Source organism: Burkholderia sp. KBS0801 (assembly GCF_005937855.2).
Lineage (GTDB): Bacteria > Pseudomonadota > Gammaproteobacteria > Burkholderiales > Burkholderiaceae > Burkholderia > Burkholderia ambifaria.
In genome coordinates this window covers 2121770-2352455 of sequence record NZ_CP042178.1, presented here as the reverse complement: position 1 = coordinate 2352455, position 230686 = coordinate 2121770, and the positions used below count along the sequence as shown (strand labels likewise).

Here is a 230686-nt window from a genome sequence, read left to right as displayed (position 1 = left end):
TCGCCGACAGGCTCGCAATCGCCGAAATTGCCGGTCTCAACGCGGCGCAGGCGTTCGCGAATCCGTGCCTGGATGACCTTGTCGCGGACGGTGTTCAGCCATTCGGTGAAAGGCTCGCGACCGTCGTCGCGCTGATAGCGAAGCAGTTCGAACTTGGAGAGCATTGTAACTTATAAGCTACATGATGGATAGGGGTATCGACGGGATGGCGTGAAGCGACGCATACGCGGGCCGACTGCCGAATCGAGACGAAGCACGATGCAAGGGCGCTGCGCAGGAGTGCCCGCAGAGCCTTCGCGACGTGGGGTTTCGGGCGATGAGGCTGGCTTCCCGAACGAGGGTCATTCTTTCATTCGGGGCATGCGATGACGATTCGGCCGAACGGCCGATCTCATCGGCGCGTGAGGACACGCACCGTGCGGAGGAGGGACAGCTCGTCGAGCTGCGCGGTCACCGATTCGTGGAAGGAGGTCGGCTTGCTCCGCGCGTCGTGCACGTCCTTGTGTTCGCCGGTCGCGTATCCGGCGAACGTGAACACGCGGCCGACGGCCGACGGGTAGCGCGCGACCAGAGCGCGAGCACCTTGTCCGTGTGCTTCGCTCATCGTCACGATCACATCGGCGTGCTTGATATCGTTCGCGTTCCGTTGCATCGAACGACGCGCGGACGCGGCATTGCGCCGAACCCGCGCCCCGCTGCCTCGAGCGCCGGCATCACTACGCCGTCGCCGTCACCCGCTGCGCGGCAAACCCCGCCAGCGTCCGCAACGCGTCCCGCGCCGAGCGCAGATAGAACGCCTGCAGATGAAACACATGCCAGCGCGCGGCGTGAATCTCCAGCCGGCACGGCACGCCGCACGCGAGCGCATGCGCCGCCAGCCGCTGCGCATCCGACAGCAGCACTTCCTGGTCGCCGGCCTGCACCAGGATCGGCGGCAGGCCGCGCAAGTCGGTGTCGAGCGGGCCGCGCGGCGCCACCGAGCCGCTATCGTGATACCAGCGCAACCCCTGTTCGAGCCAGCCGCGCCGAATCATCGGATCGTCGTGGCGGCGCGACGCGAGCGTGTCGCCGCCCAGCGCCGGGTCGGTCACGGGCGAGATCAGCAGCAGCGCGGCGGCAGCGGGTTCGCCACGCTCGCGCAGCGCGATGGCGAGCGCCAGCGCGAGCGCGCCGCCGGCCGAATCGCCGGCAATCGCGATCCGGTGCGGCGCGTGGCCCAGCGCGCGCAACGCATCGTATGCGGCCAGCGCGTCGTCGAGTGCCGCCGGGCTCGGATGCTCGGGCGCGAGCCGGTAGTCGGGCACCCACACCGGCAGCCCGGCTTCGGTCGCGAGCCGCGTCGTCACGCCGCGATGCGTGTGCGGGCCGCCGAGACAGAACGCGCCGCCGTGCAGGTAGAGGATCGCGCCGCCCGCGTCGCCGCGCTTCGGCGCGATCACTTCGACCGGCACGCCGGCGGCCGACGTCCGGTAACGCAGCGTGCCGCCCGCGCCCGGCATAAGCGGCGCCAGCCACGCGACGACACGGCGCTGCATGCGCGCGCCGAACGGCGGCCCGATCAGCGGCCGGAACGCGACGCGCAGAAAGCCGCGCAGCGAGGCGGCGGCGAGCGCTTCCACGCGACCGGCGGGCGGCGCGACGACGGCGCCGTGCGTCGGCGTGGCCGTTCCGGGCAGCGGCTGCGTGAAGCGATACGCGGACAGCCCCGTGAAGCGCGTGAGCCATCGATAGGTCAGCGTGAAGCCGGGCCAGTTCGTGCTGTTGTGGCCCGATGCATCGACGTACCAGCTCTTGCAGCCGCTCCACACCGAACCCTCGAGCCGCTGCTGCACGTGCACGTTGAAGCGCCGGTAGCGGCGCGAGTCGACGTCGATCGCCGTCGCGCCGTTGCGCCGCATCGCGCGCACGCAGCGCATCACGTGCGCGATCTGGCTCTCGAGCATGTAGACGATCGAGTTGTGGCCGAGGTTGGTGTTCGGGCCGTACAGCATGAAGAAGTTCGGGAAGCCCGGCACGGTGAGCCCGAGATACGCCTGCGCGCCGTGCCGCCATGCATCGTTCAGGTCGAGCCCGTCGCGGCCGGTGATGCGCATCGGCGACAGGAACGCGGTCGCCGCGAAACCGGTGCCGTAGACGATCGCGTCGACCTGATGGAGCACGCCGTCGTCGGTTTCGATGCCGGTCTCGGTCACGCGCCGGATGCGCTGCGTGACGAGCTCGACGTTGTCGCGGTCGAGCGCGGCGAGGTAGTCGCTCGACAGCAGGATCCGCTTGCAGCCGATCGGATAGTCGGGCGTGAGCCGCGCGCGCAGCGCCGGGTCGCGCACGTCGCGCGCGAGCAGCTTGCGGAACGGCCGGCCGACCGCGACATTCATCAGCCCGTGCAGCCGCGTGAAGGCGATCGCACGCGACTCGTAGCGCACGTAGATCGACGCGCGATGCAGCTTCATCGCCCACGGCAGCCGGCGAAACAGCGCCTGCTCCCACGGGCGATACGCGCGATCCGGACGCGGCATCACGTAGGCCGGCGAGCGCTGGAACACGACGAGGCGCTCGACGTCGGCGGCGATCGCGGGCACGAACTGGATCGCCGATGCGCCGGTGCCGACCACCGCCACGCGCTTGCCGGCGAGCGGATAGTCGCGATCCCAGTGCGCGGAGTGGAACGCGCGACCGCGGAACGTGTCGATGCCGGGCAGGTCGGGCATCGCGGGGCGGCTCAACTGGCCGGTGCCGCTGACGAGCACGGCGGCGCTGAGCGTCGTGCCGTCGGCGAGCGTGACGTGCCACAGCGCACGGGCCTCGTCATACTGCGCGCGCTCGACGTCGGCGCCGAAACGCAGATGGCGTGCGAGACCGTACTTGCGCGCGCAATGCTGCAGGTACGCATGGATTTCCGGTTGCGGCGCGAATACGCGCGACCAGTTCGGATTGGGGTCGAACGAGAACGAGTACAGATGCGAGGGCACGTCGCACGCGGCGCCCGGGTAGCGGTTGTCGCGCCACACGCCGCCGACGTCGTGCGAGCGTTCGACGATCACGAAGTCGTGAATGCCGGCGCGTTGCAGCGCGATGGCCATACCGATGCCGGCGAAGCCGGCGCCGATGATGATCGCCGACAGCGGCGCGGCCGGCTCGGCGGGACGTGACGTTTCAGGCGACGACATGGCGAATCTCCTCGGGCTGGATCGCATCGTGCGACGCGCACGCTGCATAAACGGGGTCGCGGTGCGCCGGCGCGGCGGCCGGTTCGCGCTCCATGTCGGCCGACGAGCATGCCGGCACGCGCCGCACGCCGCGGATCAGGTCGACGGCCTTCTCGGCGATCATGATCGTCGGCGCGTTGGTGTTGCCGCCGATCAGCGTCGGCATGATCGACGCATCGACGATGCGCAGCCCCTGCAGGCCGTGCACACGCAATTGCGGATCGACGACCGCGAGCGCGTCGCGCCCCATGCGGCAGGTGCCGACCGGGTGATACACGGTGTCGGTGCGCCGGCGCAGCACGTCGCGGATCTCGTCGTCGGTCGCGACGTTCGCGGTGAACAGGTCGTGCGTGATCCATTCGGCAAGCGCCGGTGCCGCCATCAGCCGGCGCGTGAGCCGGAAGCCGGCGACCATGTCGTCGAGGTCGCGCGGGTCGTCGAAGAACGCGGGGTCGATGCGCGGCGCGGCGAGCGGATCGGTGCCATGCAGCGTGACTGAGCCGCGGCTGCGCGGTCGCAGCAGGCACACGTGGCACGACAGCCCGTGGCCGACGTGCAGCCGGCGTGCGTGATCGTCGACGAGCGCGACGACGAAGTGCAGCTGGATGTCGGGCGCATCGAGGCCGGCCCGCGTTTTCAGGAAGCCGCCGCCTTCCGCGAAATTCGACGTCAGCATCCCGCGCCGTTCGCGGCGAAAGCGCGCGAACTCGCGCAGCATGCGCAGGCCGCCGCGCACGGACACGCCCATCGTGTCGACGCTGCGGGTGCGGTAGCCGAGGATGAAGTCAGGATGATCCTGCAGGTTGCGGCCGACGCCGGGCAGGTCGGCGCGCACCGGAATGCCGAGTCGCTGCAGTTCGACGGCCGGACCGACACCCGACAGCATCAGCAGCTGGGGCGTCTGCAGCGCGCCGGCCGCGAGCACGACTTCGCGCCGCGCGCGCAGCGTGCGCACTTCGCCGTGTTGCCGCACCTCGACACCCGTCGCCCGCGTGCCGTCGAACAGGATGCGCAACACCTGCGCGTGCGTTTCGACCGTCAGGTTGTCGCGCCGGCCGACGTGCGGCAGCAAATACGCGCGCGCCGCGCTCCACCGCTCGCCGTGCTTCTGCGTGACCTGATAGATGCCGACCCCTTCCTGCTGCGCACCGTTGAAGTCGTCGGTGAGCGGCAGGCCGGCCTGCCGCGCGGCTTCCAGATAGCGCGCATGAAACGGGTTGCCTGTGCGCAGGTCGCTGACCCACAGCGGGCCGTCGCGGCCGTGAAAGGCGTCGTCGAAGCGCTCGTTGTGCTCGCTCAAGCAGAAGTACGGCAGCACGTCGTCGTAGGACCAGCCTTCGTTGCCGAGCGCGGCCCAGCCGTCGTAATCGACGCGATGGCCGCGAATGTAGACCATCGCGTTGATCGCGGACGAACCGCCGAGCGCCTTGCCGCGCGGCTGATAGCCGATGCGCCCGCCGAGTCCGGGCTGCGGCACCGTGTCGAACGCCCAGTTGTTCACGCGGGTCGGCAGCATCGCGACCGAGCCGGTCGGCACGTTGACGACCGCGTTGTCGCCGCGGCCGCCGGCCTCGAGCACGCAGACGGTCACGGCCGGGTCCTCGGTCAGTCGCCCTGCGACGACGCATCCGCCCGAACCGCCGCCGACGACGATGTAGTCGAAAGTCTTGCTCATGGAATCGTCTCCCGATGGTCGATGGATCATGCGATGCGCGTCAGCACGCGCAGGCGATCGAACCGCGACAGGCGGATCGCGAGCGGCGGGGCGGGGTCGCGGGCGAATGCTTCGCGCTGGCGTTCGAAGCGGGTCGCGAGATCGGGCGGGCGACTCGGTCGCATGGTGTCTCCTCCGGGGCGTGAGTGTCGTTCAGGCGACGACTGATGACACCGATGCTGCGGGCCGCATGGGAAAACACCAATGCTGCTTCGGGACAATTGTTTTAGTATTTGGGCCAAATCGGCGCTTCGAGGGTTTCTCCGCATGAGCTTCTGGGACTTCACCCGGAGTCCGGCCAGTGCCCGTCTGCTGGTCGATTTCGGCGACGAGCGCGGCGTGTCGCGCACGAAGCTGCTGGCCGGCACGGGCCTCGCGGACGCGCAGCTCGACGATCCGAACGTCGAGGTGACGGCCGCGCAGGAACTGCGGCTGACCGGCAATCTGCTGCGCGCGCTCGGGCGTGCTCCGGGCCTCGGGTTCGAGGTCGGGCAGCGCTATCACTTCTCCGCCTACGGCGTGTGGGGCTACGGGCTGATCGCGAGCGCGACCGCGCGCGACGCGCTGGCGCTCGCGATGCGCTTCCTGCCGCTCACGTATGCGTTCACGGTGATCACGTACCGCGAGGAATCGCACGCATGCGTGCTCAATTTCGGCGCGCCGGAGCTCGATGCCGACCTGAGCAGGTTCCTCGTCGAACGCGACATGACGGCCGCCGTCGTGCTGCTGCAGGAAATCGGCGGCGACGATTTCGCGTTGTCGCGCTTCACGATGCAGGCCGAGAGCGCGGGGAGCGTAGCCACGTCCACACGCGCACCCGCACCGCGCATTGCCGGTGTCGAACCCGTGTTCGGCGCGCGTGCGAACAGTCTCGCGTTCGACCGAGGCTTTCTCGACCGGCCGCTGCCGCATGCGAACCCGCTGACGGTTTCGATGTGCGAGCAGATGTGCGTCCAGCTGGTCGAGGCGCGGCGCGCGCGGGTCGGCACGTCGGAGATGGTGCGGCAATACCTGACGGCGACGCCCGGCAACGTGCCGTTCTTGCTCGACGACATCGCGCGGCTGATGAACACGAGCCCGCGCACGCTGAAGCGCCGGCTGCAGGAGGAAGGCACGACGTTTCGCACGCTGCTCGCGCAGGCGCGCGGCGCGATGGCCGAGACGCTGCTCGGCGATGCGCACCTGTCGCTGACGGAAGTCGCCGAGCGGCTCGGCTTCAGCGACCTGTCGAGTTTCTCGCAGGCGTTCAAGCGCTGGTATGGTGTGCCGCCGGGCACCTACCGCAGCGGCCTGCTGCGCGACGGCGCCTGCAACGGCGCCGCGTAACGCCACGCGCATCCCCCAACCCTTTCGCGAGAGAACCCGCATGATCACGCTTCGCCCGATGACCGAAGACGACTTTCCCCGCTTCTGGCCCACCTACCACGCGATCGTCGCCGCGCAGGAAACCTACGCATTCGATCCGGCGCCGACGCGCGAAGCCGCCCGCGCGCTGTGGCTCGATGCGCCGCTGTGCACGTGGGTCGCCGAGGAGGACGGCGTGCTGCTCGGCTCGTACTACCTGAAGGCGAATGCGGCCGGGCCCGGCAATCACGTGTGCAACTGCGGCTATATGGTCGCCGACGCAGCGCGCGGCAAGGGCGTCGCGCGCCTGATGTGCGAGCACTCGCAGCAGGTGGCGCGCGAACGCGGCTTCCTTGCGATGCAGTTCAACTCGGTGGTCGCGACGAACGAAGTGGCGGTCGCGTTGTGGCAGAAGCTCGGCTTCGAGGTCGTCGGCCGCTTGCCGCGCGCGTATCGTCATGCGCGGCTCGGCTTCGTCGATTGCCTCGTGATGTTCAAGTGGCTCGGCGACGCGGCGGCCGCCGAAGCCTGATTCCACGCTCAGACGGCGAACGCGCCGTCGAACACGACCTGCCCGTCGAACGCGAGCGTGCCCCGCGCGAAGATCAGGTCGAGGTGATGACTGCCGTTCGCGCCGCCGCCGAGGCCGAGATGCAGGCCCGGATGGCGTTCCTCGAACCCGGCGTTGCGGCCGTACAGCCCGCGGATGCCCAGGTTCGTGCCGATGCCGAATTCCTCGATGCGCCGGTGATTGTCGTGCCGGTCGAGATACGACGCGAAGTCGCGCCGGAAGCCTGCGTCGTCGCTGTCGAAATCGACGATCAGGCTGTCTTCGACATGCAGCGTCGCGAGCCGCTCCGCCACACGGTACTTGATCGCGAACGGCACGGTGCCGAGAAACGTGCCGCTGAACACGATCGAGCCGCGCAGGTCGGTGACGTGCGTCGCGATTTCGCCGGGCACGACGTCGAGATTGCCCATCCCGTCCACGCTCGTCCATTTCTGGTCCGGCGCGAGCGAGCCGGTCAGCGTGTTGCCGGCTTCGTCGATGAAGCGGATCTGCGACGCGTGCGACGCCGCGTCGATCAGCCGGCCGTTGCGCGCGGCGATGTCGTCGAGCGATTCGGCGAACGCCTCGTCGAGATGCGGGCCGTAATCCTTGAACAGCACCGACTTGCTCCAGTGCTCGACGATCGCGGGACGGATCGCGGCGAGGAACGGCGGGCCGCTCGGCGACGGCGTTGGCAGGCACGACGAGTCGTACAGCAGCACGAACAGGTCGGCGTGCGAGAGTGCGGCGGTGATTTCCGTGGGCGGGGTGCTTTCGAGGCAGAGGGTGGTCGCGTCGAGCGAGTCGGGCAGGGCGGAAAACGCGCGCAATGCGGTGTCGCGGTTGCGGGTGTCGTAGCCGACCAGCAGTTGTCCCGTCTCGCCGCGTGCGAGTTTGTCGCGCAGCGCGGGGTGAAAACCCAGCGCGCGATGCAGGTTCAGCATGCGTGTCTCCGGAAGCGGCGGAAGGGCCGCAGCCCTTCCGCGAGAACGGGCTGGCCGCTCAGACCGGCCAGAGCGCGGTGCCGAACGGCACCACGGCATCCTCCACCATCATGTCGACGGCTTCGGGGTGCGTGTCTTCCTGCATCCAGTCAAGCAATTCGATTTGCCGGGTTTCCTGCATGTCAATTCTCCTGTGGTGAACATGAGTGATTCAACATGAAAGCGCGGTAAAAGGGATTACCGCCCTCATCCGGAATTTTTTGAATACCGGGCGAGTGGCGTCGATATTAGTCTGACGATTTACCGAATGCAATGCGTTGCAAGGTTTTTAGCCAAAGCGTGCTAAACACGCGCGTTCGCTGAACCTCCTGCGATCGACGCGCATGAATCGAATTTCGAAGGCCTCGATTTTTTATTGAATATCGGGGCATGATCGATAAATCGATTCGCGTGATTTTTTAAATCTGGAGTCTAATTGCGAAGATCGTTTCGTTTTTTATCATTCGCGAACGACGCGTGCCTCGCCGGACCGTTACCGGTTTCAACCCAGCAGAGCCTTGCCGAGCGGCTTGACGGGCTCGGACCGGAGCACCAGAGAAGTCGTGACCGCGCCGAAGCGGGCAATTGCGTCGACGATGGTCTCGAGCTGGCCGGGCGTCGGCACGAGCACTTTCAGCAGGAAGCAATCCTCGCCGGTCATCCGGTGAATCTCGATCACGTGCGGCATCTCGGCAAACGCACTCAACGCGGGCTTGATGTGTTCGTGCGTCGTTCTCAGCCGGATGATGGCCATCATTCCCAACCCGAGCGCAGCCGGATCGATCCGTGCGGCGTAGCCGGCGATGATGCCGCGCTCCTCGAGGCGCTTGACGCGTTCCGATGTCGCCGGTTGCGACAGGCCGATGCGCCGGCCGATTTCGGACAATGGCATCCGCGCATTCTCCTGCAGCGCTTCGATGATCGAAATGTCGAGGCGATCCAGTTCTCCATCGGGCATGTCGGCATTCCTGTTCCGTTAATTCATCGGGATTCTGTCTCAATATCCGATGACTTGCCATTCCACGCGGAAGTCGTCCGGACCAGACTGGGCCCCTCATGTTCATGGAGGCGGGAATGGATCGAAGCATCGTCATCGTGCCGGGAATCGGCAACTCGGGCGCGGATCACTGGCAGACATACTGGGAGACGGCGCTTCCTGGCGCGACGCGCATTGCGCCGGCGTCGTGGGACACGCCCGACTTGAGCGACTGGATCGCGGTGCTCGATGCGGCCGTCGCGGCTGCCCGGACTCCGCCGATCGTGGTGTGCCATTCGCTCGGCTGCCTGTTGTTCGCGCATTGGCGTGCAGCCGCGGCGCGGCCGGTGCACGGGGCCTTTCTCGTGGCGGTACCCGATGCGGACGGCCCGCGTTTTCCGCCCGCCGCGCAGGCGTTCGCGCATGTGCCGGACGGGGATTTCGGCGACCGGCCGGTGGTGGCGATCGCCAGTTCGGACGATCCGTACGATCCGTATGGGCGAGCGATCGGATGGGCGGCGGCACGCGGTGCGAAATCGCTCGTGGTCGGCGCACGCGGCCATTTGAACGCGGCTTCCGGATTGGCGCAGTGGGACGAGGGGCGCGCGCTCTTCACTGCTTTTACCGCTGGATTGGGTGCGTAGCGCACGCCCGGTGTCGGCGCACCGCAGTTCGCGGGCGTCGTACGGCATCGCTGCTGACGGCGCAGGCAGCGCTCATCGGCCGGTCAAGTATCATCGGTCGGGCGGCGCACCGGGTCCGGCAGTCGGGACCGGCGCCCGCCACAACACGGAATCCGCAGCGACGACATCACGGCCGGCGGCCCACGGCGGTCAAGCCGCGTCGGCGTTGCGGAACCCAGGCCCCGGGCATCGGCCCGGATCGGCCTCGAAAAATCACGATGGAGACACCGCGATGCGCGCAGCACCGCAACCGGAGCACGCCGGCCGAGCACGGCCGGATGCGAGCGCCACCGAGCCCGACCGCATGGCCGCATGGCGGCTCGCGATCTGCCTGTCGCTCGGCAGCGCGATCGCGCTCGGCCTCGCACGCTTCTCGTATGCACTGCTGTTGCCGCCGATGAAGGCCGATCTCGGCTGGACCTTCGCGCAGGCCGGCGCGCTGAACACGGCGAATGCGGCCGGCTACCTGATCGGCGCGCTCGTTTTCCCGTTCCTGTCGCGGCGCTGGCGCACGGGCACGCTGCTCACGGCCGGCTGCGCGCTGACCGCGCTGCTGATGGCCGCATGCGGGCTCACGTCCGGCATGAACGCGCTGCTCGTCGAGCGGCTCGCGACGGGCGTCGGCAGCGCGCTGATCTTCATCAGCGGCGGCGTGCTGGCCGCGCGGCTCGCGTCCGCGGCGCCGCGCGATGCGGGGCTCCTGCTCGGGCTCTATTACGGCGGCACGGGGTGGGGCATCGTCGCGTCGTCGCTGCTCGTGCCGGCGACGCTCGTGCCTCGCGCGCATGGCTGGCAACCCGCATGGTTCGCGCTCGCATTCGCGTGCGTGCTGTTCTCCGCCGCAGCCGTGTCGGCGGCACACCGCATCGAGCGCGCGCACGCGGCGCCGGCCGTGCCGCGCGACGGCACCGCGCCGGCCGCCACCGCGCATCCCGCGCGCTTCGCCCTCGCGCTCGCGGGCTACGCACTGTTCGGCGTCGGCTATATCGGCTACATGACGTTCATCGTCGCGCTGCTGCGTGGCGCGGGGATGAGCGGGACGGTCGTGTCCGCGTTCTACGTGACGCTCGGCGTCGCGACCGTCGTGTCGGCGCGGCTGTGGTCGGGGCTGCTCGACCGGATGCGCGGCGGCCAGGCGCTGGCCGTGCTCAACGCGCTGCTCGGCGTCGCGACGCTGATGCCGGCGCTGTTCGTGCATCCGGCGGCCGCGTTCGCGTCGGGCGTGCTGTTCGGCGCGACGTTCCTGTCGGCGGTCGCGGCGACCACCGCGTTCGTGCGTCACAACCTGCCGCCCGAAGGCTGGGCGAAAGGCATCAGCGCGTTCACGACGGTCTTCGCGTTCGGGCAGATCGCCGGCCCCGTCGCGATCGGCTGGGTGTCGGACAGCGCGGGGCTCGCGCGCGGGCTCGTGTATTCGGCGCTGACGCTGTTCGCAGGTGCGGCGCTCGCGGCCGGACAGCGCGCGCTGCGGGCTTCCTAGGGTCTGCTAACGCTGATAACGGGCTTGCGAATGTGCATTGCCGGTCGTCACGCGCCGATCACCGCACGCAGGCCGTGCGCGCTACGCGATGAAACGCGCGGCTGAAGTAGATGAGGCTGTCGCCGTCGTGGCGCACGCGGATCGACGTTGCCTCGATGAACATCACCGAATGCGAGCCGACTTCCTTCATCTCGGCGATCGTCCCCTGCAGGCTCGCGAGCGCGTCGCGCAGCACGGGCACGTCCCGCTCGCCGCGATCCCACACCGGCAGCTCGAAGCGGCGCTCCATCGGCAACTCGGTGAGCCCCGCGAAATGCCGCGCGAGCAGTTCGTGCTCGGCCGGCAGCACGTTGATGCACACGTGCCGATTGCGCTCGAAGATCGCGTGCATCGCGCTCGACCGGTTCAGGCACACGAGCAGCGTCGGCGGCGCATCGGTGACGGAACAGACGGCGCTCGCTGTGATTCCGCAAAGGCCGTGCGGCCCTGCGGTGGTGATCACGTTGACGGCCGCGCCGAGGTGGGCCATCGCTTGCCGGAAGGCCTTTTGCGCGTCGGTCGGTTCGGCGCGCGCCGGTTGCGGGGTGTCGGTCGTGGCGGACATGGGCGCTCCTGATTGAATGAGTGCGGCGATCATGCATGGTATCGATGCGGCATCGGATCGTCGACGATGATCCAAGCGTACGTCACGAAAAAGCCGGCGAACATTCGCACGATTGATGCTGAAGCTGGCGTTCCCGCCAACGCGTCTAAAGGTTCTACCTAGGGCGTGAACACGCCCTAGATGCGCGGCGCGGCGCGGCGCGCGAAAAAAACTGCGATCGGGCGTTCGCGCGGCACGTGAAGGGGTATTCAGCGCATTTTCGGCTCGTTATGATGTGCCGCATACCCCCGACGAACGACGCTTGCGTGATATGCGGCGCGTGCGATACCGATACCGATATTTTGCGAGACACCCCGATGACGTCACCCGCTCCGATCGTATACATCGTCGACGACGACAGCGGCATGCGGACGTCGCTCGCGTGGTTGCTCGAATCGGTCGGCATCGCGTCCGAAGGATTCGCGAATGCCGCCGACTTTCTCGCGCGCTTCGACGTGAACCTGCCCGCGTGCCTGGTGCTCGACGTGAGGATGCCGGAGAAAAGCGGTTTCGACGTGCAGGCGGAGCTGAATGCGCGCGGCGCGACGCTGCCGGTGATCTTCGTCAGCGGGCACGGCGACATTCCGATGTCGGTGCGCGCGCTGCAGAACGGCGCGATCGACTTCGTCGAGAAGCCGTACAACTCGCAGCAGATGCTCGAGCGCGTGCAACGCGCGCTGCGGCTCGCGCAGCAGCGGCACGCGGTCGACCGGCATCATCGCGAGCTGCGCCAGCGGCTCGATGCGCTGACCGCGCGGGAGAAGGAAGTATTGCGCGGCGTCATCGACGGCAAGGGCAGCAAGCAGATCGCGTCGGACCTGTCGATCAGCGTGAAGACCGTCGACGTGCATCGGGCGAGCATCAAGGAGAAGCTCGGCGCGACGTCGATCGCCGCGCTCGTGCGCGACGTGATGGTCGTGTGGGGCGGCGACAACGAAACGCCGCGCTAGCAGCTAGCTGCGCGAATGCGCGCCGAAGCGCGCCACGCTCAGCGCTTAACGCATGTACAACCCGCCGTTGATGTCCCAGCATGCGCCGTTCGCGAAATGCGCGTCGCCCGACGCGAGCAGCACCGCCGCATCCGCGACGAAACCGGCCGAGCCGAGCTTGCCGCCCGGCAGGCTCGCGAGCACCTGCCGCAGCTTTTCCGGCGCGACGCTCTCGTAGACGATCGGCAAGTCGAGCGGACCCGGCGAGATCGCGTTGACGGTCACACCCTGCGCGGCGAGATCGCGCGCGAATACCTTGGTCAGCGTCAGCGTGCCGCCCTTCGCGGCCGCGTAGTGTGCGCCCGTCGCAGAGCCGCCGTTCTGCCCGGCGAGCGACGCGATGTTGACGATGCGGCCCGCGCCGCGCGTCGCGAAGTACTGGCCGAACACCTGGCAACCGAACAGCACGCTGCGCAGGTTCACGTCGATTACCTGATCGAACTGCTCGGCCGTGATCTCCATCGCGGGCACGACCTTCGACGCGCCGGCATTGTTGACGAGCACGTCGATCGTGCCCCAGCGCGCGACGAGCGCATCGCGCGCGGCTTCGAAGTCGCGCTTCGACGTTACGTCGAGCGGCAGCGCGATCGCGCGTTCGCCGCTCGGGTCGAGTGCGCGCGCGTGCGCTTGAATGGCGTCGGCGGCGATGTCGGCCAGCGCGACGCGATAGCCGGCCGCATGGAAGCGTTCGGCGATGACGGCGCCGAGCCCGCGCGCGGCGCCGGTGACGAGGACGACTCGATCTGACATGGTGCGTGATTCCCTGGTTCGCGGGCGCGTGGCCGAAGCGGCGCCCGCATCGTGGTTCATGCGGCGAGCGCCGCGTCGAAGTGCGCGGCGACGGCGCATACGTGTTCGTCCGCGCCCTTGCGTCCGACGATCTGCAAGCCGGCCTTCAGCCGCGTTCCCGCGAGCGGCAGCGGCAGGCTGAGCGCCGGGTGACCGCTCAGGTTGAACGGCCGGATCAGCGACGACATCGCAATCACCGACACGCCGTCGCGTGCCTGCTGAAGCGTGATCGGCAACGCGGGCAGCGTCGGCAGCACCAGCACGTCCGCATGTTCGAGCGCGGCATCGACCTGCGCGGTGAAGCGTGCGCGCACGGCTTCGGCTTCCTCGAGCGCGGCCGGTGTCGTCGTCGCGGCCGTGCGCAGCCGCGCATCGAGATCGGCGCCGAGCTTGCCGGTCGCGACGAGATGACCGAATGCGCGCGACGTTTCCGCGTTGATGACGGCGAGCCCTGCCGCGAACGCGGCAGGCAGCTCGTCGAGCACGGCTTCGCGTACGCGCAGGCCGGACGCGCGCAGCGCCGTGTCGAGCGCGGCAGCGATGGCCGCGTCGGCATCGACGATCACGTGCGCGATCGTGCAGCCGGCAACGGGCGCTGCCGCGCGCGCGCGGTCGAAGCCCGGTGCGATGGCGGCCATCACGGCCGCGAGCGTATCGACGTCGCGCGCGAACGGCCCGACGCAATCGAGCGTGGTGTCGGCGGGCGCGACGCCGCGCCGCGACACGCGGCCGAACGTCGGCTTGAGCCCGGCCACGCCGCAGCAGGCGGCCGGCCCGCGAATCGAGCCGCCGGTGTCGGTGCCGAGCGCGGCGTCGACGACGCCGAGCCCGACGAGCGACGCCGAGCCGCTCGACGAGCCGCCCGGAATGCGCAGCGGGTCCTGCGGATTGACCGGTGTGCCGGTGGTGTCGTTGATGCCGGTCATGCCGAACGCGAGCTCGTGCATGTTCGCCTTGCCGGCGATCTGCCAGCCGGCGTCGAGCAGCAGGCGGACCACGTCCGCGTGCCGCGCGGCGGGCGGCGCGTCGGCGAGCGCGCGGCTGGCCGCGCGGGTCGGATGGCCGGCGATGTCGATCGTGTCCTTGATCGCGATCGTCGGGCCCGGGCCGCCCAGCGTGAAGGTGTCGATGAAGCCTGTCATGGTGCGATGGCGTGCGAGCGGAGTGAAAGGGTTCAAGGCCGCGGCGCGGCGGCGAGCGGCCACGGGCCGTCGAGCACGCGCTCGGTGCGGAAATGGCGGATCAGCCACGCGGTGCCGCCATCGGCCGGCGCGAAATCGACGGTCAGCCGCGCGGCGATCAGCTCGGCGGTGCCGTCCACGTGGCGCGACGCCTGCAGCATGATCCAGCGGCCGCGCGCGGTCGCGAGATCGGCGCCGACGTCGATCGACTCCGACGTCAGGAAGTGCAGGTTCGCCGCGAAATGCGGCTCGGGCGGCAGATAGCGGCGCAGCATCGCGACGATCGCGTCCGTGCCTTCGCGGCGGCCGAACTTGCGCGCGTACTGCGGGCCGATGCCTTCCCACACAGCATCGGCCGTGAACAGCGCGGCGAGCGCCGGGCCGTCGCCGGCATCCTCGGGCACGTCGCACAGCGCCATGTAGCGCGTGATCGTCGCGCGCACCGCACGTTCGGCGTCGAGCATCGCCACGCGCCGCTCAAGCGCTCCGAGCGCTTCAAGCACTTCGATCGAGCGGGCCGGATCGGAGCCGGTCATCGCGCGCCTCACGACGCGGGGCGCGCGGCCGGCGGCACGGTCAGCGCGCGGCCGACCCGCGCCTCGATCTTGCCGTAGCGCCACAGGTTGTATTCGCCGACGGGCGTCGTGCGATACAGGTTGCAGACCGCGACCGTCGTGTCGAAGTCGGCGACGTCGGCCATGATGTAGAAGGTCCACGGCGCGCCGTCGGCCTGGCCGACGACGAGGCGGTCGTCATCCATCACGCCGAGCACGCGCACGCCGGGCATTGCCTCGACGGCGGCGAGCATCGCGCCATACGCTTGCCACACTTCGCCGATCTTCTCGCGCGGCAGGTCGAAGAAGTTTTGCGACACGCCGCAGCAGAACAGCACGCGCAGCGGCAGCGGATTCGAATCGGACATGACAGGTTCTCCTGAAGAATGCGTTGAGCGGCGTCGCGGCGAAGCGACGCGGATTACAGATAGCCGGGAAACGGCGCGACGCCGGTGAACACCGCGCCCGCGCCGTCGAAGTTGCCTTCGCCGAGAAACGCGTGCTGCGTGACGACCATCGCGTCGCGCAGCAGGCGCTGCAGCGGATGCGTGCGATAGATCGCGGCCGTGCCGCCGAGGCGATACGCGCGCTCGACGACGCTCGCGCCTTCGCGGGCGATGTGCGTGGCGGCGAGCCTCAGCAGGCTGACCTGCTCGGGCGTCACGGGGTTCCCCGCGAGGATCGATTGCCAGACCGAGTCGGTCGCGTCGTAGAAGAACGCGCGCGCCGAGCGCAACTGCGCCTCGGCCTTCGCGAGCTCGATGCGGAAATACGCGCGATCGGCGAGGCGCGGCGCGCCGGTGGTCGTCTGGCGGCCGCCCGACATCCGGTTCGCGACGTCGAGCGCCGCACGGGCCAGCCCGAGGTTGACCACGGCGAGCACCTGCGCCGCATACGCGACGGTCGGATAGCGGTACAGCGGCTCGTCGACGGTCGCCTCGCCGCCGCGCACGAAGGTCCATGCTTCCGGCACGAAGCGATCGTCGACGCGCAGGTCGTGGCTGCCGGTGCCCTGCATGCCGACCACGCTCCAGTTCTCGACGATCTCGACGTCGGCGGCACGGAACACGGCCGTGCGCGGCTTGTTCGGCGCGGCGTCCTGCGCGCCGGGCACCGCGATGCCGACGCCGAGCCAGTCGGCGCCCTTGCAGCCGCTCGCGAACTTCCACGTGCCGTTCACGCGCCAGCCGCCGGGGGCCGCTTGCGCCGGCTGCACCGGGAACAGCCCGCCCGCGAACACCTGGTCGGGGCCGCCCGCGTACAGCTCGGCCTGCGTGGCGAGCGGCAGCGCGGCGAGATAGACGTTGGCCGAGCCGAAGCTCGCGACCCACGCGGCCGAGCCGTCGGCGGTCGCGATCCGCTCGATCATGTCGAGGAACGCGCCGGGCGCGAGCGCGTCGCCGCCGAAGCGGCGCGGCGTGCCCGCGCGATAGATGCCGGCTTCCTTGAACAGCGCGATCACGTCGCGCGGGACGTGCGACAGGCGGTCGAATTCGTCGCGGCGCGCGGCGACGGTCTCGATCACGGCGTCGAGCGGCGACACCCGCGCGGCCGCTTCACGGACCGCGTGCGGCGAGGGGGACGCGGCATCGATGGCGAGGGCGGCGTTGGGCATGGCGGTCTCCTGGGGATGGGGTTCGGTTGCGGGGGCAAGACGATGCATGGGCTAGGGTCTGTTTACATATGGAACGCGCATGCGTTGCCACGAGAACGGCCGCTCGCGAGGCGCGCGACGCTGCGAATACTGGACGTATTCGCAAGGAGCGCAACGCGGCGAGCGGCCGTTCTCGTGGCAACCCCAAACTAAAAAATTCATGTCAGGGGAATGCCCGAAATCGCCCGTATGGCGGCGTCGCTCGTCGCTTGTTTGACTCGGCCAAACGGCGCTCCTCACTTCTTGCCCTACGGGCGATTTCGGGCATTCGCATGTGCGTTCCATATGTAAACAGACCCTAGTCTAGAAACGTCGAAAACCCGCAGCAATTGGTGCGTAGGGCCGCGTGACTGGTGTCGCTCCGTGCCGGACTAAAGAAATCTTCAGATGCGGGCCGCGCACGCCGATGCTATGTTGGACATCCGGCCGCGCGACGCCGCGCGCCTTCATCCGAATCCGATCATGAGTTTTCCCGACGAAGACGATTTCCACCGGCTGCTCGACGCATTGACCACCTGCGTGCTGCTGCACGACGCGAAGACTCGCGCGATCGTGTGGGCGAACCGCGCCGCGTGCATCGCGCTCGGTTTTTCCGTCGAGGAGCTGCTGCCGCTGAAGGCGCAGGACATGACGCGTCCCGAACCGAAATACCGCCGCGAGATCGCCGTGAGCGCGTGGGATCGCGCGCTCGTCGACGGCCCGCAGGTGTACGAGTGGTGCTACCGGTCGCGCACCGGCGTCGACATGCTGTCGGAGGCGACCGCCACCTACGTGCCGCTGCGCGGGCGCGACGTCGTGATGGTGCAGTTCCGCGACATCAGCGCGGAAGAGGCGGTCCGCCAGCAACTGCGCCGCTACGAGGCGCGGCTGCGCGAGTTCATGCAGGATCTCGACGAAGGGATCGCGGTCGTGACGCCGCACGGCCGCGTGCAGTTCATCAGCGAGTCGGGCCGGCGCGTGCTCGGGCTCGCGCAGGACGAAGCGCTCGGCGAGGTGCTCGACTACTGCAGCGCGGCCGACCGCGACCGGCTCGTCGCGCAGCTGCGCGATGCGCCGTCGGCGTGCCCGTCCGAACCGCAGCGCTACCGGATCGTGCGGCGCGACGGTTCGACGTGCTGGCTGCGCATCCTGTGCCGGCAGGTCGAGATCGAAGGCGATCTCGACGGGCTGCTCGTGCAGTTTCGCGACGTGAGCGACGAAGTCGCGATCGAGGACGCACGGCGTGCGGAAGCGCGCATGCTCGAATACGCGGGCCGCTACAACGCGATGGGCGAGATGGCGAGCGTGATCGCGCACGAGCTGAGCCAGCCGCTCGCGGCCGTGCGCAACTTCATCGAGGGCGCGGTGCGGCGGCTGAATGCGCGCGGCGCCGTCGACGATGCGATCTGGGGGCTGCGCAGCGCGGACCGGCAGGCCGAACATGCGGCGCTGATCATCAAGAGCGTGCGCGAGTTCATCGTGAAGCGCGAGCCGGCTGTCGCGCTCGCCGACCTGCGCGAAATTCTCGCCGACGTCGCGTATTTCATCGAGCTGCGGGCGAAGGAAGCGGGCGTGACCGTCTCGATCGTGCAGGCCGATGCGCCGCTGCCGATCCGCTGCGAGCGCGTGCTGATCGGGCAGGTGGTGCTCAACCTCGCGTTCAATGCGATCGAGGCGTTCGCCGGCTGCGAGCGTATGCCGCGCACGCTGATGCTCGGCACCGCGAACGTCGGCGGGCACGCGGAACTGCGCGCGATCGACAACGGCCCCGGTGTCGCCGAAGGCGCGCACGACCGGCTGTTCGACGGCTTCTCGTCGTCGAAGGCCGGCGGCAACGGGATCGGGCTGTCGCTGTGCAAGAGCATCGTCACGCGCCACGGCGGCCGCATCGTCGCGAGCCCGGCCGAAGGCGGCGGGCTCGACTGCCGCGTGACGCTGCCGCTCGCCGACGCGCAGGCGTAGCCGCCGCGTTGCTTCACGTGCTTTACATGCGCCACGGCCGGACTGCGACGCGCGGCACACGATCAGCGCCCCAGCGCTCGCGCGGTCTGGCCGCCGATCCCGAAGTCGGTGTTCGGGATGTCCTTGATGATGACGCGGGTCGCCTGCAACGGCGCATCGAGCACGTTCGCGCCGGCGTCCGACAGCGCGGCGATCAGCGCGCGTTTCTGTTCGTCGGTGCGCCCGGCGATCAGGATCGCGACGATCACCGGCAGCGACGGCGGTGCGCCGTCGGCGGCCGTGCGCCCGCCGAGGCCGACATGCGCCGAGGGCAATTCGGTGAGCAGCACGCGCACCGATTCGATCGGCGCGCCGATCGCGTCGACGGTCGCGCCGGACAGCCGCGCGATCAGCTCGGCCTTTCGTGCGTCGTCGTGGCCGGCCGGCAGGAAAACTTCGAGTGTGGGCATGGTCGTCGGCAAAGGTGAAGGTGACCGGTTCACCGTTGCACTTGCAGCGGCGAACCGGCCACGGCTTACAGCAGGAAGCCGATCGCGCTGAGCGCTTCGGTCGAGTCGATCAGGCGCACGATCTTCTCGGCGATGCGCATCTCGCCTTCGGCATCGACGTGCAGCTTGTGCGTGACGTCGGCCGCGAACAGCGTCGCGACGCCGCGCTTGTACGCGACGACGACCTGCGCGGATTTCAGCTCGACGATGCCCGCGCTGCTGCTTTCCAGCGTGAAGCGCGACACGGTGCGCACCGTGCGCGCCGCGTCGCTTGCCGACGCCGAGTGACCGGACAGCATCCGCTGCACGCGCTTCTCGCGCATGTCCTGGTCGTCGAACACGTAGTTCAGCGTCGCCGCGAAATCGGTCGCGTCGGGATCGATCGGCACCACGTAGTGGCCGGCCGGATCCCACAGGTCCAGCCACGCGCGATAGTCGCGGCGGTCGAGCATCTCGGCTTCGCGCCACACGAATTCGACCGCGCGGGCGAAGGTCTGCTGCGAGAAAAGGGCGTTGCGGTCGTCCATCATGCTTGCTCCATCAACTTGCGCCATTGCTGGTAGGCCTCGCGCATGCCGGTCTCGTCGGTCGCATGCGCGGTCTTTTCGCCGTTCGCGGCGGTCGTCTCGCGGTTCAGCCCGCGGTTCACGAGGATCGGCACGTCGGGGCCCGCATGCGCGCCGCGCTGCACGCGCTCCCACGCTTCCGCGTCGTCGGGGCTGCCGAAGCCGAACGGGCCCTGAAAGTGTTCGTGGATGCGCAGCCGCTCGCGGTTCGCTTCGTCGGGGCCGCCGTCCATTGCGAGCGCGACGTGGCGGATCTCGGTTTCGTTCGCGGAAATCGGCCGCAGCACGCGGAAGAACGCCATCGACAGCGCGAGGTTCGGAAACAGGTTCAGGTTGAAGCCGACGCCCAGCAGCGAGCGCACGATGCGGCGCACTTCGTTCGGCGCGTGGCGCTCGGCGAGCGTTGCCGCGAGCGGCGCGAAGCGCTCGGGCAGCGGCGCGCCGTCGTCTTCGTCGAGATCGATCAGCTCGGGCATCAGCACCGCGAGGCTGTGGCCGTTGCCGAGCGCGCGACAGAACGCGTGCTCGCTCGTCATGAAGCTCGTGATCGCGGCGGCTGTTTCATCGTCGATCGACTTCATCCACGACTTGTGCACGACCGGGAAGTGATAGAGGTCCGTCGTGTTCTCGAGCTGGATCTTCCAGTTGCCCTTGAACTTGAACTTGTGCTCGCCGTTCGCCTTGATCGGGTAGCCGGCGCCCTGCTTCATGAACAGGTCGATCCACGGCTTCGCGCCACCGAGGAAATCCTCGAGCGGCTCGATGTCGTCGTTGAAGCTCGCGAAGATCAGCCCTTGATACACGCCGACGCGCAGCTTCACGAGCGGCAGGTCGCCTTTCTCGCACACGCCTTCGTAGCCGTCGCCGTACGGCAGCGCGCGCAGCGTGCCGTCGAGCGCGTACGACCAGCTGTGATACGGGCACGTGAAGCCCTTCGCGTTGCCCTTGTGCGATTCGCACACGGTCGCGCCTCGATGGCGGCAGCGGTTCTGCAGCACGTTGATCTCGCCGGTCTTGTCGCGCACGACGATCACCGGCTGGCGGCCGATCGTCGTCGTGATGAAGTCGCCCGGGTTCGGCAATTCGCTGTCGTGCGCGACCCAGATCCAGGTGCGGTAGAAGATGCGGTCGAGCTCGGCCTCGAACAGCGCGGGGTCGTGATACATCGCGGGCGCGATGCGGTCGGGCTGCGCGAGGCCGTGCAACGCGCGGGTGTCGATCGTCTGGTAGGGAATGTCGCTCATCGTCGTCGTGGGGAAAGAGTCGCGAAGTCGGGCCGCGCTGTGCGCAGCGTCGGGAGACCAGTCTCGGCTTCCGCTACATATCCGTCAAATTGATCTAAAATTGCTGATCAAATAAATACGGCAAATGATGGAGGCCACGATGACATCGGTCGATCATCTCGATCTGAACCTGTTGCGGGTGTTTCAGGCGATCGTCGAGGAGCGCAGCCTGACCAAGGCCGGCGAGCGGCTCGCGCTGTCGCAGCCGGCCGTCAGCTATTCGCTCGGGCGGCTGCGCACGCTGTTCGACGATCCGCTGTTCGTGCGCACGCGCGCGGGGATGCAGCCCACGCCGGTCGCGCTCGAACTCGCGGGGATCGTCGGCAAGGCGCTCGACATGGTGCGGGCCGCGCTGCGCTATGCGGAGCGTTTCGATCCGGCGTCGAGCACGCGTACGTTCCGGCTGTCGCTGTCGGACGCGGGCGAGATGGCGTACCTGCCGGCGATCTGCCAGGCGCTGCGCGCGCGCGCGCCGCGCGTGACGCTGAGCGTGCAGCCGCTGCCCGTGGAGGAGATCGAGGAGGCGCTGCGCGCGAGCCGGCTGGACTTCGCGATCGGCAACCTGCCGGAGCTGATGCCGCGCACGCGCCACCAGGTGCTGTTCGAGGAAACCTACGTGTGCATGACCGGCCGCCGGCGCGGGTTGCCGGCCGGCGCGGCGCTGAGCCTCGAGCAGTTCGTGCGCGCCGCACATGTCAACGTGAAATCGGTCGAGCACAGCCACCACGCGCTCGACGACGCATTGCGCGCGCAGGGCGTGGGCCGCAACATCGCGCTCGAAGTGCCGCACTTCGTCGCGCTGCCGAGCGTGCTGTCGGTCACCGATCTCTATGCGACGCTGCCGAGGCGGCTCGCGCAGATCCTGAACCGCGGCAACGCGTTCCGGCTGTACGACCTGCCGGTGACGCTGCCGCCCGCGCCGGTCACGATGCACTGGCACGAGCACTTTCACGAGGACGAGGGCATCGCGTGGATGCGCGCGCTGCTCGCCGAGATCGTCGAGCATTTCGACGAGGCGTGAGCGCGCGGCGCGGGCCGTCGCGATGCAGCCGCGCATCGTCGCGTCAACGCATCGGTGCATCCGAGATCGACGCGCGGGCCGTCGCGATGCACCCACGCATCGTCGCGTTATCGCATCAGAGATCGAGGACGAGCACCGCCGAGCGCGCACGCGACACGCAGCAGCAGATCACCGTGTTGCTCGCACGCTCGGCCTTGCTCAGGCAGTGGTCGCGATGATCGGGCTCGCCGTCGAGCACCGGCACCATGCAGGTGCCGCACACGCCTTCGCCGCATGACGTATCGACCTCGATGCCGATGCGCGCGAGCGCGTCGACGATCGACGTATCGGGCGCGACGCGCACCGATTGCCCGCTGCGCTGCAGCCGCACTTCGAAGCCTTCTGCCGGCGCTGCATCCGTGGCGGCATCGGCCGCGGCCGGTTCCGCCGCGAAGCGTTCGAGATGAATCGCATCCTCGGGAATCCGCGTGGCCGCCGCCGCGACGACCGCATCCATGAACGGGCCGGGGCCGCACGTGTACACATGTGCGTGCGCATCGATCGATTCGACGCAGCGGCCGAGCTCGGCCGCCAGCGCGTCGGGCTCGATGCCGTAATGGAATGTCACGTGCGCGGCGAACGGGGCGGCCGACAGTTCGTCGACGAAGGCCGCGTGTTCCCGGCTGCGCGCGAAGTAGTGCAACCGGTAGCGCGCGCCGCGCTGCTCGAGTGCATACGCCATCGACAGCAGCGGCGTGATGCCGATCCCGGCCGCGATCAGCACATGTTCGCTCGCGTTGTCCGCCAGACGAAACAGGTTGCGCGGCGCGCCGATCGACAGCTCGGCGCCGACGCACACGTCGTCGTGCAGCGAGCGCGAACCGCCGCGCGAGCGCGCTTCCTTCTTCACCGCGAACAGATAGCTGCCGCGCTCGTCGGGGCGGCCGCACAGCGAATACTGCCGCGTGACGCCGGATGGCGCGGTGACGTCGATATGGGCGCCCGGCTCGTACGCGTCGAACGGCTGGCCGTCGACGCGCGAGACCCGGAAACAGCGGATGTCCTGCGCCGCGTCGATCAGCGCATCGATCCGGACCTGGTGGCGGTTCGCTTGCATGGGTGTTCCGTGGGGTAGGGAAGAAACCGGCGCGGCAGATACCGCGCCGTCATGCAGCCGAGAATAGGGACGCGCACCGCATAAATCAAATCGATAAAAAAGCGATGCCGGAATCAGTGGGATGGATAATTGCGCCGCGACCCGATCGTCGCGCGCTCAGCGTGCGGCGACCGCGTTGCCACCGTCGACGGGCGCATTGGCGGCGCTGGCCGACGCAGCCGCATGACCGCGCTCGCGCTCGAGACTGCGGCGGTACTGCCGGCATCCGGCCGCCAGCAGCAGCGCGGCGAGCGTGGCGGCGACGACGTTGACGATCGACATCGAGTGGCCGACCGCCGCCGGCGCGCCGAACACGCGATCGGTGAACAGCGCGACGACGGTCGTGCCGATGCCGAGCGCGATCAGGTTCGACACGAGCAGGAACAGCGCGGATATCTGCGCGCGCATCTGGTTCGGCGCGAGCGTCTGCATCGCGGCGGTCGACGTCGGCATCGGGAACGACGCGAAGAACATCGCGACGACGAGCATCGCGAGCGACGCCGGCAGGCTGTCGAGCTGCGTGAACAGCGTCGCGGGAATCACCATGCACGCGGCGCCGATCGCCCCCGCACGCATCGGCGCATCGCTGCGTCCGCGGCGCAGCAGCCAGTCGTTGAGCCAGCCACCGCAGAACACGCCGGCCGTGTTCGCGACCAGCAGCACGATGCCGAGCGTGTAGCCGGCTTCGACGGCCGTCATCCCGAAGTGGCGGATATAGAACGCGGGCGTCCAGCTCAACAGGCAGTACAGCGTCATCGCATAGAACGAGAAGCCGAGGTAGTGGCACGAGAAGGTCGCACGATGCGTGCCGACGAAGCGCAGCGAATCGCGCATCGACACGCGCCGCACGGCGCCCGAGCGATCCTGCGCGAGCCCCTTGCGCTGCGGGTCGCGCACGGTCGCGGCGAACAGCAGCGCGACGAGAATCCCCGGCAGCCCGACGATCAGGAACGTGACCTGCCACGCATGCACCTGCCCGACGAGCGGCAGCGTGAACGCGCTCGCGTGCTTGAGCAGCGCGATCACGTAGCCGCCGATCAGGAACGCGACGCCGCCGCCGATGAACGAGCCGAGCGAATACACGGCGATCGCGCGGCCGAGCTTCTCCTTCGGGAAGTAGTCGGCGAGCATCGAATACGCGCCGGGCGACAGCGCGGCCTCGCCGACGCCGACCCCCATGCGCGCGACGAACATCTGCACGAACTGCTGGCTGAGCCCGCACGCGGCGGTCGCGACGCTCCACAGCGCGATGCCGAGCGCGATGATGCGCGGGCGCGCGTAGCGGTCGGCGAGATACGCGACGGGCAGCCCCATCACCGCATAGAACAGCGAGAACGCGAAGCCGTTGAGCAGGCTGAACTGCGTGTCGGTCAGGTGCAGGTCGCGCTTGATCGGTTCGATCATCAGGACGAGCACCTGGCGGTCGACGAACGAAAAGACGTACGCGAGCATGCAGATGACGACGACATACCATTCGTACGTATAGCGCTTGCCGTCGGCAGCGCGGGCCGTGGGTGCGGACATGCGGATTCTCCAGGAGCGGGCGGTGGAAAGGCGCGGCGCCGGCCTCGCGGGCCGGGCGCCGTCGCGGCGCGAAAGCGTGCGGGTGACACGTGTCGGAGACGCAGCGTAGTCGGCCAAATTCGGCCGCCATAGCCGGAGTGACAGCCGCGCCACACGGACCTTTACCGACCCGGATAAAGAAAACACCGAGGCCGTGCGCGCGGGCCGGCGCGCAGCGCGTGTGCGGCGGGGCGCGCGCGCATCATGCGGCGCATCTATAAGCGTTATAGAGCGGATTGCGTCGACGTCCGAAATTGTCGTTCCTAGACTCGGCCCGGTTTTGATCGGCAGCGTTCGCACGAGATCGCGAACGCGTTTCATATCGAGCGGCGCGACGCCGACGGGCGCCGGAATGACTACGGGACGACGAAGATGAACCATCCGAACGGGCGGGCCGACCGGCTTGCCGTACCGCGTGCCACGCTGGTTGCCGCGCTCCTCACGTGCGCGTCGCTGCCGGCGCTCGCGCAATCGAGCGTGACGCTCTACGGCCGCGTCGATACCGCGATCGAATACGCGAACGCCGGGCCGAATCATGTGACGCGCATGGGCAGCGGCAACCTGTGGGCGTCGCAGTGGGGGTTGAAGGGCGTCGAGGATCTCGGTGGCGGTTACGCGGCGATATTCAAGCTCGAGGACGGCTTCAACGCGGCGAGCGGCGCGCTGTCGAACAGCAGCGCGCTGTTCGGCCGCGAGGCGTGGGTCGGCATCACCGGGCCGTTCGGCGGCGTGCAGTTCGGCGAGCTCTACACGATCCTGCACACCACGCTCGTCACGTACAGCCTGCCCGGTCTCGGCGCGGGCCTCGCATGGGGCAACGCGACGAACAACTTCGTCGGGCCCGCGTTCCTGCGCGTGCGCAACTCGATGCGCTACACGTCGCCGCGCTACGCCGGCTTCATGCTCCGCGCGATGGCCGCGCGCGGCGCCAATGGCGCGGCCGGCCAGCCGGCGACGCTCGGCGACACGTACGGCGCGGGCCTCAACTACGCGCGCGGCGGGTTGTCGATCGACGTCGACTACATGCAGCAGAAGTTCAGCCCGGTCGCCGCATCCGCGCTCGGTGCCACGAGCCCGGCCGCGAACGGCAACTACACGCTCGGCGCGATCTCGTACGACTTCAGCGTCGTGAAGATCGCCGCGTTGTACATGCGCCATCGCGGCGGCCCCGACGTCGCGGCCGCGATCGACAGCCAGAGTGCGTATCCGCACAGCGACACGATGGAGCTCAGCGCGACGGTGCCGATCGGCCGCGCGTCGTTGCTGCTGAGCATCGGCCACTACCGGAAGGTCGCGGACAGCGACGGCAACGCCGATTCGTACGGCATCCGCTTCGACTATCCGTTGTCGAAGCGCACGGTGCTTTACACGGGCGCGGCGATGGTGCGCAACGGCGCGCATGCGCGCTTCGTCGTGAACGGCGCGGCGGGCGGCGGCGTCGCGGTCGCGAAACCCGGCGCGACCGCCAGCTCGATCGTCGCAGGCATCCTCACGTCGTTCTGAGCGCCGAGGGTTGCCGCTGGCCGCCTGCGCCGCTACGCGCAGGCGGGCGGGTGTGGTGCGAGCCATGCGTCGAACGGCGGCTGCCGGCCGATATCGAACAACTCCAGCAGCAGCGCACGCAGCCAGCGATGGCCCGGGTCCGCATCGAAGCGCCGGTGCCAGTACGCGTTGACGGCCCATTCGCCGGCCCCGGCGATCTCGTACAGCGTGCACGGCTGACGCGCGGCGAACGTGATCGCGACGGTCTCCGGCAGGATCAGCGCGTAATCGCCGTGTTCGAGCAGCGCCGGCACCACCATGAAGTCGGGCAGCGCGGCCCGTACGCGCGGCATCAGTCCGTGCCGCTCGAGCAATTGCATCGACTGCGGATGCGATGTCACCGCGACGAAGCGCAGCGTGTCCGGCGCGTCGCCGTCGAGCACGAAATCGTCGGGCAGTGCGACGCGTTGCGCGGTGCGGCGCGGCATCAGCAACACGCAGCGCTCGTGCAGCAGCGCCGCGCGCTGGAAATGGCTCGATGCATCCGCGAAATGTCCGAGCGCGAAATCGATGCGGCCCGATTCGAGCGCGACGTTGAGCTGGCATTCGTCGACGTGCAGCGTCTCGATCACCGCGCCCGGTGCGCGCCGGTCGAATGCCGCGAGCAGCGTCGGCAGGAAGGCGCTCGCCGCGAAATCGCTCATGTGCAGCCGGAACACGCGCTGCGTGCTGTCCGGCGTGAACCGTGAGCCTTCGTCGAGCACGTCCTGCAGGATCGCGAGCGCCTTGTCGACCGAGATCGCGAGCCGCTGCGCGCGCGGCGTCGGCTCGACGCCGGTGCCGGTGCGCACGAACAGCGCGTCGCGGAACATCAGCCGCAGGCGGCCGAGCGCGTAGCTGACCGACGGCTGCGTGACGCCGAGCCGCAGCGCCGCGCGGCCGACGTGCCGCTCCTCGTACACCGCGCGAAACGTCTTCAGCAAGTTGAGATCGAGATCCTGCACGCGCAGGCCGTCGGGCGAATCGCCGTCGTGCGGTGAAGCTTCGGCGCGGGCCGGGGCCGGCGGCCGGCTGGTGGCGGAGTGCGTCATGGTGCTTGCCTCGCGGTGACGGAAGGCGCGTGGCCGTAACGCCGCGCATAGGCCTTCGCGAAATGGCCGAAGCCATGAATGCCGTGCGCGATCAGCACGTCGGTCACGCTGCGCGCGTCGCCGCGTTGCAGCGCGGCGTGCACCGCGGCCAGCCGGCGCTCGCGCACGTAGGCGGCCGGCGTGGTGTTCAGGAACGCGCGGAACGCATGCTGCAGCGTGCGTGGCGCGACGCCCGCGACGGCCGCCAGCGCGGCGAGCGCGAGCGGTTCGCCCAGATGCGCGTCGACGTGGTCGCATGCGCGGCGCACGTGCGCCGGCAGCGGCGGCGTGCCGCGCGCGAGCGCAGCGCTGTACGAATGCGGCAGATGCGTGAGGAGCAGCGACATCAGCCACGCGGTGAGATCGGCGCCAAACGTCGTCGCCGATGTGCCGACGCCCGGCTGCGCGCCGAGCCGGCACAGGTACTCGAACGTCGGCGGCACGAGCGCGGCGCCCGCGCCGCTGCCGCCCGCGGCGAGATCGAAGTGCAGCGGCCGCGTGAGCGTCGCATGCAGCATGTCCTGCAGCTTGCGTTCGAGTGCGCCGCGCTCGAGCCGCAGCACCAGATTGCGGCAATCGGGGCTCGTGCTCAGACGGCTCGCGAGCGCCGGCGACGACACGGTCAGCTCGCCCGGGCCCGCTCGCGCGACCCGCTGGCCGGCCCGCAGTTCGCACGCGCCCGACAGCGTCAGCCGGAACAGGAAGTGATCGGCATCGTCACCGAAATCGATGCGCGTTTCGCGGCCGTAGCAGAGCTCGAGCAGCGCGCCGTGATGCAGCGGCACCTCGTACAGCTCCGCATGAAAGGGATCGCGGCCGCGCGCGGCCATCCGGTGCGGCCCGAGCCGGTGCGCGACCGCGCGTTCGACTTCGTCGGGCGCATGCAGCGTGCCGAGCCGGTTCGGCGCATGTCGGGAGAGGGCGATGTCCATGCGGGGGCCTCGTGTCGGATGGGTGGGCGCGGCGTAATGCGCGTCGCCGCGATTGCGTTGCGCGAACGGGCGTGCCGTTGCGCGTTTTGAAGCGACGCGCTGCGCGCCGCCGCGTAGTCTCGGCAACACTCACTCACCGGGAGAAAACGATGAAGGTATGTGTACTGGGCGGCGGCCACGGCTGCCATGCGGCCGCGATCGACCTGTTCGAGAAGGGCCACGACGTGACGTGGTGGCGGCGCGACCGTGAACCGCACGCGCGGCTGCGCGAACTCGGCGCGCTGCACGTGACCGACTATCGCGGCGAGCGCGCGGTGCCGCTCGGCGATACACCCGGCGCGATCCGGCTGACCGACGATCTCGCGGCCGCGCTGCACGGCGCGCGGCTCGTCGTGGTGCCGCTGCCGGCCGTGTCGCACGACGCGCTGGCCGCGCAGGTCGCGCCGCTGCTCGAGGACGGCCAGGTCGTGTTCCTGCCGCCCGGCACGTTCGGCAGCTTCGTGTTCGCGCGCGCGGCGGCCGATGCCGGCAACCGTGCGCGCGTCGCGTTCGCGGAGACGGGCACGCTGCCGTACCTGGTGCGCAAGCACGGCGACAACAAGGTCGTGATCAGCGCATACGCGACCCGCCTGCCGACCGGCGTGTTTCCCGCGAACGCGGCCGGCTGGGCGTTCGACGTGCTGCGCGCGGGCTATCCGTCGGTCGAGCCGGTCGAGGACGCGCTGTCCGGCGCGCTGATGAACGCGGGCCCGGTGATCCATCCGCCGCTGATCCTGATGAACGCCGGGCCGCTCGAACACTTCGACGCGTGGGACATCCACAACGAAGGCACGCAACCGTCGATCCGCTGCGTGACGAACGCGCTCGACGCCGAACGCATCGCCGTGCGCGAGGCGCTCGGCTACCGCGCGCCGCATTTCCCGCTCGCGGACCACTACGCGACCGACGGCGACGAATGGATGTACGGGCGCGGCGCGCACGGCAAGCTGACCGACAGCGGCGACTGGCGCGAGAAGATCGATTTGCGCACGCATCGCTACATGCTCGAGGACACCCGGCTCGGGCTGTCCTTCATCGTGTCGTGCGGGCGCTGGGCCAACGTGCCGACGCCCGTTGCGCAGGGGCTGCTGAGCGTCGCGTCGGCCGTCACCGGCCGCGACCTGTATGCGCAGGGGCGCACGCTGGACGGGTTGGGTCTCGCTGCCCTGTCGCGCGACGCGCTGCGCGCGCTGCTCGATGCGGGGTACGCCGCATGACGGCCGCCCTCGACGTGACGCGCGTGCACGTGCTCGGGGCGGGGCGCATGGGGCAGGGGATCGCGCTCGTGTTCGCGTTCGCGGGCCTCGACGTGACGTTGATCGACTTCAAGCCGCGCGACGCGCACGGATGGCGCGCATTCGAGGAGCGCACGCGTGGCGAGATCCTGCGGCCGCTGCATGCGCAGGTCGCGCTCGGTCGCATCGATCGCGCGCAGGCAGAGGCCGTCGTCGCGCGCATCGCGCTGGTCGCGCGCGACGGCGCGGCGCACGCGGTGCGCGACGCCGGCATCGTGTTCGAAGCGCTGCCGGAAGTGCTCGACGCGAAGGCCGACGCGTTGCGCTGGCTCGGCGAACATGTCGATGCACGTGCAACCATCGCGTCGACGACGTCGACGTTCGTCGTCACCACGTTGCAGCGCCATGTCGCACACCCTGAACGGATGCTGAACGCTCACTGGCTGAATCCCGCGCTGCTGATGCCGCTCGTCGAGATCAGCCGCAGCGACGCGACGGATCAGTCGGTTGTCGATGCGCTCGCCGCGCTGCTCGAACGCGTCGGCAAGAAGCCGGTGATCTGCGGGCCGGCGCCCGGCTACATCGTGCCGCGCATCCAGGCGCTCGCGATGAACGAGGCCGCGCGGATGGTGGAGGAGGGCGTCGCGAGCGCCGCGGACATCGACACGGCGATCCGCACCGGTTTCGGCCCGCGCTTCGCGGTGCTCGGGCTGCTCGAGTTCATCGACTGGGGCGGCTGCGACATCCTGTACTACGCGTCGACGTACCTCGCCGGCGAGATCGGTCCGCGCTTCGCGCCGGCCGCGAGCGTCGTGCGCAACATGGAGGCCGGTCGTGACGGCGTGCGTACGGGCGCCGGGTTCCACGACTATGCGCAGGTCGACGTGCCGGCTTACATGCAGCAACGGCTCGGCGAGTTCGCGCGGCTGCTCGACCACCTCGGGCTCGCGCCCGCGTTCGATGCCGCACGGCGCGATTCCGGCGCTTGAGCGTCGCGCGGCGCGCGGCCGCGCGGTCATGCCGCGTCGCCGCGCGTGCTGGCGGCGGGCATACCGGCGGCGGGCGTACCGGCATCGGGCATACCGCGCGTCTCGCGCATCACGCACAGCGTCGCGACGGTCACGAGCCCGAGCGCAATGAGGAACAACGACACGGGCCACGACGCGTGATAGCGCGCGAGCAACGCGGTCGCGATCAGCGGCGACATCCCGCCGGCGAAGATCGACGCGACTTCATGGCCGAGCGCGACGCCCGAGTAGCGCACCTCGGTGCTGAACAGCTCGCCGACCAGCGCGGGCAGCGTGCCGATCATCGCGCCGTGGCTCACCGCCGTGCCGATCGTCAGCGCGAGCCACACGAGCGGCGTCGCGCGCGTGTCGAGCAGCCAGAAGAACGGAAATGCGCAGGCGACGAGGCTCAGCGCGCCGATCAGGTACACGGGCTTGCGGCCGATCCGGTCGGACAGGCGGCCCCACGCGAGCATCGCGCCCATTTCGACGATCATCGCGATCATCACGCCGGTCAGCATCACGCCGTTCGGGATGCCGACATATTTTCCGTAGACGAGCGAAAACGCGAGGAAGATGTACGCGCCGCCGTTTTCGGCGACGCGCAGCCCCATCGCGAGCAGGATTTCCTTCGGATGACGACGGATGCACTCGACGATCGGAAGATGCGTATGCGCGCCGCGCTTGCCGGCCTGCTCGTAGTCGCGGCTTTCCGGCAGGTGGCGGCGGATATAGATGCCGATCGCGAAGATCGCGATGCTCGCGAGGAACGGCAGCCGCCAGCCCCAGGTGCGAAACGCATCGTCCGGCAGCGCCTGCGCGGCGAGGAATGCGGCCGACGACAGCACGAAGCCGCCACCCACGCCGAGCTGGCTCCACGCCGCGTAGTAGCCGCGCTGCTCGGGCGGCGCGTTCTCGCTGATCATCAGCACGCCGCCGCCCCATTCGCCGCCGGACGCGACGCCCTGCAGCAGCCGCAGCACGACGAGCGCCGCGGGCGCCCACAACCCGACCTGCGCGTAGGTCGGCAGCAGGCCGATCGCGAACGTCGACGCGCCCATGATCAGCAGCGTCCACACGAGCGACGCCTTGCGCCCGTAGCGGTCGCCGACATGGCCGAACACGATCCCGCCGAGCGGCCGCGCGACGAAGCCGAGCGCGAACGCCGCGAACGCGGCAAGGCTGCCCGCGAGCGGCGACGCGCCGGGCGGAAAGAACACGTGGCCGAACACGAGCGCGGCTGCCGTGCCGTAGACGAAAAAGTCATACCATTCCATCGCGTTGCCGGCGACGGAGGCGATGACGATCCGGCGCAGTTGCCGGTCGGCGAGCGGCCGGGCGGCGCTCGGGGATTGCACGGTGTCGGTCGGGTACATGGCGGACTCTGAAGGGGGACGAACGCGTGCCGTCTCTGGAGAACGCATGCGGCACTGCTAGGGTCTGTTTACATATGGAACGCCCATGCGAATGCCCGAAATCGCCCGTAGGGCAAGAAGTGAGGAGCGCCGTTTGGCCGAGCCAAACAAGCGACGAGCGACGCCGCCATACGGGCGATTTCGGGCATTCCCGTGACGTGAATTCTTTAATTTGGGGTTGCCACGAGAACGGCCGCTCGCCGCGTTGCGCTCCTTGCGAATACGTCCAGTATTCGCAGCGTCGCGCGCCTCGCGAGCGGCCGTTCTCGTGGCAACGCATGCGCGTTCCATATGTAAACAGACCCTAGTGTTGTCGGCACCGCCGCCCCGGTCAAATCCACAAAAAAAGGGGAGTGTCATCACTCCCGCTGATGATGGTCGCGCCGCGCGCGGCCGTGCCCGCGCGCACCGTCGCCCGTTACCGCTCGATCTGCCGGTTCCAGCGCGTGTCCCACTGCGCGCGGCGCGCGTTGATCGCCGCCCAGTCGACCACCGTCACCTTGCGCACGAGATCGTCGACGTTGCCGAGGCTTTGCTGCATCGCGGCCGGCATCTTCGCGAGGCGGTTGGTCGGGATCTGCTTGCCGGCTTCGGCGGCCTTCGTCTGCGCGGGCGCGGACAGCAGGAACTGCGCGAGCTTCTGCGCCAGCTGCGGATCCGGATTGTTCGCGACGACGCACAGATCGACGAGCAGCAGCACCGGGCCTTCCTTCGGGTTCGCATACGCGACCGGAATGCCCTTGTCCTGCAGGTCGCCGACGCCGGTCGGCGTCAGCGGGAACAGGCCGGCCTCGCCGGTCTGCACCATCTCGGAGATCTTCGCCGAGTTCGGGATGTACTCGACGACGTTCGGCCCGACCGTGCTCGCCCACTTGCTGAAGCCGGGCTCGACGTTCTGTTCGCTGCCGCCGAGCAACCGGTTGATCGCGAGGAAGCCGTGCAGCCCGAACGTGCTGCTCGACGCGGACTGGAACACGACCTTGCCCTTGTATTTCGGATCGGCGAAATCCATCCACGATGTCGGCGGCGCCCAGCCTTTCTCCGTGAACAGTTTCTTGTTGTACGCGATGCCGGTCATGCCGAGCTGCACCCCCGCGCCGACGTCGTCCTTCATTCGCGCGAACGGATACAGCTCCTTGAGCACCGGCGAATCGTCGAGCTTCTGGCACACGCCGAGGCTGACTGCGCGCGCCATCACGCCGTCGTCGAGGAACGCGACGTGGATCTGCGGCTTGTTGCGGTTCGCGAGCAGCTTCGCGAGCACGTCCGACGACGTGCCGGGCACGACGACGACCTTCACGTTGTTCGCCTTCTCGAACTCGGGCAGCACCTGGCTCGTATAGGCCTTTTCCATCGGCCCGCCGTTCATGCCGACGTAGATCGTCTTCGTTTGCGCGAATGCGGGCGCGGCGGCGCCGGCGATGCAGAGGGCGGCGGCGGCCGCGATCGTTCCGAACAGTTTCACTTGTGGGTCTCCTCTTGACGGAAAGGGGCGATCGGCGCGTGCGGCGCGAAGCGGCCGATCGAGAATGCTTCGAGTGGCGTGGCGGTTTCGCCGGTCGTGACGAGCTCGGCGAGTACTTCGCCGACGCCCGGCGCGAGCAGGAAGCCGCCGCCGGAAAAGCCGAACGCATGCAACAGGTTCGGCGTCGTGCGGCTCGCGCCGATGATCGGGTTGTGGTCGGGCGTGCAGCCTTCGACGCCGCTCCACGTGCGGATCAGCAGCGCATCGCGCAGCGCGGGCAACAGCGCGCACGCGTCGCGCATCACCGCGCGCGTCGTGTCGACCGAAGGCTGGCCGAATTCGCCGTCGCCGCGGCCGCGTCCGCCGCCGATCACGCAGTTGCCGCGCGCGACCTGCCGCGCGTACACGCCGCCGCCGTACACGCCGAGGTTGTGCGTGATGAACGGCGGCAGCGGCTCGGTCACCCACATGTTCGGATAGATCGGCTCCATCGGCACGGCTTCGCCGAAGCGTGCGGCGATGGTGTTCGCCCATGCGCCGGCCGAATTGATCAGCCACGTCGCCGTGTACGCGCGGCCGGTCGCCTGAACGTGAAAGCGCATGCCGTCGTGCCGGGCGTCGTCGACGGCTGCGTGCTCGAACACGTCGGCGCCCGCCGCGCGGGCCGCACGCGCGAAGGCGGGCGACACGACACGCGGGTTCGCGTGGCCATCGGTTGCGCACAGCGAGCCGCCGAGCGCCGCGCGGCCGAGCCACGGGTAGCGGCGGCGGAACGTGTCGCCGCGCATTACCTGCAGCGGCAGGCCGTGCTCGCCGGCGACCGTTGCATACGCATCGAGCGCATCGAGGTCGGCGTCGCTGCGCGCGAGCCGCAAGTGGCCCGACACGACGAATTCGCCGTCGATGCCGATCAGCTCGGGCAGGCGGTCCCAGATGCGCCGTGCGCGCAGCGCGAGCGGCAGCTGCTCGGCCGGGCGGCCCTGGCAGCGCACGCCGCCGTAGTTCACGCCGCTCGCCTGCGCGCCGCAGTCGCGGCGCTCGAACAGCGCGACGCGCAGCCCGCGCCGCGCGAGCGCCAGCGCGGCCGACGCGCCGACGAGGCCGCCGCCGACGATCGCGACGTCGTAGTGACGGCGTTCACTCATCGCGCGCCTCGTCGGGAATCGCCGCAACATCGTCGCCCGCGAGCGCGGCCGAGATCGGGAACGGCTTCACCGGTGGTTGCGCGCGCAACCGGCCGACGTCAGCGAGCGGGCGCCCGGTTTCGGCGGCCAGCACGAGGGCGGTCGCGTCGCCGCACATGCGGCCCTGGCAGCGGCCCATCCCGGCGCGCGTCAGCGCCTTCAGCCGGTTCATCTCGGTGGCCGCGCCGTCGCGGATGCAGCGCCGCAGCGTGCCCGCGTCGATCTCCTCGCAGCGGCATACGATCGTGTCGTCCGGGCAGCGTGCGGCAAGCTCGGGCGGCGGCGCGAACGCCGCCTCGAGTCCCGCGCGGAATGCGCCGAGCCGGGAGAGCGTGCGGTCCAGCGCGGCCGCATCGGGCTTGCCGGCCGGCGACGATGATGACAATGACGTCACGATGCCCGCGTCATCGAGCAGCGCGAGCGCCGCGCGTCGCCCGGATGCTTCGGCCGCGTCGGCCCCCGCGATGCCGGCGCCGTCGCCCGCGACGTAGAGGCCGCGCACCGACGTGCGGCCGGCTGCGTCGCGTTCCGGCAGCCATGCGTGGTTCAGCGGATCGAAACGGAACCGGCAGCCGGCGAGATCGGCAAGCTGCGTTTCCGAACGCAACCCGAAGCCGAGGCCGAGCGCATCGCAGACGAGCCGGCGCGGCGGTGCATCGTTACCGGCCGCGCGCCACGCGAGCCCGGTGACGTGCCGCTCGCCGAGCACGCGTTCGAGCGTGACGCCCGTTTCGATCGCGACGCCGTGCGCGCGCAGCCAGCCGATGTAATAGAGCCCCTTCGCGAAGGTCGCCGGCATGCGCAGCAGCGCCGGTGTCGCGGCCGCCTGCCGGCGCAGCGGGCTCGTGTCGAGCACCGCCGCGACCTGCGCGCCGGCCTTCGCGTACTGGTAGGCGACGAGATAGAGCAGCGGCCCCGTGCCCGCGAACACGATGCGGCTGCCGATCGCGCAGCCTTGCGACTTGAGTGCGACCTGCGCGCCGCCGAGCGTATAGACGCCGGCAAGCGTCCAGCCCGGCACCGGCAGCATGCGATCGGTCGCGCCGCTCGCGATGATCAGGTGCGAGAACGGCACGGTCGTTTCACGGCCGTCCTGCAGCGTGTCGACGCGGCCCGCGCCGCACGCCCACGCGAGCGTGTTCGGCCGGTAGTCGACCCGCGGCAGCAGCGCGGCCATCGTCCGATGCACGGCGTCCGCCTTCGCGGCGTCGAAGCCGTACAGCGCGCGCTTGCCGCGGGCGAACGCGCCGTCGACTGGCGGCTGCCGATAGATCTGCCCGCCCCAGCGCGCGTTCTCGTCGATTACGACGGGGCGCAGCCCCGCGTCGACCAGCGCCTCGGCCGCGCGCACCCCGGCCGGCCCCGCGCCGACGATCACCGGTCGCAGTGCGTCGCTCACGATGCGTCTCCAGCGATGGCGGGTTGCACTCCGGTGACGATCCGCATGCCTTCTGCGATCGGCGTCGAGCATGCGCGCACGCGTGCGCCGGCCTCGGTTCGCACCCAGCAGTCCTGGCACGCGCCGATCAGGCAGAAGCCCGCGCGCGGCATGCCGCTGAATTCGCTCACGCGCACGCGGCGCTGCGCGACGAGGATCGCGGTGAGCACGGTGTCGCCGGCAAGCGCATGCGCGGGGCGACCGTCGAGCGTGAACGCGACGGCGGCGCGCTCGCGTTCGGCGACGCGCACGAATTGCGGGCCGTCGTCGGCGATGTCGGTTGAACGGGAAACGGAAGTCATCGTCAGTGTTGGCCGATCAGGATGCGGTTCAGGCCGTACACGCGATCGAGCAGCAGCATCGCGCCGGCGGTGATGAGGATGACGAGCGTCGATACCGACGCCATCATCGGATCGATCGATTCGGTCGCGTACATGTACATGCGCACCGGCAGCGTGACCGTCTGCGGCGACGTGACGAAGATCGACATCGTCAGCTCGTCGAAGCTGTTGATGAACGCGAGCAGCCAGCCGCCGGTGATGCCGGGCACGATCATCGGCAGCGTGATGCGGCGGAACGTCGTCCACGGATCGGCGCCGAGCGAGCACGCGGCCTGCTCGATGCTGCGGTCGAGGCCCGCGACGGACGCGAGCACGAGCCGCATCACGAACGGCGTGATGACGATCATGTGCGCGAGCACCAGCCACGCGAACGACCCGGTCGCGCCGATCAGCGCGAAGAAGCGCAGCAGCGCGATGCCGAGCACGAGGCCGGGAATCACGAGCGGCGACAGCAGCAGCCCGTTCAGGAACGCGCGGCCCGGAAACGTCGCGCGGCCGATCGCGAGCCCGGCGGGCAATGCGATCGCGAGCGACAGCGTCGCCGACGCGAACGCGAGCTTCACGCTGTTGGCGAACGCTGTGACGAAGTCGGGATAGTCGAGGATCGCGCGGAACCAGCGCAGCGACAGCCCGTGCGTCGGCAGCGTCAGCGTTTCGTCGGGCGTGAACGCGACGAGCACGACGATCGCGAGCGGCGCGAGCACGAACAGGATCACGAGCGTATGGAACGCCAGGGCGAAGGGGCCGTTCTTGCTCATCGGGAAGCGCCTCCGAGGCTGCGCGCGTAGCGGCGTTCGAGCACGCGGTAGTAGGTGAGCATCACGACGAGGTTCGCGATCAGCAGCAGCACCGCGATCGTCGCGCCGAGCGGCCAGTTCAGCGAGCCGAGGAATTCGTCGTAGACGGCGGTCGCCGCGACCTTCAGGCGGCGCCCCCCGAGCAGGCCCGGAATCGCGAAGGCGCTCGCCGACAGCCCGAACACCATCAGGCTGCCCGACAGCACGCCCGGCATCAGCTGCGGCACCACGATGCGGCGCAGCGTCGTGAACGGCGAGGCGCCGAGCGACAGCGCCGCGTGTTCGGTCTGCGGATCGAGCCGCTGCAGCGCGGTCCACACGGGAATCACCATGAACGGCAGCATCACGTGAACGAGCGCGATCACGATCGCGAACGTCGTGTATTCGAGCTTGTACGGCCCGAGGCCCGCGAGGCCGAGCGCCTGGTTCACGAGCCCGCTCGTGTTCAGCAGCATGCTCCAGCCGAACGCGCGCACGACGACCGACACGAGCAGCGGCGCGAGGATCACGAGCAGGAACAGCGAGCGCCACGGGTCGCGCATTTTCGACAGCACGTACGCTTCCGGCGTGCCGATCGCGACGCAGATCGCGGTGGTCAGCGCGGCGATGCCGAAGGTGCGCGCGAAGATCGTGTGGAAGTACGACGAGCCGAGCACCTCCGCGTAGTGGCCGAACTGGAACGCGGCGATCGGGCCGGTGGCCGGGTCGAAGCGGTAGAACGTGAGCGCGAAGGTCATCGCGAGCGGCACGAGCACGAGCGCGGCGAACAGCGCGAACGCGGGCGCGCACATCAGCCACAGCGGCGCATGGGCGCGCCACGTGGCGCGCGGCGTCACCGCATCGCCCGGGGCGGTAGGCGGTGCGAGGCCGGCCGTCGCGCCGTCGGCGGGTAGCGGGCGGGTAGGCTGTCCCATTCAGGCCTCCCGGCGCATCACGCGCACCGCGTCGCTATGCCAGTCGACGCCCACCGGCGCGCCTTCCGCGAGCGGCTCCGCGCCTTCGTTCTGGCAGCACACGAGCACTTCGCCGAGCGCGCTGTCGACGCGGTACAGCCACTGGCTGCCGAGGAAGAAGCGGCTCGTGACGGTCGCGGCGAAGCGGCCTGCGCCGGGCGCGCACAGTCGCAGCTTTTCCGGGCGGATGCAGACCGACACGGCGTCGCCGACACGGATGTCGCGCTCGCGCGCCGGCAGGTGCGCGGTGCGGCCCGTTTCGGCGAGATCGTGGCCGAGGTCGATGCGGATCGCGTCGCCGTCGTGCGCGACGATCGTGCCGGGCAGCAGGTTCGCCTTGCCGATGAACTGCGACACGAAATGGTTCTCGGGACGTTCGTACGCGCGGTACGGCGTGTCCGTCTGCGTGATGCGGCCGGCTTCCATCACGACCACGCGATCGCTGATCGACAGCGCTTCCGACTGATCGTGCGTGACCATGATCGTCGTCGTGCCGATCTTGCGCTGGATAGCGCGCAGTTCGAATTGCATGTCCTCGCGCAGCTTCGCGTCGAGATTCGACATCGGCTCGTCGAGCAACAGCACAGGCGGTTCGATCACGATCGCGCGCGCGATCGCGACGCGCTGCCGCTGGCCGCCCGACAGTTCGCGCGGGAAGCGATGCGCGAGCGCATCGAGTCGCACGAGCGCGAGCGCCGCGCGGATGCGCTCGGCGCGCTCCGCCTTGTCGACACCGCGCATGTCGAGGCCGAAGCCGACGTTCTCGGCGACGCTCATGTGCGGAAACAGCGCATAGCTCTGGAACACGATGCCGAGCCCGCGGCGGTTCGGCTTCATGTGCGTGATGTCCTGTCCGTCGAGCGCGATGCGACCGCGCGTGACGTCGACGAAGCCGGCGATCATCTGCAGCGTCGTGGTCTTGCCGCAGCCCGACGGCCCGAGCAACGACACGAATTCGCCTTGTTCGACCGACAGGTTGACGTCGGCGACGGCGGTCAGCTCGCCGAACGATTTCGTCAGATCCGTAAGCGTGAGAAACGACATGGGGAGCTCCGGGTTCGCACACCGTGGCCGGTGCGCCGATGACGCGGACTCTAGCCAGCCATATTTCGGAGCGTCAATTTGGAATTCTGCTCAACGGGAGGAATTTCGAAAAAATTCCGATGAGCGGAATGGAATGTCGAATCACGTCGGAATCGTTCCGATGAATGAAGGGCGGCCGGCCCGCGAAATGCACACGTCAATCCCGTGCACACCCGGATGCCCGCGCAATTTCGGCCGGACGACAATGGCGGCTACCGTATTCCGTTCAATGAAATCATCGAGGAGAGCCCGGCATGCCAGAACCGCAATCGCCCGGAACGTCGCCGGCCGCACGCGCGCCGCGCCCGGACGAGGACGCCGCCGATCCGGCCGGCGCGCCGGGCACCGGCATGCTGCAGCGCGCGTTCGCGATCCTGCGCGCCCTGGCCGGCATGCAGCAGGACGGCGTGCGCGTCACGCACCTCGCGAAGGCCGTCGGTCTCACGCAAGGCACCGCGCACCGGATCCTGCAATCGCTGATCGCCGAAGGGATGGTCGAGCAGGACGAACAGTCGAAGCTGTACCGGCTGAGCGTCGACTTCTTCGCGCTCGCCGCGCTGGCCGGCAATCCGAGCAGCATGCGCACGCTGTGCCGGCCCGTGCTGCTGCGGCTGTGCGCGAGTCTCGGCGAGACGATCTTCCTGCTCGTGAAGAGCGGCTTCGACGCGGTGTGTCTCGACCTGTGCGAAGGGCCGTTTCCGATCCGCTCGTTTACCGGCGACATCGGCGGGCGCATCGCGCTCGGCGTCGGACAGGGCAGCCTCGCTATTCTCGCGTTCCTGCCGGAGGCCGAGCGCGAGGAAGTGATCCGCTTCAACGTGCCGCGCATCCGCGGCTACGGCGTGCTCGACGAGGTGTACCTGCGCACCGAAATCGAACGCGTGCGGCAACTCGGCTACGCGGGCCGCAACAGCGGCGTGCTCGACGGGATGGCCGGCGTCGCGGTGCCGATCCTCGACCGCACCGGGTATCCGGTCGGCGCGCTGAGCGTCGGCACGCTGGCGTCGCGCCTCGGCGACGACCGGATGCCGATGGTCGTCGAACTGCTCAGGCGCCAGGCCGACGCGATCGGCCCACGCACGAATCCATTCGACGCCGCGTTGCGGCGGCCGATGCACGGGCTGGCCGGGAAAACCGGATAGACGCGTCGCGCGGCGCGGGTTCATCGGCTCGCTGACGCGGGCTCTTCACGTCTGACGAAAGCGCGCATTGCCGGGCGGACCTGCGCGCTTTCGTTTTACCGCCGAACGGCAGCGACACGCGCGACATCGATTTCGACATGCTGTACGACGGATGCGCTGAAATCATCGAAGCGTGCGCTGGCGATGCCGACGGCCAATCACGCCAGCGCCGCTTCACCAATACGAAACTGCGCGACGGCATCGCTGAGCCGCGTGCTCTGATCCTCGAGCGACAGCGCTGCGGCGGCGGCTTCCTCGACCAGCGCGGCGTTGCGCTGCATCGTCTGCTCCATCTGGATGACGGCGGCATTCACCTGCTCGATGCCGGACGTCTGCTCGTCGAATGCGATGCTGGTCTCGCCCATGATCGCGTTGACGCGCTCGACCGCGGTGACGAGTTCGGACATCGCCGAACCGGCAAGCGCGACGAGGCCGCTGCCGTCCTCCACGCGCTGCGTCGAGTTGCCGATGAGCTCGCGGATTTCCTTCGCCGCCGATGCGCAGCGCTGCGCGAGCCCGCGCACCTCGGTCGCGACGACCGCGAAGCCGCGCCCCTGCTCGCCCGCGCGCGCCGCTTCGACCGCGGCGTTCAGCGCGAGGATGTTGGTCTGGAACGCGATGCTCTCGATCACGCCGACGATGCCGGAGATCCGAGCGGAGCTGTGCGAAATCGCGGACATCGTTTCGACGACGCGCTGCATCGCGTCGCCGCCTCGCGCGGCGATGCCGGCCGCGCCTTGCGCGTAGGTGCGTGCATCGCGCGCGTTGTCCGCGTTCTGCCGCACGGTCGCGGTCAGCTGCTCGACGCTCGCCGCCGCCTGTTGCAGCGACACGGCCTGCTGCTCCGTGCGCGCGGACAGGTCGACGTTGCCGCTCGCGATCGTGCGGACGTCGCCGACGATCGTCTCCGTGCTCGTGCGGACCTGCGTCACGGTTTCGACGAGGCCGTCCTGCATCCGCTTCAACGCGTTCAGCAGATACGCCATTTCGTTTTTGCCGGGAATGACGACCGTGCCGGTCAGGTCACCTTTCGAGATCCTGTCGAAGTGGTCGACGGCGAGATGGATCGGCTCGATGATCGCCTTCGCGAGCACGCGCTGCGCGAGGAAGCCGACGATCAGCGCGAACAGCGCGACCGCCGCCATCGCCCACACGATGCGATGGAAGCGCGCGCCGGCCGCGTCGTAGCGTGCCTTCTGGCGCGCGACCTGGAACGATTCGAGCGCGTCGATCGCATCCTGGTACGCGGTGAACAGCGCCGGTTGCGCGGTGCGGTGCGTGTCGAGGAAGTCGAATGCGTTGTCTTGGTCGAGTTGCGACATCGCCTTCAGGAACACCTGATCGAGCAGCGTGCGACGACGCGTTTGCAGCGTGTCGAACAGGGTTTGCTCGTCGGCGTCGCGTGTATGCAGGCGCGTGTAGGCGTCGAGTTCGTCGTTGCTCTGCTTGAGCAGCGTGTGGAGTTGCGCGATTTCCGCCTTCGCGGGCTGGCCGGCGCTGATGATCTGCGCGACGTCGCTCACGCGTTCGCGCAGCACGAGCATGCGTTCCGAGCTGGTTTTCAGGTGCAGCAGCGACGCGGTGTCGTCGCGGTACATCGCTTCGAGCGAGCCGTTGCCGGCATAGAGCGCGGCGATGCACGCGCCGACGACCAGGACGAGCAGCGCCGTATAGCCGGCGATGGTCGCGACGAGTCCGCCGCGGATGGTGAGTTTTCGCATGACGTTCCCTTGCCGGCGGCACGATGGGCGGCCGACGGCGGATGTGGATTCCGGAGCACGAACGACGACGGGCGCCGCGTCGCGATGCGGGGCGCCGGGATTGCGAACGAGTTAACGGCGGCGATCAACGGAAGTTTTTATCCGAACGCGACGCGAACCAGACGGAATGCGACAGAAGGGGGAGCCGGCATGCGTTGGCGCGGCGGGGCAGTGTACTGAATGTCGAGGCGGCAGGGCACGGGTGGGCAGCCGCGTCGGTGGCGATCGCGGCCGCCGCACCCGCGTTGCCGTCAGCCGCCGGTCTGGAATCCCAACGCCGCGGCCTTCGCGCGCAGGTCCGCGAACCGGTCGGCGGCGGGGTTGGCCGCCAGTTGCGACGGATCGATGCCCGACACCGAGCTGGACGGCGATGGCGCGGTGGCTCCCGGACACGTTCCGCCGAACGGCCCTTGCGCGACCGTGAACGCCGGCGCATCCGTACGCGCCGCGCCGTTGAGATCGAGCGCGTACGCGAGATTGAAGGTCGCCGGATCGCTGCCGCGCACGCCGAGCGGCTTCAGGCCGAAGCGCCATTGCAGCAGCGCGTGAATCGAGCTCGGGTCGAACGGGTAGCGCGTGACCGTGCCGGCACGCACGCGCGGGCCGAGCAGCGCAAGCGGCACGCGAAAGCCGAGCTTGCCGTCGTTGCCGACTGCGTGCTCGTTGTTGCTGATCGGCCGGATCGGCGGCACCACGTGCTCGAGAAAGCCGCCCCATTCGTCGTAGACGATGATCGTCAGCGTGCGGCTCCACGTCGGGCTCGTGCGCAGCGCGTCATACACCTGGTTCAGAAATGCCTGCCCGTTGCGGATGTCCGCGTGCGGGTGGTCGTCGGCGGACGTACCGGCCTGCTCGCCCGAGAAAACAGGTTCGACCATGCAGAACGGCGGCAGCGTGCCCGCTGCGGCATTCGACAGAAACTCCGAGAACGGACGCGAGATGCCGAGATAGCGCGTGCCGTAAAGCGCGGTGAACGGCACGTCGTGGTAGTAGTAGTTGCAACCGACGTTGGCGTCGCTCAGGTTGTCCCAGATCGTGCGCAGCGACGAGTTGTCGACACTGTCGGTGAGGCGGTCGGTGGCACCGCTATGCAGATAGAGGCGATTCGGGATCGTGTCGGTCAGCACGCCCGTGAAGTAGAAGTCGCCGATGGTGTAATTGCTCGCCACCGCGTTGAAGAACGGCAGATCTGCCGCCGTGTAGAAGCCGATCGGCAGCAGGTCGCCCTGCGTCTGGCTCGTGCCTGGGGTAAGGAGAAAACCGTTCATCGCCCCCGAGGCCAGCTGCACGCGTCCGCCCTCGTAGCCGTGGTTCGGGTCGTGGTACGCGCACGCCTGATAGCCGTATGCGGGATCGGCCGACAGTGAAAACGGTGCGTGGGTTGCGCCGAACGCGTCCTTGTATTGGCGGTTCGCGGGCATGCCCTCGGCGCCGGGCACCCAGCCCAGGAAGTGATCGAACGAGCGATTTTCCATCGTGATCAGCACGATGTGATCGATGCCCGAACTCGCCGGGTCGGGCAATTTCGGCCGCGGCAGGCTGTAGCGATCGCCGGCATTCGGCGAAGGCGTGTCGCCGATCGACGGCGCGGGCGCGTTGCCGTCCGGTGAATTGATGTCTCCATCTCCGCCGCCTCCGCATCCCGGCAATGCGACACTGCCGGCCACCGCTGCGACACCGGCCAGAAAACGGCGGCGGTTGTAGCGGCGATATGCATTCGACTCGTCCATGACAACGTCTCCTTCGTTATTGGATGCGGCGCTGGCCAGCCGATCACGCATCGCCGCCGCGAAGCGACGCGCACTCGCCGTGCGGAAAATTGCGAGCGGGCGGAAGGCGCAACCTTCGTGCCTGCGGGCGCGCGTTCGATGCTGGCCGCCGCCGATGCTGTTGCGCGTTCGACGGTCGCGCGGCCCGCGGGCTGGCCCGCTTGCATGTGCGTGTCGCTACTGCGTGTTCGGCGCAGTGCACCATTCGTCGTTTCGTGCGCAACGAGGTCTAGTCGGACGATTGAACGGGGCGCCAATGCACAGGTCGTTGGTCAAAATGAATCGACGATTGATGCATTGCGAGAAGCCGCGCCGTCAGCTTCGTGGCGCTATGTCGTGTGCGAACCCGCAGTTGACAGTCGCTGCCGGATTGCGGAGAGTTTCGACATCGTTGCGCGGGCGCAAGCATGGCGTCTGGTTTCGTGCGTATGCAACGAGCAAGACGATGGCGCGCACGCAACTGCCGCGCCGGGCCGAAATCGCTGCACTGTCGATGCCGATGGTTGATGGTCGGCGGACATGCTAGGATTTCCGACAAACAACTTCGGAGACTGCCATGCCGTTCATCTGCGAGAACGTTGAATGCCGTGCCGTGCTGGCTCGAGGGCAAGTCAGGTCACGTGAGGAGGACGCGGGCTGGTGCTTCTACTGCCCGGACTGCAAGGCCAGGAACGAGTTGAAGAATGTTGGCGCGGCCGACGGCCCGGTCGAGCTGGTTCAGCCGGAGCGGTCCGGTCTTCCGCACAAGGTCGTCGCGACGGCCCGGCCACTGGAAGACGGCAGGTACGCGGCGCAGTTGCGCGTTCAGCGCGCGCTCGCGGTGAAAGGAACCTACGCGGCCGAAGAGCAGTGGGAGGAACTTGGCGTCTTCCCCGACCCGCAAGAGGCCGTCGCGCATGCGAGGTCCTTCGCAACGGGTCTACTGGAACCCACAACGTAATCATCGATACCGTCAGTTGTGCTGCGGCTAGCGCCACCGCACTCGCTCGGTAATGGATATGTGTCCTCGGAGCGCCGCCCTGTCGTGCGGCTCTGAGCATCTTTACGGTTGCCTGAAACGAAGAAGGGGCGTCGTGCACGCGAGCACGACGCCCCTTTGCATTTCCCGCTCGCATCGGTCAATGATGGATATCGAACGAAGTCGGCGAGTCAGCGCGCGGCGCCTGTGATGCGCGCCATGCTGCGCCGGTAGCCGGCCGGCGAGAACGTGGCGTTCAACGCGGCCGTCGACGCGATCACGCCGATGTGCAGCCACCATGCGATCGCGAAGCCGCCGCCCGCGTCGCGCAGCCAGCCGATCAACCACGGGCTCGCGGCGACGATCAGGAAGCCAACGCCTTGCACGAACGCGGCGAGCGCGCCCGCGAGCCGCGCGTCGGGCAGATGGTCGAGCGTGACGATCAGGCTCATCGAGAAGAAGCCGCCGAGCCCGAGGCCGACGCTCGTGACCCACAGCCACGGCGCGAACGCGGGCATCGTCGCGAAGCCGACGAAGCCGGCCGTCTGCAACGCGAGCGTGAGCCACAGCACGGCGCGGCGATCGTGCGAACGTTTCGCGAGCAGCGGCATCGCGAGCGCGCCGATTGCCTGGAACAGCGCCATCCACGCGAGCAGGTTGCCGCTCGCCTGCGGGCTCGTGCCGACGCTGCGATAGAACGCGGGCAACCACGCGACGAGGCTCGCATAGCCGCTGTTGCTGAGGCCGAAGAACAACGCGAGCTGCCACGCACGCGGAATGCGTGCGAACGCGGTGACGGGCACCGATGCCGTCGTGGCGTGCACCGCGTCGCGCGGCGCCTTCGCGCGCCACAGCGCGAGCGTGACGAGCGCGGGTACGGCCCACACGGCGAGCGACAGATGCCAGCCGCCATGCGCGGCGAGCCATGGGCTCGCGATCGCGCCGAACGCACCGCCGCCGACCAGCGCGGCCGAATAGAGGCCCATCGCGAGCGGCAGCCGGCCGACGAACCAGCGCTTGGCGAGGCCGGGTGCGAGCGACTGGATCACCGCGACGCCCGCGCCCGCGACGATCGCGGTGACGACCAGCCCGGTGCTGCCGCCGGTCCACAGGCGCGCGGTGCAACCCGCGGCGATCAGCGCCAGCGCGACGTTCAGCGCGCGCTGCTCGCCGACGCGCCGCGCGAGCCCGACACCGACGCCGGCGACGACGCCCATCAGCACGAACGGCAGCGTGGTCAGCAGCGCGGCCGCGCGGAAGCCGAGGCCGGTGTCGGCGCGCACGAGGTCGAGCACGGGGCCGAACGCGGTCAGGAACGGACGCAGGTTGAGGCCGGCCAGCACCAGCAGTGCGAGCGCGCCATAGGATGCGGAAGCCGCGTGCGTGCGGGGAACGGCTTGCGCGGTGGCGGGGTCGGTCATCGGGATGCTCCGGAAGGGGCCGGTGGCCCTGTGATGCGATGCCGAAAGGGTAAAGGCGCGTTTGCCCCGCGGAAAATTAAATATTCGACTGGGTGTCAGTGCGGATCGTGATGGCACGGCGCGGCGTGACGGGGCCGGCTGGGCGAGGCCGGCACGGTGGCGGCCGTTGCACGGGCGGCGCGGCGGGTTCGGTGGGATGCCGGGCGCACCTTCGACGCGCTGCTACGCGGTCGGCGCGTGCGGCTCGCGGGCGTGTTCGCGGGCCTGTTCACGGGCGGCGACGAGCGTCCGGATCCGCGCGCGATCGGCCGGCGTCGCGGGCGTGAAGACCACGAGGCTCAGATCCGGGCGGCCCGTCACCGAGAACGCCGAGTATTCGAGTGCGATCCGGCCGGCCTGCGGATGACGGATTTCCTTCGTCCCTTCGTCATGCGAATGGATGTCGTGGCTGCGCCACATCGCATCGAACTCCGTGCTCGCCGCGCGCATCTCGTCGACGAATGCCTGCACGGCCTGCGTCGCGCCGCCGCGCGCGATGTCGGCGCGAAACGCGCCCACCGCGAATCGCGCGACGCGTTCCCAGTTCGGCTGCGCGTCGCGCACCGCGGCATCGATGAAGATCAGCCGCAGGATGTTGCGCGCGGGCGGCGGCAGCGTGGCGTAGTCGGTCAGCGTCGCGGCGGCCGCGTCGTTCCACGCGACGACGTCCCACGTCGCCGTGCGCACGATCGCGGGGCTGGCGTCGAGCGAATCGAGCACGTGCTGCAGGCGCGGCGTCACGTCGCGGCTCGCGTGATAGCGCACCTCGGGCGGATGACCGAGGCCGATCAGGAACAGGTGCTCGCGTTCGGCGTCGTTCAGCAGCAGCGCGCGGGCGAGCCGTTCGAGCACGTCGGCCGACGGTGCGCCGCCGCGCCCTTGTTCGAGCCACGTGTACCAGGCGGCGCTCACGTGCGCGCGCTGGGCGACTTCCTCGCGGCGCAGGCCCGGCGTGCGGCGGCGCGCGACGGGCAGCCCGAGCGCGGCCGGATCGAGTTTCTCGCGGCGGTCCCGAAGGTACGCGCCGAGCAGGTTGTCGGATGCGTCAGCCATAGCCTGTTAGTTCGTTTACCGGTAAACCGTCACGTCTTCACCGTGCGCGACGCTCGACAGATAGTAAGCCTCTCATTCATCCGGAGGTGCTGAACATGCGTGTCTTTGTTACGGGAGCGTCGGGTTTCGTCGGCTCCGCGGTCGTCGCCGAACTCGTGGCCGCCGGGCATTCCGTGCTCGGCCTCGCGCGTTCCGACGCGGCCGCTGCATCGGTCGCCGTCTTGGGCGCGGACGTGCATCGCGGGTCGCTGGAGGATATCGACAGCCTCAGGCGCGGTGCGCAGGGCGTCGATGCGGTGATCCACACGGGATTCAATCACGACTTCTCGCGCTTCGCGGAAAACTGCGAACTCGACCGCCGCGCGATCGAAACGATCGGCGCGGCGCTCGCCGGCTCGACGCGGCCGCTGATCGTCACGTCGGGCCTCGCGCTCGTCGCGCCGGGCCGCGCGGCGACCGAGGACGATGCGCACGTGCCGGTATCGGCCGGTTATCCGCGAGCGTCCGAAGCCACCGCGGCCGCGCTGGCCGCGCGCGGCGTGTGCGCGTCGGTCGTGCGCCTGCCGCCGTCCGTGCACGGCGATGGCGATCACGGCTTCGTGCCGCGCCTGATCGCGTTCGCGAGGGAGAAGGGCGCATCGGCGTATCTCGGCGACGGCGGCAACCGCTGGCCCGGCGTGCACCGGCTCGACGCGGCGCGCGTGTACCGGCTCGCGGTCGAACGCGGTGCGCCGGCCGCGCGCTATCACGCGGTCGCCGATACGGGCGTGCCGTTCCGCGAGATCGCGGAAGTGATCGGTCGCCGGCTGAACGTGCCGGTCGTGTCGAAATCGGCCGCGCAAGCCGACGAGCACTTCGGGTGGTTCGCGAGGTTCGCGGGAATGGATGCGCCCGCAACGAGTGAGCGCACGCGCGCATGGCTCGACTGGGCGCCGACGCAGGTCGGGTTGCTGGCCGACATCGACCGGCCGCGGTATTTCGAAACCTGACGCGCGCGTGCGGCGTGCCGTCGTTTCCGGTCGGCACGCCCGGCGCGCCCCTGCTCAGACGGTCACGACGATCTTCCCGACCTGCGTGCCGGCTTCCATGTACCGATGGGCTTGCGCGATGTCGTCGAACGCGAACGTGCGGTCGATCGACGGCTTCAGCGCGCCGGCCGCGAGCCCGTCGACGATGAAGCGCTTCGCGCGTTCAAGCCGCTGCGCGTCGCCGGTGATCTCGAACAGCTCGTAGCCGCGCAGCGTCAGATGGCGCGCGAGCAGGTCCATCACCGGCACCGGGATGTCGCGCGTGTCGAGCGCGCCGTACTGGAAGAACGTGCCGTTCGTGCGCAGCGCGCGTAGCAGGTTCGCCGCGGCTGGGCCGCCGACCGGATCGAACGCGATGCGCGCGCCGCGGCCGCCCGTCAGTTCCGCGACCTGTTGCGGCAGGTCCGCGGGGCTACCGGCGATCACGCGCGCGGCGCCCGCGTCGAGCTTCCGCGCGGTTGCGCGTGCTGCGGTTCAGCAGCCGGATGCCGAGTTCCTGTTCGAGCTGCTGCACGGCCTTCGTGACGGCCGGCCGATGCAGTTGCAGCGCATCGGCGGCCTGCGTGAAGTTGCCGCGTTCGACGATCTGCACGTAGATCTGCATCGTTTGCAGACGGTCCATGGCGCTTCCGGATGTCGTAGCGATCAGCCATCTTCGCACAGGGTTCCACGCCGGTTCGGCGTGGACGCGCGGCGGGCGACGCGCGGCCGCCGCCCTTCATTCGACCGGATGCAGGTCCTGCAGCAGCGTCGGCACGAGCTCCGACACGGTCGGGTGGATGTGCATCGCGCGGCTGATCGTCGTGTACGGCGCGCCGGCGGCCATCACGTCGAGCAGCGCGTGCACGACCTCGTCGCCCGTCACGCCAAGGATCGACGCGCCGAGAATCGCATGGCTGTCCGCATCGACGATCACCTTCATGAAACCCTGGCTCTCGCCTTTTTCGACTGCGCGGCCGACGCGCGTCATCGGCCGCGTGCCGACCAGCAGCCGACGGCCGGTCTGCTTCGCTTCCGCGAGCGTCATGCCGACGCGGCCAAGCGGTGGATCGACGTACATCGCGTACGCGGCGATGCGGTCGGACACCTTGCGCGGATCGCCGTCGAGCAGGTTCGCCGCGACGATCTCGTAGTCGTTGTACGCGGTGTGCGTGAACGCGCCGCGCCCGTTGCAGTCGCCGAGCGCCCAGATGCCGGGCACGTTGGTGCGCAGTTGATCGTCGACCGTGATGTAGCCGCGCGAGTCGGTCGCGACGCCGGCCTGTTCGAGCCCGAGATCGCGGGTGTTCGGCACGCGGCCGACCGCGAGCAGCAGGTGCGAGCCCGCGACCTCGCGGCCGCCGCCCGCGCAATCGAGGCCGACCACGACGCCGTCGCCGTCGCGCCGCGCGTTCAGGCAGTTCGCGTCGAGCTGCACGTCGATGCCTTCGTTCTCGAGAATCTCGCGCACGGCCTGCGACACGTCCTCGTCCTCGCGATGGATCAGGCGCGAGCCCTTCTCGACGATCGTGACCTTCGAGCCGAAACGGCGGTACATCTGGCCGAATTCGAGCCCGACGTAGCTGCCGCCGATGATCACGAGATGCTCGGGCAGGAAGTCGACGTCCATCATCGTCGAGTTGGTCAGGTACGGCACCGAGTCGAGGCCCGGCATCTGCGGGATCTGCGCGCGCCCGCCGACGTTGATGAAGATGCGCTTGGCCTCGAGCAGTTCGTCGCCCACGCGCACCGCATCGGGGCGCTCGAAGCGGGCATGGCCCTGCAACACGGTCGTGTTGTCGAGCCCGCGCACCCATTGCTCGACGCCGTGGTTCGAGCGGCCGGAGATCCGGTCCTTGCGCGCCTTCACGGCCTTCATGTCGACGCTGACGGGGCCGACCGACACGCCGTATTCTTCCGCGCGCCGCGCGAGCTGCGCCGCGTACGCGCTCGCGATCAGCGTCTTGGTCGGAATGCAGCCGGTGTTCACGCAGGTGCCGCCGAAGCGGCCGCGCTCGACGATCGCGACTTTCATGCCGGCGCCGGCGAGCCGCGCCGCGAGCGGCGGTCCGGCTTGCCCGGTGCCGATGACGATCGCGTCGAATTGTTGCGTCATGACGTCCTCCTGCGCTGGTTCAACGTGGGAAGGGCGGCGCGCAAGCCGCATGCCGCGCCGGCGCGTGCCTGAACGGCGACGAGCGCCTATGGTAGACCGGTTGGCGCGGGCGTGCGAGTTGCATGGATGCGCGCGAGACGGAACATGCTTCATTCCCGGCCGGGCCGGCGGCTTCCCGCCCCGTGGCAATGCGGCCCCGTGATGTGTCCCTGCATCGACCGGCCGCGGCCCGAAGGGCCCGGGGCCGGTGCGGTGTCAACGCTTCGCTCGAGCGGATCGCTTGCGGTCCGGCGCCGCGTTGGCTACGTCGACCGGAACGAACGGTGCCTCGAAGTGCTTGACTAGAAAGTCGATGAACGCGCGGGCCCGCGTCGATTCGTTGCGTTGCCCGGGATAGTAGACGAACAGGTCGGCGGACGGCAGGACGACGTCGGGCAGCACGAGACGGAGTCGGCCGCTCTGGATGTATTTGGCGAGATCCCACTCCGAGCGGATCAGGATGCCGTGACCGTCCAGCGCCCAGCGCAGCACGATGTCGCCGTCGTTGCTGGACAGCGAGCCGCTCACCTTCAGCGCTTCGAGGTGATCCTCCTGCATGAAGCGCCACACGCCGAACGCATCGTCGTTCTGCGTGTGGATGATGCAGCGGTGATGCGCGAGATCCTCCTTGCACTGCGGCACGCCGTTGCGCTCGAGATACTTCGGCGACGCGCACAGGAACCGGCGATTGCTCATCAGGCGGCGCGCCCTCAAGCGCTGGTCCGGCAACTCGCCGAACCGGATGGCCATGTCGAATGCGCCTTCGACGAGGTCGACCGGGCGATCGGTGACCACGAACTGGACATCGACGTTCGGATAGCGCTTCGCGAATTCCGACACCAGCGGTGCGATGGTCGTACGCCCGAAACCGAGCGTCGCATTGATGCGCAGCCGCCCGTGCGGGTCCGCGGGCGTGCCTGCGATCGCGTCCTCCATCTCGCGCACCTGGTCGAGAATCTGCGTGGCGTACCGCGCGTACATCTCGCCTTCCGGCGTCAGGCTGACGCTGCGGGTGGTCCGGTTGACCAGCCGCTTGCCGAACCGGTCTTCGAGAATGCCGAGCCGCTTGGTTGCCGCGGGCGGCGTGATCCCGAGCGAGCGGGCCGCGCCCGACAGGCTCTTCAGTTTGGCGAGCTGGACGAAGAACTCGAAGTCGGAGGTCGAATCAGTTCTCACTTTGGGTAAAAAATGAAATGAATTGAGGTGAATTATAGGGCGCTCTCCGCGGACTATGCTCCGTCTCGTTGCAGCAACGTGCATGCAATCGAGCTACCCGCAAACGTGCCAGTCCAGGAGACGCCGCCATGAGAATCGTCGAGATTCGCGAACAAACCGTTCCGATCAGTTCCCCGATCCGCAACGCCTACATCGACTTCAGCAAAATGACGCTGAGCCTCGTCGCCGTGATCACCGACGTGATCCGCGACGGCAAGCCGGTCGTCGGCTACGGCTTCAATTCGAACGGCCGCTACGGCCAGGGCAAGCTCATGCGCGAGCGCTTCATCCCGCGCATTCTCGAAGCCGACTCCGGCGCGCTCGTCAACGATGCCGGCGACAACCTCGATCCGCACCGGATCTGGGCGACGATGTTCACCAACGAGAAGCCGGGCGGCCATGGCGAGCGCTCGGTCGCGATCGGCACGATCGACATGGCGGTGTGGGACGCGGTGGCCAAGATCGAAGGCAAGCCGCTGTTCCAGCTGCTGGCGGACCGCTACGGCGACGGCCGGCCGGACCGCAGGATCTTCGTCTATGCGGCGGGCGGCTACTACTATCCGGGCCAGGATCACGAGAAGCTGAAGGACGAGATGCGCAGCTACATCGACCGCGGTTACACGGTCGTGAAGAAGAAGATCGGCGGCGCGTCGCTCGACGAAGATCTGCGACGCATCGACGCGATCCTCGGCGTGCTCGGCGATGGCCAGAAGCTCGCCGTCGACGCCAACGGCCGCTTCGATCTCGACACCGCGATCCGCTATGCGAAGGCGCTGTCGCAATACGACCTGTTCTGGTACGAGGAACCGGGCGATCCGCTCGACTTCGAGCTGCAGGCGACGCTGCGCAACTACTACGACAAGCCGATGGCGACGGGCGAGGACCTGTTCTCGATGCAGGATGCCCGCAACCTGATCCGCTACGGCGGCATGCGCGCCGACCGCGACTGGCTGCAGTTCGACTGTGCGCTGAGCTACGGCCTCGTCGAGTATCTGCGCACGCTCGACATGCTGCGCCAGCACGGCTGGTCGCCGAGCCGCTGCATTCCGCACGGCGGTCACCAGATGTCGCTCAACATCGCGGCCGGCCTCGGCCTCGGCGGCAACGAGTCGTACCCGGACCTGTTCCAGCCGTACGGCGGCTTCCCCGACGGCGTGAAGGTCGACAACGGCTACATCACGATGCCGGACCTGCCGGGCATCGGCTTCGAAGGCAAGGCCGACCTGTACGCGCAAATGCGGAAGCTGTCCGCATAAGCGTTGTCGGCAGGGTGCGCCGGCCGCTCGACGGCGCACCGTATCACATTACAAAACAATCAATCGGGCAGGCGGAATCGGCACTGGCGTGCCGGGCGATCGGCTGCATCGCCGGCACGCGTGCGCTTTCCGGAAACAGGACGCCATGCACAGGAGACAGTCATGCTGGCATCACGCATTCGCAGAACGCTTTCCAAACTCTACGTCCAGGTTCTGATCGGCATCGTCGCCGGCATCCTCGTCGGGCACTTCTACCCCGATATCGGCGCCCAGCTCAAGCCGCTCGGCGACCTGTTCATCAAGCTGATCCGGATGTTGCTCGCGCCGATCATCTTTGCGTCGGTCGTGGTCGGCATCGCGCGCATGACCGATCTTCACGAAGCCGGCCGGGTGGGCGTCAAGGCCGTGCTGTATTTCGAAGCCGCGTCCACTGTCGCGCTCGTGGTCGGGATGGCGGTCGTCAACCTGGTCCGGCCGGGCAGCGGGATGAATGTCGATCCGGCGAAGATCGACGGTGCCGCAATCGCCAGCTACACGCATGCGGCGCAGCATCACGGCACGCTCGACTTCCTGATGAGCATCGTGCCGGGGAGTGTCGTCGGCGCTTTCGCGAACGGCGAGATACTGCCGATCATTTTCTTCTCGGTCATCTTCGCGGTCGCGCTCGCGAAACTCGGCCCGAGGACCGCGCCGCTCGTGGACATGCTGGACATGTTCCTGCAAGGGATGTTCGGAGTCGTGCGCATCGTAATGCATGTGGCGCCCGCCGGTGCATTCGGCGGGATGGCGTTCACCATCGCCAGATACGGGATCGGCACGCTCGCGCAGTTCGGACAACTGATGCTGTGCCTGTACCTCACGTCGATCCTGTTCGTCGTCGTGGCGCTCGGCCTCGTCATGCGCGTGTGCGGGTTGTCGCTGTGGCAATACCTGCGTTATATCCGCGACGAGATCCTGATCACGCTCGGCACGGCATCGACGGAAGCCGTGCTGCCGCAGATGCTGCTCAAGATGGAGCGAATGGGTTGCTCGCGTCCGGTCGTCGGGATGGTGCTGCCCACCGGCTATACCTTCAATGCCGACGGCACCGCGATCTACCTGACGATGGCGTCGCTGTTCATCGCACAGGCATTCAACATCCATCTGTCGATCTGGGACCAGCTTCTGCTGCTCGGCGTGCTGCTGCTGACGTCGAAGGGCTCGGCGGGCGTCGCGGGTGCGGGTTTCGTCGCGCTGGCCGCAACCTTGTCGACCATGCATCAGGTGCCCGTATCGGGCCTGGTCCTGCTGCTCGGCGTCGACCGCTTCCTGAACGAGGCGCGCGCCGTCACGAACCTGATCGGCAACGGCGTGGCAACGGTCGTGGTGGCCCGTTGGGAAGGGGCGCTGGACCTCGACAAGGCCCGGGCCGTTCTCGATCGTCGCGCCGGGGCGGAGTCGATCGTCGTGGACGCGCGCGACGCGGGACCGCCGGCGCCGCAGCGGCACACGCAGGCGAGCGCGCCGGGCATGCAATCGAATGTGCGCTAGTCGCGGCGTATCAGGAACACGGACATGCGCATGACGAAACCTGCGCATGCTCGCAGCGCGCGGGTTTCATTCCTTGCGCCGCCACTGGCTGAACGACACCGGCTTGCGCGCGTCGGCCCGCACCGCGCTGACGAAGTCGGGCTTGCCGGGATCGACCGGAAACGATTCGATGTGGATCTGGCTGGAAAACACCCACCCGTGCGTGCGCGGGTCGTAGTGGAACGTCACGTAGTCGCTCCAGTGCTGTCCACATGCGACGTCGTTCTGCACCGTGAAATAGCGCCCCTTCACGGCGATCCCGCCCTCGGCGGCCGATTCCGGATCGAACGGGTCGCACTGCAGCGCGTCGTTCGCGCGCAGCACGACGTCGTCGTTGCGCGCGGCGAGCCGATAGGTGTGGTCGGCCAGTTCCTCATAGATCAGGAGCGGGCGCGGCGACGGCTGCTCGCGCGTGTCGATCGCGCGATGCACGACGACGAGCAGGCTGCGCCGGCCGTTGCCGAGTGCCGGGCCGGGCTGCGCGACGAACGGCTGATAGCCGGCCGGCAATTGCGCGGCGATCGACGGCGGCAGCGGCGGCGCTGCCTGCGCATGGCAGCACCACGCGGCGAACAGCGGAACGAGGAGGGCTCGACGAACCGCCGCGGCCGGCGCGCGCATCGTGCCCCTCACAGATCCCGCCTGCGAAACGCGGTGCCGGGCACCGGATCGAACGCAACGGGCGGCGCGGGCGTGAAGCCGAGCAAATCATACAGTTGCCTTGCGGCGGCGAATTCGGGCAGCTCGATCACGGCGGGTGGTGCGGGATGGCGGGAACGGCAGCCAGCATAGCAGCGCGCCGGTCCTTCCGGCGGCTCGCGAAGCGTGCCAGAATCAGCGACTTCACCGTCGGGAATCGACACGATACCGACACGCAGGCGCCGGCGCTTCGGCGTCGCTGATCAAGGAGACTTCGATGACTGCATCGGCTGCCGTACTCGCCATTCTGGCCGCGCTGTGGCTTGGCGCGATGATTCCGGGCCCGAGTTTCGTGCTGGTCGCCCGCAATTCGATCGGGCTGTCGCGCCGCGACGGGCTCGCCACCGCGCTCGGCATGGGCGTCGGCGGGATCGCGTTCGGCGGCGTCGCGCTGGCCGGGCTCTACACGCTGCTGCAGACGGTCGAATGGCTGTATGTGGGGCTCAAGGTGGCGGGCGGCGCGTACCTGATCTACATGGCGTCCAAGATCTGGCGCGGCGCCGAGCGGCCGATCGCGATGGACGACCCGCAGGCAGCCATCGCCGGCAGCGCGCGCAAGTCGTTCTGGATCGGCCTCACGACCCAGCTCAGCAACCCGAAGACGGCGATCTGGTATGGCAGCATCTTCGCGGCGCTGTTGCCGCAGCATCCGCCGCTGTGGTGCTACCTGGCGCTGCCGCCGCTCGTGTTCGGCGTCGAGTGCGGCTGGTACACGATCGTCGCGCTGTGCTTCTCGACCCGCCGGCCGCGCGAGCTTTACCTGCGCGCGAAGAAGTGGGTCGATCGCGTCGCGGCCGGCGCGATCACACTGCTTGGGCTGCGGTTGATCCTGAACGCGCCGAAGGTCGGGATCTGACGACGGGCGGTGTCGCGGGGGCGCACCGCCGTTTTCATTCCTGTCGAGCATGCCATCACGGCCGTTCATGCCGGCGGGCGATTGGGCAGCCGTCCAACCGACGCGCGCAAGCGCGCGTCACGCCGCCGGAAACCGCTCGATCAGCGCCGCGAACCGCGCTTCATCCGGAAACGCCGTCACTTCATACCGCACCGGCCGGTGCGCGGTGGCCGTCATCAGGTCGCCGCATGCGTCGCGCAGCGCGGCCATCGGCACGTGGGCCGACTGCCGCGTCGCTTCCCGGTACAGCACGACGATGTCCGTCTCGGGCAGCAGCGTCGGCACGCCGTCGCTCCACACGCTGACGCTGAACAGCTCGCCGTTCTGCCGCCGGTACACGGTGTAGGTCGCGACGAAGATGTCGGTGCCGTCGCGCTTGTGCAGTTCGTCGAGCAGCGCCCGCTGATCCTGGTAGTCGCCGGCGAATTCGTCCACGCGCAGCGCATGCAGCTTCGCCTCCAGTCCTGGCGGAACGAAATTGCGCCACGCGGCGCCGTCCCAGCGCAGCATCAGCGATGGCAGCGGGCGCGGCTGTGCGCGCGCCTGTTCGGCGAGTTCGACCATCGTCGCGATCCCGGCTGCATTGCGGTCGCCGGTGAGCAACAGCACCGTCCGGTTCGGCGCCATCACCACCGGCGCGCCGGAGATCGGCTGGCGGTGCAACAGGTCGGTCAGCAGCAAGCGCGCCGCGTCGTAGTAGTCGCCGAACTGCGACAGGAACACGCCGTCGCGCAGCGCGGCCCACGGCGCCGACGACATGCCGCGCAGGTTGTCGATCGCGACGTCGCATGCGTCGTCGAAAGTGACGCCCCATTCGGCGAGCCGCGCGGTCGTCAGCCGCGCGACGCTGAATTCGCCGTCGTATGCGATGCCGATCTCGAGGTTCTCGCACAGCGGCCGGAACGCGACCTCCGACGCGCCGGGCTGTCCCGCGAGCTGCAGTGCGACCGCGCCGCGCTCGGTCGCGCTGCGGATCACGGGGCGTAGCCGCGGGCGGACGTCCGCGAAGTTCGACGGGATCTCGTGCTGCATCATCGCGTTCGCCTGGCGCTTGAGCGTCGCTTCGCGCTCGGCCGGCTTCGCGCCCGCGTAATCGCGGAACAGGTTGTGCAGGTTGATGATGTTCGACGGGACATCCGCTTGCACGAGACGGCCCTTGTCGTCCTCGTGAAGCCACTCGCGCGTGTCGCCGGTCGCCCGCAGCGCGGCGATCAGGCGTTCGGCGAAGTCCTGCCGGGTCGGCGGTTTGCTGAAACGCTCGCGCAGGCGCGCGACGAAGTCTGAAAGCATCGTGAGCGGTCGGGCGGGCCCGTCTGTTATTGGTTCTGTTGTCATGGGCGGCACCCGTCTCGCCGGGGCGCCGACTGTGGCCCGCGGATATCGGCCGGATATCCGTCACGCGTCCGGCGGCCCGCGCGCCGGGTGCATCGCGGCGCGGGCCGCAGCGGGCGCGATCGCGCGGCGGGTGTCGCGATGGTACCGCACCTGCGTGGCGAAATAGTAGGCCGGTGAAGATCGGCGCTCGCCGGGCCGGGCGCCGCGGTCGCGCGCATGGTGGTGGTCGAAGGCGGCAAGGTGGTGTTGCTGGACGTCAATGAGGATGCTGGCGCGACGCTCGCGCACGAACTCGGAAGGCGGCCCGGTACGTCGCCAGGATCGCGCCGGCTGTCCGCCACCGCGGCGATCGGCTCGCGAGCCTTGTGCGGCGGGCGTTCGCGCCGGTTGCGCGGCATCCCGGGCCGGCGCGCTTCCCCGATTCTGGCGGCCGACCTGCCGCCGACGTGTAAACTGCTGCCTTTTTGACGGTTTGCAGCATGGTGCAAGCTCCTCCGCGCCCGGCACTGAGCGGCCCGACGCTCGTCCGGCTGCTCGCGCGCCTGACCGATGCCGACGTCGCGGAATCCCGGCAGCCGCTGTCTGACCGCCTGAGCCAGTGGCTCGGCTGGACCGACGCGATCACGCTGTCGTCCGCGCTGAATGCGATCCCGCCCGGCGTCGCGGCCGGCGTGCGCGGTTACGACGCCGAGCGCGACGGCGCGCGCGTGCGCCACGACCTCGCGCAGGCGATCACGGCCGCCCACCGCCCGCGGATGCGGCGGCGCCCCGGCGAGATGCCGCCGCCGCCCGCCGACACGGCCGATTTCGCGGACTTCCGCCAGAGCTGTCTGTCCCTGCAGCAGGAGATGGAGACCGCGATCGGCCAGTTGCGCGGGCGCCTGCGGGTCGCGCTCGCCGCGCGCTCGTCGGGGATGGCGCGGCTCGCGGCGCTCGACGCGATCATGGAGCGCGTGCTCGGCGCGCGCGAGCGCAGCCTGCTGTCCGCCGTGCCCGCGCTGCTCGGCACGCGCTTCGAGCGGCTGCGCGACGCGGAACGGCAGGCGCTGGCCGACGCGCAAGCGGCCGCCGATGCCGGCGCCGACGACGCCGACGACGCCGACGACGCGCCGTCCGCCGCGGCGATCGTGCCCGGCACGTGGCTCGATACGTTCCGCGACGAGATGAAAAGCATCCTGCTCGCCGAACTCGAAGTCCGGTTTCAAACGGTAGACGGGTTGCTCGCAGCCCTTCGTACCTGCTAATCCTTAGGGTCTGTTTACATATGGAACGCACATGCGAATGCCCGAAATCGCGCGTAGGGCAAGAAGTGAGAAGCGCCGTTTGGCCGCGCCAAACGCCCCGGAGGAAGTCCCCTTGGGGGACAAGCGACGAGCGACGCCGCCATACGGGCGATTTCGGGCATTCCCCTGGAATGTCTTTTTAATTTCGGGTTGCCACGAGAACGGCCGCTCGCCGCGTTGCGCTCCTTGGCGATACGTCGGTATTCGCGGCGTCACGCGCCTCGCGAGCGGCCGTTCTCGTGGCAACGCATGCGCGTTCCATATGTAAACAGACCCTATGCTATGTCCAGAATTCGTCTTGATCTCGTTGTCTTCATCGCCGGCCTGCTCGCAGTCTGCTGGATCGGCGTCGGCTATGTCGCGTCGAACCCGCTCGCGACCGCCGTCACGCTGCTGATCGGCGCGTGCTACGTCGCCGGTGCGTGGGAACTGCTGCGCTACCGGCAGGCGACCGCTACGCTGTCGCGCGCGGTGGCCGGCCTGACCCAACCGCCGGCGACACTCGACACGTGGCTCGATACGCTGCACCCGGGCCTGCGCGGCGCGGTGCGGGCACGGGTCGAAGGCGCGCGCGTCGCGCTGCCCGGCCCGTCGCTGACGCCGTATCTCGTCGGCCTGCTGGTGCTGCTCGGCATGCTCGGCACGCTGCTCGGGATGGTCGTGACGCTGAAGGGCACCGGCGCCGCGCTCGAGAGCGCGACCGACCTCGACGCGATCCGCGCATCGCTGATCGCACCGGTGAAGGGCCTCGGCTTCGCGTTCGGCACGTCGATCGCGGGTGTCGCGACGTCCGCGATGCTCGGCTTGCTGTCCGCGCTCGTGCGCCGCGAACGCGTTGACGCGGGCCAGCAGCTCGACGCGAAGATCGCGACGACGTTGCGCGTGCATTCGTCCGCGCACCAGCGCGACGAATCGTTCCGGCTGCTGCAGCGCCAGGCCGACGTGATGCCGGCGCTGGTCGACCGGTTGCAGACGATGATGACGACGCTCGAGGCGCGCAGCGTCGCGCTGCACGATCGCCAGATCGAAAGCCAGCAGGCGTTCTTCGATCGCACCGAGCGCGCGTACGCCGGGTTGGCGTCGAACGTCGGCGACGCGCTGAAGGAAAGCGCCGCCGAAAGTGCGCGCGTGGCCGGTGCCGCGCTGCAGCCGGTCGTCGCGGCGACGATGACGGGCCTCGCGCAGGAGATGGCTGCCCTGCGCGACACCGTGACGGGCGCCGTGCAGCGTCAGCTCGACGGGCTCACGGACGGTTTCGAGAAGACCACTGAAAACGTGACGGCCGTATGGAACCGCGCGCTCGACGAGCAGCGCCGCACGGGCGACGCCGTCGCGCAGCAGCTGCAGACGACGCTCGGCCAGTTCACCGACACCTTCGCGCAGCGTTCGACGGACCTGCTCGACGGCGTCGCCACGCGCCTCGAATCGACCGAAAGCTGCCTGGCCGACGCGTGGCGCGACGCGCTCGCGCGTCAGGAGCAGGTCGGCGAGACGCTGGCCGGCCAGCATGCGCAGGCATTGGGCGACGCCGCCGCGACGTTCGAGCGGCATTCGGGCGCGGTACTCGCCGCGATGCGCGAGTCGCATACCGGGTTGCAAACGCAACTGGCCGCGCGCGACGAAGAACGTCTGGCGACGTGGAATGCTTCGCTCACGGAGATGGCCACGAAGCTCGGCGACGAATGGCAGCGCGCGGGCGCGCACAGCGCGGGCCGTCAGCAGGAGATCTGCGACGCGCTTGCGCAAACGACGCGCGATCTCGCCACGCAAGCGGCGACGTTCGAACAACGCTCGAACGCGCTGCTGTCGACGATCCGCGAATCGCACACGGGCCTGCAAATGCAACTGGCTGCCCGTGACGAAGAACGTCTGGCGACGTGGAATGCTTCGCTCAGGGAGATGGCGACGAAGCTTGGCGACGAGTGGCAGCGCGCGGGCGCGCACAGCGCGGGCCGTCAGCAGGAGATCTGCGACGCGCTCGCGCAAACGACGCGCGATCTCGCCACACAAGCGGCGACGTTCGAACAACGCTCGAACGCGCTGCTGTCGACGATCCGCGATTCGCACACGGGCCTGCAAACGCAACTGGCTGCCCGTGACGAAGAACGTCTGGCGACGTGGAATGCTTCGCTCACGGAGATGGCGACGAAGCTCGGCGACGAGTGGCAGCGCACGGGCGTGCATAGCGCGGGCCGTCAGCAGGAAATCTGCGACGCGCTTGCGCAAACGACGCGCGATCTCGCCACGCAAGCGGCGACGTTCGAACAACGCTCGAACGATCTGCTGTCGACGATCCGCGATTCGCACTCGGGCCTGCAAACGCAACTGGCCGCGCGCGACGAAGCACGCCTGTCGGCCTGGAACGACTCGCTCGCCGCGATGGCCGCCGCGCTGCGCGACGAATGGGCGCGCACGAGCGAACAGGCCGCGACGCGCCAGCAGGACATCTGCGACACGCTGACCCGCACGGCGAACGACATCACCGCGCAGGCGCAGGTGCACGCGAGCGACACGATCAACGAGATCTCGCGCCTCGTGCAGGCCGCGTCGGAAGCGCCGAAAGCCGCGGCCGACGTCGTCGCCGAGCTGCGCCAGCGCCTGTCCGACAGCATGGTGCGCGACACCGCGATGCTCGACGAGCGCAGCCGCCTGCTCGCGACGCTCGAAACGCTGCTCGGCGCGGTCAATCACGCGTCCACCGAACAGCGCACCGCGATCGACGCGCTCGTCAGCACGTCGGCCGACCTGCTCGATCGCGTCGGCGCACGCTTCAACGACACCGTCGATGCCGAAACGCGCAAGCTGGATGCGGTGGCCGCGCAGGTCACGGCGGGCGCGGTCGAGGTCGCGAGCCTCGGCGATGCGTTCGGTGCGGCCGTGCAGATCTTCGGCGAATCGAACGACAAGCTGCTGAACCACCTGCAGCGCATCGAGGCCGCGCTCGAGAAGTCGCTCGCGCGCAGCGACGAACAGCTCGAGTACTACGTCGCGCAGGCGCGCGAGGTGATCGACCTGAGCATGATGTCGCAGAAGCAGATCGTCGAAGATCTCCAGCAGATCGCCGGTCGGCGCGCATCGGTCGGAGTGTGACGCATGCATGACGAAATCGACGACGGCGCGTCTGCCGCGCCGGTGTGGCCCGCATTCGCCGACCTGATGTCGGTGCTGCTCGGTGCGTTCGTGCTGATTCTCGTCGGCGTGATCGGCATGCAGTTGCAGCTCACGTCGAAGCTCGAGGAAGCCGTGCGTGCGCGCCAGCAGGAGGCGCAGCAGCGCAAGTCGCTCGAACAGGCGCTCGCCGGGCCGCTCGCGGCCGGCCGCGTGACGCTCGTGAACGGCCGTATCGGCATCAGCGGCGCGGTGCTGTTCGCGCTGAACTCCGACCAGTTGCAGCCCGACGGCCGCGATCTGCTGAAGACGCTGGCCGGGCCGCTGGCCGCCTACCTGACGACGCGCGACGAGATCCTGATGATCAGCGGCTTCGCCGACGACCAGCAGGTGCGGGCCGGCAACCGCCAGTTCGCGGACAACTGGGAGCTGTCGGCCAAGCGCGCGCTTACGGTCACGCGGGCGCTGATCGACGCCGGCGTGCCGGCGCGGTCGGTGTTCGCGGCCGCGTTCGGCTCCGAGCAGCCGGTCAGCTCGAATGCGGACGACGAAGGCCGCGCGAAGAACCGTCGCGTGGAGATCGCACCGGTGCCGCGCAAGTCCGCATCGAACGGAGGGAAGACGAAGTGACGGACGACGCGACCCACGTGCGCGCGACGCTCGACGCGTGGCGTGAGCAGGGCGCCGACCGGCTCGATCCGGTGCGCTTCCATCGGCTCGACGCGCTCGAGAAGCGCGCGGCCGCGTTCGACGGCGACGCGCGCGCGTTGCTCGATGCGCGGCTCGCGACGCTGCTGGAAGGGTTTGCGGAAATCCTCGCGCGCGCCGGTGAAGCGGCAGCCGCGAGCGAGACGGCGCAAGCAAGCGCACAGGCGCCTGCACGCGGCGCGCTCGGCGGGCTCGTCGAGCAGCTCGCGCGCGATGCGCAGGCCGACCGGCACGGTGTCGATCCCGAGCTGATCGACTACTTCCGCACGATGTGGTCGAAGGTCCGGACCGAACAGCAGTATCGCCAGTCGCTCGACCAGGTGCCGCGCAACGCGGGGCCGCTCAATTCGAACAGCCTCGTGCATCGGTCGCTCGCGACCATGCGCGAGCTGTCGCCGGAATATCTGCAGCAATTCATGTCGTATATCGACGCGCTCGCGTGGCTCGAGGATCTGGCCGGCGGCGGCGCGCAGCCGGAGAAGGAAGCGCCGCGCGCGAAGGCGGCGAAACCGGCGAGGAAGACCACGCGCACCAAGGCGCGATAATGCACGCGGTCGGCCGCGCCGATCGTTGTCTAGCGGCGCGGCGCCTGCGCGTCGATCGCCGCGCGCAGCGCGTGCAACGCATCGGTGAGCGCCGACGCGAACGGCGGATGCGCGGCGATGCCCGCCGCATCGAGCTGGCTGCCGAGGATCGGCAACGCGATCGATGCGCGCTCGACGATGCACGCCGACATCACGGACAGCGTTTCCCGCAGCGCCGCGTCCGCATGCGTCGCACGCGGCGACGCGTTCAATACCGCGACCGGCTTGTCCACGACGGCTTCGCATCCCACGACCCAGTCCAGCGCGTTCTTCATCACGCCCGTCACGCCGTGTGCGTATTCCGGGCTCGCGATCAGCACGCCGTCCGCGGCGTTCAGCCGCTCGATCAGGTCGCGCACCGCGGCCGGCGCCGGATGTTCGTCATCGGGATTGAACAGCGGAAATTCACCGAGACGATCGAAGTGCGTGATGCGCATCCCGCGCGGCGCGACGCGTGCTGCCGCATCCAGCAGCGCCGCGTTGTACGACTGCGCACGCAGGCTGCCGCACAGCGCGACGATATCGATGCGGCGTTCGGAATCGGTTCGGGGTTCGGTAGCCATCGGAGCGCGTGTCGGTAGGTGGCGTGCGCGGTGGCGTCGCGCGGATCCGCCGGATTATCGCATCGCGGCGTGAGCGACGTGAGTGGTGTGAGCGACGCGATGCGCGTTGGCGGCGCCGTGCGGATGGGCGAGTTCGCGTCCCTCCTCCGGAAGTCTCACGTCATGGCACCTTGCGCCAGCGACGTCCGTCATCCCGGTTGCCCGCGCCAGGTCATCGAGCGTCCACCCGTTGCCGAGCAACAGCCGGCGCGTATGCAGCGCGCCGTGCACGTCGTCCGCGACGGCTTCGCCGAGATAGCGCAGCGCGCGGCCTTCGACGTCGACGAAGCCGTGCCGGTAGTCGTGCGCGAGCGCGGTCCACAGCCGCGCCGCGCCGACCGACTGCCGGGCGCCGCTGATCAGGCACAGGCCCGCGTCGAGTCCCCAGCGATACAGCGTCGTCGCTATGCCCTTGCGTTGCGCGGACCCGCGCAGCCGCGTATGCGGGGCGCGCAGGTAGCGGTCCGCGCGGCGCGGGAGTTCGGGCAACCGGTTGAAGATCGTGTAGCCGGCGAGCTGTCGGGCCGACGGATCCTCGACGTAAAGGAAGTATTCGCCGTCCGCCTGGCGGTGGCGGACGATCAGGCCCGAGTCGCCGAGCGCGACGGCCGGCAGGCCGTGCAGGCGATGGCCCCGCTGGTGCAGACGCGCGTGGAGCGCGTCCAGTTCATCGTCGATGTCGTGCTGGGAATGCTGTACGTCGATACGCATGGCAAAAGGCGCCCGTCCCGGGCGCATCGAGAAAGGGGTTCATCGCAATGGGGAAGGGACAGGAAAGCGGCCCCCGGGCTCGACGCGCGAGCCGGGGCCGCGAATCAGCTGGGGATGTGCTGGAAACCGGCGGCGATCGCGGCGAGGCCCGCGATGCAGAGTGCGAACAGGATCAGGACTTTGTGGATCACGCCTCTCTCCTCATGAACGCGCGGCGCCGAAGGACGGCGCCGCGGAGACGGTGACGGCGGGCACGGCCCGCGCGGCCGTCGTGCGCGACGACGGTCGGAGGTCCGGCGACAGGCGCGCGCGGACGGTCAGCACCATACGCGACGGATACGGGGCGGGCAATCTGGCGGTGGGAGAAAAGCGACGAAACGCGGGGAATCGGCGTGTTTCGCGACAATTGGCCGCAAGCGAGCGGCGTGTGATGGCAATGGGTTTGCGTGAACAGCGCTCGGCGTGCGACATCGCGAGTGGGTTTGTATTGCACGTTCGCGACACGACACGGTAGCCGCTGCCTCGATCGCACGCGTTCCGCAGGGCTGCCATGCTCGAGGCGCTCATCGAACCGATGAGCGCGACACACCCTCACACCGCCTGCCGGCCCCCAAACCCCCGCCTGATTCGCGCGAACAGCCCGTGCCGCGCGATCCACTCCGCATACGCGCGATAGTCGGGATCCCGCATCAAATGCCGTTCTTCCGTCTTCGCCCGCGTGTAGTAGATCAGGTTGACCGCGACGAGCCCCGCGCAGTGCATGAGCCCGAGCTGCCAGCCGAGCGGCTCGACGAACGGCACCGACACCATCCAGTACGACAGGTTCTTCGCGATGTACGCCGGATGCTTCGTGAAGCGGTACGGGCCCGACGTGATGATCCCGCGGTTCGTGAGGTTCGAGAAACGCAGCCCGAACGAGATCGTCGACAGCGCGTAGGTCATCAGCAGCAGGATGATCACCGCGCCCCAGATCACGCGCAGCGTCGGCGCGGACAACAGCCAGTTGTCCCAGAACAGCGAGCCTTCGTAGCGGATGTAGTTGTTCGAGATCAGCGACCAGAACGGCTGGTAGCACATCAGCGCGGCGACCCAGCCGAGCGTGGTGGGCTCGACGGTGCGCACGTGGCTGTCGAGGATGCGGAACGTGCACAGGTAGCCGACGGTGCCGAACATCAGGTCCATCGTGAACGACAGGTCGTACAGGAACACGAAGGTCGCGAGCGTCATCGGCGCGTGCAGCGCGTTCGCGAGCGACGCGCTCAGGTGATCGGCGTCCTTCGACAGGTAGACGGTCATCAGCGGCAGGAAGAACGCCTTCACGCCCCAGCCGGCGAGCATCTCGCGCACGGGCTGCCAGCTCGCGGGCTGCTCGCGGCGGAACAGGAAGCGGCCCCACAGCAGGTACGCGTCGTCGGTCTCGCGCTGGTGGCGATCCATCCACGCGAAGTAGAACGGCGCGGCGACGATCACGTACGGCGCGAGCGAGCGCAGCAGCGACCAGAACGGCAGGTAGAACGCGCCGTGATATTCGGGCAGCAGCCAGTAGAGCAGGCCGATGCCGGCGTAGATCGACGTCAGCGCGCCGAGACGCGTCGCGACGCGGGCGAGCCCGAGCGTGCGCACGGCCTGCCGCGACAGTCCCGCGCTCGGGCGCAGGTAGACGCGCGAGATGAAGATTTCGTGCAGCGCGATCGTGCCGATGATCGCGAGGCTGGCGATGACCGCGCGCGTGGCCGCATCGAGGGTCGGCTGGTCGCGGGTGATCCACAGCGCGAACAGGCCGGCCGCGATGCCGAGCAGGCCGGCGCGCAATGGGGTGGCGGAACGGGGCGGGCGGTCCTGGACGGCGGCGATGCCGTCGATGGTGGAATTCATGATCGAATCCTCGTCGGGATGAGGGCCGGCGCCCCCGCTTGGCGGGTGACGCCGGCCGTCGGCCGGGCATTGGATTGGTACGCGCCCGGCCATTGGCCTGTGGTTTTGATAGGTGAAGCGTTACTTCTTCGGGGTGGCGCCGAGCAGGCCGCCGAGCAGGTTCGTCACCGGCGCGAGCAGGTTGTTCGTGCCGCCCGCGGCACCGGTCGAGCTGCCGGTCAGGCCGGTCGTGACGACGCTGCTGCCGGACGGCGTCGTCACCGTGCCGGCCGCGCCGCTCGGGCTGGCCGTGCCGAGCGCGCCCAACGCGCCGGCCGGCGACGTGAGCGAACCCGTCAGCGTGCCGACGGGGCCGCTCGTCAGCGCACCGCCGAGGGTGCCGGTGAGGCCGCCGCCCGGCGTCGTGACCGTGCCGGTCAGGCTGGCGCCGAGCGGCGTCAGCGAGTTGACGAGGCCGGTGACCGGCGCAAGCAGACCTCCGACACCCGAGCCGCTGGTGCCGCCGGTGCCACTCGTTCCGCTCGTTCCACTCGAGCCGAGGCCGCCGAGCGCACCCGTCACCGTGCCGAGCAGGCCGGTGATCGGTGCGAGCGGGCCGCCGCTGGTACCACTCGTGCCGCTCGTTCCGCTGGTGCCGCCCGACCCGCTCGAGCTGCTGCCGCCGCCGAGGCCACCCGTCAGCGTACCGAGCAGACCGGTGATCGGTGCGAGCGGGTTGGTGCCGCTGCTGGAGCTGCCGCTTGACAGCAGGCCGCCGGCCGACGCCACCGTGTTGCCGAGCTGGGACACGCTGCCGCCGGCGCTCGTGCCGACCGGGTTGCCGGTCGCGCTGCCGACCTGCGAGCCGGCGAGGCCGAGGCCGCTGCCGAGCGTGCTCAGCAGGCCGCTGAGCGGGGCGCCGAGGAGGGTTGCGTTGCCGAGCGTCTGCGTGGCGCCCGGCGTCGTGGCGCCGCCGGTCAGCGTGTTCGTGATCGGGTTGATCACGCTGCCGAGCTGCGTCTCGAGTTGCTGGACCGGCGCGCTGTTCAGCGCCGTGTTCAGCGCCGATGCGGTCGAGTTGACCGCGGTGCCGACCGTGTTGACCAGATCGCCGACCAGGGTCGTGGCCGGCGCGAGCGGCGACAGCGGGCCGCTGCCGAGGCTCGTCACCGCGTTGCCGAGGTTGTTGACCGCGCCGCCGGCGCCCGTCAGCAGGCCGGTGGTCGACGTGAGCGTCGGGCCGAGCGGGTTCGGCGACACGCCGATCGACCCGAGGCCGGCCGCGACGCCGCTGCCGAGCGACTGCACGCCGTTGCCGAGGCTCGTGACGGCGTTGCCGATGCTGGTGGCCGTCGTCGGGCTCGTGCCGGGGACCTGCACGCCGCCGATCTGGCTACCGCCGTTCGCGACCGTCGTGCCCAATGCCGTGACGAGCGTGCCGGTTTGCTGGAGGACGTTGCCGAGGGGGGTGACGTTGCTGGAGGTGCCCGAAGTGCCCGAAGTGCCCGAAGTACCCGAAGTACCCGAAGTACCCGAAGTACCCGAAGTACCCGAAGTACCCGAAGTACCCGAAGTACCCGAAGTACCCGAAGTACCCGAAGTACCCGAAGTGCCCGAAGTGCCCGACGTACCTGAAGTACCCGACGTACCGGAGGTGCCCGACGTGCCGGAAGTGCCCGACGTGCCTGAGGTACCGGAGGTGCCCGACGTACCGGACGTACCCGACGTACCGGAAGTGCCCGAGGTACCGGAGGTGCCCGACGTACCGGAAGTACCCGAGGTACCGGACGTGCCCGAGGTGCCGGACGTACCCGAGGTACCGGAAGTGCCCGAGGTACCAGAGGTACCCGACGTGCCGGATGTACCCGACGTACCGGATGTACCCGACGTACCGGATGTACCCGACGTACCGGATGTACCCGAGGTGCCGGAAGTGCCCGAAGTCCCCGAACTACCGCCTCCCGACGTTCCCGACGACCCCCCACCCGAAGTGCCGGAACTACCGCCGCCGGACGTCCCCGTCGAGGTGTTCCCGGATGCTCCCGAAGTCCCCGAAGTCCCCGAAATGCCGGATGTTCCCGACGTGCTCGGCTTGACCGACGGCGTGACCGGCCCGTCGACCGAGCCGCAGCCGTAGAGTGTGACGAGCGACAGGACGGCCAGCGATACCGTCGTTTTCTTGAAGTAATGGTGCATGGTGCCCTCGACATTGGAAGTTGTGCCGAGGGCCATTACTGCAAATTCCGCGCCATGGGATCTTTCGCGCGACGCACCGGCGCTTTGTTGCGGAAATCGGAAATATCGGCGCGATTTAAACGGAGGAATGGCGGTTTCGCGAGACGGGCATACCAAGTGCGCCAATCCGCCCGCTGTGATGTTCCCGTAAGGCGCCGTAACGCGCGGCGCGATGTTACGTAGCGTTCGTCCCGACGCGACGCGACGCAACGCGGGGTGGCCGCGACCGGAACGCCGCCTCTTTGACGAAACGCCCGCGCGCCGCGAACATGACGCGAACCCGCCCGGCCGCGGCCGGCGCCGAAGCGGCAGCGACTTCACACAGGAACCGACATGAGCGAACAGGACAGGGAACAGGGCAAGGCGCGCCGCGCCGAAGTCATGGGCGACGCATTCGTCGAGCGCGCGATGCGCGACCTCGACGGATTTTCGCGTCCGCTGCAGAACTGGCTGAACGAGCACGCATGGGGCAGCACCTGGCAGCGCGGCGGCATCGACCTGAAGACGCGCAGCCTCTGCACGTGCGCGATGCTGGCGGCGCTGGGGCGCAGCGCGGAGCTGAAGGGCCACGTGCGGGGCGCGCTCAACAACGGCGCGAGCCTCGTCGAGATCCGCGAGGTGCTGCTGCACAGCGCGCTGTACGCGGGCGCGCCGGCCGCGGTCGAAGCGTTCCGCAGCGCACGCGAGGTGATCGCGGAACTCGGCCTGTCGCTGCCCGACGACGAAGCGTGACCGACGCGCGGTGCCCGCCCCCGCAGCGCCGGCGCGCCGTCTACCCGATGACGCTCAATGCTCGACGTGCGCACCCTGCGCCGGCACGTCGACCGGCGCGGCGGCAACCTCGAGCAGCCAGTCCGCGGTCGCGTCCGGAATCGTGACGGGCAGCATGTGTCCGCCTTCGACGACCGTCAGCCGCACGCGCGCCGACTTGCTCGCCAGCGCCTCGCCGTGCACGCGCCAGTTCAGGATCGGGTCGGCGCGGCCGTACAGCACGTCGACCGGCAGCGTGAGATCCGCGTAACGTCGCTCCATCGCGGGCAGGTCGACGGGCGCCGACAGCAGGTCCGTCGCCGTCGCGTAGAACACGTGTGGCCGCAGCCCGAGCAAACCGCCGCCCTTTACCGGGAAGTCGCGCGGCACGGCTTCCGGCGCGAACACCTGGTCGACGGCCTTGCGGCCGGTCAGGATCGTCAGCGGCACCGCGAAGGTCCACGACACGAAGCGGCGCACCAGCGGCGACGGCAGCATCAGCGGCTTGAACGGCGCCGGCGGCTCGGTCTGGTCGTGCGACAGCGGCGCGATCAGCGCGAGCCGGCTCACGCGCTCCGGATGGTTGAGGCCGACCGCGAGCGCGATCGCGCCGCCGAGCGAGTGGCCGACGAGCACCGTCCGGTCGAGCTTCAGCGCGTCGAGGAACGCGGCGATCGTGCGGGCCTGCGCGAACACGTTCGCCTGCGAGCTGGCGCCGCGCAGCGAGCGGCCGGCGCCGGGCCGGTCGACGAGGATCACGCGATGGTGCTGCGCGAGCCGCGTGAGCGGCAGGTACGCGAAGTTGCGCCACTGCCCGGCGAGCCCGTGCACGAACACGAGCGGCGGGCCGCTGCCGTACTCGACGTAGTGGATGCGATCGCCGCCGATGTCGACGAAGCGGCCTTCGGGCGGAAACGCGCGCGTCACGCGGCGCGCGATGAAGCCGGAAAACAGCGCGAGCACGGCGAGCACCACGACAACGCCGAGCAGCACGTTCTGGATCAGATGAAGCGTATGGCTCATGTCGGCCTCAACGGGTTTCGAGTACAGGTTCGGCAACTGGCGCGGCGGCCGGGCCGGCTGTCGCGCGGCGTTCGAACTTCATCGCCGAATCGGCGAGTCCGCTGAACTTCAGCGATGCGAGATCGAGCACGTAGTTCTGATGGAATTTCCAGGGCTTGCGGTGCCCCTGCCGCGGCAGGATGCCGGCCGCGCGCTGGATGTAGCCCGAGCTCAGGTTCACCGCCGGCACGTCGCCGAGGTCGCCGGCGCCGAGCCGCGGCACGCAGGTGTCGTAGCCGTTCGCACGCATGTGGTTGAGCAGCCGGCATACGTAGCGCGCGATCAGCTCGGCCTTCAGCGTCCACGATGCGTTCGTGTAACCGAACGACGACGCGAGGTTCGGCACGTCGCTGTACATCATTCCTTTATAGGACACGGTCTGCGGCAAGTCGACCGGGCGGCCGTCCACCGTGACGCGCGCGCCGCCGAGCATCTTCACCTTCAGCCCGGTCGCGGTGACGATCACGTCCGCGTCGAGCTGCTGGCCGCTCTTCAACTGCAGGCCGGTCGGCGTGAAGCGTTCGATCTCGTCCGTGACGATCGACGCGCGGCCCGCGCGGATCGCCTTGAACAGGTCGCCGTTCGGCACGAGGCACACGCGCTGGTCCCACGGCATGTAGCGCGGCGTCAGATGCTTCGCGACGTCGAAGTCGGGGCCGAGCTGCTTGCCGGCCGCGCGGATGATGAAGCGCTTCGTCCGCTCGGGCTTGCGGCGCGACACGTTGTACAGGTACATCGTCAGCAGCACGTTCTTCACGCGCACGAGCCGGTGCGCGAGCCGCGACGGCAGCACACGGCGCAATGCGTTCGCGATTTTGTCGCGCGCGGGCAGCGAAACGATGTAGGTCGGCGAGCGCTGCAACATCGTCACGTGTTTCGCGTCGGTGGCCATCGACGGCACCAGCGTGACGGCCGTCGCGCCGCTGCCGATCACGACGACGCGCCGGTTCGCGTACGACAGGTCCTGCGGCCATTGCTGCGGGTGCACGATGCGGCCTTCGAACGATTCCATGCCGGCCCAGTCGGGCAGGTAGCCGCCGTCGTAGTCGTAGTAGCCGCTGCACATGTAGAGGAAGCGGCACGTGTAGACGAGCGTGTCGACCGTGCCGTCCCGCGTGCGCTCGATGCGCACCGTCCAGCGCGCGCGGTTCGAATCCCAGTCGGCCGCGACCACTTTCTGGCCGTAGCGAATCGTCTTGTCGATGCCGTACGCGCGTGCCGTGTCGCGGATGTAGTCGAGAATCGTCTGCCCGTCCGAGATCGCCTTGTCGCTGTGCCACGGGCGGAAGCTGTAGCCGAGCGTGAACATGTCGGAATCCGAACGAACGCCGGGATAGCGGAACAGGTCCCAGGTGCCGCCGATCGCATCGCGCGCCTCGACGATCGCGACGCTCGCGTACGGGCAGCGCTTTCTCAGGTGATACGCGGCGCCGATGCCGGACAGGCCGGCGCCGACGATCAGCACGTCGAGGTCGCGGCTGTCGCCGCAGGCGGACGGCGCGTCGCGCCGGTCGGTCGTCGTCGAGCTCATGTGAGGTCCCTGGTCGGTGGAGTCGGGCGTGCGGCCTGCGCGTGCATGCGTTCTGCCGCGGCCGCTGCCTTCGGGCACAGATTGCGTGCGCGGGCGCGGCGCACGTGGCGCAACACCAGCTGCTGGTAGCCGGCGCCGAGCAGCCGCGCGATCCGGTCGAGGCGCCGTGCATCGGCGCCGACCAGCACGCGGCGCGCATTGCGCTCGACGCCGGCGAGGATCTGCCGCGCGGCGTCGTCGGCCGTCGTCGCGTTGATCAGGCGGTTCGCCTGGCGGCGGTGGGTCGCTTCGTCCTGGCCCGTGAGCGCGTGGATGCTGGTGTCGACGCGGCTCGCGTCGACGATGCCGGTCGCGACGCCGCCCGGATGCACGCAGGTCGCGCTGACCGGCGCGCCGTCCAGTTCGAGCTCCATCCGCAGCGCCTCGGTGAAGCCGCGCACCGCGAACTTGGTCGCGTTGTACGCGCTCTGCGTCGGCATCGCGACGAGCCCGAACAGGCTCGACGTGTTGATTACGTGCCCATCGCCCGACGCGCGCAGATGCGGCAGGAACGCTTGCGTGCCGTGCACGACGCCCCAGAAGTTGATGCCGACGATCCATTCGAGATCGGCGATGCGCGCGGTCTCGGCGCTCGCGGCCAGCGACACGCCAGCGTTGTTGAAGACCAGGTTGACCTTGCCGTGTTCGGCGCGCACGAAATCGGCCCACGCGAACACCGCGTCGCGGTCGGCGACGTCGAGCCGCCGCATGCTCGTGCGAACGCCGTGCTTGCCGCACGCGGCCGCCGTGCCGGCGAGCCCGACATCGTTGACGTCGGCGAGCGCGACCTCGCAGCCGCGCCGCGCGAGCTCGACCGCGAGGCTTCGGCCCATGCCGGAGGCGGCGCCCGTAATCGCGGCGACCTTGCCGGAAAAACTCTTCATCGTCTTCCTCCCGTTCCGCTTGCACTGCGCCGGCGGCGTGCTTATTGTGGTGATATTCGTCACCACTTTAGTTTTCGGGTGTCATGATGTCAAATAGCGAAATGGAGAAAGCACTCGAAACGGAAAAACGGGGGCGCGCGTACGGCGGTGTCGCGCCCGAGGTGCGCGCCGCCGAGCGGCGCGACGCGCTGATCCGCGCGGCGACGCGCGTGTTCGGCACGGTCGGCTTTCGTAAGGCGACCGTGCGGTCGATCTGCCAGCAAGCGAAGCTCAACGACCGCTATTTCTATGCGGCGTTCGACAGCACGGAGGATTTGCTGCGCTGCACCTATCTGCATCACGCGCAGCAACTGCACGACGCGGTCGAGCGCGCGGTGGCCGAGCGCGGCGGCGATCTGCGCGAGCGCGTCGACGCAGGGCTTGCCGCGTTCTTCGGCTTCCTGCGCGACCCGTGCGCGGCGCGCGTGCTGCTGCTCGAGGTGATGGGCGTGAGCGCGGACACCGACATGACCTACCAGCGGATGCTGATCGACTTCGGCAAGCTGATCATGGCGATCGGCGCGGCGCGCGAGGCCGTGACGCCCGCCGAGCGCACCGAGCAGCGGCTCGTCGGGCTCGCGCTGGTCGGCGCGATGACGAACGTCGGCGCGGCATGGCTGCTCACCGACTATCGCGATCCGGAGGCGCAGATGGTCGCGAGTTGCAGGAAAGTGCTGCTGGGCACGTTGCGGGAAGAGGGGTAAATTCTCGCGCGCAATCCGTATTCGTAATTAACGGGTGGGGATCGATATTAACAAGGCGCAGAATTTCACCGAATTGTCATTGGCTATATTCATTTTTGATTTTCCGGCCTGTTGAATATTGATAATCGAATTTAAATGAAACAAGCCGGCGCCACGCCAATGAAAATTGACGTTGCGCCGGCCCCGCGCGCGAAAGGTGTCGCGCTCGTGCACCGCGAGATTACAAGCCCGTGTATGCGCCCCGGGTCCAGCCATCACCATCCCAGCACCATTCGGTGGTCGAGCCCCCGCTGGTCGCATACACGCGGATATGCACGGCGCTCCCGCTCAGCCAGCACGTCGCCGACACGTTGTCACCGGCCTGGTTGAACGCACCGGTGTACCAGTTGGAGCCGTCGTAGCAGCGCTCGGTGATCTTGTTGCCGTTGGCCGTGTAGACGCGAATCGACGGCGTGGTTCCCCAGGAAATTGCGGCGGTTTGCATGTTCAAACTCCTTGATTGGAATAAGGCGGAGAATTGAAGCGTTTCGGTAAAACGCGATTCCGCGCATTACCGGGAATAAGGTTAGATGAAAATCTCGAAAATCAATATGAGATTTTTTGTGAATAAATGGCGCGATTAATTCGGCGCGAGAAAATCCGTTGCCGCCGGCGCGGTTGCCGCGATCCGCGCCTTCATCGCGTCGATGAACGCGCGCACCTTCCGCGACGGCAACCGCGTCGACGGATACACCGCATGAATCCCCGCCCGCGCCGAGCGCCAGGCGGGCAGCAGCCGGACGAGCCGGCCGGCCGCGATGTCCTCCGCGGTCGAGAAATCCGTCAGGAACCCGAAGCCGCCGCCCGCGAGCGCGATCGCGCGGCAGGCCGTCGCGGTGTTCGACACGACCGGCGCGGTGCAGCGCACCGACGCATGGCCGCCGCTCGTATCGTCGAGTTCGAGCGTATGCGGGCGTGACGGTGTCGACAGCATCACGAACGGCAGCGCGGCGAGTGCGTCCGGATCGCGCGGCAGGCCATGCCGTGCGACGAACGCGGGGCTCGCCACCACCCATTTCTCGTATTGACCCAGCTGCACCGCGCGATGGTTCGAATCCGCGAGGCGGCCGAGGCGGATCGCGACGTCGAGGTTGTCCGCGACCAGATCGACGACGCGGTCGTTCGCGATCAGTTCGACATCGAGCCCCGGATGAGCATCGCGCAGCGCGACGATGGCCGGCGCGACGACCAGCGCGCCGTAGTCGATCGGCACGCTCACGCGCAGCGTGCCGCGCAATGGACCCGCGTCGGACGACACCGCGTCGAGCGCGCTTTCGGTCGCGCGCACGATGTCGCGGCACGCGTCGTAGAACGCGCGCCCCGCATCGGTCACGCTCAGCCGCCGCGTGGTGCGGACCAGCAGGTTCGCGCCGACTTCGGATTCGAGGCGCTGCATGTGCGTGCTGACGACCGTCTTCGCGAGGCCGAGCCGCTCGGCCGCGGCCGTCAGCGAGCCGGCATCGACCACCGCGACGAAGATCGCCAGCCGGTTCAGGTTCACGTCGCGCAGATCGGCCATCGTTGATTGTCCTATGGGAAAGGATAATGTTTCAGCGATTATCCGCCTTCTGCATGTGAACGGCGAGCGCTACGCTGGGGGCTGTTCGTCGCCGATTCCCGGCGGCGCGAGATCCAGGAGCCTTTCCATGCCAGCCGCCAGCAAGCCCGCCCGTCCAGTTCGTGTCTATTCGTTCCCGCTGTCCGGGCATGCGCACCGCGTCCGGCTGTTCCTGTCGCTGCTCGGGTTGCCGTCCGACATCGTCGACGTCGACCTCGCGGCCGGCGCCCAGCGCGAACCCGCGTTCCTCGCAGTCAATCCGCTCGGCCAGGTGCCGGTGATCGACGACGACGGCACGGTGCTCGCCGATTCGAACGCGATCCTCGTCTATCTCGCGAAGCGCTACGGCGACGCGCACTGGCTGCCCGACGATGCGGCAGGCGCGGCGACCGTGCAGCGCTGGCTGTCGTACGCGGCCGGGCCGATCGCATCGGGGCCGGCGGCCGCGCGGCTCGTCACCGTGTTCAACGCGCCGCTCGATCACGACGCGGCCAAGCGCACCGCCGCGAAGATACTCGCCGTGATCGACGGCGAACTCGCCGGCAAGCCGTTCGCCGCGGGCGCGCAGCCGACGATCGCCGACATCGCCGCCTACACGTACATCGCGCACGCGCCGGAAGGCGGCGTGTCGCTCGAACCGTATCCGCACGTGCGGGCGTGGCTCGCGCGCGTCGAGGCGCTGCCGGGCTTCGTCGGCATGCCGACGACCCGTGCCGGCCTGCTCGCCGCCTGACGCGAAGCGCCACGACACGTCTTTACCGGGAGAAACGCGATGACTGCACCGACCGCCGCCGTACCGGGCTGGGAACTCGACGTTGCGCCTTTTCATGCGGGCGAGCTCGCCGTGCAGCTGCGCGCGGGCGTGACGGCCGCCGCGGGCGCGGCCGGCCGGCGCGGGATCCGGCGCTTCATGCCGGACCAGCACCGGACGTTTTTTGCGCAGCTGCCGTTCTTCGTGCTCGGCGGCGTCGACGCGCACGGCCAGCCGTGGGCTACGCTGCGGGTCGGGATGCCCGGCTTCGTGACGGCGCCGGACGCGCGCACGCTGCACATCGACGGCGATGCGCTGCCCGGCGATCCGCTGGCCGGGGCGTGGCAGCCGGGTGCGCCGCTCGGCGGGCTCGGCATCGAGTTCGACACGCGCCGGCGCAATCGCGTGAACGGCGTCGTGCGTGCGGTCGACGGCGGTGCGCTGACGATCTCGGTCGAGCAGAGCTTCGGCAACTGCGCGAAGTACATCCAGGGCCGCAAAGCCACGTTCGTGGCGCGGGAAGGCGATGCGTCCGGCGCGGCCGACGTGTCGGACCGCTTGAGCGACGCGGATCGCGCGCTGCTCGCGCAGGCCGATACGTTCTTCGTCGCGAGTGCGAACACGTCGGCCGATGCGGGCGCCGCGCGCGGCGCGGACGTGTCGCATCGCGGCGGCATGCCGGGCTTCGTGCGCGTCGACGACGCGTGCACGCTGACGACGCCGGATTTCAGCGGCAACCGCTTCTTCAACACGCTCGGCAACCTGCAGCACGATCCGCGCGCGGGGCTGCTCTTCATCGATTTCGACAGCGGCGACGTGCTGTATGTCGCCGCACGGGCGGAGATCGTGTGGGATGGGCCGCTCGTCGCGTCGTTCGACGGCGCGCAGCGGGTCGTGCGGTTTCATGTGCACGAAGTGCGGCGCACGCGGGGCGCGTTGCCGTTCCGGTGGTCGGCGCCCGAGCGGGCGCCGCAGTTTGCGGCGATGGCCGAGGGTTCGGCGAACGCGGGTGCGCAGGCGGCTTCGGAGCCTGCATCCGCATCGCCATCCGGTTGGCGTCCGCTGCGCATCGCGAAGATCGTCGACGAAGCGCGCGCGATCCGCTCGTTTCATTTCGAACCGGCGGACGGCGGCGCGTTGCCGGCCCATGAAGCCGGCCAGCATCTGACGCTGCGCATCGCGCTGCCGGACAGCGACGCGCCCGCGATCCGCAGCTACACGCTCTCCGATGCACCCGGCGCACCGCGTTACCGGATCACCGTGAAGCGCGAAGGACGCGTGTCGGCATGGCTGCACGACCACGCGCATGCCGGGATGACGCTCGATGCGCAGATGCCGCGCGGCCGCTTCACGTTCGACATCGCGAGCCCGCGTCCGGCCGTGCTGGTGTCGGCCGGCATCGGCATCACACCGATGTTCGCGATGCTGCGGCGCGCGCTGGCGGACGACACGCCGTCGCGCCGCATCGTGTTCGTGCACGGTGCGCGCGATACGGCCGACCGGCCGTTCGCGGCGGAACTGACGCGCATCGCCGACACCGACGCACGCGTGTCGCTGCACTGGTTCGACAGCCGGCCGCAGCGCGACGGCGCGGCGCGGCCGGGTCGCATCGACGTCGCGCAACTGAAGCGCATCCTGCCGTTCGACGACTACGATTTCTACCTGTGCGGGCCGTCCGCGTTCATGCGCGATCTGTACGACGGATTGCGTGCGCTGAACGTGCCGGACGAGCGTATCCGCTTCGAGGCGTTCGGGCCGTCGAGTGTCGTGCGCAGTGCGACCCGCGGCGCGGCAGCGCCGTCGGTGGCGAGCGTGCCCGTCGTGTTCCGCCGTTCCGCGCGCGACGCCGCGTGGACGGCCGCCGACGGCACGCTGCTCGAATTCGCGGAAGGTCAGGGCGTGGCGGTGCCGTCCGAATGCCGGTCGGGGTCGTGCGGCACGTGTGCAACGCGCGTGCTGTCCGGGGCGGTCGATTACGTGCAGTCGCACGACGCGCCGGTCGAGCCCGGTTGCGCGCTGCTGTGCGTCGCGCAGCCTGCCGAAGGGGCCACGGAGCCGCTCGTGCTCGACCGCTGACGTGCGTGCGGCATGCGGTCGCACAGCGCGTGCTGCGCAAAAAACGCCCGCAACTGCTTCTTTTTCAGGAGGCCTGTCGGATCGACGATAGCGTCAACCGATAGAGGAAAGGAGCAACATCATGAAACTGTTCAGCATGATCCGCCTGGTTCTGTGGAGTTTCTTCGGCGTACGCAACAGCAAGGCGCACGCGTCCGATCTCGCGAACGTCAACTTCACGCTGCTGCCGTTCGTCGCGATCGTGCTCGCGGTGCTGGTCGGCGCGGTGATCTACGGCGTCGTCCATCTGGTCGTCGATCCGACGGTGACGATGCAGGGGTTCTGAGCGCTCGCCGAATCACGCGGGCTGTGATGCCCGCGCTCCCCTCCCGCTTCCCGCCTTCCGTTTCGGCCGATTCTCCGGCCGCCAGCCCCGCCCGGGGTAAAATGCGCGCCACGCCGCGATGTCGCGTGCGACGGGCATTCCGCCGTTCCGACGAACGGCGCACGCAAATGCCCGGCGCCCGCGCCGGGGCGTTCGAAGCGTCCCCTGCATGACGACACCGCGCGGCATAGCCGGCCGCCCGACACGCACCCGATCCACGGATCGGCCGCCGCGTCGGCGCCCGGCGCGTCACCGGCATCCGATGTCCCATCCTGCGCATTCCCGATCGATCGGCACGCAAGCGGCCGGATCGTCAGATTCGTCCGGTGAATGTCGTGCCGACGGTCGTGTCCGGCGGCTCGCCGGGTCATGCGCGAGGCCGCGCTTCGCGGCGGTATAACGTGTTTCGACAGGGTCGAGTGGCGAGTTTTCCATCCAGAACAATGACGGTGAATAGAACAACAGCGTCGCCCGCACGGCGGCGGCGCGCGAAGGTCGGCGTGGGCGTCGGTCTCGGCATCACGCTTTTCGCCGCGCAGGCCGCCGCGGCACAGGGCGACGCGCCGGCTCCCGAAGCCGATGCGGCCGCCAGCGCGACGCTGCCGGCGATCGCGGTCAGCGGCGAGCGCGGCGGCGCGTTTCGCGCGCGCGAAGCGTCGGTCGCTGGGCTCGACGACGCGCCGCTGCGCGACACGCCGGCCTCCGTCAGCGTCGTCACGCGCGCGCAGCTCGACGACCAGCAGGCCAAGCGCCTGAGCGACGTGGTGCGCAACGATGCGTCGGTCGTCAACGACTACGCGCCCGTCGGCTACTTCGAAGGCTTCGCGATTCGCGGCTTCCCGCTGGATCTCGCGAGCGCGATCCGGATCGACGGGCTGACGGTGTCCGGCGAGCAGAACGTGCCGCTCGAGAACAAGGAGCGCGTCGAAATCCTGAAGGGACTGGCCGGCATCGACAGCGGCGTGGTCGCGCCGGGCGGCGTGATCAACTTCGTGACGAAGCGCTCGGCGAACGTCGCGAGCGTGACGACCGGCGTCGACAGCCGCGGCTCGACATCGGCGGCCGTCGATCTCGGCCGTCGCTTCGGCCCCGGCCGCCAGTTCGGATTCCGGATCAATGCCGCGAAGGAGAACATGCACTCGTACATCGACGGCACGAACGGACGGCGCACGTTCGGCTCGATCGCCGCCGACTGGGACATCAGCCCGCGCGCGAGCCTGCAGTTCAACGCCGAATTCCAGCAGTGGATCCAGCGTTCCGCACCCGGCTACCAGCTGCTCGGCGGCACCGTCGTACCGTCCGTCAACACGACGTCGAAGGCGCTCGGCACACAGCCGTGGGCGAAGCCGGTGACGACCGACGCGCTGAACCTGAACGCGCGCTTCGACTACCGATTCAACGACGACTGGAACGCCTACATCGCCGCGGGCCGCAGTCGCACGATGATCGACGACAACAGCGCGTTCGCGTACGGCTGCTATTACGCGCCGAGCTGCGCGGCCGGCGCGACGTCGCCGTTCTTCTTCGGCGCGAACGGCGACTACGACGTGTACGACTTCCGCAGCCCCGGCGAATACCGCCGCAACGACGACCTGCGCGCGGTGACGACGGGCAAGTTCGCGACGGGCCCGCTGCGCCACGAGCTGACGCTCGGCGTGAGCGTGCAGCGCCGCGTCGTGCACATGGCGAACGCCGTGTACGACTACGTCGGCAGCGAGAACATCTACGGGCCCGACGTCGCATTCGCGCCGTCGCCGAACACGGCCGGGCCGTCGTATCCGCAGCTCGATTCCTGGCAGTACGGCGTGTTCGGGCTCGATCGCATCAGCATCGGCGAGCATTGGCAGGTGCTCGCCGGCGGCAAGGAGGTGCTGCTGCGCCAGCGCAGCTGGAGCAGCCTCGACGGCGACGCGACGCACACCGACCGCTCGGTGTTCCTGCCGCAGGTCGCGCTCGTCTACAAGCCGGTGAACGTGCTGTCGCTGTATGCGTCGTACAGCAAGGCGCTGTCGCTCGGCGACCAGGCGCCGGTGCGCGCGACCAACGCGTATGCGTTCCTGCCGCCGGTCGAATCGCACCAGTTCGAGCTCGGCGCGAAATACGACTGGCTCGACCGGCTCAGCCTGACGGCCGCCGTGTTCTCGATCAGCAAGCCGTTCCAGTTCGCCGACCCCGATGCGTCCGGCACGAGCTATACGTTCGTGCAGCGCGGCACGCAGCGCCATCAGGGGATCGAGCTCGGCGCGGCCGGGCGGCTCACCGAGCGGCTGTCGCTGACGGCCAGCGTCGCGGCGATTCGCGCGCGTGCGTACGATTCGGGTTCGCCGGCGTACGAAGGGCACCAGATCATCAACGTGCCGGCGCTGCGCGCGTCGCTGTACGCGGATTACGCGGTGCCGGGCGTCGCGGGCCTGAACATGCTGGGCGGCGTCGAGTACAGCGGGGGCCGCAACGCGAACGAAGAGGGCACCGCGCGCGTGCCGTCGTGGTTCGTGTTCAATCTCGGCGCGCGCTATACGACGCAGATCGGCGGCCATCGCACGGTGCTGCGCGTGTCGGTGGACAACCTGTTCAACAAGTTCTACTGGCGCGACGCGGGCGAGCAGCAGGGCGACGCGTACCTGTTCCCGGGCGCGCCGCGCACCGCGCGCGTGTCGCTGACTTATGATTTCTGATCGACCGGATCCGGCCGCGTGATACGCGGCCCCGGCAGCTAACCAGGAGAACACGGACGATGTCCCCACTCGAAATCGCCGGCGTGATCGTCAGCGCGCTCGCGATCTGGCTGACCGCGAAGCGGCGCATGCTGTGCTGGCCGGTCGGGCTCGCGTCGGTCGCGCTGTACGGCTGGATCTTCTTCGATGCGAAGCTGTATTCCGACATGCTGCTGCAGGGCGCGTTCGCGGTGCTGCAGGTGTACGGCTGGCGCCGCTGGATCGCGCAGCGTACGCTGGAGGCAAGCGGCGGCGCGGCGCCGGCAGGCGACGTCGCACCCGTCGCCGGCGTGCGGCCGCGGCAGATGCTGCCCGACCTGCTCGCGGCCGTCGTCGGCAGCGCGCTGCTCGGCGGGATGATGGCGCGCTGGACCGACGCCGCGCTGCCGTTCGTCGATGCGTCGCTGACCGCGTTCAGCCTCGTCGCGCAATACTGGACCGCGCGACGCTACATCGCGTCGTGGGGGCTGTGGATCGTCGTGAACGTCGTGTACGTCGGGATGTTCGTGTTCAAGGAACTGTATCTGACGGCCGGGCTCTATGCGCTGTTCATCGCGCTCGCCGTCGTCGGCTGGCGCGACTGGAGCAGGACGGCCGACGCGCTGCGCGCGAGTGCGAATCCGGCAAGCTGATTCACGGGCCGATTCAACTACGGAGCTACGTCGTTCATGTCATTTCCCCTCGAGCCGGACGGGCCGCTATCGCCGGACGTCGCACCGCCGCAGTTCGGTGTCGACGGCGAGCAGGCCGAACGCGACTGGCCGCTGATGACGCCCGACGAGGTGGCGGCGCTGCTCGCGCGCATCGACGGTGCCGGCGAACCGGCGCGGCTGACGTGGCACAGTCCGCGTCAGTTCGCGGCGGCCACGCTGGTGCGGATGACGGACGGGCGCGCACTGTTCGTCAAGCGTCATCACGTGAGCCTGCGCGACGTCGCGGGGCTCGAGGAGGAGCATCGTTTCATCGCGCATCTGCGCGCGCGCGGGATGCCGGTGGTGGACGTGCTGGCCGATCGCAACGGCGCGACGGCTTTTGCGTGCGGCGACTGGACGTACGAGGTACATGTGGTCGCACCCGGCGTCGACGCGTATCGCGGCGTGATGTCGTGGCAGCCGTTCACGCATCCTTCGCACGCTTACGCGGCCGGCCGCGCGCTCGCCGAGCTGCATCGCGCGTCGGCCGGTTACGACGCGCCGGCGCGACCCGTGCGCACGCTGCTGTCGAGTTTCCGCGTGCTGTCGTCCGATGATCTGGCTGGCGCGCTCGAACGTTGGGTGGACGCGCAGCCGCTGCTGGTGCGCGCGCTCGGCACGCGCGACTGGCGCGGCGATGTCGCGGATGCGATCGGCCCGTATCATGCGCGCCTCGTGTCGCTGCTGCCCGCGCTGCCGCCGCTGTGGACGCACGGCGACTGGCATGCGTCGAACCTGTTGTGGACCGGCGCCGGCCCCGGCGCGCAGGTGCGCACCGTGCTCGACTTCGGCCTGTCCGACCGCACCTGCGCGGTGATGGACGTCGCGCTTGCGATCGAGCGCAACACGATCGACTGGATGGCGCCGCCCGACGCGCGGCGCATCGAATACGCGCACATCGATGCGCTGCTCGACGGCTACGAATCGCTCGAACCGCTGAGCGACGACGCGTATGCGGCGCTGGTCGCGATGCTGCCGATCGTGCATACGGAGTTCGCGCTGTCGGAGGTCGCGTATTTCGGGTGCATCATCGACGCGCCGGCGATCGTCGATGTCGCGTACGACGGTTATCTGATCGGGCACGCGCGCTGGTTTGGTGAGCGAGACGGGCGGCAATTGCTCGAGTGGCTGGTGCAGCTCCGGCGTGCGAAGCGGGGGAGCGTGTAACGCGCGAGCCGGACCTCTTCGGGCACGCGTGCCGACTGCCGGAACCTCATCTTTCTGCCGTGCGGCGGTCACCCCGCACCTTCACTGAACCTGCCTGATCTCCGGTGCGGGACGCTGCCCGCGATCGCCGGGCAGCGCACGCGCCTGACCGGCATCAACGGGTCGCGAGGCTGTCGTGATGGTCGGGCTGCGGCGTCTTCTCGCCGGCATGCATCGAAATCACGTGAAGTTCCTTGTTGCGCGAGATCATCTCGGTGGTCGGCGGGTACTGCGTCTTGCTCGTCGGCACCACACCGTCGTGTTGCGCCTGCTTCAGTTCGTTGATGACTTCCGTGCGGGTCTTGCCTTGTGCTTGCGTTTGCGCGAATGCGGCTTGCGTGGTGATGCCGAGCGACAGCGTGGCGGTGACGAACAGTGCCGTGAGTTTTGTCGTTTGCATGGAGCTCTCCTTGACGAGGCCGCCGGGTGGCGATCCATGCATTCAGTATGCGAAAGCAGCCGGGCGTGACCGTGATCGGAAGATGAAAAGTGCGTCAGATTGCGCGATGGCCCGCGTGACGCAATCGTCATGTCCGGGTCATGCATGCGGCGGGATCAAAGCGGAAGATGCAGTCAATCAGCGTTGGACATGTCGGGCGCGTTGCCGCCGATATGCGATCCGGCCGCTGGCATGCGCATCGTTCGCCGCGAGAGTCTCGACAGCGGACGAGCCCGTCACGACTCTTCCATTCGTTCGCCAAATGAATCGCCTGTTTGTCCGCTCGTCGCGCCTCGTCATGCTGGTTATCTCGCTGCTCGTCCCGCTTTTCGCAGGCTGCGCGTCCGTGCGCCCAGACACCAGACCGGTCGCATTGACCAGCGCGCCAAAAGCAAAGCCCGCCGCTGGCCAGTTGATGCCAGGCGAGCAGGTCGACTACGCGGGACATCGCTGCGGCAATCGGAACCTGTACGTGAAGATGCATCCGTGCCTGTTTCCGCAGCGCAACGTCGCGCGCTGAATACCGCGGCCGCGTGAAAGACCGTGCAAAAAAGTTCTTCGTGGATTTCCGGAGACGTCGCTTGCCGACCCTTCGCGGTCAGCCAGGCATTTATGCGCGGATGGCTCAAACATGTGCCATACCCGCCATTAGGCAATATTTGCACCGCCCTTTCCCGCTCTTCCCACCAACGCTACCGCCGATTTGGTGTTACCCCGCGCGATGTATCGCAACACTTCAGCCAGTCAAGTGCTTGATCGGAGTTCCGATAATCAGCAACCCGAAGAGCGCCTCTAGTTGTCGCTCCAACTGATCCGGTTTGGCTTGCGCCAATGCGGCCATCTCGACGACCTGTCGCATGACTTGGAAGCCGGCAATGACGGCTAGAAACATCGCGGCCCGCTGCGAGGTTTCTTCGCCGGGCAGCAGCTCAGATAACGGTCGGGCAAAGTGCGTTTCAAACTTCCTGCGCAGAATGGCTGTGGCCTGCTCATTGTTGGCCGATCGCAGCATGATGAGAAACCCGTCCATCGACGTGATGTCCGGTGCCGTCTTCGCCACAAGCGCGGCAGCAACATCGCGGCATAGCGTCGATACGTCAGACGCGTTCGTCATCACTTCCCGCGTGAGGATGCCCGGAGCCGAAAGAACCAGGTCGACTACCTCCTCGAACAGCTGTTCCTTGGACCCGAAATAACGATTCACGAGCATCGCGGTGACTCCCGCGTTCTCAGCGATCTCGCGTACACCGACATCGTAGCCCGATTGCGTAAATGCCTGTCGCGCGGATGCGAGGATCGCCTCGCGGGTAGCCGCGCCTTTTTTGCCCAGCGTCTTCATTAATTAAACACCTGTAGATTTTTTGAGCATGGAAGTATACGATTGTATAAATTTAATGTGATCAGGGAAACACTCATGGATCTGAATCTGAGGGGAAAGCGCGTGCTGGTGACGGGATCGACGGCCGGACTAGGTGAGGCGATTGCCAAGTTGCTGGCTGCGGAGGGTGCAACAGTGGTTGTGCATGGCCGCAGCAGTGATCGTGCAGAGGCGGTCGCGGCAGCGATCACAGTGGCAGGCGGCCATGCCGAAGTCGCGCTGGGCGATCTGGCAACCGATGCAGGCGCCAATGCCGTGGTTGCCAAGGCGACCGAAGGTGGAACCATCGACATACTGGTCAATAACGCTGGCTATTATCACCATTTGAACTGGCGCACTGCCTTACCCGACAAGTGGATGGAGACCTATGAGGTCAACGTCCTGTCCGCCGTGCGCATGATCCAGCGGCTGGTGCCAGCCATGCGCGAGCGCGGGTGGGGCCGCGTGATTCAGATCGGCGGCGGACTCGCCGGTCAGCCGGTCTCGATGCAGCCTGACTACAACGCCTCGCTTGCCGCCAGGCACAACCTAGCTGTTTCGCTGGCGCGCGACCTCAAGGACTCCGGCGTGACCTCGAATGTTGTGGCACCCGGCGTGATTCTCGTGCCGGCCGTCAGGGAGCTGCTCGAGAACATCGCTCCGCAGCACGGATGGGGTCGGACGTGGGAGGAGATTGAGCGCGGCTGCGTTCGCGACATGGTGCCCAACGACGTCGGCCGCCTTGGCCGTCCTGAAGAGATCGCGGCGGCGGTTGCTTATCTCGCAAGCCCATATGCCGACTACGTGAGCGGCGCAACGATCCGCGTCGATGGTGGCACGATCCGCTCTGCGTTCTGATCGGACATGCAAAGAGGGCGATCATGGCTGGCAATCCGAGAACTCCTGCGAGGCGAAGGAGCGCTAACGGTCGGAATCCATCGTTTAAATGTCCGAGGCAGCAACCAGGTGTATGACGGCAATTGGCCGAACGCCGACGTTCCTCCCCAGCGTTCCCCCCGTAATCCGCGATGAACCAAAAAAAAGCCCGGCACTTCACGTGTCCGGGCCTAACGCGTGTTCGTGCCGTGCGGCAGCGAATCGCTTGCGTGGGTGTAACGGGCATTGCCCGTCACGTTGTCGATCGTATCGAAGCGACCCATCGCGAAGCTGATCGGAACATGAAATTTTTGTCATGCAGCGGCGAATGCGTCGCGGTGCGACTCGCGTGATTCGTCTTCGATCGGTGACGAAACTGTCGTCGCACAATCGAAAGCGGGCGTGTCGGCACGCCCGCTTCGGATCACACCTGCGCGAGCGCCTGGTCGAGGTCGGCGAGCAGGTCGTCGATATGCTCGATGCCGATCGACAGGCGCACGGTTTCCTCCTTCACACCAGCCTTCGCGAGTTCGGCGGGCGATAGCTGGCGGTGCGTCGTCGAGGCCGGATGCGTGGCGAGCGACTTGGTGTCGCCGATGTTGACGAGCCGCGTGAACAGCTTCAACGCGTCCTGGAACTTCGCGCCGCCGTCACGGCCGCCCTTCACGCCGAAGGTCAGGATGCCGGGCGCGCGGCCCGACAGGTAGCGTGCGACGAGCGGATGGTCGGGGTGATCGGGCAGTCCCGCGTAGTTCACCCATTCGACGTTTTCATGGCGCGCGAGATGCTGCGCGATCTTCAGCGCGTTGTCACTGATGCGCTCGACGCGCAGCGCGAGCGTCTCGATGCCCTGCAGGATCTGGAACGCGTTGAACGGCGAAATCGCTGCGCCCATGTTGCGCAGCGGCACGACGCGCGCGCGGCCGATATAGGCAGCCGGCCCGAACGCTTCCGTATAGACGACGCCGTGATAGCTGACGTCGGGCTCGTTGAGCCGCTTGAAGCGGTCCGCGTGCTGCGTCCACGGGAACTTGCCCGAATCGACGATCGCGCCGCCAAGGCTCGTCCCGTGGCCGCCGAGATACTTCGTCAGCGAGTGCACGACGATGTCCGCGCCGTGTTCGAACGGGCGCAGCAGGTACGGCGACGGCACAGTGTTGTCGACGATCAGCGGGATCCCGTGGCGATGCGCGATGTCGGCGAGCGCGGCGATGTCGGTCACGTTGCCGAGCGGGTTGCCGACCGATTCCGCGAAGATCGCCTTCGTGCGCGCGTCGATCAGCGGCTCGAACGATGCGGGGTCGCGCGGATCGGCGAAGCGCGTCGTGATCCCGTATTGCGGCAGCGTATGCGCGAACAGGTTGTAGGTGCCGCCGTACAGCGAACTGGCGGACACGATATTGTCGCCGGCTTCCGCGATCGTCTGGATCGCGTACGTGACGGCCGCCTGGCCCGACGCCAGCGCGAGTGCGCCGATGCCGCCCTCGAGCGCGGCGATCCGCTGCTCGAGCACGTCCGTCGTCGGGTTCATGATGCGCGTGTAGATGTTGCCCTGGACCTTCAGGTCGAACAGGTCGGCGCCGTGCTGCGTGTCGTCGAATGCGTACGCAACGGTCTGATAGATCGGCACCGCGACCGCGCGCGTGGTCGGGTCGGGGCGATAACCGCCGTGCACGGCGATGGTTTCGAGGCGCCAGTTCGATGCGGCCTGATCGGTCATGGGTGCTCCGTCTGTTGTTGTGGTGGTCGAGCGATTATAGGAGGACGTGCGCGGCTACCCTTAGAACGATTGGTTTGTTGCTTATGGTGGCGCGGCGCATAAAATGCCTTTTCCGCAAACAAGGGGTGCGCAATGAATCAGGATCATTGGAACCAGGTGGATGCGTATTTCTCCGCGACGCTCGTGCCGTCCGACGACGTGCTCGACACGGCGCTGGCGGCGAGCGACGCGGCCGGGCTGCCCGCGATCAACGTCGCGCCGAACCAGGGCAAGCTGCTGCAACTGCTCGCGACGATCCGCGGTGCGCGCCGGATTCTCGAGATCGGCACGCTCGGCGGCTACAGCACGATCTGGCTCGCGCGCGCGTTGCCGCCAGGCGGCACGCTCGTGACGCTCGAACTGGACCCCGAGCATGCGAAAGTCGCGACGCGGAACATCGCGCGTGCCGGGTTCGCGGAAGTCGTGACGGTGGTGGTCGGCAGCGCGAAGGACAGCCTCGCGCGGCTCGTCGATGCGGGTGAAGCGCCGTTCGATTTCATCTTCATCGATGCCGACAAGGACAGCAACCCGGTCTATCTCGACGCGGCGCTGAAGCTGTCGCGGCCCGGCACGGTGATCGTCGTCGACAACGTCGTGCGTGGCGGCCGCGTGGCGGATCCGGACAATCGCGAGCCCGACGTGGTCGGCGTGCGCGACGGGTTCGCGCGTCTCGTGGCCGACCCGAACCTCACGACGACGGCCGTGCAGACGGTCGGGCAGAAGGGTTGGGACGGGTTCTCGATCTCGATCGTCGGCGGGTGATGTGGTGCTGCGTGACGTCGCAAGGGCATGCAACCTGCTAGCCCTTGTCCGGATCCGTATCGCTGCACTGGTCGGGATCGTCGCGCAGCAGGATCCGGCGGATCGTGCCGTGATCGTAGAACGGCACTTCCGGGCAGAACTTCCGGCCCGCCCGCGTTGGCGCCGGCTTCCATTTGACAGCTTCCGTGCGGACGAGCGTCGGTGCGTGACCGGCAGGAGCCGCCTTCCAGACATCGATATACGTGCGCGCGGGGAACGGCGAGTCGTCGGTTTCGCAGTCCTTTGGAGCGGGCAGAGTAGAGCGCAGGACGCCGGAAGCAGTTTGCTCGATGCGTTGCGGGAATGAGATGAAGCCGTCTCCGTAGTCGGGCACCATATAGCAATAGCGACGCGTGTTCCCATCAAGCACAGGCAGCAGATAACTGGTGGCCGAGTCGATTTCCTTCACATCGTTGCCCTGCCAGCGGTAAGTCGTCACGCCGTGCTCGGCGGCACTCGCGCGCCAACTCGCCCAAATGATCCGGTGTACGGGATCGAACGACGGTGAGGTGATCGCCTGCAGTGTAGGCGGTGCATCGACAAAGCGCCGCGTCTTCGGATTGAAAATCCACATCTGGTACGGAATGTTCGGACCGGCGCCCATCGACTGCGCGAGCATCAGGTCGGGCCAGCCGTCGAAGTTCACGTCGACGAATTCAGGCGTGAATATGCCGCAGGTGCCTTGTGAATCGGTCTCGAGCGTTTGCACGAGGCGAGCATGGTCATAGAGCCGAATCGCGGTGACGTGCGGGGTGTCGTCGCATGAGCCGTCGCCCGGCAGCGCATTGGCGACGAGGCGGACGTCATAGGGGAATCGCTTGCCATCGTGCTTTCTGGCGAGCGACACGGGCAGCGTGCGTTTGCCGTCCGGCGAGGTCCACGTGCCCGATGCCGTCTCGACGAAGCGGTCCATCTTCCACGTACCCGTGACGCGATCGGGGTTTGATACGGCGCCGATGTCGCGCTCCGACAGCGATGCCCCCTGCGTGCCGAACGATCCCTTCAGCGACAGGCGATAGCGTGTGTCCGCCGCACACGGCGCATAGCAGTACGTGCCTGACAGCGTGTCGGCCACACGCGACAGTGCAACCTCGATATGCCGGTTGCCGAGCGTGCCGGCCCACGCATCGGACCACACCGGGAATTCGACCGTGGGCTCGGCGCGCGCAGCCGTCAATGCGGTCGCCGCGCTTGCGGGCGCGCACGCCAACAGGATGGAGACGGACGCGAGCAAAATCGCGTCGACGCGTCGACGCACCCACGCGCGGGAGGAAGGTTGCATGGCTCGGAGCCTCGGGATTGTTGTTGATTGCCGACCTGGATGCCCGGGAGCGTTGGCGTCAGGGGCGTGTATTCGTCGAACCCGCCGTGCGATACAGCCGCGGCCACTGATCCTGGAACAACCCGTTGCAGGCGCCGTGCATCGCGACGTCGTTCAGCACGAAGCGTCGGCCGTCGAACACCCACGACGCGCTCGATCCGCAATCGCCGGCACTGCGCACGCGGTCGAGGCTCGACAGCATCGCACGCGCGGGATCGTAGCTTGCTGCGGTCAGCTGATTCGTGAATGATGCCGGATCGAGCCCCGCGCTCGCGTGCTCGCCGAAATCCAGCGGCGTCGGCGCATACGGCGCGCTGCGATGCACGCGATACCAGAGGTCCGTATGGTTGTACGCGCTGCTCGTCTGGCACGGGATCGACACGATCGCGTCGGTGGTCGAGATCGCGATGGCCGACGCCGTCTTGCGGCGATCGAGCGCCGACATTTCGTCGCCGGCATCGGCCACGCAACGCTTCACGTTGCCGCTGAATTTTTCGAACACCGCGTCGACCAGGGGACGTTGTTCGGCGGGCGTGAGGTCGGCTACACGCGGTGCAGGGACGGGCGCGGGCGGCAACGCCGGCGCGGCGGGCACCGACGACGCGGGCCGCGTACCCTTGCGCAGCAGTGCGGTGACCGTGCCGATGCGGCCCTGCGTGTCGTCGATCAGCAGCAGCGCGGCATTGAGCCCCGACAGCGAGACGCGCGGTGTGCGCGCGGCGGCCGGGTCGCCGAAACTGACCATCTGTGCGTTGTGCGACATGGTCAGCCACGCGTCGACGGTCGTCGGGTCGCTGGTGCGGATGCGGAACGGATAGACGTCGCCATCTTCGTTGCCCGTCCTGGCGACTGCGTGCCACTCGGCCGGCACCGCGTCGAACGGCTGACCGTCCGCCCGCGCGGTGCGCAGGTCGAGCGGCGCCGATGCGAAGATTTCCAGCGATGCTCGCGCGTCGGCGCCGGCATCGCGTGTGAGTCGCACGATCATGCTGGTGCGCGTGTCGTCGATGTCGTCGTTGCCGCCTTCGGCGACACAGCGGTTCGCGTTGTCGCAAACAACTGACCAGTTCTTGAAGTCGCGCGCCACCGAATGTTGCGCGGGATCGCGCGCGGTGGCAGAGAGCGACGCGGTGAGCAGGGTGATGGCGACAGCAAGCGGGAGATGACGAAACATAACGGTTCGTATCGGCGGTGACGGGGCGAACGGCGGATGTCCGGTTGCACGCGCATCGCGGGTGCGCGATGCGGATCGGGCGCGGCCGGACGGCATCAAGTATACCGCCGCTACGATGGCGATTCATGTGACGGTTGTCGAATACCGGCATATGAAAACGGCGCGACGCCCACCGGCATCGCGCCATTCCCTTTTTCATCGATCGTCGACCACGTCACGCAGGAACGCATCGAGCATCGCCACGTCGCCCCACGGCCGCTTGTACTCGCGATCGTGTTCGGCATCGGCGAGCATCGTTTCGACGAGCGCATGGATCGCCGGCCGGCGCGGCCCGTATTCGCTTTCGTTCGCGCTCATCTTCAGCGCGAGCAACGCGTCGAGTTCCGCGCGCACCGCCGGCTCGTGCACGGTGCCGGCGACGAGATCCGCGAAGCGCATCGGCGGCATCCCGAGCCCCATGTCGATCCAGCGCACCGCGAGCAGCGGCCGCAGCACGTACAGGTACTTCTTGTAGCGCACCGTGTCGCCTTGCAGGTAGCCGCGAAAGTTCTTCTTCGCCATCGCGAGGTAGTGGTGACGCCCACGCACCGGCGAGAAGAACGCCGACGCCAGCGACCTGAGCCGCGGCGCCCAGCGCGCATCTTCGCGATACACGACGGGCGAGTCGAGCCATTCGAGCAGCGTCGGGTTCGAGCGGCGCAGCAGCTGCAGCGCCTTGCGCAGTTCCCAGCCGCTGACGTCGAGCTCGTCGTCGAGCGGCCGCTCGATCACGTCGCGTTGCGGTTCGACGCTCAGGTACCAGTCGCGTCGATGCGCATACACGAAGCGCACGTCGTAATCGCTGTCCGGCGACGCGAAGCCCCAGCCGCGGCTGCCCGATTCGCACGCGAACAGCACGCTCACATCGTGGCGGCGTTCGACTTCCGCAAGTTCCACCATCACGCGCGCCCGTACGGCCGGATCGACCGGGTGCGCGCTTCGCACGGGTGTCAAATTTTCCGTTTTCATTGTTGTCGTTTCCTTTTCGTTGTGCGCGGCCGCCGGCCCTCGGCCGCGCACCGCGCTATCCTTTCACGCACACCACCTGCCGCAGCGTATGCACCACTTCGACGAGGCTGCGCTGTGCGGCCATCACCGCGTCGATGTCCTTGTAGGCCATCGGGATTTCGTCGATGACGCCAGCGTCCTTCCGGCATTCGACGCCGCGCGTCGCGTTCACCTGGTCGTCGACCGTGAAGCGGCGCTTTGCTTCCGTACGGCTCATCGTCCGGCCCGCGCCGTGGCTGCACGAGCAGAAGCTTTCCGGGTTGCCGAGCCCGCGCACGATGAAGCTCTTCGCACCCATCGAGCCCGGAATGATCCCGAGCTGCCCCTTCTGCGCCGACACCGCGCCCTTGCGCGTCACGAGCACGTCCTCGCCGAAGTGGCGTTCGCGCTGCACGTAGTTGTGGTGGCAGTTCACCGCGTGCTCGTCGACCGAGAACGGCTTCGCGATCACGCTGCGCGCCGCGCAGATCACCGCCTCCATCATGGCCTGCCGGTTGCGCCGCGCGTAGTCCTGCGCCCAGCCGACCGCTTCGACGTAATCGTCGAAGTGCCGGCTGCCCTCGGTGAAATACGCGAGGTTGCGATCCGGCAGGTTCGCGATGTGCTGCCGCATGTCGGCCTGCGCGAGTTCGATGAACAGGCTGCCGATCGCATTGCCGACGCCACGCGAGCCGCTGTGCAGCATGAACCACACGTGGTCCGCTTCGTCGATGCACACCTCGATGAAGTGGTTGCCCGTGCCGAGCGTGCCCAGATGCGCGTAGTGGTTCGTCCTTTCCAGCTTCGGATACTTATCGACGATCCGCTTGAAACCCGGCAGCAGCGACTTCCACGATTCGGTCACGGCGGCCGGCGTGCGCTCACCCCATGCGCCCGGATCGCGACGGCCCGGCGCGCGGCCGTGCGGCACCGCGCGTTCGATCGCGCTGCGCAGCGCGCCGAGCGAGTCCGGCAGGTCAGCGGCGGTGAGCGTCGTGCGTGCGGCCATCATCCCGCAGCCGATGTCGACGCCGACCGCTGCCGGAATGATCGCGCCCTTCGTCGGGATCACGCTGCCGATCGTCGAGCCCTTGCCGAGGTGGACGTCCGGCATCACCGCGACGTGCCTGAAGATGAACGGCATCTGCGCGGTGTTGCGCAGCTGCGCGCGTGCTTCGTCCTCGACAGCGACACCTTGCGTCCACATCTTCACCGGCTTGCCGTTCGCCAGTTCCATTACCTGAAAATCGTCGTTACTCATTTGCATCACCATTCATTCGTTCATTCGTCCGGCGCGGCACGCATGCGCCGCGCCGGTTCATCCATCACGCACCCTTGATGCTGACGAGTCCGTTCAGCACCTGGTCGAGGCCGCCGAACACCGAGATGCGGTCGATCCGTTCCGCGACGCGCTCGAGCGTTTCCAGCTCCTTGAGCCGCAGCGCGGTCGGGTTCTCTTCCATCACCTTCGCGGTGTTCAGCAGCGAACGCGTCGCCGCCGTTTCCTCGCGGCGGCGAATCACGTTCGCCTGCGCGGCCTTTTCGGCTTCGACCACCTGCGCGAGGATCGTCTTCATGTCGCCCGGCAGCACGATATCCTTCACGCCGACGCTGCGCACGTCCACGCCCGATTGCGCGAGCCGTGTGCGCACTTGCGCGATCACGACGTCGTCGATCGCCTGCTTGTCCTCCAGCAGCTCGTCGAGCGAGCGCGTGCCGACGGCCGCACGCAGCGCGAACTGCAGCTCGCGATACAGGTGCTCGACCGGCTTTTGCAGCTGGCCGAACGCATGCAGCACGTCCGCATAGCACCACGTCGCCGACAGGTTCAGCCGCAGCGCGACCTTGTCGCGTGTCAGGATTTCCTGTCCGCCGACTTCGAGCGCCTGCAAACGCAGGTCGACGAGTTCGACCGCGACGTCGCGGTTGAAGCGCCAGTACGCTGCAACGCCCGGTTCGAGCAGCCGCTCGATCTTGCCGTCGATCTTCAGCACACCGACGTGATACGCCGGCACCTGCGCCAGCAGCACGCCCGTCAGGCCCGCCACGCCGCGCGCACGCAGCGCCGGTTGCGCGATGCGCTTCACGAGCGCGGCCGGCAGCATGCTGTCCTGCGCGAGATCGACGCGCTCCAGCCGGTGCGCGATCGGGCCGCGCCAGTACAGCCGACGCGTGCCGGGCGGCAAGATTTCGACGAGCACGTCGTCTTCGTAACGCAGGCCAGCTTCGTCGTCGCCCAGATCCATTGCGACGAAGTAGTGCGCGAGCACGTCCGGTGCGTCGTGACGCAGGTAGTCGGCCAGCGCGGCATCGGCGAGCGGCGCGTCGAGACGCGCGGTCTGCACCGACAGACGCTTGAACGGATCGAAGGCCTTGAACACACCCGGTTCGAGCACCTTCACGAAATCGCCCTCATTCATCAGCAGCGCGCGTTCGTTCTTTTTCACCACATGACGCTTCCACATATTCTTGTCCTTTTCTTCAATGGCCGCCGAGCGACACGCATCGCACGGATCGGGGTGCGACGCGATCGGGCGGGCGGCGCGGAGGTCCGGCGCGGTCGCACGGCGACGCATCCTGCATCGCGTCGTCGTGCGCATTCGCGCGGGCCGTCCGGCCGCCCGGCCGATCGCGCGGAACCGCAACCGGTCCGACGCGCGGCGGGCCTGTCGGCCCGCATCGGCGGGTACTGCTTTTTTCAAGAGACTGTCTTTGCGGACAGTGTTCGAGCGGGATTCGAACCCGCTACACACCGGCTTGCGCCGGCTGCTCTACCCGAATGAGCTACCGAACGGAGGGCGCCCCGGGATTCGAACCCGGGCGAAGTTCCAATACGCGCCCGTTTGCCTTCGTCTGCCCATGGCGGCATGCGCGACCGCGACGAACGAGGTTCGGCGGCAGCGCACCAGCAGGGCTTTGTGAACCCTGGCTCGTGGGCCAGCGGGACATCCGGCACCTTCTATTTAGCGAGGAGCGTGCCAGCGGGTGGGATGGGTGACGAAAAATTCCATCAAGCCTTTGAAATAAAAGAATAATTTGTGATTTTTCGTCGGCGCCTACGGAATCCGCCGGCGTCCACCTTCTCACCCAATTCCGATACAATCGGATCGCTTCTTATCCCATGAGATAAACATGCGCAAGACCGTCGCCATCGGCTTTCTCGGCACCGTGCTCGATCAGGGCGGCCGCGCGCCGCGCCGTTACCGCAAGTGGCGGCCGACCGTGTCGCTCTGCATGCAGCCGGACTTCGCGATCGACCGGCTCGAGCTGCTGCATCCGCCGGGCCACACGCGCCTCGCCAATCAGGTGCGCGACGATCTCGCGCATCTGTCGCCGGATACCGAGGTGCGGCTCACGCCGGTCACGATCCGCGATCCGTGGGATTTCGAGGAGGTCTACGCGACGCTGCACGACTTCGCGCGCGCCTATCCGTTCGATCTGGACCGCGAGGACTACCTGGTCCACATCACGACGGGCACGCACGTCGCGCAGATCTGCTGGTTCCTGCTCGCGGAAGCGCGCTACCTGCCCGCGCGCCTCGTACAGACGGGGCCGCCGAAGCAGACCGACGAAGGGTCGAGCGGCCCCGGCACGGTGTCGGTGATCGATCTCGACCTGTCGCGCTACAACCGGATCGCGCAGCGCTTCACGCGCGAGCGCGACGAAACCGTGTCGTTCCTGAAGGCCGGCATCGCGACACGCAACGCGCGTTTCAACGCGCTGATCGAGCAACTGGAGCGCGTGGCCGTGCGCTCACGCGCGCCGATGCTGCTCGTCGGGCCGACGGGCGCCGGCAAGTCGTTTCTCGCGAAGCGCGTGTACGAACTGAAGCGCGGCCGCCATCGGCTCGCGGGGCCGTTCATCGAGATCAATTGCGCGACGCTGCGCGGTGATGCGGCGATGTCGACGCTGTTCGGTCACGTGAAGGGAGCGTTCACGGGCGCGCAGTCCGCGCGTGCGGGCTTGCTGCGCGCGGCGGACGGCGGCCTGCTGTTTCTCGACGAGATCGGCGAACTCGGGCTCGACGAGCAAGCGATGCTGCTGAAGGCGATCGAGGAGAAGCGCTTCCTGCCGGTCGGCGCGGACGTCGAGGCGACCAGCGATTTCGAGCTGATCGCGGGCACGCATCGCGACCTGCGGCAGATGGTGGCGGCCGGCACGTTCCGCGAGGATCTGTATGCGCGGATCAATCTGTGGACGTATGAATTGCCGGGGCTGGCGGAACGTCGCGAGGACATCGAGCCGAACCTCGAGTTCGAACTCGATCGATTCGGCCGCGAGCAGGGCGAGCAGGTACGGTTCAACGTGGAAGCGAAGCGACGTTATCTCGCGTTTGCGGCGTCGCCGCGCGCGGCATGGGCCGGCAACTTCCGCGAGCTGTCCGCATCGATCACGCGGATGGCGACGCTCGCCGATGCTGGGCGGATTACCGAGGCGATTGCCGAACAGGAGGTCGAGCGGCTGACGCGCACGTGGTCGTCACCGGGCGGCGCGGGCGCGTCGGATAGGTACGTCGACGCCGTGTTCGGCATGCGTGCGGCGGAACTCGACCTGTTCGACCGCGCGCAGCTCGAACGCGTGCTCGACGTATGCCGCGTGTCGGCGAGCCTGTCGGAGGCCGGGCGCACGCTGTTCGCGGTGTCGCGGCAGAACAAGAAGCAGCCGAACGATGCGGACCGGCTGCGCAAGTATCTCGCGCGGTTCGGGCTGGATTGGGACGGCGTGCGGCAGGTGCTGGACGCGAGGTAGTCGAACCGCCGCGATATTCACCGCTCAAACGCCGCAGATCGCGATGATCTCCGCACTGACTGCTTCATCGAACGGCCCGCCGTGCCAGTCGCCGCACCACGCAGCCGACGAGAAACCGGCGGCCGCGACCCGCGCCTGCAGTTCGCTTTGCGCGATGAAGCGCAGCCGGCTCGCGCTTTTCACCTGCGTATCGTCACGGTGAAAGCGGTAGACCGTGTCGAACGACACGATCGGCCCGTCGACCGCGGTCACCGCGTGGTGCAGCTCGACGATGCCGAATTCCGGCGAATCGATACGGGATACGGATGCCTGCGGTGTCCACGCACGCCACGGCTCGACACGCGGGTTGCGGGTTTCGAACAGGAAGCGGCCACCATCGGCCAGCACGCGCCGCACGCCGCGCAGCGTCGCGTCGATGTCCGCGTCGGTCAGCAGGCACTGGAACGCGTGCCCGGTCATCACGACGGCGTCGAATGGCGCGCCGCGCGGCAGGCCATCGAGGCCGCACGCGAACCAGCGCACGGCGTCGGCGCCCGGCTGGCGTCGCGCATGGTCGATCATCGCGGGTGCGGGATCGATCGCGACGACGTCGTGTCCGGCCGACGCAAGCCGCCGCGCGAACGTGCCGGTGCCGCAGCCGAGATCGAGGATCCGTTGCCGCGCGGCGCCGATGCGCGATGCGTAGAACGCGAAGTCGCGATCACCGGCATTGAACCGGTCGTAGACCGCGACGAGGCGCGGGTCGGTATAGAGGCGTTCGCCGGCAGGCGCGGCGCCGGACGTCATGCGAAACGCGCGGGTCAGCGCTGCTGCACCGCGACGCGCAGCCCGAGCGCGATGAAGATCGAGCCGATGATCTTTCCTTGCCAGCGCGTGAGCCATGCGAGCCGCTTCACGACACGGCCGAGCGGGCGGATCGAGCACGCGATCAGCGTCGTGTAGAGCGAGCTCAGCGCGACGAAGATCAGCCCGAGCACCGCGAACTGCACGAACGTCGAACCGCGTTCCGGATGCACGAACTGCGGCATGAACGCGAGGAAGAACAGCGCGGTTTTCGGGTTCAGCACTTCGGCGGGAATCGCCTGCAGATACGCCTTCAGCGGCGTGACGGCCGCCACCTTCGGCAGCGACGGATCGGAAGACGGCCGGTCGAGCAGCGCACGCACGCCGAGGTAGATCAGGTACGCGGCGCCGACCAGCTTCACGACGTTGAACGCGAGCGCCGACGTCATCAGCAGCGCCGACAGCCCGACGGCCGCGAACAGCGTATGCACGAAATCGCCGCTCGCGACGCCGAGACCGGTCAGGATGCCGGTCTTGCGGCCGCCCTGTACGGTGCGACTCAGCACGAGCAGCACGGCGGGGCCGGGGATCAGGAACAGGCCCAGAACGACGGCCGTGAAGGTGGTCAGCGTGGTCAGGTCGAACATGGCGGCTCCAGCAAGGTGGGCGCAGCGGCGGGGGAGGATCGACGCATTGTATTCGGTTCGGCGCGCGGCTGCCCGCCCCCCCCCATCACCCACCCAACTCCCCCGCCAGATAGTCCACGAACGCGCGTATCCGCGCGGACATCTGATGCCGTCGTGCATACACCGCATAGATATCCGCGGCCGGCGTCTCGTAGTCCGGTAGCACGACGACGAGGCGCCCGTCGGCCAGGTAGTCGCGGATATCCCATTCCGCGCGCATCAGGATCCCGTGTCCATCGAGCGCCCACTTCACCGCGATCTCGCCGTCGTTCGTCGTCAGGTTGCCGTTGATCCGCACGGCCTCCGTGTTGCGCGACGCGCCGCGTCCGCCCGTCAGCCGCCAGATCCCGTAGCCTTCATCGCCTTGCCGGATGCCGATGCAGTTGTGTCGCGTCAGCTCGTGCGGCGTGCCCGGTGTCCCGTGCCGAGCGAGATACGCGGGCGCCGCGCACAGCAGCCGGCGGTTCGGCGCGAGCCGCCGCGCGACGACACGCGTGTCGGGCGGCTCGCCGAAGCGGATGCACACGTCGAACGCATCGTCCGTCAGCGGTGGCGGCATCACCGACAGCTGTAGCTGCACCGACACTTCCGGATAGCGCGCGACGAAGCGCGAGATCGCCGGGCCGACGTGGCTGCGCCCGAAGCCGAGCGTCGCATTTACGCGCAGCAGCCCCTTCGGCCGCTGTTTAGCGCTGCCGAGCAATTCACCCAGTTCGTCCATCTGATCGAGGATCCGGCGTGCGTAGTCGAGATACACGTCGCCCTCGGGCGTGAGCATCATGCGCCGTGTCGTGCGGTTGACGAGCGTCACGCCGGCGCGGCGCTCCATCTGTGTGAGCCGCTTGCTGACGGCCGCCGCGGTCAGCCCGAGTTCGCGCGCGGCCGCGCTCAGGCTGCCCGACGCGGCCAGCGTCGAGAAGAAGCCGAGATCGGCCGGCTGGACGGTATCCGCCATGACGGGATTCATGAATCAAAGTTAAAGATGCTTTGAGTCTAGCACCGGTTCCCGTACTGCCGGTTCGGTAAAGTGCATTCACGCTTACGATCAATCGAGGATGTCAGCATGAAGACCTACCGTATCGCGACCATTCCCGGCGACGGCATCGGCAAGGAAGTGGTGCCGGCCGGCAAGCAGCTGCTGGAAGCGCTGGCCCGCGGCAGCGACCGCTTTGCGTTCGAGTTCGAGGATTTCGACTGGGGCGCTGATTACTACCGCCAGCACGGCGCGATGATGCCGGCCGACGGCCTCGACGCGCTGCGCGGCAAGGACGCGATCCTGTTCGGTTCGGCCGGCGACCCCGACGTGCCCGACCACGTGACGCTGTGGGGCCTGCGCCTGAAGATTTGCCAGGGCTTCGACCAGTACGCGAATGTGCGCCCGACGCGCATCCTGCCCGGCATCAACGCGCCGCTGAAGCGCTGCGGGCCGGACGACCTGAACTGGGTGATCGTGCGCGAGAACTCGGAGGGCGAATACGCGGGCGTCGGCGGTCGCGTGCACCAGGGGCATCCGATCGAGGCCGCGACCGACGTGTCGATCCTCACGCGCGCCGGCGTCGAACGCATCATGCGCTTCGCGTTCCGGCTCGCGCAGTCGCGTCCGCGCAAGCTGCTGACCGTCATCACGAAGAGCAACGCGCAGCGTCACGCGATGGTGATGTGGGACGAGATCGCGAAGCAGGTCGCGCAGGAATTTCCCGACGTCACGTGGGACAAGGAGCTCGTCGACGCCGCGACCGCGCGCATGGTGAACCGCCCGGCGTCGCTCGACACGATCGTCGCGACGAACCTGCACGCGGACATCCTCAGCGATCTCGCCGCCGCGCTCGCCGGCAGCCTTGGCATCGCGCCGACCGGCAACATCGATCCCGAGCGCCGCTATCCGTCGATGTTCGAGCCGATCCACGGCTCCGCGTTCGACATCATGGGCAAGGGCCTCGCGAATCCGGTCGGCACGTTCTGGTCAGTCGTGATGCTGCTCGAGCATCTCGGCGAGACCGACGCCGCCGCGCGCGTAATGCAGGCGATCGAGGCCGTCACCGCCGACCCGTCGCTGCATACGCGCGACCTCGGCGGCAGCGCGAGCACCGCGCAGGTGACGGCGGCCGTCTGCGAGCGCGTCGCGACCGCGGCGGTTACCGCCTGACGGTAAAGAGGACGGTAACGGCCGCGCGCGTGCGCAGCCGTTCGTCGTCGATTCACCGCCCTGACTTTTCTGCCCGCGACTCGCGCATTCGACGCGAGCCGGGCGCCGGTGCGCACGCGTCGTCGTGACACCGGCCGGCACCCACCGGGCACGCGCGCACTGCGCACGGCTCGACCTCGAAGGAGGAGACACATGCAAGCGGATCTTGAAACCCGTGTCGCGCGCAAACTGATGTGGCGCATCATTCCGTTCGTGATGCTGCTTTACTTCGTCAGCTTTCTGGATCGCGTCAATGTCGGCTTCGCGGCGATGACGATGAACAAGGCGATCGGCCTGTCGCCGACCGCGTTCGGATTCGGCGGCGGCCTGTTCTTCATCGGCTACTTTCTGTTCGAAGTGCCAAGCAATCTGATTCTCCACCGCGTCGGCGCACGCATCTGGATCGCGCGCGTGATGATCACGTGGGGCATCGTGTCCGCGGTATCCGCATTCGCGGCCGGGCCGACGAGCTTCTATGTGCTGCGCTTCCTGCTCGGCATGGCGGAAGCCGGTTTCTTCCCCGGCATCATCCTGTACCTGAGCCTGTGGTTTCCCGCGAAGCAGCGCGCGGTGGCTGCCGCGTGGTTCATGGCGGCCGCGCCGATCTCCACCGCGATCGGCTCGCCGCTGTCGGGCGCGATCATGCAGATGCCGCCGATGTTCGGCCTCGCCGACTGGCAGATGCTGTACATCATCGAAGCGCTGCCGGCGGTGTTGCTCGGCTTCGTCGTGTTGAAGTGCCTGACCGATTCGCCGTCGAAGGCCGCGTGGCTGCGGCCGGACGAGCGCGACTGGCTGATCGCGAAGCTGAAGACGGAAGCCGACGCGCGCCACACGCATGCCGGGCATACGGCCGGCGCATGGCAGGCGCTGCGCGACCCGCGCGTGCTGGCGCTCGCGCTGATCTACTTCGGCACGTCGGCAGGGCTGTACACGCTCGGCCTGTGGGCGCCGCTGATGGTCAAGCAGTTCGGCTTCACCGCGCTGCAGACGGGCTTGCTGACGGGTATCCCGAGCATCGCCGCGGTCGTCGCGATGATCGTCTGGGCGCGGCATTCGGATCGCACCGGCGAGCGCACGTGGCACGTCGTGATTCCGTGCGTGCTGGCCTGCATCGGCTTCGTGTTCGCGGGGCAGGCGAGCACCGCGCTCCTGACCGTGCTCGCGCTGGTCGTCGTCAACATCGGGATCAGCGCCGCGAAGGCGCCGCTGTGGGCGATGCCGAGCGCGTTCCTGTCAGGCGCCGGCGCGGCCGCGGGGATCGCGATGATCAACTCGATCGGCAACCTCGGCGGCTTCGTCGGGCCATTCGCGATCGGCTGGCTCAAGCACGTGACGGGCGGGTATGCGGCCGGGCTGTACGTGGTGGCGGGCACGCTCGCGGTGTCGGCGGTCGTTACGTTGATGCTGAGTCGGAAAGAGGCGCGTGGGCGGGTCGTGTCGGGCGTGCAGCATCATCATTGAAGGCGCGCCGCGTCGGCGCATTCGTGCAGCGTTTCGCGCACGGCGGCGCCGGCGTGACGCGTCAGCTGAGTCGATCTTTGCCGCAGCGTTGGCGGGTGCCTGGTGCCGCGACGCTGCGCGCAATCTCCAGCGCACACGCATCGGCCGACGCTGTCGACGTATCGACGAAGCAATCGCTGAACGCGCGCGCCGCATACCCTTCCCGATACATCTCGGCGATCCGTTGCCGCTCCCAGTCCGTCAGCGCGCGCGTGCCGCGATTCGACGATGCGATCGCTTCGGGCGGTGCGAGCGTGACGACGAACAGCCGCGCATCACGCGCATCGCAGGCCGCGCGCAGCCGTTCGAATTCCGCTTCGCCGATCGGATAGGCGATTACCAGATGACGTTCGCTCGCGTGCGTGATCTGCGTGACCAGACGCTCCAGCGCGATCGCCCACTGCACGTCGAACGGGGCGTCGTCGGGCGCGTCGTGATCGTCGCCGTCGATGAAGCGCGCATCGGGCAGCGCGCGCGAGAGTGCGCTGCCAATCGTCGTCTTGCCGCTGTTGATCGGGCCGTTCAGGTGAATGACGGTGAGAGGGCGCATGAGAAAACACAGAGTCGGACGACTCGCAGCTTGCCATGACTGGCGCGGCGGCGCAGCGCCGCCGTGCAGCGTCATTGATCCGTTGATACGTCTTGCACGATCGTCAAGCGAGGACATCGGAACGCTTTCGGCGATTTCCTTCGCACATGCGTGAGCCGACGCTCGTGACGTTTGGTGGTGGACTGTTCTTACCCATCTCGCCTCTCGGCTGTCGACTTTACCTGCGCGTTAAATAGGGCAATAAAAACTCGCGCTTGTATTGTCAGACGAAATTCGTTATCAACTAGAAAGGTTGTGGAGCCAACCGGAAGCATTGGCGGTGTCTGCGGACATTGATGATGTACGCGGTTGCATGCATAACCCGCATGGATCAGAACATATCTGACCTGCCAATTTCAAAACTGCCTTGATGCTGACGCTAGAAGGGAGCGTCGTGTACAAGGTCACACGATATCGGGGTTGTTAGATGAAAAGAAGGGATTTTCTTGGCGTCTCCGCTGCTGCATTGGAAAGCACTCCTATTCGAAGCTTGGCGCAAGGGCACGGCCCCGCAGACCCGGATAAGTTCGACTTTGATGCTTCGAGATCCCGCCCGTCGGTTCAAGAGGCTTTGACAACTCTCGTACGAAAAATCGGAGACTTCGTCGATCACAAGGATTTCGTGATTTATTTCACGGGCTCGCAACCGCTGGAAGTCAACGGCACGCGCGCCAGTATCAAGGCAATGAATCCGGACGGAACTCCGGCAGCAATTCATCGCCCCTCGTTTGGTGGGCTGTCGCCCAGGCCTCCGCGCTAATTTTTCTGATATTTGAGGAGGTATGAGGAAGGTCAAATTGATCTTCCTTGTACTGCAAAAAGGGAAGATTATGAAAAATAAGTGGGTCGGAAGGCTGATGAAATATTTTTTCGTTTCTATTTCCGTTTCTTTGGCATTGATGTTAATTCTATTTGTGGTGGTGGTTTACGTCAGAAATTGGGATGGCGGAGATGGGGCATGTTCCGACATGAGTAGATCGGAAATAACCGGATACATGGAAAAATATGCGAAGCAAAAAGGCGCGTCGGATGTTGTATTTGATGAAAATTTCGAATATATGAAGGATCTTCATCAATGGAAGGTTCCTTATAGATCCGATGGACGTCGATATGTTGCGAAAATGACGTGCTTGGGCGTTATTCTCGATAACGTCGGCCCATATGATTAGCAATTATGGATTTGATCTCGCCGTCAAACGATAGATCGTATCGATGGAACCCCCGTTGACCGTGGCGGATTTACCGTCGGCCGTGAAACGACACCGGCGAGCGGAGTGGAACAGGGGCGGTTGTGGCGATATCAAGTTGCTCGACATTGTCAACCAACCGGGCTTGAGAAAGCAGATGGGTGTAGCGAGGGTGATGCAACCGGGCGGCGACTTACGCCACCGCCCGGCTCAAGGTAAATCGCGTTACTTCCCGTCGTCGCCCTTGATCTGCGGCAACGCCGACGATTCACCCGGCGTCAGCAGCCCGACTTGCGAATACACGCGCAGCTTGTCGCGCGTATCGGTGATGTCGAGGTTGCGCATCGTCAGCTGACCGATCCGGTCGCGCGGCGAGAACGTCGATGCCACCTTCTCCATCGACAGGCGTTCCGGCTGGTACGTGAGATTCGGCGACTTCGTGCTCAGGATCGAGTAGTCGTTGCCGCGGCGCAGTTCGATCTTCACTTCGCCGGTGATCGCGCGTGCAACCCAGCGCTGCGCTGTTTCGCGCAGCATGATCGCCTGCGGGTCGAACCAGCGGCCCTGATACAGCAGACGGCCGAGACGGCGGCCGTTCTCGCGGTACTGCTCGATCGTGTCTTCGTTGTGGATGCCGGTGACGAGGCGCTCGTACGCGATGTACAGCAGCGCGAGGCCCGGGGCTTCGTAGATGCCGCGGCTCTTCGCCTCGATGATGCGGTTCTCGATCTGGTCGCTCATGCCGAGGCCGTGGCGGCCGCCGATGCGGTTCGCTTCGAGCAGCAGTTCGACCGGGTCCTTGAATTCGACGCCGTTCAGCGCGACCGGCTGGCCCGCTTCGAAGCGCACCGTCACTTCCTCTGCGGCGATCTTCACATCGTCACGCCAGAACGCGACGCCCATGATCGGATTCACGATCTTGATGCCGCTTTCGAGGCTTTCGAGATCCTTCGCTTCGTGCGTCGCGCCGAGCAGGTTGGAGTCGGTCGAATACGCTTTCTCGGCCGACATCTTGTACGCGAAGCCGGCCTGGTTCATGAATTCGGACATTTCGGCGCGGCCGCCGAGTTCGTCGATGAACGTCTGGTCGAGCCACGGCTTGTAGATCTTCAGATCCGGGTTCACGAGCAGGCCGTAGCGGTAGAAGCGCTCGATGTCGTTGCCCTTGTACGTGCTGCCGTCACCCCAGATGTTGACGCCGTCTTCCTTCATCGCGGCGACGAGCATCGTACCCGTCACGGCGCGGCCGATCGGCGTCGTGTTGAAGTACGTGACGCCGGCCGTCGTGATGTGGAACGCGCCGCTTTGCAGCGCCGCGATGCCTTCGGCGACGAGCTGCGCGCGGCAGTCGATCAGGCGGGCGCCGGCTGCGCCGTATTCGATTGCGCGCTTCGGGATCGCGTCGTAATCGTCTTCGTCGGGCTGGCCGAGGTTCGCCGTGTATGCGTACGGGACGGCGCCCTTCAGTTTCATCCAGTGCAGCGCGGCGCTGGTGTCCAGGCCGCCGGAGAAGGCGATACCGACCTTCTGGCCGGTCGGGAGGCTTTCGAGAATCGTGCTCATAGGAATTACCGTGGATTGAAGCCGGTGGGATCGTATTTCGCGGAATATGCGAGTATCGGCTGTCCGGGAAGTTGGGGCAAGACCTGATTTTCGCGCCAATGCGTCGGCGGCCCTGTCGCGGCGGGCTTGGCGGCCGGTTAACCGCCCGGAGAATCCGCCGCGAAGCGGCGCCGAAAGGCGGTCGAAACCGGTGGGCACGCGCCGTCACGTAAGCGCTGTTTCCAGGGCCGGATCGGCCTGAAAGTGCGGCCGATGTCGTCAAGAGGCGGTCTCGCCCGGATGAAAGAAATATGAAAGATTTCCGGCGTCCACCGTAATCCGTTGACTTCAGACCTTCACGCCTTCAGATATTCCACGCCTGCGCGGTATCGAGCAGTTTCTCGCGCAACTGATCCACTTCGGCGGCCAGCTTGGCCGTGATCGACACGTAGCCCGACAATTCCGGCGGCGGCGCGTCGTGCGGCGCATCGGCCGGCCGGCGGCGCGGAGCGAGCCGGCTCGGCGTGCCGAACTTCAGCGCGCGGCTCGCGCCGACGAGCGTGTCGCGGATGCGCCGGTTCACGGCCTTCATCGCGGTTCGCATGTATTCGCGGGCGGCGAGGTCGTCGCGGGCCGGCACGGCGCTCGACAGGATCTCCAGGTAGCCGATGCACAGGCGCAGGCTGCGCTGGATCGCCTCGAGGTGCGTGACCGAGATCTCGCACTCCTTCGACACCGACGGCATCAGCGAACGCAGCTGCACGAGCAGCGCGCTCAGCGCGGCCATTTCCTTCAGGTGCGCGTCGTCGCTCACGGGGCGGTCGCCGGCGAGCCGTGCGTGCACGGCCGCGCACGCGCGCAGCGCGTCGGCGAGCTTGTAGCGCCACGAGTAGGTCGCATAGAGCGGCAGCGCGAAGGAGAATGCCAGCGCGATCGCGATGCCGACCAGCACGTTCACCGCGCGCCACAGGCCGTCGACGATCTCGTTGTCGCCGTGTCCGGCGACGATCACCATCGTGATCGCCGACAGCAGCGCGATGTAGCCGGCCTTGCCGATCGCGTGATACGCGCAGAGCCCGCACGCGATCGACATCAGCAGGTAGATCGCGAACGGCATGTGCAGGACCGAATACAGCACGATCAGCCCCAGCCCCGCGAGTGCGCCGATCGACGTGCCGAGCGCGCGCTCGGCCGCCTTCTTGCGGATGTTGCCGTGATGCTGCAGCCCGCCGACGACGATCAGCACGGTGATCGTCGACCATTCGCCGTGCGGCACGCGCAGGCCGGTGGACAGGCCGATCGACACGAGGATCGCGAGCGCGACGCGCGCCGCATGGATCAGCTTCGCGTGCCGGTAGCGGCGGTACGGGTCCAGCAGAGGACGGAGCGCGTGGCGCAGGAGGGGTGGCAATTGGACAGGGAGCTGGGCAGTCATGACGGAGCGGGGGTGGCCGGCGGGGTGGCCGCCGGGGTGGCCACAATACGCGCGGGCGGCCTGCGCGGGCCGGCGCCGCGCCGCACGCGCAGCTGACGCAACGCTAGCCGAACGCGCGCGGGCTGTCCACGGCGAGGCGGCGGAGCGTCGGGGGAATGGGCGACCGCCGCGTCACGCGTCGGCCGTGCTCGCCTCGGCGTCGGACACGCGATTGCGGCCGCCGGACTTCGCACGGTACAGCGCTTCGTCTGCCTGCCGCAGCAGCGCCGCGGCATTCACGCGCCCGCCGGTGGCGGTCGCGGTGCCGATGCTCGTCGTCACGTGCCCGTACGGGCTGCGGCCGTGCGCGATGTCGAGCCCGGCGATCGCGCGGCGGATCGTCTCGGCGACGGTCGCCGCGCCCCGCGCATCGGTGTCGGGCAGCGTGACGACGAATTCCTCGCCGCCGTAGCGCGCGACGTGGTCGCTGTCGCGACGCAGGCAGCGCGACGCGGATTGCGCGACGCGGCGCAGCACGTCGTCGCCGGCGAGGTGGCCGTAGTAGTCGTTGAACGCCTTGAAATGATCGACGTCGACGAACAGCACCGACAGCGGGCGGCCGCTGCGCGACGCGCGCTGCGCTTCCTTCGCGAGCACCGCGTCGAAGGTGCCGCGGTTGTCGAGGCCGGTCAGCGAATCGGTGTGCGCGAGCCGGTACAGCTTCGACTCGGCGATCTGCCGGCGCTTGAGTTCGCGCGACAGCGCGAGCGAGCCCCACGCGATGAACGCGGTGAACAGGCCCATCAGCACGGCGGTCCAGATCGCGCGATGGCGCCACGATGCGTAGATGTCGATCTCGGCGGGCGCGACGTCGACGAGCAGCGGCAGATTCGCGAGGTGCTTGTAAACATAGATGCGGCGCACGCCGTCGATCGCGCCGACACCCGTGAGCGCGCCTTCGCTGCGGCGCTGCGACTCGATGAAGAGCGGGGAGTCGTGCAGATCGAGGCCGACCACGCGCGCGTCGTACGGCAGGCGGGACACGAGCGCGCCGTTGTCCTCGATGACCGCGGCGCTGCCGTGCTTGCCGACGGCGACCCCGTCGAGCAGCGCGCGGAAGTAGTCGATGTTCAGCGTGCCGACGACGATCCCGCCGAACGTGCCGTCGGCCCGGACGATCCGGCGGCTGAGCGCGATCGTCAGTGCGCCGCCGCGCAGCCGGGACGCATAGGGCCGGCTGATGTAGAGGCCCGGCGCAAGCCGGTCGCGATGCACGGCGAAATAGTCGCGATCGGCGAAATTGCCTTGCCGCGGCGGCGACCTGGCCGAGTCGATCACGATATTGCCGTGCGGGTCCATCACGAAAATGGCGCCGAGATACGCGCCGGTCGCGGCGCGGTCGAACAGCAGCCGGTGACGCTGGCGCGGCGGCAATGCCATTAGTTCCGGATCGGATAGACCGTCGACCACGTTTTGCAGTGATAGATCATAAAGTTCGATATTGCGGGAAATATCGCGCTCGATCAGCAGCATCAGATTGCGCGCATTTTCGACCGCATGGCCGTACGCGTCGTTGCGTGCCTCGATTAAAAGCGACGTCGAGAATCCCCAGCTGAGCAGCAACAGCACGATGCCCGCGACGAGTACGCCGCGGGGCGACAGAATGCGGGCCACGGCCGACACGGTATGGCGGCGCAGCGTAGCGGGCAGCGGGTATGAATTCATCCTCGGGGGCGGCAGGCGGCGGATATTGGTGTGTCGTGGGGTCCGCGCGCTGAATATTTCGAATTAGCCCGTATTATGTCGCGAAATCTTGAAGCTGGCCGCGCGCTGCAAAACATGCTGCGCAAATTACCGGGTTTCCGGCGGTTACGCATCATTACTGCATGCCTTGCGGACGATTTTGATTTGAATCAATCGCCAATCCGTAACATTTCGTCTGATTATTACCGTGTATGTCGATTGATTTGTCGCTTTAATGCGGGATCGGCATAGGAAGCGAAGCCGATTACGCATGGCTTGGGTTGGAATGACCGATAACCGGTCGGCGAATAGGCGTTTCGCCGCCTGCGCGGCCGTGAGTGGCGCGTTGCCGCCCGTGCCGCACCCAACCCGTTGATTCCGTGGGCGTTCGGACGCGAGCGATCCCGATGACGAATCAGGTAGAATCCGCGCTTCGCCGCAGGCGCCCGGCGCGCAACGCGTATCGGGGCCGCATCGAATGCATCGCAGGCGGCGCACCCGATCCCGCTTGCGCCGGTTCCGGATGCCGGCCCGCTCAACGTTCGTCTCGTTTATGTCCGCACTTCCGAATTCCGACCCATCCGGTTCGCCCGCGAACCCACCCAAGCTTCATCGCGCGCTGAAGGCGCGCCATCTGACGATGATCGCCATCGGCGGCTCGATCGGCACGGGCCTGTTCGTCGCGTCCGGCGCGTCGATTTCGCAGGCCGGCCCCGGCGGCGCGATGGTCGCGTACATGCTGATCGGCCTGATGGTCTACTTCCTGATGACGAGCCTCGGCGAAATGGCCGCGTTCATGCCGGTGTCGGGCTCGTTCGCGACCTATGGCGCGAAATACGTCGACGAAGGCTTCGGCTTCGCGCTCGGCTGGAACTACTGGTACAACTGGGCCGTGACGATCGCGGTCGAACTCGTCGCCGCGCAGCTCGTGATGCACTACTGGTTCCCGGACGTGCCGGGTGTCTGGTGGAGCGCCGCGTTCCTCGCCGTGATGTTCCTGCTCAACGCGCTGACCGTTCGCGGCTTCGGCGAAGCCGAATACTGGTTCGCGCTGATCAAGGTCGTCACGGTGGTCGCGTTCATCGGCGTCGGCCTGCTGATGATCTTCGGCATTCTGAAGGGCGCGCCGGGCAACGGCTGGGGCAACCTGACGATCGGCGACGCGCCGTTCGCGGGCGGCCTGCCGGCGCTGATGGGCGTCGCGATGATCGCGGGCTTCTCGTTCCAGGGCACCGAGCTGATCGGCGTCGCGGCCGGCGAATCGGAGAACCCCCGCACGACGATCCCGCGCGCGGTGCGCCAGGTGTTCTGGCGGATCCTGCTGTTCTACGTGCTCGCGATCTTCGTGATCGGCGTGCTGATTCCGTACACCGACCCGAGCCTGCTGAAGAGCGACGTGACCGACATCGGCGTGAGCCCGTTCACGCTCGTATTCCGCCACGCGGGCCTCGCGTTCGCGGCCGGCGTGATGAACGCGGTGATCCTGACGGCCGTGCTGTCGGCCGGCAATTCGGGCATGTACGCGTCGACGCGGATGCTCTACAACCTCGCGACGGAAGGCCGTGCGCCGAATCTGTTCGCGAAGCTGTCACCGGGCGGCGTGCCGCGCAATGCGCTGTACGCGACGACGGCCGTCGGCGCGCTGTGTTTCTTCACGTCGCTGTACGGCGACAAGACGGTGTACCTGTGGTTGCTGAACACGTCGGGCATGACCGGTTTCATCGCGTGGCTCGGCATCGCGATCAGCCACTACCGGTTCCGCAAGGGCTACGTGAAGCAGGGCTACGCGGTCGATCAGCTGCCGTACCAGTCGAAGTGGTTCCCGTTCGGCCCGCTGTTCGCGTTCGTGCTGTGTCTCGTGATCGCGCTGGGACAGGACTATCAGGCGTTCCTCGCGAACCGGATCGACTGGGCGGGCGTGGCCGCGACCTACGTCGGCATCCCGCTGTTCCTCGTCGTCTGGCTCGGCTACCGGTTCCTGAACAAGAGCCGCTTCGTGCGCTACGAAGATATGGAAATCGCGCCGTGGGTGGCCGCGAACCGCGGCGCACAGACGCAGCGCGTGGCGAACCGCGAAACCGCGGGCTGATGCCGGTGCGGCAGGGCCGCGCGAGATGCGATGAAACGGGAAGCCGCGTGCTTCCCGTTTTTTTTGTCGGCTTTCCCCTGCACGCGGTCAAAGCCGGTTATATTTCCCGACCCTACCGGGCCACGGCCCGGCCGGCGCGACGAGCGCGGCGCGGATCGGGCATCCGGCGCGCGCCTGTTGCGGCGGCCGGCGGCGCCCGGCGTTTCAATCGCTCCGCCGCGGCCGGCACGGCCCGCGGAGCGGCAACCCAGAGGAATTCATGAGCGCATCACCCGCCGAGCGGAAGGCCGGACCCGTTTCCATCGTGCGAATCGAAGCCGCGATCAATGCGTGGCGCGAAGTGTATCCGCCGGCGCCGGACGGCGAGGACGGCTACGCGCTCGACGCCGGCAGCAACTGCCTGGCCGAGCTGTACGGCGCGATGATCTGCTATCGGCTGCCGGACGTGCCGCTCGATTCGCTGAGCGACGCGCAGCGCGATGCGCTGTACGCCACCGAGGCGTGACGCGCGGCCGGGACGATGCCGCGACGCGGCGTCGATGAACGAACGGGAAGCCTGGCGGCTTCCCGTTTTGCTTTGCGCGGTGCGCGACGCGCATGCAGGCGCGACGTTGCTCGCGCCGGGATCGGCGCGCCGTGAGGTATCGTCATGGCATCGGGATCAGGCGAGCACGGGGCGACCGGCGTGGCGACCAGCGCGGGCGACCGGCGCGGCACGCGTCCGCGCGGGGCCGAATGAACGTCCGTGGCCTGTCCGGGAGGGTTCGAACATGGAGTTGAGACACCTCCGCTACTTCGTCGCCGTTGCCGAGGAGCGGAATTTCACGCGTGCGGCCGAGCGCCTGCACATCGCGCAGCCGCCGCTCAGCCGGCAGATCCAGCAGCTCGAGGAGGCGCTCGGCGTGCCGCTGTTCGAGCGCAACGCGCGGCCGCTGAAGCTGACCGACGCGGGACGGTTCTTCTATTCGCACGCGGTGCAGCTGCTCGCGCAGACGACCGAGCTCGAATCGATGACGAAGCGGGTCGGCAAGATCGAGCGCAGCATGTCGGTCGGTTTCGTCGGCTCGACGCTGTACGGGATGCTGCCGAAGATCATCCGGCGCTTTCGCAGCGAGTATCCGGCCGTCGAGCTGAGCCTGCACGAGATGTCGACGATGGACCAGATCAAGGCGCTGAAGGAAGGGCGCATCGACGTCGGGTTCGGACGCATCCGTCACGAGGATCCGAGCGTGCGGCGCGTCGTGCTGCGCGAGGAACGGATGATCGTCGCGCTGCCGGTCGGTCACGTGCTCGACGGCGCGAAGCCCGTGCTGTCGCTGCACGATCTCGTGAACGACACGCTGATCATCTTTCCGAAGGCGCCGCGGCCGAGCTATGCGGACCAGGTGCTCGCGGCATTCCACGATCGCGCGCTGCAGCCGCGGCGCATCTACGAGACGCGCGAGCTGCAGATCGCGCTCGGGCTCGTCGCGATGGGCGAGGGCGTGTCGGTCGTGCCGCACAGCGTGTACGGGCTGAAGCGCGACGACATCAGCTACAAGCCGCTCGACGATCCGAACCTCGTGTCGCCGATCATCATGAGCATGCGGATGCTCGACGAATCGGAGGACATCCGCGCGATGCAGGCGCTGATCTACCGGCTCTACGACGAGGCGCAGATGGAGTATCTGCCGCCGCAACCCGAATGAGCGTGCGGGCGGTGGAGGCTTGCTTGACGCCGCGCGCGGCGCCGGGCCACCATCGTCGGCATTCGCTGCGGTACGCCCGCGTGCGGCCCGCCTTCATGCAGACGACGACATACACATGACTGACATCGTGACCGAGGAGACCTGGGTCGAGACGCCGCAAGGGCGTCTCTTCGCGAAGCGCTGGCGCGGTGCGCCGGCGGTGGAAACGGCCGCGCCTGAGGCGGTGGTACCGAGGCCGGCCGCACCTAAGCCGGCCGCACCGATCGTGCTGCTGCACGATTCGCTCGGCTGCGTCGAACTATGGCGCGACTTCCCCGCCCGCCTCGCGCGCGCCACCGGCCGTGACGTGATCGCGTACGACCGGCTCGGCTTCGGCCGATCCGATCGTCATCCGGGGCAGCTCGCCGCGACGTTCGTGCGCGACGAGGCCGGTCACGGATTCCATGCGCTGCTCGAATGGTTCGGCATCGATACGTTCGTCGCGTTCGGGCACAGCGTCGGCGGCGGGATGGCGGTCGGGTGCGCGGCCGCGTATCCGGCGCGTTGCCGCGCGCTGGTGACGGTCGCCGCGCAGGCATTCGTCGAGGATCGTACGCGCGACGGCATTCGCGACGCGGCGCAGCAGTTCGACGCGCCCGGCCAGCTCGACCGGCTCGCGCGCTATCACGGCGAGAAGGCCGAATGGGTGCTGCGTGCGTGGGTCGACATGTGGCTGTCGCCGGCGTTTCGCAGCTGGAGTCTCGACGACGAACTGCCGCGCGTACGCTGCGCGACGCTCGCGATTCACGGCGAGCAGGACGAATACGGCTCCGACGTGCATCCGAAGCGGATCGCCGCGCGCGTCGCGGGGCCGTCGACGTTCCTGCTGCTCGACGGATGCGGGCACATCCCGCATCGCGAGCGGCCCGACGACGTACTCGCGGCGGTGGCGACGTTGCTGCGCGACGCGCCCGCCTGAACCTGCCAACCAGATGCGACCGGCGGGGCGAACCTGCCGGCGCTCAGAACGCCAGCTGGATCGCGAGATCGATCGCGAGCAGCGCGATCGAGCAGCCAATGCCGAGGACCACGTTCGGCAGGCGGTGCTCGAAATCGCGATGGTCGCGGCGCATCGCGGCGCCGAGCAGGAAGATCGCCTCGACGACGATCTGCAGCCCGACGAACAGCAGCATCAGCAGATACTCGTAACCCATCTGCTTGAACGCGGCGAATTGCATCCCGTGATCGCGGATCCACTGGCCGACGCGCAGCAGTTCGTAGACGAACAGCAAGGCGGGAAACAGGTAGCTGATGAAATACGTCGGCGCGGTGGCGTGCCGTAGCTCGAGGTGGAAGTGCTGATGTGTCGTAGCCATCACGAAGCCCTCCTTGCAATGCATGATTGCGGATGCGACGGCGGCGCGGCGACGTGCGGACTAGGGGATTGCCCGATGTATCGGGCGCGGCCGTACGACACCAGCATACTGCCGCGCGGGAAATTTGGCATCCCGTCTGATCATTCGTTGTAAAAACCCCTGCGCGGCGCGCGGCGCAATCGGCGCGGCATCCGACTGCCGATGCCGCTCACGGCTTCGCTTGCGCGCCTTCGACGAACAGTTTCGCGACTGACTGGAATTCCCGTTTCAGCGACAACCCCGGCACCGTCAGCCAGCGGAGCATCGCCGCGAGATACAGGTGGTGGAACCACGTGGCGAGCTGGTCGGCCGCCAGCGCCGGGTTCAGCTCGCCGGCCTGCTGGCCGGCCGCGATCAGCTGCTGCCACACGAGCGCGATGTCGCTGCCGTGCTCCGTCGCACCTTCCGCTGGGACCGCCCCGATGCTCAGGAATCGATGCCGCAGGTATGCGAGCAGATACACCGGGTGCTGTTCGCACCACGCGGCCGACGCATCGAGCACGCAGGCGATTCGCGACGCGAAGCTTTTCCGTCTTGCGAGGTCGCGCCCGAGATGTGCAAGGTCGCGCGCGAGTTCGCCTTCGAGCCAGTGCGCGAGCACGGCTTCCTTCGTCGGGAAGTGGTTGTAGAGCGTTCGTTTCGCGACGTCGGCCTGCGCGGCGATCTGCTCCATCGTGACGGCGTCGTAGCCGTGCGCATCAAACAGGCGCGCGCCGGTTGAGGCAAGGTGCGCGAGCATCTGGATGCGCTTGCGCGCGCGGCGGCCCTGATCCTCGGTCGTCATCGGCATGGCTCGGGGTTGACGGAAAGTGTACGAATTGCATTAGTATACGACGTGCACTTTTTTGAATCCACTCGTTCTCGCCGTGCGCGAGGAGTCACGCATGAAGCTCGTCATTGCCACCTACGGCACCGAAGGTGACACGCGCCCGCTCGCGGTGCTGGGTTGCGCGCTGACGGCGGCCGGTCATGAAGTCCGGTTGCTGGCCGACGCCGCGACGCTTGGTTCGGCCGCCGCGCTCGGCGTGCCGTGCGCGCCGTTGTCCGGCGATATCCGCGCGGCGCTCGCGCCGGAGGGCGCGTTGTCCGATGCGGTGCGCGGGCGCGGCGGCTTCAACGACACGTCGAAGGCGCTCGCGGCGATCGCGAATGCGAACACGGAAGCGTGGATGCGCGAAGTCGCGCACGCGTCGGCCGGTTGCGATGCGATCCTCGTGTCGGGGCTGGCGTCGTTCGTCGGGCTGTCGGTCGCCGAGTATCGCGGCGTGCCGGCAATCGGCGCGGGAATGATCCCGATCACGCCGACCGCGGCGTTCGCGTCGCCGTTCCTGCCGCCCGGCAAGGTGCCGCGCTGGCTGAATCGCGCCAGCCACCGGTTCGTGAACGCGCTGCTGTGGCAGGCGTTCAGGAAGGCGACCAATGCGGCGCGCGCCAGCGTGTGCGGATTGCCGCCGCGCCGGCGCGTGTGGACCGATCATCCGATGCTGTACGGCGTGTCGCCCGTGCTGCTCGCCGAGCCGGCCGACTGGCCGCCGAATGTGCTGGCATGCGGTCAGTGGCGTATCGACGCGCCGGCGTGGACACCGCCGCCCGCGCTCGCCGCCTTTCTGGAAGCGGGCGATCCGCCCGTGTATATCGGCTTCGGCAGCATGGCCGGGTTCGACCGCGCCGCGATGGTCGACGCGCTGGTGCGGGCGCTCGACGGCCGGCGTGCGCTGTTCCAGCCGGGTTGGAGCGGCATCGACGCGTCGATGCTGCCCGCGCACGTGTGCGTGATCGGCGAGACGCCGCACGACTGGTTGCTTCCGCAAGTATCGATGGCGATCCACCACGGCGGGTCGGGCACCACGCATTCGGCTGCGCGGGCGGGCATTGCGTCGGTCGTCGTGCCGTTCGCGGGCGATCAGTTCTTCTGGGCGAACCGGCTGCAGCGGCTCGGTGTGGCCGATGCGCCGGTTGCCGGGCGCCGCGTGCGCGCCGCCGCGTTCGCACGTGCGATCGCGTTCGCGGCGCGTGCCGATACGCAAGCGCGGGCCGCTGAACTCGGTGCGCGGCTCGGGCGGGAGGACGGGTTGCGTGTGGCGGTCGATGCGATCGAGCGCTGGGCGCGCCGCGGCGCCCAATGAACGCGCGAGCCGCGCGTCAGAAATGCCCGGTGAACCGGTAGCGGCTGCCCGGATGCCATAGATTCGCGACCGACGCGACCATCCCCTGCGACCACGTGCGCCGATGCAGCAGCAGGCAGGGCTCGCGTTCGTCCATCGCCAGGTGGCGGCGCGTCGGCGCATCGGGCATCGCGGCCTCGATCCGGTATTCGACACGCTGTAGCGGCGCGACGCGCGTCAGGTACTGGTTCGGCGTCGTCGTCGTGAAGTCCTGCAACGCGTATTCGGGCGCGCAGGCCGGATTGACCCAGCGTTCCTCGAGCTGCACGGGTGTGTCGTTCTCGAAGTGCAGCACGCGCGAATGAAAGATCGGGTTGCCCGTGTTGAGCCGCAGTTCGTCGGCGAGCTGCGCGTCGGCGACGGCCGCGCCCACCTCCAGCACCTGCGCCCGATACGCATGGCCGCGCGCGGCGACTTCATCCGAGATGCTGCGGATCGCGACCAGCGTCGATTCGTATTTCGGCGACGCGACGTACGTGCCGGAGCCGCGCGTACGCGTGAGCACCTGCTCGGCCGTCAGCTCGCGCAGCGCGCGGTTGACCGTCATCCGCGCGACGTTGAATTCGCGCGCGAGCTCGTTCTCCGACGGCACCTGGTCGCCTTCCGCCCACTCGCCCGCGTGGATACGCGCGAGGATGAAGTCCTTGATTTCCTGATAGATCGGTGTGGTCATGGGGTTGCTGTTCAAGTGACGGCGGCCGCGTGCCGTCGCAGTCCGGCCTTCGTGCGGCGGCCGGGCGGAGTGTACCGGGTTCGATGCGGCACCCGCCCGGCCATCGACGCATGATCCCCATTATTTCGGCACATATCCACACGGGAAATCGCGCAGAGACGTGGCTCGGCGAACGTCGAGCACGGGCGATGCACGCACCGCGAGCGGAAAAGTATAGACAAACGAACGCATGGCCGAGCGGGTCAGAATTGTCTTATTAAAGCGCGGTTTCAGCAAAATGTAATGCGCAGTGGATTGAAATATAAGGAAATCCCGAGCCGATACGACGATTGTTCGGCAACTAGAGATAAACACGGATTGCTGGCGGTATCCCGAAAAAGGCAAAGTTGTATGTACAACTTGGGGGCCGTCTAGATGACGGCTTCCGGGTTGGAAGGGTTCGCGGCGGCGACGCCCGACGGGCCCGTGCCCAGTTCGCCTATGACAGGAACGCCATGAAGAAACTCGTCCTCAGTATTGCCCTCACGTGTAGCGCGGTGGGTGCCGCGCCACGCCGCCGGTCTTTCTGGAATTGCTGACATGATTTTCCAGGGATTTGGCCCGCTGCTGTGGGCCGGCACGGTGGAAACCGTGAAGCTGGCGGTGCTGTCGCTCGCCGCGTCGCTCGTGCTGGGGCTGGTCGGTGCGAGCGCGAAACTGTCGACGAACCGCGCGCTCAAGGCGCTCGGCACGTTCTACACGACACTGATCCGCGCGGTGCCCGATCTCGTGCTGATGCTGCTGCTGTTCTACGGGATCCAGATCCTGCTGAACATGGCGACCGACGCGCTCGGCTGGGATCAGATCGACATCGATCCGTTCGTCGCCGGCGTCATCACGCTCGGCTTCATCTACGGCGCGTACTTCACCGAGACGTTTCGCGGTGCGTTTCTCGCGGTGCCGCGCGGCCAGCTCGAAGCCGGCTTCGCGTACGGGATGGGCGGCTGGCGCGTGTTCCACCGGATCCTGTTTCCGCAGATGATGCGCTTCGCGCTGCCGGGCATCGGCAACAACTGGCAGGTGCTCGTGAAGGCCACCGCGCTGGTGTCGATCATCGGCCTCGCCGATGTCGTGAAGGCGTCGCAGGACGCCGGCAAGAGCACGCTCGATTTCTTCTTCTTCACGCTCGCGGCGGGCGCGATCTACCTCGCGATCACGACGGTGTCGAACGTCGTGCTGTATCACCTCGAGAAGCGTTATTCCGTTGGCGTCCGGAGGCTCGCACTGTGATCGAACTCATCGGCCAGTACTGGCAAAACTATCTCTACACCGACGGCTATCGCTTCAGCGGCCTCGCGATCACGCTGTGGCTGCTGGTCGTGTCGATCGCGTTCGGCTTCGCGCTGGCCGTGCCGCTCGCGATCGCGCGCGCGTCGTCGAACCGCTGGATTTCCGGCCCGGTGTGGCTCTACACGTACGTGTTCCGCGGCACGCCGCTCTACGTGCAGCTGCTGATGTGCTACACCGGCATCTACAGCCTGCAGGTCGTGCACGACCACGTGCTGCTCGACACGTTCTTCCGCAACGCGATGAACTGCACGCTGCTCGCATTCGTGCTGAACGAATGCGCGTATGCGACCGAGATCTTCGCGGGCGCGATCAAGGCCACGTCGGCCGGCGAGATCGAGGCCGGGATGGCGTACGGGATGTCGCGCCTCAAGCTCTATACGCGCATCATCCTGCCGTCCGCGCTGCGCCGCTCGCTGCCCAGCTACAGCAACGAAGTGATCCTGATGCTGCACGCGACGACGCTCGCGTTCACCGCGACCGTGCCCGACATCCTGAAGGTCACGCGCGACGTCAACTCCGCGACGTACATGTCGTTCCAGGCCTACGGCATCGCGGCCGTGCTGTACGCCATCGTCGTGTTCACGCTCATCTGGGCGTTCCGCAAGCTCGAGACGCGCTGGCTCGCGTACCTCTCGCCGCGCGGCCATTAATGCAAGGAAGGACCAAGCATGTACAAGCTCACCGTTGATAACCTCCACAAGAAGTTCGGCGACAACGAGGTGTTGAAGGGCGTGTCGATGAAGGCGAAGGCCGGCGACGTGATCAGCATCATCGGCTCGAGCGGCTCCGGCAAGAGCACGTTCCTGCGCTGCATCAACTTCCTCGAGCAGCCGTGCTCGGGGCAGATCACGATCGGCAGCGAGCCGATCCAGACCGCCCGCGACCGCAACGGCTCGCTGCGCGTGGCCGACCAGAAGCAGCTGCAGCGGATGCGCACGAAGCTCGCGATGGTGTTCCAGCACTTCAACCTGTGGTCGCACATGACGGTGCTCGAGAACGTGATCGAGGCGCCGATGGCCGTGCTCGGAATCGGCAAGGAAGCAGCGGTCGAGCGCGCGCGCCAGTATCTGGAGAAGGTCGGTCTCGCGCCGCGCGTCGAGGGCATGTATCCGTCGCACCTGTCGGGCGGCCAGCAGCAGCGTGTCGCGATCGCGCGTGCGCTCGCGATGGAGCCCGAGGTGATGCTGTTCGACGAGCCGACTTCCGCGCTCGATCCGGAACTCGTCGGCGAAGTGTTGAAGGTGATGCAGAAGCTGGCCGAGGAAGGCCGCACGATGGTCGTCGTCACGCACGAGATGGGTTTCGCGCGCAACGTGTCGAATCATGTGATCTTCCTGCATCAGGGGAAGATCGAGGAAGAGGGCGATCCGCAGGAGATTCTCGTCGATCCGAAAAGCGAGCGGCTCGGGCAGTTCCTGTCGGGGCGGTTGAAGTAAGTAAGCAGCAGCGTTGCGCATCGCCCGTGAAACCGCAATGGCGTCACGGGCGATGCGGAGATTGAAGTACGCTGACAGTTGCGCGAGCCCGTCCGTCGAAGGCGCGCTGCGCGACACGCACGAGCGGTAACCGGCACGGCTTCGCGCCGTCGCAGACTGGAACGCTAAATGCTTGTCAGGCGTGATCCTTTCGATGAAGGAGCACCAAGATGAGCACACCGACCACCACCGCCTTTTCCCACGTGAAGCCGCAGGACACCGCGTATCGGGGCGACGGCCTGCGCGACTTCTTCCTGTATCGCGATCTCGGCATCGCGGCCGCGACGAACGGCAAAGTCGTCGCTCAACTCGTCCGCGCGAATCATGCACCGGCGGCGGGCACCGGCTGGCACCGTCACGAGGCCGAGTTCCATATCGTGATCATGCTGAAGGGCTGGGCGCGCTTCATGTACGGCGAACAGGAAACACTGGTTGCCGCCGGCGACTGCGTGCATCAGGCGCCGGGGATCGTCCACTACCTGTTCGACTACTCGCCGGACATGGAGTATCTGGAGATCGTCGGGCCCGCCGATTTCAAGTCGATCGATGTCGAAGGGCCTTGCGCCGTGCCGCCGCCGACGCCGTGGGGCGAGACGGGCGCGTAGCTGCCCGGTTTCCCGACGCGCGCATTGTGCGCACGCTTGCATCAAACCGCCTTGGGGCGGCTTTTTCGTTGAGCGTTCCACGGAAGCTTCCGTGTGCTCCGATGTCACCTGCGATCTGCTTTCCCCTTCGACACATTCTTTCGAATTCCGAATAGTTGCGAAGCTGAAGATCCGGAAAGAAAAGAAAGACATTCGTCAGCTTCGATGCGGTGGCGGCGCTGCGATGTCAAAGATCGTCAATTGCGCGTGGGCGCGGTGCACGGCATGTCGACGGCCGGCGTTAAGGAGGTACCAGCCGAATCACCGGCTGACCTACCCGGGAGCGTTCCATGAATCGTATCGCGAAGATCCTGACGGCTAGCGCACTGGCTTGCGCCGTTTTCATTCCGGCGCTTGCCGAAGCACATTCGCACCGCGTGTGCCATTTCGATCATCACCATCATCGCGTGTGCCGCTGGGTGCGGTAACCGTGGCTTTCCCCGGTGATGCCCGGGACGCTTTCACCATTCAGGCCAATCAGGAGAGGGCTATGAAAAAGACGATGTTGATCGCCGCGCTGGTCGCCGGCATGGGTATGTCGATCGGTGCGTTCGCGCAGGTTCCGGCCAGCGCGCCGGCCGGCACGACCGGTCTGTGCAAGGACGGTTCGTTCTACTCGGGCGCGTCGAAGAAGGGCGCATGTGCGGGCCACAAGGGGGTGAAGACCTGGTACGGCGCATCGGCTGCCGCCGCGGCCAGCGCACCGGCTGCAGCGCCCGCAATGGCGGCTTCCGCTGCCGCGGCATCCGGCACCGCGCCGGCAAAGAGCGCGGCCGGGACGACCGCGGCTGCGGCGCCGGGCGGCGGCGCGGGCAAGGTGTGGGCCAACGACAGCACGAAGGTCTATCACTGCTCGACCGACAAGTACTACGGCAAGACGAAGCACGGCAGCTACATGTCGGAAGCGGATGCGAAGGCGAAGGGCTTCCATGCATCGCACGGCAAGGCCTGTTCGTAACACAGGCCGGGCGCGCGGGTTCGCTCGCTCGCGCGTCGGCTGAACGCTGCTGGAAATCGCGCCCCGCCCCTACGGCGGGGCGATTCATTTGCAACGCCGGCGAATACCGTGCCGCTCGGCTTCAGCGGGCGTGATGCGATCATGTTTCGGCCGCCGCATCGTGCCTCGTCGCGCGCGCATCGAGCAGTGCACGCAGCGTGACGTAGTGCGTGCCGTTCGCGTTGCCTTCCGAATCCGCCGTGCGATCGTACGGCTCGTTGTCGTGGATCGTCGCGCGCACGATCGGATAGATCTGCGTTTCCCAGCGGGTGCCGTTGAACACCCCGTAGTGGCCCGCGCCCGTCTGCACGTGGTGCGTCTTGAGATATGGCGGCAACCCCGAACACAGCTCCTGCGCGGCCATCGTCTGGCCGACTGCGCAGATATCGTCCTTCTCGCCTTCGATCGTCAGCAGCGCGGTGCGATGAATCGCCGCCGGTTCGACGAGCCTGTCGCCGACCGTCAGCTCGCCGCGCGCGAGCGCGTATTGCTGGAACACCTTCTCGACCGTTTCCAGATAGAACTCCGCGGTGAGATCGGCCGTTGCGAAGTATTCGTCGTAGAAGTGCCGCAGCGTGTCGGCTTTCGCGGGGTCGCCTTTCGCGCGCTCGTAATACAGATCGGCAAACGACGCCGCGTGCCGGTCGGGATTCATCGACATGAAGGCGCCGACCTGCATGAAGCCCGGATACACGCACCGCTGCGCGCCGACGAAGCCGGCCGGCACGACGCTGATCAGGTTCCGCGCGAACCATTCGATCGACTGGCTCGTGGCGAGCGCGTTGACCTTCGTCGGATTCACGCGGCAGTCGATCGGGCCCGCCATCAATGTCAGGCTCGCGGGCTGCGCCGGATCGCCGCCGGCCGCCATCAGCGCGACCGCCGCGAGCGCGGCGACGGTCGGCTGGCAGATCGCGAGCACATGTGCGTCGGGGCCGATCTGGCGAATGAAGTCGATCACGTGCGCGACGTATTCGTCGAAGCCGAACCGTCCGGCCGTCAGCGGGATGTCGCGGGGGTTGTGCCAGTCGGTGATGTACACGTCGTGGTCGGCCAGCATCGTATGCACCGTGCCGCGCAACAGCGTCGCGAAATGCCCGGACATCGGCGCGACGATCAGCACGCGCGGCTGGGGCGCGACCGGCCGCGCCTTGCGGAAATGCAGCAGCGTGCCGAACGGGGTGGCCGCGGCAGCCTCCTCGACAATCGGTACCGTTTCCCCGTCGACGACGATCGACCGGATGCCGAACGGTGGACGCCGATGCGAGAACGCGCAGCATTCGAGCAGTTCGCACAGTGCGTCGAGCGTGCGGCCCGTCGGCGTGGTGGTGGACGGCGGCCACAGCGCGATCGTCGCGCGTGCAGTGGCCGCCCATGCACGCGCCGGGCGCAGGCATTCGGCAGACCATTGATAGAACGGATAGGCAAGCAGGTTCATGACCGTCGCTCGTTGCGCTGCATTGCATCAAACGAGGCAAGCCGTGTGCCAGCGCGCGGCTGGCACGCGCGTTGCACGCAGTTCGTGAGTGCGGCGGCGCAGGTGGCACGCGATGACGGACGGCCGAAGGCGATGCGTTGCCGCGCCGGTCTGGCGTGTGGCCCGTGCCGCGATACGGTGCGACGCTGTGCCGGTTCGGCGAATGCGCCGCACAGGTATGGTGCGGATGACGCCGTGCAGCGTCGGTTTTCGGTGCAGGGGCACGAACGGCATTGGGTAGGGGAGCGACATGGAATCCACCGGAAAGACGACGCTGACCATCAGCAGCCGCAATTACTCGTCGTGGTCGATGCGCGGCTGGCTGCTCGCGAAGCTGAGCGGGCTCGCGTGCGACACGGTCAGCGTGCCGATCGATGCCGCGTCGCGGGCGGAATTGCTGCTGCTGTCGCCGTCGATTCTCGTGCCGTGCCTGACGCACGACGGCAATGCGGTGTGGGATACGCTCGCGATCGCCGAATACCTGAACGAAATCCGGCCGCAAGCGCGGCTGCTGCCTGAAGACCGGCATGCGCGCGCGCATTGCCGGTCGATCTGCGGCGAGATGCATTCCGGTTTCAGCGCGCTGCGATCCGCGTTGCCGATGAACCTGCGTGCGCATTTCCCCGGCTTCCGGATCTGGTCGCGTGCGCAGCACGACATCCAGCGGATCGTGACGATCTGGCGAGAGTGTCTGGCCGCGTACGGCGGCCCCTGGCTGTTCGGCGCGGAGATCGGCATCGCCGACGCGATGTATGCGCCGGTCGTCACGCGCTTCCTGACCTATGACGTGAAGCTGGAGCCGGATATCGCCGAGTACTGCATGCAGGTGCTCGCGCATCCGTTCGTGGCGGAGTGGATCGACGCGGCGAAGGCGGAGCAGGAAGACATCGACGAACTCGACATGGAGTTTTGACGCGCGGGATCGCATTGCGCTTTCAATTGCACTACACGCACACGCACGCATCGAAGTGAACAATCGAAGTGAACATTGCGAAACAGCCGTGCAACCCGCAAACGTTTCACCTTGATTTCGCGCAAAAGCGAGTGCGAACTCCCTAAAGGATGTTGCGCCCGATGACGTAAACGAGTCACGGGGATGACTCGCGATCGCATGCTTCCGACAGGCGACGCGCAGTCCGCAACATTCAGCGCAGCAGGGGGATCGACGTGAACCGTCAGCAATCATGGACGCGCCCGGCCGCGCCCGGCGAGATCATCTACTCGGAGGGCTTCGCCGGCGAGCCCGTCATCTTTCTGATCGCCGACGGCAAGGTCGAGCTGTCGACCCGCTGCGAAGACAAGCGCGTCGTCGTCGCGACACTCGGGCGCGGCGAGTTCTTCGGTGAATCCGCGCTGCTCGCGGCCGAGCCTCGCGCGCATACCGCGAAGGCGCTGTCGTTCTGTCAGCTCACGGTCGTGCCGGCCGCGGTGCTCGACGAAGAGATCGAGCACGTGTCCGCGCTGCTTCGTCATGTCGTGCGCACGATGATCCGGCGCGTGAAGCGCAAGGACGATCAACTCGCGACCTATACGCACGCCGACTTCATGCCGGGCGTGCTGTCGTATGCGCATGTGCTGTCGCTGATGGCGGGCGCCGACACGCGCGGCTCCGACGACGCGTGGTCACGCCGGCCGATGCAGGCGCATGCGGCGGAAACATCGGTGCCGCTCGCGGACGTGATTCGCCGCTGCCGCGCGATCGCCGGCCATTCGCGTCCGCACGTGCTCGCGATGCTGCACCGCATGGAGAAGCTCAATCTCGTCACGATCGAAGCCGCGCAGGCCGACCATGCCGGCAGCGCGGGTGATTACGCGGGCTCGTCGGATGCGCGCCAGGTCGTCACGTTCGATGCCGCGCGCGTGATCGATCGCGCGCAGCAGGTCGCCGATCACGATCTCGACCTGTCGATCAACAGCGAGCTGGAGCTGATCGAGCTGGCCGATCTGGAGGCGCTGATCGGCGTCGACCGGAAGCTGCTGCTCAACAAGCTGTCGCACGGCGAAATCGCCGACGAGGTGTTCGCGTTTCGCAAGTCGAAGGTGCTCGGCTACGTCGAGCAGAAAGGCGTCGCGTATTTCTCGCGCCGCAGCCCGCGCGCCGGCGGCGACGTGCGCGCGCTCGAGGACATCGTGTGGATCGATCAGCGCACGCTGTTCGACGTGATCAGCGCATTCGACACGTACGATCTCGCGAAGCTGATCGCGAGCCTCGATGATCGCGCGGTGGCCGACAAGCTGTTCTCGGTGATGACGGAGGCGCGGCGCAACGAAGTGTCGTGGGTGATGCGTCGCGAGTTGAAGCTCGATCCGATCGAGATCGAGGAGATCGGGCAGCGCGTGCTCGATGCCGTGCGTGTCGCCAAGGCGCCGGCGCCGTCCGCGCCTCTGGCTGCATCCGACGCGTAACACTCGACCCGACGGAGACGCATATGGACCTGTTGACCCTGGCCGGCGTGGTACTCGGTGGCGCGGCCATCGTATTCGGCTTCGCGCTGGAAGGCGGTCACTTCTCGATGCTGTTCCAGTTCGAGGCGCTCGTCATCGTGCTCGGCGGCACGCTCGGCGCGGTGATGATCCAGAACACGTGGGCGCGCTTCTTCGATGCGGTGAAGCAGTTGCGGCTCGCGTTCGTGCGCGCGCAGGAAGTCGATCGCAAGCACCTGACCGACCTGCTGGAGTGGGGCGATCGCGCGAAGCTCGACGGCTTGCTCGCGTTCGAATCGATGGACGTGAGCGGCATTCATCCGTTCGCGCGGCGCGGGCTGGAACTGCTCGCGAACGGCGTGTCGACCGCCGTGCTCGAGGACGCGCTGCACCGCGAGCTCGACGCCTACGAGCGCAGCCGGCTCGCGGCGGCGCGCGTGTGGCATCAGGCCGGCGGCTATGCGCCGACGTTCGGCATTCTCGGCTCGGTGCTCGGGCTGGTGCAGGTGACGAGCCACATTCTCGAACCGGCGCAGCTCGGGCCCGGCATCGCGGTCGCGTTCATCGCGACGCTCTACGGCCTCGCGTTCGCGAACCTCGTGTTCCTGCCGCTTTACGGCAAGCTGCGCGCGCAGATCGACAGCGAGCTGCGCTTTCGCAAGCTGTATCTCGACGGCTTGCTCGCGATCTCGCGCAAGGAATCGCCGCATACGATCGAAACGCGGCTGACGGGCGACGTGCGCGGCCGCGCGGCTGAATCGCTCGCATGACGCAGCGGGAGCTTCGACATGACGGCTCGAACTGACGGGATGCGTGCGGCTTCTTCCGCCGCCGCCCGCGACGACGATGAAGCGGAAGGCGCGCAGTCCGGACGCTGGCTGATTTCCTACGCGGATCTCATCACGACGCTGATGGTGCTGTTTCTCGCGCTGTACGTGCTGCAGCTCGCGAAATACAACGCGCTCGATGCGCGATATCAGACGCTCGCGCGGCACGACGGCGGCGCGGCAAGCGTGACTGGGGCCGCACCTGCGACACCCGAGCGCGCGCCCGCATGGCTGACGTCGCTCGATGCGCTGAAGACGAACGGCCGCATCTCGCTCGTGCGGGCGCCGCACGGCATCGAGATCGGCATCGATGCGAAGATCCTGTTCAACGTCGGCGATGCGCGCCTGCTGCCCGACGCGACGCCGGTGCTGAGCGAGATCGCGCGGGCGCTGAGCGAGCATGCGACCGGCGACATACTCGTCGAGGGGCATACCGACAGCGCGCCGATCGCGAACGCGAAATACGAATCGAACTGGGAGCTGTCATCCGCGCGGGCGGGCAGCGTCGTGCGCTATCTGGCCGATCGCGGCGTCGCGCCCCACCGGCTCGCGGCGATCGGGCGAGCCGACACGCAGCCGCTCGTCGCCGGCGACGATGCGCCCGCGCGGGCGCGCAACCGCCGCGTGACGATCTTCGTCGCATATTGATCGCGCGACGCTCGACGGACACGCCACGCCCGCCCGTCGACGACATATCGGATCCCGCATGACGGACATGTGAAATCGGCGATGCGATTTCGCGCGTGCCTGCCGATAACCCAAGCTGGCTCAGACCGAGCGGTTATCGAGGGTTTCCCATGCATTTCTGGCGCAAGCTGTCCATTCAGAACAAGCTGATTCTCAGCATGACGAGCTGCCTGCTCGTGTTCGTCGCGATCTCGAGCGGGTTGAGCGTCCGCCTGATCGGTCACGCGGTGCGCGATCGCGTCGTCCGCGAAGAGCTGCCGACGGCCGTCAGCGGCATCCGCGCCGACGTGCAGCGGCAGATGGCCGGACCGATCGCCGCGTCGCGTCTGCTCGCGCGCGATGCGTTCCTGCTGCAATGGGAAGCCGACGGCGAGCCCGACGCCGGCACGCGCAACTGGATCCAGCTTGCGAAGAACGTGAAGGACGCGCAGAAGGCGGCGTCCGTGCAGTGGGTGTCGGTGAAGAGCGGCAACTACTACAACGAAGGCGGCCTGCAGCGCAAGGTCACCGGCGACGATCGGTGGTTGACGAACTTCCTCGCATCCGGAAAGGCCTTCGACGTGAACATGGATCGCGAAGTCACGCTCGGCGGCTACATGATGTTCATCAACAGCCGCGTGGAGTTGAACGGCACGCCGATCGGCGCGGCCAGCATGAGCCTGTCCGTCGATGCGCTCGCGAAGGGCATCGCCGCGTACCGGATCGGCGACACCGGCTTCGCGTCCCTCGTGCGGCCGGACGGCGCGATCATGATGCATCGCGATACGTCGCTGATCGACGGCAAGCACTTCCTGAAGGACGAACCAGGCCTGCCCGGCGACGCGGCGTCGACGTTGCTGGCCGGAAAACCGTATGCACACCTGAGCTACGACGGCGACGGCGGTGCGCGCTTCATCGCGACGTCGTTCATTCCGGAGCTGAATGCGTATGTAGTCGTTGAAGTACCGCAGGCCGAGCTCCTCGGCCCGGTCACGCGCGCGATTCGCAGCGCGGCGCTGGTCGCCGCGGTGGTGGGCCTCGGCGTCGCGCTGGTCGTGATCTGGCTGGTCGGGCGCGCGATCGCCGCGCCGATCCGCCGCGCGGCGACGCTGCTGTCGGAGATCGCGAGCGGCCAGGGCGACCTGACGCGCCGGATGACGGTCGAGAGCGACGACGAGATCGGCCAATTGTCGGACGCGTTCAATCGCTTCGTGTCGTCGTTGTCGACGCTCGTGCACCGGATTCGCGCGGCGTCGGCATCGATCGCGACCGGCTCCGCGCAGATCGCGTCGGGCAACGCGGATCTCAGCGAGCGCACCGAAGGACAGTCGAGCAACCTCGAGCGCACGGCTTCGTCGATGGAGGAAATCACGGCGGTCGTTCGCAACAACACCGAAACCGCGACGACGGCCGCGAAGCTGATCACCGGTGCATCCGATACGGCGTCGCGCGGCGGGCAGGTCGTCGGCGAAGTCGTGTCCACGATGGAGCAGATCAGCGATGCGTCGCAACGGATCTCCGAGATCATCGTGATGATCGACGGCATCTCGTTCCAGACGAACATCCTCGCGCTGAATGCCGCGGTCGAGGCGGCACGGGCCGGCGAACAGGGGCGCGGGTTCGCGGTTGTCGCCGCGGAAGTGCGCAACCTCGCGCAGCGCAGCGCGCAGGCCGCGAAGGAGATCAAGGCGCTGATCGAGCACAGCGCGGGCACGGTGAACACCGGATCTCGGCTCGTGAGCGAGGCCGGCAAGGTGATGCGCGATGTCGTGTCGCAGGTGCAGGGCGTCAGCGCGATGATGAGCGAGATCGCCGAGGCGAGCCTGGAGCAGAGCGCGGGCATCGACCAGATCGGCAACGCGGTGCAGTCGCTCGATCAGATGACGCAGCAGAATGCGGCGCTGGTCGAGGAAAGCGCGGCGGCCGCGGAGAGCCTGAAGCAACAGGCGGCGGAACTGACGCGACTGGTGTCGGCGTTCAAGGTCGATGAATGAAGCCTGCGCGACGTTAGAATGAAGCGTTTCTGAGGGACGGCTGCCACGCGATGACGGCAGCCGTTTTCGCTGTCGGCGCGGGGTTCGGTAACGTCATAAAAAATGAAGCGCATATCAAGACTGAAGATCGGGGCGGGGGTGGTGGTGGTCGCGGCGCTGCTCGCCGCGGTCGGGGCGAAGGTGATCGCATCGCCGGCGCAGTCGTATCTTGCCTATCGGAGCAAGGCCGCGGCGAGCCTGGCGGCGGCGCGCATCGAGGATCGGGCGGGCCTCGACAAGCAGTACACGGCCGACGTGAATGCACGGCTCGCGAAGCTGATCGGCACGGTCCGCGCGAGAGGGTTTGCCGCGAAGGCGGAGGGCACCGTGCAGAGTGTCGGCCCTGTCGACGGAATGCCGCCGGGGCCGGACGGGTTGTCCTTCAAGTCGGAGGACGGCAAGACGAATCTCGTCGTCACGACGGTTGCGCTGCTGAAGGCGTGGGCGAGTACCGCGGATGCGGGCATCAAGCCGACCGACGACGTCGCCGCGATGTTCGACAATGAAACGCTTTACACGAACGTGTTCGGCGACGACGCCGCGGCGTTTCGCTTCGCCGAATTGCCCGTCAAGCGGCAGCCGGCCGACGGCGTCGTGAAGGCGTTGCTGCTCGGCGAAAGCCAGGACAGCGTGCCGGACGGGCCGAACACGCTGGCCGTGTCGGTGCGGCAGGGCCAACGGGTGTACATCCTGTGGAAGAGCGTGACGCTGCGTCCGATCGCGGCGTGCAGCGCGGCGCGCGTGCCCGAGGACGCGCGGCAGGCGTGTTTCGCCAAACAGGTGGCGTCCCAGCGGATTTACCCGCGGCTGCTCGCGCAGGCGCAATCGATGGCCGACGCGGTGGCCCGATAGCGGACGGCAGCGAGGCGTGGGCAACGGCGAGCGGGCTACGCCACGCACGCGTCGCCGTCCGTCGGGACGCCGTCCGACGATGGCCTTCAGGGCGAGCGCAACGCCTGCAACCCCAGCGCGAGCGCGTTGAACGGCATCTCCGCGGCGCCCATCGAAAAGCTCGTCGCGTTCGCGCTCGCCCCGGGCATATGCATCAGCGCGTGAACGATCCGCTCGCTCGCGTGGCCGTCGCCATACGGATTGCTCGCGCGCGCCATTTCCTCATACGCGCTCTCGCTGTCGAACAGCCGCGATGCTTCCCAGATGATCCGTTCCTGATCCGTGCCGACGAGCCGCGCGGTGCCGGCCTGTATCGCTTCGGGGCGCTCGGTCGTCTCGCGCGTGACGAGCACCGGCTTGCCGAGCGCCGGCCCTTCCTCCTGGATGCCGCCAGAATCCGTGATGATGAAATGCGCGCGTGACATCAGGAATACGAACGAAAGATATTCCTGCGGATCGATCAGGTAAATGTTCGGCACGTCGCCGAGCAGCGCGCGCGCCGGCTCGCGCACGTTCGGATTCATGTGCAGCGGATAGACGAATTGCGCATCGCGATAGCGGTTCGCGAGCGCGCAGAGCGCCTTGCAGAAATGCCGGAACGGTTCGCCGAAGCTCTCGCGACGATGGCCGGTGATCAGCACGACGCGACGCGACGGCTCGAGAAACGGAAAGTGCGAGGCGACGGTGTCGTTGAGCTCGGCATTGTGATCGAGCATCCGTTTGACGTCGTGCAGCGCATCGATCACGGTGTTGCCGGTCATCACGACCGCACCCACCGGAATGCCTTCGCTGAACAGGTTGTCGCGCGCCTGGCCGGTCGGTGCGAAATGCCATGACGACACAGCGTCGGTCACGCGGCGATTCAGTTCCTCGGGCCACGGCGACCAGATGTCGCCGCTGCGCAAACCGGCTTCCACGTGTCCGACCGGCAGATAGCGATAGAACGCGGCGAGACTCACGGCCAGCGTCGTCGTCGTATCGCCGTGCACCAGGACGACGTCCGGATGGAAATCCTCGAAAACGACGCCGATCGCCTGCAGGATGCCGGTCGTCACGTCGGTCAGCGTCTGGCTCTGACGCATCAGATTGAGATCGTAGTCGGGCTTGATGCCGAACAACGTGAGGACCTGATCCAGCATTTCCCGATGCTGGGCGGTGACGCATACCCGGGCGTCGACATCCCTGCGCGCCTTGAGCGCGCGCACGAGCGGCGCCATCTTGATGGCTTCCGGCCGAGTCCCGAACACAAGCAAGATCTTTTTCATCGTTATCCTCGTTGAGCTTCTTCGCACCGTACGACCCGGTACCTGGCGCCAAGCAGGGTTGCAGGCGAACCGTTCCGTGCCCGCACGCGGTCGCGCCGACCGGCGCCGGCCGCGCGACATGCGGCGGCGGTGCGGGCGAGCGCGCCGCTTCTGTCCGCGCGGTCTGCGCCGCGCAATCGTCGGACTACGCCCGTTACCTTGGACCTCGTCGATCACGTCATGAGCGTTCCTCGCTGTATCGATCGCCACGTCTTCCGTCACACGTTTCGCACTGCCACGCGGTGGCGCACCCGGCGGGTGTCCCTGCGTTCGATACAGCAATATTCAAACCAGCCGCCCTCCGGAATGGTCCGGATCGCGGGGCCCGCGCGGTTCGTCAAGGAACGTTTCACAACTGCTACGGACGCCCCATCGGCGGGCGGGCGCGATGCAGATAAACGGGCGGCCGTGCGTGCGATCGGCCCGCTCGCATCATTCGGCGAACAGCGGTGGGTGTCGTGCATCGGTGGGCGATCGAACGTCATGCATCTTTCGAAGCGCATTGAATCGCTTCGATCTGCGAATTTTGTCTGGGAAATGAACGCAGCGTCATCGCGCATCCGATTCCGGTCGAGCACGCGTGATTTCGTCGCCGTGGGGCAGCGCCGGCGTCGTGCGGGCTGACAGGTTCGAAATGTTGCGTATCTGTAACGCGCGGCCGGAATGACGCGGCCGCATCCGTGTCGCGCCCATCAGTGGCGTACCGCCGCGGGCGCCGCGCACGCTTGCCAACCACGTTCCATGCCACGGCGATTCGCGCTCGGTTATGTTCGTGAGCCGCGTCGCGCAAGGCGACACGCGCGCGATGAGCAGACGATTCGCCGCCGGATGCGCACGCATCGCGAGTCTGGGCCTCGCATGTCGCGGCGAAGCTGATTCGCAGATGAATCAAAAACCCCCGGCGGCGACCCCGACCGCTCGCGCCGCTCGTTGGCCGGCCCTTGCCGCACGCGGCACGGCGGCCGATGGCTCGCCGCTTGCTTGTTCTGGCCGGACAGGTGCGTTCCGACGTGTTGCAACGACAGCGGACGGACTGAGCGCCACAGCAGCGAATCCGGAAAGCGGCACGCCACGCTCGTCCTGCGCGTAAGAAGGCCGCGCATGCACGACGAACGTGCAGCCGCTTCCCATTGACATCCGTGCGATCCACGGCCCGGGCTCCAACGCTCGGCGGCCGCCGTCGCCGGCACGGGGCAGGACATGAAGAACCGTCGGTCGGTGTCGCTCTGCATCGAAGGCATTCTGCTGTTGATCGTGCTGGCCTGCTCGCTGGCCGTGCGCGACACCGCCACGCGGCCGGCGGCCGCAGCGGTGCGCGTCGGCATGTCGGCGGCCGATGCGGCCGAGCGCAGCGTGCGCGATGCCGCGCCGCTCGCGGTGCGCGAGTCGACCGATGCGAACGCGCTGCTCCAAACGGCGCCGGCCGACGACGCGCCAATCACGTTCGATCCCGACACGCTGCTGATGCCGTGCGTCGCGTACCTGTGGCTGTTCACGCTGCTGACCTGCGTCTATGCCGCACGGCATTACGTGTTCAGTCTGGACCGCCTGTTCAAGCCGCAGCACGCGCCTTATCAGACGATTACTCACGGCGAATGGCCGCGGCTCACGGTGTTCGTCGCCGCGCACAACGAGGAGGCCGTCGTCGTCGATTGCCTGATGGCGTTGCTCGCAACGACCTATCCGCGCGACCGGCTGACGATCATTCCGGTCAACGACCGTTCGACCGACAACACGCGCGCGCTGATCGACGAGGTGCAGGCGCTGGCGCCCGATCTCATCAAGCCGTTTCACCGAGCGAGCGGCAAGCCGGGCAAGGCGGCCGCGCTGAAGGACGCGCTGCGTTTCATCCGCGGCGACATCATGGTGGTGTTCGACGCCGACTATCTGCCGCGCCCCGGGCTGCTGAAGGAACTCGTCGCGCCGTTCTTCGATCCGGAAATCGGCGCGGTGATGGGCCGCGTCGTGCCGCAGAACGCCGACAGCAACCTGCTCGCACGGCTGCTCGATCTCGAGCGCGCGGGCGGCTACCAGGTCAACCAGCAAGCGCGCAACAACCTGAACCTGGTGCCGCAATACGGCGGCACCGTCGGCGGGATCCGCAAGAGCGCACTCGATGCGGTCGGCGGCTGGTGCGACGACACGCTCGCCGAGGATACCGACATGACCTATCGCCTGTTGTTGAGCGACTGGCGCACGGTCTACCTGAATCACGCCGAATGCTACGAGGAAGTGCCCGAGCGCTGGGCGGTGCGCGCGCGGCAACTGACGCGCTGGGCGAAGGGCCATAACCAGACGCTGCTGCGCTATATCGGCCCGGTGTTGCGCAATCCGCTGCTGTCGCGGCGCTGCCGCCTCGACGGCGCGCTGCTGCTCGGCGTGTTCCTGATGCCCGCGCTGCTCGCGATCGCATGGGCGACCGCGATCACGCTCTATCTGCTCAACGGCGTCAACTCGACGGCGCTCGGCCTGCTCGTGTCGCTGTTCGCGCTGTTCGGCTTCAGCACCTTCGGCAATTTCGGCGTGTTCTTCGAGATCGTCGTCGCCGCCCGGCTCGACGGTCGCGCGACCCGCCTGCGGCTCGTACCGGTCAACGTGGTCGGCTTTTGCGTGACGATCGCGGCGGTGGTCTCCGCGCTGTGGGGGCTCGCGCTCGACGCCGCGTTGCGCCGCGAACTGAAATGGGACAAGACCGAGCGCTTTCGCCGGCAACTGAAACCGGGGCGATGAACGATGACGACCTTCAATGTGATGGTGCCGGTGGCCGGGGTGCTCAGCCTGCCGTTCCTGCCGTTGCTGCATGAACTGATCCGGCGCAGCGACGTGGCGGCGCTGCCGATCGGCGACGGACCGTTCGTCGACCAGGCGCTGCTCGCCGCGCGCTGGCACGATGCGCTGCGCATGCACGCCGACGATGCGCCGCCGGCCGATCCGTCCGTCGCGCCGCCGTGGCACGCGCTGGGGCTGCTGGTGCGGCACGACGAAGAGATTCGCGTGTTGCGTCACGAGCATTGCGACGACGTGCTGTACGCGGATCGCGCGATCACGCTCGACGGCGGCGCGCGGGCCGCGTATGCGTTCGCCGAGCAGCGCATCGACATTCACGCGGGCGCGACGATCGGCATGCTCGCGCACGCGTCGCACATCGACGTCGAAAGCGCGGTGCTGCGTGGCGTCGTGGTCGGCGGGACGATGTACCTGCACGGCGCGGGCGGCTTCGTGTGCCTGTACGGCGAGCCGATCGTGTTCGGCAAGGCGCCGGAGCTGCCGGCCGCCGATACGGCCGGCACGCCGCGCCGCGCGGTCTCGCTGACGCGCCACTTCGCGAAGCTGCCGTATCGCTACGTGCATGGCCGCTACCTGCTGCCCTGCGATGTGCGTCTGCCCGCGCACACGGTCGTGCAGGGCAACCTCGTGGTGGACGGCACGCTGGTGCTCGGCGACGGCTGCGTGCTGCGCGGCAGCGTCAAGGCGCATCGCGTCGAGCTCGAACGCCACGCATTCCTGCACGGCGCCGTGTTCGCGCGGGACGACGTGCTGCTCGCGAGCGGCAGCTGCATCGACGGGGTCGTGTCCGCCGGCGGCCTGCTGCGCCTGACCGGCGGGCGCATCGGTGCCCCCGGCCATCCTGTCAGCGCATGCGCACGCGACGTCTCGGTCATCGGTCATGCCTGCGTGCACGGCGACCTCGTCGCCTGCCGCAGCGGCTGGTTCCACGCATCCCGTTAAGGAGCGCCTTCTCATGTCCGATCGTTCCCGTCGTCGCGGCGCGCGCGCGCCGGTCGCCGCCCTGGCGGTGCTGTACGGCGTCGCCGTCGGCCCGCTGCCGGCGCTCGCGGCGCAGCCGGATGATGCCGGCGCGCCGCCACCCGCGCAGTCGCCCGACGTTGCGGTTGCCGCACCCGTCGCCGGGCCCGTCTCCTCGCCCGTCATCGTGCCGCGCACGCTCGACGCTCCCGTGTTCGTGCGCGTGACGCCCGAAGGCTTGCCGGATGGCATGTCGCTCGCCGAATTCACACCCGAGGATACGAATAGGCCGCCGTTGCCCGACGCCGTGATCGCGCACGTGCAGGCGCCGAGCGAATCGCATGCCGAGATGTCGCTCGGCGTGTCCAGCGCGCACCTGACGCACGGGTATGGCGACTGGTACGGCGTGCATGTGCGCGGCATCTATCAGGACGGCGGCCGCACGATACTCGGCGAGCTGGCGCAACTGCACCGTTTCGGCGAGAACACGCAGCTCGGCTCGCTGACGTACGTGCAGGACATGGGACCGAACTGGTTCGGCGGCATCGGCTTTGCCGGCACCACGTCCGGGACGATCCTGCCGAGCGCGCGCGTCGATCTGTCGATCAACCGCAAGTTGCTGCCCGACCGGTCGCTGATCGTGTCGCTGGGCGCCGGCTACGCACGCAACCGCAGCGGCCACAAGGATCAGCTGTATCACGCCGGCGTGATCTGGTACGCGCTGCCGAAGTGGATCTTCGAGGCGGGCGCGAACTATACGGTCGATTCGCCGGGTTCGGTGAAGGCGCCCCAGTACTACGGCGCCGTCACCTACGGCGAAGTCGGCAAGAGCGTGATCGTGCTGCGCGGCGGGTTCGGCCGCGAGGCGTATCAGATCACCGGCTCCGGCTCGCAGATCGCGGATTTCCGCAGTCACGAGCTTTCCGCGAAGTGGCGCTACTGGTTCACGCGCAAGTGGGGTACCCAACTCGAATTCGACTACTACCATAACCCCTACTATTCACGGATCGGCGGCGAGCTGAGCGTGTTCTATCGTTGGTAGCGGGGACGGGGGCCATGCAGACGCATCCCGTCCGTCCTCCTGTCGACCGCTCGCTGCGGATCCACCCGCACCCGCAGCGCTGGCTGACGTCGATCGTGCTGCTGACACCGACGCTCTATGCGTTGCTGTGGCTCGGCCTGCCGATGGCGTGGCGCTACTGGCGCGCGGTCGTCGCATGGGGCGCGCACGAGCTCGACCCGGCGCTGCACGTGATTGCCCTCGGCTACCCGCCCGATGCGCCGCGCGTACTGCTGCTGTCGATCGACCTTGCCGCGCGGATGCCGAGCGCAATGCAGCTTGCCGTGACCGCGGCAATTTGCGCGATCGGCTTCGGCGCGTCGTTTTTCCGGCGGGCAAACTGGTTGCCCGTTGCATATCTGTTACGTATCGCGAGCTTCACGCAGCTGCTGATCTGCGCGTATTTCTGGCTGGCGCCGGGTGCGTTTCCGTACGTGCCGATGCTGCATCTGCGCGACATGTTCGTGCTGCACGGCGCGGCGATCGCGGTGATTCCGCTGGTGATGGCGGCGCTTTACTACCCGCTCGATTTCTCGCTGCTGCAAAAGATCGTCGCATCGGTGCTCGTGGTCGGCTATTTCGTGTTCGCGCTGCCGTTCGTGATGCTGCTGCACGCGGTCATCATCCATCACGGCTCGCTGCTGTTCCTGCCGTTCTGCTATTTCCTGCTCGGCGGCCCGCTGCTGATCGGCCTGCTGGTCACGCTCTACACCTACTGCGCGAGCTGGCCCGGCTCGCTGACGAATCCTTAGATGGTTCGCGCGGAGATCGCGCGCAAACGCCGCCGTATCAGCGATGAAACGATTCGGCCGCGTTTTCGGCCGGCCTGTCGGGAGCCCGACGCACGAAGCGAGCGCGACCGGGGCTCTGGCGCCAATGGCACGTTGTTCGCTTCTTCTCCTCCGTCGCATCGATTTGTTTTCCACGGAGAAGACGGCGCGGCACGCCGGGACGGATTCACCGGTCCGGCTGCCGATGGCAGATGCCGTTCGATGCTCGACGAACCGGGCAGCCCCACACATCTACCGGGCAAGGTTGGTTGACCTGACGGCACGCGCAGCGCTGCCGCCGCGCGCCACTCATTCCTGGAGCGAGGAGCACACCATGTTGGCAAAGTCAGGCAAGTTCTTGCGGATTCTGTTTGCGTTGTTCGCGCTCGCGATCGCATTCAGTCCGGGCGTCGTCCGGGCGGCCACCAACCAGCTGCTGCTACTGGTGCCAGACACGCTGACACTGCCGGATCCGCGCGTGTCCGCGTGGCTCGATACCGCGCAGGAAGAAGGGTTGCAGATCACGGTGATGACCGACAGCCAGTTCATGGCCGCCGGCTCGACGCTGTCGCAGTATCCAGGCCTGATCCTGCCGGACCAGATTCATACGACGGCCGCCGACACGCTCGTGACGGCAATCCAGAACTACGCGCTGAATGGCGGCAAGGTGATGCTCGTCTATGATTTCGGCGTACTGAACTCGGCGGGTTTCTACGTGAGCCCGAAATCGCGCTTCAGCAGCATGGCCGGCGTCGACTACGTGCTGTATGACCAATACGGCGGCAACATGATCGGCCTCGGCACCGTGACCGGCATGAGCAGCTGGCTGCGCACGCTGCAGGTGCCTCCGGGCAAGTCGATGGCCTGGACGACGACCGCGTCGGGCACGACCGCCGGGCCCGCTACGTCGTTCGCGTCGACGAGCAGCTCCGGCACGTCGACGACTTCGGCATCGACGGGGTCCCCGTCCGGCAGCGCGCTGTTCCTGCCCGCAAGCCCGTCGAACCCGGGCGGCCTCGCGAACTACAACCACGGCGCGTGGTTTCAGTATTCGACGCCGCCCGCCGGCAGCGGCGTGCTGAGCCAGTCCCTCCCGAAGATCACGGGCGCCGTGACCGGCAAGCTGAAGAAGACCACTTCGTATAGCGCCGGCTCGCTGCTGAGCACCGCGACGGGTACGACCGCCAACACGCTGGCATCCATGCTGGCAACCACCACCGACACGCTCGAAGGGATCTCCGGCTACGTATATGGCTTCCTGACCTATCCGAGCTTCGTCACGCAAGGCACGTACACCGGCACCACGATCCTGACCTCGCCCACCTTCGGGCTGGTATCGGGCTACAACACCTACGGCAACGGCGGCGTGCTGTTCGTCAACCTGCCGCTGGCCTACCTCGACGGCCAGACCGACGGGATGCTGATCCACGGCTACCTGCATTATTTCGGCACGAAGCTGCTGAACCTGCCGTCGCTGTCGCCGCTGCCGAAGGCTCAGGCCGGGCTCGTGTTCAACTGGCACTTCTGCGCGGGCGACCAGATCCAGCCGGCGCTTTACCTGAAGAGCCTCGGTGTGTGGAACAACGGACCGTTCTCGCTCGTGGTGACGGCCGGCCCCGACGAAGCAGCCTTCGGCGACGGAGGCGGCATCAATCTCGCCAACAATCCGTCCGCGCAGAATCTCCTCAAGTACTTCCTGCTCAAGGGGCATCGCGTCGGCAGTCACGGCGGCTGGATCCACGACTACTGGGGCGCGAATGCGAGCGAAACGAACGCGAGCACGTTCACGCAGTACCTGGTGATGAACCACCAGGCCGTGCAGGCCGTGACCGCTCAGCCGGACGTCGAATACGCGGCGCCGGAAGGCAACACGCCGACCTGGTCCGTGAACTGGCTCGAGAGCAACGGTTTCAACGGGTACTACTTCACCGGCCACACCGGCTCGGCGCCGACCCGCGCATATCGCAACGGCGCGATGCTGAACCCTGGCCTGTGGGCTTATCCGGTGATGCCGTTCGGCAAGTACGCGACGTTCGAGGAGTTCCAGCAGTTTGCGGTGCCGACGAGCGACGTGAACAACTGGTACGCATCGCTGATGAACTTCGTCGTCGCGAACCGCACGAGCCGGCTGATCTATGCGCACCCGCTTGGCGCGTCATCCTACACGTCGACGCTGTCCGCGATCTTCTCGCAGGCCAACACGCTGAAGCTGACCGGGCAGTTCAGGTGGTACACGATGACCGACATCACGGTGTTCGACCGCGCACGCCTGAACGTCACGTGGTCGGCCACCGACACGGGCACCGGCTGGGCCTTCTCGGCCAGCCACCCGACGAGCCTCGCGAACATGACGTGGTTGCTGCCGAAGGCCAGCTTCGGGACGCCGATCATCACGCAAGGCATCGGCACCATCGGCATCACCGACTCGACGTACTGGCTCGTGACCGCGACCAGCGGCACGAGCCTCAAGTTCAGCAGCGTCAAGCTGCACTGAGTCACACCGTCGACCTGTTCGCCGGACGCGACGCGGCCAACGCCGCGTTCGGCGACGAATGCGCAGGACTACCGCGCAGGAGCCCCACATCATGAACTGGCCCGCGCTTTTCCCCGCCGCACGCACGTGCGTGGCGGCCACCGTCCGGCTGTGCCATGCGTGGCGCGTTGCCTGCTGCGTCGCCGCGTGCTGCTCCGTGCTGCACGCGGGCGCCGCCGAACTCCAGCTCAACGGGCTGTATCAACGCCCGGACGGTGCGATCACCGTCCGCCTGAACGGGGCCGGCATCGATCCTTATTTCGCGGCGAAGGCGCTGCTTGCCGCGGCCGATACGCGGATGGACGCCCGTCAATCGGCGCTCGCGTGGATTGCATGGCTGTTGCCGCGCCAGCGCCCGGACGGCGGCTTCGACCGCTATTGCGTGAAGGACGGCATGACGAACCGGTGCGCGGAAGCCGACGCGGACGACGCGATGATGGCGACCTGGATCGAGCTGCTCGCGCGCTTCGCCCCGCCCGACGGGATGCCGGCCGCGTGGGAACTCAGCCTGAACCGCGCGGGCGCCCACCTCGACGCGCTGCTCGACAAGCCGAGCGGCGTCTATCAGATCTCCTCGTCGCTGCATGTCGCGCTGCTGATGGACAACGTCGAGGTGCACAGCGCGTTCCAGGCGTTCGCCGCGTATTACACGCGCCGCGGCGACTCCGCGCGTGCGGCGCCGTGGAGCCAGCGCGCCGACCGGCTGTCGTCGGCGATCGTGAAGGTGTTCTGGCGCGGCTCGCAATCCGGCTTTCGCGCGAGCACGCAGAAGATCAGCGACGCGAGCTTCTATCCGGCGAAGGTCGCGCAGATTTTCCCGATCCTGTCGGGCATCCAGGTGCCGGACCAGTCTAACGACAGGATCTATGCACAGTGGATGCAGAAGTACGGCAAGACCTGGATGCAACTCGCCGGCTCCGATTTTCCGTGGGGGCTGATCGCGCTGGTCGCATACAAGATGAACGACTGGAACACCGTCGCCTGCTGGTATGCCCGCTCGGGCCCGTACCGTCACGGCCCGCACTGGAATGTACTGGAGGAGGCACTGTACCTGGCATTCGAAAACAGGATGACCGACCCGCTCGCGCCCGCCAAATGCGGGTTCACGACGGCGGAGGTCACGGTGACCGGATCGCGCTGATACAACGGCGCACGGTTCGGCCCGCGGTTCATGAACGGACAAAGGGAAGGAGACGTGTCATGTGTGGCATCGTCGGCGCGGTCGCGCAACGGAACATCGTTCCGATTCTGATCGAAGGTTTGCGCCGCCTCGAATATCGAGGCTACGACTCATGCGGCGTGGCGACCGTCGTCGATGGCCACGCGCGCCGCGAGCGCAGCGTGTCGCGCGTCGCGGATCTCGACGCGCACGTGCGCAGCGCCGGACTGTCCGGCACCACCGGCATCGCGCACACCCGCTGGGCGACGCACGGCGCGCCCGCCACCTGCAACGCACATCCGATCTTCTCGCGCGACGAAATCGCGCTCGTGCACAACGGCATCATCGAGAATCACGAAACGTTGCGCAGGCAACTGTCTGACGAGCACTACGAATTCGACGGCCAGACCGACACCGAGGTCGTCGCTCACCTGATCCACAGCAAGTATCGCGGCGACCTGCTCGCCGCCGTGCGCGATGCGACGTCGCAGCTGCACGGTGCATATGCGATCGCGGTGTTCAGCAAGCACGAGCCGCAGCGGCTGATCGGCGCGCGTGCCGGCTCGCCGCTCGTCGTCGGCCTGAAGGACGACGAATGTTTTCTCGCGTCCGATGCACTCGCGCTCGCCGGCATCACCGACCGCTTCATCTTTCTCGAGGAAGGCGACATCGTCGAGCTGACGCCGGGCGGCGTGCGAATTCTCGAGCGCGGCGGCACGCCGGTCGATCGCCCGATCCAGACCGTCTCGTCGACGCAGGGCGTGGTCGAGCTCGGGCCGTACCGGCATTTCATGCAGAAGGAAATCTTCGAGCAACCGCAGGCCGTGGCCGCGACCATTCCCGATGCGGGGCTGTTCGATCCGGCGGCATTCGGCCCGGATGCCGCGCGGGCGTTCGAGCAGATCGACAACGTGCTGATTCTCGCGTGCGGCACGAGCTACTATTCCGGCCTGACTGCGCGCCGCTGGCTCGAGACGATCGCGCGCCTGCCCGCACAGGTCGAGATCGCGAGCGAATACCGTTACAGCGACGCGCTCGCGCTGCCGAATACGCTGGTGGTCAGCGTGTCGCAATCGGGCGAGACGGCCGACACGCTTGCCGCGCTCAAGTACACGCAGGCGCTCGGTCATGTCGACACGCTCGCGATCTGCAACGTGCCGACCAGCGCGATGGTGCGTCAGACCAGCCTGCGGTTCCTGACGCGCGCTGGCCCGGAAATCGGCGTCGCGTCGACCAAGGCGTTCACGACGCAGCTCGTCGCGCTGTTCATTCTCGCGGTGACGCTCGGCCGGCTGCGCGGCTATGTCGACGATGCGCAGCTCGCCCGCTATGCGACGCAACTGCGACGATTGCCGGACGCGCTCGAGGACGTGCTCGGGCTGGAGCCGCAGATCGAGCGCTGGGCGGTGGAATTCTCGCGGCACGAGAATGCGCTGTTTCTGGGGCGCGGGCTGCATTACCCGATCGCGCTCGAAGGGGCGCTGAAGCTCAAGGAGATTTCATATATCCACGCGGAAGCGTATCCGGCCGGCGAGCTGAAGCACGGGCCGCTCGCGCTCGTGACGCACGCGATGCCGGTCGCGACGATCGCGCCGAACGACGCGCTGCTCGAGAAGCTCAAGTCGAACATGCAGGAGGTGCGGGCGCGCGGCGGGCAGCTTTACGTGTTCGCCGATGCCGATACGCGGATCGACAACGGCGAAGGCGTGTCGGTGCTGAGGATGCCGGATTACTACGGGCTGCTGTCGCCGATCCTGCACGTCGTGCCGCTGCAGTTGCTCGCCTATCACGCGGCGTGCCTGCGCGGCGCGGATATCGACAAGCCGAGGAATCTCGCGAAATCGGTGACGGTGGAGTGACGGGAAGGGGGCGCGACGGGGCTGCTTCGGTGTGGTGCGGAGCGGCCTCGGAATGGCAGCCGGAAAACCGACGCGATTCGTGCACGGCCCGCCCGGTCCGTTACGATTTCTCGTCGTCGGCTGGAGCTTCGTCGTCGACGCGGAACACGATCGGATCGCGCGGATAGTGCTTGATATCCGGCGATAAAGCGTACCTGCCCTCGGTCCGGTAATACGCGAAGGAAACGATCAGGATCGCCAGCGAAAAGGGCAGCGACATGCGCCCCCATGCCCAGAAGGCGAGAAGCCCGAGCGCGCCGATGATCGAAAAAGCGATCATCGCCGGGCGCCGTGCTGTTGCGAGCGGCTGCCAGGTTTCAGGGTGAATCCCCGCGGCGATGAACGTCCTCGGATTGAAACGCAGCCCCTGATGCGCGAGGCCGCACAGCAGCGCGACAACCAGTTCGTGATGATTCTTGAAGCGAACGCAGCGAATGGCACTGTCGGCGTCGTAATCCACGAGACTCGTGCGCAGCGTGAATCGCGTCGCCGGTTCACTCTTGGCACCGCGTCGCCAGAACTGGAAACTCGCCGGGCGCATGGCCACTCGGGATGCCGTGTCGTATTCGACGTCGCAGCGCAGGTCCTGGCTGGGTACGACATCGCGCCATTCGATGTGACGTTCCTGCTGCAGGGCCGCCGCATTCGAGCGCTTGCCGATCCCATATCGGAAGCCGGTTGCATCGACATGAAACCAGCCGCCGGTATTCCTCATGGCCCGAATGACGACGACCACCGCCCACGCGAGGCAGCCCAATATGGCGAGCCACAAAACGAATCCAATGAAGCCGCCTCGCGCGAAAGACGCATCGCCGAAGGGCGCGGTGAGCAGCCCGACGAACATCGTGCCGAAAAACAGCAGGAAGCCGATATTGACCAGATAGGTATTGAACAGGTCGGGAATCCCGTCACACGACGGAATCTGCCGAAGATGCGCCGGTAGCGTAATGACGCGCGGGTTTGCGCCGGTGCCCTGTCTTGATGGGTTCGACGTGTCGGCGATGCCGGACGACAGGGTGCCGTCTGAGCGGGTGGTCATGGCGCGTGGCCCTTTTCCGGAGGAGGTGTTCTGGAGATCGACGAATGATCAGATGTTAGTCGATCTCGCGGAATGGCTCGCATCCCGCATCCGGAATTCGCGCGAATGCGAAAGCCGAAATAATCGGGCCCATTGTTCGCGCCTGTATCGGAAATCGAGTGACGATGGCGGTCGGATATCGCGGGCTGCTCACGAAGCGGTGCACTCGCAACGCCCCCCATTCGTGCGAACATTTACTCTCCATCCGACCACCGAACCCGAGACCGTCGTGATCCGATCGAATCCCGAGGACCATCCGCAATCCGGTCATCCGCCATGGATGTCCGTCGCACTGGCCGAGCTGGGCATCCGCCGTTTCCCGCCCGGCAGCATCAATCCGCGCATCGTCGAATACAACAGCCACACGAATCTCGTCGGCTACGACGACAAGATTTCGTGGTGCTCGTCGTTCGTCAACTGGTGCATGACGCATGCCGGCATCCGCGGCACGGGGTCGGCGCTCGCGCGTTCGTGGCTCGAGTGGGGGCGGCCGCTGACGCGCCCGGTGTACGGCTGCATTGCGATCCTCACGCGCGACGATCCCACGAGCTGGAAAGGCCACGTCGGGTTCTATCTGCGTCATGACGACGAGCACGTGCATCTGTTCGGCGGCAATCAGCTGGACGAGGTGCGCGAGCTCGCGTATCCGCTGAGCGAGGTGATCGGCTACCGGTGGCCAGACGCCGGCTGATCGCGCCGCCGGCACGGCACTCCCTGCATGCACGGGCGACAGAGGCGTCGCCGGATGGCCGCGGTCAGTCCTTCGCGACCGCAGCCGCGACGGCCACCGCTTGCGTGTCCGTCCCGCCCGCCGCATCGTTCCTGCTCCACCCGCCGCCAAGCGACCGATACAACGCGACCGCGGCCAGCGCATGCTCGCGCCTCACCTGATTGAGCGCATCCGAGTCCCGCAGATAGACCTCCTGCGCGGACAGCACGTCCAGAAAATCCGTCGCGCCGCCCTTGTAGAGCTGATTCGCGAGCCCGAGCGCCTTGTCCGACGCCGCGAGCGCGCTATCGAGCCGCCGTGTCGCTTCATCGCTGCTGACGAGGTTTGCGCGCGCATCCTCCACTTCCCGCAGCGCCTGCAGCATCGTCTGCCGCAAACCGAGTTCCGACTCGCGCATCCGGCTTTCGCTCTGCGTGATGTCGGCCGTGATCCGCCCCGCGTTGAAGATCGGGCTGGTCGCGCTCAGCGCCGCGCTGAACAGGTTGTCGGTCAGCGTCGGCAAGCCGAGGTACGACGCGGCAAGAATCCCGTCCGCCAGGTTCAGCGAGAACTTCGGATACCGCTCGGCCTTCGCGACACCGACCTGCGCCGCGCGCCGTTCGACCTGCGCGTAAGCGGTGAGCACGTCTGGCCGTCGCAGCAGCGCCTGCGACGGCAGCGTGGTGGGCGACCCGGCCGGCGGTGCGGGAATCGCGCCGGCCTGCGCGAGCACGAGCCGGTCGACCGACTCGGGCGTGCGGCCCGAATACACGGCGATCAGGTTGAGCTGATGCGCGATCTGCGCCTGCGTCGGCGGAATCCGCGCCTCGAGCGCATCGAGCTGGTTCTGCGCGCGCGTGACGTCGAGTTCCGTCGACAGCCCGAACGCCTGGCGCTTGCGCGTGAGCTCGAGCGCATGCTGACGGATCGCCGCGTTGTCCTGCAGGATCTTCAGTTCCTGCTGCGCCCAGCGCAGGTCGATGTACGCGGACGCCGCATCGGCCGCAAGCGCGAGCCGCATCGCATCTTCCGCATGCTGTTGTCCGACCAGCCCGGCTTGCGCCGCGAGCAGGTCGAGCCGTTCGCCGCCGAACACGTCCGGCGACCAGCTCAGCGCGAGCCCGATGCCGGCCTGCCGCACGTAGCCGAGCGGCGGCGGCGTGTTCTGGCGCGCGTCGGACGCATGCGCGGTCGCGTCGAGTTCGGGCAGCAGCGCCGCGCGCTTCTGCACGGTCAGCGCCTGCGCCTGCTTCACGCGCTCGGTGGCGGCCTGCAGATCGAGGTTGCCGTCGAGCACGGTCGCGATCAGCCGGTCGAGCACGGGATCGTGGAAACGCGCCCACCACGCGGCGGCGTCGATGTCCGCGCGCGGCACGTCGGTGTCCCACGCGGCGGGCGCGAGCGATTGAACGGAATCGTGCAGCGCGGGGTGCTGCGCGGGCTGCACCGCGCAGCCGGCGGCGAACGCGCTGACGGCCAGCGCGACGAGTAGCTTTTTCATGGCGATGACCTCGGCTTCAGTGCGCGTCCGGCGGCGGCGCGTTCAGGGTAATGGGACGGGAAAACGCGACGGCGATCAGCGCGACGATGAAGCACAGCGACAGCGCGTAGTACGCATCCGCGTAGGTGAGCGTCAGCGCTTCGCGATAGATCAGGCGATGCAGGTTCGCGAGGCCGGCTTGGGCGGTATCGAGCGTGTTGCCGGCCACCGAGGTCCAGTACGCGGCCTGGCGATCGAGCAGCGACGCGACCTGCGGCTCGCCGGCGCTCACGTGCTCGTTCAGCCGCAGGTAGTGAAAGTTCAGCCGGTCGTTGAGCATCGTCGCGCTCACCGCGATGCCGATCGCGCCGCCCAGGTTGCGCATCAGGTTGAACAGGCCGCTCGCCGATTTCAGCCGCGACTGCGGCAGCGAGCCCAAGGCCATCGTCACGATCGGCGGCACGCTGAACTGCTGGCCGATGCCTCGCAATGCCTGCGGCAGCAGCAGTTCCCGCCAGCCCCAGTCGTGCGTGATCGGCGTGTACAGGTAGCAGCCGAGGCCGAAGCAGACGAGCCCGAACACGAGCAGCGCGCGCATGCTGAAGTAGCGCGCGGCGAACGCATACGCGCAGAGCGCGACCAGCTGGAACGCGCCGACCGACAGCAGCGCGATGCCGATCTGCAGCGAACTGAACGCACGCACCTGCGACAGGAACAGCGGCGTGAGGAACACCGTCACGAAGATGCCGATGCCCGTCACGAACGACAGCAGGCTGCCGATCCCGAAGTTGCGCACGGCGAGCGCGCGCAGGTCGACGACCGGATCGTCCGCGGTCAGCGCGTGCACGATGAACAGGAAGCCGCAGATGGCGGAGATCCACGCGCAGATCACGATCGCGTCGTCGCTGAACCAGTTCTTGCGCGGCCCTTCCTCCAGCACGTATTCGAGGCAGCCGAGGAAGCCCGACATCAGCGCGATGCCGAGATAGTCGCCGCGCTTGAGGAGGCTCGGGTCGGGTTCGTCGATATGTACGTAGCGCGGTACCAGCACGGCCACGGCGATGCCCGGCACGAGGTTCAGGTAGAACAGCCAGTGCCACGACCATTGATCGGTGATCCAGCCGCCGATCACCGGCCCGATCGCCGGCGCGAGCGACGCGAGCGCACCGATCGTCGTCGACGCGATCAGCCGCTGCCTGCCCGGGAACAGCACGAACGCGGTCGTGAACACGGTCGGGATCATCGCGGCGCCGAGCGCGCCCTGCAGCCCGCGGAACAGGATCATCGAGTTGATGTCCCACGCGAGCCCGCACAGCATGCTCGTGATCGTGAAGCCGACCGCCGACGCGACGAACAGCCAGCGCGTCGACATCACCTTCGACAGCCAGCCCGACATCGGGATCACGATGATCTCGGCGATCAGGTAGGCCGTCTGCACCCACGACAGCTCGTCCTGGCTGGCGGACAGGCCGCCGCCGATGTCGCGCAGCGACGACGCGACGATCTGGATGTCGAGCGTCGCCATGAAGAAGCCGACGCACATCAGCGCGAACGCGAAGACGCGCTGCTTCGTCGGTTGCGACGCGGGGTCGCCGGAAAACGCGGTGGTCATGGTCGGCTCCCGTTCAGTTCGCGTGATCGGTGTGGACCGTCACGGCCGCGGACAGGCCGGGGCGCAGCACGTGCTCGAGGCCCGGCTGCGGATCGAGATGCACGCGCACCGGCACGCGCTGGACGATCTTCGTGAAGTTGCCGGTCGCGTTCTCGGGCGGCAGCACGCTGAAGGTCGCGCCGGTCGCGGGCGCGAGGCTGTCGACGCGGCCGTGCAGGCGCGTGCTCGACGCATCGAGCGTGACGTCGACGCGGTCTCCCGCGCGCATCTTGCGCAACTGGTCTTCCTTGAAGTTCGCGTCGATCCACAGCCCCGACGCGGGCACGACCGTGAGCAGCGGCACGCCGACATTCGCGAGCATCCCGACGCGGCTCGTACGGTTGCCGACGTAGCCGTCGACCGGCGAGCGGATCGTCGTGTACTCGACGTTCAGCGCGGCGACGCGTTGCGCGGCGAGCGCCGTGTTCACGCGGGCCCGCGCATCGGCGAGCTGCGCGCCGAGCACGTCGAGCTGCCGCTTCGACGCGAGCAGCGCGGCGTCGCTGCGGGCGACGGCCGCGTCCGCCTTCGAATAGTCGGCATCCGCGCGCTCGACGATCTGGTTCGACACCGCATCGGATTTGACGAGCTCGCGGTAGCGCACGCGGTCGGACGACGCCCGCGTGAGCTCGGCCGACGACGCATTGCGGTCCGCCGCGTGCTGGCCGATCACCGCGTATTGCAGCTGCTGCTTCGCTTCGAGTTCCGTCACCGCGGAGCGCGCGCTGTCGACTTCCGCATCGGCTTGCGCGAGCTTCGCATCGTAGTCGCGCGCATCGAGCTGCACGAGCACGTCGCCGGCCTTCACGCGCTGGTTGTCGCTCACGAGGATCTTGTCGACGAAGCCGTTCACCTTCGGCGCGAGCACGGTGACGTCGCCGCCGACATACGCATCGTCGGTGCTTTCCTGGAAGCGCAGAACGAACAGCCAGTCGAGCGCGGCCGCGGCCACGACGACCACCACGGCGCCCACGGCGATGCGCATCCATGGCACGCGACGCTGCTGCTTCGCGGGCGGATCGATTGTGGCTGCTTCGCGGGAAGCAGCGGCTTGGGTCGTTTCCATCGAGTCACCTATGTATATGCACTTATCAAAACGATCGATGACATCGCATCGATCGGGAAAGAGGCTAGCGCTCCGGCAGGTTGTGCGTGATCCGAAACAATTCGTCTCTGAGGCGGGCCGCCTGGGCCGACCCGAACCGCTGCTCGAACGCTTGCTGCGCGGCGAGCCAGTGCACATGCGCGTCGGCGATCCTGGCTTCGCCGTGCTCGGTCAGCGCGAACGTCTGGCGGCGGCAGCGCGGCTCCATCCGGCCCGTCACGAGCGCCGCGCCGATCAGCGGCTTGAGCGCGCGCAGGAGCGCCGTGCGCTCGATCACCAGCACCGCCGACAGCGTCGCCATCGTCAGGCCCGGGCGCTCCCGCAGCAGCGCGAGAATGCTGTACTGCGACGGCGTGACGCCCGCCCGCGACAGATAGCGCTCGTAGAACTGCGAGATTCGCCGCGCGGCCTGCCGGATCGCGAAGCAATCGTCATCGGTGAGGGTGGTCGTGTGCATGTGCACATATTAGGTGGCGAGCCGGCTCGAAGCGAGCGGCGGCGCGGGATCAGATTGGTGTCGTGGCTGTACCAATCGGCGGCCGGACGGCGCGTTTTCGCGCCGGATCACGCGGCGGCGGGAACAATCCGGCCGTCGTGGTCGCAGTACGCGGCCGTGTAGTCGATGAACGCCTTGACCTTCGCGGGCAGCAGCGCGCGGTTCGCGTAAGCGAGCTTGATCTCCACGAATGCGTCGACCAGATCGGCGCCTTCGAGCAGCTGCACGAGGGCGCCCGACGCGAGTTCGGCCTCGACGAGCGTTCTCGGCACGACGCCGATGCCGAAGTCGTGCATCACCATTTCACGGTTGAAGACGGGGCTGTTCGACGAGATGTCGAAGCTCAACGGCACGGTCAGCGTGTCGCCGTCGACGCGGAACGACAGCGCGGGCCGGCGCAGCGACGGCGACAGCGGCACGAACGCATGCTCGGCGAGCGCGGCCGGCGTCTCAGGACGCGGATGCGTACGCAGATACGCGGGCGTCGCGACGATCACCACCGGAATGCGTTCGACCAGGCGCACCACGGTCGTCTCGCTCGTCAGCATGTACGGCACGACGATGCCGATGTCGTAGCCTTCGCCGACGAGGTCGACCGGGCGCTCGGTCAGCGTGACGTCGAGGCGCACCTTCGGATGCGCGGCCTTGAAGCCGGCGATCAGCGGCACGAGCCGGTTCAGCGCGGCCGTCGTGTGCGCGACGAGCCGCAGCAGCCCCTCGGGCTCGCGCGTGTGCGACTGCGCCTGCGCTTCCAGCGAGTCGAGTTCGTCGAGCACGGCCGCGCAGCGCTCGTAGATGCGCTCGGCGGTTTCGGTCAGCGAGACCTGGCGCGTGGTCCGGTGCAGCAGGCGGCTGCCGAAGCGCGCCTCGAGATCCGCGACCGCACGCGACACGACCGGCCGCGCGAGGCCGTGCATGTCGGCGGCGCGCGTGAAGCTGCGCATTTCCACCACCGACCGGAAGATCCGCAGCTTGTCGATGTAGTCCATGTTCGTCTCCTCGCGGCGATGGCGGCGCGCGGTGCAAGCGGCCGGCCCGGCCATGTTACGGCGGAGTGTACATTGACTTTATGCATATGCACATATAAATTGCCGATCATGAACGATATCCAGATCGCCCAGGCCTGCAATTGCCTCGCGCTGCGCCAGGCGGCGCGCTTCGTCACGCAACTCTACGAGCGGCATCTGGCCCCCGTCGGGGTCACGCCCGCGCAGTTCTCGATCATGGCGAACCTGTCGCGCCGGCCCGGCCTCGTGATGAGCGAGCTTGCCGACACGCTGGTGATGGACCGCACCACGCTGTTGCGCGCGCTCAAGCCGCTGCAACGCGACGGATTCGTCGCCGCGGCCGCGTCCGAGCATGACGCACGTGCGCACGCACTCAGCCTGACGAAGCTCGGCGAGCGCACCTACGCGCAGGCGAAAATCGCGTGGCAGGCCGCACAGGACGAGTTCGAAACGCAGTTCGGCCGCGACCGCGCCAAGGCGCTGCGCGACGAGCTGTTCAGCCTGACGGCGCAGCGATAGCCGCAACGCGCGGTAGTATGACAAAAGCGATCCGGGCCCGCCGGACGAGACCCGAGGAGCACTCCCCATGCTGCAGTTGAGCGAGCGCGACGACGCGATGTCGCGCGGCGCATTCGGCGACGGCGTCGCGCGCGCGATGCGGATCGTCACGCGCACGGCCGAGGTCATGTCGGCGCCGCACCTGATCGACATCACGTCCGCGCATATCGACGGCTGCCTTTACCACGGCCGGACGAGCCTCGACTTCGTCGAGTATTTCGTCGATACCGGCGCGCGCGTCGCGGTGCCGACCACGTTGAACGTCGGGTCGCTCGACCTGATCCACCCCGAGCTGTATCACGGCGATCGCACGATCGAGCGCGACGCGCGGCGGCTGATGGATGCGCATCTGCAGCTCGGCTGCGAATCGAGCTTCACGTGCGCGCCGTATCAGCTGAAGAATCGTCCGCGCGTGGGCGAGCAGATCGCGTGGGCTGAATCCAACGCGATCGTGTTCGCGAACTCGGTGCTCGGTGCGCGCACCAGCCGTTATGGCGACTTTCTCGATCTGGCCGCCGCGATCACGGGGCGTGCGCCGTATGCGGGCCTGCACGTCGAATCGAATCGCGCGGCGCGGATCGTATTCAACGCGCCGGACTTCGGCAACCGGCCGTCGCGCGACATCTATTTCGCGGCGCTCGGGTTGCTGATCGGCAGGATCGCGGGCGCGATCGTCCCCGCGATCGTCGGGCTGCCTGCGGACACCACCGAAGACGAACTCAAGGCGCTCGGCGCGGCCGCCGCATCGAGCGGGGCCGTCGCGCTGTTCCATGCGGTGGGCGTCACTCCCGAGGCACCCACGCTCGACGCCGCGTTGCACGGGCAGGCGGCGCAGCGAACGGTCGATGTCGCGATGGCCGACCTCGACGAGATCCGCCGCACTTTGAATCATGGCGCGGCCGGAGATGCGCTCGTCGCGGTCGCGCTCGGCACGCCGCATTTTTCGCTGGCCGAATTCCGCACGCTCGACGCGCTGCTCGATCAGTTCGACGGCAAGCCGAAGTGCGATTTCTACGTGAACACGAGCCGCTTCATCCTGTGGGAGCTGGGCGAGCTCGGGCTCGCCGGCAAATTCGACGCGCGCGGCATCCAGATCGTCGTCGACACCTGCACGTACATCACGCCGGTGATGAAACAGCTGTCGGGCCTGGTGATGACCAACTCGGGGAAGTGGGCGTCGTATGCGCCCGCGAACATCGGCGTCACGGTCGCGTACGGCAGCATGCGCGAGTGCGTGCGCTCCGCGTTCGAAGGAAAGGTGCGATTCGATGACTGACGCAACGATGAAGCAGCTGACGGGCGACACGCTCGTGCCGGGCAGCGCGTGCGCGAACACGATCGTGCTCGACAAGCCGCTCAGCTTCTGGGGCGGCTACGACTCGGCCGCGGGGCGGATCGTCGATCGCGGGCATCCGCAGGCCGGCGCGAGCCTGGCCGGCCGGATCATGGTGATGCCGCACGCGAAGGGCTCGAGTTCGAGCAGCAGCGTGCTCGCCGAAGCGGTGCGCAACGGCACGGGGCCGGTCGGGATCGTGCTGAAGGAGCGCGATCTGATCATCTCGATCGGTGCGATCGTGGCGGCGGAGCTCTATGCGATCGCGGTGCCGGTAGTGTGCGTGACGGACGACGTGTATGACGCGATTGTCGCGGCGACGGGCGAGGTGCGGATCGATGCACGCGAAGGCGATGGCGGCGCGCGGATCGACGTCGGCAGCTGACCTTCCGGTTTACTCGCGTGCCGGATCGCCCGCCGCTTCCCGATAGGCGCTCGGCGTCTGCCCGGCCCACCGTCGAAACGCCCGCGTGAAATTCGCCGGGTCGGTGAATTGCAGCCGTTCGGCGATCGTCTTCAGATCGAGATCCGAGGCCGCGAGCAACTGCTTCGCATCGCGAAACCGCGCTTCGTCGAGCAGTTGCCGGTAGCTCGACCCGGCTTCCTCGAGCCGGCGCCGCAACGTGCGCGTCGACACGAGCAGCGCGTCGGCGAGCGCCTCCGGGCTCGAATAGTCGCCGGCCGTGCGCGCCAGTTCCGCGCGCACGCGCTCGACCAGATCGCCTTCCTCCTGGCGTACCTGCGCATACTCGCGCTCGACCTGCACGAGCGCCTGCCGGTGTGCGACTTCGTCGGCAAGCGGCAGCGGCCAGTCGAGCACGTCGCGCGCGATCCACAGCGCATTCGCCGCGCAGCCGAATTCGACCGGGGGCAACTGGTCGCGATAACGCGCGAAATAGCCGGGCTCCGGCCACGCGAAGCGCAGCGCGATCGGCGGCGATGCGCGCCCGGACCACTGCGAGATATTTTGCGCGAGCCCGGTCAGCACGAACTCGAACATCACGTGATGCTGCAGCACGGGGCTCGCCTGCACGCCGTGCAGTTCGAGGGTTGCGCCGTGTTCGTCCTCCGCGTAGGTCAGACGATATTGCCGATTGCGCATCCGGAAGTAGCGCTGCGTGACCATCAGCGCGTCGCGGATGTCCCGCGCGGTCAGCGTTGCATAGCCGAGGAAGCCGTGCACGGTCGGCTTCAGCAGCAGCCCGAACGCGAGCCCGATGCCCGGATCGCCGCCGATCTCGATCGCGTTCAGCACGAGCCGGCCCCATTGCGACGGCGCGACGCGGGCGTCCGGTTCGGCCAACACCGCGTCGCGCAGTCCCGTGCCTGCGCGCACCGCGGCCAGATCGACGCCGCGTGCGGCCAGCGCCTGCAGCAGCAGGCGCGTATAGGCGACCGGAATCGTCGGCCGGCGGAGCCCGAGGTGATCCTTGCGTGACGGGGAGGTCATGTCGATTTGGCCGGAAATGACAAGCATTATGGCTGTTTGCCCCCTCACGTTCAAGGCGGCGCGCGCATACGATGACCCCCATCGCTTACCGGCAGACTCATCATGACGACCCCCTTTCCCCACCTGCTCGCCCCGCTCGACCTCGGCTTCACCACGTTGAAGAATCGCGTGCTGATGGGCTCGATGCACACGGGCCTCGAGGACAGCCGCAAGACGCTGCCGCGGCTCGCCGACTATTTCGCAGAACGGGCGCGTGGCGGCGTCGGCCTGATCGTGACCGGCGGCTTCGCGCCGAACGTGGCCGGCTGGACCAAGCCGTTCGGCGGCACGCTGATGACGTCCGCCGGCGCGCGGCGGCATCGCGTGATCACCGACGCCGTGCATGCGGACGACGGCAAGATCGCGCTGCAGATCCTGCATACCGGCCGCTACGGCTACCACCCGTTCGCGGTCGCGCCGTCGAAGATCAAGTCGCCGATTTCGCCGTTCGCGCCGCATGAGCTCAGCGCGCGCGGCGTCGAGCGGCAGATCCGTGCGTTCGTCCGCTGCGCGCAGCTCGCGCGCGAGGCCGGCTACGACGGCGTCGAGATCATGGGCTCCGAGGGTTACCTCATCAACCAGTTCATCTCGATGCATACGAACAAGCGCGGCGACCAGTGGGGCGGTTCGTACGAAAACCGCATCCGCCTGCCGATCGAGATCATCGAGCGCACGCGCGAAGCGGTCGGGCGCGACTTCATCCTGATCTACCGGCTGTCGATGCTCGACCTGATTCCGGACGGTAGCGACTGGCGCGAGACCGTGCAGCTTGCGAAGGCCGTCGAGCGCGCGGGCGCGACCATCATCAACACGGGGATCGGCTGGCACGAGGCGCGCGTGCCGACGATCGCGACGTCGGTGCCGCGCGGCGCGTTCGCATGGGTGACCAGGAAGATGAAGGGCGAGGTCGGCATCCCGCTCGTGACGACCAACCGGATCAACCGGCCCGAAGTGGCCGAGCAGATTCTCGCGGACGGCTGCGCGGACATGGTGTCGATGGCGCGTCCGCTGCTCGCGGATGCCGAGTTCGTCGTCAAGGCCGCCCAGGGCCGCGCTGACGAGATCAACACCTGCATCGGCTGCAACCAGGCGTGTCTCGACCACGCGTTCAAGAACAAGATCGCGTCATGCCTGCTGAACCCGCGCGCGTGCCACGAAACGGAGCTGGTCTACACGCGGGTGCAGCAGCCGAAGCGCATCGCGGTCGTCGGGGCGGGGCCGGCCGGTCTCGCGTGCTCGACCGTGCTCGCGCAGCGCGGCCACCACGTCGACCTGTTCGACGCGGCCGCGGAAATCGGCGGCCAGTTCAACATGGCGAAGCGGATCCCGGGCAAGGAAGAGTTCGATGAAGCGCTGCGTTACTTCGGCCGGCAGGTCGAGCTGACCGGCGTGAACCTGCATCTGAACCGCCGCGTCGACGCGAACGACCTGATCGCGGGCGGCTATGACGAGATCGTGCTTGCCACCGGCGTGGCGCCGCGCGACCCGAAGATTCCCGGCCAGGACGGGCCGAACGTGCTCAGCTATATCGATGTGCTCGCCGGCAGGCAGCCGGTCGGCCGGCGTGTCGCGGTGATCGGCGCGGGCGGCATCGGCTTCGATGTCGCCGAGTATCTGGTGCAGGACGGCGCGTCGCCGACGCTCGATCTGGAAGAGTGGAAAGCGGAGTGGGGCGTGACCGATCCGGCCGCGACGCGCGGCGGCGTGACGCGCGCGCAGGTCGCGGCGCCCGCGCGCGAAGTGACGCTGCTGCAACGCAAGGCCGCGCCGCTCGGCAAGGGGCTCGGCAAGACGACCGGCTGGATTCACCGCGCGACGCTGAAGATGAAGCAGGTGAAGATGATCGGCGGCGTGAACTACGAATTGATCGATGCGCGCGGGTTGCACGTGTCGTACGGCGAACAGCGCACCGATCACGAACTGATCGAAGCCGACACGATCGTGCTGTGCGCGGGGCAGGAACCGCAGCGCGCGCTGCTGGTGCCGTTGCAGGCGGCCGGACGATCGGTGCATCTGATCGGCGGCGCGGAACTGGCGGCCGAACTCGATGCGAAGCGTGCGATCGATCAGGGTTCGCGGCTTGCCGCGCGGCTGTAACGGGCAATCGTTTTGGGTTTCGGGGCGGTGTGCGTCGCGCGGCGGTGGTCTGCCTGCGCGACGGCTCGCGGTTTTCCGCTCCGTAATTCCATAGGGCGGTTGAGCACGTCGAATCGATGTGCCGCGTCACCACGCGACGGGATCCCCGCACACGGTCATCCGCTCCCGGCCCGCGTGTGTCAGGCCGCTTCGGCCCGTTCCTCCTCTTCCGCTTCCAGCATCGCCTTGACGATCAGGTAGACGGCCGGCAGGTCGTCGTCGTCGCGACGCCAGTCGACCGGCTCCTCGACGTCCGCCGCGACCAGCCGGCTGTCGCGCAGGCGGATGAACGCGTCGACGACGGTCGGATCGTTGCGGCTCAGGAAACCGGCGTTCGAGAACGCGAGTTCCTCGACGTTCAGCAGCGCCTGCCAGCTCATCGTGCGGACGGCGGCCGGATGCGTGCGGCGTCGCAGGCCGAGCGCGCGCTGCGCAGGGCCGCCGACGACACGCTGCAGATCGACGACCGCGCGCTGCGCGGCACGCTCGAAGTGGCCGGGATTGAAGCCGGGTTGCTCGGGATCGAATGCGGATGACTGGAACATGGTCGCCTCACAAAAGTCCGTCCGTCATGGCTGACGGAATTCGGGTCAAATGGTGAAAAAGCACTGTAAATATATACAGTGTTCGAGGCGGTTTCAAGTCCTGAATGAATACGCGTGTGCCGCGGTGCGGTTGCGTCCGTACCGCGAGCGATTCACACCGCCGCGGCGATCGCCTCGCGCAGCCATCGATGTGCGGGATCGCGATGCACGCGTTCGTGCCACAGCATCGACATCTCGTAGCCGGGGACTTCGACCGGCGCTTCCACGACGCGTAATGCGGGCGTGTTGCGGACCAGCCGCTCGGGCAGCATCGCGACGAGATCGGTGCTGGCGACGGCCGACATCACGAACAGGAAATGCGGAACCGACAGCACGACACGCCGCGCAGCGCCCGCTTTCGCGAGCGCGTCGTCGGTCACGCCGAAGAAGCCGCCCCCGTCGGGCGACACGATCACGTGTTCCAGCGCGCCGAACTGCGCGAGCGTGGGGCGCCGCTTCAGCTTCGGATGACCGGCACGGCCGACGAGCACGTATCGCTCGACGAACAGCGGCAGGCGCCGCATGCCTTCCGGCGACCCTTCGCTCGTATGGAAGGCCAGGTCGATGCCGTTGCGCTCGGCGTCCTGCTCGATGCGCGGCGGCACGAGTTCGACGACGGCGAGCCGCGTAGCGGGCGCGGCCGAGCGCAGCGTGTTCAGCGCGGGCAGCACGATCGTCGATTCGCCGTAGTCGGTGGCGGCCACGCGCCACGTGTTCGTCGCGGTCGCCGGATCGAACGGCGTGGCCGTCAGCACCGCCCGTTCGACCGCGTCGAGCGCATCCCGCAACGGCTCGCGCAGCGTTTCGGCGCGGGCGGTCGGTCGCATCCCGCGCGGCCCCGGCAGCAGCAGCGGATCGCCGAACAGGTCGCGCAGTTTCTGCAACTGCACGCTGACCGACGGCTGCGACATGTTCAGTTTTTCAGCCGCCCGCGTGACGTTGTGCTCGGCGAGCAGCACGTCGAGCGTCACCAGCAGGTTCAGGTCCAGTCTTCTGAGATTATTCATGGCTATACCTGGAATATCGGGAATTCATTTCCAATATACCGTTGGCGACGGCATCCTGCAGTCATTCAATCAACGGAGCAGTGAACATGAATGTGCTGATCGTTTATGCCCATCCCGAACCGCGTTCGCTCAACGGTGCGTTGCGGGACTTCGCGGTCGAGCATCTCGAAGCGGCCGGCCATGCCGTGCAGGTGACCGATCTGTACGCGATGAACTGGAAGGCCGCGTTCGACGCGCATGACGTGACCCACCGTGCGCCCGACGCGCGTTTCGATCCCGCGCTCGATTCGAAGCGTGCGTTCGAGACGGACACGCAGCGCGACGACATCGCGCGCGAACAGGACAAGCTGAAGTGGGCCGACGCGGTGATCCTGCAGTTTCCGCTGTGGTGGTTCTCGATGCCGGCGATCATGAAGGGCTGGGTCGAGCGGGTGTATGCGTACGGCTTCGCGTACGGTGTTGGCGAGCATTCCGACCAGCATTGGGGCGACCGTTACGGCGAGGGCTCGCTGGCGGGCAAGCGTGCGATGGTGATCGTCACGACGGGCGGTTGGGAGTCGCACTACAGCGCGCGCGGCATCAACGGGCCGATCGACGACGTGCTGTTTCCGATCCAGCACGGGATTTTGTATTACCCGGGGTTCGACGTGCTGCCGCCGTTCGTGATCTATCGGACGGGGCGAATGAATGACGCGCGCTTCGATGAAACGTGCGCGGCGCTCGGCACGCGTCTCGACGAACTGTGGACCGCACGACCGATTCCGTTCCGGCGGCAGAATGCGGGGGACTACGACATTCCGGCGCTGACGCTGAAGGCCGGGATCGCGCCGGAGAAGGTGGGGTTTGCGGCGCACCTCGCGCGCGAGCAGTGAGGGGGGGCGATCACGTCCGGTCGAGGCGCCGTTCGATGCGCAGGCGGCCCGGCGGTTCGAAGTAGGTGCCGAAGCGCACGAGTCCCGTGTTCTTCAGGTGGCAGGTCATTTCGAAGCTGACCAGGATGCCGGGATCGCGGTTCTCGACGATCGCGACGTCGATCGAACGGATGCGCGGCTCGTACTTCAGTAGCGTGGCTTCCATCTGCTGCTTGAGCAGATGCGCCGACGCGGGTAGCGCCTTGTAGATGTTCGTGAGGTCGGGCAACCCGTAGTCGGGCAGGTGCTTGAGCGCGCCGGCCCGCGTATTGAGGATGCGGCGCACGTTCTGCTGCACGCTCAGGCATTCGAGCGTCCGGTCGTCGTAGGCGCCGATCGGCTCGCCGCCGATCTGGCCGAGCAGCATGTCGTAGAGGGAGGGGCCGGCGGTCATCGGGGGGGCGGTTGCTCGATGCGGTTATCGGTCGTGGCCGGGGCGTCGACGAAATCGATCGTCAACGCACCTTCAACGCCGGTCGACAGCACGATGTGTCGCGGCGTGATGCCCGTTGCCATCCGGGCAAGCAGCTCACGGGACACGACGGGCAGCACACGCTGGTTCAGGAATGCATCGACACCGCGTGCGCCGGATTCCCGTGACACGCAGTGCTGCGCGATCGATTCGAGCAGATCGTCGTCGCAAGTGAGCGTGACGGCGTGTTGCCGATGCAGGCGTTTGGCAATCTTGTCCAGTTTGATCCGCACGATCGATGCAAGCGACGCGGCATCGAGCGGCCGATAGACGAGCGTCTGGAAGCGTGCGAGCAGCGCCGGCTGAAAATGCGCGACCAGCTGCGGATGAATGGCTTCGCGCAACGCGACCTGCGTGATCGACGCGTTCTCGGCCGTCGCGTCGTCTATCTGCGCACTGCCGAGATTGGACGTCATCACGATCACGCAGTTGCGGAAATCGATCTCGCGCCCTTCACCGTCGCGCATCGTGCCGCGGTCGAACACCTGATAAAAAATATCGACCACGTCGCGATGCGCCTTCTCCACTTCGTCCAGCAGCACGACGCTGTACGGACGCTGACGCACGGCTTCGGTCAGCACGCCGCCGCGTCCGTAACCGACATAGCCGGGTGGCGAACCCTTGAGCTGCGATACCGTGTGCGCTTCCTGGTACTCCGACAGATTGATCGTCGTCAGCGCCGCGGTACCGCCGAACAGCGCGTCGGCGAGCGCGAGCGCCGTCTCGGTCTTGCCGACGCCGGACGGCCCGGCGAGCAGGAATACGCCGAGCGGCGCGTGCTCGCTTTTCAGGCCGGCCTTGGCGGTGCGCAAGCTCTCAGCCAATGCGCCGATCGCATCGTCCTGTCCGACCACGCGCGTCGCGAGCGTCGACTCGAGCGCGAGCAGGCTCCGCAGTTCGTCCTCGACGAGATTGCCGACCGGTACGCCCGTCCATTCGGCGACGACACGCGCGATCGATTGCGCGTCGACGTCGGGGGAGATCATCGGCGACTTTCCCTGAGCGTTCGCCAGCGCGTCGATCGCCTTGATTACGTCGGCCGAATCAGGCGCGGGGTCGGCCGCACCACGAAGCGTGCGCACTGCATCGACGAGTTCGCGCTCGCGTGCGTACTGACCGAGCAGCGTGTCGGCGGTGTCGCGCATCGCGTCGTGCTCCGTATCGATCGCGGCACGTCGCTCCGCGATGCCGGCGATGCCCGCACGGGCGTCCGCATCGAGCGCCGCGCGTTCCAGCTCGAGCGCCGCCAGCGCGGCATGCGCCTGTTGCAGTTCCGCCGGCAGTACGTCGAGTGCCATCCGCACGCGCGCGGCTGCCGTATCGATCAGATCCACGGCCTTGTCCGGCAACTGGCGCGCCGGAATGTAGCGGCGCGACAGGCGCACGGCCGCCACGATCGCCTCGTCGCGGATGTGAACCTCGTGATGGGCCGCATAGCGGCTCGCGAGCCCGCGCAGCATCAGGCACGCTGCTTCGTCGTCCGGCTCGTCGACCTTGACGACCTGGAAGCGCCGTTCGAGCGCCGCGTCGCGCTCGAAGTATTGCTTGTACTCGGCCCACGTGGTGGCCGCGATCGTGCGCAACTCCCCGCGTGCGAGCGCCGGCTTGAGCAGGTTCGCGGCATCGGCGCCGCCTGCCGTGTTACCGGCACCGATCAACGTGTGCGCCTCGTCGATGAACAGCAGGATCGGTGTCGTCGAAGCTCGCACCTCGTCGATCACGTTCTTCAGCCGTTGCTCGAATTCGCCCTTTACACTGGCGCCGGCCTGCAGCAAGCCGAGATCGAGCGTCAGGATGCGCGTGCCGCGGATCGTTTCCGGCACGCCGCCGTCGATCACGCGCAAGGCGAGCCCTTCGACAAGCGCGGTCTTGCCGACGCCCGGTTCGCCGACCAGGATCGGATTGTTCTTGCGGCGGCGCGCGAGCACGTCGATCATCTGCCGTATCTCGCGGTCGCGTCCGAAGACGGGGTCGATCTCGCCACGACGCGCCTTTTCGGTCAGGTCGAGGGTGAAGCGCGCGAGTGCGTCGCGCTCGATCGCGCGCGTGGGGGCAGGGTGTGCCGCGGTGGCCGACGTCGGTGTTCCCGTTGCGTGCGGATCGCGGGCCGAGTCCGCTTTGCGTGCCGATACGGGTTCGTCAACCGCGTTTTCGCACGAGCGCCGCCCGAGCCGGGGCAGCACACGACGAATCTGCGCGCTGGAGACGGACAGCAGCGGCCACGCACGCTGGGTGCGCAGCACATGAGGGGCGTCGACGATCGCCTGCAGCAGGTGCCCCGAACGAATCGAGTCGTCGGGATCGTCGGCCGTCGCGTGCGCCCACGCATCCTCCAGCACCGTGGCGAGTTGCCGCGACAGCGCCGGCATGCCGCGCAACGTGCGTGGCATGCGCTCGATCACGTCGATCATCGCATCCCACACGGCGTCGATGTCGAGGTCGTAGTGGCGCAGCAGCGCGGGAATGTCGCCGTCGTCGGCTTCGATCAGCTTCAGCACCCAGTGCTCGACCGCGATTTCGTCCGCGAGCCGGGTCTGGCACAGATTCGCCGCGGCTTCGAGTGCGCGCGTGCAGTGAGGATTGAGGCGGCGAATGAGATGGGAAGCGTCCCGGAGCGGCGGCGTCATGTCGGTATCGGATCAGGAAGGGAGAAGGGCGGGCGCCCCTGAGGAGCGGAATCCCGCCGCGCAAGCGCGACGGATTCCGCCAGGCGGTCAGTCCATCAGGAACGTTCGTTCCAGGTGTCCTTGTGGATGATGTTGCCGTCCTTGTACGACCACGTGATCGTCTCGTAACGCAGTTCCACGTCTTCGAGATGGTTGTGCTTCTCGTAGTCGGGGTTCTTGATGTCGAGCATCTTCGGCTTCACCGCGACGATCTTCACGTTGTCGAGCTTGGTGTTGAAGTATTCCTTTTCCTTGCCCGCGTCGTCGATTCGATACCACTTGATCTCGACCGACTTCAGCGTCTGGCCGCTCGTCACGGCCTTGTACAGGTACGGCGTCGACGCGTCGGTCTCCTTCGTCAGCGTGATCGGCTTGTGCACGCGCGTGCCGGTCAGCTTGCCCGTATTGCCGTCGGTCGGAATGTGCACGCCATGATCGAACGCGACCAGTTCGACGCTACCCTCGCGATCCTGGACGGTTACCGAACCCTTGATGTCCGCGCCACCGTCGTCCTTGAGCCACATGTAGGCCGGAATTGCCATTTGTTCACTCCTTCTTCTTCGTACTGCGAATCGCCGGAACCGGATTCCGGCGCTGATAACCCCGGGGCGACCGCCCCGGGAACCCAAACGCGTGTTACCTCGCGGCGCCGGTCGGGACGGCAGGCACCGGTGTATCGGGCACGAGCGTGATCTCGACCCGACGATTCTTCGCCCGCCCTTCCGGCGTGGCGTTGTCCGCGACCGGCCGCGTATCGCCGTAGCCCTGGATCGCGAACCGTGTCGGCGGGATGCCCGATGCTTCGACGAGCCAGTCGCGCACGGCTGACGCGCGATCGATCGACAGCTTCAGATTGCGATCGGGCCGACCCTGATCGTCCGCGTAGCCAGCGACGAGCACGCGTTTGCCCGAATGGGCTTTGATCAGTTCGAGCGCATCGACCATCGCGCGCGTGGTGCCCGTTCGGAGCGTTGCCTTGCCGCTGTCGAACAGCGACATGCTGTCCAGCGTGACGACGGCGGGCGGCGGCGGGGGCGGTTCGTACGACGCGATTGCGTCGTTGAGGACGGGCAGCAGCGGTGCGCCGCGATAGGTGCCGAACGACAGCCGGAGCGGCACGCCGACCCGTGCGTACCGGTCGAGCTGATCGCGGTCCGACACAAGGACTCGGAGCGCGTCGCGTTTGGCCGTGTCGTGCGTGGCGGGGATTCGGTTGTAGTGTTGGAGGTGCTCGCCGATGCGGGTCATCAACGCCTCGTTGTTCTTTGCGGCGCCGCAGATGGCGGCGATTGCGGCGCAGGCGACGATCGCGATGACGTGCGCGGCGGCGGTGATGCGCGGCGACCGCCACGTGCGGCGCGGCATCGCGTCGATCAGCGGTTGCGGCAATGGCCACGGCGTCGGCGACGCAGGCAGTGTGGCCGGGGCGATACCTGTCAGGCTGCGGACTTCCCGTTCCCACGGTTTGCCGGGGCCGCTCGCCGGGCCATGGTCGATCCAGCCCACGCCGAACAACGGCCACGGCGATGCGGGCTGGCGTCGATCCGTCAGCGTGTCGAACACGACGCGTCGGGTCCATCCGATCATCGATGCGACGCCGGCGGCGCGTGCCGCGACCGCGGGGCTGCCGTCGGCATGGAGCGCATCCGACTCGGCTGCTTCGATCGCGGTGTCGAAGCGATGCGTGTTGACGATGGGCGATCCGGTCGACATGCCATACCACCGGGCCGCCGATTCGACGGCGGGCAACGTTGCCGCGGCATTTGCGTTCGAGAGCCGCTGATAGAGAGCGACATAGCCCGGCAGCGACGTGCCGAGCATGCGGGACGCATCGGCCACGGCTTGCCGGATCACGCGCAGCGACTGCGACAGCGTGTCGTCGTTCGCATGAAGGCCCGGCGCGACCGCCAGCACGACACAATCCGGCGCATGACCGTCCCGCCACTGGCGGACCGCAACGGCGAGCCGGGGAAGATCCTGAGGGCGGTCGGCTCGCAACCAGATCGCGCCGTCGCCGACATGTACGAAACGCGACATGGCCGTATCGCGATCGAACAACGCGGACAGACCGTCGCCCGTGACGAGCGCGAGCGGCATTCTCGTGCGCATCGTGACGGGCAGGTCGGCGGTCGCCGCGCCCAGTTGCGCAATCACCTGAACGTTTTGTTCGCGGGCGCGCGTCAATCCGCGCGAATGCAACCAGACGATCAGCGCGGAAAGCGCGACGACGAGCGCTACCCATCCCCACATGACGCCGCGCTCGACGGGTACAACCCATCCGACGACGGCCAATGCCAGTGCCGCGGACAGCGTCACGACCGTCCTGAGCGGATAGCCGAGGCCCGACAACGCCGCGCGTGCCGCATTGGAATCGGCGCGGGTTGCCGCCGTGGGGAGCATGGTGCCCGAACTCATGGCCGTTTCGCTTGCTGGATGAGTTGGGCCAGTTCGGCATCGAGGATCCGATCCCACGCGAACCAGACGAGTATCGCGATGACGCATGCCGCGCCCGCGATCATCAATGGCGACACATGCCTGAGCCGGTCGAGCAGTCGTGTGTTGGAGCGATCGGCGACGAACCCCGGGCGGACCGCCGGCCGCAATTGATCGATCTGCGCAACCAGCGCGGCAATCAGTGCCTGACGTTTCGCCTCACCGTCATGGGCGCCCGCGGACGGCCCCGAGCGGGCGGCATACCGGCCACGGAATCCCAGGCCGAGAACGGCCGCATAGCATTCGAGCAGGTCGACGTTCGGCACGGGCTCGCGCATCCGGTAGTCGAGCCGCTCGTAGAGGCGCGTGCCTGCATCGTGCGTGCCGAATCGCTCGACCTGTAGCGGCGTGGATTCCCACTTCGCCTTGGCGGAAGCCGGCAGGTGTCGCAGTGCGGCTTCGTCGATGAGCCCGCACTGGGCGACGATCGCGTCGTCCCGTACGTCCGCGGCAATGCCTTGCGCATCGAGCGCGGTCGCGAACTGCGCGACCAGCAGGCGACACTGCTCACGCAGGGTTGCGGCGTTGTCGACCTCGCCGCCGTTCGACAGTTGACTGACGAGCAATGCGGTATCGCGCAACAGCGCACGCATCGAGGCTCGATGTGCATGACCGGATGACGGATCGCGCGCAAGCAGCGCGGTTTCGTGACGCAGGGAGGCGACGGCATTCATCAGCGCAGCACCGCATAAAGTTCGAGCGACGCGTCCGGAATCGACGCGGGCAGATAGATCTGGCAAGCGCGCGCGGCGAGCATCCGCGCATGCGCGGCGTCGTGCGCATCGAGCGCGAAATAGTGGTTGTCCAGCCGGACCGGTATGGCGCCGGGCACCCGCTGCACGGCTTTGAGCGGAATTCCCGCCACGGCGGAATTGACGATGTGCTCGACGTCGTCCGGTGCGCCGATCTTGCAAAGGCGCGGAAACTGTTCGACCAGCTCGAAGGCCGGCAACGCGGCATTGACGGACAGATACCAGTCCGCGGCATCTTCGACGATGCGCTCGTCGCGGAACTGACCGACCCAGGTCGTCAGCGTCGTATGCGAGAGCCCGATCGAGACGACGCGTGACGGAATGATCGCGTCGAGCAGATCGCGGATCAGCGATTCGAGCGCCGCGAACACGTCATGGGCGCTCGCGTGGTCGTAGGGCGGAATGTCGGTCAGCGACACGCGCGTCGAGAACGTGATCAGCGAGCCGGCCAGCTGGGCGAGCACCTGGTACAGGCGATCGGTCGGCTGCGCCGGGTGCGACGCGAGGAAGCGCAGTTGCGGCCACGCCTGGTGAATGCAATGCAGGAGCCAGAACAGCTGGACATCGGCGACGCCATACTCGGCCACCTGCTCGATGCGCTCGCTGCGGCGCGCACCGAGGAGCGCGCTTTTGGCGGCGAGGATGTCGGCGATTCGCCGAATACGCTCGATATGCAGCGTGTGACCGGATAGCGCAAGACAAGGCGGCACGTATCGGCGATCGACCTGGAACTGCCCGCTCGTCGTGCGCGTCAGGCGTGCGATCGCGCATGCCGTGTCGTCGGCGTGCGATTCAAAGCCGAACAGCAACCGGACGGCGTGACGCTCGGCGGCAATTTCGGTTTCGGCCGAGCCGTTCAGGTCCGTCACCTTGACGAACTCGCGATACGCGCGACGCGGGCGGGCCAGCGCCGTTTCGTCGAAACGGCAGTTGCTGCCGTTCGCATCCGGTAGCGCGAGCGCGGCGAGTACGTCGACGGTCTGCGTATCGGCGGGGATTTCGCTGACGAGGTCGCGGGCCGGCGGCAACGCGTCGGCGACGGTCGTGTCGATCGGCGTGCCGTCCGGGAATCGCAGTTGCAGCCGCGCGAGCTTCAGGCGGCCGGAGGACAGCGCCTCCTCGTCGATGTCGACGTTCAGCGTTCCCCATGGCGATACGGCGACAGCCGACGCCAGTTGTTGCAGCGCGAACCCGTTCCAGCGCTCCTGCTGCTGGAAATGCTGCTGCGTAAGAATCAGCCCTTCATGCCAGAGCGGTTTGTCGATCCGCATGGTGTGGTCAATACCGATGTAGGAATTATGAGGCGCCGATTCTATACATCGTTTTCTGATTTCGTATACCCCGTTTTATTCGAATTTGTTGTGAAATGTCTCGAATAAATTGAGATAAACGGGGTGTTTATTTTGAGATTTATTGGGTGCGGGGTGTTTCTTTGGTGTAAGCGGTGTCGGGTGAGATTTTATTGAGATCTTGTGTTCCACATGTTTTGTGGAAATCGCATAAAAATCAAGTAGTTATAAGATTGTTGTGAATTTTTTTGATAGTGATTTATGGGCGGGCGTGTGGAATTTGGACGACATGTCTGGAATGCGTCGGAGAATCGGACTGGTCTTATTTGCAAAAGACCTCGTGTCGTTAATTTTCAATTTTCCGTGTTTCAGGTTTACTCGCTGACAAAGAGCGTGATATTTTCTGCCGCCTGAGTCGGATATCGGGCCGCGAATATCCGGATGGGCCGTTCGTCGATGCACGTTGCGGGTTGGCATGGGCGGTACGGACGGCGATGCACCCCATGACTTGCGGGTGCGTGTCGCGGAGTCTTCAAGCTTCCTGAGATAAGGAGAACGAATTGGATAGCTTTCAGCGAGAGATCCCGAAGAGCCGGGTGTCGATCACGCTCGACCTGCATACGGGTGGAGCGCAGAAGAAGGTCGAGTTGCCCTTGAAGCTGCTGGTCGCCGGCGACTTCAGTGCCGGCCGTGAGCAGGCGCCGCTTGCCGAGCGCAAGAAGGTCAACATCGACAAGAACAACTTCGACGCCGTGCTGGCCGACTATGCGCCGGATCTCAGGATTGCCGCGGACAACACGCTGGCCGGCGACGGTTCGGAACTGCCCGTCAACCTGTCGTTCCGCTCGATCAAGGATTTCGCGCCCGAGCAGGTCGCGCGCCAGATTCCCGAGCTGCAGGCGCTCCTCGCGATGCGCAACCTGCTGCGCGACCTGAAATCGAACCTGCTCGACAACGGCACGTTCCGTCGCGAGTTCGAGAAGGTGCTGAAGGACGATCGCCTGTCCGCGAAGCTGCGCGGCGAACTCGCGCAGATCGCGACCGCCGCGACGCAGCCGGAAGGGCATGCGTGACACGCGCTGGGCAAAACGCGCGTTCAGCGCATTCCGCAACATCGTAGCGATTCGATCGCAGACAGGACACGCCATGAAATCCACTGAAACGCAGCACGCCGGCGCGAGCGAGACCGTCGTGCTGGACGCCCCGCACGGGGATATCGACAGCGTCTATGCGTCGCTGTGCAGCAAGATCAACCTGAAGCCCGTCAGCGAAGCGCGCCCGATCGAGGCGTTCCGCGACAACGACATGCTGTCCGAGGCGTCAGCCGACGAGCGCATCGCGCGCGGGATGGGCGCATTCCTCGAACTCGTCGCGAACGCGCGCCAGCCGGTGGACCGCCTCGACAAGTCGCTGCTCGATTTTCATATCGGCCAGATCGACCGGCAGATCAGCCGCCAGCTCGACGCCGTGATGCATACGCAGGAATTCCAGGCGCTCGAGGCACGCTGGCGCGGCCTGAAGATGCTCGTAAGCCGCACCGATTTCCGCAAGAACGCACGCATCGAAGTGCTCGACGTGTCGAAGGACGCGCTGCAGCGCGACTTCGAGGATACGCCGGAACTGATCCAGAGCGGCCTGTACCGCCTGACGTACATCGAGGAATACGACACACCGGGCGGTCAGCCGATCAGCGCGATGATCAGCGACTTCGAGTTCGCGAATTCGCCGATGGACGTCGCACTGCTGCGCAACATCTCGAAGGTGGCGGCCGCCGCGCACATGCCGTTCATCGGCTCGGTCGGGCCGGCGTTCTTCGGCAAGCAGTCGATGGAGGAAGTTGCCGCGATCCAGGATATCGGCAACTACTTCGATCGCGCCGAGTACATCAAGTGGAAGAGCTTCCGCGATACCGACGATGCGCGTTACGTCGGCCTGACGATGCCGCGCGTGCTCGGCCGCTTGCCGTACGGCAAGGACACGGCGCCGGTGCGCGCGTTCAACTACGAGGAGGCCGTCAAGGGCCCCGACCACGACAAGTACCTGTGGATGAATGCGTCGTTCGCGTTCGCGGCGAACATGGTGCGCAGCTTCGTGAGCAACGGCTGGTGCGTGCAGATTCGCGGACCGCAGGCGGGCGGCAAGGTCGAGGACCTGCCGGTTCACCTGTACGACCTCGGCACCGGCCACCAGCCGAAGATCCCGACCGAGGTGCTGATCCCCGAAACGCGCGAATTCGAGTTCGCGAATCTCGGCTTCATTCCGCTGTCGTTCTACAAGAACCACGACTTCGCGTGCTTCTTCTCCGCGAACTCGGCGCAGAAGCCGGCGCTGTACGAGACCCGGGAAGCGACCGCGAACAGCCGCATCAACGCACGGCTGCCGTACATCTTCCTGCTGTCGCGCATCGCGCACTACCTGAAGCTGATCCAGCGGGAGAACATCGGCACGACCAAGGATCGTCGTCTGCTCGAGCTCGAGTTGAACAACTGGATCAAGGGGCTCGTGACCGAGATGAAGGATCCGGGTGACGAACTGCAGGCGTCGCATCCGTTGCGCGAGGCGAAGGTCACGGTCGAGGACATCGAGGACAATCCGGGCTTCTTCCGGATCAAGCTGTTCATCGTCCCGCACTTCCAGGTCGAAGGCATGGACATCGGGCTGTCGCTCGTGTCGCAGATGCCGAAGGCCAAGAACTGATCTGATGTTAGTCGCAGTGGCGCCGGGGTGGACAGGGGCACCCCGGCGTGCCGTGCAGTCGCGCAACCGAGAGATTCCATGTCGATGATTCTGCTTTCGCAGGCTTATGAATTGAAGCTGGCGCCGCACCCGGCGCCGTTCTCGATCCTGAAGTTCAGCGGGCTGGACCGCGTGAGCCAGCTCTATCGATTCGAGATCGAATTCACGAGCCCGGTGGCGGGGATTCCGATGGATCAGGTGCTGGGTCGGCCGGCCAAGTTCAGCGCGGATCCGGTCGATTCAAACATGGATTACCTGCGCAAGATGTTCGGGGAGAACGCAGCGCAGTTCAGCGCAAAGCCGGCGGCGTATTCGGTTCATGGCGTGATCACGCAGTTCGACGAATTGGAGACGTCGGCGGACGAAACGCGCTACCGGGTCGTGCTGGAGCCGACGCTGGCCGATCTCGATCGTGGCGTGACCAGCCGGCTGTTTCAGAAGCAGTCGATCGAGGAGATCGTGACCGACACGTTGCGGCATTACGGGTACCGCGCGGGTGTCGATTTTCAGTTTCAGCTGCGTGGACAGTACAAGCGTCGCGAGTACGTGACGCAGTATCACGAGACGACGTTTGCCTTCATTCAGCGCCTTTGCGCGGAAGAAGGGATCTGGTTTCGCTGGGAGCAAAAGAAGGATCGCGCAGTTGTTGTGTTCGGCGACGATCTTGATGCCTATGCGCGCAAGCAGCGCACGGTGCCGTATCGGCGTGACTCGGGGCTCGAGAGTGTCGGTGCGGATGCGATCAAGACGCTCGGGCGCGAGATGAAGCGTGTGCCTGAGGCGGTGCGGCTGCACGACTACAACCATCGACAAGCCGGGGTATCGCTGCTGGTCGAGGAAAACGCGGCGCGCGACGACAAGACGACGAGTGCGGTCGATTATCGCTGGGGCGAGCATTACGAGACGCCGGAGGAGGGCAAGCGGGTTGCGCGGTTGCGGCACGAGGCCTATCTGGCGACGCAGATCAGGTTCAAGGGGACGGGCAATCCGTTCTGGCTCGAAGCCGGCGAGGTGATGCGGGTCGAGCCGAAACCGGCTGACGCGAAGCACGGGGTTTTCGTTACGTCGGTCGAGTCGCACGGCGGGCGGAATGAGTCGTTCTGGGTGGCGTTCGAGGGAATTCCGTCGGATCGCGTGTGGCGCACGCCGGTGGCTTCGGTTTCACGGCCGGTGGTGGACGGGATCCTGCCGGCACGGATTACGTCGCCGGGCAACTACAAGTATGCGTATCTGACCGAGCAGGGCTGGTACGTGATCAAGCTGCCGTTCGATCTCGATGAATGGAGCCCGGGTGGGACTAGCCGGCCTGTGCGGTTTGCGAAGCCGTACAGCGGCGACAACTACGGGCATCACTTTCCGTTGATCGACGGGGCGGAGGTGGCGATCGTCCATACGGACGGCGACCCGAACCGGCCGGTGATCATCGGGGCGATGCATGACAGCGTGCATCCGGATCTGGTGAACAACCTGAACCATACGCGGAACCTTATTCGGACGGCTGCGCGGAATGAGTTGCGGATGGAGGATAAGGAGGGGAGTGAGCATATTCATTTGACCACGCCGTACCAGACCAGCGAACTCAATCTCGGACACATGGTCGACGAAAGTCGCAAAGAGCGTGGCCAAGGTGCAGAGCTTCGCACGGACGAACACGTGGCGGTACGGGGAGGGAAAGGTGTTTTCATCTCGGCCGACATGCAATCGGCATCCAATGGCCGGCAGCTCGATATGCGACCGGCGCAGGAACTGCTCGAGCTTGGCTTGCAGCAGATGCAGTCCCTTGCCGATGCGGCGAAAGCAGCGGAAGCCGTTGCCGCGGATTGCGCCAATCAGAAGGTCCTGCTGGAGGAAACGCTGGCCGAACTGAAAAAGGCCGGTGTCCTGATCAGTGCGCCGGCCGGTATCGGCGTGGCGTCGGGGGATCATTTGCAGCTTACGGCGCGCAAAAACCTGATTGCAACGGCGGGGGGTAGCGCCGACATCGGTGTTGTCAAGCGATTTACGGTAGCGGCTGGCGAAACCGTATCGATGTTCGCGGCGAAACTCGGCATCAAGCTGTTCGCCGCGAAAGGCAAGGTCGCCATTCAGGCGCAAACCGACGAGTTGACGTTGGCGGCATTGAAGGACGTCACTATCACGAGCTCCGACGGCAAGCTCGTACTTTCGGCGGCCAAGGAGGTGTGGATTGGTGCCGGCGGCTCGTATATCAGGATCGACGCCAATCGCATCGAAAACGGTACGCCGGGAGACATCCTCGAGAAGTGCGCATCGTGGAACAAACCTGGGCCCGCTTCGGCGCAGATCAGTACTGCGCTGCCGAATAGCTTGCCGGCGGAGCGCCTAATGTTGAGCCTGGCAGCGTCTCCTTCGGCCATGGCGGCGATCCCGCAGGACGTTCCGTACAAGTTGTATGCGCAGGGTGCATTGGTCACGCAAGGGGTAACCGATTCGACGGGGCGAATCGCTGTCGAACATCGCCAGGGCACGAAATCGTATCGGCTTGAACTAGCCAATGGCGTTTCCTACGAGATTCCGGTCAGCGAGGAATTTCGCGGTGACGCGGCCAACGGCCAATTGGCCAACCAGGGGTTTCATTTCTACGAGCAAGGTGCCGGCGGTGACGGGGAAGATCGTGCAGCCAATCGCCAGCATTACTACCGCCTGCTGAATCCCGATACCGACACGCAGAACACGGAGGCGCAGTCATGAGTCAACCGGCAGCCATCACGGTACCGATCGCGCAATCGTGCGGCAACGCGGCGACGTTGACGTTGCCGCACTTTGTACAAGGGGCGGAATACAAGCCAAGGAATGCGACGCACTGCCCGCTGGTGAATGGCGAGGAGGCGTTCGGCGCTGTATACGATGCGATTGCCAGCGCGCAGCACAGCGTCGATATCGTCTGCTGGGGGTTTCAGCCTTCGATGTATTTCAAGCGCGGATCGTCGGGACAGGGTTCGCTGTCGATCGGGGAATTATTGCTCGAAAGGGCGAAACACAATGTGAAGGTCCGATTGCTTGTGTGGGGCGATAAATTCCATGTTGCGCAGTTTTTGGAAAATATGATGCCCGGCGGTCGTTTCTCGCACCTGCCAGATAATCGAAACTCGGCTCAACGGGAGTTCGATGCTTGGTGGTACGAGATGGTGAAGATGGACAAGAAGAATCAAGCGGGCACCGAATGGACAGGCGTCAGTATCGCACCCATCCCCGTGCTGACGCATAAAGCCGTTCGACGTATTTTACGCAGCAAGCGTGATCCGGCATTCCGGAATATCGATTTTGCTACGCGTGATTTCGGCATGACCGAACGTGCCGAGATAGCGTGGCGTACCGCGACGGACAGCAAGTACGGCGATCGCACCAAAAATGCGAAAATTCAGAATGCCGCAGCAATGGGCCTGGCACCCTCGCATCATCAAAAAATGGTGCTGGTCGACTACGCGCATCCGGAGATCGCGACTGGCTTTGTGATGGGGCATAACACGCTTGACGAGTACTGGGATATCAGTAGCCATGGCCACGTGCGCATGCATCCACAAATGGGGCGCAACGGATTTTCGCCGCGACAGGATATCTCCGCCCGCGTCACGGGGCCGATTCTGACCGATTTGAATAAAAACTTCTGTCAGGCATGGGATGCAACGACGGGACAGCAACTGGAAAAGCAGCGAGAGTCGGCAAAAGAGCCCCTGCTCCGTTGCAGTAAAGATGACATCGCCGTGAGGGCACAGATCCTGCGCACCCAACCCCAAGTTGGGAAAGGTGGCGTTAAAGACATCGAACGACTTTACCTGCAGGCGGTCAACAATACGTCCAATTTTATTTATATCGAAAATCAATACTTCCGATTTCCGCCGTTAGCCGAGAAGCTTACGAAATTGGTAAAAGCGTACCAGGCTGGCGGGCGTAAGACGCCGCTCTATCTGTTCGTCGTGACCAACTCGAGCGACGACGGGATCGGGCTCGGGACGGTGAGTACCTATCACATGCTCAATGCACTCGGGCGCGCGGATGTTTTGCCGGGTGTCTCGAAACTGGAACGCGCCGACGACTTGGAGAAGCAATACGAGGCAGCACTCGAGGCGAAGAAAGCGGCTGACCAGGCATATGAACGCGCGCGGCACGTTCCCGTCAATCCGTTTTCAAATTCGGCGCAGTATGCCGTGAACAATCTCGTTGCGACGCAACTGGACGCTACCGAGGCTGCCCAGCGGGCGAACGACTTGAAAGTCCAATTGGAAAAGGCCAGGACCGAGGATCCGCAGAAGTTCAATATCCCGGGGCTCGAAGTCCATATCTGTACCCTTGTGCCGTCTGACACGCCGAAGGGGCGGCCATGGGATGAGGTGTATATCCATTCCAAGCTGATGATCATCGATGACGTGTTCGTCACGCATGGTTCGGCGAATGTCAATTTGCGCAGCATGGAGGTGGATAGCGAGCTGAATATCTTCCACGAGTCCATGCGGGTCACTCAGCCGCTCCGGGAGAAATTGTGGAGAATTCATGCCGGTGAAGATGGGGTGGGGACGAAGGATAAAAATGGGAGGTTGAATGCAGATGTTGCTTATGAAGCTTGGGGGGAAGTGATTTTGAATAATAAAGACTTAAGGAGTGAAGGGCGCGCACCGTGCGCATCGCTGGTCGAGTTTTATAGAGACAGTCCAAGCCGGTCCAATCTGGATTAACCGATGCGCCTCATCATTCTAATCTGCCTGGCGATTGCCAGTTTATCTGCTTGCTCGAAGGAGAGCGACTTGCCTGGATCGCCCGACCTTGCTGGTGTGCGCGCCAATCTGGCGTTTACCTGCGCCCACGAAGCGGATCGTCTACCTGCCATCGATCCGGACGTGGACACGTTGTTCCGCTACGGCCGGTATCTGCAAACGCGTGATGGTCCGAAGGACTTCGACGAGGTGGCGCGCTACTACCGGATCGCAGCGGCGCATGGCCATTACAAGGCCAACCACAACGTGCAGCAACTGGTGTCGCAGGGTCTGGCAAGCTCTCCGAACGCGGCGCACGAGGCAGTGGAGTGGGCGAGTCAGCTAGTCAATCTGGGGATTCCGATGGGCTACTACGATATCGGTTACTACCTGAATTCCGGATATGGGCTGAAGCAGAACAACGAGCTGGCGCTGAAATACATCCGGAAGGCTGCCGATCTTGGCAATGCCGATGCCCAGTATTACGTCGCCAAATTATTGGCGCCTCATAACAAAGCGCCCGATATCGCTCGAAAGATGCGCCGATGTGCTGCTGATCAGGGGCATGGGATGGCGGCTTATGAACTGGCGATTAATCTTAAGAATAGCGAAGATTTCCCCGGCGCCTTGCTTGCTTATCAAAAGGGAGTGGCTGCAGGGGTCAGCGGAACCGCCATGAACCTTGAGCACGCGTTCCTTGGCGATAAGCAATATTATTTTCTTGACTTGCCCAAAGATCCCGAACGCTCGCGTCGCTATCAGTTGATCGGCCAATTTCTGAGGGACAACAAACTGGCCAACCCGAAGGTTCCAGACATTGACAAGATCGTTCCGCTGCCACCTGCGAAGCTCCCACCGTGGGACGGTACGTTCGAATGGGAAAAGCAGCAAGCCCAGGTGCCGCCCAAGCCGTCGGATGAACTGATCAACAGACTGGCGAAGGAAAAGAACCTTGACCCGGCGACTGGGATACTGCTTTCGCCCGATGCGCAGACGTCGCAGACGGCATCGCCGACCGATGTAATCGCGCGACTGCCGCTCGGCACACTGGCAAGAACCGGGACACGCTGTCCTGAAAGCGGTGTCTGGTGCGCACAGCTTCGTCCAGGTCTTCGAGCCGATACGACACGGACTTTCGAAAATGGCGACGTGCTGCCGATGATCGACTTCTACGAGCCGCGTGCGCTGGCTTGGCTTGACCGCGTGCTGGGCGAGCGTCGCTTGACGACGGAGGTTGTGTGGAAACTGGTGACCTACGAGGATAAGGTGTGGTGGTGAGGTTAGTCGGGCGGTTTAGCATTATTTTGCTTGCGATATTTAGCACTTTTCTTGGTCCTAGTGGATGCGTTCAATCGACAGAGCAGCATCGCCTTGCCGAATTCAATCACGCGAAGCCATGGGATGGTGTAAGTGCCGATGAGCTCGATCACGATCTGGTGCGACGGTACCAGGGAAAGCCGTTTCAATGTAGTCGTGCCGCGAACCATACTCCAGAAGAGACACCCGTGGCCGCACGCGCGTTCGCCGACTTCGTAAAGTATTCGGCCCACGGCGATTCAGTGCCTGATTTCTGGATGAATGAATCGTCACGGCACAAGCGGAAACAGCTGCTTGCTGACGCCGTTGAGGCGGGAAGCTGGAAGGCGGCGTACGTGGATGCTGTTTGGGCGTTCCACCTAGCCGAGGACAACGCGACTATGCAACGGAGTGGAAATCGGCTCGCTTCCCTCGTCAAGCGCGGTATTCCGATCGCAGCCTACACCTATGCCACCTACCTCGATCAGGCTCCTGGCGAACAGGATCGTCTACTCAACGAAGCGATTATCCGCGGTAGTCCCGATGCGATGGCCGTGGTTGGCGGCACGATGGTCGTGCGCTCCAGGAAACTCCGACCAGTTGGGAAGGCTATGCTTGAATGTGCCCTTTCCCAAGGGAATGCAGATGCTTACGCAAGTCTCGGAAAAATCGCTGACATGGAGGGACGTGAGGTTGATGCATACAAGCTGTGGGAGAAAGGTGTGAACAGTGGCTGTAGAGATTGCCTGGACCACATGCTGGCCGTCGCAAAGGTCCGCCCCGGCTATACCAGCGCAACACCAAGAGGAGATCTTGTTCCAGAATTGAAAGCGATTCATAACTTTCTTGATAAAAGCAGTCTGTACGAATGGACTCGGCTCCCGGAGCTTGCAACACCGTTGCCATCCAACCTTTCCTTTCATGTCAGTGATGCGGAACTGTTGAAGCTACTGGAACTGCAGGCAAATATGCGCGACGTAGGTAATTGAGCTGAGCGGGGAACATTCTTAATGATGTGGCCGTGGCGACGGGCAACGCGTCAACGTAGCTGACGAAGCCGTTATGGCAGAGCAATCGTCGATTCTGGTGTACGCGGATGAGGCGGCATGCAAGCTACCAGCGATTGAGGAGCCGGTGCGCTTTCGGTCACCGGCGTTCCGTCTCTGAAGGGGATTCCCGTCAGGAGCGGCTCGATCTTGTCGACACCGAAGATCTTCCGCCACGATTGCTCGACCTGAACACTATGCCGAGGAACGTTGCGCGCGCCTGATACCGAATCTATGCGGTGTGCACTTGCTGAAATACACCCCTGATCGGGTTTGGCCGTCTCGCTTTTGCGCATGTTCGAACCGTAGCGTCCAATCAAAAAACCAGCAGCACGGCTTCGTGCCTCTTTCTCGCTTTAGGAATACTCAAATCATGATCGATCTCATTCGTCTCGGCGACGCAACCGACCATGGCGGAACAGTCATCACCGCGTCGAACTCGATGCGCTTCGACGGCAGGTACATCGCTCGCAAAGGGGATGAAGTGACGTGCCCGCGGCACGATATCCGCCCCAATCTCATCATCGACGGAGACGAAACCATGCTCGACGACGGCGTACCGATCGCACGGCAGCGCTATCGCGCCATGTGCGGGTGCCGTCTGATTTCAAGTCTGGTGTGACAGGACGACCATGCCGGTGGAACTTCCCGACCTCGACCCGCCCGGCGCCGTGCCGAGGTCGCCGCGTGCAATCGTGTGGACGGTGCTGTTTGTCTTCGTCATGGTCGCCGGCATGTCGGTGGCACTGTTGACACGGTCCAAAGACGAAGCGACCGATACCGCATGGTTCTGGGTGCGCCTGCTTGCTTTTCCTGCGTTGACGTGGTGCGTGATGTTCGGCCTGCGCCGGCACTACTACGATGAGCAGATGCAGCGACTTCAGGCCGAACGCGGCGTGCGTGCTGAAGATCGGGAGAAGGCGTTGCAGTTCGCACGTGAACCGCTCGCTGTCCTGGGCTACACGTATTTGACCGCATTGGGCAGTACGGACGCCGCGCTCAAGCTAGCGAGGGGTGAGCATGCGTTGAGTGCGCAGACATCGGGTGCGGGCATTGACGCGATTCGTCACACCGCACTGAGACTGAACGAGGACAAGGAAATGCCCGTGCGCTACCGGGCGTGTTTCAACGCATTGCTGGAGCAAATTTCCGATGCCGTGATGACTGTGCCAGCCAAAGTCCCGCTCTGTATCCGTTTGCTCGCACCAGCTGATGTTGATCAGGACGATCTCCTCAAGACATGGGAGTCGTGCTGGAGCGCCAAAAACCTTCGATCGGCAAAGACGAAACAGCTTTCAGTCGATCAGGGCGTGATGGCGCTCGATGAGTGGCTGGACATTCGGGGCGGTCCCGCCCTTGAACGGGCCACATTGTTCGTTTCCGCGCAACTGTACGACCACCCTCCGCAGTCGAGTGCCGAAGCGGCCGTCGGTGTGCTGCTTGCGTGGGCGCCGCTCGCCGAGCGGCATGGTTTGACGACGCGGGCGCTGCTTCATCGGCCGGTGGACGCCAGTGGGCCCGGGATGGATACAGCGCTGTCCAGGGTACTGCTGTGGGGTGATGCGACCGCCGCCGAAATCAGCGATCTCTGGCAGGCTGGCATGGCCGGGCAGGACAAGCGCGCATTGCTTCAGGCCGCCTCGAATACGAAGCTGGGTGTTTCGCAAACTGCCGGACTGTCGGGCGTCCACGACGTCGATCTGGCAATCGGCCATCCCGGCGTGTGCGCGGGTTGGCTAAGTATCGCGCTCGGAATCGAGCACGCGGCGCAAACCGGCGCCCCTCAACTCATGGCATGGCACGAAGGGTCGCTGCGATTCGCAGTCGCTCGTACGCCACGCGCATAAAGCAACGGTATCTATTGCATGTTCATTCGCACGATCCTGGGGTATTGGGTTCTCGTGCCGGCGGTCACCGCGGTTGTGGCGCTGCTGGCGTACTTCATGGGGGCCGACCTTCATCCATCGCCGGCGTTTCGCGTCGGCGTCGTCATCATGGCCGGTCTGGCTGTTCTGGCGTTCCACCCTCTATGGATTGGAGCATGGCAATGGGCTGCACGGCATGCTTCCGCTCGATCGGCGAGCCAGAACGATCGCGATCCGTCCGCCCGGATCGGCACGCGTGCCGAAGCGCAGGTGGATCTCGGTTCGTACCGCGCCCAGGGCCTTCGAGAAACGTTGCGTTCCCGACACGGATGGCGCTGGCGCTATCGTAATCACTGGGTGCTCGTGACAGGGGACGAACCGATCGTCAATCGATTGGCTCCGGGGCTCGCGGATGCCGGGTATGTGGTTTTGGGCGACACGATTCTGATTTATGCCCGGCAAGCCGGCAACGCGCTCGATACCGGGTGGCTCGACCAGATCCGGCGCATGCGTAGATCTCGGCCCGTCGACGCCGTCGTCGCATTGATGCGCAACCGTGCGTCGTCCGGTGCACCGTTCGACGCCGACGAGCTTTCTCAACGACTGGCGCGCCAGGCGCGGGCGCTGCGCTGGGCCGCGCCGGTGTATCTGGCCAACGTCACCGATTTCGGTAGCGAGTCGTCCGCACCGGACGGGACCATCGGCTTGACATGGTCGAATGCGCAGATCAACGCGGCTGAAGTCGACGAGCACTTGACGATGCTGTCGCACAACCTCGCGGACGCGGGTGTCGTAGCGCTCAGCAAGAACGTTCGGGACCGGTATCCGGCCGTGCTTTCGCACCATCTTGCGCATGTGCGCAGTGCGCTGTCGGAACTGGTGCTGCAAACGACCCGATCGAATGTCTGGCGGCATGCGGTTCATGGCCTGCTGTTCGCCCCACTCTTCAACGAGCAGGAACGGGTACCGTCGGCTCCGGGCGAGCCGGGCGGCGAGCAATTTCCGTCGGGTCTGCCGCATCGATCTGTCTGGCAGACGGTCGCGGCACACAGCCGCAATATTCGCGGACGTCGTGTAGGCTTTTCGTTCTCGACGGCGGCTGCATGGTTGACTGGCATTCTCATCGGCTCGTGGATCATCGGCATGATGGTGTCGGGCTTTTCGAATCGTGTGGTGATTCAGACTGCCGCGGATACGGTCGCGAAATTGGCGGGCGTGCAGGACCGCACCCAGGCCATGATTTCGCTGGACGGCTTCGGCAAGCAGATCGATACACTCGAATTCCGTCAACGCGATGGCGCACCGTTGAAGACACGTTTCGGTCTGAATCGCGACGCCGCGCTGCTTGATGTGCTTTGGCCGAGCTACGCGCAGGCCGCGAGTAGCATCCTCGTTACGCCGATCAGGGAAAGACTTGAACGCCGCCTGCATCAGCTCGCATCGCTGTCGGACGTGGAGATCGCCAGTGGTGGAGAGGCACAGGTACAGGCCGCCTACGATACGCTCAGGGCGTACATGATGCTTGCGAGGCCTGAACGCGCGGTGGCGACATTCCTGGCGCCTCAGCTGGTGGCAACGGCCGTACCCGCGCGCCCGACCGACTCGTCACTGTCAGCGGGCGCCTGGGAAGACCTTCGTCTGCGTACGATTGCATTCTTCGCAAACCACTTGGCCCAGGCCAATTCGCTGGCAATTGCTCCTGATCTCGGGCTCGTTGCGTCGACGCGCCAGACGATCGTCGGTGTACGGGGTATCCAGAGTTCGTCGGACGCGGTTTATCAACAAATCCTCGACGACGCGACGCCGAAATATCCGTCGGTGTCGCTCGCTACGCTGTTGGGCGATACGAGCGGCCGAGGCGTGTTCAATACGGCAGCTACGATTCCGGGTGTCTTTACGCGCGAGGCGTGGGATGACCGAATCTCCAAGGCGATCGATGACGCAAGCGGGCAGCACAGCGTGGCAGGCGATTGGGTGCTTTCCGACGCGAAAGCCGGTAATCAGGCGTCTTCAACGCTGAAACTTGAACTCCGCCAGCGCTACTTCGACGATTACGCACGCGCCTGGGCCCAGTTCCTTAACAGCGTGCGCTGGCAACCCGCGCCCACGATGTCTGCTACCGCCGATCAATTGACCTTGCTCGGCGATCCGCAACGCTCGCCGCTCGTCGCGTTGATGAATGCGATCGTGTATCAGGCGGGAACGGGAGCCAATGCTCAGTCGCTGTCCGACACGCTGATCAGCAAGGCACAGCAACTGGTCGGCGCGGACGAGAAGGATCCGTCCAAGCAGGCCAAACCGCAGCTCGCACCGCTGGCCGCCGCGTTCGGCCCGATCCTGCGCCTGACCGGCAGCGACCTCGTGTCGGGAATGCCGACGAACGGCAAGGTAGCCACCACGCAAATGGCAGCGACCGGCGACCTGAGCCTGGCCCGCTATCTGGAGCGGATCACGGCGATGCGCCTGAAGACATCGCAGATCGTCTCCAGCCCGGATCCGGACGCGATCGCACGTCTGGCCGCGCAAGCCGTGCTGCAAGGCAAGACGTCCGATATCGCCGACAGCCGCGATTACGCGAGTCGTGTCGCTGCGAGCCTCGGTGAACAGTGGTCCGGGTTTGGCGCATTGTTCCGCGCGCCGTTCGATCAGTCGTGGCAGGTCATCGTGCAGCCGGCCGCATCGAGCCTGAACGAGATGTGGCGCACCGCGATCGTGGCCGACTGGAACAAGACCTTCGGCGGCCGCTATCCGTTCGCGGATTCGGACAACGACGCATCGCTGCCCGAGATGGCGCGCTTCATGCGTCCGGACAGCGGCGTGATCGCGCAGTTCGTGACGTCGCAACTGGCCGGTGTCGTCGAACGGCAGGGGGACCGGTGGGTCGCCGCACAGGGAGCTGATTCCGGCGCATTGACGATCGATCCGGCTTTCCTCACTGGTCTGAACAAGCTCACGCGCACGTCGACGGTCCTGTTTCCGTCGGGCGACGCGCGCGTGCGCTATGAACTACGCGCCGAGCCGACGCCGGGCGTCACCAACATGAGATTCGTGCTGTCCGGCCGCGAACTGCATTACTTCAACCAGAAGCAGGAGTGGACACCGTTCGAATGGCCGGGACAGTCGCTCGAGAACCTGTCGCATATCGAATGGCAAACGGAGCAGGGCGGCTTGCGTACGGCGCTCGATTCGCAGGGGCGTTTCGGCCTCGTTCGATTGCTGGAGCGCGCGAAGGTCACACAGCAGGACAACGCCCGCTATCTGCTGACCTGGACGCCCGACACGAGCCAGGGCATTCCGCTCAAGGTGCAATTGCGCAGCGAAGCCGGCGGCGGTCCGCTCGACGTTCTCCAGTTGCGGAATTTCACGTTGCCGATCCGCGTTTTCGTGACGGGATCTCGGAGCGCAGGGCCTCGGGTGTCGACGATCGGCCCGCCGCCGTTGCCGGCGTCGGCGATCGCGGCCGCGAAGCATGCGGCTGTGCCGTTGCCGCCGGGGCTTCCAGGCGGGAGTCCCTTGCCGGACGACACCATGTGGGCGTCGGCGGAGCAGGCCTCCGGTCAACGCACCGCGCTCGGCCTTGCTCGAGCAAAAGCGCGAACTGCCGAGCCTGGCGCGGCGAAACAGACGAACACGCCCAAGGCCGCGATTTCGCCATTGGCGACCACGTCGGGGCGCTCCGATTCCTTCCCCCGTCCGTTTGGGCACGCCCTCAGGCTGCCGAGCGACGTATTCGTTTTTTGAGACCTGCCATGACGCTTGCCAATTTTGTGAAGACACTCGTCGGTGGTCCCCGCATCGATTCGCTCCGCAAGGCACGGACGGATACCTGGGCCGCATGGGTCGCGCCGATACCGGGCGAGCACGCATGCGGGCGCGACCCCGGCTACGAAGACGCGTTCTTCGAACTGAAGGATGAAGCCGGCAAGCTGTCGGGAATCGATGACGGCATGATCGTCCGCGTGTGCGAACACCTGCTCAAGGAGACCGGCAAGGATTTGCGCGTCGCCGGCTACTACGCGTTCGCACGCCTGCGGCAGGACGGCCCGGCCGGGTTTGCCGACGGGCTCGAACTGGCTGCCGCGCTCGTCGACCGGTTTGGCGAAGCTCTTTTGCCTGCCCGTCACGAAGCGAAGAAGGCCGCGCTCGAAATGCTCGCGACTGCGCGCGTGATCGAGACGCTGGATAGTCGTGGCGACTTTGCGCCGGCCGATCTCGAACGCGCGTTGGCCGCGCTCGATGTGCTCGTCACGCATACGGCGGCGTGGCCCGAGGCGGCTCGCCCGAATTTGCAGTCGCTCGTTTCCCGCTTCGAGAAAAAGGAAGGGCCGGCACGCAGTGTCGATGCCGGTGTCGCGATACCGCCCGTTACGGCCGCGGGAAAGACTTCAGCCGGATCGATCGCGTCTACGCGCGATCTGCTCGATCAGGCGCGGGCGATGTCGGCGTGGCTCAGGGATCAGGAAAACGGCTATTTGCCGTCGGTGCGGCTCGTGCGAAGCATCCGCTGGGACACCGTGCACGACGTGCCGCCGTCGGATGCCGCGTCGCATACGCGTCTGGCGCCGCCACGTGCCGAATTGCGTCAGCAGATGAAGCGCCTCGTTCTGCAGAAGCACTGGCACGAGTTGCTGGAGCGTGTCGAGGGTGCGTTCATGGAAGGCGTGAATCACCTGTGGTTCGACCTGCAGTATTTCCAGCACATTGGGCTCGACCACGTCGGCACACCGTACAGCGCATGGCGTGAATTGCTGCGCACCGACTTTGCGCTGTTTCTCGAACGACTGCCGGGCATCGAACGGCTGGCATTCAGCGACGGCACGCCGTTCGCCGACGACACGACGCTCGAATGGATCGCCCGGCATGCGGTCGTGCGCGATCTGGAAGCGGGCGAGACGGTCGCGCCGCTGCCCGTTTCCGCGGATAGCGCGAGCGATGCGGCGGGCGACTGGCCGGAGATCGAAACCCAGGCTCGCGAACTGGCTGCCCGTGACGGCATCGAAACGGCCTTTGCGTGGCTCGAAGCGCTGCCCGGCATGAAAACCGATCGACATCGCTATTTGCAGCGGCTCGTGATGGCCCGCCTGGCCGACCATGCCGGCCGTCACGATGCGGCGCTCGCACTCCTTGCAGAACTCGACGGAACGTCCCGTTCGCTGACATTGATGCGCTGGGAGCCGGCGCTGACGTTTGAGGTCAAGCAGCAACTGGTCAAAGCACTGAAAGCGATGAGCAGCCGCAAGGACGCCGACAAGCCGGCGTTCGCACGCCGCATCGGCGAGCTGCAGGCGGAACTCACGGTACTCGATCCCGCCCGCGCGTTGACCCTTTCGTAACGGATTCCCATGGACAACAACGATCCCATCCTGCGCTACTACGAAGCGGAAATGCGCTATCTGCGCGAATCCGGCAAGGAATTCGCGAAGGCGCATCCCGATCGCGCGCGCCTGCTCAACCTCGACCGCGTCGGCGATCGCGATCCGTATGTCGAACGCCTGTTCGAAGGGTTTGCGTTTCTGACGGGCCGGCTCCAGCAAAAACTCGACGACGAACTGCCCGAACTGACCGAAGGGCTCGTCAGCTTGTTGTGGCCGCACTATCTGCGGATGATTCCTTCGCTGTCGATCGTCGAGCTGACGCCGTTCGCGGAGAAGCTGCAGAAAACGGTAGTGGTCCCGGCCGGCGTGCCGGTGCGCTCCGCGCCGATCAACGTGCCGGCTGCGGGCGGCGCGCAGGGCGCGGCGCCGCTGACCGTGCGATGTCTGTACCGGACCACGCAGGATGTTGCGCTGCAGCCGGTGTCGCTCACGCATGCCGGGCCGGCCGTGCGACACGACGGGCGATCGGTGATCCGCTTCGGCTTCGCGTTGCAAGCGTCGGCGCTGCGCAAGGAGACGGATCTGTCGCGGCTGCGGCTGCATTTGAACGCCGATTTGCCGACTGCATTCGCGATGCATCTTGCGCTGACGCGTCAGGTCGACGCGATTCACTGGCGCGTTCCGGAAATACGCGATGGCGAATCCGTGCCGCTGCCGGGCGTCACGATCGAGCCGGCGGGATTTTCGACGGAAGAACGGCTGTGGCCCAAAGCCGATGCGGCGTTCTCCGGATATCAGTTGCTACTTGAATACTTTACGTTTCGCGAGAAATTCCTGTTCGTCGATCTGTGCGGACTCGACATCACGAAGCTGCCTGAAAAATCGACCCGCTTCGAACTGGAGATCGTTCTGAAGGATGCCTATCCGTCGGATCAGCGATTCAGCGTGGACAACGTGCGACTGTTCTGTTCGCCGGTGATCAACCTGTTCGAACTGGATGCCGAGCCGATCGAGATCGACCATCACGAAACCGAGTATCGCGTCGTGCCGGCCGGTCATCAGGGCGAGCATGTCGAAACGTATTCGGTCGATGCGATCGCGACGTTCGATCACGATACTGCCGAGCGATACGAATACGTGCCGTTCACGACCTTCCGGCACCGCGGCGGCATGCTGCGGCATGAGGCGCCGGAGCGCTATTTCCACACACGCGTGCGTTCTGGCGTATCGGGGCTGCACGAAATGTGGGTGATTCTCGGCGGGCATGCGTGGGAAACGATGGATACGCTGCCTGAGGAAAGCCTGTCGCTGCGCGTGACGGGCACGAACGGGCTACTGCCGCGCAAGGGGCTGCGGGAGGCAAGTCTAGACGAGCTGGCGGCCAGCACGCCGAACGTCGCGAGCGTGCGCAATCTCGTGTCGCCGACGTTGCCGCTCCATCCGCCGACCGAAGATCGTTTCCAGTGGCGTGTGCTGTCGCATCTCGCCCCCAACTTCCTGTCGATGATGAACGCGGAGGTGCTGCGTGGCGCTTTGGCGCTGTACGACTGGACGAACGACGAACTGAACCGGCGGCGGCTCGCCGGCATCCTGCATGTCTCGCAGGAAATGATCGAGGAGATGTCGGGCGGCGCGGTCGAGCGCGGCGTGCTGATCGAGGTCACGCTCGATGCGCATGCGTTCTCGGGCGAAGGCGACGTGATGCTGTTCGGCGAGTTGCTGCACCGGTTCTTCGGCACCTACGCGGAGATCAATCTGTTCACGAAGCTGGCGATCGTCAGCCTGCCATCGCGGTCGCGAACGGAGTGGCCACGCAGCAAGGCGGGGCGGGCACCGCTATGAGTGCATCGATCGACCGGATGAGTGCCGAAGCCGCTGAATCGAAGGGCCTGTCGGCAGTGGCGGCCAGGCTGTTCGAGCGGGCGCCGAAGATGACTTTCATGCAGTTCTGTCGTCTTTTGGAGGCATGTGCGCCAGAACGACCCGGATTCGGCACACGCGACACGCCGGCGTACGAGCCGGTACGATTCCGGCCGCGTCCTCGGTTGGGGTTCCCCGCAGGCGAGATGGCCGCTGTCAAATTCGACGACGAGCATCTCGATGCGCCGCCGACCGTACGTACGACCTTCATGGGGCTTTACGGCGTCGATGCCGCGATGCCGTCGCATACGATCGACGAGATCGCGTTGCGCGAAGAGGGGCATGAGGCGGTGGAAGCCTTTCTCGATCCATTCAATCACCGCATCGCGACGTTGCTGTATCGCGCATGGAAGAAGTATCGGTATCCTGAGCGTTTCCGGGCCGGTGGTGTCGACGATTATTCGCAGAGCCTGTTGTGTCTGCTGGGGTTCGGATGGGGCGACAAGCCTTTGCGGGCAGGCCTGCCGGATTCGCGGATGCTCGCGTTGTCGGGGCTGCTGATCCAGCGCACGCGGACGTCCGAAGGGCTGGCCGGCGTGGTGGCGCTCGCCGCGCCGGGGGCGGAGGTTCGCGTCGACGAGTTCTGGGCGGTGACGACGAGTACCGGTCGGCCGAAGCCGTTGACGTCGACGAAGCCGGCTGCGGGCGGGCTGTCGGACGGCAAGCGCAACGGGCTCGGTGGCGGTTACGTGCTCGGCAGGCGTCTCACGTATCGCAGCCGGGCAGTGCGCGTGACGTTGCGGCCAGCCGATGCGCGGCAGGCTCAGGATCTGCTGCCGGGCGCATGGCTGCATCGAGAGGTGATGGCATTCATCCAGCTGTATGTCGGCATCAAGGCCGATGTGTATTTGCGGATGGAGGTGTCGTCACGTTTCGTTCCGCATCCGTCCGTCGGCATCGAGCGTACCGGCCCGGCGCCGCGCCTCGGCTGGACGACGGTGTTGCCGTCTGCCGACGAACGGCTGATCGATATTGCGCTGGGTGCCTACGAGGCATTGCCGGCGCCGCAACCCAACCCGCATCTCGTGCCGCGCACGATCTGATTCCGGAGTCTTCATGTTCTATCGAATGAGTGCGGCTACGGCTGCCGCCGTATTGCTTCTGTCGGGCTGTGGTGCGTGGCAGTCGGTATCGGATGCGTCGTCGAATGCCTATCGCGCAGTGTTTTTCAAGCAGGTGAAGGTGCTTGACGTCGATCTGACTGCACGCGCGGCGCTGAACCCGGACGACGCGGGACGACCGACGTCGGTTGCCGTGCGCGTCTACCAGCTGAAGGATCGCAAGATGTTCGATGCCGCCTCGTACGACGATCTGTTGAAGAACGATCGCACGGTGCTTGCCCAGGATCTGCAAGCGAATATGTCGGCTACCGTGCGCCCCGGGGCTTCGTCGAGCTTGTCTCAGCCGATGCAACGGGAGACGAAGTATGTGGCGGTCGTTGCGTTGTACCGCGTTCCGGGAAGCGCCGAAGATTGGAAAAGAGTCGTCGAGAAAAAGAGACTCGATCCGGACAAGCCGCTACGGATCGGATTGACGTCGAATCGGCTTGAGATGGCAGGCGACATCCCCAAGTAACCGCGGTCACTTCCGCTTCCCGCCCCATGCCGCCCGCCCTTCGGCGGCATGGGCCACTCAGAACTCACCGATCGTCGTCCCGAACGGACGAAGGATGCCGGCACAGCGCCCGCACTTCCATCTCCATATACGGAAACAACGGCAACTGACTCAGTACGTCATGCAACTGCTGCACGCTCTCGACATCGAAAATGCTGACGTTCGCATACTGCCCCGCGATCCGCCACAGATGCCGCCAGGTCCCTTCGTTCATCAGCCGCTGGCACATCGCCTTCTCTTCGGCCTTCAGCGTGGCCGCCTTGACCGGATCCATGTCCGCCGGCAGGCAGACGGTCATTTCCACATGAAACAGCATTCTGTACTCCTTGCGTTATCGATGCGTCGAACCGGACGGCCGCTCAGACTTGCGCCCGCGCCCGCTCGACTTCGCTCGCCGGCACGTCCTGCTTGTCCTTGAGCAGCGAAAAATCGAAGTCGATCAGCGCGAACTGCCCGTCGACGCCATACGGCTTGCCTTCCGCGCCCTCGGCCTGCTTGATCTTCGGGATCAGCCCTTCGCGGGTCGCGAACGCGAAGTCGTCCCAGATGTGCGGGTCGCCTTCGATGTTGATCTGCGTCGTCAGCTTACGATATCCGTCCGCGGAAACGAAGAAGTGGATGTGCGCCGGACGATGGCCGTGGCGGCCGAGCAGGTCGAGCAGCTGCTCGGTCTTGCTGCCCGGCGGTACGCTGTAGCCGACCGGCAGCACGCTGCGGAAGCTGTAGCGGCCGTCGGCATCGGTGCGGATCGAGCGGCGCAGATTGAACGCGGGCTGCGATTGATCGAAGTACGAGTAGTTGCCGAGATGGTTCGCGTGCCACACCTCGACGAGCGCGTTCGCGATCGGCGCGCCGTCCTGGCCGAGCACCCGGCCGCGCATGATCAGCGTCTGGCCCGGATCGGTGCCGTCGTCGAGGCGCGCATGGCCGACCGATTCCGGTGCGCCCGCGACATACAGGGGGCCCTCGATCGTGCGCGGCGTGCCGCCCTGGAAGCCGGCCTTCTCCTCGGCCTCGTCCATCCGCACGTCGAGGAAGCGCTCGAGGCCGAGGCCCGCGGCGATCAGCCCGAATTCACGGCCGGCTTCGTTCAGGTAGTTGAGCGCGGTCCAGAACTCGCTCGGCTGCACGTCGAAGTCCTCGATCGTGTAGCAGATGTCCTTCACGATCCGGTTGACGATCGCGCGCACGCGTGGGTTGCCGGGCTTTTCCGCGGCGTCGTCGAAGGTCTTCAGCAGGGCGTCGATGGCTTGCTTGTTCATCTGTGTCTCCGGTTTCGGTAGTCGTGTCGTGGGGGATCAGCGGGCGTCTCGTCGCATCCGTTCGATGCGGGCCCAGTCGAAGGTGATGCCGAGGCCGGGCGTCGCCGGCAGGTGCAGCTTGAAATCCTGGTAGCGCAGCGGCTCGACGAGAATCTCCTCGGTGAGCAGCAGCGGGCCGAACAGCTCGGTGCCCCATTTCAGCGAGCCGAACGTGCTGAACAGCTGCGCGGACGCCATCGTGCCGGCCGCGCCCTCGAGCATCGTGCCGCCGTACAGGTCGATGCCGGCCGCCGACGCGATCGATGCGACGCTCGCCGCGCCGAGCAGGCCGCCCGATTGCGCGATCTTCACCGCGAACACGTCGGCCGCGCGGTCCTGCGCGAGCGCGAACGCATCGACGGGGCCGTGCAGCGCTTCGTCGGCCATGATCGGAATCCGCGCGAGCTGTGTGAGGCGTTTCAGCCCCGCGCGATTGGTCGCGGCGATGGGCTGTTCGACGAGGCTCACGCCGGCGTCCGCGAGGCGTGCGCCGGCCCGGATCGCGTCGGTTTCGCTCCATGCCTGGTTCACGTCGACGCGAACGTCGCCGCGCTCGCCGAGCGCGTGCTTGATCGCGATCACGTGCGCGACGTCGTCGTCGACCGCGTTCGACCCGATCTTCAGCTTGAATGCGCGATGGCGGCGCGCGTCGAGCATCGCCTCGGCTTCCGCGATGTCGCGCTGCGTGTCGCCGCTCGCGAGCGTCCATGCGACGTCGACCGCGTCGGTCGTGCGGCCGCCGAACAGTTCCGACAGCGGTACGCCGAGGCGGCGCGCCTGCGCGTCGAACAGCGCGGTTTCGATCGCGCACTTCGCGAACCGATTGCCCTGGAACAGCTTGCGCGCACGCGCCATCGCGGCGCCGGGGCGGGTTGCGTCCATGCCTTGCAGCAGCGGCGCGAAGTAGGTGTCGATGTTGACCTTGATGCTCTCGGGGCTCTCCTCGCCATACGCGAGACCGCCGATCGTGGTCGCCTCGCCGACGCCTTCGATACCGTCCGTGCATCGAACGCGGACCAGCACGAGGGTCTGGCAATTCATCGTGGCGACCGACAGTTTGTGGGGCCTGATCGTCGGCACATCGACGAGCAGCGTGTCGATGCGCTCGATGGTGGCGGCAGTTGCTATCATGCGATTCCTCCTGTTGGTGCACATGGTAGGAATTCCCGCCCGGCGTCGTCCAACACTCTTTCCGACTACTTCCATACCTTCGAGGCATGAAATGGAATTGCGTCAGCTCCGGTACTTCATCGCCGTCGCGGAGGAAATGAACATCACGCGGGCGGCGGAGCGGCTCCACATGACGCAGCCGCCGCTGAGCCGCCAGCTTCAGGCGGTCGAGGACGAACTCGGGTTGCCGCTGTTCGAGCGCGGTGCGCGGCCGCTGAAACTGACCGACGCGGGTCGCGTGTTCTATGCGCAGGCGAAGCGCGTCGTCGAGCAGGCCGACGAGCTCGGCCCGCTGACGCGGCGGCTCGCGCAGCTGTCGGAGCGGATCGTGATCGGCTTCGTGCCGTCGACGCTCTATGGCGCGCTGCCGGACGTGATTCGGGCGTTTCGCGAGGCGCAGTCGAACGTCGAGCTGTCGCTGATCGAAATGTTCACGCTGGAACAGCTCGGCGCGCTGAAGGGCGGGCGGATCGACGTCGGGTTCGGTCGCCTGCGCTTCGACGACGACCAGCTGGTGCGCGAGGCGCTGATCGAGGAAAAACTGATCGCGGCGCTGCCGGTCGGGCATCCGCTCGCGGATCCGGAACGGCCGCTGACGCTGGCGGACCTCGCGAACGAGACGCTGATCGTCTATCCGAGCACGCCGCGGCCGAGCTTCGCGGATCAGCAACTGTCCGCGCTGCGCGACGGCGCGCTGGTGCCGGCGGCCGTTCACGAGGTGCGCGAGCTGCAGACGGCGCTCGGGCTCGTCGCCGCGCAGGTGGGCGTGTCGCTGGTGCCGGAGAGTGTGGAGGGCGTGCGCGTGAAGGGGGTGGTCTACCGACGTCTGCCGGAGCCGGCCGCGACGTCGCCGATCATCATGAGCCGCCGGCTGCACGGCGAAAGCGCCGCTACGGCGACGTTCTGCGCGATTGCGCGGGAGATGATCGCGCCGGCGGCGTAACGGGGCTCGGCTCGAGCACGAATCGCAACTAACGGCCTATTTTGTCGTGCTCGTCCGAAAGGGAATCCGGCTCGCCGCCGTGGCTTCATGCCGTCGACCGCGCGCCGGCCGTCTATTAATGAGATAACTGGCTGGCGAGATAAGAGCGGCTCATGCAGCACGCAATTTAATGTATTAAAGAGATGGCTTAATAATGAGATAAAAAGGAGTTCTGGTCGATGAGAAATATTAATTCTTGCTATTTCTGGTTTTAATTATTGCAATATCGAATACTAAATCATCTGATTTTCTACCCGTAAACCAAGGTCATGGAGCGACATTTCCCATTCATTGTCGACCCGGAAAACCGGAGGAGAACGAGGTGAGTCAATTTGCGAAAAGCATAAAGTTCAGGATTTTTTCCACCCTTGCGGTGTGCGTCGTGTTGATGGTCGCAATCGGCACGTTCGGCGTATTCGGCTTGTCCAGACTGAATTCGAATCTCCATCGCGCCTATACGGGCAATACGGTGCCGATCGTCGAATTGACGGAAATCAGCGCGCTCGCGGTCAGCATACGGCTGCAAATGCGCCGGATACAGGCCGAGCACGACCCGGTGCGCACGCGCAGCGGGGTCGACGACATTCGCGTGCAACAAAGCCGTCTCGATACGATCTGGAATCGTTATTACGAGAAATCGATCACGAGCGACAAGGAACGCATCATCGCCGAGCGCATCCGGGGCGTGCTGCCGCAGTTCCGGGCCGGGGTGAACGACGTGGTCACGGCGATGGGCAGCGGGGATCACGACGCGGCCAGTGCGGTGATCGATCGACTGTCGCCGACCGCGAACCTGCTCAGGCAGGCGCTCCAGGAAGATATCGCCCTGAACGTCGAGCAAGCGAAATCGTTCGTCGACGACAGCGAATCGACCTTCCGCAACATTCTGTGGATCGCGATCGGCCTGATCGGCGTCGGCGTGCTGGTCGCGGTGTGGGCGTCCGCGCATCTGCTGCGGCACATCTCGACGCCGCTAGGGAAGGCCGTGCGCGTGGCCCACGAGATCGCGGGCGGCACGCTGGACAACCGGATCGACATCGACTCGCACGACGAATTCGGCCAGTTGCTCGGCGCGCTGGCGACGATGGACCGGCAGCTCAGCGCGACGGTGCGCGGCATCAAGCGCAGCGCGGAATCGGTTGCGATCGCGTCGCACCAGATCGCGAGCGGCAACGCCGATCTGTCAGCCCGGACGGAGGAGCAGGCCGCGTCGCTCGAGGAAACCGCGTCGAGCATGACGCAACTGACCGAGACGGTGAAGCAGAACGCCGACAACGCGCAGCAGGCCAATACGCTCGCGACGCGCGCGACCGGGATGGCCGATGCCGGCAACGACGCGGTGCAGCACATGGTCGCGACGATCGAGCAGATCAGCAGCAGCTCCAGCCGGGTTTCCGACATCACGGGCGTCATCGAGGGAATTGCATTCCAGACCAACATTCTCGCGCTCAACGCGGCGGTGGAGGCGGCGCGCGCGGGCGAGCAGGGGCGCGGTTTCGCGGTGGTCGCGACCGAGGTGCGCAACCTCGCGCAGCGCTCCGCGAGTGCCGCGAAGGAGATCAAGGAACTGATCGGCACGTCCGTGTCGATGATCCATGACAGCGAGCAGCAGGCCGCGGACGTCGGCGCGACGATGGGGCAGGTGAAGCAGGCGATCAAGCAGGTGTCGGATATCGTCGCCGAAATCGCGGCGGCGTCTCGGGAGCAGAGCCAGGGAATCGAGCAGGTCAATGTGGCGATCGGGCAGATGGAGGGCGTGACGCAGCAGAATGCGGCGCTCGTCGAGCAGGCGGCCGCGGCGTCTCATTCGCTCGAGGAGCAGGCCGGGCATCTGCAGGCGGCGATGTCGGCGTTCAAGCTTGGGCCAATCGTCAGCGACGAGCCAGCCGCCGCGGCGTCCGCGCTGGCGATTTCTCCGCCGGTGCGGGCGAAACCGCCGGTGGCGGCGCGGCTGCCGGACGCACCGGATGCGCAGGCGCTGCGCAGGTCCGCCGAATGGCACGCTTTTTGAGGGAAGGATCATGACCTATCCGACCCGGGCAGTGCTCACCCTCGAGGCGTTGGTCGATGCGTGCGCGCGTTTCGATCCATCGGACGTGGATCAGCGGTTGGTCGTGCGCACGCTGGTCGTGCCGATGCTCTCGCGGCGGCTGAAATGGCTCGGGCTGTTGTTGCGCGCGCGCCCGGACAGCGAAGCGACGCGCACGATGTTCGAGCAGGTCGAAAGCGCGCTGGCGTGTGTGTCGGCCCGGCTCGATGCGCGTGCGGCACCCGCGATGGACCGTGTCTGACGCCGGGCCGCCGGGCCGCCGGGCCGCCGGGCCCGCGGGCGGCGCTTTCGTGACGGGCGGTTCGGCGGTCGTTCGCGGGCGGATGACATGGAACCGAGCGCTGGCCCGTCGACGCGGGCACGCGCCTATCGCTGGCCGTCGAGCGTTTCCGATGGCGACTCGCCGAATTTTTCCCGATACGCGATCGCGAACCGCCCAAGGTGCGTAAACCCGCAATCGAGCGCGATATCGGCAATCCGACGGTGGGATGCCGCGCCGCGCAGCAACTCGCGCGCATGGTCGAGCCGCGTCGCGCGCAGGTATTGCATCGGGCTCATCCCGCGGAACTGCAGGAAGGCGTCGCGCAGCGTCCGTTCCGGCACGTTGGCGGCCTGGACGATATCCGCGAGCTGCAGCGGCTCCGCATAGCGCGCGTTCACGAACTCCTGCGCGCGCCGCACGAAGCCCGGCGCCGGGTCGCGGTGCGACGCGCGCAGCACGGACGGCGGGTGGCCTTCGATCAGCAGGTCGATCAGCAGGTGCTCGAGCTGCGACGCCACGCGCGGATTGGCGTTCGCGCGTTCGAGCAGTTCGGGCGAGCGGGCGACGAGCATCAGCTGTTGGCGCCACGCGGCGAGCGCGGCGTCGCTGATGTGCAGCACGGGGTCGAGCGTCGCGCGCGGGTCGCCGGTGAGCGAGCCGACGGTCGCCGCGTCGATGCGCAGCACGAACTGCTCGCAGTCGGCGGACAGCACCGCGTCGAAGCGCTCGCCGGGCGCGCACAGCACGCCCGTCTGCCCGTCGACGCCGAGCTGGCGTCCCATCGCGTGGACTTCCGCCTGCCCGGACAGGCAGAACATCAGCAGGTAATAGCCGTCGACGGCATCGACCTGCACGCGCATTGCATCGCCGAATGCGATGGTGCCCATCCCGAGCCCGCCGAGCCGCACGAAATCCATGTGCGACGCGCGTTGCAAGCGGCTGCTCGGCAGCAGCGCGTGCGGCTGCATCACGCGCGAGATCCGCTCGCGCGTCTCGTCGAGATCGCGGGATTCGAACAGCCGGTGCGCGCGCAGCGCGAGCGGCTCGAACGACGTTGGGGACATGGGCATCAACCTGATTGTGGACCGCGCGCGTCGATCCGACGAATGGGTCTCGATCGGATGCCGCGTCACGTGTGTCGCCATGCTAGCTCAGAAATCCGCCGAAAGTGGATATTGCGTCGCCGCAATCGCACTTTCCGGATAGACGCCGAATATTAGCCTTTCAAAAATGGACCCCATCTCACTAATGAAACGGAACCACAAGGAGTCCGACATGGAGCAGACAGAATCGCCCGTCGTATTCGCCACGCGTGACGACGCGTCCGATGTGCGTTTTCCGCACGACGACGGCTCGCGCGTGCCGTACAAGGTGTTCAGCTCGCAGGCCGTCTACGAACGCGAGCAGGAACGCATCTTCCGCGGGCCGACGTGGAACTTCGTCGCGCTTGAAGCGGAAATCCCGAACGCCGGCGACTTCAAGAGCACGTTCGTTGGCGACACGCCGGTCGTCGTCACGCGCACCGAGGACGGCACGCTGTCAGCCTGGGTGAACCGCTGCGCGCACCGCGGCGCGCAGGTCTGCCGCAAGTCGCGCGGCAACGCGAGCTCGCACACGTGCGTGTACCACCAGTGGAGCTTCGACAACCAGGGCAACCTGCTCGGCGTGCCGTTCCGGCGCGGCCAGAAGGGAATGACCGGAATGCCGGCCGACTTCGACCCGAAGCAGCACGGGCTGCGCAAGCTGCGCGTCGACAGCTATCGCGGGCTCGTGTTTGCCACCTTCAGCGACGAAGTGATGCCGCTGCCGGATTATCTCGGCGAGCAGATGCGGCCGTGGATCGACCGGATCTTCCACAAGCCGATCGAGTATCTCGGCTGCACGAGACAGTATTCGAAGTCGAACTGGAAGCTGTACATGGAGAACGTGAAGGATCCGTATCACGCGAGCATGCTGCACCTGTTCCATACGACCTTCAACATCTTCCGCGTCGGGATGAAGGCGCGTTCGATTCCGGATGCGAATCACGGGCTGCACAGCATCATCACGGTGACGAAGACGGGCGACGACACGTCGGCCGCGTACAAGCAGCAGAACATCCGCTCGTTCGACGAGGGCTTCCATCTGGAAGACGAGTCGATCCTCGATCTCGTGTCGGAATACGACGAGGACTGCACGAACCATATCCAGCCGATCTTCCCGCAGCTCGTGATCCAGCAGATCCACAACACGCTGGTCGCGCGCCAGATCCTGCCGAAGGGGCCGGACAACTTCGAGCTGATCTTCCATTTCTTCGGCTACGCGGACGACACGCCCGAGCTGCGCGCGCTGCGCATCAAGCAGGCGAACCTGGTCGGGCCGGCCGGTTACATCTCGATGGAGGACACCGAGGCGACCGAACTCGTGCAGCGCGGCACGGTGCGCGACGCCGATGCGACGTCGGTGATCGAGATGTCGCGCGGCAATCCGGACCAGCAGGACACGGTGATCACCGAAAGCCTGATCCGCAAGTTCTGGGTCGGCTACCAGAAGCTGATGGGCTATCGAAGCGGGAGCGCGGAATGATGGAAAACCTGACGGAAGACATGAAGACGTGGTTCGAGATTTACATGCTCCAGAACCGCTACATCGGCCACCTCGACAACGACCGGCTCGAACACTGGCCGGAAATGTTCACCGAGGATTGCACGTACGAGATCGTGCCGAAGGAGAACGCGGATCTCGGGCTGCCGGTCGGGATCGTCCACTGCACGAACCAGCGGATGCTGCGCGATCGCGTGGTGTCGCTGCGGCACGCGAACATCTATGAAGAGCACACGTACCGGCACATGACGTCGGGTCTCACGATCGTCGCGCAGCGCGACGGCGAGATCGACACCGAGAGCAACTACGTGGTCGTGCAGACGCGCAGCAACGGCGAATCGAACGTGTACCAGGCCGGCAAGTACTACGACACGGTCGTGCGCACGCCCGACGGGCTGCGCTACAAGACCAAGCGCGTGATCTACGACACGTCGCGCGTGCAGACGCTGCTCGCGACGCCGATCTGACAGCCAAGGAACCGACATGACCGAAGCAACGCTCGCCGAATGGCATCCGCTGGGCGCATTCGACGAATTCTCCGAAGACGAACCGGCGGCGCGCATCGCCGGCCAGAAGCCGATCGCGGTGTTCCGGATCGGCGACGAACTGTTCGCGATGCACGACCTCTGTTCCCATGGTCACGCGCGGCTGTCCGAAGGCTATGTGGAGGACGGCTGCGTCGAGTGCCCGCTGCACCAGGGGCTCATCGACATTCGCACGGGTGCGCCGAAATGCGCGCCGATCACCGAGCCGGTGCGGACCTATCCGATCCGGATCGTCGACGGGCAGGTGGAAGTCAATGTCGACTGACCCGTTCGTGATCGTCGGCGCCGGCCATGCGGCGCGGCGCACGGCCGAGGCGCTGCGCGCGCGCAACGCCGATGCGCGCATCGTGATGATCGGCGCGGAGCGCGAGCTGCCGTACGACCGGCCCGCGCTGTCGAAGGACGCGCTGCTGAGCGACGGCGGCGAGCAGCGCGCGTTCATCCGCGATGCCGCGTGGTACGACGCGCAGCGCGTCGAGCTGCGGCTCGGCACGCGTGTCGATGAGATCGAACGCGATGCACGGCGTGTGCGGCTCGACGACGGTGCGACGTTGCCGTACGCACGGCTCGTGCTCGCGACGGGTTCGCGGGTGCGTGCGTTCGGCGGTCCGGTCGACGAAGGCGTCGTTCCTCATTACGTGCGCACCGTCGCCGACGCGCGCGCGTTGCGGGCGCAGCTTGCGTCCGGACGCCGCGTGGCGGTGCTCGGCGGCGGCTTCATCGGCCTGGAAGTGGCGGCCGCGGCGCGCCAGCGCGGCTGCGACGTGACGGTGATCGACCCGGCGCCGCGCTTGCTGCAGCGTGCGTTGCCGGAAGTCGTCGGCGCGTATGCGCGGCAACTGCATGACGCGCACGGCGTGAACTTTCAGATGGCGACGCTGCCCCGTGCGATTCGCCGCGGGGCGGGTGGCGGTGCGATCGTCGAGACCGATCGCGGCGACGTGCCGGCCGATATCGTCGTGGTCGGGATCGGCGTGGTGCCGAACGTCGAGCTTGCGCAGGCGGCCGGCCTCGAGGTCGACAACGGGATCCGTGTCGATGCGGGCTGCCGCACGGCCGATCAGGCGATCTTCGCGGCGGGCGAGGTGACGATGCACTTCAATCCGTTGCTCGGGCGTCACGTGCGGATCGAGTCGTGGCAAGTCGCGGAAAACCAGCCGGCAATCGCGGCCGCGAACCTGCTTGGCGCGGACGAAACCTATGCCGAGCTGCCGTGGCTGTGGTCCGATCAGTACGACTGCAACCTGCAGATGCTCGGCTTGTTCGGCAGCGAACGCACGACGGTTGTGCGCGGCGATCCGGCGAGCGGGCCGCTCACGGTGTTCGGACTGGGCGACGATGGCAGGATCGTCGCGGTGGCCGCGGCGAACCTCGGGCGCGACATCGGCGCGTCGCGCCGGCTGATCGCGGCCGGGGCGGTGCCCGACCCGGTGAAGCTTGCCGATCCGGCGGTGAACCTGAAGACGTTCCTCTGAAGCGGCGCGCGAACGCGGCCCGCGCGGCCGCGTTCGCGTCGGCGTCCGGCGTCCGGCGTCCGCCGGCGGGTGGCCGGAAAGTCGATCGAAGGAATGCCTTCCGGGCAACCGTCCCGGCGCGCGCGATGCGCGCGGGTTTGTCGCGGGCCGACGATCGGTGCATATTAGCGGCATTGCCGTTTCACCGGTCGCCCATGACGCCAGACAAAGCTCTCGAACTGAAGCGCAGCAAGCGCCGCGCGCTATGGCTGCTGCTGGCCGCCGTCGCGGTGTTCGTCACGACGATCCTGCTGCCGCGCGGCCCGTGGGTCGACAGTATCAAGGCGGTGGCCGAGGCCGCGATGGTCGGCGCGCTGGCCGACTGGTTCGCGGTCGTCGCGCTGTTCCGGCGCGTGCCGATCCCGTTCGTGTCGCGCCACACCGAGATCATTCCGAAGAACAAGGACAAGATCGCCGACAACCTCGCGGTGTTCGTGCGCGAGAAATTCCTCGGCCCCGACGCGCTCGCCGCGCAGATTCGCCAGCACGACCCAGCCAGCAAGCTCGGCGCATGGCTCGGCGAACCGGCGAACACCGACGCGCTCGGCGGCTACGTGACGAAGCTGATGAGCTTCGCGCTCGACATGACCGACGACGCGCGGATCCAGTCATTCGTCCGCGATGCGTTCCGGGCGGTGATCGACCGGATCGACCTGTCGCAATCGGCCGGCGTGATTCTCGACACGCTGACGAAGGACGGCCGGCACCAGGCGCTGCTCGACGACGCGATCGAACAGGTGGTCGACGTGCTCGACAAGGAGGAGAACCGCGAGGTGATCGCGGGCTTCATCGTCGAATGGCTGAAGACGCAATATCCGAAGGTCGAGAAGATCATGCCGACGCAGTGGTTCGGCGAGAACGGCGCGCGCATGCTGGCGAGCGCGGTGAGCCGCGTGCTCGAGGGGGTGGCGGCCGACCCCGAACACGAGCTGCGGCAGCGCTTCGACCGCACGGTCGTGCGGCTGACGGAGCGGCTGAAGCATGATCCCGTGTTCATCGCGAAGGGCGACGAGATCAAGCGCTACATCCGCGACGGCGACGCGTTCAACGACTATGCGCGCGATCTGTGGGATCAGCTGCGCGCGTGGCTGAAGGCCGATCTCGCGCGCCCGGATTCGTCGCTGCACCGGCAGGCCGCGACGCTGGGCGGCTGGCTCGGCGCGCGGCTCGCTGAAAGCCCGGCGTTGCGCGCGTCGCTGAACGAGCATATCGAGAAGGCCGTGCACGAGATCGCACCGGATTTCGCGGATTTCCTGATGCGTCACATCCGCGATACGGTTCGCAACTGGGATGCGCGCGAAATGTCGCGGCAGATCGAGCTGAATATCGGCAAGGACCTGCAGTACATCCGCATCAACGGCACGCTGGTCGGCGGGCTGATCGGGCTCGGGTTGTACGTGGTGTCGCTGGTGCCGCATTGGGCCGGCGGATGGCTGCATTGATGCGGCCATCATGCACCTCGCACGCCCGCGCGCGCCGGCGAATCACGCGTGCGCCTTCGCGCCGTGCAGTTGCAGGCCGAGCGCCTTGATCACTTTCAGGATCGTGCCGAAGCTCGGATTGCCGTCGTGCGACAGCGCCTTGTACAGCCCTTCGCGCGACAGGCCCGCGTCGCGCGCGACCTGCGACATGCCGCGCGCGCGGGCGATCACGCCGAGCGCATGCGCGATGAAGGCCGGGTCGTCGCCGGCTTCCTGCAGACAGGCCTCGAAGTAGTCGGCCATGTCGTCGTCGGTTTTCAGGTGCTCGGCCGAATCCCACGGCCGCGTCTTGATCTTGTCCATCGATCACTCCAGATCGAGCCGCGCGAGCATCGCGTGCGCGGCGCGGATGTCCGCCTGTTGCGTCGACTTGTCGCCGCCGCAGAGCAGGATCACCCATATCGTTCCGCGCCTGACGTAGTAGACGCGATAGCCGGGCCCGTGATCGACACGCATTTCGACGACGGGGGAGCCGGCGGATTTCCAGTCGCCCCGATTGCCCATCGACAGACGGTCGATGCGCGCCTGGATGCGGCGCTTCGCGACGCGATCCTGCAGGCCGGCAAACCACGCTTCGAAGACGTCGGTGGTCCGGATACTGAATGTTGGTGCACTGTATGGCATGGATCGCGGCATGTCAACCATGGTTCACAGATTCGATGAGTGGAATTCGGTTGCCTCTACAGTAGGGCCGCGCGCGCCGTTTGACGTCGAATTGGCCGTCAGGCCGATCCTCTCGCGAGGCTGCCCCGGCCATTCGGTCGAAGTCGGGATTGCGCGAATCCGTCTACAATCAAAAACGTCCTTGTCGACCGCGCGTGCTTGCCGCGCGCGTGCCGTGTCGTGGTTTGTGTCCAGTAGGTAAAGCGTCCGCGTGCCGTAGGCCGGCGCGCGTTCTGAACGTCGCGCGCCCGTAAGCCGGGCAGGCGGCATAACCGAGAGTCCCCATGAAAGCATCGGATCTGTTCGTGAAGGCGCTGGAAGCCGAAGGCGTCGAGTACGTGTTCGGCATTCCCGGCGAGGAAAACCTCGATCTGCTCGAATCGCTGCGGCGCTCGAAGATCAAGCTCGTGCTGACCCGGCACGAGCAGGCGGCCGGCTTCATGGCCGCCACCTACGGCCGCCTGACGGGCCGCACCGGCGTGTGTCTGGCGACGCTCGGGCCGGGCGCGACCAACTTCGTGACGGCCGCCGCGTATGCGCAGCTCGGCGGCATGCCGATGCTGATGATCACCGGGCAGAAGCCGATCAAGTCCAGCAAGCAGGGCCACTTCCAGATCGTCGACGTCGTCGACATGATGCAGCCGCTGACGAAGTTCACGCGGCAGATCGTGTCGATCGGCAACATTCCGTCTGCGGTGCGCGAGGCGTTTCGCCGCGCGGAGGAGGAGCGCCCGGGTGCCGCGCACCTCGAACTGCCGGAGGACATCGCGCACGAGGAGGGCGACGGCAAGCCGATTCCGCGCAGCTACAGCCGGCGGCCGATCGCCGAGGAAAAGGCGGTCGCGCACGCGATCGACGCGATCCAGGCCGCGCGCCATCCGCTGTTGATGATCGGTGCGGGCGGCAACCGCAAGACGACCTGCAAGATGCTGCTCGAATTCGTCGACAAGACGGGCATCCCGTTCTTCACGACGCAGATGGGCAAGGGCGTGATCGACGAAACGCATCCGCTGTGGCTTGGCAACGCGACGCTGTCGGACGGCGACTTCGTGCATCGCGCGATCGAGCATGCGGACTGCATCATCAATGTCGGCCACGACGTGATCGAGAAGCCGCCGTTCTTCATGCGCGCGGACGACAAGACGGTGATCCACGTGAACTTCCTCGGCGCGCAGGTCGATCCCGTCTATTTCCCGCAGATCGAGGTGGTCGGCGACATCGCGAACGCGGTGTGGCAGATGAAGGAAGCGGTCACGCGCCAGCCGCACTGGGATTTCGAGCGCTTCACGATGATCAAGGAGCATTTCGACGCGCACCTGCAGAAGGGCCAGCACGACCCGCGCTTCCCGATGTATCCGGTGCGGATCGTGAACGACCTGTACAACGCGCTGCCCGTCGACGGGATCGTCTGCCTCGACAACGGGATGTACAAGATCTGGTTCGCGCGCTACTGGCGTGCGCACGAACCGAACTCGCTGCTGCTCGACAACGCGCTCGCATCGATGGGCGCGGGCCTGCCGTCGGCGATCGCGACGAAGATCGTGCACCCGCAGCGCAAGGTGATCGCCGTGTGCGGCGACGGCGGCTTCATGATGAATTCGCAGGAACTCGAAACGGCCGTGCGGCTGAAGCTCGACCTCGTCGTGATGATCCTGCGCGACGATGCGTTCGGGATGATCCGCTGGAAGCAGGAGAACATGAATTTCCCCGATTTCGCGATGACGCTGAAGAATCCCGATTTCGTGTCGTATGCGCAGAGCTACGGCGCGCATGGGCATCGCGTCGAAGCGGCCGATGATCTCGAGCCGCTGCTGCGCGACTGCTTCGCGACGCCGGGCGTGCATGTGATCGACGTGCCGATCGACTATTCGGACAACGAGCGCGTGCTCAACCGCGAAATCAAGCGCCTGTCGGCGCAACTCTGAATCCGCAGTTCACCGGAAGGAGCGTTCCATGTTGAAGGATACCTATCCGTATTACCTGGCCAACGAAGCCGTCTACGCGAACACCGATCTCGACGTGACCGACAAGTTCACCGGCAAGGTCGCGACGCGCGTCGCGCTTGCCGACGCGAAGGCGATCGATGCGGCCATCGGCGCGGCGGTCGATGCCGCGAAGCCGATGCGCGAGTTGCCGGCCTACAAGCGGCAGGCGGTGCTCGATCACTGCGTCGCGCGCTTTCGCGAGCGTTTCGACGAGCTGGCCGAGGCGCTGTGCATCGAGGCCGGCAAGCCGATCAACGATTCGAAGGGCGAAGTGACGCGGCTGATCGATACGTTCCGCGTCGCGTCGGAGGAGTCGGTGCGCATCGACGGCGAAGTGATCAACCTCGAGATCTCGGCGCGCGCGCAGGGCTACACGGGCTATACGCGGCGCGTGCCGATCGGCCCGTGCTCGTTCATCTCGCCGTTCAACTTCCCGCTGAACCTCGCCGCGCACAAGGTCGCTCCCGCGCTGGCCGCCGGCTGCCCGTTCGTGCTGAAGCCCGCGAGCCGCACGCCGATCGGCGCGCTGATCATCGGCGAGGTGCTCGCGGAAACCGACCTGCCGAAGGGCGCGTTCTCGGTACTGCCCGCGCATCGTGACGGCGCGGATCTGTTCACGACCGACGAGCGCTTCAAGCTGCTGTCGTTCACGGGCTCGCCGGCCGTCGGCTGGGCGCTGAAGGAGAAGGCCGGCAAGAAGAAAGTCGTGCTCGAACTCGGCGGCAACGCGGCGGCGATCGTCGATGCGGATCAGCACGACCAGCTCGACTACGTGGTCGAGCGGCTCGCGTTCGGCGCGTATTACCAGTCGGGCCAGAGCTGTATCGGCGTGCAGCGGATCCTCGTGCATGCCGATCTATACGACGCGCTGCGCGACAAGCTGATCGCGAAGACGCGTTCGCTGAAGATGGGCGATCCGAAGGATCCGTCGACGTTCGTCGGCCCGATGATCTCCGAATCCGAATCGCGCCGGCTGTCCGGCTGGATGGATGCGGCCGTCGCGGCGGGCGCGAAGATCGTCGCGGGCGGCAAGGTCGACGGCGCGATGTTCGAGGCGACGCTGCTGGAAAACGTCGGCCGCGAGCAGGACCTGTACCGCAAGGAGGCATTCGGCCCGGTCGCGATCCTCGAGAAGTTCGACCGCTTCGACGATGCGCTCGCGCGCGTGAACGACAGCGACTTCGGGCTGCAGGCCGGCGTGTTCACCGATTCGCTCGCGCATGCGCAGCGCGCGTGGGACGAGCTGGAGGTGGGCGGCGTCGTGATCAACGACGTGCCGTCGTTCCGGGTCGACAACATGCCGTATGGCGGCGTGAAGGATTCGGGTCTCGGCCGCGAAGGGATCCGCTACGCGATCGAGGACATGACCGAGCCGCGGCTGATGGTCGTGCGACGCCGCTAGCGCGATCGCAGGCGGCAAGGCGGCACGCGGGCTGGCGATCGCGGGATCGCACCGGTCCGCGTGCCGTTTTTCATTTCGACACCTGCCGCCGTGCGCGGCGATTCCCAGCCGTGTGGTATCGACGCGGCACCGCGCGCCGCGCCAGCCGAACGCGCTCGACTCCCGGCATCGCATCGTGATGTAATCGCGCGAAATGGCCAACCGGATACGACACCGGTTGGCGTGCGCATTCATTCTTCACAAGGTCGATTCATGTCCCCCGTCTCGGCATTCAAGCTGGTTCTGTTGTCGTTTCTCGCTATCGTCGCGCTCGAGTGCATCGCCAAGCGGTTGCGGTTGCCGCCCGCGGCCGCGCTGCTGATCGGCGGCATCGGCATCGCGTTCATTCCCGGCCTGCCGCCGATCAATCTCGATCCGGAACTCGTGCTGCTCGTGTTCCTGCCGCCGCTGCTGATGGACGGCGCGTATTTCTCCGTCTGGGAGGAGTTCAAGCGCAACGTCGGCGGCATCCTGATGCTCGCGATCGGCGCGGTGGTGTTCACGACGTTCGCGGTCGGCTTGGCCGTGCATTGGGTCGTGCCGTCGCTGCCGTGGGCCGCGTGCTTCGCGCTCGGCGCGATCGTGTCGCCGCCCGACGCGGTGGCCGCGAAGGCTGTGCTCGAACGCGTCGCGCTACCGCGCCGGCTGATGGTGCTGCTCGAAGGGGAAAGCCTGTTGAACGATGCGGCCGGCCTGGTGCTGTTCCGCTTCGCGGTCGCCGCCGCGCTGACGGGTGCGTTCAGTTTCGAGCACGCGGTCGTGCGCTTCGCGGAGCTCGGGCTCGGCGGCGTCGTGGTCGGCTACCTGGTCGGCAAGCTCGTCGTGTGGTTCCTGAAGCTGCTCGACGACGACTATCTGGTGATTACCGTCGCGGTGATCGCCGGCTGGCTCGCATACATCGCGGGCGAGATGGTCGAGGTGTCGGGCGTGATCGCGACGGTGACGGCCGGCATGATCGTCGGCTGGCATCAGCACGAGGTGTTTTCGGCCGCCGTGCGCACGCGCGGCACCGCGTTCTGGCAGGTCATCGTGTTCCTGCTCGAGGCGATGGTGTTCGTGCTGATCGGGCTGTCGCTGCGCGGCGCGATCCACCGGCTCGGCGGTTTCGAGCAGGTGCTCGCCACGATGGTGCCGCCGGTGCTCGCGGTGCTGGCGGCGGTGGTCGTGTCGCGCTTCGTGTGGATCTACGCGGTCGAGGCGCTGAAGCTGCCGGTGCGCGGGGTCATGGGGCGCGGTTTCGCACCCGACTGGAAGGCCGCGACGATCATGAGCTGGGCCGGGATGCGCGGGGTCGTGACGCTGGCGATCGCGTTGTCGTTGCCGGAGGCGATGCCGGGCCGCGACGTGATCCTGGTCGCGTCGTTCGCGGTGATCCTCGTCACCGTGCTGCTGCAGGGCACGACCATCGGGCCGCTGATCCGGCTGCTGCGCCTGCCTCCGCACGAAGCGCGCGCCGCGCATCACCTGACCGAGCCGATGGCGTGGGCGCATATCGAGGCGGCGCAGCTCGCGGCGATCCAGCCGCTGGTGCGCGACGAGCGCGGCAACGTGATTCACCCGCGCCTGCTGGAGCAATATACGTATCGCGCGCAACTGACCGAGCGGGCGAAGAACGAGCCGGCGTATCCGGCGGAGGTGCGCGCCGCGCACTACGACGTCGTGCTGGCCGCGATCAAGGCCGGACGTGCGGAATTGTTGCGCCTGCATCGTTCGGGCCGCATCCACGACGAGATGCTGCACATGCTCGAGCGGGATCTCGATCTGCAGGAAGTGTCCGCGCAACACGCGCGCGGGTAGGCTGCCGGACGGCGCACGGCGCACGGCGCACGCCGTCGGCGTCGGCGTCGGCGTCGGCGTCGGCGTCGGCGTCGCGGTTGCGCTTGCCGGTTCCGGCCGGCCGCCCGGCCACGCCCCGACCGTTCGCATCGCGGCCGATCCGCTCACGGCGCGCTACTTTTCCCCTCCATTTCCCCCGATTCCGTCGCATCGGAGTCCGGCCCCAATACCTTCCCGACGGGAGGCTTGCAGCGCATGCAAGCCTCGTGGCATCGGCCTCGCAAACGTTATCGTGTTTCGCGTCCGGAAATGATCTGATTTAACTGAATCCCTCACTTTCACCATATTTGGCAAAACTAAACCGGAAGGAGATAGATGCTGTGTTCTAATTTCATTTAGAATCAGCCGGTTATCTTTATTGAGAGAAAGCACGCGGAGGTAATACGACCGTCGTCGGGGGAAAATCGGCGCTCGGATCCCCGTGAGGCAATGCCGACAGGCCAGGTCGGCGACAACAAGCGGATTTCTCGACCGCTAAATTAAGATGGCGTCCAAGTCGGATAAACAACTCCTATGAAAGAATCAATTGGAGATTTGGCGTTTGAAACGGTATTTATGAAAGAATCGAGCGGTGAAAATGCGCCGGATTGTCTCGAATCGGGGCTATCGGTTCTGCTCGTCGACGATCAGCCGTTCGTCGGCGAGGTGATCCGCCGCGCGCTGCGCAGCGAGCACGATATCGACCTGCATGTGTGCACCGACGCACACCGGGCGCTGGCGGTCGCGCGCGATGTTAAGCCGACGGTCATCCTGCAGGATCTGGTGATGCCGGAAATCGACGGTCTCGACCTCGTTCGCGCGTGGCGTGCGGACGCCGACACCGCACGCGTGCCGATCATCGTGCTGTCGGCGAAAGAGGAGCCGATCGTCAAGCGCGAAGCGTTCATCGCCGGCGCGAACGACTATCTCGTGAAGCTCCCGGACGCGATGGAGCTGACCGCGCGCATCCGTTATCACTCGAATTCGTACCTGATGTCGCGGCAGCGCGACGAAGCGCTGGATTTCCTGTCGCACGACATGCGCTCGCCGCAGACGTCGATCCTCGCATTGCTGGAGGTTTACCGCACCGAGCACGGCGACATGCCGGCGATCATGGAGCGCATTGCCGGCCATGCACGGCGCGCGCTGGCGCTGGCCGACGGTTTCATCCACCTGACCCGCGCGCAGTCGGAACGCCGCGCGCACGAGGTCCTGAGTCTGAACGAGATCGTGCTCGACGCCGTCGACCAGCTGTGGGAGAGAGCGGCCGGCTTCGGCAGCCGCGTCGTGGCCCACGTGCCCGATACCGAGTGCGTGACGATGGGCGACCGCATGATGCTCACGCGCGCGGTCGCGAACCTGATCGACAACGCACTGAAATACGGTCCGGCCGGCACGGACGTGCATTGCACGCTGGGCGACGACGACGGTGCATGGCTGATCGGCGTCGAGGACGCCGGCAACGGCATCGCGCCCGAGCAGCGCACGGCCGCGACCGAGTCGTTCGTGCGGCTCGAATCCGTGCATGGCGCGGCGCGCAGCGGCTTCGGCCTCGGGCTCGCGTTCGTGCGCGCGACGGCCGCGCGGCATCGCGGCCAGATCCTGATGCGCAATACGCCGCGCGGCTTCATGGTCGCGCTCCGGCTGCCGGCGCAAGCGGACCGGTGATTTCGCGGCGCGGCCCGCCGCAGCCGTGCCGCCCGCAGACCCTGATGCGCTCGTGGCGCGCCGTGCGGCGTGCAGGCGGGCGCGGTTTTTTTCAACGCTGATTTTAGAAAGCCCATAACGAACATGGCCACCGTGACGCCCCGCGCGACCAATGAAAGCCTGCATCCGACGATCGGCGCTGGCCGGCTGACGCTCGGCAACCGCATCCTGCTCAGCTTCGGCGTGTTGTTCGTGCTGATGCTGGTGACCGCCGGCGTGTCCTACGAGCGTCTGCATGCGATCAACACCGAAGCCGTCAGCATCGAACGCGACTCGCTGCCCGGCGTCTATCTCGCGGCGTCGCTGCGCGGCTCGGTCAACGAATCGTTCGCGATGCTGCAGCAGGCGACGTTCGTCGATACCGATCCCGAGCTCGTGCAGCGCGATTTCGCGAAGATCGCCGAGGCGCTCAAGGAGGTCGAGTCGTTGTCGGTCGACTACCAGAACACGACGTTCCGCGATGACGACCGGCAGCGTTTCTCGACGTTCCGCGGTTCCTACGACCGCTACGTACCGCTGCTCAACGATGCGATCCAGAAGAGCCGCGTGTCGCGCGAGGAAGCCGTCGCAGCCTACGCGCGGACGCTGCCCGCATGGACCGAAGTCGTGCGCAACGCGAACATCCTGGTGCAGGAGAACCGCAAGTTCGCCGACAACTCCGCGAAGCTGATTCGCCAGTCCGTGCAGGACACCGAGGTCGTGCTGGCGCTGGCGCTGGGCCTGGTGCTGCTGTCCGCGCTCGCGCTCGGCTACGGGCTGTTCCGCGCGGTCACGGTGCCGATGGCGCGGCTCGTGGAAGTGCACGACGTAATGCGCACCGGCAACCTGACGCGCCGCCTCGACCTGCGCCGCCATGATGAGTTCGGCACGCTCGAGACGGGCTTCAACCGGATGGCCGACGAACTGACCGAGCTCGTCGCGCGCGCGCAGCAGTCGTCGCTGCAGGTGACGACGTCGGTGGCCGAAATCGCGGCGACGTCGCGCGAGCAGCAGGCGACCGCCAACGAAACCGCGGCGACGACGACCGAGATCGGCGCGACGTCGCGCGAGATCTTCGCGACCTCGCGCGACCTGCTGCGCACGATGAACGAGGTGGCCGGCGTGGCCGAGCAGTCGGCGACGCTCGCGGGCGCGAGCCAGAGCGGCCTCACGCGAATGGGCGAGACGATGCGCAGCGTGATGGACGCGGCCGGTTCGGTGAACGCGAAGCTCGCGATCCTCAACGAGAAGGCGCTGAACATCAACCAGGTCGTCGCGACGATTACCAAGGTGGCCGACCAGACCAACCTGCTGTCGCTGAATGCGGCGATCGAGGCCGAGAAGGCCGGCGAGTACGGCCGCGGCTTCGCGGTCGTCGCGACCGAGATCCGCCGCCTCGCCGACCAGACGGCGGTCGCGACCTACGACATCGAGCAGACGGTGAAGGAGATCCAGTCGGCGGTGTCGGCGGGCGTGATGGGGATGGACAAGTTCTCCGAGGAAGTGCGCCGCGGGATGCTCGACGTGCAGCAGGTCGGCGGCCAGCTGTCGCAGATCATCGCCGAGGTGCAGACGCTCTCGCCGCGCTTCCAGATGGTCAACGAAGGGATGCAGACGCAGGCGAACGGCGCGGAGCAGATCACGCAGGCGCTGTCGCAGCTGTCGGAAGCCGCGCAGCAGACGGCCGAATCGCTGCGCCAGTCGTCGCAGGCGATCGATGACCTGACGCTGGTCGCGAATCAGTTGCGCACCAGCGTGTCGCGCTTCAAGGTCGACGCGTGACGCGCGCCGAGTCGCACGGCGGCGCGCACGCGCTGTTCCTGATGTTCGAGCTCGACGGCGAGCGCTATGCGCTCGACGCGGCCGACATCGACGAAGTGTTGCCGCTCGCGACCACCAAGGTCGTGCCCGGCGCGCCCGACTGGATCGCCGGGCTGCTGATGCGGGGCGGTCAGCCGGTGCCCGTGATCGACGTGCCGATGCTGGCGCTCGGGCGGCGCGCGCATGCGCTGCGTTCGACGCGGCTGGTGATGGTGCGCTACCGCGTCGAGCCGCTCGACCGCGAGCGCGTGATCGGCCTGATCGTCGAGCGCGCGACGCAGACGCTGCGAATCGATCGCACGGCGTTCCGCGCCAGCGGCGTGTCGACCGCGCGCACGCGCTGGCTCGGGCACGTCGCGAACACGCCCGACGGAATCGTGCAGCAGGTTTCGGTATCCGACCTGATCGACGACGTTGCGCGCCTGTATCTGTTCGACGGCCTGCCGGGCCACGGAGGGGAGTCCGCATGAAAGAATCCGATTCGCGATTTCGCGGCTGGCTGCTGCGCGAGACCGGCATCGATCCCGATTCGCTCGGCAACGATTTCCTGAGCCGCGCGTTGACGGAGCGCGTGCACGCGCTGCAGGGCGATGGCGAGCGGCTGCCGTCGGCGGCGCGGACGCCCGTGACGCCGGAAGCGCTCGACGCCTACTGGCAGCATCTGAACGCGTCGGCCGACGAACGGCGTGCGCTGATCGAGCTGTTTGTCGTGCCGGAGACGTGGTTCTTCCGCGATCGCGAAGCATTCGCGACGCTCGCGCGGCTTGCGCTCGAGTGGATTGCCGCGACGCCCGGGCGCGTGATTCGCGTGCTGAGCGCGCCGTGCTCGACCGGCGAGGAGCCGTATTCGGCGGCGATGGCGTTGCTCGACGCCGGGCTCGACCCGGCCAGCTTCATGATCGATGCGCTCGACCTGAGCGTGCGCGCGATCGAACAGGCGCGGCTCGGCTGCTACGGGCGCAATGCGTTTCGCGGCACGGCGACGGAGTTTCGCGCCCGCTACTTCACGCCGGCCGCCGACGGCTGGCTGCTCGACGAGCGCGTGCGCGCGCGCGTCCAGTTTCGCCAGGCGAACCTGATCGAACCGGGCGTCGATACGGGCATTCGCTACGATTTCGTGTTCTGCCGCAACGTGCTGATCTACTTCGACCGCGACGCGCAGGACCGCGTGATCGCTTCGCTCGAAAGCTGGCTCGCCGACGACGGGATGTTGTTCGTCGGTCCGGCCGAAACGGGCGTCGCGATGCGGCACGGGATGCGTTCGGCGCGCGTGCCGCTGGCGTTCGCGTTTCATCGCGATCATGGCGGCGCGGCGGTGGCGGCGGACGCGAGCGCGGCGCGGTATGCGGTACCGACGCGCGCGGTTGCGCCGTACCGGCGTGCCGGGCGCTTGACGGTGGCGCCGCCCGCCGCGGCGCGCCCGCTGCTGGCCGTCGTGCCGCCGACGTGGAGCGGTAATGCGGCGTCGTCCGCGGCGCTTGCGCCGGCCGAGCGCCCGACGGCGTTCGAGCCACGGGCCGACATGCGCGCCGGCTCGCGGACCAACGCAGCCACCGCAGGCCACGCAGGCCATGCAGGCCATGCAGGCCATGCAGCCAGCGCGACCAACGCAGCCAACGCGACCAACGCGACCAACGCGACCAACGCGACCAACGCGACCAACGCAGCCAACGCAGCCAACGTGCCCGCCCCGGCACCACCACTCGCCGACGCCGCCACCCCAACGCTCGAGGAAGCGCAGGCGCTGGCCAACGCGGGTGCGTTCGACGAGGCCGAGCGCGTGCTCGCGCGATTCTCCGCGCACGCCGGGCCGCACGCGGACGCGTTCTACCTGAACGGGCTGATCGCGGATGCGTGCGGGCGTGTCGCGGAAGCGGGCGACTTCTACCGGAAGGCGCTGTATCTGCGGCCGACGCACCACGAAGCGCTGACGCATCTGGCGACCTTGCTCGACGTCGGCGGCGATGGCGCCGGCGCGCAATGGCTGCTCGAGCGTGCGCGGCGCGCGGCAGGGTGATGAGAATACGGGTTGGGAGCCGACATCGGGATGACCGAGGAAAGAATGAACCGCGACGCCGTTGCCACTGACGACACGACGATCGGCGTCGACGATTGCTGGAACCGGATCGGCACGCGCGGCGACCGCTCGTGCGAGCGGCTGGCCGACTGCCTGCGCTGCCTGAACTGCCCGGTCTACGCGTATCACGCGGCGAAACTGCTCGAACGCCCGCTCGGCGCGACCGAGATGGCCGACGCCACGCGGCGGATCAGCGCGTTCGACGCGACCGGCGCGCACGGCGGCGACGATACGCGCCAGGCGGCGCTGGCGTTTCGCGTCGCCGACGAATGGCTCGCGCTGCCGATCGGCGTGCTGCGCGAGATCGCCGGCACGCGCCGGATCCATTCGCTGCCGTATCGCCGCCATTCGGCCGTGCGCGGCGTGGTCAACATTCGCGGCACGCTGCGCATCGCGATCTCGATCGGCGCGCTGCTCGGCCTCGAGGCGGGCAACGGCGGGAGCGGCGGCGGCAGCAGCGGCGGCGACGGCCGCTTCACGCGACTGCTGGTCGCCGCGCACCAGGGCGAGCCGGTGGTGTTTCCGGTCGACGAAGTCGAGGGCGTACTGCGCTTCGGCGCATCCGAATGGGTGCCCGTGCCGGCGACGGTCGGGCGCGCGAGCGCCGGCCTGTCGCGTGGCGTGCTGTCGTGGCGCGGCAAGTCGGTGGGCCTGCTCGACGACGACCGGCTGTTCGACGCCGTCACACGGAGCATGCGATGAGCGGCGATGACGATCTGAGCCACCTGTCGCTGCTCGAGCTGTATCGCGAGGAGACGCGCACGCAGACCCAGGCGCTGTCCGAACGCCTGCTCGCGCTCGAATCGGGCGAGCCCGATTCCGTCGCGCTCGAGGCGTGCATGCGCGCCGCGCATTCGCTGAAGGGCGCCGCGCGCATCGTCGGCGTGCCGCTCGGCGTCGAGATCGCGGGGCGGATGGAAGAATGCTTCGTCGCCGCGCAGGCCGGCACCATCGCACTGACGGCCACGCATGTCGACGTGCTGCTCGCCGGCGTCGACCTGCTGGTGCGCGTCGCCGATCCGCAGGCGCCGCCCGTGTCGTCGACGGAGATCGACGCGTTCGCGCTGGCGCTCACGGGCGCCGACGGCACGCACGCGATGCCGTCACCGGCCTTCGCGCCGCCGCCGGCGCCGCCGTCCAGCGTGCCGTTTCGCGATCACGACGGCGCCGCGAACGAGCCCGTGGGGGCCGGCGCCGCGGTGCCGCCGTTCGCCTTGTCGGCGGCGGTGCCCGATCCGGTCCCGGCCGGCCGTGCGACCGGCGCGGGCGCGATGCGCCGCGTGCGGGCCGATACGCTGAACCGGCTGTTGAGCCTGTCCGGCGAGTCGCTCGTCGAATCGCGCTGGCTCAAGCCGTTCGCGGAATCGATGCTGCGCGTGAAGCGCGCACAGCGCGACGCGGCCCGCTCGCTCGATCTGTTGTACGAACGGTTCGCCGACGAGCTCGATGCGGGCGTGCTCGCGTCGGTCAACGAAGTGCGGCACATGCTCAACGACGTGCAGCGTTCGCTCGCCGAGCGCATGGAAGAATTCGACCGCTTCGAGCGCCGCAGCACGCACATCGCCGAGCAGCTGTACGACGAGGCCCTCCAGTGCCGGATGCGCCCGTTCGGCGACGCGACGCGCGCGTATCCGCGCATCGTCCGCGATCTCGCGCGCTCGCTCGGCAAGCAGGTGCGCTTCTCGATCGTCGGCGAAGGCACGCAGGTCGACCGCGACATCCTCGACCTGCTCGACGCGCCGCTCGGCCATCTGCTGCGCAACGCGATCGATCACGGCGTCGACTCGCCCGACGCGCGCCGCGCGCGCGGCAAGCCGGCCGAGGCGAGCGTGACGCTCGAAGCGCGCCACAGCGCCGGCTCGCTGCTCGTCAGCGTGATCGACGACGGGCCGGGCGTCGACATGGACGCGCTGCGCGCGGCGGTCGTGCGCCAGCGCCTGACCGACGACGAGACGGCCGCCCGGCTGTCCGATCCGGAACTGCTCGAATTCCTGCTGCTGCCAGGCTTCTCGATGCGCGATGCGGTGACCGACGTGTCGGGGCGCGGCGTCGGCCTCGATGCGGTGCAGGAGATGGTGCGCGGCGTGCGCGGCGCGGTGCGCATCTTCAACGAGCCCGGCGCGGGCATGCGCTTCGTGCTGCAGCTGCCGCTCACGCTGTCGGTGATCCGAAGCCTGCTGGTCGAGGTCGGCGGCGAGCCGTACGCGTTCCCGCTCGCGCACGTGCGCCGCACGCTCGAACTGTCGCACGACGACATCGACGTGCTCGAAGGACAGCCGCATTTTCCGTTCGACGGCCGGCGTGCGGGCCTCGTCGGCGCGCACCAGCTGCTCGATGCGGGCGAGCCCGCCGTCACGCGCACGAGCACGGCGGTCGTGGTCGTCGGCGGCGAGCCCGAGCTGTACGGCGTCGCCGTCGACCGCTTCCTCGGCGAACGGATGCTCGTCGTGCAGCCGCTCGACAGCCGCCTGCAGAAGATCCAGAACATCGCGGCCGGCGCGTTACTCGAGAACGGCGACCCGGTGCTGATCGTCGACGTCGAGGACCTGATCCGCTCCGTCGACAAGCTCGTGCGCGGCGGCCAGCTCGCGAAACTCACGCGCGATCCGCAGCACGCGCGGGCCGACCGGCGCCGCCGTGTGCTCGTCGTCGACGATTCGCTGACGGTGCGCGAGCTCGAACGCAAGCTGCTGGAAAAGCGCGGCTACGACGTGACCGTCGCGGTCGACGGGATGGACGGCTGGAACGCGGTGCGCAGCGACGCGTTCGACCTGGTCGTCACCGACGTCGACATGCCGCGCATGGACGGGATCGAGCTCGTCACGCTGATCAGGAGCGATCCGGCGCTCAAGCGTGTGCCCGTGATGATCGTGTCGTACAAGGATCGCGACGAGGATCGCCGGCGCGGGCTCGATGCCGGCGCCGATTACTATCTCGCGAAGAGCAGTTTCCACGACGAGGCGCTGCTCGATGCGGTGCACGACCTGATCGGCGGGGCACGCGGATGAACATCGGCATCGTCAACGATCTGCCGCTTGCCGTCGAGGCGCTGCGCCGCGTGATCGCGCGGCGCAGCGATCACCGCGTGCTGTGGGTGGCGACCGACGGCGACGAGGCCGTGGATTTCTGCGTCGCGCATCCGCCCGACCTCGTGCTGATGGACCTCGTGATGCCGAAGCTCGACGGCGTGGCCGCGACGCGGCAGATCATGGCGCGTGCGCCATGCGCGATCCTGATCGTGACCGCGAGCGTCAGCGCGAACACGTCGTCGGTCTACGAGGCGATGGGCGCCGGCGCGCTCGACGCGGTCGACACGCCGACGCTCGCGCTTGGCCTGCCGTCGGATGCCGCGCCGCAGCCGCTGCTCGCGAAGATCGACCAGATCGGCCGGCTGCTCGAAAGCCGGACCGCGACGCTCGTGCCGCCCGCGCCTGCGCCCGCGCGCGGCCAGCCGACGCTGATCGCGATCGGCGCGTCGGCGGGCGGGCCGACCGCGCTCACCGCGCTGCTGCGCGCGCTGCCGGCCGATTTTCCGGCCGCGCTCGTGATCGTGCAGCATGTCGACCAGGCGTTCGCGCTCGGCATGGCGGAGTGGCTCGACGGCTATACGCGACTGCCCGTGCGCGTCGCGCGGCCGGGCAGCGTGCCGCAGGCGGGCGAGGTGCTGCTCGCGGCGTCCAACGACCACCTGTGCCTGTCGCCGCGCGGCGTGCTCGGCTATACGCGGCATCCGGCCGAGACGCCGTACCGGCCGTCGATCGACGTGTTCTTCAACAGCGTCGCCGACGGCTGGCAGGGCGACGCGCTCGGCGTGCTGCTGACCGGGATGGGGCGCGACGGCGCGCTGGGGCTGAAGGCGATGCGCGCGAAGGGCTGCTACACGATCGCGCAGGACGAGGCGACGAGCGCCGTCTACGGGATGCCGAAGGCGGCCGCGGCGATCGGCGCGGCGTCCGCGATCCTGCCGCTCGACCGGATCGCGCCGCAGCTGATCTCGCGCGTGGCGCGCGTGCCGCTCGACTGACGGCGTGCGGCGGCCCGGCGGGGCCGCATTGCATGCGATGTGCGGCGTCGCGTACAATCGCCGCCAGCGGAGATGGCATGCCTCCCTGCGGTCGATCCCGGTGCCTCGCGTGCGGTTCGGCCCTCAACCGCCGGTTTGCCCGGCTGATGATGCCTGCGTGTTCCTGGGTCGTCAGGAGGTCGCAGGCCGTCCATGCGGTATTCTGCCGCCCAGGTTTTGATGTCCTGTCGAATCTGGAAATCATGTTTTTCTCGACTTCTGCCGATTTTTTCGCGACCGTGCGCTACGTGTGCCGCTGGCTCGCGCTCTCGGCCTTGCTCGGCGCGCTGGCCGGCACGGCTTCCGCGTTGTTCCTGCTCGCCCTCGACTGGGCGACCGGCACGCGCGTCGCGCATCCGTGGCTGTTGTGGGGGCTGCCGGCCGCCGGCTTCGCGACCGGCTGGGTCTACCACCGGTTCGGCCAGTCGGTCGCGCGTGGCAACAACCTGCTGATCGACGAGATTCACGACCCGAAGGCGCTCGTGCCGAAGCGGATGGCGCCGCTCGTGCTCGTCGCGACCGTCGTCACGCACCTGTTCGGCGGGTCGGCCGGGCGCGAAGGGACGGCCGTGCAGATGGGCGGCGCGCTCGCCGATCGCGTCACGCACCTGTTCCGGCTCGATCGCGAGCATCGGCGCGTGCTGCTGATGGGCGGCATCGCGGCCGGGTTCTCGTCGGTGTTCGGTACGCCGCTCGCGGGCGCCGTGTTCGGGCTCGAAGTGCTCGCGATCGGCCGCGTCCGGTACGACGCGCTGCTGACCTGCGTCGCGTCCGCGATCGTCGCGGACGTAGTTTGCCGCGCGTGGGGCGTGCATCACACCGTCTATGCGATTCCGTTCGTGCCGGCTGTCTCGGCGACGGGGCTGGCCGCGACGGTCGTCGCGGGTGTCGCGTTCGGCGTCGTCGGCCGGCTGTTCGCGTTCGCCACGCATGCGCTGACCGGGTGGTTCCGGCGCGTCGTCCGCCATGCGCCGCTGCAGCCGGTGCTCGGCGGCGCGATCGTGGCCGTGGCGGCCACCGTACTGAACGCGCCGCAGTATCTCGGTCTCGGGATTCCGACGATCGAGGCCGCGTTTCACGGGCCGCTGCCGGCTTACGATTTCGCGGGCAAGTTTGCATTCACCGTCGTCACGCTCGCGTCGGGATTCAAGGGCGGCGAAGTGACGCCGCTGTTCTACATCGGCGCGACGCTCGGCAACGCGCTCGGGCAGGTGCTGGCGCTACCGGTGCCGGTGCTCGCGGGGCTCGGCTTCGTCGCGGTGTTCGCCGGGGCGGCCAACACGCCGATCGCGTCGACGATCATGGCGATCGAACTGTTCGGCGCGGATGTCGGCGTGTATGCGATCGTGGCCTGCGTGGTCGCCTATCTGTTTTCCGGGCACGCGGGGATTTATCGCGCGCAGCGCGTGGCGGTGGGGAAGGGCGCGCAGGTGGAGGTGGAGTGATGCGGGCGCGCGGGGCGGCCGGGCAGCGCGTGTCGACGCAAACCGATATCCGGCGGCCCCGCCCATCACCGGGAACAGGGCGACCCGTTACTGCTTCGGCAGGCGCGCGACATTGCGCGCCAGCAGTTCCTCGATATCGATGCCTTTTTCCGCCAGCAGCGCGGTGACGACGCCGTTCAATTCGCCGAGCGTTTCCTTGACCGACTCGCGGATCGTATCCACGACGACCTGGGTGCTGCGCTCGATCTCGATATTGACCTTGGCGTCGACGCCCTTCGCATCGAACGTGGTCGCGCGGCGCGTTTCGGGAATCAGCCAGACTTCGAACCAGCCTTCGTCGCGATTGACGTCCGACACGGTGAGGCTGCAGCCGTTGATCGCGATGTACCCCTTCGCGAACACGTAGCGCTTGAACTCGGCCGGCACGCCGATGCGGATCATCCGGTTGTGTTCGGAAGACGCGATGTGCAGGATGGTCCCCATGAAGTCGACGTGACCGGACAGCGGATGTCCGCCGATTTCCGCGCCGTCCTTCGCGGCCCGCTCCACGTTGACGCGGGCGCCGGTCGTCAGGTCGGCCAGCGTGGTGATTCGCAGGCTCGGCAACATCACGTCGAAGTCGATCAGCACCGGCGAATGGATGGTCGTCACCGTCAGGCAGACGCCGTCGACCGACACGCTCGCGCCGATCTCGATATCGTCGGTGAAGCGCTCGGGGAATTCGATGCTGAACGTTCTCAGTTCGCCGTGATCCTTGATGGCGCCGATGGTCGCCACGCCCTGAACAATGCCTGTAAACATGATCGATCCCTTGTCGCAAATTGGCTGGCCGACATGATAAGTGATCCCGGCGGCGAGCACGCCGCGGCGCACGGTTCGGCGCCGGCGGGCACTTGCGGTGGACGCAAAAAAGGCCGTGCGCGCGGCACGGCCTCGATCCGGATCTGCGTCGACCCGATCCGGCGGCGATGACCGCGCCGCCGGGCCGGGCCGCGTTGCGTCGCGACGCGCTTGCGTCACACCTTCGCCGGCTCCCCTAGCGGCCCGGCATCGCGATCCGCGAGGCGCCGCGGCGAATCGGCGAGCCCTTTCGCCAGCTCCAGCGCCTGCCGCTCGAACAACCGGCGATACGTGCCGCCGTCGATGCGGATCAGCGCATCGTGGCTGCCTTCCTCGATCACCTTGCCGCGATCGAGCACGAGCAGGCGGTCGAGCGAGCGCACCGTCGACAGCCGGTGCGCGACGACGAGCGTCGTGCGGCCGACCATCAGCCGTTCCATCGCCTGCTGGATCAGCAGCTCGCTTTCGCTGTCGAGGCTCGACGTCGCTTCGTCGAGGATCAGGATCGGCGCATCCGCGAGGAACGCACGCGCGATCGCGACACGCTGGCGTTCGCCGCCCGACAGCTTGATCCCGCGCTCGCCGACGAGCGTGTCATAGCCGTCCGGCAGCGCGACGATGAAATCGTGCGCGCTGGCCAGACGCGCGGCGCGCTCGATCTCCGCGCGGCTCGCGTCGGGGCGTGCATATGCGATGTTCTCCGCAAGCGTGCGGTGGAACAGCACGGGCTCCTGCTGGACGATCGCAATCTGGCTGCGCAGCGAATCCTGCCGCACCTGCGCGATGTCCTGGCCGTCGATCGTGATGCGGCCGCCCGACACGTCGTACAGGCGCTGGATCAGCTTGATGAACGTCGTCTTGCCGGACCCGGAATGACCGACGAGGCCCACGCGCTCGCCGGGCGCGATGCGCATCGAGAAGTCGTCGTACAGCGCTACGGGATGATTGCCGTAGCGGAACGTCACGTGCTCGAAGCGGATCTCGCCTTGCCCGATCCGGATGGCCTGCGCGCCGGGACGATCGTCGATGCCGAGCGGCTGGCGCTCGAGCGCGACGAGCTCTTCCATGTCGTTGACCGAGCGCTGCAGGTTGCGGATATGCATGCCGACGTCGCGCAGGTAGCCCTGCAGCATGAAGAACATCGTCAGCGAGAACGCGATGTCGCCGACGCTCGCTTCGTCGTTCGCCCACAGCCGCAGCGCGACGCCGATCATCGCGGCCTGCATCGCGACGAGCATCGCACCCTGCAGCCCGCCGTTGAGCGTGCCGCGCACCCACGTGCGGCGCGTGCGCTGACGCCACTTGCCGATCACGCGCGCGAGCCGCGCTTCCTCGCGCGTTTCCGCGCCGAACGCCTTGACGACCGCGTTGCAGCTCACCGCGTCCGCGAGTGCGCCGCCCATGCGCGTGTCCCACATGTTGCCGAGCCGCGCGGCCGGCGCGACGATGCCGAGCGACACGGCGACCGTCACCGAGATGTACAGCAGCGAACCCGCGCCGACGACGAACCCCATCACCGGCCAGTGCGTGCCGAGCAGCACGGTCGCGCCGACCAGCATCGTGACCGACGGCAGCAGCGCGATCAGCACCGTGTCGTTCAGCAGGTCGAGCGCCCAGATCCCGCGCGTGATCTTGCGCACGGTCGAGCCCGCGAAGCTGTTCGCGTGCCAGTCGGTCGAGAAGCGCTGCACGCGATGGAACGACGCGGCGGCGATCTCGCTCATCATCTTCAGCGTGAGCGTGATGATGTTCAGGTAGACGCCTTGCCGCAGCAGCGTCGCGGCGATGCCGAGCGCGGCCAGCGTGCCGAACGCGGCGAGGGCCGAATGCCATGCGGCGGCGCGCTCGGTCAGGCCGGTCGACAGCGCGTCGACGAGGCGCCCGGCGAACAGCGGCGTGAGCACGTCGGCGAGCGCACCGAGCAGCGCGAGTGCGGTGATCGTCGCGATGCGTACCGGCTGCTTGCGCCAGTAGCGGAAAGTGAAGCCGAAGACGGCCTGGAATGCCTGGCCGCCCAGATGGGTGGTTTTTCTGGTCATATATCGTTGCCCGGCGCATCGCGCGACGGGACTTTCCGGTTCGGAGAACGTCGAAAACGCAACAGCCGGGCCGCGCGAACGACGCGGGCGCAATGAAACGGGCTGTCGGGAAAGTGCGCGGGCCGGCGGGTCAGCGGAGAACCCGGGAGCCGGCGCGGACGACGGGCTGGATCAGCCGCGTCGTGGGACCACGTTCGGGAAGGCTGCTGGCATTCGGAACATCTGCACCTCCCTGAAGTGAACGATTGAAAGGGCGTCGAAAAGACGTGTAGGGATTTTATCAGCAGTGCCGGACTCGCCGCAACGTCTGACGAATGCGGCGTTGCAGCGTCGATACGGTCGGCCGGTTAGCGTATTCGGCGTTTCGGCCCTTTTCCCCGCGCGCGTTCCGCGGTGCAGTGCCGCACGGGAAAAGGACCGGCGGCCCGCATCGATTACACTTCGCGGTTGCGCCGGCCGCTGCGGCCCCCGCGGATTCACCCCGATACATTCCTGAGGAAACGATGAGCGACGTTCAGCAAGGCATCCTGGCTCCGATCGACACGGCGGCCCGATACCTCACTTTCACGATTTCGGACAACGCCAATGTGGCAGCGGCGCTGAGGGCATTGCGCGAGTTCGTCGACGGGCGCGGCACGGTCGCCGGCTTCGGGCATGCGCTGGCCGCGCACCTCGGGCGCCCGGTGCCGGGCCTGACCGAATACCCGGCATTCGCGGTGAACGACCGCACGCTGCCGATCACGCCGGCCGACGTATGGATCTGGCTGCGCGGCGACGATCGCGGCGATCTCGTGCTGCGCACGCGGGCGATCGAGCGGGCGCTGGCGCCGGCATTCGCGCTGCAGGACGCTGTCGACGGGTTCCGCTATTCGAACGATCGCGACCTGTCGGGTTACGAGGACGGCACCGAAAACCCGACCGGCGACGACGCGCTCGCCGCGGCGATCGTCACGGGGCAGGGCGCCGGGCTCGACGGCTCGAGCTTCGTCGCGGTTCAGCAATGGCTGCACGACTTCGACCAGATGGAGCGCATTGCGTCGGGCGACATGGATCACATCATCGGGCGCCGCCGCTCGGACAACGAGGAACTCGACGACGCACCCGAGTTCGCGCACGTGAAGCGCACCGCGCAGGAGAGCTTCGAGCCGGAGGCCTTCATGCTGCGCCGTTCGTCGCCGTGGTCCGATGCGCGTCGCGCCGGGCTCTACTTCGTCGCGTTCGGCTGTTCGTTCCGCGCGTTCGACGTGCAGATGCGCCGGATGAGCGGCGCGGACGACGGCATCGTCGACGGCCTGTTCCGCTTCACGCGGCCGCTGACGGGCGCGTATTTCTGGTGCCCGCCGGTGAAGGACGGCAAGCTGGACCTGTCCGCGCTCGGCCTTTAAGCGCCGGACGATATCCGCAAACGGGCGGGCCGCGCATCGTGCGCGGCCCGCCCGTTTTGTTTGTGATGCGTGGATCGCGTGCGGCGCTACGGTGCGAATTCCGTGCGACCCCGCGCTACCGGCACGCCCGGCATGGCGCGTGTCAGTTCAGCGTCGTTTCGATGCGCGTGCCGCGCTTGATGAACAGCGTCACCGGCGTCTTCTCGCAGATTTCCGCAAGACGCTGGCGCTGCGCGTCGTCGAGCGGACCCTCGAGCGTGACGGTGCGGCGCACGTATTGCTGGCCTTCGCGATCGGCATGCAGTTCGGTGTGCACGTCGATGCGCACGGCCGGCCACGTCTTGCGCTGCATGTACATGCGCAGCGTCGCGGCCGTGCATTGCGCGAGGCCGGCGAGCACGAACTCGTACGGCGCCGGCCCGAGGCCCTGGCCACCTTCGCGCGGCGCTTCGTCGCCGGTCAGCGCATGCGTGCCGGCCTGCAGCTGGACGACGTAGTCGGGTGCGTCGACGGCGAGGGTGGCGGCAGCGTGGATGAGCGGCATGGCAAGTCTCCGGTAAGCGGGAAAGAGGGGCCGCGACGATGCGCGGCGTACGAGCCGTCAGCATACCGTCCCGGCGAAAACCACGGGCGCTGCGTGCTTCCACGACGCTCGACGGGATCAGCCGGCGACGCCGGCCGTCCCGCGCACGAGCGCGGCGACGCGTTCGCGCACCCACTGATGCGCGCGGTCGGTCTCGCGCGATTCGTGCCAGTACGCGAGCAGCGGAAACGGCTTGAGCCGCAGCGGCAGCGGCTGCACGGCGACCGGCAGCAACGCCGCCATGCGCAGCGCATACGAGCGCGGCAGCGTCAGCAGCAGATCGCCCGCCGCCGCGATCTGGCACGCGGCGAAATAATGCTGGCACACGAGCTGGATGTGCCGGAAGCGTCCGTCATTGCCGAGCAGCACGTCGAGCGATTGCGGTTCGCCGAGCGGCGACACCGCGATATGCCGCGCGGCGAAATAATCGGCGCGCCGCAGCGGGCCGCTCGTGAGCGGATGATCGTGCCGCATCGCGACGACGAGCGAATCGTCGAGCAGGTGTTCGGTCGCGATGCGCGGGCCGGTTTGCACGCGTCGATCGACGGCGAGATCGAGATTGCCCGACGCGAGTTCGCGTTCGATGTCGTGCACCGCGACGCGGCGGCTCACGATTCGCAGGCCGGGCGCTTCGTCGGCGAACGCTGCGACGATCTGCGGCAGCGCGATCGATTCGAGCACGTCGCGAATGCCGACCGCGATGCTCAGGTCGAGCGTCGCCGGGTCGAACGCCGACGGGCCGCGCGCGGTGCGCTGCAGTCCGGCGAGGTGAAGCTGCACGTCCGCGATGATCGCGCGCGTGCGCTCGGTCGGCACGACGCGGTTGCCCTGGCGGACGAACAGTGGGTCGTCGAAATGCGCGCGCAGCCGGTTGAGCGCATGCGTGACGGCCGGCTGCGTGAGATGCAGCGCGCGGGCGGCCGCGCCGATGCCGCCGTTCACGTAGACGGCGTCGAGCACGCGGAACAGGTTCAGGTCGAGACGGTGATCGACGGGCACGGGCGCGGAACCGAAGTGGGAATGGGTCCGATTCTAGAACGGCCGGACCGTGTTCGCCGAGCGCGCGGGCACGTGGGCGGCCGAACGTCGCGCGGTCGGTCAGTGCCGATATCTGCCGTTTTGGTGTGCGACAACGTTTGCATTGATCGAATTACGCATTCCGCTGAGTTCCGTGGATTCCGGGAAAATAGGTGGAAGCGACGAAAGATGTTTAGCGATCTATAAAAAACCGAAGCGGGAATGCGCGGTGCGTTTCCAATGCTGCAAAGAGCATTCGATTTTTCGTGTTTTGCGGGACCGATTATCGTGGGTTTGTTATTGACGAATTTCGCATCATTGAGCGCGAGCGAATCGCGAGAGCCGGCATCGAGTTCACGAGCGCGCCGGCGCCGAGTCACCGCCGCGACACGCGAGCGATCGACCCGGCGAGCGCACGATTGAAGAAGAGGGCCGATATTGGAGCGGCGCTGCGATTCGATCGACGTGCGATGACGCGTCGGTGTCTGATATCGCGTGCGTTACGCCACATGTTACGTGGCGCGTAACGTAACGACGAGCTTGCCGCGCGTCACGCGCGTCGCTCACCGCCGCACTCCGATTCCTGAAGAACGTCGCGTAATCCACGGATTTCACGAGGATTTTCATCGGATATGGAACGGACGTGCATCCCGATTTTTTGGGATTGGCATGCTTTCTGCTTATTTTCGTGCGTGCCGCAGTATTTAACATCAATAACATCAGACCAATCATGAATTCAATTCCGACTTTCGGCGTCGGCGCCGGGGAAATTCCGTCGATGCCATTCATTCGCCCTGCAAGCACCAGGCGGGTAGGCCCGCAGATGCAGCCGCACCGGCGCCCGCATCCCTGATTTAACCGTCGATCGCATCACGGCATACGTCGCTTTATCGCGTAGACGAGGCGACGTACGCGCACGCGGCAATGCGTGCGTCATGCGGTGATTGCCAGTCCGGATCAATAACGTGAAATCGTCGTTTGCCGTCTCACGGAAAACGATGGATAGGAATCCTTATATGACGATCTGCTATCGCGCGGCATCCGGAATGCCGCGACGCGTAGTGGCGGCACTGCGCGTCGAATGGAGTCGGTGCGGGTATGCCGGAGTCGTCGATCACGTCGCGAATACGGGGGCAAGATGAGCGAAACGCCACATGTCGAGTACAGGTCGGTTGCGGCGAGTGTCCCAGGGGCCGCCGCGCGTTCGGTCGATCTGATGCTGATCGTGTTCGGTGCGGTGCTGGCTGCGCACTTCCGGTTCGACACGGTCGTGAATGCCCGGCTCGACGCCTCGGTCGTTGCGTTCTCGTGTGCGTTTTCGTTGATGCTGTTTCCGATGTTCGGCGTGTACGAGTCGTGGCGCGGGCGTTCGCTGTACAGGCTTGCCGGGAGACTGGCACTGGCCTGGCTGATCGCGCAAGGTGGCGCGCTGGTGGTGACGTTCACGCTTCACCAGTCGGAGGCCGTGTCGCGGCTGTGGTTTGCATACTGGACGGGCATGACGGGTACCGCACTCGTCGTGGTGAGGCTCGCCGTACACGCGATGCTGCGCCGGTTGCGGCATGCGGGGATGAACCTTCGATCGGTCGCTATCGTGGGGCGTGGCGAATATTGCCGTCGCGTACTGGGCACGATCGCGCGTTCGCCTGAGAGCGGGTTTCGTGCAGCAGCGGTATTCGACGTCGATCGCGCAGCGTCCGGTCTGGTGTCGGGCATCGCGACTTTCGAGAGCGATGCTGCATTCATTGACTATGTGCGCCGGCAAGGCATGCGTGAACTGTGGCTTGCGCTGCCGTTATCGGAGGAACGCACGATCCTGCGCTTCGTATCCGAATTCCGCGACGAACTCGTGAACATCCGCTTCATGCCAGACGTGAGTGCGCTGTCGTTGTTCGACAGTGCACTCACGGACGTGCTTGGCGTGCCGGCGATCAATCTCGCCGCGTCGCCTCTGCCGCCGCACGCGCTGCTGAGCAAGGAGATTTTCGATCGATGTTTCGCGGCATTCGTGCTCGTGGCGCTGATGCCGGCGATGCTGATCATCGCGATGACCGTCAAGGCGACATCGCGCGGGCCGGTGTTTTTCAGGCAGCGCCGCAAGGGTGCGGACGGCCGCGTGTTCCGCATCTACAAATTTCGCACGATGCGGTTGCACGCGGAGCAGCCCGGCATCGTCAGGCAGGCGACTCGTCACGATGCGCGCATCACACCGCTGGGGCGGTTCCTGCGACGCACGAGTCTCGACGAACTGCCGCAGTTCATCAACGTGCTGCAGGGCGACATGTCGGTCGTCGGGCCGCGCCCGCACGCGCTGGAGCATGACGAGCTGTATCGCAAGGTCGTCGATCGCTACATCCAGCGCTACCGGATCAAGCCGGGCATTACAGGCTGGGCGCAGGTCAACGGCTATCGCGGTGAAACCGATCGCCTCGAAAAGATGCAGGGGCGGGTCGAGCACGATCTCTATTACCTGCAGAACTGGTCGTTCGGGCTCGACATGCGGATTGTGGGAGCCACGATTCTGAAAGGGTTCGCGGGGAGCAATGCGTATTGATGGCGCGGCGGCGCGAGGGTTCGTGCCGGGTGGAAGTACCGCTGGAGCGACGAGGGACGGCGGGTGTGTACAAGCATGTCGATGAAATCGGAACCATGAACAATCGAGTGAAACAAGCTGTCCATTCCGGCTCGCCTGGCCTGCGCGGTCGCTGGACAACCACGCTCATCGCCGGCGCCTGTCTGGTTTTGTCCGGATGTGCAGTTGCGCCGGGGATGCGCATGACCGGGCCCGCGACGCTCGCGGTCTCCGGCGGAGCCGGGAAGGTGCCTGCAGAGTCGATGCAGATTCCGATCGAAGAGATCAACGCGACGCTGATTCGCCAACTCGGCACGGCTGCGAGCGCCGACAACGGCGCGCGTTTCAAAGCGCTTGTCGGAAAGGCGCAGCCCTATACGCTGGGGGCCGGCGACGTCCTTCAGATCACCGTCTGGGATCATCCGGAACTGACGCAGGCTCAGGGCGCGCCGCAACAGACCAACGGACGCCCGTTCGATCCGCCTCAAGGTTTCGTCGTCGATTACGTTGGCAACGTGCAGGTGCCGTATGCGGGGAACGTGCATGTGGCCGGACTGACGATCGACGACGCACGCAAGGCGATCACCAATGCGATGGCACGCTACTTTGTCACGCCGAAGATCATGGTCCGGGTCGCCTCGTTCAGGGCGAAGCAAGTCTACGTCGACGGCGAGGTTCGTACGCCGGGCAATGTACCGATCAATGATATTCCGATGACATTGTTCGAGGCGGTCAATCGTGCGGGCGGATTCGCGCCCACGGCGGATCAGAGCCATCTGGTTCTCGTGCGCGATGGCGTGTCTTACCCGCTCGACCTCCCGGGCATGCTTGCACGCGACGTGAATCCCGCGTCGATTCTGCTGCGCGACGGCGATTCGCTTCGGGTCGTACCGCGCGAGGACAACGGCGTCTACGTGATGGGCGAGGTCACCAAGCCGGTGACGGCATTGCCGCTGCGAACCGGCAAGCTGACCCTGAGCGATGCGCTCTCTCAGGCCGGCAGCCTCAACAGCGCGAGCGCCGACGCCGCGCAGCTCTACGTGATCCGCGGCGCGCAAGGCGAAGCGCCGCAGGTCTATCACCTGGATGCGCGATCGCCGGTATCGATGGTGCTCGCGAACCAGTTCGAGTTGCGACCGAAAGATGTCGTCTATGTCGACGGGAACGGGCTCGTCCGGTTCAGCCGGGTTCTGAGCTTGTTGTTGCCCGCGATCAATGCAGGCCTGACAGCAGCAATCGTCTCGAAATGATCAAGCATCTGCTCGTCGTTTGCCACGGCAACGTGTGTCGCAGCCCGATGGCGCAGGGCTTGTTCCAGCGCTTGCTTCCTGACGTGTCGGTCTCGTCGGCCGGCTTGTCGGCCCGCAACGGTATGGTGATCGACGCCGTTGCCGCGGCGCTGCTGAAGGCACGGGGAATCGACATGTCCGGACATCGCGCGAGGCGCCTCGACGAGCGCATGTGTAGCGCGGCGGACCTGATTCTCGTGATGGAGCTCGAGCAACGCAAGGCGATCGAGCGTTTCCATCCGGCCGCGCGAGGGCGCATCTATCGCGTCGCCGAAGCCTTTCCATCCGATGTGGCGGATCCGTATCGTCGTTCGCAGCGCAGTTACGACTATGCATTGACGCTGATCGAGCACGGCGTCAACGACTGGGTCGAGCGCATCGGCAACCTGATCGAGCGTGCCCGTTGAGCCGCCTGGCTCGCTAGCCCAAGGATATCGGCAGTCACCATGAACCCTATGAAAGCAACACCCCATTTCTCGCGAGACTCGGACGAAGTCGACATTCGAGGCATCGCCGACATGATGATCAAGAACGCCAGGATCATCGGCATCGTGACGTGCGCGTTCGTCCTGTTCGGCGGCCTCTACGCGCTCGTCGCGAAACCGGTGTACAGCGTCGACATCGTCGTGCAGGTCGAGAGCAACGGTGCCGACATGATGGGCGGCGCGGCGGGCAGTCTCGTCGGCGGCCTCAGCTCGCTGTTCGACGTCAAGTCGACGGATGACGGCGAAATGGAAATCCTGCGATCCAGACTCGTCGCCGAACCGGTCGTTGTCGATCAGCACCTGGCCATTGAAGCGAGGCCGAACCACTTTCCGATCGTCGGTGCGGTGATCGCACGCTTCAACAAGAAGCTCTCGACGCCGGGACTGCTGGGGATGGGCGGGTACGTATGGGGCGGCGAGCGCATTTCGGTTCCGACGTTCGAGGTGCCGCGGGATTTCCTCGAAGACCGATTCTTCGTGACGTTCATTGGCGACGGACGCTATCGGCTGTCGGGGGGCGATCTGGACGCCGATGCAGTCGGCCGTGTCGGCGTGCCGTTGCACGTCGGAACGCCGGCCGGTGATGTGACGCTGACGGTGGCGGCGATCGAAGGGCGACCGGGCGCCCGATTCGTCCTCAAGGCATTCTCGAAACAGAAAATGCTGACGAAGCTCCAGAGGGCACTGACGATCACCGAAAAGGGCAAGGATCAGTCCGGCGTCATCGGTGTCACGTATGAGAGCGACGACCCGGTCCTGGGGGCCGGCGTACTGAACGAAATCGCCGACAACTACGTCCGTCAGAATGCCGATCGGAAAGCGGCGACCGCCGAGAAGTCGCTGCGATTTCTGAATGAGCAGGTTCCCGACGTCGAGAAGCAGTTGCGCGCGGTCGAGGATCGCTTGAACGCCTACCAGACCAAGCATGAAGTGATCGACCTGACCGAGCAGGCGAAGGCCATGCTGAATCAGTCGGTCAGCGCTCAGACGTCGTTGTTCGAACTGGAGCAGAAGCGCAAGGCGCTGGCGTCGATGTACACGCCCGAGCACCCGCAACTCGCGTCCCTCGACCAGCAGATTGCCGCGGCCAAGGCCAACGTCGGCACGTTCAACGATGCAATCCAGCGCCTGCCCGACGCGCAACAGAATATCGTCCGGCTGCGACGCGACGTGACCGTTCAGACGGAAATCTACGTCGGGCTCCTCAACAGCATCCAGCAGTTGCGGCTCGCGACAGCCAGCAAGATCGGCAATGTGCGCGTCATTGACCACGCGATCGTGCCGGATCAGCCGGTCTGGCCGAAGCCGGTGCTCGTCGTCGTGCTGGCTGCCGTGGTCGGCCTGGTAGTGGGGGCGTGCGTCGCGATCGCGCGGGCTGTGCTCTTTGGCGGGGTGACGGATCCGTCGGAGATCGAGCGCGACGCCGATCTGAACGTCATCGCGACGATTCCGCTGAGCCCGGTCCAGCGTCAACTGACGCGGGTCGGTGCGGGCGCGAGCCAGGACGCGACGATCCTGGCCTTGGCGCGGCCGCACGAGCCTGCAGTGGAGGCGCTGCGAAGCCTGTGCACGGCGTTGCAGTTTCTACTGCTCGAGCGGCCGAAGAACAACGTGGTGCTGATCACGGGGCCGGCTGCCGGCATCGGCAAGTCGTTCATCTCGGCAAACGTCGCGGCGCTTCTCGGGCAGTCGAACAAGCGAGTGCTGCTGATCGACGGCGACCTGCGGCGTGGGCGTCTCGCAAAGGATTTCGGGATTCAGTCGACGCCCGGCTTGTCCAGCGTCCTGCGCGGCGAAGCCACGGTCGATCAGGCGATCGTGCGCGGCGTGACTCCGCAGGTCGATTTCCTGCCCACCGGGCCGCGCGTGGGGCAACCAGTCGAACTCTTCGCGTCCAGCGACCTCGCCATGGTGCTCGCGGACGTTTCGCATCGCTATGACGTCGTCCTGCTCGATGCGCCGCCGCTGCTGCCGGTCACCGATGCGACGGTGTTTGCGCTGCACGCGGGCACGATTCTGCTTGCCGCACGCTCCGGCATGACGAGTCAGGGCGAGATTCTCGAGTCGGTGAAGCGGATCGAGCGCGTGGGCGCCACGGTAACGGGCGTCGTGTTCAACGGCTTCAGGCCCGGGCTGCGATCTGCGCAGTACGGGAACTACGGCGCGTATGCGTACGAAGGCGCCGAGGTCGAAGCGCGTGTCGAGCGGATGTGAGCCGTTCAGGGAGAAGCCGATGACCGTCCGCCATGAAAACATTCTCGTCACTTTCGGCACGCGCCCGGAAGCCATCAAGATGGCGCCCGTCGTGCGCCGCCTGAAGTCCCGCGTCGGCGTGCGATGCGCGGTATGCGTGACCGCGCAGCATCGGCAGATGCTCGATCAGGTGCTCGGCCTGTTCGGCATCGTGCCCGATTTCGATCTCGACCTGATGCGCAACGGGCAGACGCTCGGCGATCTGACCGGGCAGATCCTGACGTCGCTCGATCCGGTGCTCGAGTCGTTCCGGCCGGATCTCGTGCTGGTGCATGGAGACACCACGACGACGCTGGGTGCTTCGCTTGCGGCCTACTACCGCCGCATTCCGGTCGGACACGTGGAAGCCGGCCTGCGGACGGGGAACCTGTACGCACCCTGGCCGGAGGAGGCCAACCGCAAAATGACCGGCGCGCTCGCTCTGCATCATTTCGCGCCGACCGAGACGTCGAAGGCGAACCTGCTGTCCGAAGGCGTGTGTGCCGACCGGATTCACGTGACGGGCAATACGGTCATCGACGCGTTGCTGACGGTGACCGAACGATTGACAGTCGAGCCGGAACTGCGCGCGCGAATGCGTGCCGCATTTCCGTTCCTGAGCGACGAGCGCCGAATGATTCTCGTCACGGGGCACCGGCGCGAGAATTTCGGCTCGGGCTTCGAACAGATCTGCAATGCACTGGCGGCGATCGCGACGCGCTTTCCCGAGTGCCGGATCGTCTATCCGATGCATCTGAATCCGAACGTCCGCGAGCCGGTGACACGCATGCTCGGCGACATTGAAAACATCATCCTGATCGAGCCTCAGGAGTATCTGCAGTTCGTCTATCTGATGAGTCGCGCGTGGCTGATCCTGACCGATTCGGGAGGCATACAGGAGGAAGCGCCGTCGCTCGGCAAGCCGGTCCTCGTGATGCGCGACACGACGGAACGTCCGGAAGCCGTCGCGGCCGGCACGGTCCGTCTGGTCGGCACCGACGCGCACCGGCTGGTCAGCGAGGTCACGCAGCTGTGGGAGTGCCCGGACGTATACCGCTCGATGAGCCGGGCACACAACCCATACGGCGACGGCCACGCAAGCGAGCGCATCGTCGACCTGCTGACGGCCGCCCCGTCCGATTCCCGCACGGCGCAGCCCTGGCCGGCCGGCTCGTGTGAAGCCTAATCACAATACAGCGAGATCCATTCATGTCTTTCGATGTCATTTCCGTAATCGGCCTCGGCTACATCGGCTTGCCGACTGCCGCCGCATTTGCGGCGCGACGTAAATCGGTGGTCGGCGTCGACGTCAACCGCGCGACGGTCGACACGATCAATCGCGGCGAGGTGCATATCGTCGAGCCGGAGCTCGACATGCTCGTGCGCGCGGCGGTGACGCAAGGACACCTGCGGGCGACCGATACGGTCGAGCCGGCCGATGCCTTCCTGATCGCGGTGCCGACGCCGTTCGCCGCAGGACACAAGCCGGATCTGACTTATGTCGAAGCGGCAAGCCGCGCGATCGGACCGGTTCTGAAGAAGGGCGATCTCATCGTGCTGGAATCGACGTCTCCGGTCGGCACGACGGAGAAGATCGCCGCATGGCTGGCCGCGATGCGGCCCGATCTTACGTTCCCACAGCAGGCCGGCGAGCAGTCGGATATCCGGATAGCCCACTGCCCGGAGCGCGTCCTGCCGGGGCACGTGATCCGCGAACTGGTGGAAAACGATCGTGTGATCGGCGGCATGACCCGCCGGTGCAGTGAGCTGGCCGCCGAGCTGTATCGGGTCTTCGTGCGCGGCGAGTGCGTATTGACCGACGCGCGGACAGCGGAGATGTGCAAGCTGACCGAGAACTCGTTCCGCGACGTCAATATCGCGTTCGCCAATGAACTGTCGGTCATCTGCGAGTCGCTCGATATCAACGTGTGGGAACTGATTCGGCTGTCGAACCGGCATCCGCGCGTCGACATCCTGCAACCGGGCCCCGGCGTGGGCGGACACTGCATCGCCGTGGATCCGTGGTTCATCGTCGACTCCGCGCCCGAGCACGCGCGCCTGATCCGCACCGCGCGTACCGTCAACGACGACAAACCGAACTACGTACTGGACCGCATCGAGCATGTTGCGAAACGCTTTCGCGAGCCGGTGATCGCATGCTTGGGGCTCGCGTTCAAGGCCGACATCGACGACCTGCGCGAAAGCCCCGCCGTGGGCATCGTCCGGGAACTGGCGAATCGCGAGGTCGGGCAGGTCATCGCCGTCGAACCGAACATCCGTCAGCTTCCGGCGTCGCTGGAAGGGCGCGTGATGCTCGGCGAAATCGCCGATGCGCTCGCGCGTGCGGATATCGTGGTCATTCTCGTCGATCACCGGCAATTCAAGCGGATCGATCCGATGAAGCTGCACACGAAGATCGTGATCGATACGCGTGGGTTGCTGGCGCGCGAACGGCAGGTGGCCTGATCCGATGACGGCACGCATGTCGAACGCAACCCGCGCGATGACTTCGTCCGGCTCGCGGCCGGGCGCGGCGGGGCTCGGCCGCAATCTTGCCGCGATGCTGCTGTGGCAGATCGGCATGTATGTCGTTCCGCTCGCCACGTTTCCCTATCTGACCCGGGTGCTCGGCCCGGCACAGTTCGGCGTGGTCGGCTATGTGACGGCGCTGACGGTGTATGGAACGATACTGACCGAATGGGGGTTCAACCTGAGCGGCCCGCGAGCGGTCGCGCAATACCGCGGCGATTCGCAGCGGTTGAGCGAGCTGGTCTGGTCGATCGTCGGCGCGAAGGCGTGCCTGTGCGTGGCTTCGTGTGCGATTCTGGCCGTCGTGCTGATGGCCGACCGCACGCTCGCCGCCATGTCCACGGCGATCTGGATCGGTTGGCTGGGTGTGATCGCGAACGTCTGGACGCTCAACTGGCTGTTGCAGGGCCTCGAGCGGTTCTCGTCATTCACCGTCGTCGCGCTGGCAAGCCGGTTCGTCGCGCTACCGCTGACATTCTGGCTGGTCCACTCGCCGGCTGACGTCGACATGGCGATCGCGATCCAGTCGCTGACGTCGGTGCTCGCGGCAGGCGGGTCGATGCTGATGGCCCGTCGCCTGGGATTGCTGGGCTACCGGCGTCTTTCCTGGCGCGCGATTCGCGCGCAGTTGATCGCGGGTGCCGACATGTTCGTCTCGACCGCGTCGGTCAGCTTGTTCAGTGCCGCCAATGCGGTGATCGTTGGTGCTATCGCCGGGCCGTATCAGGTGGGACTGTACGCCGCCGCGGACAAGCTGAAGACCGCGGGCAACATGGTGCCTGCCCAGATCAACACCGTTCTCTACTCGCGCATTTCCGCGCTATTCGCGGATCGGCAGCCGGAAGGCGCGCGCGCGGCAGCGCGCCTCACGGTATCCGGCGGCATCGCGATCGTGTTCGTGACGGGTATCGGCATCGCGATTTGCCTGTCGACGTCGGACATGCTGACCCGGCTCGTGCTGGGAGAGAAGTTCGCCGGCGCGTCGTCGGTGGTGAATGTGCTCTGCCTGTCGACATTGTTCGGCAATCTTGCCTATTTCCTCGGCCTGCAGGTGCTGGTGCCGTTCGGAGGCACGCGGCGACGCGCCCGTGTGATGCTCGCGGCGGGATTGCTGAACGTATTGCTCGCACTGCTGCTGGTTCCGCGATTTGGCGCCGTCGGCGCGGCTGTCGCGTACCTGATTGCCGAGATCGCATTGCTCGTGACCTTCGCGATCTGGACCGTCCGCTCGGCGACGCTGCGCGAACACTTCGCGCGACGGGCGAAGGCATGAGGAACGCTCCATGACATTTGCCATTCACGTGATTTCGCTGGCCGATTCTCCGAGACGCGCGACGATTCGGCGAGCCGTTGGCCGTCATGGCGTCGATTTCGACTTCGAGGACGCATTCGATGCACGGGCGCTCGACGCGGACGCGTGTTCCGCCATGACGGATACCGTGCGGGTCATCGCGCGCTACGGACGACCGCTGAGCCGCGGTGAAGTCGGCTGCTTCATGAGTCATGTCCGCGTGTGGGAAAAAATCGTCCGGTCGGGGCGCGCGGCGATCGTCCTCGAGGACGACGCGATGCTTGACGACGCGCTGTTCGAACGTTTCCTGTCGACGCCCGGTGAGTTGCTTTCGGACCATGCGGATTTCGTGCTGCTGGGCCGCTCGAAGCTGTCCCGCGACCGCGCGGCGCAGGC

The 230686-nt window shown here is 66.9% G+C and carries 200 protein-coding genes, 1 tRNA gene, 3 pseudogenes and 1 riboswitch (2 of these 205 cut by a window edge); of the genes and pseudogenes, 109 read left to right on the top strand and 95 right to left on the bottom strand.

Annotated elements, in window-relative coordinates:
- The 5 genes from FFI87_RS27430 to FFI87_RS34605 form a co-directional block, all read right to left on the bottom strand.
- A protein-coding gene (locus tag FFI87_RS27430; protein ID WP_138850024.1) for a type II toxin-antitoxin system RelE/ParE family toxin crosses the window boundary here: on the bottom strand, positions 1-164 show its 5' portion. The gene continues 169 nt to the left of window position 1, outside the view; 164 of the gene's 333 nt are visible here — the first part of the coding sequence; it begins with the start codon at positions 162-164; the stop codon falls past the left edge of the window.
- A gap of 227 nt (positions 165-391) precedes the next feature.
- On the bottom strand, positions 392-652 hold the full coding sequence (locus FFI87_RS27425) for a hypothetical protein (RefSeq protein WP_138850025.1): 261 nt from the start codon (positions 650-652) through the stop codon (positions 392-394).
- A gap of 64 nt (positions 653-716) precedes the next feature.
- Positions 717-3167 carry an alpha/beta hydrolase fold domain-containing protein gene (locus FFI87_RS27420; RefSeq protein ID WP_138850026.1) on the bottom strand — a complete coding sequence of 817 codons (2451 nt, stop codon included), beginning with the start codon at positions 3165-3167 and terminating at the stop codon, positions 717-719.
- Positions 3154-4881, bottom strand: coding sequence for a GMC family oxidoreductase (locus tag FFI87_RS27415; protein WP_138850027.1), 1728 nt, complete (start codon positions 4879-4881; stop codon positions 3154-3156). Before FFI87_RS27415 ends, FFI87_RS27420 begins: the two co-directional genes overlap by 14 nt.
- A gap of 26 nt (positions 4882-4907) precedes the next feature.
- Complete coding sequence (locus tag FFI87_RS34605; RefSeq protein ID WP_186381736.1) at positions 4908-5045, bottom strand: hypothetical protein; 138 nt, start codon at positions 5043-5045, stop codon at positions 4908-4910.
- 142 nt (positions 5046-5187) lie between these two features.
- Here FFI87_RS34605 and FFI87_RS27410 point away from each other — a divergent pair, with 142 nt between their 5' ends.
- Both FFI87_RS27410 and FFI87_RS27405 read left to right on the top strand, forming a co-directional pair.
- A complete protein-coding gene (locus FFI87_RS27410) occupies positions 5188-6246 on the top strand; it encodes an AraC family transcriptional regulator (protein WP_138850028.1) in 1059 nt (352 codons plus the stop codon).
- A 40-nt stretch (positions 6247-6286) separates the two neighbouring features.
- Positions 6287-6796: a GNAT family N-acetyltransferase gene (locus tag FFI87_RS27405; protein WP_138850029.1), complete on the top strand. Its 510-nt coding sequence runs from the start codon at positions 6287-6289 to the stop codon at positions 6794-6796.
- 8 nt (positions 6797-6804) lie between these two features.
- Here FFI87_RS27405 and FFI87_RS27400 read toward each other — a convergent pair whose 3' ends face one another.
- From FFI87_RS27400 to FFI87_RS27395, 3 genes are all read right to left on the bottom strand, one after another.
- On the bottom strand, positions 6805-7758 hold the full coding sequence (locus tag FFI87_RS27400; protein WP_138850030.1) for a leucyl aminopeptidase: 954 nt from the start codon (positions 7756-7758) through the stop codon (positions 6805-6807).
- Between the two features lie 58 nt (positions 7759-7816).
- Positions 7817-7939, bottom strand: coding sequence for a hypothetical protein (locus tag FFI87_RS35025; protein WP_006752127.1), 123 nt, complete (start codon positions 7937-7939; stop codon positions 7817-7819).
- Between the two features lie 360 nt (positions 7940-8299).
- On the bottom strand, positions 8300-8755 hold the full coding sequence (locus tag FFI87_RS27395; protein WP_012365395.1) for an Lrp/AsnC family transcriptional regulator: 456 nt from the start codon (positions 8753-8755) through the stop codon (positions 8300-8302).
- A 116-nt stretch (positions 8756-8871) separates the two neighbouring features.
- Here FFI87_RS27395 and FFI87_RS27390 point away from each other — a divergent pair, with 116 nt between their 5' ends.
- Complete coding sequence (locus FFI87_RS27390) at positions 8872-9417, top strand: RBBP9/YdeN family alpha/beta hydrolase (protein WP_138850031.1); 546 nt, start codon at positions 8872-8874, stop codon at positions 9415-9417.
- 271 nt (positions 9418-9688) lie between these two features.
- A complete protein-coding gene (locus tag FFI87_RS27385; RefSeq protein WP_138850032.1) occupies positions 9689-10936 on the top strand; it encodes a YbfB/YjiJ family MFS transporter in 1248 nt (415 codons plus the stop codon).
- A gap of 58 nt (positions 10937-10994) precedes the next feature.
- On the opposite strand, the gene hpaC is transcribed toward FFI87_RS27385, so the two are convergent.
- A complete protein-coding gene (gene hpaC / locus FFI87_RS27380) occupies positions 10995-11540 on the bottom strand; it encodes a 4-hydroxyphenylacetate 3-monooxygenase, reductase component (protein WP_012365398.1) in 546 nt (181 codons plus the stop codon).
- A gap of 356 nt (positions 11541-11896) precedes the next feature.
- Between hpaC and FFI87_RS27375 the strand changes: the two genes are divergently transcribed.
- Positions 11897-12529 carry a response regulator transcription factor gene (locus FFI87_RS27375; RefSeq protein ID WP_138850033.1) on the top strand — a complete coding sequence of 211 codons (633 nt, stop codon included), beginning with the start codon at positions 11897-11899 and terminating at the stop codon, positions 12527-12529.
- 45 nt (positions 12530-12574) lie between these two features.
- Here the strand turns inward: FFI87_RS27375 and FFI87_RS27370 are convergent, their stop codons facing one another.
- The 5 genes from FFI87_RS27370 to FFI87_RS27350 are packed head-to-tail and all read right to left on the bottom strand — an operon-like array spanning position 12575 to position 16707.
- The gene (locus FFI87_RS27370) at positions 12575-13318 is read right to left on the bottom strand and encodes an SDR family NAD(P)-dependent oxidoreductase (RefSeq protein WP_138850034.1); all 744 of its coding nucleotides are present in this window, start codon (positions 13316-13318) and stop codon (positions 12575-12577) included.
- Between the two features lie 56 nt (positions 13319-13374).
- A complete protein-coding gene (locus FFI87_RS27365; protein ID WP_138850035.1) occupies positions 13375-14499 on the bottom strand; it encodes an amidase in 1125 nt (374 codons plus the stop codon).
- A 32-nt stretch (positions 14500-14531) separates the two neighbouring features.
- The gene (locus tag FFI87_RS27360; protein ID WP_138850036.1) at positions 14532-15074 is read right to left on the bottom strand and encodes a nuclear transport factor 2 family protein; all 543 of its coding nucleotides are present in this window, start codon (positions 15072-15074) and stop codon (positions 14532-14534) included.
- Between the two features lie 8 nt (positions 15075-15082).
- Positions 15083-15460, bottom strand: coding sequence for a hypothetical protein (locus tag FFI87_RS27355; RefSeq protein WP_011660268.1), 378 nt, complete (start codon positions 15458-15460; stop codon positions 15083-15085).
- Positions 15461-15513: 53 nt separating this feature from the next.
- Complete coding sequence (locus FFI87_RS27350) at positions 15514-16707, bottom strand: acyl-CoA dehydrogenase family protein (RefSeq protein WP_105786062.1); 1194 nt, start codon at positions 16705-16707, stop codon at positions 15514-15516.
- 426 nt (positions 16708-17133) lie between these two features.
- Between FFI87_RS27350 and FFI87_RS27340 the strand changes: the two genes are divergently transcribed.
- Positions 17134-18687, top strand: coding sequence for a sensor histidine kinase (locus tag FFI87_RS27340; RefSeq protein WP_138850038.1), 1554 nt, complete (start codon positions 17134-17136; stop codon positions 18685-18687).
- Between the two features lie 62 nt (positions 18688-18749).
- On the opposite strand, the gene FFI87_RS27335 is transcribed toward FFI87_RS27340, so the two are convergent.
- From FFI87_RS27335 to FFI87_RS27325, 3 genes are all read right to left on the bottom strand, one after another.
- Entirely contained in the window at positions 18750-19136 is a 387-nt protein-coding gene (locus tag FFI87_RS27335; protein ID WP_138850039.1) for a 2-hydroxymuconate tautomerase family protein, read from the bottom strand.
- 65 nt (positions 19137-19201) lie between these two features.
- Entirely contained in the window at positions 19202-19705 is a 504-nt protein-coding gene (locus FFI87_RS27330) for an aromatic-ring-hydroxylating dioxygenase subunit beta (RefSeq protein ID WP_012365407.1), read from the bottom strand.
- Positions 19702-20985, bottom strand: a complete 1284-nt coding sequence (locus FFI87_RS27325) for an aromatic ring-hydroxylating oxygenase subunit alpha (RefSeq protein ID WP_138850040.1) — start codon at positions 20983-20985, stop codon at positions 19702-19704. Before FFI87_RS27325 ends, FFI87_RS27330 begins: the two co-directional genes overlap by 4 nt.
- A 139-nt stretch (positions 20986-21124) precedes the next feature.
- On the opposite strand from FFI87_RS27325, the gene FFI87_RS27320 reads away from it, so the two are divergent.
- Positions 21125-22045, top strand: coding sequence for a LysR family transcriptional regulator (locus FFI87_RS27320; RefSeq protein WP_138850041.1), 921 nt, complete (start codon positions 21125-21127; stop codon positions 22043-22045).
- Between the two features lie 115 nt (positions 22046-22160).
- On the opposite strand, the gene FFI87_RS27315 is transcribed toward FFI87_RS27320, so the two are convergent.
- Both FFI87_RS27315 and FFI87_RS27310 read right to left on the bottom strand, forming a co-directional pair.
- A complete protein-coding gene (locus FFI87_RS27315) occupies positions 22161-23141 on the bottom strand; it encodes a PDR/VanB family oxidoreductase (RefSeq protein WP_138850042.1) in 981 nt (326 codons plus the stop codon).
- 156 nt (positions 23142-23297) lie between these two features.
- Positions 23298-24704 (bottom strand): spinster family MFS transporter, encoded by a 1407-nt coding sequence (locus FFI87_RS27310; protein ID WP_138850043.1) that lies wholly within the window; start codon positions 24702-24704, stop codon positions 23298-23300.
- A gap of 411 nt (positions 24705-25115) precedes the next feature.
- Between FFI87_RS27310 and FFI87_RS27305 the strand changes: the two genes are divergently transcribed.
- The gene (locus tag FFI87_RS27305; protein ID WP_138850044.1) at positions 25116-26246 is read left to right on the top strand and encodes a porin; all 1131 of its coding nucleotides are present in this window, start codon (positions 25116-25118) and stop codon (positions 26244-26246) included.
- A gap of 32 nt (positions 26247-26278) precedes the next feature.
- Here the strand turns inward: FFI87_RS27305 and FFI87_RS27300 are convergent, their stop codons facing one another.
- A complete protein-coding gene (locus tag FFI87_RS27300; RefSeq protein ID WP_138850045.1) occupies positions 26279-27316 on the bottom strand; it encodes a LysR family transcriptional regulator in 1038 nt (345 codons plus the stop codon).
- Positions 27313-28287 (bottom strand): AraC family transcriptional regulator, encoded by a 975-nt coding sequence (locus FFI87_RS27295; RefSeq protein WP_138850046.1) that lies wholly within the window; start codon positions 28285-28287, stop codon positions 27313-27315. The genes FFI87_RS27300 and FFI87_RS27295 overlap by 4 nt, the downstream gene beginning before the upstream one ends.
- A 149-nt stretch (positions 28288-28436) precedes the next feature.
- On the opposite strand from FFI87_RS27295, the gene FFI87_RS27290 reads away from it, so the two are divergent.
- Both FFI87_RS27290 and FFI87_RS27285 read left to right on the top strand, forming a co-directional pair.
- Positions 28437-29543 carry an NAD/NADP-dependent octopine/nopaline dehydrogenase family protein gene (locus FFI87_RS27290; protein ID WP_138850047.1) on the top strand — a complete coding sequence of 369 codons (1107 nt, stop codon included), beginning with the start codon at positions 28437-28439 and terminating at the stop codon, positions 29541-29543.
- Complete coding sequence (locus FFI87_RS27285) at positions 29540-30550, top strand: 3-hydroxybutyryl-CoA dehydrogenase (protein WP_012365416.1); 1011 nt, start codon at positions 29540-29542, stop codon at positions 30548-30550. The genes FFI87_RS27290 and FFI87_RS27285 overlap by 4 nt, the downstream gene beginning before the upstream one ends.
- A gap of 26 nt (positions 30551-30576) precedes the next feature.
- Here FFI87_RS27285 and FFI87_RS27280 read toward each other — a convergent pair whose 3' ends face one another.
- The 8 genes from FFI87_RS27280 to FFI87_RS27245 form a co-directional block, all read right to left on the bottom strand.
- A complete protein-coding gene (locus FFI87_RS27280) occupies positions 30577-31944 on the bottom strand; it encodes an MFS transporter (RefSeq protein WP_138850048.1) in 1368 nt (455 codons plus the stop codon).
- Positions 31945-32401: 457 nt separating this feature from the next.
- Complete coding sequence (locus FFI87_RS27275; RefSeq protein WP_012365418.1) at positions 32402-33448, bottom strand: ABC transporter substrate-binding protein; 1047 nt, start codon at positions 33446-33448, stop codon at positions 32402-32404.
- Positions 33445-34593 (bottom strand): NAD(P)/FAD-dependent oxidoreductase, encoded by a 1149-nt coding sequence (locus FFI87_RS27270; protein WP_138850049.1) that lies wholly within the window; start codon positions 34591-34593, stop codon positions 33445-33447. The genes FFI87_RS27275 and FFI87_RS27270 overlap by 4 nt, the downstream gene beginning before the upstream one ends.
- Entirely contained in the window at positions 34586-36031 is a 1446-nt protein-coding gene (locus FFI87_RS27265) for an NAD(P)/FAD-dependent oxidoreductase (protein ID WP_138850050.1), read from the bottom strand. Before FFI87_RS27265 ends, FFI87_RS27270 begins: the two co-directional genes overlap by 8 nt.
- Positions 36028-36372 (bottom strand): (2Fe-2S)-binding protein, encoded by a 345-nt coding sequence (locus FFI87_RS27260; protein WP_138850051.1) that lies wholly within the window; start codon positions 36370-36372, stop codon positions 36028-36030. The genes FFI87_RS27265 and FFI87_RS27260 overlap by 4 nt, the downstream gene beginning before the upstream one ends.
- Positions 36373-36374: 2 nt before the next feature.
- Complete coding sequence (locus tag FFI87_RS27255; RefSeq protein WP_012365422.1) at positions 36375-37169, bottom strand: ABC transporter permease; 795 nt, start codon at positions 37167-37169, stop codon at positions 36375-36377.
- On the bottom strand, positions 37166-38122 hold the full coding sequence (locus FFI87_RS27250; protein WP_138850052.1) for an ABC transporter permease: 957 nt from the start codon (positions 38120-38122) through the stop codon (positions 37166-37168). The genes FFI87_RS27255 and FFI87_RS27250 overlap by 4 nt, the downstream gene beginning before the upstream one ends.
- Positions 38123-39205 (bottom strand): ABC transporter ATP-binding protein, encoded by a 1083-nt coding sequence (locus FFI87_RS27245; RefSeq protein ID WP_011660294.1) that lies wholly within the window; start codon positions 39203-39205, stop codon positions 38123-38125.
- A gap of 293 nt (positions 39206-39498) precedes the next feature.
- Between FFI87_RS27245 and FFI87_RS27235 the strand changes: the two genes are divergently transcribed.
- Entirely contained in the window at positions 39499-40386 is an 888-nt protein-coding gene (locus FFI87_RS27235; RefSeq protein ID WP_012365424.1) for an IclR family transcriptional regulator, read from the top strand.
- Between the two features lie 197 nt (positions 40387-40583).
- Here the strand turns inward: FFI87_RS27235 and FFI87_RS27230 are convergent, their stop codons facing one another.
- Positions 40584-42146, bottom strand: coding sequence for a methyl-accepting chemotaxis protein (locus FFI87_RS27230; RefSeq protein WP_138850054.1), 1563 nt, complete (start codon positions 42144-42146; stop codon positions 40584-40586).
- A 290-nt stretch (positions 42147-42436) separates the two neighbouring features.
- Positions 42437-43915, bottom strand: a complete 1479-nt coding sequence (locus FFI87_RS27225) for an alkaline phosphatase family protein (protein ID WP_138850055.1) — start codon at positions 43913-43915, stop codon at positions 42437-42439.
- Positions 43916-44510: 595 nt separating this feature from the next.
- Between FFI87_RS27225 and FFI87_RS27220 the strand changes: the two genes are divergently transcribed.
- Positions 44511-44894, top strand: a complete 384-nt coding sequence (locus tag FFI87_RS27220) for a hypothetical protein (protein WP_105829956.1) — start codon at positions 44511-44513, stop codon at positions 44892-44894.
- 209 nt (positions 44895-45103) lie between these two features.
- Here the strand turns inward: FFI87_RS27220 and FFI87_RS27215 are convergent, their stop codons facing one another.
- Together FFI87_RS27215 and FFI87_RS27210 are read right to left on the bottom strand one after the other, a co-directional pair.
- Complete coding sequence (locus FFI87_RS27215; RefSeq protein ID WP_138850056.1) at positions 45104-46333, bottom strand: cyanate transporter; 1230 nt, start codon at positions 46331-46333, stop codon at positions 45104-45106.
- Between the two features lie 222 nt (positions 46334-46555).
- Complete coding sequence (locus tag FFI87_RS27210; protein ID WP_138850057.1) at positions 46556-47425, bottom strand: helix-turn-helix transcriptional regulator; 870 nt, start codon at positions 47423-47425, stop codon at positions 46556-46558.
- A 95-nt stretch (positions 47426-47520) separates the two neighbouring features.
- On the opposite strand from FFI87_RS27210, the gene FFI87_RS27205 reads away from it, so the two are divergent.
- The gene (locus FFI87_RS27205) at positions 47521-48414 is read left to right on the top strand and encodes an SDR family oxidoreductase (protein ID WP_138850058.1); all 894 of its coding nucleotides are present in this window, start codon (positions 47521-47523) and stop codon (positions 48412-48414) included.
- A 54-nt stretch (positions 48415-48468) separates the two neighbouring features.
- Here FFI87_RS27205 and FFI87_RS27200 read toward each other — a convergent pair.
- The 4 genes and pseudogenes from FFI87_RS27200 to FFI87_RS27185 all read right to left on the bottom strand — a co-directional run.
- Positions 48469-48900 (bottom strand): annotated as a pseudogene (locus FFI87_RS27200) (zinc-binding dehydrogenase); the annotation flags it as partial.
- Positions 48866-49057, bottom strand: a complete 192-nt coding sequence (locus tag FFI87_RS27195; RefSeq protein WP_409995122.1) for a LysR family transcriptional regulator — start codon at positions 49055-49057, stop codon at positions 48866-48868. The gene FFI87_RS27195 and the pseudogene FFI87_RS27200, both read right to left, overlap by 35 nt.
- Positions 49058-49171: 114 nt before the next feature.
- Positions 49172-50548, bottom strand: a complete 1377-nt coding sequence (locus FFI87_RS27190; RefSeq protein WP_138850059.1) for an FAD-containing oxidoreductase — start codon at positions 50546-50548, stop codon at positions 49172-49174.
- A gap of 255 nt (positions 50549-50803) precedes the next feature.
- Positions 50804-51763, bottom strand: coding sequence for a LysR family transcriptional regulator (locus FFI87_RS27185; protein ID WP_126226613.1), 960 nt, complete (start codon positions 51761-51763; stop codon positions 50804-50806).
- A 128-nt stretch (positions 51764-51891) separates the two neighbouring features.
- Between FFI87_RS27185 and FFI87_RS27180 the strand changes: the two genes are divergently transcribed.
- Both FFI87_RS27180 and dctA read left to right on the top strand, forming a co-directional pair.
- Positions 51892-53058, top strand: a complete 1167-nt coding sequence (locus FFI87_RS27180; protein WP_138850060.1) for a mandelate racemase/muconate lactonizing enzyme family protein — start codon at positions 51892-51894, stop codon at positions 53056-53058.
- 162 nt (positions 53059-53220) lie between these two features.
- Positions 53221-54588 carry a C4-dicarboxylate transporter DctA gene (dctA, locus tag FFI87_RS27175; protein ID WP_012365436.1) on the top strand — a complete coding sequence of 456 codons (1368 nt, stop codon included), beginning with the start codon at positions 53221-53223 and terminating at the stop codon, positions 54586-54588.
- Positions 54589-54654: 66 nt separating this feature from the next.
- Here the strand turns inward: dctA and FFI87_RS27170 are convergent, their stop codons facing one another.
- Together FFI87_RS27170 and FFI87_RS27165 are read right to left on the bottom strand one after the other, a co-directional pair.
- A complete protein-coding gene (locus tag FFI87_RS27170; protein ID WP_138850061.1) occupies positions 54655-55248 on the bottom strand; it encodes a hypothetical protein in 594 nt (197 codons plus the stop codon).
- 8 nt (positions 55249-55256) lie between these two features.
- Positions 55257-55370, bottom strand: a pseudogene (locus FFI87_RS27165) (GCN5 family acetyltransferase); the annotation flags it as partial.
- A 173-nt stretch (positions 55371-55543) separates the two neighbouring features.
- Between FFI87_RS27165 and FFI87_RS27160 the strand changes: the two are divergent.
- On the top strand, positions 55544-56182 hold the full coding sequence (locus tag FFI87_RS27160) for a LysE family translocator (RefSeq protein WP_012365438.1): 639 nt from the start codon (positions 55544-55546) through the stop codon (positions 56180-56182).
- A gap of 117 nt (positions 56183-56299) precedes the next feature.
- Here FFI87_RS27160 and FFI87_RS27155 read toward each other — a convergent pair whose 3' ends face one another.
- Entirely contained in the window at positions 56300-57511 is a 1212-nt protein-coding gene (locus FFI87_RS27155) for a hypothetical protein (RefSeq protein WP_138850063.1), read from the bottom strand.
- Between the two features lie 234 nt (positions 57512-57745).
- On the opposite strand from FFI87_RS27155, the pseudogene FFI87_RS27150 reads away from it, so the two are divergent.
- From FFI87_RS27150 to FFI87_RS27130, 5 genes and pseudogenes are all read left to right on the top strand, one after another.
- A pseudogene (locus FFI87_RS27150) lies at positions 57746-57853 on the top strand (3-hydroxyacyl-CoA dehydrogenase); the annotation flags it as partial.
- A 182-nt stretch (positions 57854-58035) separates the two neighbouring features.
- Positions 58036-58800, top strand: a complete 765-nt coding sequence (locus FFI87_RS27145; RefSeq protein WP_138850064.1) for a DUF3348 domain-containing protein — start codon at positions 58036-58038, stop codon at positions 58798-58800.
- A gap of 321 nt (positions 58801-59121) precedes the next feature.
- On the top strand, positions 59122-61929 hold the full coding sequence (locus tag FFI87_RS27140; RefSeq protein ID WP_138850065.1) for a DUF802 domain-containing protein: 2808 nt from the start codon (positions 59122-59124) through the stop codon (positions 61927-61929).
- 3 nt (positions 61930-61932) lie between these two features.
- Positions 61933-62577, top strand: a complete 645-nt coding sequence (locus FFI87_RS27135; protein WP_105786092.1) for an OmpA family protein — start codon at positions 61933-61935, stop codon at positions 62575-62577.
- A complete protein-coding gene (locus FFI87_RS27130; protein WP_138850066.1) occupies positions 62574-63200 on the top strand; it encodes a DUF2894 domain-containing protein in 627 nt (208 codons plus the stop codon). Before FFI87_RS27135 ends, FFI87_RS27130 begins: the two co-directional genes overlap by 4 nt.
- A gap of 29 nt (positions 63201-63229) precedes the next feature.
- Here the strand turns inward: FFI87_RS27130 and FFI87_RS27125 are convergent, their stop codons facing one another.
- From FFI87_RS27125 to FFI87_RS35395, 4 genes are all read right to left on the bottom strand, one after another.
- Positions 63230-63802, bottom strand: coding sequence for an NADPH-dependent FMN reductase (locus tag FFI87_RS27125; protein ID WP_138850067.1), 573 nt, complete (start codon positions 63800-63802; stop codon positions 63230-63232).
- Between the two features lie 54 nt (positions 63803-63856).
- Complete coding sequence (locus tag FFI87_RS27120) at positions 63857-64552, bottom strand: histone acetyltransferase (protein WP_138850068.1); 696 nt, start codon at positions 64550-64552, stop codon at positions 63857-63859.
- A 591-nt stretch (positions 64553-65143) separates the two neighbouring features.
- Complete coding sequence (locus tag FFI87_RS27110) at positions 65144-66427, bottom strand: isoprenylcysteine carboxylmethyltransferase family protein (protein ID WP_138850070.1); 1284 nt, start codon at positions 66425-66427, stop codon at positions 65144-65146.
- A 120-nt stretch (positions 66428-66547) separates the two neighbouring features.
- A complete protein-coding gene (locus FFI87_RS35395; RefSeq protein WP_144594398.1) occupies positions 66548-68602 on the bottom strand; it encodes a collagen-like triple helix repeat-containing protein in 2055 nt (684 codons plus the stop codon).
- 372 nt (positions 68603-68974) lie between these two features.
- Between FFI87_RS35395 and FFI87_RS27100 the strand changes: the two genes are divergently transcribed.
- A complete protein-coding gene (locus FFI87_RS27100; protein ID WP_012365448.1) occupies positions 68975-69373 on the top strand; it encodes a carboxymuconolactone decarboxylase family protein in 399 nt (132 codons plus the stop codon).
- 54 nt (positions 69374-69427) lie between these two features.
- Here FFI87_RS27100 and FFI87_RS27095 read toward each other — a convergent pair whose 3' ends face one another.
- Genes FFI87_RS27095 through FFI87_RS27085 form a run of 3 tightly spaced genes read right to left on the bottom strand, consistent with a single transcriptional unit; the run spans position 69428 to position 72907 of the window.
- Positions 69428-70414 (bottom strand): alpha/beta fold hydrolase, encoded by a 987-nt coding sequence (locus FFI87_RS27095; RefSeq protein ID WP_138850072.1) that lies wholly within the window; start codon positions 70412-70414, stop codon positions 69428-69430.
- 7 nt (positions 70415-70421) lie between these two features.
- Positions 70422-71984 carry a flavin-containing monooxygenase gene (locus FFI87_RS27090; protein ID WP_138850073.1) on the bottom strand — a complete coding sequence of 521 codons (1563 nt, stop codon included), beginning with the start codon at positions 71982-71984 and terminating at the stop codon, positions 70422-70424.
- A complete protein-coding gene (locus FFI87_RS27085) occupies positions 71981-72907 on the bottom strand; it encodes an SDR family NAD(P)-dependent oxidoreductase (protein WP_138850074.1) in 927 nt (308 codons plus the stop codon). The genes FFI87_RS27090 and FFI87_RS27085 overlap by 4 nt, the downstream gene beginning before the upstream one ends.
- Before the next feature lie 101 nt (positions 72908-73008).
- Between FFI87_RS27085 and FFI87_RS27080 the strand changes: the two genes are divergently transcribed.
- The gene (locus FFI87_RS27080) at positions 73009-73650 is read left to right on the top strand and encodes a TetR/AcrR family transcriptional regulator (protein WP_229203004.1); all 642 of its coding nucleotides are present in this window, start codon (positions 73009-73011) and stop codon (positions 73648-73650) included.
- 220 nt (positions 73651-73870) lie between these two features.
- On the opposite strand, the gene FFI87_RS27075 is transcribed toward FFI87_RS27080, so the two are convergent.
- Positions 73871-74134, bottom strand: coding sequence for a hypothetical protein (locus tag FFI87_RS27075; RefSeq protein WP_011660332.1), 264 nt, complete (start codon positions 74132-74134; stop codon positions 73871-73873).
- 135 nt (positions 74135-74269) lie between these two features.
- Positions 74270-75208: a LysR family transcriptional regulator gene (locus tag FFI87_RS27070; RefSeq protein WP_138850075.1), complete on the bottom strand. Its 939-nt coding sequence runs from the start codon at positions 75206-75208 to the stop codon at positions 74270-74272.
- Positions 75209-75335: 127 nt separating this feature from the next.
- On the opposite strand from FFI87_RS27070, the gene FFI87_RS27065 reads away from it, so the two are divergent.
- From FFI87_RS27065 to FFI87_RS27040, 6 genes are all read left to right on the top strand, one after another.
- Positions 75336-75980 carry a glutathione S-transferase family protein gene (locus FFI87_RS27065; RefSeq protein ID WP_012365454.1) on the top strand — a complete coding sequence of 215 codons (645 nt, stop codon included), beginning with the start codon at positions 75336-75338 and terminating at the stop codon, positions 75978-75980.
- 39 nt (positions 75981-76019) lie between these two features.
- Positions 76020-78074, top strand: a complete 2055-nt coding sequence (locus tag FFI87_RS27060) for a pyridoxamine 5'-phosphate oxidase family protein (RefSeq protein WP_138850076.1) — start codon at positions 76020-76022, stop codon at positions 78072-78074.
- A gap of 121 nt (positions 78075-78195) precedes the next feature.
- Complete coding sequence (locus FFI87_RS27055) at positions 78196-78399, top strand: DUF2970 domain-containing protein (RefSeq protein WP_006750787.1); 204 nt, start codon at positions 78196-78198, stop codon at positions 78397-78399.
- Positions 78400-78881: 482 nt separating this feature from the next.
- Entirely contained in the window at positions 78882-81113 is a 2232-nt protein-coding gene (locus FFI87_RS27050; protein WP_138850077.1) for a TonB-dependent siderophore receptor, read from the top strand.
- A 59-nt stretch (positions 81114-81172) separates the two neighbouring features.
- Positions 81173-81784, top strand: a complete 612-nt coding sequence (pnuC, locus tag FFI87_RS27045; protein ID WP_012365457.1) for a nicotinamide riboside transporter PnuC — start codon at positions 81173-81175, stop codon at positions 81782-81784.
- A gap of 36 nt (positions 81785-81820) precedes the next feature.
- Positions 81821-83011: a phosphotransferase enzyme family protein gene (locus FFI87_RS27040; RefSeq protein WP_138850078.1), complete on the top strand. Its 1191-nt coding sequence runs from the start codon at positions 81821-81823 to the stop codon at positions 83009-83011.
- A gap of 154 nt (positions 83012-83165) precedes the next feature.
- On the opposite strand, the gene FFI87_RS27035 is transcribed toward FFI87_RS27040, so the two are convergent.
- Positions 83166-83450, bottom strand: a complete 285-nt coding sequence (locus tag FFI87_RS27035) for a DUF4148 domain-containing protein (protein ID WP_138850079.1) — start codon at positions 83448-83450, stop codon at positions 83166-83168.
- Between the two features lie 301 nt (positions 83451-83751).
- Here FFI87_RS27035 and FFI87_RS27030 point away from each other — a divergent pair, with 301 nt between their 5' ends.
- On the top strand, positions 83752-84009 hold the full coding sequence (locus tag FFI87_RS27030; protein WP_138850080.1) for a hypothetical protein: 258 nt from the start codon (positions 83752-83754) through the stop codon (positions 84007-84009).
- Positions 84010-84225: 216 nt separating this feature from the next.
- Here FFI87_RS27030 and FFI87_RS27025 read toward each other — a convergent pair whose 3' ends face one another.
- Positions 84226-84828: a TetR/AcrR family transcriptional regulator gene (locus FFI87_RS27025; RefSeq protein ID WP_012365461.1), complete on the bottom strand. Its 603-nt coding sequence runs from the start codon at positions 84826-84828 to the stop codon at positions 84226-84228.
- A gap of 75 nt (positions 84829-84903) precedes the next feature.
- On the opposite strand from FFI87_RS27025, the gene FFI87_RS27020 reads away from it, so the two are divergent.
- Entirely contained in the window at positions 84904-85704 is an 801-nt protein-coding gene (locus FFI87_RS27020; RefSeq protein WP_012365462.1) for an SDR family NAD(P)-dependent oxidoreductase, read from the top strand.
- A 442-nt stretch (positions 85705-86146) separates the two neighbouring features.
- On the opposite strand, the gene FFI87_RS27015 is transcribed toward FFI87_RS27020, so the two are convergent.
- A complete protein-coding gene (locus tag FFI87_RS27015; RefSeq protein ID WP_012365463.1) occupies positions 86147-87442 on the bottom strand; it encodes an O-acetylhomoserine aminocarboxypropyltransferase/cysteine synthase family protein in 1296 nt (431 codons plus the stop codon).
- 132 nt (positions 87443-87574) lie between these two features.
- On the opposite strand from FFI87_RS27015, the gene FFI87_RS27010 reads away from it, so the two are divergent.
- Positions 87575-88243, top strand: a complete 669-nt coding sequence (locus tag FFI87_RS27010) for an O-methyltransferase (protein WP_105788680.1) — start codon at positions 87575-87577, stop codon at positions 88241-88243.
- Positions 88244-88280: 37 nt separating this feature from the next.
- Here the strand turns inward: FFI87_RS27010 and FFI87_RS27005 are convergent, their stop codons facing one another.
- The 6 genes from FFI87_RS27005 to FFI87_RS26980 form a co-directional block, all read right to left on the bottom strand.
- Positions 88281-89564 (bottom strand): XAC2610-related protein, encoded by a 1284-nt coding sequence (locus FFI87_RS27005; protein ID WP_249180303.1) that lies wholly within the window; start codon positions 89562-89564, stop codon positions 88281-88283.
- 58 nt (positions 89565-89622) lie between these two features.
- Positions 89623-90777, bottom strand: coding sequence for a DUF1176 domain-containing protein (locus FFI87_RS27000; protein ID WP_105788679.1), 1155 nt, complete (start codon positions 90775-90777; stop codon positions 89623-89625).
- A gap of 195 nt (positions 90778-90972) precedes the next feature.
- Positions 90973-91785 (bottom strand): nucleotidyltransferase domain-containing protein, encoded by an 813-nt coding sequence (locus FFI87_RS26995; protein WP_105788678.1) that lies wholly within the window; start codon positions 91783-91785, stop codon positions 90973-90975.
- 55 nt (positions 91786-91840) lie between these two features.
- On the bottom strand, positions 91841-93064 hold the full coding sequence (locus tag FFI87_RS26990; RefSeq protein WP_105788701.1) for an RtcB family protein: 1224 nt from the start codon (positions 93062-93064) through the stop codon (positions 91841-91843).
- Between the two features lie 64 nt (positions 93065-93128).
- The gene (locus tag FFI87_RS26985; RefSeq protein ID WP_012365467.1) at positions 93129-94268 is read right to left on the bottom strand and encodes a slipin family protein; all 1140 of its coding nucleotides are present in this window, start codon (positions 94266-94268) and stop codon (positions 93129-93131) included.
- 256 nt (positions 94269-94524) lie between these two features.
- Positions 94525-94597, bottom strand: a tRNA-Cys gene (locus tag FFI87_RS26980).
- A gap of 338 nt (positions 94598-94935) precedes the next feature.
- Here FFI87_RS26980 and rtcR point away from each other — a divergent pair.
- Entirely contained in the window at positions 94936-96552 is a 1617-nt protein-coding gene (rtcR, locus tag FFI87_RS26975; RefSeq protein ID WP_138850081.1) for an RNA repair transcriptional activator RtcR, read from the top strand.
- A gap of 24 nt (positions 96553-96576) precedes the next feature.
- Here rtcR and FFI87_RS26970 read toward each other — a convergent pair whose 3' ends face one another.
- The 3 genes from FFI87_RS26970 to FFI87_RS26960 form a co-directional block, all read right to left on the bottom strand.
- Positions 96577-97338 (bottom strand): class I SAM-dependent methyltransferase, encoded by a 762-nt coding sequence (locus tag FFI87_RS26970; protein ID WP_138850082.1) that lies wholly within the window; start codon positions 97336-97338, stop codon positions 96577-96579.
- Between the two features lie 14 nt (positions 97339-97352).
- Positions 97353-97982, bottom strand: a complete 630-nt coding sequence (locus FFI87_RS26965; RefSeq protein ID WP_138850083.1) for a LysE family translocator — start codon at positions 97980-97982, stop codon at positions 97353-97355.
- 85 nt (positions 97983-98067) lie between these two features.
- A complete protein-coding gene (locus FFI87_RS26960) occupies positions 98068-98976 on the bottom strand; it encodes a LysR substrate-binding domain-containing protein (protein WP_138850084.1) in 909 nt (302 codons plus the stop codon).
- 108 nt (positions 98977-99084) lie between these two features.
- Between FFI87_RS26960 and FFI87_RS26955 the strand changes: the two genes are divergently transcribed.
- The gene (locus tag FFI87_RS26955; RefSeq protein ID WP_138850085.1) at positions 99085-100167 is read left to right on the top strand and encodes a tartrate dehydrogenase; all 1083 of its coding nucleotides are present in this window, start codon (positions 99085-99087) and stop codon (positions 100165-100167) included.
- A 192-nt stretch (positions 100168-100359) separates the two neighbouring features.
- A complete protein-coding gene (locus tag FFI87_RS26950; RefSeq protein ID WP_138850086.1) occupies positions 100360-101670 on the top strand; it encodes an MFS transporter in 1311 nt (436 codons plus the stop codon).
- A 61-nt stretch (positions 101671-101731) separates the two neighbouring features.
- On the opposite strand, the gene FFI87_RS26945 is transcribed toward FFI87_RS26950, so the two are convergent.
- Positions 101732-102259 (bottom strand): shikimate kinase, encoded by a 528-nt coding sequence (locus FFI87_RS26945; RefSeq protein ID WP_012365473.1) that lies wholly within the window; start codon positions 102257-102259, stop codon positions 101732-101734.
- Positions 102260-102725: 466 nt separating this feature from the next.
- Between FFI87_RS26945 and FFI87_RS26940 the strand changes: the two genes are divergently transcribed.
- Positions 102726-103058, top strand: a complete 333-nt coding sequence (locus tag FFI87_RS26940) for a lipid II-degrading bacteriocin (RefSeq protein ID WP_138850087.1) — start codon at positions 102726-102728, stop codon at positions 103056-103058.
- A gap of 97 nt (positions 103059-103155) precedes the next feature.
- Positions 103156-103467: a hypothetical protein gene (locus tag FFI87_RS35020; protein WP_261378588.1), complete on the top strand. Its 312-nt coding sequence runs from the start codon at positions 103156-103158 to the stop codon at positions 103465-103467.
- 243 nt (positions 103468-103710) lie between these two features.
- Here FFI87_RS35020 and argG read toward each other — a convergent pair whose 3' ends face one another.
- The 3 genes from argG to FFI87_RS26920 all read right to left on the bottom strand — a co-directional run bounded on the left by argG (position 103711) and on the right by FFI87_RS26920 (position 108166).
- The gene (gene argG, locus FFI87_RS26930; protein WP_012365474.1) at positions 103711-105048 is read right to left on the bottom strand and encodes an argininosuccinate synthase; all 1338 of its coding nucleotides are present in this window, start codon (positions 105046-105048) and stop codon (positions 103711-103713) included.
- A gap of 343 nt (positions 105049-105391) precedes the next feature.
- Complete coding sequence (locus FFI87_RS26925; protein ID WP_138850088.1) at positions 105392-106462, bottom strand: FUSC family protein; 1071 nt, start codon at positions 106460-106462, stop codon at positions 105392-105394.
- Positions 106463-106633: 171 nt separating this feature from the next.
- Positions 106634-108166: a sensor domain-containing diguanylate cyclase gene (locus FFI87_RS26920; protein WP_138850089.1), complete on the bottom strand. Its 1533-nt coding sequence runs from the start codon at positions 108164-108166 to the stop codon at positions 106634-106636.
- A 571-nt stretch (positions 108167-108737) separates the two neighbouring features.
- Between FFI87_RS26920 and FFI87_RS26915 the strand changes: the two genes are divergently transcribed.
- From FFI87_RS26915 to FFI87_RS26900, 4 genes are all read left to right on the top strand, one after another.
- Positions 108738-110273, top strand: a complete 1536-nt coding sequence (locus FFI87_RS26915) for an amino acid permease (protein WP_138850090.1) — start codon at positions 108738-108740, stop codon at positions 110271-110273.
- 259 nt (positions 110274-110532) lie between these two features.
- Positions 110533-110778, top strand: coding sequence for a DUF3717 domain-containing protein (locus tag FFI87_RS26910; protein WP_006761486.1), 246 nt, complete (start codon positions 110533-110535; stop codon positions 110776-110778).
- Positions 110779-111043: 265 nt separating this feature from the next.
- Positions 111044-111961, top strand: a complete 918-nt coding sequence (locus FFI87_RS26905) for a LysR family transcriptional regulator (protein WP_006750808.1) — start codon at positions 111044-111046, stop codon at positions 111959-111961.
- A 115-nt stretch (positions 111962-112076) separates the two neighbouring features.
- Complete coding sequence (locus FFI87_RS26900; protein WP_138850091.1) at positions 112077-112919, top strand: alpha/beta fold hydrolase; 843 nt, start codon at positions 112077-112079, stop codon at positions 112917-112919.
- Between the two features lie 43 nt (positions 112920-112962).
- Here the strand turns inward: FFI87_RS26900 and FFI87_RS26895 are convergent, their stop codons facing one another.
- Together FFI87_RS26895 and FFI87_RS26890 are read right to left on the bottom strand one after the other, a co-directional pair.
- Positions 112963-113316: a hypothetical protein gene (locus tag FFI87_RS26895; protein WP_012365480.1), complete on the bottom strand. Its 354-nt coding sequence runs from the start codon at positions 113314-113316 to the stop codon at positions 112963-112965.
- Positions 113317-113524: 208 nt separating this feature from the next.
- Positions 113525-114139 (bottom strand): TetR/AcrR family transcriptional regulator, encoded by a 615-nt coding sequence (locus tag FFI87_RS26890; RefSeq protein WP_409995114.1) that lies wholly within the window; start codon positions 114137-114139, stop codon positions 113525-113527.
- Between the two features lie 100 nt (positions 114140-114239).
- On the opposite strand from FFI87_RS26890, the gene FFI87_RS26885 reads away from it, so the two are divergent.
- Positions 114240-115481: a glycosyltransferase gene (locus FFI87_RS26885; protein WP_138850093.1), complete on the top strand. Its 1242-nt coding sequence runs from the start codon at positions 114240-114242 to the stop codon at positions 115479-115481.
- Between the two features lie 16 nt (positions 115482-115497).
- On the opposite strand, the gene hutC is transcribed toward FFI87_RS26885, so the two are convergent.
- Positions 115498-116193 carry a histidine utilization repressor gene (hutC, locus tag FFI87_RS26880; protein WP_138850094.1) on the bottom strand — a complete coding sequence of 232 codons (696 nt, stop codon included), beginning with the start codon at positions 116191-116193 and terminating at the stop codon, positions 115498-115500.
- Between the two features lie 579 nt (positions 116194-116772).
- Between hutC and FFI87_RS26875 the strand changes: the two genes are divergently transcribed.
- The 6 genes from FFI87_RS26875 to FFI87_RS26855 all read left to right on the top strand — a co-directional run bounded on the left by FFI87_RS26875 (position 116773) and on the right by FFI87_RS26855 (position 120599).
- On the top strand, positions 116773-117462 hold the full coding sequence (locus FFI87_RS26875) for an ABC transporter permease (RefSeq protein WP_138850095.1): 690 nt from the start codon (positions 116773-116775) through the stop codon (positions 117460-117462).
- On the top strand, positions 117459-118172 hold the full coding sequence (locus FFI87_RS26870; RefSeq protein ID WP_138850096.1) for an ABC transporter permease: 714 nt from the start codon (positions 117459-117461) through the stop codon (positions 118170-118172). The genes FFI87_RS26875 and FFI87_RS26870 overlap by 4 nt, the downstream gene beginning before the upstream one ends.
- A gap of 18 nt (positions 118173-118190) precedes the next feature.
- Positions 118191-118958: an ABC transporter ATP-binding protein gene (locus tag FFI87_RS26865; RefSeq protein WP_138850097.1), complete on the top strand. Its 768-nt coding sequence runs from the start codon at positions 118191-118193 to the stop codon at positions 118956-118958.
- A 209-nt stretch (positions 118959-119167) separates the two neighbouring features.
- Complete coding sequence (locus FFI87_RS26860) at positions 119168-119602, top strand: cupin domain-containing protein (RefSeq protein WP_012365486.1); 435 nt, start codon at positions 119168-119170, stop codon at positions 119600-119602.
- Between the two features lie 329 nt (positions 119603-119931).
- Complete coding sequence (locus tag FFI87_RS35015; protein WP_012365487.1) at positions 119932-120069, top strand: HHHH-motif protein; 138 nt, start codon at positions 119932-119934, stop codon at positions 120067-120069.
- 62 nt (positions 120070-120131) lie between these two features.
- Complete coding sequence (locus FFI87_RS26855) at positions 120132-120599, top strand: DUF3761 domain-containing protein (protein WP_012365488.1); 468 nt, start codon at positions 120132-120134, stop codon at positions 120597-120599.
- Positions 120600-120738: 139 nt separating this feature from the next.
- On the opposite strand, the gene FFI87_RS26850 is transcribed toward FFI87_RS26855, so the two are convergent.
- On the bottom strand, positions 120739-122076 hold the full coding sequence (locus tag FFI87_RS26850; RefSeq protein ID WP_138850098.1) for a polyhydroxyalkanoate depolymerase: 1338 nt from the start codon (positions 122074-122076) through the stop codon (positions 120739-120741).
- 289 nt (positions 122077-122365) lie between these two features.
- Here FFI87_RS26850 and FFI87_RS26845 point away from each other — a divergent pair, with 289 nt between their 5' ends.
- From FFI87_RS26845 to FFI87_RS26820, 6 genes are all read left to right on the top strand, one after another.
- Complete coding sequence (locus FFI87_RS26845; RefSeq protein WP_012365490.1) at positions 122366-123028, top strand: glutathione S-transferase family protein; 663 nt, start codon at positions 122366-122368, stop codon at positions 123026-123028.
- Between the two features lie 254 nt (positions 123029-123282).
- Positions 123283-124521, top strand: coding sequence for a Crp/Fnr family transcriptional regulator (locus FFI87_RS26840; RefSeq protein ID WP_138850099.1), 1239 nt, complete (start codon positions 123283-123285; stop codon positions 124519-124521).
- 23 nt (positions 124522-124544) lie between these two features.
- Positions 124545-125309 (top strand): flagellar motor protein, encoded by a 765-nt coding sequence (locus FFI87_RS26835; RefSeq protein ID WP_105830024.1) that lies wholly within the window; start codon positions 124545-124547, stop codon positions 125307-125309.
- Positions 125310-125327: 18 nt separating this feature from the next.
- The gene (locus tag FFI87_RS26830; protein ID WP_138850100.1) at positions 125328-126014 is read left to right on the top strand and encodes a flagellar motor protein MotB; all 687 of its coding nucleotides are present in this window, start codon (positions 125328-125330) and stop codon (positions 126012-126014) included.
- Between the two features lie 149 nt (positions 126015-126163).
- A complete protein-coding gene (locus FFI87_RS26825; RefSeq protein ID WP_138850101.1) occupies positions 126164-128026 on the top strand; it encodes a methyl-accepting chemotaxis protein in 1863 nt (620 codons plus the stop codon).
- 102 nt (positions 128027-128128) lie between these two features.
- The gene (locus FFI87_RS26820; RefSeq protein WP_138850102.1) at positions 128129-128917 is read left to right on the top strand and encodes a hypothetical protein; all 789 of its coding nucleotides are present in this window, start codon (positions 128129-128131) and stop codon (positions 128915-128917) included.
- A gap of 86 nt (positions 128918-129003) precedes the next feature.
- On the opposite strand, the gene wecB (FFI87_RS26815) is transcribed toward FFI87_RS26820, so the two are convergent.
- The gene (gene wecB, locus FFI87_RS26815) at positions 129004-130221 is read right to left on the bottom strand and encodes a non-hydrolyzing UDP-N-acetylglucosamine 2-epimerase (protein ID WP_138850103.1); all 1218 of its coding nucleotides are present in this window, start codon (positions 130219-130221) and stop codon (positions 129004-129006) included.
- Positions 130222-130440: 219 nt separating this feature from the next.
- Between wecB (FFI87_RS26815) and FFI87_RS26810 the strand changes: the two genes are divergently transcribed.
- The 8 genes from FFI87_RS26810 (at position 130441) to glmS (ending at position 141388) form a co-directional block, all read left to right on the top strand.
- Positions 130441-130884 carry a hypothetical protein gene (locus tag FFI87_RS26810; protein ID WP_138850104.1) on the top strand — a complete coding sequence of 148 codons (444 nt, stop codon included), beginning with the start codon at positions 130441-130443 and terminating at the stop codon, positions 130882-130884.
- Positions 130885-131460: 576 nt separating this feature from the next.
- Complete coding sequence (locus FFI87_RS26805) at positions 131461-132990, top strand: glycosyltransferase family 2 protein (RefSeq protein ID WP_138850105.1); 1530 nt, start codon at positions 131461-131463, stop codon at positions 132988-132990.
- Positions 132991-132993: 3 nt separating this feature from the next.
- The gene (locus FFI87_RS26800) at positions 132994-133989 is read left to right on the top strand and encodes a polymer-forming cytoskeletal protein (protein WP_138850106.1); all 996 of its coding nucleotides are present in this window, start codon (positions 132994-132996) and stop codon (positions 133987-133989) included.
- Between the two features lie 13 nt (positions 133990-134002).
- A complete protein-coding gene (locus tag FFI87_RS26795) occupies positions 134003-135049 on the top strand; it encodes a YaiO family outer membrane beta-barrel protein (protein ID WP_138850107.1) in 1047 nt (348 codons plus the stop codon).
- Positions 135050-135063: 14 nt separating this feature from the next.
- A complete protein-coding gene (locus FFI87_RS26790; RefSeq protein WP_138850108.1) occupies positions 135064-135819 on the top strand; it encodes a hypothetical protein in 756 nt (251 codons plus the stop codon).
- A gap of 352 nt (positions 135820-136171) precedes the next feature.
- Positions 136172-138331: a polysaccharide deacetylase family protein gene (locus tag FFI87_RS26785; RefSeq protein WP_138850109.1), complete on the top strand. Its 2160-nt coding sequence runs from the start codon at positions 136172-136174 to the stop codon at positions 138329-138331.
- Between the two features lie 91 nt (positions 138332-138422).
- Positions 138423-139511 (top strand): hypothetical protein, encoded by a 1089-nt coding sequence (locus FFI87_RS26780; protein WP_138850110.1) that lies wholly within the window; start codon positions 138423-138425, stop codon positions 139509-139511.
- 59 nt (positions 139512-139570) lie between these two features.
- Complete coding sequence (gene glmS, locus FFI87_RS26775) at positions 139571-141388, top strand: glutamine--fructose-6-phosphate transaminase (isomerizing) (RefSeq protein ID WP_138850111.1); 1818 nt, start codon at positions 139571-139573, stop codon at positions 141386-141388.
- 100 nt (positions 141389-141488) lie between these two features.
- Here the strand turns inward: glmS and FFI87_RS26770 are convergent, their stop codons facing one another.
- On the bottom strand, positions 141489-142466 hold the full coding sequence (locus FFI87_RS26770) for a hypothetical protein (RefSeq protein WP_138850112.1): 978 nt from the start codon (positions 142464-142466) through the stop codon (positions 141489-141491).
- 268 nt (positions 142467-142734) lie between these two features.
- On the opposite strand from FFI87_RS26770, the gene FFI87_RS26765 reads away from it, so the two are divergent.
- On the top strand, positions 142735-143196 hold the full coding sequence (locus tag FFI87_RS26765; RefSeq protein ID WP_261378587.1) for a TIGR02594 family protein: 462 nt from the start codon (positions 142735-142737) through the stop codon (positions 143194-143196).
- A 64-nt stretch (positions 143197-143260) separates the two neighbouring features.
- Here FFI87_RS26765 and FFI87_RS26760 read toward each other — a convergent pair whose 3' ends face one another.
- From FFI87_RS26760 to FFI87_RS26740, 5 genes are all read right to left on the bottom strand, one after another.
- On the bottom strand, positions 143261-144715 hold the full coding sequence (locus tag FFI87_RS26760) for an efflux transporter outer membrane subunit (protein WP_138850113.1): 1455 nt from the start codon (positions 144713-144715) through the stop codon (positions 143261-143263).
- Between the two features lie 16 nt (positions 144716-144731).
- Positions 144732-146306 (bottom strand): DHA2 family efflux MFS transporter permease subunit, encoded by a 1575-nt coding sequence (locus FFI87_RS26755; protein WP_012365507.1) that lies wholly within the window; start codon positions 146304-146306, stop codon positions 144732-144734.
- A gap of 13 nt (positions 146307-146319) precedes the next feature.
- Positions 146320-147411: an HlyD family secretion protein gene (locus tag FFI87_RS26750; RefSeq protein ID WP_138850114.1), complete on the bottom strand. Its 1092-nt coding sequence runs from the start codon at positions 147409-147411 to the stop codon at positions 146320-146322.
- Positions 147412-147475: 64 nt separating this feature from the next.
- Positions 147476-147907 (bottom strand): MarR family winged helix-turn-helix transcriptional regulator, encoded by a 432-nt coding sequence (locus FFI87_RS26745; RefSeq protein ID WP_011660401.1) that lies wholly within the window; start codon positions 147905-147907, stop codon positions 147476-147478.
- 107 nt (positions 147908-148014) lie between these two features.
- Positions 148015-148935, bottom strand: a complete 921-nt coding sequence (locus FFI87_RS26740; protein ID WP_012365509.1) for a LysR family transcriptional regulator — start codon at positions 148933-148935, stop codon at positions 148015-148017.
- Between the two features lie 108 nt (positions 148936-149043).
- Here FFI87_RS26740 and FFI87_RS26735 point away from each other — a divergent pair, with 108 nt between their 5' ends.
- The 3 genes from FFI87_RS26735 (at position 149044) to FFI87_RS26725 (ending at position 151229) form a co-directional block, all read left to right on the top strand.
- On the top strand, positions 149044-149472 hold the full coding sequence (locus tag FFI87_RS26735) for a MarR family winged helix-turn-helix transcriptional regulator (protein WP_012365510.1): 429 nt from the start codon (positions 149044-149046) through the stop codon (positions 149470-149472).
- Positions 149473-149539: 67 nt separating this feature from the next.
- Positions 149540-150787, top strand: coding sequence for an aconitase X (locus tag FFI87_RS26730; protein ID WP_138850115.1), 1248 nt, complete (start codon positions 149540-149542; stop codon positions 150785-150787).
- Positions 150780-151229 (top strand): aconitase X swivel domain-containing protein, encoded by a 450-nt coding sequence (locus FFI87_RS26725; RefSeq protein WP_012365512.1) that lies wholly within the window; start codon positions 150780-150782, stop codon positions 151227-151229. The genes FFI87_RS26730 and FFI87_RS26725 overlap by 8 nt, the downstream gene beginning before the upstream one ends.
- 9 nt (positions 151230-151238) lie before the next feature.
- Here FFI87_RS26725 and FFI87_RS26720 read toward each other — a convergent pair whose 3' ends face one another.
- Positions 151239-152321, bottom strand: coding sequence for an AraC family transcriptional regulator (locus FFI87_RS26720; RefSeq protein WP_138850116.1), 1083 nt, complete (start codon positions 152319-152321; stop codon positions 151239-151241).
- A 75-nt stretch (positions 152322-152396) separates the two neighbouring features.
- Between FFI87_RS26720 and FFI87_RS26715 the strand changes: the two genes are divergently transcribed.
- Complete coding sequence (locus FFI87_RS26715; protein WP_138850117.1) at positions 152397-154430, top strand: NADPH-dependent 2,4-dienoyl-CoA reductase; 2034 nt, start codon at positions 152397-152399, stop codon at positions 154428-154430.
- A 179-nt stretch (positions 154431-154609) separates the two neighbouring features.
- Here the strand turns inward: FFI87_RS26715 and FFI87_RS26710 are convergent, their stop codons facing one another.
- Together FFI87_RS26710 and FFI87_RS26705 are read right to left on the bottom strand one after the other, a co-directional pair.
- Entirely contained in the window at positions 154610-155014 is a 405-nt protein-coding gene (locus FFI87_RS26710) for a DUF2471 family protein (protein ID WP_006750278.1), read from the bottom strand.
- A 152-nt stretch (positions 155015-155166) separates the two neighbouring features.
- A complete protein-coding gene (locus tag FFI87_RS26705; RefSeq protein ID WP_138850118.1) occupies positions 155167-156060 on the bottom strand; it encodes a LysR family transcriptional regulator in 894 nt (297 codons plus the stop codon).
- Between the two features lie 86 nt (positions 156061-156146).
- Here FFI87_RS26705 and FFI87_RS26700 point away from each other — a divergent pair, with 86 nt between their 5' ends.
- Positions 156147-156932 (top strand): NAD(P)H-dependent oxidoreductase, encoded by a 786-nt coding sequence (locus FFI87_RS26700; protein WP_138850119.1) that lies wholly within the window; start codon positions 156147-156149, stop codon positions 156930-156932.
- Positions 156933-156942: 10 nt separating this feature from the next.
- Here FFI87_RS26700 and tssE read toward each other — a convergent pair whose 3' ends face one another.
- The 6 genes from tssE to tssK form a co-directional block, all read right to left on the bottom strand.
- Complete coding sequence (gene tssE / locus FFI87_RS26695; RefSeq protein WP_138850120.1) at positions 156943-157365, bottom strand: type VI secretion system baseplate subunit TssE; 423 nt, start codon at positions 157363-157365, stop codon at positions 156943-156945.
- Entirely contained in the window at positions 157362-160070 is a 2709-nt protein-coding gene (tssH, locus tag FFI87_RS26690; RefSeq protein ID WP_138850121.1) for a type VI secretion system ATPase TssH, read from the bottom strand. Before tssH ends, tssE begins: the two co-directional genes overlap by 4 nt.
- Positions 160071-160165: 95 nt before the next feature.
- The gene (locus FFI87_RS26685) at positions 160166-160651 is read right to left on the bottom strand and encodes an Hcp family type VI secretion system effector (protein ID WP_006750272.1); all 486 of its coding nucleotides are present in this window, start codon (positions 160649-160651) and stop codon (positions 160166-160168) included.
- A 94-nt stretch (positions 160652-160745) separates the two neighbouring features.
- Entirely contained in the window at positions 160746-162509 is a 1764-nt protein-coding gene (locus tag FFI87_RS26680; RefSeq protein WP_138850277.1) for an OmpA family protein, read from the bottom strand.
- An 11-nt stretch (positions 162510-162520) separates the two neighbouring features.
- Positions 162521-163195: a DotU family type IV/VI secretion system protein gene (locus FFI87_RS26675; RefSeq protein ID WP_138850122.1), complete on the bottom strand. Its 675-nt coding sequence runs from the start codon at positions 163193-163195 to the stop codon at positions 162521-162523.
- Positions 163196-163275: 80 nt separating this feature from the next.
- Positions 163276-164625, bottom strand: coding sequence for a type VI secretion system baseplate subunit TssK (gene tssK / locus FFI87_RS26670; protein WP_138850123.1), 1350 nt, complete (start codon positions 164623-164625; stop codon positions 163276-163278).
- 578 nt (positions 164626-165203) lie between these two features.
- On the opposite strand from tssK, the gene tssB reads away from it, so the two are divergent.
- From tssB to tssJ, 13 genes are all read left to right on the top strand, one after another.
- Complete coding sequence (gene tssB / locus FFI87_RS26665) at positions 165204-165716, top strand: type VI secretion system contractile sheath small subunit (RefSeq protein WP_006750268.1); 513 nt, start codon at positions 165204-165206, stop codon at positions 165714-165716.
- A gap of 73 nt (positions 165717-165789) precedes the next feature.
- Complete coding sequence (tssC, locus tag FFI87_RS26660; RefSeq protein ID WP_138850124.1) at positions 165790-167340, top strand: type VI secretion system contractile sheath large subunit; 1551 nt, start codon at positions 165790-165792, stop codon at positions 167338-167340.
- Positions 167341-167418: 78 nt separating this feature from the next.
- On the top strand, positions 167419-170088 hold the full coding sequence (locus FFI87_RS26655) for a type VI secretion system Vgr family protein (protein WP_138850125.1): 2670 nt from the start codon (positions 167419-167421) through the stop codon (positions 170086-170088).
- On the top strand, positions 170085-172070 hold the full coding sequence (locus tag FFI87_RS26650) for a phospholipase D-like domain-containing protein (protein WP_138850126.1): 1986 nt from the start codon (positions 170085-170087) through the stop codon (positions 172068-172070). The genes FFI87_RS26655 and FFI87_RS26650 overlap by 4 nt, the downstream gene beginning before the upstream one ends.
- Positions 172071-172073: 3 nt before the next feature.
- A complete protein-coding gene (locus FFI87_RS26645) occupies positions 172074-173366 on the top strand; it encodes a DUF6396 domain-containing protein (protein WP_222430042.1) in 1293 nt (430 codons plus the stop codon).
- Positions 173367-173593: 227 nt separating this feature from the next.
- A complete protein-coding gene (locus FFI87_RS26640; RefSeq protein WP_138850127.1) occupies positions 173594-174373 on the top strand; it encodes a hypothetical protein in 780 nt (259 codons plus the stop codon).
- 430 nt (positions 174374-174803) lie between these two features.
- Positions 174804-175052, top strand: a complete 249-nt coding sequence (locus tag FFI87_RS26635) for a PAAR domain-containing protein (protein WP_138850128.1) — start codon at positions 174804-174806, stop codon at positions 175050-175052.
- Between the two features lie 10 nt (positions 175053-175062).
- Positions 175063-176277, top strand: a complete 1215-nt coding sequence (locus tag FFI87_RS26630; RefSeq protein ID WP_138850129.1) for a hypothetical protein — start codon at positions 175063-175065, stop codon at positions 176275-176277.
- Positions 176278-176295: 18 nt separating this feature from the next.
- Positions 176296-180036: an ImcF-related family protein gene (locus tag FFI87_RS26625; RefSeq protein ID WP_138850130.1), complete on the top strand. Its 3741-nt coding sequence runs from the start codon at positions 176296-176298 to the stop codon at positions 180034-180036.
- A gap of 8 nt (positions 180037-180044) precedes the next feature.
- Entirely contained in the window at positions 180045-181628 is a 1584-nt protein-coding gene (tssA, locus tag FFI87_RS26620; RefSeq protein WP_012365528.1) for a type VI secretion system protein TssA, read from the top strand.
- A 9-nt stretch (positions 181629-181637) separates the two neighbouring features.
- Entirely contained in the window at positions 181638-183452 is a 1815-nt protein-coding gene (tssF, locus tag FFI87_RS26615; RefSeq protein ID WP_138850131.1) for a type VI secretion system baseplate subunit TssF, read from the top strand.
- A gap of 17 nt (positions 183453-183469) precedes the next feature.
- Positions 183470-184573, top strand: coding sequence for a type VI secretion system baseplate subunit TssG (tssG, locus tag FFI87_RS26610; RefSeq protein ID WP_261378654.1), 1104 nt, complete (start codon positions 183470-183472; stop codon positions 184571-184573).
- Between the two features lie 13 nt (positions 184574-184586).
- Positions 184587-185105 (top strand): type VI secretion system lipoprotein TssJ, encoded by a 519-nt coding sequence (gene tssJ / locus FFI87_RS26605; protein WP_012365531.1) that lies wholly within the window; start codon positions 184587-184589, stop codon positions 185103-185105.
- Between the two features lie 64 nt (positions 185106-185169).
- On the opposite strand, the gene catC is transcribed toward tssJ, so the two are convergent.
- From catC to FFI87_RS26590, 3 genes are read right to left on the bottom strand one after another with little or no spacing between them, the layout of a single operon-like run.
- Entirely contained in the window at positions 185170-185460 is a 291-nt protein-coding gene (gene catC, locus FFI87_RS26600) for a muconolactone Delta-isomerase (RefSeq protein WP_138850133.1), read from the bottom strand.
- A gap of 43 nt (positions 185461-185503) precedes the next feature.
- Complete coding sequence (gene catA, locus FFI87_RS26595; protein ID WP_138850134.1) at positions 185504-186406, bottom strand: catechol 1,2-dioxygenase; 903 nt, start codon at positions 186404-186406, stop codon at positions 185504-185506.
- A 36-nt stretch (positions 186407-186442) separates the two neighbouring features.
- Positions 186443-187576, bottom strand: a complete 1134-nt coding sequence (locus FFI87_RS26590) for a muconate/chloromuconate family cycloisomerase (RefSeq protein WP_138850135.1) — start codon at positions 187574-187576, stop codon at positions 186443-186445.
- A 91-nt stretch (positions 187577-187667) separates the two neighbouring features.
- Here FFI87_RS26590 and FFI87_RS26585 point away from each other — a divergent pair, with 91 nt between their 5' ends.
- From FFI87_RS26585 to FFI87_RS26575, 3 genes are all read left to right on the top strand, one after another.
- Positions 187668-188558 (top strand): LysR family transcriptional regulator, encoded by an 891-nt coding sequence (locus FFI87_RS26585; RefSeq protein WP_138850136.1) that lies wholly within the window; start codon positions 187668-187670, stop codon positions 188556-188558.
- A 361-nt stretch (positions 188559-188919) separates the two neighbouring features.
- Entirely contained in the window at positions 188920-190608 is a 1689-nt protein-coding gene (locus FFI87_RS26580; protein ID WP_138850137.1) for a methyl-accepting chemotaxis protein, read from the top strand.
- Between the two features lie 10 nt (positions 190609-190618).
- Positions 190619-190888: a hypothetical protein gene (locus FFI87_RS26575; protein ID WP_138850138.1), complete on the top strand. Its 270-nt coding sequence runs from the start codon at positions 190619-190621 to the stop codon at positions 190886-190888.
- Positions 190889-191013: 125 nt separating this feature from the next.
- On the opposite strand, the gene andR is transcribed toward FFI87_RS26575, so the two are convergent.
- A complete protein-coding gene (gene andR, locus FFI87_RS26570) occupies positions 191014-191973 on the bottom strand; it encodes an anthranilate 1,2-dioxygenase regulatory protein AndR (RefSeq protein ID WP_138850139.1) in 960 nt (319 codons plus the stop codon).
- Positions 191974-192184: 211 nt separating this feature from the next.
- Here andR and andAc point away from each other — a divergent pair, with 211 nt between their 5' ends.
- The 5 genes from andAc (at position 192185) to FFI87_RS26545 (ending at position 196993) form a co-directional block, all read left to right on the top strand.
- Positions 192185-193474, top strand: a complete 1290-nt coding sequence (andAc, locus tag FFI87_RS26565) for an anthranilate 1,2-dioxygenase large subunit AndAc (protein ID WP_012365539.1) — start codon at positions 192185-192187, stop codon at positions 193472-193474.
- A complete protein-coding gene (gene andAd / locus FFI87_RS26560) occupies positions 193471-193959 on the top strand; it encodes an anthranilate 1,2-dioxygenase small subunit AndAd (RefSeq protein ID WP_011660415.1) in 489 nt (162 codons plus the stop codon). Before andAc ends, andAd begins: the two co-directional genes overlap by 4 nt.
- Before the next feature lie 16 nt (positions 193960-193975).
- Positions 193976-194302 (top strand): anthranilate 1,2-dioxygenase ferredoxin subunit AndAb, encoded by a 327-nt coding sequence (andAb, locus tag FFI87_RS26555; RefSeq protein ID WP_012365540.1) that lies wholly within the window; start codon positions 193976-193978, stop codon positions 194300-194302.
- A complete protein-coding gene (gene andAa / locus FFI87_RS26550; RefSeq protein ID WP_138850140.1) occupies positions 194292-195512 on the top strand; it encodes an anthranilate 1,2-dioxygenase system ferredoxin--NAD(+) reductase in 1221 nt (406 codons plus the stop codon). Before andAb ends, andAa begins: the two co-directional genes overlap by 11 nt.
- A 194-nt stretch (positions 195513-195706) precedes the next feature.
- Positions 195707-196993 carry a DUF445 domain-containing protein gene (locus FFI87_RS26545; protein ID WP_138850141.1) on the top strand — a complete coding sequence of 429 codons (1287 nt, stop codon included), beginning with the start codon at positions 195707-195709 and terminating at the stop codon, positions 196991-196993.
- Between the two features lie 42 nt (positions 196994-197035).
- Here FFI87_RS26545 and FFI87_RS26540 read toward each other — a convergent pair whose 3' ends face one another.
- The gene (locus FFI87_RS26540; RefSeq protein ID WP_006750245.1) at positions 197036-197335 is read right to left on the bottom strand and encodes an addiction module antidote protein; all 300 of its coding nucleotides are present in this window, start codon (positions 197333-197335) and stop codon (positions 197036-197038) included.
- A gap of 3 nt (positions 197336-197338) precedes the next feature.
- Positions 197339-197656 (bottom strand): type II toxin-antitoxin system RelE/ParE family toxin, encoded by a 318-nt coding sequence (locus FFI87_RS26535; protein ID WP_138850142.1) that lies wholly within the window; start codon positions 197654-197656, stop codon positions 197339-197341.
- A 323-nt stretch (positions 197657-197979) separates the two neighbouring features.
- Between FFI87_RS26535 and FFI87_RS26530 the strand changes: the two genes are divergently transcribed.
- The 11 genes from FFI87_RS26530 to FFI87_RS26475 all read left to right on the top strand — a co-directional run bounded on the left by FFI87_RS26530 (position 197980) and on the right by FFI87_RS26475 (position 214028).
- On the top strand, positions 197980-199620 hold the full coding sequence (locus FFI87_RS26530; protein ID WP_012365545.1) for an acetolactate synthase large subunit: 1641 nt from the start codon (positions 197980-197982) through the stop codon (positions 199618-199620).
- A 28-nt stretch (positions 199621-199648) separates the two neighbouring features.
- Entirely contained in the window at positions 199649-201082 is a 1434-nt protein-coding gene (locus FFI87_RS26525) for an aldehyde dehydrogenase family protein (protein WP_138850143.1), read from the top strand.
- A 252-nt stretch (positions 201083-201334) separates the two neighbouring features.
- Positions 201335-202918 carry a Na+/H+ antiporter gene (locus tag FFI87_RS26520; RefSeq protein ID WP_138850144.1) on the top strand — a complete coding sequence of 528 codons (1584 nt, stop codon included), beginning with the start codon at positions 201335-201337 and terminating at the stop codon, positions 202916-202918.
- Between the two features lie 552 nt (positions 202919-203470).
- Positions 203471-204604: a hybrid sensor histidine kinase/response regulator gene (locus FFI87_RS26515; protein ID WP_138850145.1), complete on the top strand. Its 1134-nt coding sequence runs from the start codon at positions 203471-203473 to the stop codon at positions 204602-204604.
- Positions 204605-204727: 123 nt separating this feature from the next.
- A complete protein-coding gene (locus FFI87_RS26505; RefSeq protein ID WP_012365550.1) occupies positions 204728-206404 on the top strand; it encodes a methyl-accepting chemotaxis protein in 1677 nt (558 codons plus the stop codon).
- Positions 206401-206913: a chemotaxis protein CheW gene (locus FFI87_RS26500; RefSeq protein WP_006750237.1), complete on the top strand. Its 513-nt coding sequence runs from the start codon at positions 206401-206403 to the stop codon at positions 206911-206913. The genes FFI87_RS26505 and FFI87_RS26500 overlap by 4 nt, the downstream gene beginning before the upstream one ends.
- A complete protein-coding gene (locus tag FFI87_RS26495; RefSeq protein ID WP_138850146.1) occupies positions 206910-208460 on the top strand; it encodes a CheR family methyltransferase in 1551 nt (516 codons plus the stop codon). The genes FFI87_RS26500 and FFI87_RS26495 overlap by 4 nt, the downstream gene beginning before the upstream one ends.
- 45 nt (positions 208461-208505) lie before the next feature.
- Positions 208506-209222, top strand: a complete 717-nt coding sequence (locus FFI87_RS26490; protein ID WP_138850147.1) for a chemotaxis protein CheW — start codon at positions 208506-208508, stop codon at positions 209220-209222.
- Positions 209219-211528: a hybrid sensor histidine kinase/response regulator gene (locus FFI87_RS26485; protein ID WP_138850148.1), complete on the top strand. Its 2310-nt coding sequence runs from the start codon at positions 209219-209221 to the stop codon at positions 211526-211528. Before FFI87_RS26490 ends, FFI87_RS26485 begins: the two co-directional genes overlap by 4 nt.
- A complete protein-coding gene (locus tag FFI87_RS26480; protein WP_012365554.1) occupies positions 211525-212544 on the top strand; it encodes a chemotaxis response regulator protein-glutamate methylesterase in 1020 nt (339 codons plus the stop codon). Before FFI87_RS26485 ends, FFI87_RS26480 begins: the two co-directional genes overlap by 4 nt.
- 59 nt (positions 212545-212603) lie before the next feature.
- A riboswitch (Fluoride riboswitch) is annotated at positions 212604-212707 on the top strand.
- A 79-nt stretch (positions 212708-212786) separates the two neighbouring features.
- Positions 212787-214028 (top strand): voltage-gated chloride channel family protein, encoded by a 1242-nt coding sequence (locus tag FFI87_RS26475; protein WP_138850149.1) that lies wholly within the window; start codon positions 212787-212789, stop codon positions 214026-214028.
- 87 nt (positions 214029-214115) lie between these two features.
- On the opposite strand, the gene FFI87_RS26470 is transcribed toward FFI87_RS26475, so the two are convergent.
- Together FFI87_RS26470 and FFI87_RS26465 are read right to left on the bottom strand one after the other, a co-directional pair.
- Complete coding sequence (locus FFI87_RS26470) at positions 214116-214829, bottom strand: riboflavin synthase (protein ID WP_011660432.1); 714 nt, start codon at positions 214827-214829, stop codon at positions 214116-214118.
- A 215-nt stretch (positions 214830-215044) separates the two neighbouring features.
- Complete coding sequence (locus FFI87_RS26465; RefSeq protein ID WP_138850150.1) at positions 215045-216907, bottom strand: ABC transporter ATP-binding protein; 1863 nt, start codon at positions 216905-216907, stop codon at positions 215045-215047.
- 503 nt (positions 216908-217410) lie between these two features.
- On the opposite strand from FFI87_RS26465, the gene FFI87_RS26455 reads away from it, so the two are divergent.
- Complete coding sequence (locus FFI87_RS26455; protein WP_138850151.1) at positions 217411-218292, top strand: Dyp-type peroxidase; 882 nt, start codon at positions 217411-217413, stop codon at positions 218290-218292.
- Between the two features lie 142 nt (positions 218293-218434).
- Here FFI87_RS26455 and FFI87_RS26450 read toward each other — a convergent pair whose 3' ends face one another.
- Together FFI87_RS26450 and FFI87_RS26445 are read right to left on the bottom strand one after the other, a co-directional pair.
- A complete protein-coding gene (locus FFI87_RS26450; protein ID WP_138850152.1) occupies positions 218435-218836 on the bottom strand; it encodes an OsmC family protein in 402 nt (133 codons plus the stop codon).
- Positions 218837-218953: 117 nt separating this feature from the next.
- On the bottom strand, positions 218954-219874 hold the full coding sequence (locus tag FFI87_RS26445) for a LysR family transcriptional regulator (RefSeq protein WP_138850153.1): 921 nt from the start codon (positions 219872-219874) through the stop codon (positions 218954-218956).
- Between the two features lie 1156 nt (positions 219875-221030).
- Here FFI87_RS26445 and FFI87_RS26440 point away from each other — a divergent pair.
- From FFI87_RS26440 to FFI87_RS26405, 8 genes are all read left to right on the top strand, one after another.
- The gene (locus FFI87_RS26440) at positions 221031-222446 is read left to right on the top strand and encodes an undecaprenyl-phosphate glucose phosphotransferase (protein ID WP_041490004.1); all 1416 of its coding nucleotides are present in this window, start codon (positions 221031-221033) and stop codon (positions 222444-222446) included.
- A 221-nt stretch (positions 222447-222667) separates the two neighbouring features.
- Positions 222668-223714: a polysaccharide biosynthesis/export family protein gene (locus FFI87_RS26435; RefSeq protein ID WP_138850279.1), complete on the top strand. Its 1047-nt coding sequence runs from the start codon at positions 222668-222670 to the stop codon at positions 223712-223714.
- Complete coding sequence (locus FFI87_RS26430) at positions 223711-224160, top strand: low molecular weight protein-tyrosine-phosphatase (RefSeq protein ID WP_012365563.1); 450 nt, start codon at positions 223711-223713, stop codon at positions 224158-224160. The genes FFI87_RS26435 and FFI87_RS26430 overlap by 4 nt, the downstream gene beginning before the upstream one ends.
- A gap of 111 nt (positions 224161-224271) precedes the next feature.
- The gene (locus FFI87_RS26425; protein WP_244096940.1) at positions 224272-226452 is read left to right on the top strand and encodes a polysaccharide biosynthesis tyrosine autokinase; all 2181 of its coding nucleotides are present in this window, start codon (positions 224272-224274) and stop codon (positions 226450-226452) included.
- Positions 226453-226471: 19 nt separating this feature from the next.
- Complete coding sequence (gene wecB, locus FFI87_RS26420; RefSeq protein WP_138850155.1) at positions 226472-227656, top strand: non-hydrolyzing UDP-N-acetylglucosamine 2-epimerase; 1185 nt, start codon at positions 226472-226474, stop codon at positions 227654-227656.
- 23 nt (positions 227657-227679) lie between these two features.
- Positions 227680-228936 (top strand): UDP-N-acetyl-D-mannosamine dehydrogenase, encoded by a 1257-nt coding sequence (gene wecC, locus FFI87_RS26415; protein ID WP_012365566.1) that lies wholly within the window; start codon positions 227680-227682, stop codon positions 228934-228936.
- Positions 228937-229030: 94 nt separating this feature from the next.
- Positions 229031-230272 carry an oligosaccharide flippase family protein gene (locus tag FFI87_RS26410; protein ID WP_261378586.1) on the top strand — a complete coding sequence of 414 codons (1242 nt, stop codon included), beginning with the start codon at positions 229031-229033 and terminating at the stop codon, positions 230270-230272.
- Between the two features lie 10 nt (positions 230273-230282).
- Positions 230283-230686, top strand: the 5' portion of a protein-coding gene (locus FFI87_RS26405; RefSeq protein WP_012365568.1) for a glycosyltransferase family 25 protein. Its footprint extends 415 nt past the window's final position; only the first 404 of its 819 coding nucleotides appear in the window; the start codon lies at positions 230283-230285; the stop codon falls past the right edge of the window.

Excerpts from the sequence above, each read along its gene's own strand:
- FFI87_RS27425 (WP_138850025.1), bottom strand. The coding sequence starts at position 652 with ATGCAACGGAACGCGAACGATATCAAGCACGCCGATGTGATCGTGACG.
- FFI87_RS27420 (WP_138850026.1), bottom strand. The coding sequence starts at position 3,167 with ATGTCGTCGCCTGAAACGTCACGTCCCGCCGAGCCGGCCGCGCCGCTG.
- FFI87_RS27415 (WP_138850027.1), bottom strand. The coding sequence starts at position 4,881 with ATGAGCAAGACTTTCGACTACATCGTCGTCGGCGGCGGTTCGGGCGGA.
- FFI87_RS34605 (WP_186381736.1), bottom strand. The coding sequence starts at position 5,045 with ATGCGACCGAGTCGCCCGCCCGATCTCGCGACCCGCTTCGAACGCCAG.
- FFI87_RS27410 (WP_138850028.1), top strand. The coding sequence starts at position 5,188 with ATGAGCTTCTGGGACTTCACCCGGAGTCCGGCCAGTGCCCGTCTGCTG.
- FFI87_RS27405 (WP_138850029.1), top strand. The coding sequence starts at position 6,287 with ATGATCACGCTTCGCCCGATGACCGAAGACGACTTTCCCCGCTTCTGG.
- FFI87_RS27400 (WP_138850030.1), bottom strand. The coding sequence starts at position 7,758 with ATGCTGAACCTGCATCGCGCGCTGGGTTTTCACCCCGCGCTGCGCGAC.
- FFI87_RS35025 (WP_006752127.1), bottom strand. The coding sequence starts at position 7,939 with ATGCAGGAAACCCGGCAAATCGAATTGCTTGACTGGATGCAGGAAGAC.
- FFI87_RS27395 (WP_012365395.1), bottom strand. The coding sequence starts at position 8,755 with ATGCCCGATGGAGAACTGGATCGCCTCGACATTTCGATCATCGAAGCG.
- FFI87_RS27390 (WP_138850031.1), top strand. The coding sequence starts at position 8,872 with ATGGATCGAAGCATCGTCATCGTGCCGGGAATCGGCAACTCGGGCGCG.
- FFI87_RS27385 (WP_138850032.1), top strand. The coding sequence starts at position 9,689 with ATGCGCGCAGCACCGCAACCGGAGCACGCCGGCCGAGCACGGCCGGAT.
- hpaC (WP_012365398.1), bottom strand. The coding sequence starts at position 11,540 with ATGTCCGCCACGACCGACACCCCGCAACCGGCGCGCGCCGAACCGACC.
- FFI87_RS27375 (WP_138850033.1), top strand. The coding sequence starts at position 11,897 with ATGACGTCACCCGCTCCGATCGTATACATCGTCGACGACGACAGCGGC.
- FFI87_RS27370 (WP_138850034.1), bottom strand. The coding sequence starts at position 13,318 with ATGTCAGATCGAGTCGTCCTCGTCACCGGCGCCGCGCGCGGGCTCGGC.
- FFI87_RS27365 (WP_138850035.1), bottom strand. The coding sequence starts at position 14,499 with ATGACAGGCTTCATCGACACCTTCACGCTGGGCGGCCCGGGCCCGACG.
- FFI87_RS27360 (WP_138850036.1), bottom strand. The coding sequence starts at position 15,074 with ATGACCGGCTCCGATCCGGCCCGCTCGATCGAAGTGCTTGAAGCGCTC.
- FFI87_RS27355 (WP_011660268.1), bottom strand. The coding sequence starts at position 15,460 with ATGTCCGATTCGAATCCGCTGCCGCTGCGCGTGCTGTTCTGCTGCGGC.
- FFI87_RS27350 (WP_105786062.1), bottom strand. The coding sequence starts at position 16,707 with ATGCCCAACGCCGCCCTCGCCATCGATGCCGCGTCCCCCTCGCCGCAC.
- FFI87_RS27340 (WP_138850038.1), top strand. The coding sequence starts at position 17,134 with ATGCGGGCCGCGCACGCCGATGCTATGTTGGACATCCGGCCGCGCGAC.
- FFI87_RS27335 (WP_138850039.1), bottom strand. The coding sequence starts at position 19,136 with ATGCCCACACTCGAAGTTTTCCTGCCGGCCGGCCACGACGACGCACGA.
- FFI87_RS27330 (WP_012365407.1), bottom strand. The coding sequence starts at position 19,705 with ATGATGGACGACCGCAACGCCCTTTTCTCGCAGCAGACCTTCGCCCGC.
- FFI87_RS27325 (WP_138850040.1), bottom strand. The coding sequence starts at position 20,985 with ATGAGCGACATTCCCTACCAGACGATCGACACCCGCGCGTTGCACGGC.
- FFI87_RS27320 (WP_138850041.1), top strand. The coding sequence starts at position 21,125 with ATGACATCGGTCGATCATCTCGATCTGAACCTGTTGCGGGTGTTTCAG.
- FFI87_RS27315 (WP_138850042.1), bottom strand. The coding sequence starts at position 23,141 with ATGCAAGCGAACCGCCACCAGGTCCGGATCGATGCGCTGATCGACGCG.
- FFI87_RS27310 (WP_138850043.1), bottom strand. The coding sequence starts at position 24,704 with ATGTCCGCACCCACGGCCCGCGCTGCCGACGGCAAGCGCTATACGTAC.
- FFI87_RS27305 (WP_138850044.1), top strand. The coding sequence starts at position 25,116 with ATGAACCATCCGAACGGGCGGGCCGACCGGCTTGCCGTACCGCGTGCC.
- FFI87_RS27300 (WP_138850045.1), bottom strand. The coding sequence starts at position 27,316 with ATGACGCACTCCGCCACCAGCCGGCCGCCGGCCCCGGCCCGCGCCGAA.
- FFI87_RS27295 (WP_138850046.1), bottom strand. The coding sequence starts at position 28,287 with ATGGACATCGCCCTCTCCCGACATGCGCCGAACCGGCTCGGCACGCTG.
- FFI87_RS27290 (WP_138850047.1), top strand. The coding sequence starts at position 28,437 with ATGAAGGTATGTGTACTGGGCGGCGGCCACGGCTGCCATGCGGCCGCG.
- FFI87_RS27285 (WP_012365416.1), top strand. The coding sequence starts at position 29,540 with ATGACGGCCGCCCTCGACGTGACGCGCGTGCACGTGCTCGGGGCGGGG.
- FFI87_RS27280 (WP_138850048.1), bottom strand. The coding sequence starts at position 31,944 with ATGTACCCGACCGACACCGTGCAATCCCCGAGCGCCGCCCGGCCGCTC.
- FFI87_RS27270 (WP_138850049.1), bottom strand. The coding sequence starts at position 34,593 with ATGAGTGAACGCCGTCACTACGACGTCGCGATCGTCGGCGGCGGCCTC.
- FFI87_RS27260 (WP_138850051.1), bottom strand. The coding sequence starts at position 36,372 with ATGACTTCCGTTTCCCGTTCAACCGACATCGCCGACGACGGCCCGCAA.
- FFI87_RS27255 (WP_012365422.1), bottom strand. The coding sequence starts at position 37,169 with ATGAGCAAGAACGGCCCCTTCGCCCTGGCGTTCCATACGCTCGTGATC.
- FFI87_RS27250 (WP_138850052.1), bottom strand. The coding sequence starts at position 38,122 with ATGGGACAGCCTACCCGCCCGCTACCCGCCGACGGCGCGACGGCCGGC.
- FFI87_RS27245 (WP_011660294.1), bottom strand. The coding sequence starts at position 39,205 with ATGTCGTTTCTCACGCTTACGGATCTGACGAAATCGTTCGGCGAGCTG.
- FFI87_RS27235 (WP_012365424.1), top strand. The coding sequence starts at position 39,499 with ATGCCAGAACCGCAATCGCCCGGAACGTCGCCGGCCGCACGCGCGCCG.
- FFI87_RS27230 (WP_138850054.1), bottom strand. The coding sequence starts at position 42,146 with ATGCGAAAACTCACCATCCGCGGCGGACTCGTCGCGACCATCGCCGGC.
- FFI87_RS27225 (WP_138850055.1), bottom strand. The coding sequence starts at position 43,915 with ATGGACGAGTCGAATGCATATCGCCGCTACAACCGCCGCCGTTTTCTG.
- FFI87_RS27220 (WP_105829956.1), top strand. The coding sequence starts at position 44,511 with ATGCCGTTCATCTGCGAGAACGTTGAATGCCGTGCCGTGCTGGCTCGA.
- FFI87_RS27215 (WP_138850056.1), bottom strand. The coding sequence starts at position 46,333 with ATGACCGACCCCGCCACCGCGCAAGCCGTTCCCCGCACGCACGCGGCT.
- FFI87_RS27210 (WP_138850057.1), bottom strand. The coding sequence starts at position 47,425 with ATGGCTGACGCATCCGACAACCTGCTCGGCGCGTACCTTCGGGACCGC.
- FFI87_RS27205 (WP_138850058.1), top strand. The coding sequence starts at position 47,521 with ATGCGTGTCTTTGTTACGGGAGCGTCGGGTTTCGTCGGCTCCGCGGTC.
- FFI87_RS27195 (WP_409995122.1), bottom strand. The coding sequence starts at position 49,057 with ATGCAGATCTACGTGCAGATCGTCGAACGCGGCAACTTCACGCAGGCC.
- FFI87_RS27190 (WP_138850059.1), bottom strand. The coding sequence starts at position 50,548 with ATGACGCAACAATTCGACGCGATCGTCATCGGCACCGGGCAAGCCGGA.
- FFI87_RS27180 (WP_138850060.1), top strand. The coding sequence starts at position 51,892 with ATGAGAATCGTCGAGATTCGCGAACAAACCGTTCCGATCAGTTCCCCG.
- dctA (WP_012365436.1), top strand. The coding sequence starts at position 53,221 with ATGCTGGCATCACGCATTCGCAGAACGCTTTCCAAACTCTACGTCCAG.
- FFI87_RS27170 (WP_138850061.1), bottom strand. The coding sequence starts at position 55,248 with ATGCGCGCGCCGGCCGCGGCGGTTCGTCGAGCCCTCCTCGTTCCGCTG.
- FFI87_RS27160 (WP_012365438.1), top strand. The coding sequence starts at position 55,544 with ATGACTGCATCGGCTGCCGTACTCGCCATTCTGGCCGCGCTGTGGCTT.
- FFI87_RS27155 (WP_138850063.1), bottom strand. The coding sequence starts at position 57,511 with ATGCTTTCAGACTTCGTCGCGCGCCTGCGCGAGCGTTTCAGCAAACCG.
- FFI87_RS27145 (WP_138850064.1), top strand. The coding sequence starts at position 58,036 with ATGGTGCAAGCTCCTCCGCGCCCGGCACTGAGCGGCCCGACGCTCGTC.
- FFI87_RS27140 (WP_138850065.1), top strand. The coding sequence starts at position 59,122 with ATGTCCAGAATTCGTCTTGATCTCGTTGTCTTCATCGCCGGCCTGCTC.
- FFI87_RS27135 (WP_105786092.1), top strand. The coding sequence starts at position 61,933 with ATGCATGACGAAATCGACGACGGCGCGTCTGCCGCGCCGGTGTGGCCC.
- FFI87_RS27125 (WP_138850067.1), bottom strand. The coding sequence starts at position 63,802 with ATGGCTACCGAACCCCGAACCGATTCCGAACGCCGCATCGATATCGTC.
- FFI87_RS27120 (WP_138850068.1), bottom strand. The coding sequence starts at position 64,552 with ATGCGTATCGACGTACAGCATTCCCAGCACGACATCGACGATGAACTG.
- FFI87_RS27110 (WP_138850070.1), bottom strand. The coding sequence starts at position 66,427 with ATGAATTCCACCATCGACGGCATCGCCGCCGTCCAGGACCGCCCGCCC.
- FFI87_RS35395 (WP_144594398.1), bottom strand. The coding sequence starts at position 68,602 with ATGCACCATTACTTCAAGAAAACGACGGTATCGCTGGCCGTCCTGTCG.
- FFI87_RS27100 (WP_012365448.1), top strand. The coding sequence starts at position 68,975 with ATGAGCGAACAGGACAGGGAACAGGGCAAGGCGCGCCGCGCCGAAGTC.
- FFI87_RS27095 (WP_138850072.1), bottom strand. The coding sequence starts at position 70,414 with ATGAGCCATACGCTTCATCTGATCCAGAACGTGCTGCTCGGCGTTGTC.
- FFI87_RS27090 (WP_138850073.1), bottom strand. The coding sequence starts at position 71,984 with ATGAGCTCGACGACGACCGACCGGCGCGACGCGCCGTCCGCCTGCGGC.
- FFI87_RS27085 (WP_138850074.1), bottom strand. The coding sequence starts at position 72,907 with ATGAAGAGTTTTTCCGGCAAGGTCGCCGCGATTACGGGCGCCGCCTCC.
- FFI87_RS27080 (WP_229203004.1), top strand. The coding sequence starts at position 73,009 with ATGGAGAAAGCACTCGAAACGGAAAAACGGGGGCGCGCGTACGGCGGT.
- FFI87_RS27075 (WP_011660332.1), bottom strand. The coding sequence starts at position 74,134 with ATGCAAACCGCCGCAATTTCCTGGGGAACCACGCCGTCGATTCGCGTC.
- FFI87_RS27070 (WP_138850075.1), bottom strand. The coding sequence starts at position 75,208 with ATGGCCGATCTGCGCGACGTGAACCTGAACCGGCTGGCGATCTTCGTC.
- FFI87_RS27065 (WP_012365454.1), top strand. The coding sequence starts at position 75,336 with ATGCCAGCCGCCAGCAAGCCCGCCCGTCCAGTTCGTGTCTATTCGTTC.
- FFI87_RS27060 (WP_138850076.1), top strand. The coding sequence starts at position 76,020 with ATGACTGCACCGACCGCCGCCGTACCGGGCTGGGAACTCGACGTTGCG.
- FFI87_RS27055 (WP_006750787.1), top strand. The coding sequence starts at position 78,196 with ATGAAACTGTTCAGCATGATCCGCCTGGTTCTGTGGAGTTTCTTCGGC.
- FFI87_RS27050 (WP_138850077.1), top strand. The coding sequence starts at position 78,882 with ATGACGGTGAATAGAACAACAGCGTCGCCCGCACGGCGGCGGCGCGCG.
- pnuC (WP_012365457.1), top strand. The coding sequence starts at position 81,173 with ATGTCCCCACTCGAAATCGCCGGCGTGATCGTCAGCGCGCTCGCGATC.
- FFI87_RS27040 (WP_138850078.1), top strand. The coding sequence starts at position 81,821 with ATGTCATTTCCCCTCGAGCCGGACGGGCCGCTATCGCCGGACGTCGCA.
- FFI87_RS27035 (WP_138850079.1), bottom strand. The coding sequence starts at position 83,450 with ATGCAAACGACAAAACTCACGGCACTGTTCGTCACCGCCACGCTGTCG.
- FFI87_RS27030 (WP_138850080.1), top strand. The coding sequence starts at position 83,752 with ATGAATCGCCTGTTTGTCCGCTCGTCGCGCCTCGTCATGCTGGTTATC.
- FFI87_RS27025 (WP_012365461.1), bottom strand. The coding sequence starts at position 84,828 with ATGAAGACGCTGGGCAAAAAAGGCGCGGCTACCCGCGAGGCGATCCTC.
- FFI87_RS27020 (WP_012365462.1), top strand. The coding sequence starts at position 84,904 with ATGGATCTGAATCTGAGGGGAAAGCGCGTGCTGGTGACGGGATCGACG.
- FFI87_RS27015 (WP_012365463.1), bottom strand. The coding sequence starts at position 87,442 with ATGACCGATCAGGCCGCATCGAACTGGCGCCTCGAAACCATCGCCGTG.
- FFI87_RS27010 (WP_105788680.1), top strand. The coding sequence starts at position 87,575 with ATGAATCAGGATCATTGGAACCAGGTGGATGCGTATTTCTCCGCGACG.
- FFI87_RS27005 (WP_249180303.1), bottom strand. The coding sequence starts at position 89,564 with ATGCAACCTTCCTCCCGCGCGTGGGTGCGTCGACGCGTCGACGCGATT.
- FFI87_RS27000 (WP_105788679.1), bottom strand. The coding sequence starts at position 90,777 with ATGTTTCGTCATCTCCCGCTTGCTGTCGCCATCACCCTGCTCACCGCG.
- FFI87_RS26995 (WP_105788678.1), bottom strand. The coding sequence starts at position 91,785 with ATGAAAACGGAAAATTTGACACCCGTGCGAAGCGCGCACCCGGTCGAT.
- FFI87_RS26990 (WP_105788701.1), bottom strand. The coding sequence starts at position 93,064 with ATGAGTAACGACGATTTTCAGGTAATGGAACTGGCGAACGGCAAGCCG.
- FFI87_RS26985 (WP_012365467.1), bottom strand. The coding sequence starts at position 94,268 with ATGTGGAAGCGTCATGTGGTGAAAAAGAACGAACGCGCGCTGCTGATG.
- rtcR (WP_138850081.1), top strand. The coding sequence starts at position 94,936 with ATGCGCAAGACCGTCGCCATCGGCTTTCTCGGCACCGTGCTCGATCAG.
- FFI87_RS26970 (WP_138850082.1), bottom strand. The coding sequence starts at position 97,338 with ATGACGTCCGGCGCCGCGCCTGCCGGCGAACGCCTCTATACCGACCCG.
- FFI87_RS26965 (WP_138850083.1), bottom strand. The coding sequence starts at position 97,982 with ATGTTCGACCTGACCACGCTGACCACCTTCACGGCCGTCGTTCTGGGC.
- FFI87_RS26960 (WP_138850084.1), bottom strand. The coding sequence starts at position 98,976 with ATGGCGGATACCGTCCAGCCGGCCGATCTCGGCTTCTTCTCGACGCTG.
- FFI87_RS26955 (WP_138850085.1), top strand. The coding sequence starts at position 99,085 with ATGAAGACCTACCGTATCGCGACCATTCCCGGCGACGGCATCGGCAAG.
- FFI87_RS26950 (WP_138850086.1), top strand. The coding sequence starts at position 100,360 with ATGCAAGCGGATCTTGAAACCCGTGTCGCGCGCAAACTGATGTGGCGC.
- FFI87_RS26945 (WP_012365473.1), bottom strand. The coding sequence starts at position 102,259 with ATGCGCCCTCTCACCGTCATTCACCTGAACGGCCCGATCAACAGCGGC.
- FFI87_RS26940 (WP_138850087.1), top strand. The coding sequence starts at position 102,726 with ATGAAAAGAAGGGATTTTCTTGGCGTCTCCGCTGCTGCATTGGAAAGC.
- FFI87_RS35020 (WP_261378588.1), top strand. The coding sequence starts at position 103,156 with ATGAAATATTTTTTCGTTTCTATTTCCGTTTCTTTGGCATTGATGTTA.
- argG (WP_012365474.1), bottom strand. The coding sequence starts at position 105,048 with ATGAGCACGATTCTCGAAAGCCTCCCGACCGGCCAGAAGGTCGGTATC.
- FFI87_RS26925 (WP_138850088.1), bottom strand. The coding sequence starts at position 106,462 with ATGACTGCCCAGCTCCCTGTCCAATTGCCACCCCTCCTGCGCCACGCG.
- FFI87_RS26920 (WP_138850089.1), bottom strand. The coding sequence starts at position 108,166 with ATGAATTCATACCCGCTGCCCGCTACGCTGCGCCGCCATACCGTGTCG.
- FFI87_RS26915 (WP_138850090.1), top strand. The coding sequence starts at position 108,738 with ATGTCCGCACTTCCGAATTCCGACCCATCCGGTTCGCCCGCGAACCCA.
- FFI87_RS26910 (WP_006761486.1), top strand. The coding sequence starts at position 110,533 with ATGAGCGCATCACCCGCCGAGCGGAAGGCCGGACCCGTTTCCATCGTG.
- FFI87_RS26905 (WP_006750808.1), top strand. The coding sequence starts at position 111,044 with ATGGAGTTGAGACACCTCCGCTACTTCGTCGCCGTTGCCGAGGAGCGG.
- FFI87_RS26900 (WP_138850091.1), top strand. The coding sequence starts at position 112,077 with ATGACTGACATCGTGACCGAGGAGACCTGGGTCGAGACGCCGCAAGGG.
- FFI87_RS26895 (WP_012365480.1), bottom strand. The coding sequence starts at position 113,316 with ATGGCTACGACACATCAGCACTTCCACCTCGAGCTACGGCACGCCACC.
- FFI87_RS26890 (WP_409995114.1), bottom strand. The coding sequence starts at position 114,139 with ATGACGACCGAGGATCAGGGCCGCCGCGCGCGCAAGCGCATCCAGATG.
- FFI87_RS26885 (WP_138850093.1), top strand. The coding sequence starts at position 114,240 with ATGAAGCTCGTCATTGCCACCTACGGCACCGAAGGTGACACGCGCCCG.
- hutC (WP_138850094.1), bottom strand. The coding sequence starts at position 116,193 with ATGACCACACCGATCTATCAGGAAATCAAGGACTTCATCCTCGCGCGT.
- FFI87_RS26875 (WP_138850095.1), top strand. The coding sequence starts at position 116,773 with ATGATTTTCCAGGGATTTGGCCCGCTGCTGTGGGCCGGCACGGTGGAA.
- FFI87_RS26865 (WP_138850097.1), top strand. The coding sequence starts at position 118,191 with ATGTACAAGCTCACCGTTGATAACCTCCACAAGAAGTTCGGCGACAAC.
- FFI87_RS26860 (WP_012365486.1), top strand. The coding sequence starts at position 119,168 with ATGAGCACACCGACCACCACCGCCTTTTCCCACGTGAAGCCGCAGGAC.
- FFI87_RS35015 (WP_012365487.1), top strand. The coding sequence starts at position 119,932 with ATGAATCGTATCGCGAAGATCCTGACGGCTAGCGCACTGGCTTGCGCC.
- FFI87_RS26855 (WP_012365488.1), top strand. The coding sequence starts at position 120,132 with ATGAAAAAGACGATGTTGATCGCCGCGCTGGTCGCCGGCATGGGTATG.
- FFI87_RS26850 (WP_138850098.1), bottom strand. The coding sequence starts at position 122,076 with ATGAACCTGCTTGCCTATCCGTTCTATCAATGGTCTGCCGAATGCCTG.
- FFI87_RS26845 (WP_012365490.1), top strand. The coding sequence starts at position 122,366 with ATGGAATCCACCGGAAAGACGACGCTGACCATCAGCAGCCGCAATTAC.
- FFI87_RS26835 (WP_105830024.1), top strand. The coding sequence starts at position 124,545 with ATGGACCTGTTGACCCTGGCCGGCGTGGTACTCGGTGGCGCGGCCATC.
- FFI87_RS26830 (WP_138850100.1), top strand. The coding sequence starts at position 125,328 with ATGACGGCTCGAACTGACGGGATGCGTGCGGCTTCTTCCGCCGCCGCC.
- FFI87_RS26825 (WP_138850101.1), top strand. The coding sequence starts at position 126,164 with ATGCATTTCTGGCGCAAGCTGTCCATTCAGAACAAGCTGATTCTCAGC.
- FFI87_RS26820 (WP_138850102.1), top strand. The coding sequence starts at position 128,129 with ATGAAGCGCATATCAAGACTGAAGATCGGGGCGGGGGTGGTGGTGGTC.
- wecB (WP_138850103.1), bottom strand. The coding sequence starts at position 130,221 with ATGAAAAAGATCTTGCTTGTGTTCGGGACTCGGCCGGAAGCCATCAAG.
- FFI87_RS26810 (WP_138850104.1), top strand. The coding sequence starts at position 130,441 with ATGAGCGTTCCTCGCTGTATCGATCGCCACGTCTTCCGTCACACGTTT.
- FFI87_RS26805 (WP_138850105.1), top strand. The coding sequence starts at position 131,461 with ATGAAGAACCGTCGGTCGGTGTCGCTCTGCATCGAAGGCATTCTGCTG.
- FFI87_RS26800 (WP_138850106.1), top strand. The coding sequence starts at position 132,994 with ATGACGACCTTCAATGTGATGGTGCCGGTGGCCGGGGTGCTCAGCCTG.
- FFI87_RS26795 (WP_138850107.1), top strand. The coding sequence starts at position 134,003 with ATGTCCGATCGTTCCCGTCGTCGCGGCGCGCGCGCGCCGGTCGCCGCC.
- FFI87_RS26790 (WP_138850108.1), top strand. The coding sequence starts at position 135,064 with ATGCAGACGCATCCCGTCCGTCCTCCTGTCGACCGCTCGCTGCGGATC.
- FFI87_RS26785 (WP_138850109.1), top strand. The coding sequence starts at position 136,172 with ATGTTGGCAAAGTCAGGCAAGTTCTTGCGGATTCTGTTTGCGTTGTTC.
- FFI87_RS26780 (WP_138850110.1), top strand. The coding sequence starts at position 138,423 with ATGAACTGGCCCGCGCTTTTCCCCGCCGCACGCACGTGCGTGGCGGCC.
- glmS (WP_138850111.1), top strand. The coding sequence starts at position 139,571 with ATGTGTGGCATCGTCGGCGCGGTCGCGCAACGGAACATCGTTCCGATT.
- FFI87_RS26770 (WP_138850112.1), bottom strand. The coding sequence starts at position 142,466 with ATGACCACCCGCTCAGACGGCACCCTGTCGTCCGGCATCGCCGACACG.
- FFI87_RS26760 (WP_138850113.1), bottom strand. The coding sequence starts at position 144,715 with ATGAAAAAGCTACTCGTCGCGCTGGCCGTCAGCGCGTTCGCCGCCGGC.
- FFI87_RS26755 (WP_012365507.1), bottom strand. The coding sequence starts at position 146,306 with ATGACCACCGCGTTTTCCGGCGACCCCGCGTCGCAACCGACGAAGCAG.
- FFI87_RS26750 (WP_138850114.1), bottom strand. The coding sequence starts at position 147,411 with ATGGAAACGACCCAAGCCGCTGCTTCCCGCGAAGCAGCCACAATCGAT.
- FFI87_RS26745 (WP_011660401.1), bottom strand. The coding sequence starts at position 147,907 with ATGCACACGACCACCCTCACCGATGACGATTGCTTCGCGATCCGGCAG.
- FFI87_RS26740 (WP_012365509.1), bottom strand. The coding sequence starts at position 148,935 with ATGGACTACATCGACAAGCTGCGGATCTTCCGGTCGGTGGTGGAAATG.
- FFI87_RS26735 (WP_012365510.1), top strand. The coding sequence starts at position 149,044 with ATGAACGATATCCAGATCGCCCAGGCCTGCAATTGCCTCGCGCTGCGC.
- FFI87_RS26730 (WP_138850115.1), top strand. The coding sequence starts at position 149,540 with ATGCTGCAGTTGAGCGAGCGCGACGACGCGATGTCGCGCGGCGCATTC.
- FFI87_RS26725 (WP_012365512.1), top strand. The coding sequence starts at position 150,780 with ATGACTGACGCAACGATGAAGCAGCTGACGGGCGACACGCTCGTGCCG.
- FFI87_RS26720 (WP_138850116.1), bottom strand. The coding sequence starts at position 152,321 with ATGCTTGTCATTTCCGGCCAAATCGACATGACCTCCCCGTCACGCAAG.
- FFI87_RS26715 (WP_138850117.1), top strand. The coding sequence starts at position 152,397 with ATGACGACCCCCTTTCCCCACCTGCTCGCCCCGCTCGACCTCGGCTTC.
- FFI87_RS26710 (WP_006750278.1), bottom strand. The coding sequence starts at position 155,014 with ATGTTCCAGTCATCCGCATTCGATCCCGAGCAACCCGGCTTCAATCCC.
- FFI87_RS26705 (WP_138850118.1), bottom strand. The coding sequence starts at position 156,060 with ATGAATAATCTCAGAAGACTGGACCTGAACCTGCTGGTGACGCTCGAC.
- FFI87_RS26700 (WP_138850119.1), top strand. The coding sequence starts at position 156,147 with ATGAATGTGCTGATCGTTTATGCCCATCCCGAACCGCGTTCGCTCAAC.
- tssE (WP_138850120.1), bottom strand. The coding sequence starts at position 157,365 with ATGACCGCCGGCCCCTCCCTCTACGACATGCTGCTCGGCCAGATCGGC.
- tssH (WP_138850121.1), bottom strand. The coding sequence starts at position 160,070 with ATGACGCCGCCGCTCCGGGACGCTTCCCATCTCATTCGCCGCCTCAAT.
- FFI87_RS26685 (WP_006750272.1), bottom strand. The coding sequence starts at position 160,651 with ATGGCAATTCCGGCCTACATGTGGCTCAAGGACGACGGTGGCGCGGAC.
- FFI87_RS26680 (WP_138850277.1), bottom strand. The coding sequence starts at position 162,509 with ATGCTCCCCACGGCGGCAACCCGCGCCGATTCCAATGCGGCACGCGCG.
- FFI87_RS26675 (WP_138850122.1), bottom strand. The coding sequence starts at position 163,195 with ATGCGTGCGCTGTTGCGCGATACCGCATTGCTCGTCAGTCAACTGTCG.
- tssK (WP_138850123.1), bottom strand. The coding sequence starts at position 164,625 with ATGCGGATCGACAAACCGCTCTGGCATGAAGGGCTGATTCTTACGCAG.
- tssC (WP_138850124.1), top strand. The coding sequence starts at position 165,790 with ATGAAATCCACTGAAACGCAGCACGCCGGCGCGAGCGAGACCGTCGTG.
- FFI87_RS26655 (WP_138850125.1), top strand. The coding sequence starts at position 167,419 with ATGTCGATGATTCTGCTTTCGCAGGCTTATGAATTGAAGCTGGCGCCG.
- FFI87_RS26650 (WP_138850126.1), top strand. The coding sequence starts at position 170,085 with ATGAGTCAACCGGCAGCCATCACGGTACCGATCGCGCAATCGTGCGGC.
- FFI87_RS26645 (WP_222430042.1), top strand. The coding sequence starts at position 172,074 with ATGCGCCTCATCATTCTAATCTGCCTGGCGATTGCCAGTTTATCTGCT.
- FFI87_RS26635 (WP_138850128.1), top strand. The coding sequence starts at position 174,804 with ATGATCGATCTCATTCGTCTCGGCGACGCAACCGACCATGGCGGAACA.
- FFI87_RS26630 (WP_138850129.1), top strand. The coding sequence starts at position 175,063 with ATGCCGGTGGAACTTCCCGACCTCGACCCGCCCGGCGCCGTGCCGAGG.
- FFI87_RS26625 (WP_138850130.1), top strand. The coding sequence starts at position 176,296 with ATGTTCATTCGCACGATCCTGGGGTATTGGGTTCTCGTGCCGGCGGTC.
- tssA (WP_012365528.1), top strand. The coding sequence starts at position 180,045 with ATGACGCTTGCCAATTTTGTGAAGACACTCGTCGGTGGTCCCCGCATC.
- tssF (WP_138850131.1), top strand. The coding sequence starts at position 181,638 with ATGGACAACAACGATCCCATCCTGCGCTACTACGAAGCGGAAATGCGC.
- tssG (WP_261378654.1), top strand. The coding sequence starts at position 183,470 with ATGAGTGCCGAAGCCGCTGAATCGAAGGGCCTGTCGGCAGTGGCGGCC.
- tssJ (WP_012365531.1), top strand. The coding sequence starts at position 184,587 with ATGTTCTATCGAATGAGTGCGGCTACGGCTGCCGCCGTATTGCTTCTG.
- catC (WP_138850133.1), bottom strand. The coding sequence starts at position 185,460 with ATGCTGTTTCATGTGGAAATGACCGTCTGCCTGCCGGCGGACATGGAT.
- catA (WP_138850134.1), bottom strand. The coding sequence starts at position 186,406 with ATGAACAAGCAAGCCATCGACGCCCTGCTGAAGACCTTCGACGACGCC.
- FFI87_RS26590 (WP_138850135.1), bottom strand. The coding sequence starts at position 187,576 with ATGATAGCAACTGCCGCCACCATCGAGCGCATCGACACGCTGCTCGTC.
- FFI87_RS26585 (WP_138850136.1), top strand. The coding sequence starts at position 187,668 with ATGGAATTGCGTCAGCTCCGGTACTTCATCGCCGTCGCGGAGGAAATG.
- FFI87_RS26575 (WP_138850138.1), top strand. The coding sequence starts at position 190,619 with ATGACCTATCCGACCCGGGCAGTGCTCACCCTCGAGGCGTTGGTCGAT.
- andR (WP_138850139.1), bottom strand. The coding sequence starts at position 191,973 with ATGTCCCCAACGTCGTTCGAGCCGCTCGCGCTGCGCGCGCACCGGCTG.
- andAc (WP_012365539.1), top strand. The coding sequence starts at position 192,185 with ATGGAGCAGACAGAATCGCCCGTCGTATTCGCCACGCGTGACGACGCG.
- andAd (WP_011660415.1), top strand. The coding sequence starts at position 193,471 with ATGATGGAAAACCTGACGGAAGACATGAAGACGTGGTTCGAGATTTAC.
- andAb (WP_012365540.1), top strand. The coding sequence starts at position 193,976 with ATGACCGAAGCAACGCTCGCCGAATGGCATCCGCTGGGCGCATTCGAC.
- andAa (WP_138850140.1), top strand. The coding sequence starts at position 194,292 with ATGTCGACTGACCCGTTCGTGATCGTCGGCGCCGGCCATGCGGCGCGG.
- FFI87_RS26545 (WP_138850141.1), top strand. The coding sequence starts at position 195,707 with ATGACGCCAGACAAAGCTCTCGAACTGAAGCGCAGCAAGCGCCGCGCG.
- FFI87_RS26540 (WP_006750245.1), bottom strand. The coding sequence starts at position 197,335 with ATGGACAAGATCAAGACGCGGCCGTGGGATTCGGCCGAGCACCTGAAA.
- FFI87_RS26535 (WP_138850142.1), bottom strand. The coding sequence starts at position 197,656 with ATGCCATACAGTGCACCAACATTCAGTATCCGGACCACCGACGTCTTC.
- FFI87_RS26530 (WP_012365545.1), top strand. The coding sequence starts at position 197,980 with ATGAAAGCATCGGATCTGTTCGTGAAGGCGCTGGAAGCCGAAGGCGTC.
- FFI87_RS26525 (WP_138850143.1), top strand. The coding sequence starts at position 199,649 with ATGTTGAAGGATACCTATCCGTATTACCTGGCCAACGAAGCCGTCTAC.
- FFI87_RS26520 (WP_138850144.1), top strand. The coding sequence starts at position 201,335 with ATGTCCCCCGTCTCGGCATTCAAGCTGGTTCTGTTGTCGTTTCTCGCT.
- FFI87_RS26515 (WP_138850145.1), top strand. The coding sequence starts at position 203,471 with ATGAAAGAATCAATTGGAGATTTGGCGTTTGAAACGGTATTTATGAAA.
- FFI87_RS26505 (WP_012365550.1), top strand. The coding sequence starts at position 204,728 with ATGGCCACCGTGACGCCCCGCGCGACCAATGAAAGCCTGCATCCGACG.
- FFI87_RS26495 (WP_138850146.1), top strand. The coding sequence starts at position 206,910 with ATGAAAGAATCCGATTCGCGATTTCGCGGCTGGCTGCTGCGCGAGACC.
- FFI87_RS26490 (WP_138850147.1), top strand. The coding sequence starts at position 208,506 with ATGAACCGCGACGCCGTTGCCACTGACGACACGACGATCGGCGTCGAC.
- FFI87_RS26485 (WP_138850148.1), top strand. The coding sequence starts at position 209,219 with ATGAGCGGCGATGACGATCTGAGCCACCTGTCGCTGCTCGAGCTGTAT.
- FFI87_RS26480 (WP_012365554.1), top strand. The coding sequence starts at position 211,525 with ATGAACATCGGCATCGTCAACGATCTGCCGCTTGCCGTCGAGGCGCTG.
- FFI87_RS26475 (WP_138850149.1), top strand. The coding sequence starts at position 212,787 with ATGTTTTTCTCGACTTCTGCCGATTTTTTCGCGACCGTGCGCTACGTG.
- FFI87_RS26470 (WP_011660432.1), bottom strand. The coding sequence starts at position 214,829 with ATGTTTACAGGCATTGTTCAGGGCGTGGCGACCATCGGCGCCATCAAG.
- FFI87_RS26465 (WP_138850150.1), bottom strand. The coding sequence starts at position 216,907 with ATGACCAGAAAAACCACCCATCTGGGCGGCCAGGCATTCCAGGCCGTC.
- FFI87_RS26455 (WP_138850151.1), top strand. The coding sequence starts at position 217,411 with ATGAGCGACGTTCAGCAAGGCATCCTGGCTCCGATCGACACGGCGGCC.
- FFI87_RS26450 (WP_138850152.1), bottom strand. The coding sequence starts at position 218,836 with ATGCCGCTCATCCACGCTGCCGCCACCCTCGCCGTCGACGCACCCGAC.
- FFI87_RS26440 (WP_041490004.1), top strand. The coding sequence starts at position 221,031 with ATGAGCGAAACGCCACATGTCGAGTACAGGTCGGTTGCGGCGAGTGTC.
- FFI87_RS26435 (WP_138850279.1), top strand. The coding sequence starts at position 222,668 with ATGACCGGGCCCGCGACGCTCGCGGTCTCCGGCGGAGCCGGGAAGGTG.
- FFI87_RS26430 (WP_012365563.1), top strand. The coding sequence starts at position 223,711 with ATGATCAAGCATCTGCTCGTCGTTTGCCACGGCAACGTGTGTCGCAGC.
- FFI87_RS26425 (WP_244096940.1), top strand. The coding sequence starts at position 224,272 with ATGATGATCAAGAACGCCAGGATCATCGGCATCGTGACGTGCGCGTTC.
- wecB (WP_138850155.1), top strand. The coding sequence starts at position 226,472 with ATGACCGTCCGCCATGAAAACATTCTCGTCACTTTCGGCACGCGCCCG.
- wecC (WP_012365566.1), top strand. The coding sequence starts at position 227,680 with ATGTCTTTCGATGTCATTTCCGTAATCGGCCTCGGCTACATCGGCTTG.
- FFI87_RS26410 (WP_261378586.1), top strand. The coding sequence starts at position 229,031 with ATGCTGCTGTGGCAGATCGGCATGTATGTCGTTCCGCTCGCCACGTTT.